At 69.8% G+C, this 205,178-nt stretch carries 180 protein-coding genes, 8 tRNA genes, 1 pseudogene and 1 riboswitch (1 of these 190 only partly in view); of the genes and pseudogenes, 100 read left to right on the top strand and 89 right to left on the bottom strand.

Translation table 11 applies throughout. From position 1 onward, the window contains the following. The first annotated feature begins 108 nt into the window (after nt 1-108). Nucleotides 109-573: a hypothetical protein gene (locus ACIO3R_RS23585; protein WP_402108390.1), complete on the top strand. Its 465-nt coding sequence runs from the start codon at nt 109-111 to the stop codon at nt 571-573. Nucleotides 574-889: 316 nt separating this feature from the next. On the opposite strand, the gene ACIO3R_RS23580 is transcribed toward ACIO3R_RS23585, so the two are convergent. Further along, nucleotides 890-962: transfer RNA gene (locus ACIO3R_RS23580), tRNA-Arg, on the bottom strand. A 259-nt stretch (nt 963-1,221) separates the two neighbouring features. Beyond that, nucleotides 1,222-1,312, bottom strand: a tRNA-Ser gene (locus tag ACIO3R_RS23575). Between the two features lie 226 nt (nt 1,313-1,538). On the opposite strand from ACIO3R_RS23575, the gene ACIO3R_RS23570 reads away from it, so the two are divergent. Both ACIO3R_RS23570 and ACIO3R_RS23565 read left to right on the top strand, forming a co-directional pair. Continuing rightward, the gene (locus ACIO3R_RS23570; RefSeq protein ID WP_385038721.1) at nt 1,539-2,000 is read left to right on the top strand and encodes an SSI family serine proteinase inhibitor; all 462 of its coding nucleotides are present in this window, start codon (nt 1,539-1,541) and stop codon (nt 1,998-2,000) included. A gap of 212 nt (nt 2,001-2,212) precedes the next feature. Next, entirely contained in the window at nt 2,213-6,844 is a 4,632-nt protein-coding gene (locus tag ACIO3R_RS23565) for a PAS domain-containing protein (RefSeq protein WP_402108388.1), read from the top strand. A 93-nt stretch (nt 6,845-6,937) separates the two neighbouring features. Here the strand turns inward: ACIO3R_RS23565 and ACIO3R_RS23560 are convergent, their stop codons facing one another. The 9 genes from ACIO3R_RS23560 to ACIO3R_RS23520 form a co-directional block, all read right to left on the bottom strand. Further along, entirely contained in the window at nt 6,938-8,587 is a 1,650-nt protein-coding gene (locus ACIO3R_RS23560; RefSeq protein WP_402108386.1) for a long-chain fatty acid--CoA ligase, read from the bottom strand. 72 nt (nt 8,588-8,659) lie between these two features. Further along, a complete protein-coding gene (locus tag ACIO3R_RS23555) occupies nt 8,660-8,794 on the bottom strand; it encodes a hypothetical protein (RefSeq protein ID WP_385027736.1) in 135 nt (44 codons plus the stop codon). 20 nt (nt 8,795-8,814) lie between these two features. Continuing rightward, entirely contained in the window at nt 8,815-9,507 is a 693-nt protein-coding gene (locus ACIO3R_RS23550; protein WP_385027739.1) for a SigE family RNA polymerase sigma factor, read from the bottom strand. 170 nt (nt 9,508-9,677) lie between these two features. After that, nucleotides 9,678-10,844, bottom strand: coding sequence for a lipid-transfer protein (locus tag ACIO3R_RS23545; protein WP_402108383.1), 1,167 nt, complete (start codon nt 10,842-10,844; stop codon nt 9,678-9,680). Continuing rightward, on the bottom strand, nt 10,841-11,236 hold the full coding sequence (locus ACIO3R_RS23540; RefSeq protein ID WP_402108381.1) for a MaoC family dehydratase: 396 nt from the start codon (nt 11,234-11,236) through the stop codon (nt 10,841-10,843). Before ACIO3R_RS23540 ends, ACIO3R_RS23545 begins: the two co-directional genes overlap by 4 nt. After that, a complete protein-coding gene (locus tag ACIO3R_RS23535; protein ID WP_402108380.1) occupies nt 11,233-12,267 on the bottom strand; it encodes an acyl-CoA dehydrogenase family protein in 1,035 nt (344 codons plus the stop codon). The genes ACIO3R_RS23540 and ACIO3R_RS23535 overlap by 4 nt, the downstream gene beginning before the upstream one ends. A gap of 1 nt (nt 12,268) precedes the next feature. After that, nucleotides 12,269-13,333 carry a bifunctional MaoC family dehydratase N-terminal/OB-fold nucleic acid binding domain-containing protein gene (locus ACIO3R_RS23530; RefSeq protein WP_402108378.1) on the bottom strand — a complete coding sequence of 355 codons (1,065 nt, stop codon included), beginning with the start codon at nt 13,331-13,333 and terminating at the stop codon, nt 12,269-12,271. Further along, entirely contained in the window at nt 13,333-14,508 is a 1,176-nt protein-coding gene (locus ACIO3R_RS23525) for an acyl-CoA dehydrogenase family protein (protein ID WP_363022983.1), read from the bottom strand. The genes ACIO3R_RS23530 and ACIO3R_RS23525 overlap by 1 nt, the downstream gene beginning before the upstream one ends. 291 nt (nt 14,509-14,799) lie before the next feature. After that, complete coding sequence (locus tag ACIO3R_RS23520) at nt 14,800-15,111, bottom strand: hypothetical protein (RefSeq protein ID WP_385027754.1); 312 nt, start codon at nt 15,109-15,111, stop codon at nt 14,800-14,802. Nucleotides 15,112-15,423: 312 nt separating this feature from the next. Between ACIO3R_RS23520 and ACIO3R_RS23515 the strand changes: the two genes are divergently transcribed. Next, nucleotides 15,424-16,290, top strand: a complete 867-nt coding sequence (locus ACIO3R_RS23515; protein ID WP_402108376.1) for a bifunctional DNA primase/polymerase — start codon at nt 15,424-15,426, stop codon at nt 16,288-16,290. Between the two features lie 90 nt (nt 16,291-16,380). Here the strand turns inward: ACIO3R_RS23515 and ACIO3R_RS23510 are convergent. Beyond that, a tRNA-Trp gene (locus ACIO3R_RS23510) sits at nt 16,381-16,455 on the bottom strand. A gap of 261 nt (nt 16,456-16,716) precedes the next feature. On the opposite strand from ACIO3R_RS23510, the pseudogene ACIO3R_RS23505 reads away from it, so the two are divergent. Further along, nucleotides 16,717-17,065, top strand: a pseudogene (locus ACIO3R_RS23505) (hypothetical protein); the annotation flags it as partial. Here the strand turns inward: ACIO3R_RS23505 and ACIO3R_RS23500 are convergent. Together ACIO3R_RS23500 and ACIO3R_RS23495 are read right to left on the bottom strand one after the other, a co-directional pair. Beyond that, nucleotides 17,031-17,840, bottom strand: coding sequence for a class I SAM-dependent methyltransferase (locus ACIO3R_RS23500; RefSeq protein ID WP_402108374.1), 810 nt, complete (start codon nt 17,838-17,840; stop codon nt 17,031-17,033). The pseudogene ACIO3R_RS23505 and the gene ACIO3R_RS23500 overlap by 35 nt on opposite strands. Then, nucleotides 17,837-19,240 carry an XRE family transcriptional regulator gene (locus ACIO3R_RS23495; RefSeq protein WP_402108372.1) on the bottom strand — a complete coding sequence of 468 codons (1,404 nt, stop codon included), beginning with the start codon at nt 19,238-19,240 and terminating at the stop codon, nt 17,837-17,839. Before ACIO3R_RS23495 ends, ACIO3R_RS23500 begins: the two co-directional genes overlap by 4 nt. Nucleotides 19,241-19,363: 123 nt before the next feature. On the opposite strand from ACIO3R_RS23495, the gene ACIO3R_RS23490 reads away from it, so the two are divergent. The 5 genes from ACIO3R_RS23490 (at nt 19,364) to ACIO3R_RS23470 (ending at nt 22,327) form a co-directional block, all read left to right on the top strand. After that, entirely contained in the window at nt 19,364-19,564 is a 201-nt protein-coding gene (locus ACIO3R_RS23490) for a hypothetical protein (protein WP_385027770.1), read from the top strand. Next, nucleotides 19,564-19,893 carry a hypothetical protein gene (locus tag ACIO3R_RS23485; RefSeq protein WP_385027772.1) on the top strand — a complete coding sequence of 110 codons (330 nt, stop codon included), beginning with the start codon at nt 19,564-19,566 and terminating at the stop codon, nt 19,891-19,893. Before ACIO3R_RS23490 ends, ACIO3R_RS23485 begins: the two co-directional genes overlap by 1 nt. Nucleotides 19,894-20,086: 193 nt before the next feature. After that, the gene (locus ACIO3R_RS23480; protein WP_402108370.1) at nt 20,087-21,211 is read left to right on the top strand and encodes a radical SAM protein; all 1,125 of its coding nucleotides are present in this window, start codon (nt 20,087-20,089) and stop codon (nt 21,209-21,211) included. Then, nucleotides 21,208-21,372 carry a hypothetical protein gene (locus ACIO3R_RS23475; RefSeq protein WP_385027778.1) on the top strand — a complete coding sequence of 55 codons (165 nt, stop codon included), beginning with the start codon at nt 21,208-21,210 and terminating at the stop codon, nt 21,370-21,372. The genes ACIO3R_RS23480 and ACIO3R_RS23475 overlap by 4 nt, the downstream gene beginning before the upstream one ends. Before the next feature lie 85 nt (nt 21,373-21,457). Continuing rightward, the gene (locus ACIO3R_RS23470) at nt 21,458-22,327 is read left to right on the top strand and encodes a GNAT family N-acetyltransferase (RefSeq protein WP_402108367.1); all 870 of its coding nucleotides are present in this window, start codon (nt 21,458-21,460) and stop codon (nt 22,325-22,327) included. A gap of 337 nt (nt 22,328-22,664) precedes the next feature. Here the strand turns inward: ACIO3R_RS23470 and ACIO3R_RS23465 are convergent. After that, a tRNA-Ser gene (locus tag ACIO3R_RS23465) sits at nt 22,665-22,751 on the bottom strand. A gap of 50 nt (nt 22,752-22,801) precedes the next feature. Then, entirely contained in the window at nt 22,802-24,289 is a 1,488-nt protein-coding gene (locus ACIO3R_RS23460) for a S1C family serine protease (RefSeq protein WP_402108364.1), read from the bottom strand. A 197-nt stretch (nt 24,290-24,486) separates the two neighbouring features. On the opposite strand from ACIO3R_RS23460, the gene ACIO3R_RS23455 reads away from it, so the two are divergent. The 3 genes from ACIO3R_RS23455 to ACIO3R_RS23445 all read left to right on the top strand — a co-directional run bounded on the left by ACIO3R_RS23455 (nt 24,487) and on the right by ACIO3R_RS23445 (nt 27,332). Then, the gene (locus ACIO3R_RS23455) at nt 24,487-25,323 is read left to right on the top strand and encodes a glycerophosphodiester phosphodiesterase (protein ID WP_385349095.1); all 837 of its coding nucleotides are present in this window, start codon (nt 24,487-24,489) and stop codon (nt 25,321-25,323) included. Nucleotides 25,324-25,407: 84 nt separating this feature from the next. After that, complete coding sequence (locus ACIO3R_RS23450; RefSeq protein ID WP_402108361.1) at nt 25,408-26,124, top strand: ATP-binding protein; 717 nt, start codon at nt 25,408-25,410, stop codon at nt 26,122-26,124. A gap of 242 nt (nt 26,125-26,366) precedes the next feature. Next, the gene (locus tag ACIO3R_RS23445) at nt 26,367-27,332 is read left to right on the top strand and encodes a DUF5926 family protein (protein ID WP_385027793.1); all 966 of its coding nucleotides are present in this window, start codon (nt 26,367-26,369) and stop codon (nt 27,330-27,332) included. 779 nt (nt 27,333-28,111) lie between these two features. Here the strand turns inward: ACIO3R_RS23445 and ACIO3R_RS23440 are convergent. After that, entirely contained in the window at nt 28,112-28,822 is a 711-nt protein-coding gene (locus ACIO3R_RS23440; protein WP_385027796.1) for a bifunctional DNA primase/polymerase, read from the bottom strand. A gap of 598 nt (nt 28,823-29,420) precedes the next feature. On the opposite strand from ACIO3R_RS23440, the gene ACIO3R_RS23435 reads away from it, so the two are divergent. Together ACIO3R_RS23435 and ACIO3R_RS23430 are read left to right on the top strand one after the other, a co-directional pair. Further along, nucleotides 29,421-30,791, top strand: a complete 1,371-nt coding sequence (locus ACIO3R_RS23435) for a PP2C family protein-serine/threonine phosphatase (RefSeq protein ID WP_402108358.1) — start codon at nt 29,421-29,423, stop codon at nt 30,789-30,791. 169 nt (nt 30,792-30,960) lie between these two features. Continuing rightward, entirely contained in the window at nt 30,961-32,424 is a 1,464-nt protein-coding gene (locus tag ACIO3R_RS23430) for an aminopeptidase P family protein (protein WP_402108356.1), read from the top strand. Nucleotides 32,425-32,474: 50 nt separating this feature from the next. On the opposite strand, the gene ACIO3R_RS23425 is transcribed toward ACIO3R_RS23430, so the two are convergent. After that, nucleotides 32,475-33,158, bottom strand: a complete 684-nt coding sequence (locus ACIO3R_RS23425) for an ATP-binding protein (protein WP_402108353.1) — start codon at nt 33,156-33,158, stop codon at nt 32,475-32,477. 258 nt (nt 33,159-33,416) lie between these two features. Here ACIO3R_RS23425 and ACIO3R_RS23420 point away from each other — a divergent pair, with 258 nt between their 5' ends. From ACIO3R_RS23420 to ACIO3R_RS23380, 9 genes are all read left to right on the top strand, one after another. Beyond that, nucleotides 33,417-34,235, top strand: coding sequence for a hypothetical protein (locus tag ACIO3R_RS23420; protein WP_385027807.1), 819 nt, complete (start codon nt 33,417-33,419; stop codon nt 34,233-34,235). A gap of 164 nt (nt 34,236-34,399) precedes the next feature. After that, a complete protein-coding gene (locus tag ACIO3R_RS23415; RefSeq protein WP_385027810.1) occupies nt 34,400-35,134 on the top strand; it encodes a YcnI family protein in 735 nt (244 codons plus the stop codon). A gap of 102 nt (nt 35,135-35,236) precedes the next feature. Beyond that, on the top strand, nt 35,237-35,890 hold the full coding sequence (locus ACIO3R_RS23410) for an SCO family protein (RefSeq protein ID WP_385027813.1): 654 nt from the start codon (nt 35,237-35,239) through the stop codon (nt 35,888-35,890). Beyond that, a complete protein-coding gene (locus tag ACIO3R_RS23405) occupies nt 35,887-36,336 on the top strand; it encodes a copper chaperone PCu(A)C (RefSeq protein WP_363022961.1) in 450 nt (149 codons plus the stop codon). The genes ACIO3R_RS23410 and ACIO3R_RS23405 overlap by 4 nt, the downstream gene beginning before the upstream one ends. 14 nt (nt 36,337-36,350) lie before the next feature. Continuing rightward, nucleotides 36,351-38,375 carry a copper resistance CopC/CopD family protein gene (locus ACIO3R_RS23400; protein ID WP_402108349.1) on the top strand — a complete coding sequence of 675 codons (2,025 nt, stop codon included), beginning with the start codon at nt 36,351-36,353 and terminating at the stop codon, nt 38,373-38,375. Between the two features lie 161 nt (nt 38,376-38,536). Further along, nucleotides 38,537-39,832 carry an iron uptake transporter deferrochelatase/peroxidase subunit gene (gene efeB / locus ACIO3R_RS23395; protein ID WP_402108424.1) on the top strand — a complete coding sequence of 432 codons (1,296 nt, stop codon included), beginning with the start codon at nt 38,537-38,539 and terminating at the stop codon, nt 39,830-39,832. A 59-nt stretch (nt 39,833-39,891) separates the two neighbouring features. Further along, the gene (gene pheA / locus ACIO3R_RS23390; protein ID WP_385027819.1) at nt 39,892-40,827 is read left to right on the top strand and encodes a prephenate dehydratase; all 936 of its coding nucleotides are present in this window, start codon (nt 39,892-39,894) and stop codon (nt 40,825-40,827) included. Between the two features lie 621 nt (nt 40,828-41,448). Beyond that, nucleotides 41,449-42,738: a serine--tRNA ligase gene (serS, locus tag ACIO3R_RS23385; RefSeq protein ID WP_385027822.1), complete on the top strand. Its 1,290-nt coding sequence runs from the start codon at nt 41,449-41,451 to the stop codon at nt 42,736-42,738. Then, the gene (locus tag ACIO3R_RS23380) at nt 42,735-43,541 is read left to right on the top strand and encodes an HAD family hydrolase (protein WP_385027825.1); all 807 of its coding nucleotides are present in this window, start codon (nt 42,735-42,737) and stop codon (nt 43,539-43,541) included. The genes serS and ACIO3R_RS23380 overlap by 4 nt, the downstream gene beginning before the upstream one ends. A gap of 17 nt (nt 43,542-43,558) precedes the next feature. Here ACIO3R_RS23380 and ACIO3R_RS23375 read toward each other — a convergent pair. The 6 genes from ACIO3R_RS23375 to ACIO3R_RS23350 all read right to left on the bottom strand — a co-directional run bounded on the left by ACIO3R_RS23375 (nt 43,559) and on the right by ACIO3R_RS23350 (nt 48,508). Then, nucleotides 43,559-43,644, bottom strand: a tRNA-Ser gene (locus ACIO3R_RS23375). Nucleotides 43,645-43,923: 279 nt separating this feature from the next. Further along, the gene (locus tag ACIO3R_RS23370) at nt 43,924-44,619 is read right to left on the bottom strand and encodes a hypothetical protein (RefSeq protein WP_385027900.1); all 696 of its coding nucleotides are present in this window, start codon (nt 44,617-44,619) and stop codon (nt 43,924-43,926) included. 298 nt (nt 44,620-44,917) lie between these two features. Continuing rightward, nucleotides 44,918-45,637, bottom strand: a complete 720-nt coding sequence (locus ACIO3R_RS23365; protein WP_385027828.1) for an ABC transporter permease — start codon at nt 45,635-45,637, stop codon at nt 44,918-44,920. A gap of 30 nt (nt 45,638-45,667) precedes the next feature. Continuing rightward, entirely contained in the window at nt 45,668-46,579 is a 912-nt protein-coding gene (locus ACIO3R_RS23360; protein WP_385027831.1) for an ABC transporter ATP-binding protein, read from the bottom strand. Next, entirely contained in the window at nt 46,576-47,484 is a 909-nt protein-coding gene (locus ACIO3R_RS23355) for an ABC transporter permease (protein ID WP_402108344.1), read from the bottom strand. Before ACIO3R_RS23355 ends, ACIO3R_RS23360 begins: the two co-directional genes overlap by 4 nt. Continuing rightward, nucleotides 47,474-48,508, bottom strand: coding sequence for an ABC transporter ATP-binding protein (locus ACIO3R_RS23350; protein ID WP_385027837.1), 1,035 nt, complete (start codon nt 48,506-48,508; stop codon nt 47,474-47,476). The genes ACIO3R_RS23355 and ACIO3R_RS23350 overlap by 11 nt, the downstream gene beginning before the upstream one ends. 281 nt (nt 48,509-48,789) lie before the next feature. Here ACIO3R_RS23350 and ACIO3R_RS23345 point away from each other — a divergent pair, with 281 nt between their 5' ends. The 6 genes from ACIO3R_RS23345 to ACIO3R_RS23320 all read left to right on the top strand — a co-directional run bounded on the left by ACIO3R_RS23345 (nt 48,790) and on the right by ACIO3R_RS23320 (nt 55,295). After that, nucleotides 48,790-49,641 carry a M24 family metallopeptidase gene (locus ACIO3R_RS23345; RefSeq protein WP_402108341.1) on the top strand — a complete coding sequence of 284 codons (852 nt, stop codon included), beginning with the start codon at nt 48,790-48,792 and terminating at the stop codon, nt 49,639-49,641. Beyond that, nucleotides 49,638-51,419 carry an SDR family oxidoreductase gene (locus ACIO3R_RS23340; RefSeq protein WP_402108339.1) on the top strand — a complete coding sequence of 594 codons (1,782 nt, stop codon included), beginning with the start codon at nt 49,638-49,640 and terminating at the stop codon, nt 51,417-51,419. The genes ACIO3R_RS23345 and ACIO3R_RS23340 overlap by 4 nt, the downstream gene beginning before the upstream one ends. Then, a complete protein-coding gene (locus tag ACIO3R_RS23335; RefSeq protein ID WP_402108335.1) occupies nt 51,416-52,387 on the top strand; it encodes a MerR family transcriptional regulator in 972 nt (323 codons plus the stop codon). Before ACIO3R_RS23340 ends, ACIO3R_RS23335 begins: the two co-directional genes overlap by 4 nt. A 147-nt stretch (nt 52,388-52,534) precedes the next feature. Beyond that, complete coding sequence (locus tag ACIO3R_RS23330) at nt 52,535-53,077, top strand: RNA 2'-phosphotransferase (protein WP_385027849.1); 543 nt, start codon at nt 52,535-52,537, stop codon at nt 53,075-53,077. Nucleotides 53,078-53,175: 98 nt separating this feature from the next. Then, nucleotides 53,176-54,078 (top strand): LLM class flavin-dependent oxidoreductase, encoded by a 903-nt coding sequence (locus ACIO3R_RS23325; RefSeq protein WP_402108332.1) that lies wholly within the window; start codon nt 53,176-53,178, stop codon nt 54,076-54,078. Between the two features lie 350 nt (nt 54,079-54,428). Next, nucleotides 54,429-55,295 (top strand): Cof-type HAD-IIB family hydrolase, encoded by an 867-nt coding sequence (locus tag ACIO3R_RS23320; protein ID WP_402108330.1) that lies wholly within the window; start codon nt 54,429-54,431, stop codon nt 55,293-55,295. A gap of 75 nt (nt 55,296-55,370) precedes the next feature. Here the strand turns inward: ACIO3R_RS23320 and ACIO3R_RS23315 are convergent, their stop codons facing one another. From ACIO3R_RS23315 to hisC, 5 genes are all read right to left on the bottom strand, one after another. Further along, a complete protein-coding gene (locus ACIO3R_RS23315) occupies nt 55,371-57,125 on the bottom strand; it encodes a GAF domain-containing sensor histidine kinase (protein WP_402108327.1) in 1,755 nt (584 codons plus the stop codon). Nucleotides 57,126-57,258: 133 nt separating this feature from the next. Beyond that, a complete protein-coding gene (cydD, locus tag ACIO3R_RS23310) occupies nt 57,259-60,792 on the bottom strand; it encodes a thiol reductant ABC exporter subunit CydD (RefSeq protein WP_402108325.1) in 3,534 nt (1,177 codons plus the stop codon). A gap of 81 nt (nt 60,793-60,873) precedes the next feature. Further along, the gene (gene cydB, locus ACIO3R_RS23305) at nt 60,874-61,875 is read right to left on the bottom strand and encodes a cytochrome d ubiquinol oxidase subunit II (RefSeq protein ID WP_385027864.1); all 1,002 of its coding nucleotides are present in this window, start codon (nt 61,873-61,875) and stop codon (nt 60,874-60,876) included. Nucleotides 61,876-61,893: 18 nt separating this feature from the next. Continuing rightward, on the bottom strand, nt 61,894-63,402 hold the full coding sequence (locus ACIO3R_RS23300; protein ID WP_385349048.1) for a cytochrome ubiquinol oxidase subunit I: 1,509 nt from the start codon (nt 63,400-63,402) through the stop codon (nt 61,894-61,896). Nucleotides 63,403-64,285: 883 nt separating this feature from the next. Continuing rightward, nucleotides 64,286-65,365 (bottom strand): histidinol-phosphate transaminase, encoded by a 1,080-nt coding sequence (hisC, locus tag ACIO3R_RS23295; RefSeq protein WP_385027870.1) that lies wholly within the window; start codon nt 65,363-65,365, stop codon nt 64,286-64,288. A gap of 371 nt (nt 65,366-65,736) precedes the next feature. On the opposite strand from hisC, the gene ACIO3R_RS23290 reads away from it, so the two are divergent. The 3 genes from ACIO3R_RS23290 to ACIO3R_RS23280 all read left to right on the top strand — a co-directional run bounded on the left by ACIO3R_RS23290 (nt 65,737) and on the right by ACIO3R_RS23280 (nt 69,088). Further along, on the top strand, nt 65,737-66,849 hold the full coding sequence (locus ACIO3R_RS23290; RefSeq protein ID WP_078617615.1) for a LacI family DNA-binding transcriptional regulator: 1,113 nt from the start codon (nt 65,737-65,739) through the stop codon (nt 66,847-66,849). Nucleotides 66,850-67,022: 173 nt separating this feature from the next. Beyond that, complete coding sequence (locus ACIO3R_RS23285) at nt 67,023-68,081, top strand: metallophosphoesterase (protein WP_385027873.1); 1,059 nt, start codon at nt 67,023-67,025, stop codon at nt 68,079-68,081. Nucleotides 68,082-68,263: 182 nt separating this feature from the next. Continuing rightward, nucleotides 68,264-69,088, top strand: coding sequence for a hypothetical protein (locus ACIO3R_RS23280; RefSeq protein ID WP_402108319.1), 825 nt, complete (start codon nt 68,264-68,266; stop codon nt 69,086-69,088). 62 nt (nt 69,089-69,150) lie between these two features. Here the strand turns inward: ACIO3R_RS23280 and thiC are convergent, their stop codons facing one another. After that, nucleotides 69,151-70,965 carry a phosphomethylpyrimidine synthase ThiC gene (thiC, locus tag ACIO3R_RS23275; RefSeq protein ID WP_402108316.1) on the bottom strand — a complete coding sequence of 605 codons (1,815 nt, stop codon included), beginning with the start codon at nt 70,963-70,965 and terminating at the stop codon, nt 69,151-69,153. Beyond that, nucleotides 70,958-71,091, bottom strand: a riboswitch (TPP riboswitch). Its footprint overlaps the gene before it by 8 nt. A 70-nt stretch (nt 71,092-71,161) precedes the next feature. On the opposite strand from thiC, the gene ACIO3R_RS23270 reads away from it, so the two are divergent. After that, the gene (locus tag ACIO3R_RS23270; protein ID WP_402108313.1) at nt 71,162-72,508 is read left to right on the top strand and encodes a YibE/F family protein; all 1,347 of its coding nucleotides are present in this window, start codon (nt 71,162-71,164) and stop codon (nt 72,506-72,508) included. A gap of 81 nt (nt 72,509-72,589) precedes the next feature. Here the strand turns inward: ACIO3R_RS23270 and ACIO3R_RS23265 are convergent, their stop codons facing one another. The 4 genes from ACIO3R_RS23265 to ACIO3R_RS23250 all read right to left on the bottom strand — a co-directional run bounded on the left by ACIO3R_RS23265 (nt 72,590) and on the right by ACIO3R_RS23250 (nt 74,799). Further along, complete coding sequence (locus tag ACIO3R_RS23265) at nt 72,590-73,027, bottom strand: SsgA family sporulation/cell division regulator (protein ID WP_024489558.1); 438 nt, start codon at nt 73,025-73,027, stop codon at nt 72,590-72,592. 101 nt (nt 73,028-73,128) lie between these two features. Continuing rightward, nucleotides 73,129-73,899, bottom strand: a complete 771-nt coding sequence (locus tag ACIO3R_RS23260) for an IclR family transcriptional regulator (RefSeq protein WP_385041265.1) — start codon at nt 73,897-73,899, stop codon at nt 73,129-73,131. Between the two features lie 229 nt (nt 73,900-74,128). After that, a complete protein-coding gene (locus ACIO3R_RS23255; RefSeq protein ID WP_363022909.1) occupies nt 74,129-74,344 on the bottom strand; it encodes a DUF5326 family protein in 216 nt (71 codons plus the stop codon). A gap of 137 nt (nt 74,345-74,481) precedes the next feature. Next, nucleotides 74,482-74,799: a cupin domain-containing protein gene (locus ACIO3R_RS23250; RefSeq protein WP_363022907.1), complete on the bottom strand. Its 318-nt coding sequence runs from the start codon at nt 74,797-74,799 to the stop codon at nt 74,482-74,484. 68 nt (nt 74,800-74,867) lie between these two features. Between ACIO3R_RS23250 and ACIO3R_RS23245 the strand changes: the two genes are divergently transcribed. The 5 genes from ACIO3R_RS23245 (at nt 74,868) to ACIO3R_RS23225 (ending at nt 79,181) form a co-directional block, all read left to right on the top strand. Next, nucleotides 74,868-75,245 (top strand): phage holin family protein, encoded by a 378-nt coding sequence (locus ACIO3R_RS23245; RefSeq protein ID WP_385041271.1) that lies wholly within the window; start codon nt 74,868-74,870, stop codon nt 75,243-75,245. A 67-nt stretch (nt 75,246-75,312) separates the two neighbouring features. Further along, entirely contained in the window at nt 75,313-76,443 is a 1,131-nt protein-coding gene (locus tag ACIO3R_RS23240) for a cystathionine gamma-lyase (RefSeq protein WP_402108310.1), read from the top strand. 218 nt (nt 76,444-76,661) lie between these two features. Then, nucleotides 76,662-77,558, top strand: a complete 897-nt coding sequence (locus tag ACIO3R_RS23235; RefSeq protein ID WP_402108306.1) for a LysR family transcriptional regulator — start codon at nt 76,662-76,664, stop codon at nt 77,556-77,558. Between the two features lie 63 nt (nt 77,559-77,621). Next, nucleotides 77,622-78,101 (top strand): NUDIX hydrolase, encoded by a 480-nt coding sequence (locus ACIO3R_RS23230; protein ID WP_329615118.1) that lies wholly within the window; start codon nt 77,622-77,624, stop codon nt 78,099-78,101. 174 nt (nt 78,102-78,275) lie between these two features. Next, nucleotides 78,276-79,181, top strand: coding sequence for a GNAT family N-acetyltransferase (locus tag ACIO3R_RS23225; RefSeq protein WP_402108301.1), 906 nt, complete (start codon nt 78,276-78,278; stop codon nt 79,179-79,181). Nucleotides 79,182-79,245: 64 nt separating this feature from the next. Here ACIO3R_RS23225 and ACIO3R_RS23220 read toward each other — a convergent pair whose 3' ends face one another. Both ACIO3R_RS23220 and ACIO3R_RS23215 read right to left on the bottom strand, forming a co-directional pair. Next, nucleotides 79,246-79,671: a heme-binding protein gene (locus ACIO3R_RS23220; RefSeq protein WP_402108299.1), complete on the bottom strand. Its 426-nt coding sequence runs from the start codon at nt 79,669-79,671 to the stop codon at nt 79,246-79,248. A gap of 103 nt (nt 79,672-79,774) precedes the next feature. Continuing rightward, nucleotides 79,775-80,986, bottom strand: coding sequence for an MFS transporter (locus ACIO3R_RS23215; protein WP_402108298.1), 1,212 nt, complete (start codon nt 80,984-80,986; stop codon nt 79,775-79,777). A 142-nt stretch (nt 80,987-81,128) separates the two neighbouring features. Here ACIO3R_RS23215 and ACIO3R_RS23210 point away from each other — a divergent pair, with 142 nt between their 5' ends. The 3 genes from ACIO3R_RS23210 to ACIO3R_RS23200 are packed head-to-tail and all read left to right on the top strand — an operon-like array spanning nt 81,129 to nt 83,279. Then, nucleotides 81,129-81,587, top strand: coding sequence for a MarR family winged helix-turn-helix transcriptional regulator (locus ACIO3R_RS23210; protein ID WP_402108295.1), 459 nt, complete (start codon nt 81,129-81,131; stop codon nt 81,585-81,587). A gap of 47 nt (nt 81,588-81,634) precedes the next feature. Next, nucleotides 81,635-82,087 carry a GNAT family N-acetyltransferase gene (locus tag ACIO3R_RS23205; RefSeq protein WP_402108293.1) on the top strand — a complete coding sequence of 151 codons (453 nt, stop codon included), beginning with the start codon at nt 81,635-81,637 and terminating at the stop codon, nt 82,085-82,087. Between the two features lie 28 nt (nt 82,088-82,115). After that, nucleotides 82,116-83,279 carry a winged helix DNA-binding domain-containing protein gene (locus ACIO3R_RS23200; RefSeq protein WP_402108290.1) on the top strand — a complete coding sequence of 388 codons (1,164 nt, stop codon included), beginning with the start codon at nt 82,116-82,118 and terminating at the stop codon, nt 83,277-83,279. Between the two features lie 36 nt (nt 83,280-83,315). Here the strand turns inward: ACIO3R_RS23200 and ACIO3R_RS23195 are convergent, their stop codons facing one another. Then, nucleotides 83,316-84,698 carry a serine hydrolase domain-containing protein gene (locus ACIO3R_RS23195; protein ID WP_402108287.1) on the bottom strand — a complete coding sequence of 461 codons (1,383 nt, stop codon included), beginning with the start codon at nt 84,696-84,698 and terminating at the stop codon, nt 83,316-83,318. Nucleotides 84,699-84,808: 110 nt separating this feature from the next. Here ACIO3R_RS23195 and ACIO3R_RS23190 point away from each other — a divergent pair, with 110 nt between their 5' ends. Further along, nucleotides 84,809-85,549, top strand: a complete 741-nt coding sequence (locus ACIO3R_RS23190) for a dienelactone hydrolase family protein (protein WP_385040565.1) — start codon at nt 84,809-84,811, stop codon at nt 85,547-85,549. 30 nt (nt 85,550-85,579) lie between these two features. Here the strand turns inward: ACIO3R_RS23190 and ACIO3R_RS23185 are convergent, their stop codons facing one another. Continuing rightward, the gene (locus ACIO3R_RS23185) at nt 85,580-86,413 is read right to left on the bottom strand and encodes a PIG-L family deacetylase (protein ID WP_385040568.1); all 834 of its coding nucleotides are present in this window, start codon (nt 86,411-86,413) and stop codon (nt 85,580-85,582) included. A gap of 342 nt (nt 86,414-86,755) precedes the next feature. Further along, nucleotides 86,756-87,595 (bottom strand): SDR family oxidoreductase, encoded by an 840-nt coding sequence (locus ACIO3R_RS23180; protein ID WP_402108284.1) that lies wholly within the window; start codon nt 87,593-87,595, stop codon nt 86,756-86,758. Between the two features lie 92 nt (nt 87,596-87,687). Here ACIO3R_RS23180 and ACIO3R_RS23175 point away from each other — a divergent pair, with 92 nt between their 5' ends. After that, nucleotides 87,688-88,101: a winged helix-turn-helix transcriptional regulator gene (locus ACIO3R_RS23175; protein WP_402108282.1), complete on the top strand. Its 414-nt coding sequence runs from the start codon at nt 87,688-87,690 to the stop codon at nt 88,099-88,101. Nucleotides 88,102-88,496: 395 nt separating this feature from the next. On the opposite strand, the gene ACIO3R_RS23170 is transcribed toward ACIO3R_RS23175, so the two are convergent. Both ACIO3R_RS23170 and ACIO3R_RS23165 read right to left on the bottom strand, forming a co-directional pair. Continuing rightward, nucleotides 88,497-89,375, bottom strand: coding sequence for a phosphotransferase (locus ACIO3R_RS23170; protein WP_402108280.1), 879 nt, complete (start codon nt 89,373-89,375; stop codon nt 88,497-88,499). A gap of 132 nt (nt 89,376-89,507) precedes the next feature. Then, complete coding sequence (locus tag ACIO3R_RS23165; protein WP_385039423.1) at nt 89,508-90,392, bottom strand: LysR family transcriptional regulator; 885 nt, start codon at nt 90,390-90,392, stop codon at nt 89,508-89,510. Between the two features lie 270 nt (nt 90,393-90,662). Between ACIO3R_RS23165 and ACIO3R_RS23160 the strand changes: the two genes are divergently transcribed. Both ACIO3R_RS23160 and ACIO3R_RS23155 read left to right on the top strand, forming a co-directional pair. Next, nucleotides 90,663-91,796 carry a M20 family metallopeptidase gene (locus ACIO3R_RS23160; protein ID WP_402108421.1) on the top strand — a complete coding sequence of 378 codons (1,134 nt, stop codon included), beginning with the start codon at nt 90,663-90,665 and terminating at the stop codon, nt 91,794-91,796. A gap of 26 nt (nt 91,797-91,822) precedes the next feature. After that, complete coding sequence (locus ACIO3R_RS23155) at nt 91,823-92,317, top strand: hypothetical protein (protein ID WP_402108277.1); 495 nt, start codon at nt 91,823-91,825, stop codon at nt 92,315-92,317. Nucleotides 92,318-92,404: 87 nt separating this feature from the next. Here ACIO3R_RS23155 and dnaB read toward each other — a convergent pair whose 3' ends face one another. Further along, complete coding sequence (gene dnaB / locus ACIO3R_RS23150; RefSeq protein ID WP_385039418.1) at nt 92,405-93,883, bottom strand: replicative DNA helicase; 1,479 nt, start codon at nt 93,881-93,883, stop codon at nt 92,405-92,407. Between the two features lie 460 nt (nt 93,884-94,343). On the opposite strand from dnaB, the gene ACIO3R_RS23145 reads away from it, so the two are divergent. Continuing rightward, nucleotides 94,344-95,681: an MATE family efflux transporter gene (locus ACIO3R_RS23145; protein WP_402108274.1), complete on the top strand. Its 1,338-nt coding sequence runs from the start codon at nt 94,344-94,346 to the stop codon at nt 95,679-95,681. 127 nt (nt 95,682-95,808) lie between these two features. On the opposite strand, the gene rplI is transcribed toward ACIO3R_RS23145, so the two are convergent. The 4 genes from rplI to rpsF all read right to left on the bottom strand — a co-directional run bounded on the left by rplI (nt 95,809) and on the right by rpsF (nt 97,549). Beyond that, entirely contained in the window at nt 95,809-96,255 is a 447-nt protein-coding gene (gene rplI, locus ACIO3R_RS23140; protein ID WP_073733221.1) for a 50S ribosomal protein L9, read from the bottom strand. An 18-nt stretch (nt 96,256-96,273) separates the two neighbouring features. Further along, nucleotides 96,274-96,510: a 30S ribosomal protein S18 gene (gene rpsR, locus ACIO3R_RS23135; protein WP_003967857.1), complete on the bottom strand. Its 237-nt coding sequence runs from the start codon at nt 96,508-96,510 to the stop codon at nt 96,274-96,276. Between the two features lie 44 nt (nt 96,511-96,554). Beyond that, complete coding sequence (locus ACIO3R_RS23130; RefSeq protein WP_385039411.1) at nt 96,555-97,184, bottom strand: single-stranded DNA-binding protein; 630 nt, start codon at nt 97,182-97,184, stop codon at nt 96,555-96,557. Nucleotides 97,185-97,258: 74 nt separating this feature from the next. After that, complete coding sequence (gene rpsF / locus ACIO3R_RS23125; protein WP_018101872.1) at nt 97,259-97,549, bottom strand: 30S ribosomal protein S6; 291 nt, start codon at nt 97,547-97,549, stop codon at nt 97,259-97,261. A 281-nt stretch (nt 97,550-97,830) separates the two neighbouring features. Between rpsF and ACIO3R_RS23120 the strand changes: the two genes are divergently transcribed. The 3 genes from ACIO3R_RS23120 (at nt 97,831) to ACIO3R_RS23110 (ending at nt 100,655) form a co-directional block, all read left to right on the top strand. Next, nucleotides 97,831-98,145 (top strand): hypothetical protein, encoded by a 315-nt coding sequence (locus ACIO3R_RS23120; protein WP_385348973.1) that lies wholly within the window; start codon nt 97,831-97,833, stop codon nt 98,143-98,145. 190 nt (nt 98,146-98,335) lie between these two features. Further along, nucleotides 98,336-99,454, top strand: coding sequence for a lipid II:glycine glycyltransferase FemX (locus ACIO3R_RS23115; protein WP_402108271.1), 1,119 nt, complete (start codon nt 98,336-98,338; stop codon nt 99,452-99,454). 169 nt (nt 99,455-99,623) lie between these two features. Beyond that, nucleotides 99,624-100,655: an alanine racemase gene (locus ACIO3R_RS23110; protein ID WP_363022857.1), complete on the top strand. Its 1,032-nt coding sequence runs from the start codon at nt 99,624-99,626 to the stop codon at nt 100,653-100,655. A 54-nt stretch (nt 100,656-100,709) separates the two neighbouring features. Here ACIO3R_RS23110 and ACIO3R_RS23105 read toward each other — a convergent pair whose 3' ends face one another. Together ACIO3R_RS23105 and ACIO3R_RS23100 are read right to left on the bottom strand one after the other, a co-directional pair. Continuing rightward, the gene (locus tag ACIO3R_RS23105; protein ID WP_385038441.1) at nt 100,710-102,206 is read right to left on the bottom strand and encodes a glycosyltransferase family 87 protein; all 1,497 of its coding nucleotides are present in this window, start codon (nt 102,204-102,206) and stop codon (nt 100,710-100,712) included. A gap of 134 nt (nt 102,207-102,340) precedes the next feature. Beyond that, on the bottom strand, nt 102,341-105,052 hold the full coding sequence (locus ACIO3R_RS23100) for a transglycosylase domain-containing protein (protein WP_402108267.1): 2,712 nt from the start codon (nt 105,050-105,052) through the stop codon (nt 102,341-102,343). 401 nt (nt 105,053-105,453) lie between these two features. Here ACIO3R_RS23100 and ACIO3R_RS23095 point away from each other — a divergent pair, with 401 nt between their 5' ends. The 3 genes from ACIO3R_RS23095 (at nt 105,454) to ACIO3R_RS23085 (ending at nt 108,743) form a co-directional block, all read left to right on the top strand. Then, nucleotides 105,454-106,158 carry a PadR family transcriptional regulator gene (locus ACIO3R_RS23095; protein ID WP_385041670.1) on the top strand — a complete coding sequence of 235 codons (705 nt, stop codon included), beginning with the start codon at nt 105,454-105,456 and terminating at the stop codon, nt 106,156-106,158. Between the two features lie 61 nt (nt 106,159-106,219). Continuing rightward, nucleotides 106,220-107,302, top strand: a complete 1,083-nt coding sequence (locus ACIO3R_RS23090; RefSeq protein ID WP_363022851.1) for an inositol-3-phosphate synthase — start codon at nt 106,220-106,222, stop codon at nt 107,300-107,302. Nucleotides 107,303-107,474: 172 nt separating this feature from the next. After that, nucleotides 107,475-108,743 carry an MFS transporter gene (locus ACIO3R_RS23085; protein WP_402108264.1) on the top strand — a complete coding sequence of 423 codons (1,269 nt, stop codon included), beginning with the start codon at nt 107,475-107,477 and terminating at the stop codon, nt 108,741-108,743. Nucleotides 108,744-108,883: 140 nt separating this feature from the next. On the opposite strand, the gene ACIO3R_RS23080 is transcribed toward ACIO3R_RS23085, so the two are convergent. Continuing rightward, on the bottom strand, nt 108,884-110,326 hold the full coding sequence (locus tag ACIO3R_RS23080) for a CCA tRNA nucleotidyltransferase (RefSeq protein ID WP_402108261.1): 1,443 nt from the start codon (nt 110,324-110,326) through the stop codon (nt 108,884-108,886). A gap of 183 nt (nt 110,327-110,509) precedes the next feature. On the opposite strand from ACIO3R_RS23080, the gene ACIO3R_RS23075 reads away from it, so the two are divergent. From ACIO3R_RS23075 to trxA, 7 genes are all read left to right on the top strand, one after another. Next, complete coding sequence (locus ACIO3R_RS23075) at nt 110,510-112,807, top strand: DUF6049 family protein (RefSeq protein ID WP_402108258.1); 2,298 nt, start codon at nt 110,510-110,512, stop codon at nt 112,805-112,807. A gap of 49 nt (nt 112,808-112,856) precedes the next feature. Further along, the gene (murJ, locus tag ACIO3R_RS23070) at nt 112,857-115,019 is read left to right on the top strand and encodes a murein biosynthesis integral membrane protein MurJ (protein WP_402108255.1); all 2,163 of its coding nucleotides are present in this window, start codon (nt 112,857-112,859) and stop codon (nt 115,017-115,019) included. Between the two features lie 128 nt (nt 115,020-115,147). Beyond that, nucleotides 115,148-116,866 carry a protein kinase family protein gene (locus tag ACIO3R_RS23065; RefSeq protein ID WP_385037544.1) on the top strand — a complete coding sequence of 573 codons (1,719 nt, stop codon included), beginning with the start codon at nt 115,148-115,150 and terminating at the stop codon, nt 116,864-116,866. A 78-nt stretch (nt 116,867-116,944) separates the two neighbouring features. Continuing rightward, complete coding sequence (gene sigM / locus ACIO3R_RS23060; protein ID WP_385037547.1) at nt 116,945-117,649, top strand: RNA polymerase sigma factor SigM; 705 nt, start codon at nt 116,945-116,947, stop codon at nt 117,647-117,649. Further along, complete coding sequence (locus tag ACIO3R_RS23055; protein ID WP_385037550.1) at nt 117,646-118,578, top strand: anti-sigma factor family protein; 933 nt, start codon at nt 117,646-117,648, stop codon at nt 118,576-118,578. The genes sigM and ACIO3R_RS23055 overlap by 4 nt, the downstream gene beginning before the upstream one ends. Before the next feature lie 133 nt (nt 118,579-118,711). Further along, nucleotides 118,712-119,674 (top strand): thioredoxin-disulfide reductase, encoded by a 963-nt coding sequence (gene trxB, locus ACIO3R_RS23050; protein WP_401292521.1) that lies wholly within the window; start codon nt 118,712-118,714, stop codon nt 119,672-119,674. A 43-nt stretch (nt 119,675-119,717) separates the two neighbouring features. After that, nucleotides 119,718-120,050 (top strand): thioredoxin, encoded by a 333-nt coding sequence (gene trxA, locus ACIO3R_RS23045; protein WP_385037556.1) that lies wholly within the window; start codon nt 119,718-119,720, stop codon nt 120,048-120,050. A gap of 92 nt (nt 120,051-120,142) precedes the next feature. On the opposite strand, the gene ACIO3R_RS23040 is transcribed toward trxA, so the two are convergent. The 9 genes from ACIO3R_RS23040 to rpmH form a co-directional block, all read right to left on the bottom strand. Further along, nucleotides 120,143-120,760 (bottom strand): GNAT family N-acetyltransferase, encoded by a 618-nt coding sequence (locus tag ACIO3R_RS23040; protein WP_402108250.1) that lies wholly within the window; start codon nt 120,758-120,760, stop codon nt 120,143-120,145. Between the two features lie 200 nt (nt 120,761-120,960). Further along, a complete protein-coding gene (locus tag ACIO3R_RS23035) occupies nt 120,961-122,052 on the bottom strand; it encodes a ParB/RepB/Spo0J family partition protein (protein WP_402108248.1) in 1,092 nt (363 codons plus the stop codon). Further along, the gene (locus tag ACIO3R_RS23030) at nt 122,049-123,125 is read right to left on the bottom strand and encodes a ParA family protein (protein ID WP_363023126.1); all 1,077 of its coding nucleotides are present in this window, start codon (nt 123,123-123,125) and stop codon (nt 122,049-122,051) included. The genes ACIO3R_RS23035 and ACIO3R_RS23030 overlap by 4 nt, the downstream gene beginning before the upstream one ends. Nucleotides 123,126-123,417: 292 nt before the next feature. Beyond that, nucleotides 123,418-124,134 (bottom strand): 16S rRNA (guanine(527)-N(7))-methyltransferase RsmG, encoded by a 717-nt coding sequence (gene rsmG, locus ACIO3R_RS23025; protein WP_363022832.1) that lies wholly within the window; start codon nt 124,132-124,134, stop codon nt 123,418-123,420. 109 nt (nt 124,135-124,243) lie between these two features. After that, a complete protein-coding gene (locus ACIO3R_RS23020) occupies nt 124,244-124,753 on the bottom strand; it encodes a R3H domain-containing nucleic acid-binding protein (protein WP_145764517.1) in 510 nt (169 codons plus the stop codon). A gap of 14 nt (nt 124,754-124,767) precedes the next feature. Next, nucleotides 124,768-126,030, bottom strand: a complete 1,263-nt coding sequence (gene yidC / locus ACIO3R_RS23015; protein ID WP_385037566.1) for a membrane protein insertase YidC — start codon at nt 126,028-126,030, stop codon at nt 124,768-124,770. A 3-nt stretch (nt 126,031-126,033) separates the two neighbouring features. Then, complete coding sequence (gene yidD / locus ACIO3R_RS23010) at nt 126,034-126,393, bottom strand: membrane protein insertion efficiency factor YidD (protein WP_078617610.1); 360 nt, start codon at nt 126,391-126,393, stop codon at nt 126,034-126,036. Continuing rightward, on the bottom strand, nt 126,390-126,761 hold the full coding sequence (gene rnpA / locus ACIO3R_RS23005) for a ribonuclease P protein component (RefSeq protein WP_123460437.1): 372 nt from the start codon (nt 126,759-126,761) through the stop codon (nt 126,390-126,392). Before rnpA ends, yidD begins: the two co-directional genes overlap by 4 nt. A gap of 21 nt (nt 126,762-126,782) precedes the next feature. Continuing rightward, complete coding sequence (rpmH, locus tag ACIO3R_RS23000; protein ID WP_362953290.1) at nt 126,783-126,920, bottom strand: 50S ribosomal protein L34; 138 nt, start codon at nt 126,918-126,920, stop codon at nt 126,783-126,785. Between the two features lie 381 nt (nt 126,921-127,301). Here rpmH and dnaA point away from each other — a divergent pair, with 381 nt between their 5' ends. The 9 genes from dnaA to ACIO3R_RS22955 all read left to right on the top strand — a co-directional run bounded on the left by dnaA (nt 127,302) and on the right by ACIO3R_RS22955 (nt 140,065). Beyond that, nucleotides 127,302-129,101, top strand: coding sequence for a chromosomal replication initiator protein DnaA (gene dnaA, locus ACIO3R_RS22995; RefSeq protein ID WP_385037571.1), 1,800 nt, complete (start codon nt 127,302-127,304; stop codon nt 129,099-129,101). Between the two features lie 976 nt (nt 129,102-130,077). Beyond that, nucleotides 130,078-131,208, top strand: coding sequence for a DNA polymerase III subunit beta (gene dnaN / locus ACIO3R_RS22990; protein ID WP_385035817.1), 1,131 nt, complete (start codon nt 130,078-130,080; stop codon nt 131,206-131,208). A gap of 131 nt (nt 131,209-131,339) precedes the next feature. Continuing rightward, a complete protein-coding gene (gene gnd, locus ACIO3R_RS22985) occupies nt 131,340-132,218 on the top strand; it encodes a phosphogluconate dehydrogenase (NAD(+)-dependent, decarboxylating) (RefSeq protein ID WP_073733247.1) in 879 nt (292 codons plus the stop codon). A gap of 77 nt (nt 132,219-132,295) precedes the next feature. Beyond that, nucleotides 132,296-133,432 (top strand): DNA replication/repair protein RecF, encoded by a 1,137-nt coding sequence (recF, locus tag ACIO3R_RS22980; protein WP_363022825.1) that lies wholly within the window; start codon nt 132,296-132,298, stop codon nt 133,430-133,432. Continuing rightward, complete coding sequence (locus ACIO3R_RS22975; protein ID WP_402108241.1) at nt 133,429-134,025, top strand: DUF721 domain-containing protein; 597 nt, start codon at nt 133,429-133,431, stop codon at nt 134,023-134,025. The genes recF and ACIO3R_RS22975 overlap by 4 nt, the downstream gene beginning before the upstream one ends. A gap of 393 nt (nt 134,026-134,418) precedes the next feature. Next, on the top strand, nt 134,419-136,506 hold the full coding sequence (gene gyrB / locus ACIO3R_RS22970; RefSeq protein WP_385035800.1) for a DNA topoisomerase (ATP-hydrolyzing) subunit B: 2,088 nt from the start codon (nt 134,419-134,421) through the stop codon (nt 136,504-136,506). Between the two features lie 64 nt (nt 136,507-136,570). Further along, nucleotides 136,571-139,222 carry a DNA gyrase subunit A gene (gene gyrA / locus ACIO3R_RS22965; RefSeq protein ID WP_385035801.1) on the top strand — a complete coding sequence of 884 codons (2,652 nt, stop codon included), beginning with the start codon at nt 136,571-136,573 and terminating at the stop codon, nt 139,220-139,222. 93 nt (nt 139,223-139,315) lie between these two features. After that, nucleotides 139,316-139,921: a DUF3566 domain-containing protein gene (locus ACIO3R_RS22960; protein WP_363022817.1), complete on the top strand. Its 606-nt coding sequence runs from the start codon at nt 139,316-139,318 to the stop codon at nt 139,919-139,921. Nucleotides 139,922-139,991: 70 nt separating this feature from the next. Next, nucleotides 139,992-140,065: transfer RNA gene (locus tag ACIO3R_RS22955), tRNA-Ile, on the top strand. Nucleotides 140,066-140,458: 393 nt separating this feature from the next. Here the strand turns inward: ACIO3R_RS22955 and ACIO3R_RS22950 are convergent. After that, nucleotides 140,459-140,830, bottom strand: a complete 372-nt coding sequence (locus tag ACIO3R_RS22950; RefSeq protein ID WP_385035802.1) for a DUF6344 domain-containing protein — start codon at nt 140,828-140,830, stop codon at nt 140,459-140,461. Between the two features lie 343 nt (nt 140,831-141,173). On the opposite strand from ACIO3R_RS22950, the gene ACIO3R_RS22945 reads away from it, so the two are divergent. Then, the gene (locus ACIO3R_RS22945) at nt 141,174-141,308 is read left to right on the top strand and encodes a DLW-39 family protein (protein ID WP_003958712.1); all 135 of its coding nucleotides are present in this window, start codon (nt 141,174-141,176) and stop codon (nt 141,306-141,308) included. 487 nt (nt 141,309-141,795) lie between these two features. Beyond that, nucleotides 141,796-143,160, top strand: coding sequence for a hypothetical protein (locus ACIO3R_RS22940; RefSeq protein WP_402108238.1), 1,365 nt, complete (start codon nt 141,796-141,798; stop codon nt 143,158-143,160). 34 nt (nt 143,161-143,194) lie between these two features. On the opposite strand, the gene ACIO3R_RS22935 is transcribed toward ACIO3R_RS22940, so the two are convergent. Continuing rightward, nucleotides 143,195-144,613 (bottom strand): serine/threonine protein kinase, encoded by a 1,419-nt coding sequence (locus ACIO3R_RS22935; protein ID WP_385035804.1) that lies wholly within the window; start codon nt 144,611-144,613, stop codon nt 143,195-143,197. Nucleotides 144,614-144,704: 91 nt separating this feature from the next. Further along, nucleotides 144,705-145,253, bottom strand: a complete 549-nt coding sequence (locus ACIO3R_RS22930) for a helix-turn-helix transcriptional regulator (protein WP_363022810.1) — start codon at nt 145,251-145,253, stop codon at nt 144,705-144,707. A 169-nt stretch (nt 145,254-145,422) separates the two neighbouring features. Between ACIO3R_RS22930 and ACIO3R_RS22925 the strand changes: the two genes are divergently transcribed. From ACIO3R_RS22925 to ACIO3R_RS22915, 3 genes are all read left to right on the top strand, one after another. Then, nucleotides 145,423-145,495: transfer RNA gene (locus ACIO3R_RS22925), tRNA-Ala, on the top strand. A gap of 212 nt (nt 145,496-145,707) precedes the next feature. Continuing rightward, a complete protein-coding gene (locus ACIO3R_RS22920; RefSeq protein ID WP_385035805.1) occupies nt 145,708-146,586 on the top strand; it encodes an alpha/beta fold hydrolase in 879 nt (292 codons plus the stop codon). Between the two features lie 204 nt (nt 146,587-146,790). Continuing rightward, nucleotides 146,791-148,743 carry a BTAD domain-containing putative transcriptional regulator gene (locus ACIO3R_RS22915; RefSeq protein ID WP_402108234.1) on the top strand — a complete coding sequence of 651 codons (1,953 nt, stop codon included), beginning with the start codon at nt 146,791-146,793 and terminating at the stop codon, nt 148,741-148,743. Nucleotides 148,744-148,782: 39 nt separating this feature from the next. On the opposite strand, the gene ACIO3R_RS22910 is transcribed toward ACIO3R_RS22915, so the two are convergent. Continuing rightward, nucleotides 148,783-149,838, bottom strand: a complete 1,056-nt coding sequence (locus ACIO3R_RS22910; RefSeq protein ID WP_402108231.1) for an aldo/keto reductase — start codon at nt 149,836-149,838, stop codon at nt 148,783-148,785. Nucleotides 149,839-150,087: 249 nt separating this feature from the next. Then, nucleotides 150,088-150,804, bottom strand: coding sequence for a DUF5324 family protein (locus tag ACIO3R_RS22905; protein WP_385035808.1), 717 nt, complete (start codon nt 150,802-150,804; stop codon nt 150,088-150,090). A gap of 384 nt (nt 150,805-151,188) precedes the next feature. Between ACIO3R_RS22905 and ACIO3R_RS22900 the strand changes: the two genes are divergently transcribed. Continuing rightward, a complete protein-coding gene (locus tag ACIO3R_RS22900) occupies nt 151,189-151,716 on the top strand; it encodes a peptidylprolyl isomerase (RefSeq protein WP_385035809.1) in 528 nt (175 codons plus the stop codon). Nucleotides 151,717-151,868: 152 nt separating this feature from the next. Then, complete coding sequence (locus tag ACIO3R_RS22895; RefSeq protein ID WP_402108227.1) at nt 151,869-152,768, top strand: rhomboid family intramembrane serine protease; 900 nt, start codon at nt 151,869-151,871, stop codon at nt 152,766-152,768. 286 nt (nt 152,769-153,054) lie between these two features. On the opposite strand, the gene crgA is transcribed toward ACIO3R_RS22895, so the two are convergent. After that, nucleotides 153,055-153,309: a cell division protein CrgA gene (crgA, locus tag ACIO3R_RS22890; RefSeq protein WP_363021021.1), complete on the bottom strand. Its 255-nt coding sequence runs from the start codon at nt 153,307-153,309 to the stop codon at nt 153,055-153,057. Between the two features lie 142 nt (nt 153,310-153,451). Between crgA and ACIO3R_RS22885 the strand changes: the two genes are divergently transcribed. The 6 genes from ACIO3R_RS22885 to ACIO3R_RS22860 are packed head-to-tail and all read left to right on the top strand — an operon-like array spanning nt 153,452 to nt 158,070. Then, complete coding sequence (locus ACIO3R_RS22885) at nt 153,452-154,219, top strand: DUF881 domain-containing protein (RefSeq protein ID WP_385035812.1); 768 nt, start codon at nt 153,452-153,454, stop codon at nt 154,217-154,219. 25 nt (nt 154,220-154,244) lie between these two features. After that, nucleotides 154,245-154,991: a class E sortase gene (locus ACIO3R_RS22880; protein ID WP_402108224.1), complete on the top strand. Its 747-nt coding sequence runs from the start codon at nt 154,245-154,247 to the stop codon at nt 154,989-154,991. Nucleotides 154,992-155,047: 56 nt separating this feature from the next. Next, entirely contained in the window at nt 155,048-155,230 is a 183-nt protein-coding gene (locus tag ACIO3R_RS22875; protein WP_385035814.1) for a hypothetical protein, read from the top strand. Then, nucleotides 155,227-155,865 carry an aminodeoxychorismate/anthranilate synthase component II gene (locus tag ACIO3R_RS22870; protein ID WP_363068199.1) on the top strand — a complete coding sequence of 213 codons (639 nt, stop codon included), beginning with the start codon at nt 155,227-155,229 and terminating at the stop codon, nt 155,863-155,865. The genes ACIO3R_RS22875 and ACIO3R_RS22870 overlap by 4 nt, the downstream gene beginning before the upstream one ends. After that, on the top strand, nt 155,862-157,307 hold the full coding sequence (locus ACIO3R_RS22865) for a class E sortase (protein WP_402108222.1): 1,446 nt from the start codon (nt 155,862-155,864) through the stop codon (nt 157,305-157,307). The genes ACIO3R_RS22870 and ACIO3R_RS22865 overlap by 4 nt, the downstream gene beginning before the upstream one ends. A 34-nt stretch (nt 157,308-157,341) precedes the next feature. Further along, entirely contained in the window at nt 157,342-158,070 is a 729-nt protein-coding gene (locus tag ACIO3R_RS22860; protein WP_385035816.1) for a class E sortase, read from the top strand. Between the two features lie 150 nt (nt 158,071-158,220). Here ACIO3R_RS22860 and pknB read toward each other — a convergent pair whose 3' ends face one another. The 7 genes from pknB to ACIO3R_RS22825 form a co-directional block, all read right to left on the bottom strand. Next, nucleotides 158,221-160,221, bottom strand: a complete 2,001-nt coding sequence (pknB, locus tag ACIO3R_RS22855) for a Stk1 family PASTA domain-containing Ser/Thr kinase (protein ID WP_402108219.1) — start codon at nt 160,219-160,221, stop codon at nt 158,221-158,223. A 167-nt stretch (nt 160,222-160,388) separates the two neighbouring features. Then, entirely contained in the window at nt 160,389-161,867 is a 1,479-nt protein-coding gene (locus tag ACIO3R_RS22850) for a peptidoglycan D,D-transpeptidase FtsI family protein (protein ID WP_385036833.1), read from the bottom strand. Nucleotides 161,868-162,112: 245 nt separating this feature from the next. Beyond that, complete coding sequence (locus ACIO3R_RS22845) at nt 162,113-162,454, bottom strand: hypothetical protein (protein WP_402108216.1); 342 nt, start codon at nt 162,452-162,454, stop codon at nt 162,113-162,115. 118 nt (nt 162,455-162,572) lie between these two features. Beyond that, nucleotides 162,573-164,030 carry an FtsW/RodA/SpoVE family cell cycle protein gene (locus ACIO3R_RS22840; protein ID WP_385036837.1) on the bottom strand — a complete coding sequence of 486 codons (1,458 nt, stop codon included), beginning with the start codon at nt 164,028-164,030 and terminating at the stop codon, nt 162,573-162,575. Between the two features lie 23 nt (nt 164,031-164,053). After that, entirely contained in the window at nt 164,054-165,550 is a 1,497-nt protein-coding gene (locus ACIO3R_RS22835; RefSeq protein ID WP_385036839.1) for a Stp1/IreP family PP2C-type Ser/Thr phosphatase, read from the bottom strand. Between the two features lie 129 nt (nt 165,551-165,679). Then, nucleotides 165,680-166,195, bottom strand: coding sequence for an FHA domain-containing protein (locus ACIO3R_RS22830; protein WP_362953316.1), 516 nt, complete (start codon nt 166,193-166,195; stop codon nt 165,680-165,682). A 10-nt stretch (nt 166,196-166,205) separates the two neighbouring features. Further along, complete coding sequence (locus tag ACIO3R_RS22825) at nt 166,206-167,099, bottom strand: FhaA domain-containing protein (protein ID WP_385345603.1); 894 nt, start codon at nt 167,097-167,099, stop codon at nt 166,206-166,208. Nucleotides 167,100-167,415: 316 nt separating this feature from the next. On the opposite strand from ACIO3R_RS22825, the gene ACIO3R_RS22820 reads away from it, so the two are divergent. Further along, nucleotides 167,416-167,498 (top strand) — tRNA-Leu (locus tag ACIO3R_RS22820). A gap of 527 nt (nt 167,499-168,025) precedes the next feature. Here the strand turns inward: ACIO3R_RS22820 and ACIO3R_RS22815 are convergent. After that, nucleotides 168,026-168,637, bottom strand: a complete 612-nt coding sequence (locus ACIO3R_RS22815; RefSeq protein WP_385036843.1) for an FMN-dependent NADH-azoreductase — start codon at nt 168,635-168,637, stop codon at nt 168,026-168,028. Between the two features lie 146 nt (nt 168,638-168,783). Between ACIO3R_RS22815 and ACIO3R_RS22810 the strand changes: the two genes are divergently transcribed. From ACIO3R_RS22810 to ACIO3R_RS22795, 4 genes are all read left to right on the top strand, one after another. Further along, nucleotides 168,784-169,134 (top strand): winged helix-turn-helix transcriptional regulator, encoded by a 351-nt coding sequence (locus ACIO3R_RS22810; RefSeq protein ID WP_385036845.1) that lies wholly within the window; start codon nt 168,784-168,786, stop codon nt 169,132-169,134. A gap of 181 nt (nt 169,135-169,315) precedes the next feature. Beyond that, nucleotides 169,316-170,767: a DUF2252 domain-containing protein gene (locus ACIO3R_RS22805; protein WP_385036847.1), complete on the top strand. Its 1,452-nt coding sequence runs from the start codon at nt 169,316-169,318 to the stop codon at nt 170,765-170,767. Nucleotides 170,768-170,825: 58 nt separating this feature from the next. After that, nucleotides 170,826-171,878 carry a J domain-containing protein gene (locus ACIO3R_RS22800; protein ID WP_402108210.1) on the top strand — a complete coding sequence of 351 codons (1,053 nt, stop codon included), beginning with the start codon at nt 170,826-170,828 and terminating at the stop codon, nt 171,876-171,878. 99 nt (nt 171,879-171,977) lie between these two features. Continuing rightward, the gene (locus ACIO3R_RS22795; protein WP_363021036.1) at nt 171,978-172,322 is read left to right on the top strand and encodes a rhodanese-like domain-containing protein; all 345 of its coding nucleotides are present in this window, start codon (nt 171,978-171,980) and stop codon (nt 172,320-172,322) included. Nucleotides 172,323-172,359: 37 nt separating this feature from the next. Here the strand turns inward: ACIO3R_RS22795 and ACIO3R_RS22790 are convergent, their stop codons facing one another. The 6 genes from ACIO3R_RS22790 to paaA form a co-directional block, all read right to left on the bottom strand. Continuing rightward, the gene (locus tag ACIO3R_RS22790; RefSeq protein WP_402108207.1) at nt 172,360-173,541 is read right to left on the bottom strand and encodes an acyl-CoA dehydrogenase family protein; all 1,182 of its coding nucleotides are present in this window, start codon (nt 173,539-173,541) and stop codon (nt 172,360-172,362) included. 142 nt (nt 173,542-173,683) lie between these two features. Then, complete coding sequence (locus ACIO3R_RS22785) at nt 173,684-174,742, bottom strand: 2Fe-2S iron-sulfur cluster-binding protein (protein WP_402108204.1); 1,059 nt, start codon at nt 174,740-174,742, stop codon at nt 173,684-173,686. Continuing rightward, nucleotides 174,743-175,249 carry a 1,2-phenylacetyl-CoA epoxidase subunit PaaD gene (gene paaD, locus ACIO3R_RS22780; protein ID WP_385036856.1) on the bottom strand — a complete coding sequence of 169 codons (507 nt, stop codon included), beginning with the start codon at nt 175,247-175,249 and terminating at the stop codon, nt 174,743-174,745. Next, nucleotides 175,243-175,944, bottom strand: coding sequence for a 1,2-phenylacetyl-CoA epoxidase subunit PaaC (paaC, locus tag ACIO3R_RS22775; RefSeq protein WP_402108201.1), 702 nt, complete (start codon nt 175,942-175,944; stop codon nt 175,243-175,245). The genes paaD and paaC overlap by 7 nt, the downstream gene beginning before the upstream one ends. After that, the gene (gene paaB, locus ACIO3R_RS22770) at nt 175,941-176,231 is read right to left on the bottom strand and encodes a 1,2-phenylacetyl-CoA epoxidase subunit PaaB (protein ID WP_385345613.1); all 291 of its coding nucleotides are present in this window, start codon (nt 176,229-176,231) and stop codon (nt 175,941-175,943) included. Before paaB ends, paaC begins: the two co-directional genes overlap by 4 nt. After that, nucleotides 176,228-177,232: a 1,2-phenylacetyl-CoA epoxidase subunit PaaA gene (paaA, locus tag ACIO3R_RS22765; protein WP_402108198.1), complete on the bottom strand. Its 1,005-nt coding sequence runs from the start codon at nt 177,230-177,232 to the stop codon at nt 176,228-176,230. Before paaA ends, paaB begins: the two co-directional genes overlap by 4 nt. Before the next feature lie 114 nt (nt 177,233-177,346). Here paaA and ACIO3R_RS22760 point away from each other — a divergent pair, with 114 nt between their 5' ends. From ACIO3R_RS22760 to ACIO3R_RS22750, 3 genes are all read left to right on the top strand, one after another. Beyond that, the gene (locus ACIO3R_RS22760) at nt 177,347-178,273 is read left to right on the top strand and encodes a DUF5819 family protein (RefSeq protein WP_402108196.1); all 927 of its coding nucleotides are present in this window, start codon (nt 177,347-177,349) and stop codon (nt 178,271-178,273) included. Beyond that, nucleotides 178,270-179,565 (top strand): HTTM domain-containing protein, encoded by a 1,296-nt coding sequence (locus ACIO3R_RS22755; RefSeq protein WP_402108193.1) that lies wholly within the window; start codon nt 178,270-178,272, stop codon nt 179,563-179,565. Before ACIO3R_RS22760 ends, ACIO3R_RS22755 begins: the two co-directional genes overlap by 4 nt. Nucleotides 179,566-179,639: 74 nt before the next feature. Next, on the top strand, nt 179,640-180,353 hold the full coding sequence (locus ACIO3R_RS22750) for a TrmH family RNA methyltransferase (protein WP_402108416.1): 714 nt from the start codon (nt 179,640-179,642) through the stop codon (nt 180,351-180,353). Between the two features lie 157 nt (nt 180,354-180,510). On the opposite strand, the gene paaN is transcribed toward ACIO3R_RS22750, so the two are convergent. Beyond that, complete coding sequence (gene paaN / locus ACIO3R_RS22745) at nt 180,511-182,211, bottom strand: phenylacetic acid degradation protein PaaN (protein ID WP_402108190.1); 1,701 nt, start codon at nt 182,209-182,211, stop codon at nt 180,511-180,513. A gap of 123 nt (nt 182,212-182,334) precedes the next feature. Between paaN and ACIO3R_RS22740 the strand changes: the two genes are divergently transcribed. Continuing rightward, nucleotides 182,335-182,928 carry a TetR/AcrR family transcriptional regulator gene (locus ACIO3R_RS22740; RefSeq protein ID WP_402108189.1) on the top strand — a complete coding sequence of 198 codons (594 nt, stop codon included), beginning with the start codon at nt 182,335-182,337 and terminating at the stop codon, nt 182,926-182,928. A 27-nt stretch (nt 182,929-182,955) separates the two neighbouring features. On the opposite strand, the gene ACIO3R_RS22735 is transcribed toward ACIO3R_RS22740, so the two are convergent. Then, nucleotides 182,956-183,462, bottom strand: coding sequence for an Lrp/AsnC family transcriptional regulator (locus ACIO3R_RS22735; protein ID WP_359461595.1), 507 nt, complete (start codon nt 183,460-183,462; stop codon nt 182,956-182,958). Nucleotides 183,463-183,746: 284 nt separating this feature from the next. Here ACIO3R_RS22735 and pdhA (ACIO3R_RS22730) point away from each other — a divergent pair, with 284 nt between their 5' ends. The 7 genes from pdhA (ACIO3R_RS22730) to ACIO3R_RS22700 all read left to right on the top strand — a co-directional run bounded on the left by pdhA (ACIO3R_RS22730) (nt 183,747) and on the right by ACIO3R_RS22700 (nt 192,266). Beyond that, entirely contained in the window at nt 183,747-184,910 is a 1,164-nt protein-coding gene (pdhA, locus tag ACIO3R_RS22730) for a pyruvate dehydrogenase (acetyl-transferring) E1 component subunit alpha (RefSeq protein WP_385040179.1), read from the top strand. Further along, a complete protein-coding gene (locus ACIO3R_RS22725; protein ID WP_385345626.1) occupies nt 184,907-185,938 on the top strand; it encodes an alpha-ketoacid dehydrogenase subunit beta in 1,032 nt (343 codons plus the stop codon). Before pdhA (ACIO3R_RS22730) ends, ACIO3R_RS22725 begins: the two co-directional genes overlap by 4 nt. Further along, entirely contained in the window at nt 185,938-187,320 is a 1,383-nt protein-coding gene (locus tag ACIO3R_RS22720; protein WP_402108186.1) for a dihydrolipoamide acetyltransferase family protein, read from the top strand. Before ACIO3R_RS22725 ends, ACIO3R_RS22720 begins: the two co-directional genes overlap by 1 nt. A 189-nt stretch (nt 187,321-187,509) precedes the next feature. Continuing rightward, nucleotides 187,510-188,358 (top strand): NTP transferase domain-containing protein, encoded by an 849-nt coding sequence (locus ACIO3R_RS22715; RefSeq protein ID WP_402108184.1) that lies wholly within the window; start codon nt 187,510-187,512, stop codon nt 188,356-188,358. After that, nucleotides 188,355-190,058: a molybdopterin molybdotransferase MoeA gene (locus tag ACIO3R_RS22710; protein ID WP_402108181.1), complete on the top strand. Its 1,704-nt coding sequence runs from the start codon at nt 188,355-188,357 to the stop codon at nt 190,056-190,058. The genes ACIO3R_RS22715 and ACIO3R_RS22710 overlap by 4 nt, the downstream gene beginning before the upstream one ends. A gap of 20 nt (nt 190,059-190,078) precedes the next feature. Next, complete coding sequence (locus tag ACIO3R_RS22705; protein ID WP_385345906.1) at nt 190,079-191,152, top strand: potassium channel family protein; 1,074 nt, start codon at nt 190,079-190,081, stop codon at nt 191,150-191,152. 124 nt (nt 191,153-191,276) lie between these two features. Then, nucleotides 191,277-192,266 carry an NAD(P)H-quinone oxidoreductase gene (locus tag ACIO3R_RS22700; RefSeq protein WP_402108179.1) on the top strand — a complete coding sequence of 330 codons (990 nt, stop codon included), beginning with the start codon at nt 191,277-191,279 and terminating at the stop codon, nt 192,264-192,266. Nucleotides 192,267-192,433: 167 nt separating this feature from the next. Here ACIO3R_RS22700 and ACIO3R_RS22695 read toward each other — a convergent pair whose 3' ends face one another. The 6 genes from ACIO3R_RS22695 to ACIO3R_RS22670 form a co-directional block, all read right to left on the bottom strand. Next, nucleotides 192,434-192,982 (bottom strand): bacterial proteasome activator family protein, encoded by a 549-nt coding sequence (locus tag ACIO3R_RS22695; protein WP_363021052.1) that lies wholly within the window; start codon nt 192,980-192,982, stop codon nt 192,434-192,436. Between the two features lie 131 nt (nt 192,983-193,113). After that, nucleotides 193,114-195,975 (bottom strand): FtsX-like permease family protein, encoded by a 2,862-nt coding sequence (locus ACIO3R_RS22690; protein WP_402108176.1) that lies wholly within the window; start codon nt 195,973-195,975, stop codon nt 193,114-193,116. Next, nucleotides 195,972-196,739: an ABC transporter ATP-binding protein gene (locus ACIO3R_RS22685; protein WP_385034823.1), complete on the bottom strand. Its 768-nt coding sequence runs from the start codon at nt 196,737-196,739 to the stop codon at nt 195,972-195,974. Before ACIO3R_RS22685 ends, ACIO3R_RS22690 begins: the two co-directional genes overlap by 4 nt. Nucleotides 196,740-196,935: 196 nt before the next feature. After that, nucleotides 196,936-197,544: a PadR family transcriptional regulator gene (locus ACIO3R_RS22680; RefSeq protein ID WP_385034821.1), complete on the bottom strand. Its 609-nt coding sequence runs from the start codon at nt 197,542-197,544 to the stop codon at nt 196,936-196,938. Between the two features lie 83 nt (nt 197,545-197,627). Continuing rightward, complete coding sequence (locus ACIO3R_RS22675) at nt 197,628-198,323, bottom strand: hypothetical protein (protein ID WP_402108173.1); 696 nt, start codon at nt 198,321-198,323, stop codon at nt 197,628-197,630. Nucleotides 198,324-198,528: 205 nt separating this feature from the next. Further along, nucleotides 198,529-200,166, bottom strand: coding sequence for a protein kinase domain-containing protein (locus ACIO3R_RS22670; protein ID WP_385034817.1), 1,638 nt, complete (start codon nt 200,164-200,166; stop codon nt 198,529-198,531). A 349-nt stretch (nt 200,167-200,515) separates the two neighbouring features. Here ACIO3R_RS22670 and ACIO3R_RS22665 point away from each other — a divergent pair, with 349 nt between their 5' ends. Beyond that, nucleotides 200,516-202,150 (top strand): protein kinase, encoded by a 1,635-nt coding sequence (locus ACIO3R_RS22665; RefSeq protein ID WP_402108169.1) that lies wholly within the window; start codon nt 200,516-200,518, stop codon nt 202,148-202,150. Between the two features lie 31 nt (nt 202,151-202,181). On the opposite strand, the gene ACIO3R_RS22660 is transcribed toward ACIO3R_RS22665, so the two are convergent. From ACIO3R_RS22660 to ACIO3R_RS22650, 3 genes are all read right to left on the bottom strand, one after another. Continuing rightward, on the bottom strand, nt 202,182-203,174 hold the full coding sequence (locus ACIO3R_RS22660; RefSeq protein ID WP_385034829.1) for a phosphotransferase: 993 nt from the start codon (nt 203,172-203,174) through the stop codon (nt 202,182-202,184). A 58-nt stretch (nt 203,175-203,232) separates the two neighbouring features. Continuing rightward, nucleotides 203,233-203,670, bottom strand: coding sequence for a pyridoxamine 5'-phosphate oxidase family protein (locus ACIO3R_RS22655; RefSeq protein ID WP_385034813.1), 438 nt, complete (start codon nt 203,668-203,670; stop codon nt 203,233-203,235). Between the two features lie 109 nt (nt 203,671-203,779). Then, the gene (locus tag ACIO3R_RS22650) at nt 203,780-204,439 is read right to left on the bottom strand and encodes a response regulator (protein WP_385034811.1); all 660 of its coding nucleotides are present in this window, start codon (nt 204,437-204,439) and stop codon (nt 203,780-203,782) included. Nucleotides 204,440-204,779: 340 nt separating this feature from the next. Between ACIO3R_RS22650 and pdhA (ACIO3R_RS22645) the strand changes: the two genes are divergently transcribed. Then, nucleotides 204,780-205,178: the start of a pyruvate dehydrogenase (acetyl-transferring) E1 component subunit alpha gene (pdhA, locus tag ACIO3R_RS22645; RefSeq protein ID WP_385034809.1), read on the top strand. Its footprint extends 765 nt past the window's final position; 399 of the gene's 1,164 nt are visible here — the first part of the coding sequence; the start codon lies at nt 204,780-204,782; its stop codon lies off the right edge, out of view.

Raw genomic sequence — 205,178 nt, 5'->3', positions numbered from 1 at the left:
CTCCGACATGATCAACCCACGTGCCTGTATCCCCACCACGAACGGCCTAACGAACCGGCAGGGCCAACGTCACCGCTAACCATGCACGAGCTCGTAAGTCTCCAGGCCATGGAATTGACAGCGTTGGTTGCCACCGTGGTGGGTGCGATTATCGGGGTGGGTAGCACGCTCACCACAGACCGCGTGCGTTGGCGACGGGACATGGGCGAGCGCGACAGAGAGACCATGCGCACGGTGTCCGCCCAGTTCTTGGAAGCCCTGACTGAGGCACGCGATGCAATAAGCGATGCCAGCAGATCGGGGCACCTGCCTCTGGACGAGCGGGCCGAGCTCGCTCGCGCCAGCACCCTGGCCCACGGCGTCCACGCGAAGCAGTACCAACTGGAGCTGCTGGCTACGCCCGAGGTGGCCCAGTCCGCCAGGGATGCCGCCTACCAATTGCTCCGCTACCGGGACACGGTGGTCGCTGGACATGTGCGTGATGACCCTGAGTGCGCGCAAGCACGGCGCGACTTCCGGGAGGCGCGCCAGAAGCTCATGGCTGCAATGCGTGCGTCGCTGAGTCGCCCCTGAGAGCCTTCGGCTGCCACGATCCGCCCCCACATGGCCCGCGGAGCCCGCGGAGCCCGCGGAACACCCGGCACACGTGCAGTTCGCCGCTGCCAGCTCTCAAGGTTCGCCCGAAGGTCGCCCGGCACATCCTGCGGCACTCACAGATCGCCATGACGATGGAGGTCTACGCCGAAGCGAGCGAGGAGGCGGTACGGGACGCGATCGGTCGGCTGTCCGACGCGAGGGTGGCAACGGCTGACACGGTTGCTGTACTTCGCTGCCGTACCGACAACGCGAGAGGCCCCCAGGATTTCTCCTGGGGGCCTCTGGCCTGCTGTGCACTCGGCAGGATTCGAACCTGCAACCTTCTGATCCGTAGTCAGATGCTCTATCCGTTAAGCTACGAGTGCTTGGCGTCCTGGGCTTTTGTGCCCCGTCGGCGTTGCGAGAACAACATTACATGACCTGCGGCGTCACGCGAAATCCATTAGCCGCACCGCCTCTGAGCTGTGAAAACACCCGTTCGGCGACGCCCGGATCCAGGCCCGCCCCAGGCCGGTCCCGGGCGGGCGCGTACCGGTCCAGGACGCGCGTGCACCGGTCCCCGGCCGGCCGGACCCGGATACGGCCGAAGCCCCGAGCCGGTGGCTCGGGGCTTCGGTGATCACGCGGAGGCGGAGGGATTTGAACCCTCGATGGGCTTTAAGACCCAAACCGCATTAGCAGTGCGGCGCCATAGACCGGACTAGGCGACGCCTCCAGCACACCCCGCGCAAGCGCGGGTGGTGCGTGCAGATGATGACACAGCTGCGCGCCGTGTCACCAATCGCTGCCTACGGTACTAGGCAGTCGGCCGCGAGGGCAAAGCGCCTGCGGTTGCGCAACGCCGTGGCGTGCGGAGCGTTAGTCATGCCGGGGGCGCCGCCCCCGCCGTTCCCCTCCGTCGCCGGCCACCGCCGCCGCCGTGCACGACCACAGGAGCCCGCATGCTGCGTCGCCTCGCCCTCACCGCTGTCGTGTCCCTCGCCGCACTCTCCGCCGCCGTCCCGGCCGCGACGGCTACGGCCGGTCCGCTGCCGCTGCCGTTGCTGCCGCTGCCCGTGCTCCAGGGCGAGGACGGCGGGACGCATCTGACGGTGGTCGTCTCGGGGTCGGGGGACCGGGCGGCGGACGGGAGCTACGAGCTGGAGTGCGAGCCGGTGAGCGGCAGCCACCCGGCGGCGCAGCAGGCCTGCGAGCGGCTGGGGCAGCTGCCCGACGAGAGCACGGACCCGTTCACCCCGGTGTCCCGGGACGCGATGTGCACGCAGCAGTACGGCGGGCCGGCCACCGCCCGGGTCACCGGTAGCTGGCGGGGGCGAAGCATCGATGCCACGTTCGACCGGTCAAACGGGTGCGAGATCGGGCGCTGGAACAGCCTGCGGCCGGTGCTCCCGAACGTCCGCTGAGCAGGGGCTCCGCAGGTCACGGGGCGGCGCGAGGGGCGCGTAATGGGCCGGGGTCGTGCACCGTTTGCACAGAACCTTGGTGAGAGCTCCCCCTCATCCGCCGCCCCTTGCCCCTCCCCTGCCTTTAGACTCCTCCAGTGACAGCCTGAGGCCCGAGGGGCAAGATGGGGCCGCTGTCGGCAAGGTGCAGTAATCAGGGAGGAAGCGTCGTCGTGAGCAGCAGGCCATCCCGAGGCGCTGCTCGCCTCGCAGCCATACTCGACGCCCTTCCGGACGGGCTTCTGCTCGTCAACTGCAACGGTACGGTCGTCAACGCCAACACCATCGCCCTCGAAATGTTCGAGACGCCGGGCACCGCGCTCGTCGGACGCGGACTGCTCGATCTGCTGCCGGAGTTCGACTCCAAGCTGATCCCGGGGTCGATGCGGAGGCCGGAGGCTGCGGACGAGCGGGGCCGTACCAAGCCCACGCGGATGACCGCGCGGCGGACCGACGGCAACGAGTACCCCGTCGAGGTGACGAGCGCCAGCCTGGAGGACGGGCAGGCCGCGTACAACGACGTCCAGGTGAGTTACAGCGGTACGTACACGGGTGACGAGCTGCTGATGCTCGTCGTGCGCGACCTGTCGGGCACCGTCGACACCGAAGCCGAACTGGCCCGCTCGCAGCGCCAGACCGAGATGATCCTGCGCGCCGCGTCCGAGGGCGTCGTCGGCACGGACACCGACGGCCGGGTCGTCCTGGTCAACCCCGCCGCGGCCCAGATCCTCGGCTTCCGCGCCACCGACCTGGGCGGCCAGGAGCTGCACCCGCTGATCCTGCACTCGCGGGCCGAGGGCGAGCCGTTCCCGTACGAGGAATCGCCGCTGGCCGACACCCTGAAGTCGGGGCGCAAGCACCGGGTGCGCGGGCAGGTCCTGTGGTCCAAGAGCGGCGCGCAGGTGCCGGTCGACCTGACCACGGCACCCGTGCGGGACGGCGATCAGCTGGTCGGCGCGGTGATGACGTTCACCGACCGCAGGCCGTACGAGGAACTCGACGGCCAGCACGCCGCCGAGATCACCGAACTGACCGAGAGCCACACCGCCGCGGTCAACGAACTGACCGCGAACCACGCGGCCGAGATCACCGGCCTGACCGAGCTGCACGCCGCCGAACTGGCCGACCGGGCCGAGCGCCACGCCTCCGCGCTGGAGGAGCAGACCGACCGGATGGAGGAGCAGGCCGAGCGGCTGGCGGACCTGTCCGCCCGGCACGCCCAGCTGACGGCCGTGCTCGGCGAGTCGCTGCGCGGACCGCTGGAGGAGCTGCGCGGCGAGCTGTCCACGCTCGCCGCCGACCCCGCGGGCCAGCTGTGGCCCGAGGCCAACCAGATCCTGCACCACCTGGCCGCGGGCTACGCGCGGATGACGACGCTCGTCGACAACGTACTGAGCTACCAGCGCCTGGACGGCGGCTCCGAAGCGCTCGTCAAGACGAACGTGATGCTCGACGGAGTCGTGACGGCCGGTATCGACGCCGCCGTCGAGCTGATCGGCCCCGGCCGCGCCCAGTTCGCGGTGCACGCGCCGCCGATCGAGGCCGAGGTCGACGCGGGACGGCTGGTGACCGCGCTCGCGCACCTCGTCGCGGACGTCGCCGGCGTCGACTCGACCGGCAAGGCACGGCTGATGCCCGGCGGTGGCTACGTCGACTCGACGGTCGTCGTCGCCGCGGCCCAGCGCGGTGAGGTCGTACGGATCGAGGTGCGCGGACCGTTCGCCGGCGGAGACCCGGTGCACGAGCCGATCGTGCGCGGGATCGTGCGGGCCCACGGCGGCGTGCTCCAGACACACGAGATGCCGGGCATGAGCGGCAGCGCGTACGTGCTCGAAGTACCGCTGGGCGCGGGCTCGGGAACAGCGATGCCTCCCGCCATGACCCCGGACGTTCCGGAGAGCCCTGGAGGACCGGAGAGCCCTGGAGGACTGGAGGGCCCCGGAAGTCTGGAGAGTCCCGGAAGTCTGGAGGTTCTCGGGGCGCCGATGGCTCCGGAAGCCGCGATGGCGCCGGTGGATCCGGGGACCGCGATGGCTCCTGGGGCCCCTGGGGCTCCGGAAGCCCCCCAGACACCCCAGACACCCCAGACACATCAGGCACCTCAGGCGCCCCAGGCGCCCCAGGCGCCCCAGGTTGCTCAGGAACCTCAGGTCGAGGAGGTTCCCGGGGCCGCGGGTGGTCATGAGGGCGGCGGGGGGCGGCGCCGGGCGCGCAGGGCCTCCACGGATGCCTTCCTGGAGAGCCCGGTGGGCGGTTCCGAGGGCGCGGGTGAGCCCGGGGACACCGGGGCGGCCGAACCGACCGGCCGGCGGCGGGCCCGGCGCAAGCCTGCGGCAGAAACCGTCGACGGGCCCGTGGACCCGACCTCGTCCGTGGCTGCCGTCGAGCACGACGGGCCGAACCCGCACGAACTGACGTCGGCCGAGCAGAGCGGCGGGTCCGGGCGCAGGCGCGGTCGGCCCAGCCCGGCGGAGTCCGGCGCGCAGACCGCCGACGGACAGCGGGGACCGGGTCAGGCCCTGGCGCTGCCCGCTGCCGCGGCCCCGTCCGAGGGGTCCGTGGTGACGGCGGCCGAGGGCGCTCAGGGGGCCGGGGGCCGCCCGCAGCGGGGGCAGACCGTGCCGCCGCAGGGCGTTCCGAACGAGGCGCCGACGCCCGTACCGGCCGCCGGACATCGGGCGCGCCGGGGCGGCGAGAACCGGCTGGCCCTTCCGGCCGCGCTGCCGTCGGGGAACGCCGTGGAGTCCGAGGGCCCCGCGGCCCTCTCCGATCTCGACGGCGCAGCCGGGACGCAGCCGTACGGTGCCGCCGGGACACAGCCGTCGGCTCAGCAGGCCCGTCCGGCGGCGCCCGCTCCGGAATCCGCACCCGGGCGGCAGCAGTCGTCAGGGCGACGGGCCCGGCGCGCGCTCTCCGCCGCCCAGGACCGGGCCGCTCAGGCCGAACCGAAGGGCCCCCGGGTCCCCTTCGCCCTGCCGCCCGCCGCCGCCGACCAGACGCCGCCCGTCGCCGCCGAGCCCGACGCCTCGGTGCCGGGGCGTCACGACGCCGTGTCCGGTCCGCCGGACGACGACCACACCCCGCCGCAGGCACACCCGCTCCCGACCGGACGCCGCCGGGCCCGGCACGCCGACGCGCAGGCGGCCCCGCCGCAGCAGTTGCCCGACGCGGCGCCCTCCGCCCTGCCCGAGCAGGCCCCTCCGTCCGCACCCGCTGCCCCGCCCGCACCGCCGGCACCGTCCGCCGCGCAGAACGGTGGCTGGGATCAGGACAACGGCTGGGAACAGAACGGTGGCTGGGAACCGGAAGGCGTACCGGACCAGGACCAGAACCAAGGCCAGGGCCAGGGCCACACCCACGGAGCAGCCTCGGCCGGGGCCGACCGGTCTCCCGGGGAGCGGCCCGACAGTGACGCGGAGTGGCCCGGCGCAGGCCACACCACGCACACCACCGGCACGTCCCCGGCCGGCCACGCCCGCGGCTCCGGCCGTCCCGACGCCCCCGACAGCCCTTCCGGAGGCCCTGACGGTCCCACCGGGCCCGACGAGACCCGTCCGCGGACCCTCGTGCCCGGCCCGGACGCGCGGCGGCAGCCGCTGCCCGCCGAGGCGCCCATGCCCGGGGGGCCGGACTCGACGCACGGGCGCGCGTTCAGCGTGCGGACGCTCGGGCAGGGCGTGCCGTTCGCCCAGCACATCGCGCACCAGCAGAACCAGACGCTCGGCGGTGCCGGCCGGCGCCGCAAGCTCGCCGCGCCGCCGGAGAGCGACCCGACCGAGCCGACCGAGGCGACCGGTCCGATCGACCCGACCGGCCTGTCGGCGCCGGCCGCGTCACCACCGCAGCCCGGGAACCCGCAGCCCCAGCCCGGAGCGGGCGCCGGTGGCCCCGGCCCCGGCGGCACGGGCGGCACGGCGCAGGGCTCGGGCCCGCTGCTGCCCGCTCCGGCGGCCGAAGGGCGCGCGTACGCGATCGGGGCGCCCGACGAGGGGGCCGCAGAGGGACCTGAGCCGCTGGACGGCCCCGGTGGCGCGGTCGAGGTCGCCAACCGCCCCTCCCCGCAGCCCGTGGACGACGAGCTGCCCCCGGAGCCGCTGGACAACCCGCGCCGGCTGCTCGTCTGGCCGGCGCCCGACGTCTCCACCCAGCAGGCGTTGAGCGACCGCGGCTACCGGCCGGTGATCGTGCACTCGCGCGAGGAGGTCGACGCACAGATCGCGGCGTTCCCCGCCGCGCTCTTCGTCGACCCGCTGACCGGTCCCATCACCCGTAAGGCCCTTCAGTCGCTGCGCCAGGCGGCGGTGGCGGCCGAGGTCCCCGTACTGGTGACCGCCGGTCTGGGGCAGGCCTCGCGGGAGGCCGCGTACGGTGCCGACCCGGCCGTGCTCCTGAAGGCTCTCGCCCCGCGCGACAGCGAACAGCACCCGCCGCGGGTCCTCCTGATCGACGAGCACGAGGACATCGCGTACGCGCTGACGCAGACGCTGGAGCGCCGCGGCATGCAGGTCGCCTGTGCCGCGACCGACAGCGAGGCGGTCTCGCTCGCGACCCGGATGCGGCCGAACCTGGTGGTGATGGACCTGATGCAGGTACGCCGCCGCCGGGCCGGGATCGTCGACTGGCTGCGCGCCAACGGTCAGCTGAACCGCACCCCGCTGGTCGTCTACACCTCGGCCGACATGAGCCAGTCGGACCTGCCGAAGCTGAGTTCGGGCGAGACCGTGCTCTTCCTCGCCGAGCGTTCGACGAGCGACGAGGTGCAGGCACGCATCGTCGACCTGCTCGCGAAGATAGGCACCAACTGACCGCGGCGGCAGCGGGAACAGAACGAGGGCGGTACGGGATCTCTCCCGTACCGCCCTCGTTCTGTTCTCGCTCTCCGGCCCCGGCCGTCCGGCTCAGAGCTGGGTGATGTCCAGCTCGCCCGCCGCGTACTGCTTGCGGATCACCTTCTTGTCGAACTTCCCGACGCTGGTCTTCGGTACGGACGCGATGACCGACCAGCGCTCGGGCAGCTGCCACTTGGCGATGCCCTGCTCCGCGAGAAAGGCCCTCAGCGCCTGGTAGTCGGCGCTCGCGCCCTCCTTGAGGACCACGGTCGCCAGCGGACGCTCGCCCCACCTGTCGTCCGGGACGGCCACGACCGCCGCCTCGGCCACATCCGGGTGCCCCATCAAGGCGTTCTCGAGTTCGACGCTGGAGATCCACTCCCCGCCGGACTTGATGACGTCCTTGGCGCGGTCGGTGAGCGTGAGGAAGCCGTCGTCGCTGATCACCCCGACGTCGCCGGTCTTCAGCCAGCCGTCCTCGCTGAACTTGTCCTCGGGCCGCAGCGCCGCGCTGTCCGCACCGCCGTAGTACGCACCGGCGATCCAGAAGCCGCGCACCTCCAGCTCACCGGCCGACTCGCCGTCCCACGGCAGGTGCTCGCCGCCCGGTCCGACGAGCCGTGCCTCGACACCGGCCGGAAAGCGGCCCTGGGTGATGCGGTACGGCCACTCCTGCTCCTCGGTCAGTCCGGCGGGCGGGTTGGCCATCGTGCCGAGCGGCGAGGTCTCCGTCATGCCCCAGGCGTGACAGAGCCGGACACCGAGCTTGTCGTACGCCTCCATGAGGGAGGGCGGGCAGGCGGCGCCGCCGATGGTGACGCGTGCCATGGAGGTGAGGTCGCGCGGACGCGCGGTGACCTCGGCCAGCAGCCCCTGCCAGATGGTGGGAACGGCGGCGGCGTGGGTCGGCCGCTCCCACTCGATCATGTCGGCGAGCGGGGCGGGCTGGAGGAAGCGGTCGGGCATCAGCATGTTGACGCCGGACATGAACGTCGCGTGCGGCAGCCCCCAGGCGTTGACGTGGAACTGGGGGACGACCACCAGGGTGGTGTCCTTGTCGGTCAGGCCCATCGACTCGGACATGTTGACCTGCATGGAGTGCAGGTAGATCGAACGGTGGGAGTAGACGACGCCCTTCGGGTCCCCGGTGGTGCCGGAGGTGTAGCACATGGCGGCGGCCTGGCGTTCGTCCAGCTCGGGCCAGTCGTAGTCGGTGGCCCGGCCGGCGATCAGCTCCTCGTAGTCGTGCACCCGGGGCACGGCGCCGTCGAGGACGGAACGGTCACCGGGTCCCGAGACGACCACGTGTTCCAGCGACGTCAGCTGAGGGAGCAGTGGCGCGAGGAGGGGCAGCACGGAGCCGTTGACGATGAGGACCTTGTCGTCGGCGTGCTTGACGATCCAGACCAGCTGTTCGGCGGGGAGCCGGAGGTTGAGGGTGTGGAGCACGGCGCCCATGGACGGGATGGCGAGGTACGCCTCCACGTGCTCGGCGTTGTTCCACATCAGTGTGGCGACACGCTGGTCCCCGTCGATACCGAGCTCGTCCCGCAGGGCGTGGGCGAGCTGCGTGGCCCGCCGGCCGATCTCGGCGAAACTGCGCCGCTGCGGCTCGGGCTCTCCGGTCCAGGTCGTGACCTGCGACTTCCCGTGGATGGTCATCCCATGGCTCAGGATGCGGGTGACAGTCAGCGGTACGTCCTGCATGGTGCTGAGCACGGCGTCCTCCCGGTAGGCGCTACGCGGCAGTAAGGTTCCGCTGATTCTGCGCACATACCGAGCGGTATGTCACTACTCCCGGACGTACGGATCGATGTCGTCCGGCAAAATCACACGTCCGTGCGCGCGGGCCGGACCTTCCTCCCCCGCACCCGCGACCATGTCCATGCCCATGCCGATGACCAGCTCGGATGCGTCTCTCCTCACCCAGGTCCACGGGCGGCGCCTCACCTGACCGGTGCAAGCTCCGGGTCCTGGCGCAGCTTGCCGAGCGCCCGGGACACGGCACTCTTGACCGTGCCGACGGACACTCCCAGCACCTCGGCCGTCTGCGCCTCGCTGAGATCCTCGTAATAGCGCAGGACGACCATCGCGCGCTGGCGGTCGGGGAGTCTGAGCACGGCCCGCCACATGGCGTCGTGCAGCGACTGCTGCTCCGCGGGGTCGGGCCCCGGAGCCGTCTCCTGCTCGGGCACCTCTTCGCAGGCGAACTCGTCGACCTTGCGCTTGCGCCACTGCGAGGTCCGGGTGTTGAGCAGGGCCCGGCGGACATAGCCGTCGAGGGCCCGGTGGTCCTCGATCCGCTCCCAGGCGACATACGTCTTGGTGAGAGCGGTCTGCAGCAGGTCCTCGGCATCGCTGGGATTCGCGGTGAGCGAGCGGGCCGCGCGCAGCAGCACCGGCCCGCGGGCCTTCACGAACGACGTGAACGACGGGTACGGGACGTACGGAGCGCGGGCACCGTACGGGGTGCGCGCGGCGGCCGGGGTGCGCGGCACCGCGTACGGAGCGACCGACGCGTGCGGGGCCGCCGACGCGTGCGGCGGGTGTCCGGCGAGCGGCGCACGCGGGAGGTGCGGCGTGCTTCCGGTGTGGGCGGCGACTCCCCTGGAGGTGTCCGTGCAGACTGGCGTGGTCATGCCTCCACGCTAGGAGCGGGCGCCGCCCCGGGGATCGCCCCCAGGTCCCGAAACCGGGTCCGCCTCAGGGTGTAGGACCGGGCCCCCTGCCACCTCCTGAAGGTGGAGGGGCCGCACGACGGTACTCAGGGTCGCCCCGGAGGCCGCGCCCCGCGGACCGGACGCGCCGTTCACTCCGCCCGGCCCAGGAGGAGACCCGAGGTGGGTACCCCCGTGCCGGCCGTGACCAGGGACCGGGCCGCCCCGGGTATCTGGTTCACCGAGGTGCCCCGGATCTGCCGGACCGCCTCCGCGATGCCGTTCATCCCGTGCAGGTACGCCTCCCCCAGCTGGCCGCCGTGGGTGTTCAGGGGCAGGGCGTCGGCGGCCACGAAGTCGGCGGCCTCACCCGGTCCGCAGAATCCGAACTCCTCCAGCTGCATCAGCACGAACGGGGTGAAGTGGTCGTACAGGATCGCCACGTCGATGTCGGCGGGGGCGAGGCCCGAGTTCCGCCAGAGCTGGCGGGCGACGACGTCCATCTCCGGCAGACCCGTCAGCCCGTCCCGGTAGAAGCTGGTCATCTGCTCCTGTGCCCGCCCCGCCCCCTGCGCGGCGGCGACGATCACCGCGGGCGGGTGGCGCAGGTCCTTGGCCCGTTCCGCGCTGGTGACGACGATCGCCTGTCCGCCGTCGGTCTCCTGGCAGCAGTCGAGCAGGCGCAGGGGCTCGACGATCCAGCGGGACGCCGCATGTTCGGCGAGGGTGATCGGCTTCTCGTAGAAGTACGCCGCCGGGTTGCGCGCGGCATGGCGCCGGTCGGTGACCGCGACGTGACCGAAAGCCTCCGGCGTCAGCCCGTAGGTGTGCAGATACCGCTGGGCCGCCATCGCCACCCAGGAGGCGGGGGTGAGCAGCCCGAAGGGCAGGTTCCAGCCCAGCGCCGCGCCCTCCGCCGTGGGCTCCCGCTGCTGCACCCCGGAGCCGAAGCGCCGCCCCGACCTCTCGTTGAACGCGCGGTAGCAGACGACCACGTCGGCCACCCCGCAGGCGACGGCGAGGGCCGCCTGCTGGACGGTGGCGCAGGCCGCCCCGCCGCCGTAGTGGATGCGGGAGAAGAACGACAGCTCACCGATGCCGGCCGCCTGGGCGACGGTGATCTCGGGGCTGGTGTCCATGGTGAACGTGACCAGTCCGTCGACGTCGGCGGGGCTGAGCCCCGCGTCGTCGAGCGCCGCCCGTACGGCCTCGACGGCCAGCTTGAGTTCGCTGCGTCCCGAGTCCTTGGAGAACTCGGTCGCCCCGATCCCGGCCACCGCCGCCCGTCCGCCGAGCGAATCGGCCCTGCGCACGCTCATGCGGTTCCCTCCGGAACGCTGATGGTCACCGTGCCGGTGACATGCCTGCCGAGGCCGTTGGCGCCGACTATCGCCACCTCGGCCGTCCCGTCGTCGCCGAGCGCGGTCACCGTGCCGCTCAGCACCATCGTGTCGCCCGGATAGTTCGGGGCACCCAGCCTGATCGCGATGCTCCTGAGCACCGCCGAGGGCCCGAAGTGGTCGGTGACGTACCGCCCGACCAGGCCGTTGGTCGTCAGGATGTTCATGAAGATGTCCGGGGAGCCCTTCTCCCGGGCCAGTTCCGCGTCATGGTGCACGTCCTGGTAGTCGCGGGAGGCGACCGCGCCCGCCACGATCAGGGTGCGGGTCACCGCGATCTCCAGCGGTGCCAGCTCTTCGCCGACCTTCACCGTGATCCCTCCTCCACCAGCAGTCCGCCGAGTTCCTGGAGCACTTCGCTGCCGCAGCCGAGGTAGGCGTCGAGCTGACGTCCCCAGAGGAAGTGCCGGTGCACGGGGTGGTCGAGGTCGGCGCCCGTACCTCCGTGCAGGTGCTGCGCCGCGTGCACGACCCGCTTTCCCGCCTCGGACGCCCACCACGCGGCGGTGAGCGCCTGCGCCGCGCGGGGCAGCGACCGGTCGTGCAGCCATGCGGCCTCGTACGCCGTGACGCGGATCGCCTCGGTGTCCATATGGGCGTCGGCGGCTCGCAGCAGCACCCCCTGTTTGGTCGAGAGCGGGCGCCCGAACTGCTCACGTGTGCCGGTGTGTTCGACGGCGCGCGCCACCGAGCCCGCGCACACCCCCGCCTGCAGGCCCGCGAACGCCGTACGGGCCGTGGCGAGCACCTCCTCGTACGCCCGCGCCCCGCCGAGCCGTTCCCCCGGCGCCCCGTCGAGCACGAGCCGTCCCGCCGACCACGGGGCCGTGGTCTCCACGGGCTCGGTCAGCACACCGGCGTCCGCGGTCCGTACGATCCACAGCGACCGGTCCGCGGCCGCGACGAGGACGTGTGTGGCCCCCCTCAGCCACGGCACCAGCGGCACCGTGCCGGTCAGCCCGCCCTCCGGCCGCGCATGCACGGAGCCGCCGGCCGGGAAGGCCCCGACCGCCACCGCCGTGCCGTCCCGGAACGGTGGCAGCAGCCGCTCGCGCTGTTCGTCCGTGCCGTGTCCGGCGACGGCGAGGAGCCCGTACACACAGCTCGACGCGAAGGGCACCTGCGCGGTCGTCCGGCCCTGTTCCTCCAGGAGGAGCACCAGGCCGAGGAGCCCGATCTCCTCGACCGCCCCGGGCAGTCCGGCCGCACAGAGCTCCTTCCAGAGCCCGGCGTCCGTACCGGTGCCGGCCGCGACCAGACGGTCGTGCGTCGACAGGTCCCCGAAGATCCGCGCGGCGAGCCCCTGCGCGGCGGTCTGCTCCTCAGTGGGTGTGAAATCCATGTCAGGCCTCGCTCCCCCGGAAGACCGGCAGTTCCAACTCGGGGTCCGTACGCAGGAATTCCAGCCGGACCGGCATTCCCACCCGCACCTTGTCGTACGGCACCCCGATCACGTTGCTGACCATCCGGACGCCCTCCGCGAGCTCCACCAGCGCCACCGCGTACGGCTCGGCGTCCTCGGACGTGCTGAACGCGGGGAAGGGCGGGTGATGCATCACGACGTACGAGAAGACGGTGCCCTCGCCCGATGCCTCGACCGTCTCCCACGCCGAGGACCCGCAGTCATTGCAGCCGGGCAGCCAGGGGAAGCGCAGGGTGCCGCACGCGTCACAGCGCTGGATCAGCAGCTGGTGCGCGGAGACGCCCCGCCAGAATCCGGCGTTGTCCCGGTTGATCACCGGCCTGGGCCGCAGGCTCCCGCCGCTCCGCCGCCGCCCGGACCGCGCTGCCTCCTTGCCCTGCGTATCCCGGCTCTCCGCCTTGCCCTTCACCGCCGCCGGACGGTACTTGAGAATCCGGAAGCGGTGCGTCCCCGCCGGCTCGCCCTGCGCCCGGACGTCCATGCGCGTGGTGATGAAGTAGCCGGTGCCCAGCTTCGTCGTCTTCCGCTCCGACACCGCCTCGATCACCGCGTCGAAGGTGATCCGGTCGCCGGGCCGCAGCGGCCGCAGGTACTCCTGCTCGCAGTCGGTCGCGACCACCGAGCCGTACCCGGCCCCGTCGAGCAGGCCGAAGAGCTCGTCGTAGGCCGCGCCCCGGTCCGTGTGCCCCGACAGCCCGCCCATCGTCCACGCCTGAAGCATGGCCGGAGGGGCGACGGCGTCGGGGCCGGCGTACGCGGGATTCGTGTCACCCATGGCCTCGCACCAGTGCCTGATCATGGGCTCGTTGACCGGATCCTTGCCACTGCCGGCGGTGGCGGCCGGCCGCCCCTCGTACGCCCTGAGCCGCTCGTACAGTTCGTCCGGCAGGTCCTGGCTGCCCGGCCCGTCACGCGTGTCCCGTACGCCCTGCCTGCCCGGCCCTTCGCTCGTGTCCCGCACGCCCTGCCTGTCCTGCTCGGCCATCACCGCTTCCCCCTCTTCATGCCGAGCCGCATCGTCGCGACGATCTCCCGCTGCACCTCGCTCACCCCGCCACCGAAGGTGTTGATCTGCGCCGCCCTGTTCATCCGCTCCAGCTCCCCGTCCCCGAAGGCGCCGGGCGAACCGCCCCGGATCATTCCGGCATCGCCCGTGATTTCCTGGCACATGCGATACACCTCGACAGCGCTTTCGGTTCCCACGAACTTCACGCCGCTCGCCTCACCGGGTGCCAGCGCACCGGCCCCCACATCCCCCACCAGGCGCCAGTTGAGCAGGCGTGTCGCCGCCAGCCGGGCATAGGCCTCGGCCAGCCTGGACCGGATCCACGGCTCGTCGACCGGACGCCGCCCCGTCACCGGATCGGGCGTACGGGCGAAGGTGAGCGCCGCGTCGTAGAAGTCCTCGGCCTGCATCCCGATCGCGGCCAGGGCCACCCGCTCATGGTTCAACTGGTTGGTGATCAGCCCCCAGCCGCCGTTCTCCGCACCGACCAGCCCGGTGGCGGGCACCTGCACGCCGTCGTAATACGTGGCGGTCGTGGTCAGCCCGCCCACGGTCTCGATCGGCGTCCAGGAGAAGCCGGGCGCGTCCGTCGGCACGAGGATGATCGAGATGCCGCGGTGCTTGGGCGCCTCCGGATCCGTACGGCAGGCGAGCCAGATCCAGTCCGCGTTCTGCGCGTTGCTGGTGAAGATCTTCTGCCCGTCGATGACCCACGAGTCGCCCTGCCGTACGGCCCTGGTCCGCAGCGCCGCCAGGTCGGTACCGGCCTCCGGCTCGCTGTAGCCGATGGCGAAGACGATCTCACCGGCCAGGATCCGCGGCAGGAAGTACTCCTTCTGCGCCTCGGTCCCGTACTTCATCAGGGTCGGGCCCACGGTGTTGAGGGTGACCATCGAGACGGGGGCGCCGGCCCGGTAGGCCTCGTCGAAGAACACGAACTGTTCGTCCGCGCCGCGCCCCTGCCCGCCGTACTCGACGGGCCAGCCGAGCCCCAGCATCCCGTCCGCACCGATACGGCGCAGCAGTCGCCGCTGTTCGGCCGGGCTCCCGGCCACCGGGCCGGTCCGGTGACCGGACTCCGGCATCACCTCGCGGAAGTACGTGCGGAGTTCGGCGCGCAGCTGTAGCTGGCGCTCCGTAGGGGCCAGGTGCACGGCGGCTGCCTCCCGGGAAAGGCCTGCGGATCAGGGTTTCTGACTGTCCGTCAGATTCCGTTCACCTGTCAAGGCACCCGACAGCAGACGCTCACCGCCCCCTCCCCCTTTCACCCCTCCCACCCGCTTCATCCCCGCACTTCCCCCTCACCCCGCACTCCACCCGCCTCCCTCCCGTCACCCCCGGGAACGACGAGCGGCCTGCGTGCCGCCACCGAAGTGACGTCACGCAGGCCGCCGTTCCCCCCGACCGCGGCCCGGTCCCCCGAACGGCCCGCGGCAGGCACCGGATCACCAGAGATTGGTGAAGTTCACCGCGACGGTGTGGCTGGACTGGTCGATCGCCGTGAAGGCGGACCCGTTCACCTGGGCGGAGTTGCTGTGGTTCGACGCCCCGTCCCCGACGGCCTGCTGCTGCGAGGTGGACGAGTTTCCGAGGTTCAGCCCGCTGACGCCGCTGCCGCTGATCGCGGCCACACCCGAGTTCGATCCGTCGTTCGCGAACGAGCCGTTGTCGGCCTGGGCCACACCGGCGAAGAGCGCGCCGGCGAGGGGCAGAGCGGCAACAACGGCGAGGGCACGAGCGGTACGGATGCTTGCCATGTCTATTCCTCCAGGAACCGAAAGCAGGGCGGGTCCCGGGTCAGTTGGCCGACCGCCCGGGTGGTGGTCACGACGTCGCGAGATCAAGGTTGCCCACCATCACCCCGGCGAACCACCCACACTTTTCGATTCCCTCGCAAGCGTGATGAAGAGCTGATAAACCCCCAGACTCCACAGACTCGCAGGTCAGCAGGACGCACCCGTACAACCCTTGCCCCGCAAGAGAAGAAGCGTTCCGCCACTCCACGCCGCACCCCCACTCCCGAACCTTTCCCTCTTCCCTTATTCGAACGTTAGTACGAAAATAGAAGCATGGCCATCACCGACCGGCGAACCTTCACCCTGGCCCTGGCCCACGCACTGTCCGCGGCCGAGCACGGGCTCCCCGTCCTCCCGTTGTCCGCGTCCAAGCTCCCCGCCCTGCGCTCCCCGCACCGGGGCGAGGACCGGCCGAGCAGCTGCCGGGGCGCCTGCGGCCTGCCCGGACACGGCGTCCATGACGCCACCACCGACCCCGCCGCCGTACGCGCCCTCTTCGCCGCCGCCCCCTGGGCCACCGGCTACGGCATCGCCTGCGGCCGGGCCCCGCACCACCTCATCGGTATCGACCTCGACATCGACCCGAACGGCCGGAACGACTCCACTGCGGCCCTGCAACAGCTCGCGTTCCATCACCTGTTCACCATCCCGCCGACCGTCACGGTGCTCACCCCCAGCGGCGGCCGCCACATCTGGCTGTCCGGCCCGCCCGGAACGGCCGTACCGAACTCCGCGGGCCGGCTCGCCCCCGGCATCGACATCCGCGGCACGGGCGGCTACCTGGTCGGCCCCGGCTCGGCCACCACCCGCGGCACCTACCGGCTCGTCCCCGGCACCGGCAGCCTCCCGCCGGCCCCCTGCCCCCGCGCCCTCCTCCAGCTACTGACGCCCCCGGCACGCGCACACCGCCGCCACGGCCACCCCGACGACCGGGGCCAGGGCCTGATCCGGTTCGTCCGCGCGGCGGACGCGGGCCAGCGCAACACCCGGCTCTTCTGGGCCGCCTGCCGCGCCTACGAACACGGCTTCGGCGACACCCTGGCGGACGCCCTCACCGAAGCCGCGGTCCGCACCGGCCTCCCCGAACACGAGGCCCGCGCAACCATCGCCTCAGCGGCACGCCTCACCACAACGCGCTGAGAACGCCCGAGAGGAAGAGAGGGGAGGGGAGAGCAAGTTGGGGTGAGTGGCGGGTCGGCATACAACGGGAAGGCGGAACCGGTCGGAAGGCAGAACCGGCCGGATTCGAACCGGCGTCCTCGCGGTTTTGGAGACCGCGCGCGACGACCTCTGCGCTACAGCTCCGCCCCCGTCCGCCATCGTAAGGACTCCTGCTGCGGCCGAGGCGGTAACCGTGCTCTTGCCGTGCCCGTCCGGCCGGGAGCCGACGGGCACCCAGGGGATACCGGCGGACAGCGTGGGGTCACCGGACTGAGCCGGGTTGACGCCATAGTCGGTCCGACGCGACGGACGCGGAGTCGCCACGCTCGGCATCCGCCCCACTGAGCCAGGAGTCCGACGCCTCGGCCACCTGGTCGTCGCGACCAGCCACAGGCCGGACGTAGCGTGCGGACGACGTACGAGTTCCTGGCGGACGGCAGGCCGGTGCAGCTGTCGACGCGTTGGGAACCGTACGACGACACCGGCGGCACGCTCATCGTCCTCCCAGAGGAAGGCCACATGCCGGGGCAGGTGCCGTGCACCGCATGGCCGCGATCGGAGTCACCGTCAGCCATGCCGCGGAGCAGCCCGAGCCGCAACCCGCGACCTGCGACCTGCGACCGCCGAGGAGCCGTCGCTACTGAACATCCGGAAGGCCGCACTCGTGACGTGCAGGTGGCTTCAGGGCAGCGACGCGCAACGGTACGAGGTAGCAAGGCTCATCGGCAGACGAGCATGCCGCCAAGACAAGTGACACGGAAAGCGCCCTCTGCCTGGATGGTCTCGTTGACCCGCTCCCGCGCGCGTTCGATCGTCTCCGGGAACGGAACGCCCATCCTGTCGGCCCAGGCTTCGTACGAGGCCAAGTGCGCGACGACCGGTTCAGCGTCGGTCACCTCGATCACCCCGGGGAGGGGGATTGTGCGGATCTCGCCGAAGACCGTACCGAGGACCGCCGGCGCGTCCTCCAGGGTGAAGCGGGCGGACAACTGCACTCGGGCCGGGCCCTCCTGGATGCCCAGCACATCGCCTGCGGCCTGGCGCCAGAGGTGCTCCAGTTCCCGTTTGTCGGCCTGACTGTTCGTCGAGACGATCGCGATGCCGCCGGGTGCCAGTACGCGGCCCAACTCCCGTACGGCCTGAGCCTGGTCCGCGACGTGATACAGCATGTGCAGCGCAAGAACCGCACCGAGGGCTCCATCCGCGATGGGCAACTGTTGGACGTCCGCGACGACCGCTCCGGGGATGGCGCCGAGGATGCCGTGAGACACATCCATGGGCAGCACGTTCAGGTCGGGACGGTCGTCCCGCACCCGGGTGGCGAACTTCCCGTTACCGCAGCCCACGTCCGCGACCGCGCCGCGTATGCCGGTCAGTTCGCTCACGACGATGCCCGGAAGGTCGTGTCTCGGGGTCTGCCATTGGTAGAGGGACTGGCGGGCGGCCAGGTGCTGACCCGTGCCGTACGCCTTGGTGGAAAGAAGGCTGCGGTCGGTGACCGAATGATCAGGCGCGGGCTGGACGGTCATCGGGGCTCCGTGGGCTTGCTGGCGAGAGCGGGCCGGACGGTCACCTCGTGGATGTGCGCGCGGAGACTGACTGCCGACTGTGCGCCACGGTACGGCTCGCTTCCGAGGAGTGCGGCCAGATTGCGAAGCCTGATGGTGATGCTCGCCGTGTATCCCTCGGCGCCGAACACCTCCGAGAGCTTCGCACCGGCTCCCTCGACGTCACCGCTGGCAAGGTAGGCGGTGGCCAGGTCCAGATGGGCGGCCTGTAGATCGCCGGGGGAGCGGTCGTCTTCCGGCCCGGCCTGGTACAGCTCCACGGCACGATGGGAAGCACCTATGGCGTGCCGGATCTGCTCATCGCCCCCGACGGCCAACAAGGTGGTACCGGCATAGGCCCACTGCTTGGCCTCGGGAAACGAGAAGACCCCGGGCAACTCGTCGGGTCCCGCAGCGCCCCGCGCCTCACGGGCCAGCGCAAGGATCCGCAGCGCGCTGCGGTTGTCCCCTGCGGCCGCGCGGGCACGCGCCTCCAAGCTCAGCAGCCGAGCCTTGATCGTTCCCGTACCGGGGCCTCGCCCCTCGCTCTGCCCGGCTTGCGCAAGGTCTCCTGCTCTCCGGTAGTCCCCCGCCCAGTAAGCGGCCAGTGACTGGAACGACCGTGCCCATGCGCGTAGCGGTGAGTGCTCCGAGATCTCCGCGCACTGCACCACAGTGCGGACATGCGTAGCTGCGGCAGAGCGGTCCCCCAAGTCAAGTGACACATGGGCTGCAAGACCGGATAGCCACCCCGCAACCACATACAGGTGACGGGTCTGACTGGGGTGCTGGCGGCCCTCCAGTAACTGGAACACTCCACCCTGAGCTGTGCGAATCTCCGGGATCAGAAGAGGCAGGGGCCGACTGACGAAGTCTCGGGCAAGCCGTTCAACATCAGCATCGAACTGCTCCAGTACGAGCGTGTTGACGTTGGTCTCCGCCGCGTGACGAGCGAGCCTGGCAGAGAGTTCCGTGTCGGCGGCTGGGGATCGGGCATCGTCGTCCGCCCCCGGTACTCCGGCAACCAGCGGCTCGGCGGCTGAGGTCGGCACCTCGGCCGGTTCGCGGGGTGTGACCGTCAGGCTGGGCGGCGTCTCCCAGGAGCGCCGGGCAAGTCCGAGCATGTGTCCGGGAATGCGCAATCCGTCCGAGATCCGTTCGATCACGTCCATGTGCAGCAACTGCCTCCGCCCGGCGATCACCTCACCCACACGGCTCGGGGTCAGGTCGCAGCGGCGCGCGATCATCGATGGATAGATGCCTGCTCGTGCCTTGACCAGGTGAAAAATGCGGCCGAAATCTCTGGCCTGGCATGCCTCGATCATGACTGGGTCTGTGAGCAGGCTGACCGGGAGTTCCTTAGAGCGAGATGGCTCGGGCATCGGGCACGCTCCGGCGTGAGGACTACGGATCGCTGCACTTGGTCGACCGAGGGTGATGTTACCCAAGTTGGGTAATCCGCTTGGCCTTTCCGGCCGGGTCCGTGGATCGCGATGCTCCTGACCATGGCGAACGGACAGGACGACGTACGGATGACGTTGCGGGTCTCCCGCGACTCCGGCCAGACGTGGGGACCTCGCACGGAGGTACGCGTGGGCGAGGACCCGCTGGTCCCGGAGAATCAGGGCCGCTACCCGACGTGCGTCTGCCCCCGGTGCCCGCAGCAGGCACGGAACGCCGTCGTGCTCTTCCGGATGGTGCCGTGATGCGGTGCGCGCACTGGCGCCGGGTGCCCCTCGACCTGGCAAGGGAAGCACAGGACAAGTCAGCCGCCACGTACATCGACAGGGCGGTGCAGTGTCAGCTGTCCGCGCACGACGAGGGTGAGCACTTCGGTCTCCTCACCGACACAGGCGTGTACGGGACCGCGCTGTGGGTCCGCTGGCACGGGACGGACGAAGCGGAACTTGTCGTGTTGCCTGACTGCCCGGTGGCCGCCCCGGGGCCCGACGGTGAGGGCTGCTGTCTGTTCGCCGACCACGCCAAGCGGCACACCTGGGAAGACGCCCTGGAGGAGGTCTCGTGCACCGGCTGATTGCGAGTCCGCACAAGACCCGGCGCCCTCGCTCGCCTCGCAACGAACAGTGCGGGGACTGCGGTGGCAGCGGCGCCAATACGTCCGGCAGAACCTGCGGCACCTGCAACGGGCTGGGCGAGATCCACTGCCGCGCCGACCGCCAGGAGTCCCCTGTGCTGTCCCGCTCCGTGATCCGAAAGGAAGCCCACCGATGGCCCACGCTCTGATCGCCTCCCCGTTCCTCGACGGACACCTTCTCCTCAAGCCTGGAGCACGGGCAGGCGCACGAATCTCCGCCGACCACTTCGAGGGCCTGCGCCAGGCCGCCGCCGACGGTGAGTCGCTTCCCGCCTGGGCGGTGCAGACGGCCGCCGATGTGTGGGGCCTGAACCTGGGCGGCCGACCCGCGCAGGGCACCGTGCTGGTGCGCGAACCGTCCCCGTACGGCTACTGCCGCGCCTCCTGGGAGATCAACCTCGGCTGCAACTTCGGCTGCAAGCACTGCTACCTCGGCGAGCGCCCCTTCTCCGGCCTCGGCTGGGAGGACAAGGTGCGGCTGCTGGACATCATGCGCGAGGCCGGTGTCCTCTGGCTCCAGATCACCGGCGGCGAGCCCACCATGGACCCGGACTTCCAGGGTGCTTACCGGTACGCCTGGCAGGCCGGGATGATGCTCACCATCTCCACCAACGGCTCGCTGCTCCGGCGGCCGGACCTCCTCAAGCTCTTCCGGGACTGCCCGCCCTACCGGCTGGTGGTCAGCATGTACGGGGCGAGCGAGGAGTCCTTCGACACGCTCACCCAGCGCCGCGGGGCGTGGAAGGCGTTCCGGCGCGGCATCGACGCCGCCCGCGAAGCGGGTCTTCCTCTGCGCATCAACGTCGTGGTGACCGAGGACAACGCCTCCGAGGCCGACGAGATGGCCGCCATCGCCGACGAGTGGAACGTCGAGAACCACGCGTACACGAACATGACACCCACGATCTACGGCGGCGGAGAGCCGCTGCTCGCCCAGTCCGCCGCCCACCTGCGGCAGCGCAAGCCGTTCGCCGGCTGCAACGCGGGACACACCTTCTTTCACGCCGACCCGCACGCCAAGGTCTCGATCTGCAAGGTCGGCCGCGACGACCAGATCGACCTCATGGCCGAAGGCATCGACGGCCTCACCCGGCTCGGCGCCATCGCCGACCGCCTCATGCTTCGCACCGGTGGGTGCGAAGGCTGCGCGCTGTCCGGCACCTGCCGGGTCTGCCGCCCCCTGGCCAAGCACTACCAGGAGGCCAAGGCGCCGCTGCACAGCTACTGCCAGCACGGAGACAAGGAGAACGCCTCATGACCCCACCTGTACCGGTGACCATCCTCCCCAGCCCGCCGGCCTCGGCCCGCCGCGCGGCCTCACCCGTCGCGACCGCCTCGATCACCGCCGTCCAGGACCTCGACGCGATCGTGGAGAGCGCGGAGTGCTCCTGCGACGCCGGCGACGACAACCCGCACTGACCGACAGTCCAGTCGGCCCCGCTCAGGCCCTGACGTGTTCGCGTCGGGGCCTGAGCCCTGCCGGCCGACCGCTAGGGTGCCGCTCATGCTCTTCCGCTGGGACTGGCTGCGGCCGGTACTGACCGCGCCGATCGTGCCGACTCTCGGCCCCGTCCACCCCCACGTCCTCACTGTCGACCTCTTCGAGGACACGCTACGAGCGGCCGTAACTGGCCGGTCCTTCCTCCACTACGACAAGGACCGGCGCTGGAGTACCGAGAAGGACGAGACAGTCCTCTGCGACGATGTGGTCCATCAGCCCGGCCATACCCTCATGCCCACCCTGACTCGGCGCGGACGCGGCACCGTCAAGGTCTTCGCCTACGGGCACCATGGCAGCGTCGTGGACGAGGCCGGCGAGCTTGCAGTGAAGCTCGCCGCCGTGCACGACGCGATGAAAGCCCAGGTTGTACGCCCGCTCGGCCCCGAGACCGCCTTCCCGCGCGGCACACGCATCCAGCTCAAGGACTTCACTGCCTGCCCGTGCCCAGACCTCGGCGGCCCGGTCCGCCCTATGCCCGACTGGCCGGCCGCCGTGCAGAACACCTTCGCGTCGTTCGCCGCGGCCATGACCGCTGATGGCCTGGCCTTCCTCCACGCCCACATGCAGACCGGCCGGTGCGGCCCGGTCCTCGCCGCCGCCGTCGAGGGCCAAATCGTGGGTGCGATCGGCCCCATGGAAGTACGCACCGACGCGATCGGCTGCCCCCAGCTCATGCCCCAGTACTTCGCCGTCCTGCCCGAGGCCCGTGGGCAGGGCCTGGGTCGCGCCCTGTGGCGGGCCGCGATGCACTGGGGCCAGTCCCACGGCGCGGCCTACCAGCTTCTCCAAACCGAGGTCGGCGGCCCGTCCGACAGGCTGTGCCAAGCCGAAGGGCTGACCTCCCTCGGCTTCAGCCACACCACACCTGCGTAGCCGCTTCAAAACTCTGTGCGTGCACGCCAACTACAGCCCCCCGCCGTGACCGTTCACTCACGCCGGCGCGGCGTACAACTCGGTCGGCCGGAGTGGCTATGGCCGGTGTCCTGTTCGAGTTGGGGTCGGCCCAGACCATCGGACTCGGGCAGACCTGAGTCGGTGTCGAAGCGCTCGCGATTGCGCAGGGCCGGAAGGTTCATGGTGGTCCATGCCTGGTCCACACAGCATGACCGAAAGCGGCACGCGAGCGGGGCAGGGTAAGACAGGACCCCATACAGAAGGGGTGCCCCTGGTCGGGACACCCCTTCTGATCAGCGCATTCTCTGACCTGCTGCGGTGGGTGTGGGATTTGAACCCACGGTGACATCGCTGCCACGACGGTTTTCAAGACCGTTCCCTTAGGCCGCTCGGGCAACCCACCCCGCGCCGACGGTCAACAAACCGCTTTCGACACCAGGACAGCCTAGCCGGTCAGCTGTCGCCCTTGCGCTCCCCCAGGGTGACTTCGGCGGTCGACGTCTTGCCGCCGCGCTTGTAGGTCAGCGTGACCTTGTCGCCCGGCTTGTGGGTCCAGATCTCGCCGATCAGGGTCGGGCCGCTGTCGACCACGGTGTCGTTGAACTTCGTGATGACGTCCCCCGGCTTGAGGCCCGCCCGGCCCGCCGGGCTGTCCTTCGGGACCGCCTCCGTGCCGCCCGAGCCCTGGTCGGAGATGACCGCGCCGCCCGTCTTCTCGTCCATCGTCACCGTGGCGCCGATGACCGGGTAGACCGGCTGACCCGTCTTGATCAGTTGCTGGGCGACGTTCGTCGCCTGGTTGATCGGGATCGCGAAGCCGAGGCCGATGGAGCCCGCCTGGCTCTGGCCGGTGCTGCTGCCGGTCGACTGGATCGCCGAGTTGATCCCGATGACCGCGCCGCCGGCGCTCAGCAGCGGGCCGCCGGAGTTGCCCGGGTTGATCGAGGCGTCGGTCTGCAGGGCGCTCATGTACGAGTTGCTGCCGCCGGCGCCGTCACCGGAGGCGACCGGGCGGTTCTTCGCGCTGATGATGCCCGTGGTGACCGTGTTGGACAGGCCGAACGGGGCGCCGATCGCGATCGTCGAATCGCCCACCGCCACCTTGTCCGAGTTGCCCAGGTCCAGCGGGGTGAGTCCCTGCGGCGGGTCCTTCAGCTTCAGGACCGCGACGTCGTAGCCCTGGGCCCGGCCGACGACCTCGGCGCCGTACTTCTTGCCGTTCGAGAACGTCGCCGTGAGCTGGCCGTTGTCCGCCGCGGAGGCCACCACGTGGTTGTTCGTGAGGATGTGGCCCTCCTTGTCGTACACGAAGCCGGTGCCGGTGCCGCCCTCGCCGTCGCCGCCCTGCGCGTCGATGGTGACCACGCTGGGCAGCGCCTTGGCCGCCACTCCCGCGACCGTGCCCGGGTCGCGCTTGAGGTCCTGCGGGTTGGCCGACGCCGCGACCGTGGTCGAACCGGAGCCGCCGGAGCCGTCATTGCTGTCCGCGGCCCAGTAGCCGAGGGCCCCGCCGACCCCGCCCGCGACCAGCGCTGCCACGACCACCGCGGCCACCAGGCCGCCGGCACCGCGCTTGCGGGGGGCGTCGGGCGCCTGCACCTGGCCGGGCGGGCCCCACACGGGTCCGCCGCCCTGCGCGCCGTGGGCGTAGGCGGGGACCGCGGGCGGGGGCGGGGGCCAGCCGGCATCCGCTGCCGACTGCGGTACGGGAGGGGGCGTGTGGGGCTGCGGCGCCGGCGGGACCTGGGCCATGGGCGTGGTCGCCGGGTCATGGGCCGGGAGGGCCTGCGGCTGCTCGGCCGTCACATCCGTCCGCGGAGGGGCCGGGTACGTGCTTCCAGGAGGCCCCTGGGGAGCATCGGCCGGCACTGGAGGTGCGGACGGAACGGACGGGGCGGCCTCGGCCGCCGTGCCCTTGTTGTCCTCGTTCTCTGTGCTCACAGCTCTATACTCCTCGGTTCCACATCATGATTCGGCAAGAGATCCGCTGTGTACGTGTCTGGAGTCAGCTTTTCCCACAGCACGTCAGACCACTGTAAGCAGGACCTGTGCATCCGCGCACGGGCCTTTACATCGGACAAAACGTCTCCACCTCGCAGGGTTCGCGCCCGCGGTCCCGCCGGTGACACCATGACGCGGTGACCCAAGCACGGCAGCAGCACACCACGCAGCATCCCATCCAGGTCATCGCGCACCGAGGCGCGTCCGACGACGCCCCCGAGCACACCTTGGCCGCGTACCGGAAGGCGATCGAGGACGGTGCCGACGCCCTGGAGTGCGACGTGCGGCTCACCGCCGACGGCCATCTCGTATGCGTGCACGACCGCCGGGTGAACCGTACGTCCAACGGCCGCGGCGCGGTCTCGACCCTGGAGCTCTCCGAGCTCGCCGCGCTCGACTTCGGCTCGTGGAAGGACCGCGAGGAGTCGGAGTCCCCGGACTGGGACCCGGTGCCGGGCGAGCTCACCTCCGTACTGACCCTGGAACGGCTGCTCGAACTGCTCGTCGAGACGAGAGCCGCCGGGCGTCCGCTCCAGCTGGCCATCGAGACCAAGCACCCGACCCGCTGGGCGGGCCAGGTCGAGGAGCGGCTGCTGCATCTGCTGAAGCGGTTCGAGCTCGACGCACCGCCGGCCGACGGCCCCTCACCGGTCCGCATCATGAGCTTCTCGGCCCGCTCCCTGCACCGCATCCAGGACGCCGCACCGGATCTGCCCACCGTCTACCTGATGCAGTTCGTCTCGCCGCGGCTGCGTGACGGGCGCCTGCCGGCCGGCGCCCGGATCGCCGGTCCCGGGATGCGGATCGTGCGCAGCCACCCGGGCTACATCGACCGGCTGCACCGCGCGGGCCACCGGGCCCATGTCTGGACGGTCAACGAACCGGAGGACGTCGACCTCTGCGTCCGGCTCGGAGTGGAGGCGATCATCACAAACCGCCCGAAGCAGGTCCTGGCGCAACTGGGACGCTCCTAGACCGACCGGTACATATGCTGGTCGGTCTTCATATCTGTGACAGGGAGTGCACCGGCGCATTCGGGGTGTACTCGATCGTTACGAGTGCGTCACTGGCAGACCATTGGCCGGTTTCCGGCCCAGCCCAGGGGGGCATCCACTCCGTGGCGTGGGGCAAAGGAGGTCTCGGGGGTGGCGTTGGTGGTGGCACAGGAAGTGCCCACGTCGTCGAGCATGGCCGTTCCCCATGGCCCTGCGGGCGTGGGTCAGGCACGACACCGGATGCGTGAGCAGTTGCGCAGCCACGGAGTGTCGGACTCGGTCGTCGACGATGCTGTGTTGATCCTTTCCGAACTGCTCAGCAATGCCTGCCGGCACGGCAGGCCGCTGGGCCGGCAGAGCGATGTGGGAGAGGGCGACGTACGCGCCGCGTGGTGCGTCGACAGAACGGGCGGGCTGACCGTCGAGGTGACGGACGGAGGCGGTCCGACCCGACCGGTTCCGGCCACTCCCTCGGTCACCGCTCGTGGCGGCCGAGGGCTCAACATCATCAGCGCGCTCGCCGAGAAGTGGGGCGTACGCGACGACTCGTCGGGCGAGGTCACGGTCTGGGTGCTGGTCAACGAGGGCCCGGGGCGCCCCGACGGCCGACCGGGCGCACGAGGCAACGGACGGGTCAACGGACAGGCGACCGCCGCGACCCCGGTACCGAGCGCGACCGCGGTACCGAGCGCGGCCGCGCTGCCGAGCGCGACCGTGGCACCCGTCGTACCGGAGCTCGACGGGCTGGATCTCGCCGCCGCTTTCGACGACGCGGGCTGACCCGGGCGAAGCCGTACGGGCTGGATGCGCGGGCGAAGCGGTACGACGGAAGCTGTGCGGCCGAGACAGTACGGCGCAAGCGCAGCGGTCCCCCAGCCGGGAAAGTCGCACCCGGAACGCGGCGTTCCCGCGCCCGTACCCGCAGGCAGCCGGGGCAGCTGCACCCCGGACACCGTACGGGCGGCTAGGCTCGCGGCCCAGACCGCACTGTCTCAACCGTCGCAACCGGGAGAAAGCCCACCATGGCCAAGAAGCGCCCTCAGACCAAGGCCGGGAAGCAGCAACTCAAGGACGGCGAGATCCCGGTGGTCGGGGCTCGCGAGCCCTGCCCGTGCGGTTCGGGCCGCCGTTACAAGGCCTGCCACGGCCGCGCCGCCGCCCAGGCCGTGACCGAGCTGGTCCAGCGTCCCTTCGAGGGACTGGCCGGCGAATGCGACTGGGTCGCGCTGCGCGAGCTGGTCCCCGCCGCCACGGTCGAGCTGACGCTGAAGGGCGGGCTGCCCGAGGGCGTGCCGTCCGTGACGCTCGCGACCGTGCTCCCGATGGCCTGGCCAGCGCTGCGCCGCGACGACGGATCCGTTCTGCTCGCCCTGCAGAACGACACCTCTTCCGGTGACCTCAGCCGGGACCTCGCCGACACCCTTCAGCGAGCGCTGGAGACCGAGCCCGGTTCGCCCGTGGCCGCCCGGCGCGTTCCGGCCGACGGGCCCCGTTTGCAGGACGTCCTGGACCCGGACGCGCCGTTCGCGCCCGTCGTGCACTCCGGCTTCGAGTTCTGGGTGCCGGACGCGGAGAACGCCACGGCCGAGGTGTCCGCCTCCCTGGAGCGTGCGAACGACGCCGCGATCCCGACCGTCCTGCTCACCGGGGTTGACGCCGCGTACTGGTGCGAGACGCCGGAGAAGAACCACCTCCGGTGGGTCATGCCGCACCCCGAGGAGCAGCTGCTCGACGCTCTCGCCCGGCTGCACGCCGCCGGAGTCTCGTCCCTCGGCGAGGGGACCAGGCTGGTCGGCTCCTTCCGCGCGCACGGCCTGATGGTGCCGGTCTGGGACCTGCCGAGCGAGATGGGAGCCGAGGAGTGCGAGAAGCCCGCCGCGGTGTTCGCGGAGCGGCTGGCCACGGCGCTCGCTTCGGACGCGCCCCTCACTCCCGAGGAGCGCCGGGCACGCGGCGGGCTCACCAACCGCCAGGTGACGCTCAGCTGACAGTGACCACTACCCGGACCGTACGGTGACTCGCGTCACAACTCGCCGTACTGACAGGTAAATCGCTGTCCGAATACGCGAGATCGAATTTGCGAACGGCAGATCTCTTGTTACCGTTCTAGAAGCCCGGTCGCTGGTGCATCCCCCGTCGCCAGCGATCGGGCATCCTCATTTCCGGGTACGGCGCCCATGGCGCACCGTGCGGCGCACGAACCGCGCACAGACCTGATGCAGGTCCCCGGACGAGCCCCCCCAGTGGAGCAAGCCTCGCCATCGGCCCACCCGGGCCGTCGACGGCTCCAGACGGCTCCCCACGGCTCCAGACGACTCCCGACCGATCGGGCAAGCATCGGCCACGGGCCTGCGCCAACCCGACCCGGACGGAACCGGATTGGCTCCGGCCCCACAGAACCCCGCCCCTCAGCGACGCCGCACTGCCCCGGGGCCCGAGGACAGCCGCAGGGCCCCCGGCGTCGGGCGGGGAACGGGTGGCGCCCGCGGACGGTGGCCGGAGTCGTCATCCGAACCTTCGAACACCCGCGGGAATGCGACTTCCGCCGGAATACGGCCGCAAAACAACCGGGGCGGCGCCCGAACTGCCCCCGAACCGCGCCCGAATCGAGCCCGAACAACGCCCGGACTGTGCCCGGGACAACACCCCGAGCGATTCCCGAAAGAGAAGCTCGAACATTCTTCGGACACATTTCGGAAGGGGCATCAGAAAGCCGACCGCCGAACGCTATTGCACCGTCGCGCTTTGCGCCGCCGCCGCCCGGCCGTCAGTAGGCGAGCCGGCTTCCACCGTCCGGCGCGCTGTTGCTCGCTTCGACCAGCGCGTCCAGAACCGCTCCCACATCCGGCAGCCACGGCGAGGCGGCCGCCGCGACGGGCGCTCCACCCGTCAGCCGCAGCCGGGAGACGCGGGCCGGTGCCCGCTCCCAGCGCACCTGCCCCGTGCCCGTCTCTGACGGCGGAAGGACGAGATAGCCGCCCTCGCCGTGGAACCGCAGCGAACTGGGCACCCAGTCCTGGGCGTGCAGCAGTTCACCGAGCCGTTCGAGGGTGTACGGGGCGACCAGCAGCGACCACCGGGTCGGCGTCGCCACCACGGGGCCCAGCCGCACCCCCATCCGGTCGAGTTCGGCCAGTGCGCCGGCGCCGACGGCGGCCGGCAGGCTCAGTGCGCACGGCGCCGGCCCGCCGGTGGCCAGCACGACCGGCGCGGTGGGCCGGTTCGTCCACCACCAGCGCACCATCCGCGGGTCGGTGGTCGCCGCGAGCAGTCCGGGATCGAAGGGGTGCGCGCCGGGTACGGCGCACTCGGGGTCGGGGCAGGCGCAGCCGCGCTCGCCGCGGCCGTCGGCCGCTTGCAGTCCCACTCCCGGGAGTACCGGCCACTGCCACTCGGTGGCACAGGTCAGGGCCGCGTCGAGCTGGGCGGGCCTGTCCCGGAGCCGGAGCCTGCGTCGCCTTCCGAGGATCTCGCGCATGAGCGCTCGTTCCTTTCCGTTGAACGCCGAGGGTCCACATCACACCACGCGTGCGTCACATCGCGTGTGCGGAACTTCACTGTGTGTACATGCTCGTCGAGCCTGCGGTACGGGTTGGTCGTCGCTACCGAGCGTGAGCTGTGCTGAGCCGAATCGAGCCGGTTCCAGTCGAAATCGTGGCGAGGTGCAGGGCGTGTGTCGCGCCTGCCGTCCGTGCGCACGACCTCGCCACTCGGGGGTGGGGCGGGGCCGTCACAGATGAGGACGTCCGGGCTCGCTGCCAGGTTCCGGGGGCGGTCGGAACCGCCCCTGGTCATCTACCGATTACGTACCCAGCATGCCCGGAATGACGCTCCCCTCGGGACTTCACCCCGAGGACACCCCCTGCCAAGCACACCCAGTCGACCGCAAATAGCTGCCGCAGGGTGCATTTTTTGGCCAAGTTGGTTATCACTTGGACACCACAAATCCCGTGGGGACAATGCTGGACATCGCCTCACTTGTGCGTGTACATGTGGATGCATTGATAGCGGCGCAGAATGACATGGGGGTTTGCGATGCTATTCGACGAAACACACCAGTCGGAAAGCTGGCGACCATGAGCGCCCCGCACCTGCCGAAAGTGGCTGGAATCGACCCCACAGTTCCGGTTTCGACGCACACTGACGGGCCTCTCGCCGAGGTGCCCGCCGCCCCCAGTGCCTTCATCCAGGACCGTCTGGCGGGCTGGGTCTCCGACCTCACCACGCTGCACGAGCTCACCGAGCGGCTGGCCAGAACCAACAGCCTGGACGACGCACTTCACGAGCTGCTCGACGCCGGAGCCGCTCTGGTGGGAGCCCGCCGCGGGCTGATCGCGTTCGAACCGTCCGACCGCCGCGGCCCCGTCAGCACCATCGGCCTCGGACTGGCCCACGCGGAACTCGGCCAGATCGAGACGGTGCCGCGCAGCGCCACCTCCTACGGACGCGTCCTGGAAGGTCTGCCCACCCCCGAAGGCCCGCTGACCACCCCCGATCTGCTCGGCGACACCGGCCTGGACCCCCGCAGGCGTGAGGTCGCCGCCCGGCTCGGCTACGCCGCCAGTTACGCCCTGCCGATCGCCACCGACCGGACCGGCCGGCTCGCCGCCGCCGTCTGGCTCTACGACGAACCCGCCGAGCCGCTGGAGCGTCAGCGCCACCTGGTGGGCCTGTACGCCGGGTACGCCGCCGAACACCTGGCCCGGCTGCTGGAACTGGAGCGGGCCAGGACCGATGTCGCCACCGTCACCGAGGAACTGCTGCCCAGCCGGATGCCCCGGATCCCCGGCGTGGAGCTGGCCGTACGCCATCACGCCGCACCGCAGGGCGGCAACGACTGGTTCGACGCGCTGGCCCTCCCGGAGGGTGCGCTCGGGCTCGCCGTCGGCTCGGTGAGCGGCTCCGGGCCGAGCGCCCTGGCCGCGATGGGCAGACTGCGCGCCGGTCTGCGGGCCTACGCGGTGATGGAGGGAGAGGACCCCGTCGCCGTACTCTCCGATCTTGAACTGCTGCTGCGGCTGACCGAACCCGCCCGTTCCGCGACCGCGCTGTTCGCCTACTGCGAACCGGCCCGCCGCAAGATCCTGCTGGCCGGGGCCGGGCACGCCCCGCCGCTGATCATCGGCGACCGGCGCACCGAGTACGTCGAGACGACCCTGTCGGCGCCGCTGGGCATGCTCGCCTGCTGGGAGGCGCCGAGCGTGGAGATCGCCCCGGCGCCCGGCGAGACCGTACTGCTGTACACCGACGGCCTGCTGCGCCGGGCCGGGGACTCGATGGACCGGGCGTTCACCCGGCTCCACTCGGCGGCGGCGAGCGTCCCCAGGGCGCTGCGCAACGACGCCGCGTCGGTCGCCGACCACGTGCTGCGCACCGTGCTCCCCGACGGCCCCGAGCAGGGTGACGACACGGAGGACGTGGTCCTGCTGGCCGCGCGGTTCGACTGAGCCGCCCCGCCGCACCCACCGCCGCACCCACCGCCGCACCGCCCCGCTGCCGCCGGGCCGTCCCGGCCGGAGCCGGGCACTCCGGGTAAGAGGTCTTCCGGCCCTGGGCCCCCTTCCGTACGCCCGTACGATGGAGGGGGTCCAGTGTCGTATCAAGGAGAGACAAAACGTGTCTGAGGAGCTCACCCCGGAGAACCCGGAGACCGAAGAGGCAGAGCCGGTCAAGCAGCGGAAGAACGGCCTGTACCCGGGCGTCTCCGACGAGCTCGCCGCGAGCATGAAGTCCGGTTGGGCCGACACCGAGCTGCACGGACTCGAGCCGATCGCTCAGGCCGGGCACACCGCCGACCGCCGCGCCGCGCTCTCCGCGCGCTTCCCCGGCGAGCGGCTCGTCGTTCCCGCGGGCCGGCTGAAGACCCGTTCCAATGACACCGAGTACGCCTTCCGCGCCTCCACCGAGTACGCGTACCTCACCGGCGACCAGACCCAGGACGGCGTCCTCGTCCTGGAGCCGAAGGACGGCGGCCACGAGGCGACCGTCTATCTGCTGCCGCGCTCGGACCGGGAGAACGGCGAGTTCTGGCTCGACGGCCAGGGCGAACTGTGGGTCGGCCGCCGCCACTCCCTCACCGAGGCCGAGCAGCTGCTCGGCATCCCGGCGAAGGACGTACGGGAGCTGCCCGCCGCGCTGACCGAGGCCACCGGCCCGGTCCGCAACGTCCGCGGTCACGACGCCGGCATCGAGGCCGCGCTGAGCGACAAGGTCACGGCGGAACGCGACGAGGAGCTGCGGGTCTTCCTCTCCGAGGCGCGCGTGGTCAAGGACGCCTTCGAGATCGCCGAGCTGGCGAAGGCCTGCGACATCACGGCGCGCGGTTTCGAGGACGTCGTGAAGGTCCTCGACAAGGCCGAGGCGACGAGCGAGCGCTACATCGAGGGAACGTTCTTCCTTCGCGCCCGCATCGAGGGCAACGACATCGGCTACGGCTCGATCTGCGCCGCGGGCCCGCACGCCACCACCCTGCACTGGGTGCGCAACGACGGCGCGGTGCGCTCCGGCGAGCTGCTGCTGCTCGACGCCGGCGTGGAGACCAACGACCTCTACACCGCCGATGTGACCCGCACCCTTCCGATCAACGGCACGTTCACGCCGCTGCAGCGGAAGATCTACGACGCGGTGTACGAGGCGCAGGTGGCCGGCATCGCGGCGGTGAAGCCGGGCGCCGGTTTCCGTGACTTCCACGACGCCGCGCAGCGCGTCCTGACCGAGAAGCTCGTCGAGTGGGGTCTACTCGGCGACCGGTCCGTGGACGAGGTCCTGGAGCTGGGTCTGCAGCGCCGCTGGACCCTGCACGGCACCGGTCACATGCTCGGCATGGACGTCCACGACTGTGCCGCCGCGCGGACGGAGTCGTACGTCAACGGCACGCTGGAGCCCGGGGTGTGCCTCACCGTCGAGCCCGGTCTCTACTTCCAGGCCGACGACCTGACCGTCCCCGAGGAGTACCGCGGCATCGGCGTCCGGATCGAGGACGACATCCTCGTCACCGAGGACGGCAACCGGAACCTCTCGGACAAGCTGCCGCGGCAGGCCGACGAGGTCGAGGCCTGGATGGCCCGGCTCAAGGGCTGACCCGCGCCGGCCGGTCAAGGGCCGTCGACACGCGCCGGAGGGCGCCCCGCTCAGGACACCATGAGCAGGGCGCCCTCCCGCCATTTCAGGATCTTGTCGAAGCTGACCACCGCACCGCCGCGTCCCGGCCGGTTGCCGAAGTGGACGTGGTCGGAGAGCTGCTCGATCAGGCAGAGACCACGCCCGCCCTCGGCGGCGAGCGGCGGATGACCGGCCTGCTGCCCCGCTTGCTGCCCGGTCTGCTTCGACTGGAACTGCAGCAGTTCGTACGGCTGTGGCTCGTACTGCTGCGTCTCATGTCGTTGGTGCTGCGGTTCAAGTTGTTGGTGCTGCGGTTCGTGTTGCTGGTGCTGCGGTTCGTGTTGTTGCAGTTGCTGTTGCTGTGCGGCATCGCGAAGTGTGCGGCGGGCGGGGAAGCCGGGACCTGAATCGGCGACCTCGATACGGCATTTCTCGCCGTCCAGATATGCGGTGACCCGGTACTGCCCGCAGGCCGTACCGGACGGCTCTTCCCAGGCGTCCCACGCGTCCCAGTCCTCCCCGGCATCGTCCGGGCCCCCCTGGGCCCCGCCGTGCTCGACGGCGTTCGCGCAGGCCTCGCTGAGCGCGACCGACAGGTCGAAGGAGATGTCCGGGTCCACGCCCGCGGATTCCATGGTGCCGAGCAGGAAACGACGGGCGAGCGGAACGCTCGCAGCTTCGCGCCGCAGATGGAGTGACCACCAAATGCTCATGCTCCAGCCTCCTGGCTGCGGCTCGACATACCGATACGTATTGCCGCCCGATGCCGTTCGTAAGCACGGACGGGATGTGAGACCGCTCATTCGGCGGATACCCGGGCTCGCCACACCTGTGCATGCCCGGCCCACAAAGCAGCTCCTACCCCGTCCGCAACCATCCCCAACAGCCCGGCCCGCAGCCAATCGGGTGGAAGGTGACCTTCCGGACCTGCCGTACGGCGGCCGGGGGCGCAGTGCGATGATGACCCGGCCATGTCTAGGTCTGTGGGACGCGCCGGAGCCGGTCTGCGGCTCTTGAGGGCCGCGGTGTTCGCCGCGGTCTGCGTCGCGTTGTCCGCGGCCGGACACGCACTGGCCTCCTGCGCGGCGGTGCCCGGGTGGACCCTGCTCGCCGGCTTCCTCGGGATTCTCGCGGTGGCGGTGGCACTGGCCGGACGCGAGCGCTCGCTGCCGTCGATCGCCGCGGCCCTGGCCGGCGGACAGATCGCACTGCACACGCTCTTCGGTGCCGGTACGCACGCCGCGACGCCGCAGCCCGCGGCCGGCGACGACTCGCTGATCCGGTTCGCGGCAAGCCTCGTCTGCGGCGCGGGCCCGGCGCAGTTGAACGCCGCCGATGCCCACCGCATCGTCACCACGGCGGGCATCGACCCGGCGTCGGTGACCGCGCAGGCCCATCAGCACATGGCCGCCGCCCCGTCCGACGCCATGCTCGGCACCGGAGCGGCCGGCCTCGCCGGAATGTTCCCCAGCCTGCCCATGCTGCTCGGTCACCTGTTGGCGGCGCTGGCCACCGGCTGGCTGCTGCGGCGCGGCGAGGTCGCCCTGTTCCGGCTCGCCCGGCTGTCGGCGCACGGCGCCCAGCAGATCGCGGCCGGAGCCCGGCTGCGGGCGCTGCGGGCGGCACTCGTCCTCGTGTCCGCCCTGCGCGCCGGTCTTCCGGGCGGGCCGACGAACGGGCCGCGCATCCCGCGTACGGCCGTGGACGCACCGGCCCCGGCCACCGGGGACCCCTTGCAGCACATGGTGATCAGGCGCGGGCCCCCGCCCGTATTCGCTCTCGCAGCCTGACGCGACGCCCTCCTCCTCGATGCACGCGCCCCTCGCGGGCACCTCTCCGGTGCCGGTGCGGCCGGCGCGCACATGCCGCTCGTGAGGGAAGAGGTGTCGCGATGCCGTCGCGCACCCGCGCGGCGGAGCACCTTTCCTTCGTGCTTTGTGGAGTGATCCCTGACATGAACGTTTCCCGCATCGCCCTCGCCGGCGGCGTCGCCGCGTCCACCGTGCTGATCCTCGCCGGTACGGCCTCCGCCCACGTCAGCGTCCAGCCGCAGGGCGAGGCCGCCAAGGGCGGTTACGCCGTCATCAACTTCAAGGTCCCGAACGAGCGCGACGACGCCGCGACGACCAAGCTCGAGGTCAACTTCCCGACCGACCACCCCCTGGCCTCCGTCCAGCCGCAGGCGATCCCCGGCTGGAAGATCGACGTCACCACGAGCAAGCTGGCCAAGCCGCTCGACATGCACGGCAAGAAGATCAACGAGGCCGTCTCCAAGGTCACCTGGACCGCCGACGGCGGCAAGATCGAGCCCGGCCGCTTCCAGCAGTTCCCGCTCTCGGTCGGCCAGCTCCCCGAGAACGCCGACCAGCTGGTGTTCAAGGCCGTCCAGACGTACGACAACAAGGAAGTCGTCCGCTGGATCGAGGAGCAGAAGGACGGGGCGGAAGAGCCCGAGAGCCCCGCTCCGGTCCTCAAGCTGACGGCTGCCACCGATGACGCGCACGGCGCCGCGGCCGCCGGATCCGACGACAAGAACGCTGCCGCGGACCAGACGAAGGACGAGACGACGACGGCTTCGGCGTCCTCCTCCAGCGACACCACGGCCCGCGTCCTCGGCATCGTCGGCATCGTCATCGGCGTCGCCGGTGTCGCCTTCGGCGTCCTGGCCGGGCGTCGGCGCACCGCCTGACCCTCCACAAGCCCCAAAAGAACCACAAGCCCCACGGGCCCTAAAGCCCCACCCGCCCCACCGACCCACCCGCCTCACCGACCCATCAGGAATCAGTGCTCCATGGTTAAGAAGTCTGTGCTGGCCGCGGCGCTCGTCGCCGCGGCCACGCTCACCCTGTCCGCCTGCGGCGGCAGTGACAACGACAGCAAGAAGCCGATCGCCGACGTCTCGACGGAGACGAAGACCAAGGCCGCGACGGTGCTGGACGATCCGTTCACCAAGCCGAACCTCGTCCTGACCGACACCCACGGCAAGAAGTACGACCTGCGCGAGAAGACCAAGGGCAAGCCGACGCTCGTCTACTTCGGCTACACCAACTGCCCCGACGTCTGCCCGCTCATCATGAGCAACATCGCGATCGCCAAGAAGTCGCTCCCCGAGGCCGACCGGGACAAGCTCCAGGTCGTCTTCGTCACGACCGACCCGGAGCGGGACACCCCGTCCTCGCTGGGCAGCTGGCTCAAGTCCCAGGACCCGTCCTTCACCGGTCTCACCGGCGACTTCCCCACCATCCAGGCGGGCGCCCGGCAGATGGGCATCGGTATCGACGCGCCGAAGAAGGAGAAGGACGGCACCATCGTCTCGATGCACGGCTCGCAGGTCATGGCGTTCTCCCCGAAGACCGACAAGGGGTACGTGCTGTACAGCGAGGACACCACGCCCGACGACTACACCAAGGACCTCCCCAAGATCATCAAGGGGGAGAAGCCGTGAACCGCCGCACCACCCTCGCCGGCGTCCTGGCCCTCTCCACGGGTCTGACACTGGCGGGGTGCTCCTCCCCGGGCAGCGAGCCGGAGCTGAAGGTCATCGGCGCGTTCATGCCGCAGCCCGTCAACGACATGGCGGCCGCCTTCCTCGTCGTGCAGAACAGCGGCGGCAGTTCCGACCGGCTCACCTCCGTCACCAGCCCGCTCTCGGACGACGTCACGATCCACGAGACGAAGAACCAGGCGATGCGCATGGTGACGTCCTTCGCGGTGCCCGCGGGCGGCGAGCTGGACCTGGAACGCGGTGGAAACCACATCATGTTCATGAAGCTCAAGCAGCAGCCCAAACAAGGCGAGAAGGTGTCCATGGAGCTGCACTTCGAGAAGGCCGATCCCATCAGGATCGACCTTCCCGTGAAGGAGACCACCCACAACCCGAAGAAGCAGTGAGGGACTGACAGACCATGACAGCCACCGCCCCGCACTTCGGGCCGCCCCCGTCCGTATCCGCCATACGCCGGCCGCTCGCAGCGGCCGGGCTCCTCGCCGCTCTCGTCGGCGTGGTGTTCGGTCTGCTGCTGGCGGTCGCGGGTCCCGCGTCGGCTCACGCCGCGCTCACCGGGAGCGATCCGCAGGACGGGGCGGTGGTCGACACCGCACCCAAGCAGGTCACGCTGACCTTCTCCGAGCAGGTCGCCGTGGGCGAGGGCTCCATCCGGATCCTGGACCCCAACGGCAAGCGCGCCGACACCGAGGCCGCCCCGCTCGATCTGCACAGCGGCTCCACCGTGAAATACGGCGTCGCCCTGCACACCGGTCTCCCCGACGGCACGTACACCGTCGCCTGGCAGGCCGTCTCCGCCGACAGCCATCCGGTCTCCGGTGCCTTCACCTTCTCCATCGGCGCCCCCTCGGAGACCAGCGTCGCCCTCCCGGACAACGAGGCCGGGGGCGGCCTCGTCGGCACCCTCTACGGGATCGCGCGCTACGCCGCGTACGCCGGCTTCATCGTGCTCGCGGGCGGCGCCGCCTTCGTGCTGGCCTGCTGGCAGCGCGGGGCGGGCGCGCGCCCGCTGCAACGCCTCGTGGTGCGCGGCTGGATGACCATCACCGCGGCCACGCTCGCCATGCTGCTGCTGCGCAACCCGTACACCGGTTCCGGAAAGCTCGCGGACGCCTTCGACCTCGACGGGCTGAAGGCGGTCCTCGACACGAAACCCGGCGCCGCACTCGTCTCCCGGCTGCTGCTGCTCGGCGCCAGTGCGCTGTTCGTCGCCGTGCTGTTCGGGGCGTACGCGAAGCGCGAGGACGAGCGCGAGAAGAAGGACCTCACCTTCGGCCTCGCCATCGGCGGCGCGGTCATCGCCGCCGGGATCGCCGGGACGTGGGCCCTCGCCGAGCACGCGTCGACCGGCATCCAGCCGGGGATCGCCATGCCCGTCGACGTGCTCCACCTGCTGGCCGTGGCGACCTGGCTGGGCGGACTCGCGGCCCTGCTGGTCGCGCTGTACCGCACCCCTGACGTCACCGCCGACGCCGTACGACGCTTCTCCCGGATCGCGTTCGGCAGTGTCCTCGTGGTCGCCGCCACCGGGATCTACCAGTCCTGGCGTCAGCTCGGCTCCTGGTCCGCGCTCACCGATACCGGGTACGGGCAGCTGCTGCTGGTGAAGGTGGGGCTCGTCGCGGTCCTCGTCGGGGTCGCGTCGTTCTCACGCCGGTGGACGGGAAGGCTGGCGACCGACACGGGGGCAAAGGCGACGGACGAGACGGCTGTGACGGCTGCGGCGCCGGTGGCGGAGGCCGAGACCGAGGCCACCGCCGAGGCCCTGTCCACGCCCACGCCCACGCCCACGGCCACGGCCACGGCCACGGCCACGCCCACGCCGAAGCCGGAGTCGGAGTCGCAGGACCCGGCGCGGGCCGTTCAGCTCGCCCGCCAGCAGGCCGCCGTGGCAACCGCCGAGAAGAAGAGGGTGCGTGATGCCGACCCAGAGCGCTCCGGCCTCCGCCGCTCGGTGCTGGCCGAAGTCGGCGTCGCGGTGGCCCTGCTGGCGGTGACCACCATCCTGACCTCGACCGAGCCCGGCCGTACCGAGGAGGAGGCGGCCCGTACGTCCAGCGCGGCCGCCGCCCCCGCGGCGAGCGGTCCCGTCAACCTCACGCTGCCCTTCGACACCGGCGGCAAGAACGGCAAGGGCACGGTCCGGATGGACATCGACCCCGGCCGTACCGGGACCAACGTGCTCCACCTCTGGATCGACGACGCCGGCGGGAAGGCCATGGACGTCCCCGAGGTGAAGCTCGCCCTCACCCTGAAGTCCAAGGACATCGGCCCCCTTCCGGTGGTCCCGGTCCGGCTGACCGAGGGGCACTGGACAGCCACCGGCGTCCAGATCCCGATCGCGGGCGACTGGAACGTCTCGGCCACCGTGCGGACGTCGGACATCGACCAGACGACGGTCGACAAGAACGTGAAGATCGGCTGAGCAGGATCGTGAACGGAAACCCTTCAAACACTTCAAACACTTCGAACCCCTCGGACGCCTCAAGCAGCTCGCGTACTTCCAGCAGCTCGAAAGGTTCCAGCAGCTCGCGTACTTCCAGCAGCTCGAAAGGCTCAGGCAGCTCGAAGGGTTCAGGCAGCGCAATCAACGGAACCGGCTCACCCGCCGGCGGTCCCGGGACCGCCGGTACCCTCTCCCGGCGACGGCTGCTCGGCACCGCGGGCGTGGCCGGGGCAACCGGGCTGGTGCTCGGGGCGGCGGGCGGTGCGGCCGGCTACGCCGCGACGCGGGACGAGGCGCCGACCGCGCTGACCTCCGTCGGCTCCTCCGAGGTGATGTTTCACGGGAAACATCAGCCGGGGATCACCACCCCGCTCCAGGCGAGCGGCCATCTCATCGCCTTCGACCTGGCCCCCGGTGCGGGCCGGAAGGAGGCGGCCGCCCTGATGCGCCGCTGGTCCACGGTCGCGCAGCGGCTGATGGCCGGCGAGCCCACCGCCGGTGGCGCGGCGGACGGCACGGGGCACGACACCGGCATCGCGCTGGATGCCGGGCCGTCCTCGCTGACCGTCACCTTCGGCTTCGGGGCCACATTCTTCGAACGCACGGGCCTGGTCGGCCGTCGGCCACCGGGGCTCGACCCGCTGCCACCGTTCTCCGCCGACCACCTCGACAGCGCCCGCTCCAACGGCGATCTCTGGGTGCAGATCGGCGCCGACGACGCACTCGTCACGTTCCACGCGCTGCGGGCCGTACAGAAGGAGGCCGGTTCGACGGCCACCGTGCGCTGGCAGATGAACGGCTTCAACCGCACCCCCGGAGCCACCGCCAAGCCGATGACCGCCCGCAATCTGATGGGCCAGATCGACGGCACCGGTAACCCGAAACCGGCCGACAGCGACTTCGACCGTCGTGTCTTCGTCCCGTCCGGCGCCGGTGACGCGACGTACGAATGGCTGGCCGGCGGCTCGTACGCGGTCGTCCGGCGGATCAGGATGCTGCTCGACGACTGGGAGAAGCTCCCGGTCGAGCGTCAGGAACGGGTCATCGGCAGGCGCAAGGCGGACGGCGCCCCCCTGAGCGGCGGCACAGAGACCACCGACATGGATCTCGACAAGGCGGGCCCCGACGGCAAACTCCTGATCCCCGACAACGCACACGCCCGGATCTCCTCCCCCGAGCGCAACAGCGGAGCGGCCATGCTCCGCCGCCCGTTCTCGTACCACGACGGCATCGCCGCGGACGGCACCCCGGACGCCGGACTGCTGTTCATCTGCTGGCAGGCGGATCCGCTGCGGGGCTTCGTGCCGGTGCAGCGCAAACTCGACCGGGGAGACGCCCTGTCGCCGTTCCTCCGGCACGAGGCGAGCGGCCTCTTCGCGGTGCCGGGCGGTGCGGCGGCCGGGGAGTACGTGGGCCAGCGGTTGCTGGAGTCCTGAGCCGGTACGGCGCGTTGGTCCTGGAGTCCTGAGCCATCACGGCGCATTAGGGTGACGGTATGTCCGCCACGCGCTACGCCTATCTCGGCCCCGAAGGCACCTTCACCGAGGTCGCCCTCCGTACGCTCCCGGAAGCCGCCACTCGTGAGCTCGTCCCGATGGTCTCCGTGCCGGCGGCCCTGGACGCGGTGCGGAACGGCACGGCCGCTGCGGCGCTCGTCCCGATCGAGAACTCCGTCGAGGGCGGCATCACCACCACCCTCGACCAGCTGACCAGCGGTGAACCGCTGATGATCTACCGCGAGGTGCTGCTCTCCATCACCTTCGCGCTGCTCGTACGCCCCGGTACCAAGCTGTCCGACGTCAAGACGGTCACCGCTCACCCGGCCGCACAGCCGCAGGTGCGCAACTGGATGGCCGCCCATCTCCCGCAGGCCGTATGGGAGTCGGCGGCGTCCAACGCGGACGGTGCGCGGCTCGTGCAGGAGGGGCGGTACGACGCCGCCTTCGCGGGTGAGTTCGCCGCGGCGACGTACGGGCTCGAACCGCTGGTGACCGAGATCCACGACGCGGAGAACGCCCAGACCCGTTTCGTGCTGGTGGGCCGCCCGGCCCGGCCGGCGGCGCCGACCGGTGCGGACAAGACGTCGGTGGTCATCTGGCTGGGCGACGACCATCCCGGTGCGCTGCTCGAACTGCTCCAGGAGTTCGCGGTGCGCGGGGTGAACCTGATGCTGATCCAGTCCCGGCCGACGGGCGCGGGCATCGGGAACTACTGCTTCGCGGTGGACGCCGAGGGGCATATCTCCGACCGCCGGGTGGGCGAGGCGCTGATGGGGCTCAAGCGGATCTGCCCGAACGTCCGCTTCCTCGGCTCGTACCCGCGGGCCGGAGTGACGCCGGCGGAGGTGCGCCCGTTGCGTGCGGGTACGTCGGACGCGGAGTTCACGGTGGCCTCGGACTGGCTGGCCCGTAGCCAGGATGGGCGTGCCTGACGGCCCTCGGCCTGTCGCACCCGTACGCCCTCGGGCCCCTGCCCTTCCGCGCTCTTCCACGTGCCCGCTCTTCCGGTGCGATCAGCGGATTGTCACCACAGGAAAAGTTATCCACAGGGGCGAGTCTCGACCTGGGGACAAGTCGACACCGCAACGCGACATGGTCGACAAATCGCCCCAGTCCGCTCAGACCCATCCACAGGCCGGCAGGACGTCAGCTGTCACCCCAATTCCATTGATCAACTCTTTAGAGCGAGCAATTCCCACCCGAACGAGCGTGCAGGGCGGGTTTGAAGCGGGATTCCGTGAGCCTTCGCGCCACTTTCGGAATGATCTCCTCCATGTCCACAGATCTTCCTCACAGCCTGTGGATAACTTTTGAGAACCACTCCTCCCTGTGGACAAGCGACGGCCAACTCGCCTTCCGGGCAAGGCTGATACGTCAAGACCCATGAACCCATCCGCCCCATTTAGGGGAATAGGGCCTCTTTATTGACGCCACCGTCCAAACGCCCACCACGGATTCCTCCCCAGCATTACCAATACCGGCAATTCGGGCAAAGTGACACGCTTGTCCATATCGGTTCGAGCTACGGAAGCCGACACCGGTAGCCTGGAGGGGTGATTGACCTTCGCCTGCTTCGTGAGGACCCCGACCGTGTTCGCGCCTCCCAGCGCGCCCGTGGAGAGGACGTCGCACTCGTCGACGCCCTTCTCTCCGCCGACGAGCGGCGCAGGTCGTCCGGGGTTCGGTTCGACGAACTCCGTTCCGAGCAGAAATCGCTCGGCAAGCTCATCCCCAAGGCCTCTCCGGAGGAGCGCGCCGAGCTCCTGAAGAAGGCTGAGCAGCTCAAGGCCGACGTCAAGGCGGCCGACGCGACGCAGGGTGAGGCCGACGAGGAGACCAAGTCCCTGCTGCTGCGGCTCGGCAACATCGTCCACGCGGACGTGCCGGTCGGCGGCGAGGAGGACTTCGTCGTCCTGGAGACGCACGGCACCATCCGCGACTTCGGCGCCGAGGGCTTCGAGCCCAAGGACCACCTGGAGCTCGGCGAGGCGCTCGGCGCGATCGACATGGAGCGCGGCGCCAAGGTGTCCGGCTCGCGCTTCTACTACCTGACGGGCGTCGGCGCACTGCTGGAGCTCGCCCTCGTGAACGCGGCGATCGCCCAGGCCACCGAGGCCGGCTTCATCCCGATGCTCACCCCGGCGCTGGTCCGCCCGCGCGCCATGGAGGGCACCGGCTTCCTCGGCCAGGCCTCGGAGAACGTGTACCACCTGGAGAAGGACGACTTCTACCTGGTCGGCACCTCCGAGGTACCGCTCGCGGCGTACCACATGGACGAGATCATCGACGCGGACAAGCTGCCGCTGCGCTACGCCGGCTTCTCGCCGTGCTTCCGCCGCGAGGCCGGTACGTACGGCAAGGACACCCGTGGCATCTTCCGGGTCCACCAGTTCGACAAGGTCGAGATGTTCTCCTACGTCGACCCGGCGGACGCCCAGGCCGAGCACCAGCGCCTGCTGGACTGGGAGAAGCAGTGGCTCACCGCTCTCGGGCTGCCCTTCCAGGTGATCGATGTCGCCACCGGCGACCTGGGGGCCTCGGCCTCCAGGAAGTTCGACTGCGAGGCGTGGATCCCGACCCAGGGCAAGTACCGCGAGCTGACCTCCGCGTCCAACTGCGACGGTTTCCAGGCCCGCCGGCTCTCCGTCCGGATGCGTGACACCCGCGACGGCAAGAAGGTGCTCCAGCCGCTGTCCACGCTGAACGGCACGCTCTGCGCCGTGCCGCGCACCATCGTGGCGATCCTGGAGAACCACCAGCTGGCCGACGGTTCGGTACGGGTGCCCGAGGTGCTCCGTCCGTACCTGGGCGGGCGTGAGGTCCTGGAGCCGGTCGCCAAGTGACCTTCCCCTACAAGCTCGTCGCGACCGACCTCGACGGGACCCTGCTGCGCGGGGATGACACGGTCTCCGGGCGCACGCGTGAGGCACTGGCCGCGGTCACCGCGGCCGGCGCCGCGCACATCATCGTCACCGGCCGGGCGGTCCCGTGGACCCGGCACATCCTGGACGACCTGGGCTACGAGGGCCTCGCGGTCTGCGGCCAGGGCGCACAGGTCTACCACGCGGGCGAGCACAAGCTGCTGACCTCGCTGACGCTGGACCGGCAGCTCGCCGGTCTCGCACTGTCCAAGATCGAGGCGGAGGTCGGTCCGCTGGCGCTGGCGGCCAGCCGCGACGGGCTGGACGGCGAGGTGCTGGTCGGTCCGGGCTACCGCGTGCAGGAGGGTCCGCTGCCGGCCCTCTTCGTGCAGGACCCGGCCGAGATGTGGGCAGCCCCGCTCAACAAGGTGTACGTCCAGCACCCGGATCTGGACGACGACGCACTGGCGAAGGCCGCGCGAGCGGCGGTCGGCAATCTGGTCGACGTGGTCATGGCCGGCCCCGGGGTCGTGGAGATCCTGCCGCTCGGGCTCAGCAAGGCCACCGGCCTCTCGCTGGCCGCGCGCCGGCTGGGTGTGAAGGCGGCGGACACGATCGCCTTCGGTGACATGCCGAACGACATCCCGATGTTCGCCTGGTCACGGCACGGTGTGGCGATGGCCAACGCGCACGAGGATCTCAAGGCCGTGGCCCACGAGGTCACCGCGTCGAACGAGGACGACGGGATCGCCGTGGTGCTGGAGCAGTTGCTCCAGCAGTCTTAGGGGCCGGCTGCCCGAGGCGGAGGATGCGCGGATCGAACGCGCGCGGGGGTTTTCCCCGACGACGGCTTAGCAAGCCGCTGCCTTACCACTCGGCCAATCCTCCGGGGAAGGGCGGCCGCGCGCGATGCGCGGGAAGCGGCCGCCCCGGCGTGCTGCGCGAAGCGGCTCGGCGGAGCAGTCCCTGATGACTACTTCGCGGCCCGCTCGGGCACGCTCTGCCGGGAGCTCGACGGACTCGGACTCTCGGTCATCGCCGCGCTCCTCTCCCGGTCTGTGGTGCCGTTCCCGGCGGGTGCCGTACCGCCTACTGTGCCGCGCACCCGATGCCCGGTGCCACCCATTTACGGGCGGCGGTGCCGCGTGGCACCGGACATCAGGGGTCTCAGCGGCTCCTGTTGCGGCGGCTCAGATCCTTCAGCCCGCGCACCAGCTCGTCCATCCTCTCGTCGAGCCGGACGATGTCCTCGGACACCCCGCCCAGCCGCACGCTCATGGCGCCGACCACCTGCTGGGTGACCTCGAGCCTCCGGTCGAGGCTGTCGAGCCGGAACGACATCCGGCTGAGGACGGGCCCCAGTTCCTGGAGAGCGGTGCCGACTCCGGCCAGGCAGCTTTCGACCCGGGTGACGCGGTGTTCGAGCGAGGCGTATCCCGCCCGCAGGTCCTGCTCGGCGTCGAGAAGGTACGTACGGACGCAGCGCGCGATGTCGCTGTCGCGGAGCAGCATCGCGACGTTGAGGACGGTCCTGCGGGTGTGGATACGGAGCTGCGTGGCCGCCTGTGGATAACTTTCCGCCTGCTCATCTCCCCATAGCGACATCATGTCGCTATGGAAAGAGCGCAGATCAGAGCCGCGCAGCACTCGCATCCCATTCTCGATGAGCTCGCTCTGATGGCGATCGGTGAGCCTCCTGACCGAGGCTGTGGATACTTCGAAGTACCGGGCCACGTCCTCGGTGCGGACATGGATTCCGTCCGGGAGCATGACAAGGCTCTTCACCTTGTCGAGAGCGTCGACGCGCTCCATCTGCTCGACGCGCAGCGCGCGCGATTCGAGCAGGGCGATTTCCGTGGGCATGAGCATGCCTTCCGATCGTGAAAGCGACGGGGGGACGGCCCTCTCCCCGGGCTCAGGGGCGGAGGACGCTCACAGGTGCCACTTGCTCAATGGCCGACCCGATGGGTGTCGCCCGTAGGCGCGTCCCACGGCATCGGCATTCCCCGAATTCACGAAAGCTCGACGTCACGGATTCCAGTTGCCTCCACGCATCCGGAACAACGACCCGATATCCGTACAGTTACGCGTAATACTGTCTGACATACGACAACCCCCCGTCCATCGGACGGGGGGTTGTCGTATCGCAGGGTCTCTGTGCTCACTCCTCGCCGGCGAGCTTCAGGGTGCGCAGCTTCTGGCCCGCGTACCAGGTCGCCGCCACGGTGACCACGATCAACAGGACCGTCGCGAGAGGCAGTCCGACGTCGGAGGTGATGGCGCCGCCCCCGCCGACCTTCTCGGCCAGCGCGAGCGACCACTGCTGGACGCTGAGCGTGCGCGCGCCGGAGACCAGGCTGCCGAAGAGGGCCTCCCACACCAGCGCGTAGACGAGTCCGAGGACCACCGCGTGCCGGCTGATCGTGCCCAGGAGCAGGAACAGCGCGCTGTAGGCGATCGAGGCGACCAGGGCGGCGATCGTGTAGGCCACCGCGATCTGCTGGCCGTTGCCGTTGAGGATCAGACCGGCGATCAGGGTCGGCACCGCCGAGAACACCATCGTCACGGCGACGGCCACGATCAGCTTGGTGAAGATGATCGTCGGCCGCGTCACCGGCTTGGCCAGCAGATAGACGATCGAGCCGTCGTCGATCTCCGGACCGATGGCGCCCGTTCCGGCGATCACGCCGATCAGCGGCACCATGGTGGCGATGGCGAAACCGCCCAGCACATCCGAGGCGACCTGGTCATCGGCCCCGGCGAACATGCGTACCGCCACGGCGATGACCACCAGCAGTGCGGGCAGGATGAAGAGGATGGCGGCCCGGCGCCGACCGAGCAGCGCCCGGTAGGTGAGCCGGGCGACTGTGGGGTCGTACATGACGCTTCACAGCTCCTTATCGGCCACTACTCAGGCCGCTACGAGATAGGAAAAGACCGATTCGAGGGATTCGTCGGACGGCGAAACGGTCAGCAGCCGGATGCCCTGTTCGCGTGCCACCTTCGGCAGCAGCGTGGTGAAGCGTACGAAGTCGACCGCCTGGATGCGCAGGGCCTGTTCGCTCAGGTCCACTTCGATCCCGGCCGTCGAGGGGTCGGCGATGAGCGCGGCGGCGAGCGCGCGGTCGTCGCTGGACCGTACGAGATAGCGGTGCGGGCGGTCGGTCATCAGCCGGCGGATCTTCCGGAAGTCACCGGACGCCGCGTGCCGTCCGGCCACGATCACCTCGATGTGCGAGGCGAGTTGCTCGACCTCTTCGAGGATGTGGGAGGAGAAGAGCACCGTGCGGCCCTCTTCTCCCATCCGTCGCAGCAGTTCCATCAGCTGCATCCGCTGGCGCGGGTCCATCCCGTTGAACGGCTCGTCGAGCAGCAGCACGGACGGGTCGTGAACCAGGGCCGAGGCCATCTTCACGCGCTGGCGCATGCCCTTGCTGTACGTCGAGATCTTGCGGTCCTGCGCGTACTCCATCTGGACCGTGGCCAGCGAGACAGCTGCCTCGGCGGCGCCGAGACCGTGCAGTTCCGCGTTGGCGACCACGAATTCGCGGCCGGTCAGGAAGTCGTACATGCCCTCCCGCTCGGGCACGATGCCGATCGCGCGGTACACGGCCTCGTTCCGCCAGATCGCCTTGCCGTCGAGCGTGACCGTGCCCGTCGACGGGGCGAGGAATCCGGCCATCATGTTGATCAGCGTGGACTTGCCGGCACCGTTGGGACCCAGCAGACCGGTGACGCCCGGCCCCACGGTCATGCTCACGTCGTTGACGGCGACCACATTGCCGAACCAGCGGGAGGTGTGGTCGATCTCGATGGTGGTCACAGCCCGACCCTCCGGTAGCGGCGCATCAGTACGGCGTACGAGCCGGCGACGAGCGCGAGAACAACGATCAGATAGACCACACCGGCGCCGGCTCCCGGGCCTTCCCCTCCGGGGAAGGCGGAGGTGGCCCCGAGGAACGCGGTCTGCACACCGTCGATCAACGTGATCGGGGAGAACAGCCCCAGCCACGGGACGGCTCCGGTGGACCCCGTCGACCAGGCGATGCCCTGGATGGTGGAGACGGCACCGTAGGAGATGGTGAGCACGGCGATCACGGCGGCGACGCCGAAGCCCCGGCGCGGGGTGAGCGCGGCCATGACCAGGCCGAGACCGGCGAAGAGCACGGAGAGCAGCGCCACCGACACCATTCCCTGGGCGAACCACTTGGTCTGGTCGCCGAAGTCGAACTTCGCCAGCAGTGCGCCGGCGTAGAGGATGACGAGCGGCGCGCCGGTGAGCACGAAGAGCGCGGAGGCCATGGCGGCGAACTTGGCGATGACGTAGTCGCCGCGCTCGATCGGCCGGGAGAAGTACAGCGGCACGCTCTTGAAGCGGAGGTCCCTGGAGACCGACTGCGGTGCCTGCGAGGCGAGGAACAGCCCGATGACCGCCTGGAGGAAGATCGCATACGAGGTGTACTTGACCGGCAGCTTCGTCGAGTCGGGGATGTTGATGGCCACGGCCACGATGATCGCGGCGACCAGGCACATCACGCCGAACAGCAGCATGGGCAGCACCTTGGACTTGACCGAACGGCCGAGCCCGAAGGAACCCCGCAGGGACTGCGAGTAGAGGGAGCGCCGGGCGTACGCCCGGCCGAGGCGCGGGCCGTCGTAGGCGCGGTAGCCGATGTTGTGGATCCGGGAGGTCTCGCTCCCGATCGCGGCGCCGGTCTCAGTGCTCATCGCTACCGCTCCCCTTCTGCTGTACGGCCCCGGCGGCCACGGGCGCGGTCTGCGCCACGACCTGCGCCGCCGGTGCCTCTTCGGTACGGAAGACCTCGGCGATGTGGTGGCGTCGCTGTTCCATCCGGACGAGACCAAGGCCCAGGCCGGCGACGCTGTCGCGGACGATGTCGTACGTCTCCTCGCCGGTCGCCTCGATCAGCAGGATGTGGCCCGCCCCCGGCAGCCCCTCCGTGTCCAGGCCGTCGAGACCCACCAGCTTGATCCCCGTGTCCGTGAGGGCGCGGCGCAGCGCGTCGGTCCCATTGGGGTGGGTGTCGCTGTCGGTGACCTCCACCGCGAGGGTCGTGGTGATCTGGGTGAAGTCGCTGGTGGAGCTGGAACGCAGGAGCGCTCCGCCGTCGATGACGACGACGTGGTCGCAGGTGCGTTCCAGTTCGCCCAGGAGGTGCGAGGTGACCAGGACCGAGATGCCGAAGTCGGTGTGCACCCGCCGGATCAGGCTGAGCATCTCGTCGCGGCCGACCGGGTCGAGGCCGTTGGTCGGCTCGTCCAGGAGGACCAGCTGCGGGTCGTGGACCAGGGCCTGGGCCAGCTTCACCCGCTGTTTCATACCGGTCGAATAGCCGCCGATGGGGCGGTAGCGCTCCTCGTACAGGCCGACGTGGCGCAGGGTGTCCGCGGTGCGTTCGCGTGCCGCGGTGGGCGGCAGTCCGGACATCCGGGCCATGTGGACGACGAACTCGGTGGCCGAGACGTCGGGCGGCAGGCAGTCGTGCTCGGGCATGTAGCCGACCCGTTCCCGGATGGCGGCGCCGCTGGTCGAGACATCGAGCCCGAGCACCGCGGCCCGGCCCTCGGTGGCGGGAGACAGACCCAGCAGGATCTTGATCAACGTGGACTTGCCGGCTCCGTTGGCGCCCACCAGTCCGGTCACACCGGGGCCGATGTCCAAGGAGAGCCGGTCAAGTGCGGTTACCCGGGGGAACCGCTTGCTCAGGCTTTCGGTCGCAATGACAGTCACGTCATTGACCGTAGTGGCGCGGGCCACACCGGTCGTCAGACCTGACGGCTGGATTCTCGTCAGACTCCAGATGTACGGACCCGTAGGGGGACCCCGTCAAGGAGGAGGCCGGTCCCCTGGTCCGCACCCGGTCCGCACCCGGTCCCGGCCGTCGCGCCGGGTGCTCGCGCGGAGTTGTCCACAGGTCCGGCGCACCTCTTGACGTAGCCGCCGGACATTGTCACATTCATCAGTGTCACGTTACGGGCACGTACCGCACACGGCAGGGAACGGACGGTGGCATGGCCTCGCGAGTGAACGACGAACGGGCCCCGGATCTGGCGGGGTTCAGAGACGTGCAGCGTCTCGCGTACGCCTGCGCGGAAGCGGTCGCCGCCCGTCTGAGGCCGGGGGTGACCGAGCGGGACGCGGCCCGGATGCAGCGCGAGTGGCTGCGTCAGCGCGGGGTGCGGGACTGGTTCCACCTTCCCTTCGCCTGGTTCGGGGACCGCACGGCGTTCGCCGGCTTCAAGGTGCCGCTGCAGTTCTTCCCGACGGACCGGCAGCTGGAGCCGGGGATGCCGTTCATCCTCGACATGGCCCCGGTGTACAAGGGATTCACCGCGGACATCGGCTACTCGGGCTGCCTGGGGCTGAACCCCCTGCACGACAGGCTGCTCGCCGATCTTGAGGTCCACCGCGAGCTGATCCTTTGCGAGGTGCGCGAGCGGCGCCCGCTGCGCGAGATATACGAGGACGTGGAGCGCCTGATGATCAGGCAGGGCTATGCCAACCGGCACCGCGCGTACCCCTTCGGCGTCATCGCCCACAAGGTCGACCGCGTGGCCGAACGCCGTTGGTCGCCCCACGTGTTCGGGTTCGGCACCCAGTCGCTCAAGGGGCTGCTGAGTGACGCGGTGCACGGGCACCGGGACGGCTGGTCGCCGCTCTGGAGTCCGTACCGCTTCTCCGACCATCCTCCGCAGCCGGGCCTGTGGGCGGTCGAACCCCATCTCGGATTCCGGGGTACCGGCGCGAAGTTCGAGGAGATCCTGGTCGTCACCGACTCACGGGACCCCGAGCAGAGCGCCTTCTGGCTGGACGAGGATCTGCCGCATGTGCGGCGCTGGGCCGAGGAGAGGGTGGCGGCATGAGTCTGCGGGATCTGCCGGGGGCGCGCGAGCGCCGGGTGGCCACGGGCGGTATCGAGCTGTGCGTCGTCGAGCTGGGTGAGGAGACGCGTCCGACGATCGTGCTCGTGCACGGCTACCCGGACAGCAAGGAGGTCTGGACGCAGGTCGCCCGGCAGCTGGCCGAACAGTGGCACGTCGTGCTGTACGACGTGCGCGGTCACGGCGGTTCGACGGCGCCCGTCCCGCTGCGCGGCGGCTTCACCCTGGAGAAGCTGACCGACGACTTCCTGGCCGTCGTCGACGCGGTGAGCCCGGACCGGCCGGTCCATGTGGTCGGGCACGACTGGGGCTCCGTCCAGGCCTGGGAGTTCGCGACGGTCAGCCGCACGGAGGGCCGGATCGCTTCCTTCACCTCGATGTCCGGCCCCTCCCTGGACCACTTCGGGCACTGGATCAAGCAGCGGATGGCCCGGCCCACTCCGCGCCGGGTGGGCCAGCTGCTGGGCCAGGGCGCCAAGTCCTGGTACGTGTACATGCTGCATACCCCAGTGCTGCCGGAGCTCGCCTGGCGCGGCCCGCTCGGCAAGCGGTGGCCCGGCATCCTGGAGCGGCTGGAGAAGGTGCCGCCGGGCGACTACCCGACGGCGTCCCTGCCCGACGACGCGGCGCACGGGGCCTGGCTCTACCGCGACAACGTCCGGTCCCGGATGCGCAGGCCGCGCGCCGATGCCTACGCGCATGTGCCGGTCCAGCTGATCACGCCGACCGGCGACATCTTCCTGTCGCAGCAGCTCTACGACGACCTCGAGTCCTGGGTACCGCAGTTGACCCGCCGCTCACTGCCGGCCAAGCACTGGGTACCGCGCACCAGGCCCGACCAGCTGGCCTCCTGGATCAATGAGTTCGCCACCGCCAACGAGGAGGCACTGCGGGGCGGCGTCCCGGTGCGGGACACCGCGCCGAAGGGTGCGTACGCGGACCGGTTCGGCGGACAGCTCGTCCTGGTGACGGGCGCAGCCGGCGGCATCGGCCGGGCCACCGCCTTCGCCTTCGCGGAAGCGGGCGCCCGGGTGGTGGCCGTGGACCGGGATGCGGACGGTGCGGCCCGAACGGCGGAGCTGGCCCGGCTGATAGGCGCACCGGCCGCCTGGGCGGAGACGGTCGACGTCAGCGACGAGCAGGCCATGGAGAAGCTGGCCGAGAAGGTCGCCGTCAAGTACGGGATCGTCGACGTGCTGGTCAACAACGCGGGGATCGGGCTGTCCGGCTCGTTCCTGGAAACCACCGCAGAGGACTGGAAGCACGTCCTGGACGTCAACCTCTGGGGTGTCATCCACGGCTGCCGGCTCTTCGGCAAGCAGATGGCCGAGCGCGGGCAGGGCGGTCACATCGTCAACACCGCCTCCGCTGCGGCGTATCAGCCGTCGCGGGCGCTTCCCGCGTACAGCACGTCGAAGGCCGCCGTGCTGATGCTCAGCGAATGCCTGCGCGCCGAGCTCGCGGAGAAGTCGATCGGGGTCAGTGCGGTCTGCCCCGGCATCGTCAACACGAACATCACGGCGACCACGCATTTCGCCGGGACGGACGCGGCGGAGGAGCAGCGGCTGCGGAAACGGACGAGCAAGCTGTACGGGGTGCGCAACTACCCGCCGGAGAAAGTCGCGGAGGCGATCCTGCGGGCGGTGGTCCGCAACCAGGCCGTGGTCCCGGTGACGCCGGAGTCCCATGCCGCCCGGTTGCTGTCCCGGGTCAGCCCCGGGGTGCTGCGCGGCATCGCCCGGCTGAAGCCGCCGCTGTGAGCGGGGCGGGGCCGTCGCCTGCCGGGCGGACGGGCGCGGAGTACCGGATCGAGGACCTGGCACATGCCAGCGGGGCCACGGTCCGCACGATCCGCGCCTACCAGGACCGCGGGCTGCTGCCGACCCCGGAGCGGCGGGGCCGGGCCAACGTGTACCGGGACACCCATCTCGCCCGGCTCCGGCAGATCGCCGATCTGCTCGACCGCGGCTACACCCTGGCCAGCATCAAGGAGTTGCTGGAGGCGTGGGACACGGGCCGCGGGCTCGGCGGGGTGCTCGGGCTCGTCGCCGAGGTGCACGGGCCGTGGACCGACGAGCGGGCGGACCGGATCACCCGGGCCGAGCTGGAGGTGAAGTTCGGCGGCACCTCCGACGACCGGGCCGTCGCCGAGGCGGTGGACCTCGGCGTGCTCGAACCGATTCCCGGACGCGACGACGAGTTCCTGGTGCCGAGCCCCCAAGAGCTGGCGGTCGCGGTGGAGTTGTACGCGGCGGGTGTGCCGCTCAGCGCGATCTCCGGGCATCTGAGGGAGCTTCGGGGTCAGGTCGAGCAGATAGCCTCCCGTTTCCTGGAGTTCACCACGGAGCATGTTTTCGCCCGCTATCTCGGCCATCGGCCGCCGACGGACGCGGACGCGGCCGAGGCCGCCTCGATGGTGCGCAGGCTCCGCCCGCTTGCCCAGCAGACGGTGGACGCCGAACTCGCGCGGGCGATGCGGACGTTCGCGCCGCGCCATCTGGAGCACCATCTCGCCTCGGAGGAGACCATCACCACGGGTCTCGTGGTGCATCCGCCAGTGCCGGTGGCCCTGCCGACCTCGACAATCAAGGCCGTCGAGAGGCTGGTTGGCCGGGATCACGCTGCTGCCTTCGTCACCGCAGCCACTGAACGTGAGGTACAAGCACGAGCATTGGATACTCTTGCCTCATCTCACGCCAAGGTGGAGCAAATTGACCAAATAGACTAAATCGCACGCCACTTGTCCACAGAATCGTCAAAATACCTGTGGATAACCCGAGTTGGCTGTGGATCAAACCTGTGGACAAAAATTGCTGCTGTGAATCCCGGGAGAATCCGGATGCGCCGGTGACCGCGCCGCGGGCACTCTGGACGGATGGATGAAAGACGCACCGTCAAGGTGTCGAAGTACCTCTCGAAACACCTGCGGCATCAGCCCGAACGGATCGGCCTCCAGCTCGACGCACACGGCTGGGTGGCCATCGACGAGCTGCTCCGGGCCACGGCACGCCACCGCTTCCCGCTCACCCGCGCCGAGCTCGACCACGTCGTCGCCTCCAACGACAAGCAGCGCTTCGCCGTCGAGGGCGACCGCATCCGGGCCAGCCAGGGGCACACCGTGGAAGTGGACCTGGACCTGCCCCCGGCCGAGCCGCCCGCGTACCTCTATCACGGCACGGTCGGCCGGTTCCTGGACGCGATCCGGAGCGAGGGCCTGCGGCCGATGAACCGCACCCACGTCCACCTCTCGCCGGACCGTGAGACGGCGACCCGTGTCGGGGCCCGGCGCGGCAGGCCCGTCGTGCTGTCGGTGGACACCGGCGCGATGCACCTGGCCGGCCACACCTTCTGCGTCAGCGCCAACGGGGTCTGGCTCACCGCCGCGGTGCCCCCGGAGTTCCTGCGCCTGCCCGGCTGACCCGGGAGCGCGTCCTTGTCCGGCGCACACCGTGCCGTCGCCCACGGCACCCACGTGGCCTGACCGGTCGCCGGAAAGGCGACACGTAGGGTCGGGGCATGAGCCTGCGCCTGAGCACCGTGATCCTCCCCGTAGACCGATGGCACGAGGGGGGTCGCGCGAAGTGGCAGCGAGCCGAGGAGCTCGGGTTCCACGCCGCGTACACCTACGACCACCTCTCCTGGCGCACCTTCCGCGACGGCCCTTGGTTCGGCGCCCTGCCCACCCTCACGGCCGCCGCCACAGCGACTGAGCGCCTCCGCCTGGGCACCCTCGTCACCTCCCCGAACTTCCGCCACCCCGTGACACTCGCCAAGGAACTGATCTCTCTCGACGACATCTCCGACGGGCGGATCACCCTGGGCATCGGGGCGGGCGGCAACGGATTCGACGCGACGGCGCTGGGGCAGGAGGCGTGGACGCCGCGTGAGCGCGCGGACCGCTTCGGCGAGTTCGTACCGCTGCTCGACCGGCTGCTCACCGAGGGCGCGGTGACGCAGGAGGGGACCTTCTACTCGGCGGTCGAGGCGCGGAACATCCCGGGCTGTGTGCAGCGGCCCCGGCTGCCCTTCGCGGTGGCGGCCACCGGACCGCGCGGGCTGAAGCTGGCCGCCCGGTACGGACAGGCCTGGGTGACGACCGGGGACCCGAAGCTGTTCGAGGAGGGGACTCCGGAGCAGTCGGTGGCCGCGCTGCGCGGCCAGGTGGAGCGGCTCGGCGCGGCCTGCGCCGCGATCGGCCGGGACGCCGCGCCGCTGGACAAGGTCCTGCTCATGGGCTTCACCCCGGACCGCAACCGTCCGCTGGAATCTGTCGACGCGTTCGTCGACTTCGCGGGCCGCCACCGCGACCTCGGCTTCACCGAGCTCGTGCTCCACTGGCCCATCCCGGACTCGGACTTCGCGACCGACGAGGGAGACTTCGAGAAGATCGCGATCGAGGCGCTCGGCCAGCTCCGTTGACGGATGCATCGTTGACGGGCGGCTGACGGACGCGCTGGAGGGGGCGCGGGGGACGGCTCCGGCGGTCACTCTGCCGAGGTCGTGATCCACCAGTGACGGCCGGCGCCGGGTGCTGATGCCGTCGCGGTCACCACACCAGGTGACCGCGTCGATCCGTTCCGGCGTCGGCGGCTCCTGCGGGTCGGCCCATCCGAGGGGTCAGGTGTGCGGAGAGCCGGGTGCGCGGAGAGCTTCGGCGGAACGCCGATCGCCTGGCATATGCCAGAGGGATGTTCCCTGCTCAGGCGCGTGCGTACTCAGATGTGCGCCCCTACGCACGCCCGTGCACCCGGGTGCGCGAGAATGAGGCGGTGACCTCAGCTACCGATTCCCCTCTTCCTGCCGCTCCCCGGCTGATCGCCACCGACCTGGACGGCACCCTCCTGCGCGACGACAAGACCGTCTCGGACCGTACGGTCGCGGCGCTGGCCGCCGCCGAGGAGGCCGGGATCGAGGTCTTCTTCGTCACCGGCCGGCCCGCCCGCTGGATGGATGTCGTCAGCGACCACGTCCACGGCCACGGCCTGGCGATCTGCGCCAACGGCGCCGCCGTCGCCGACCTGCACGACGGGGGCAGGCTGCTGAAGGTCCGCGCCCTGGAACGGGAGACCGCCCTCGACGTCGTGCACACCCTGCGCGCGGCCGCCCCCGGCACCTCCTTCGCCGTCGAACTGGCCACCGGTATCCACTACGAGTCGGACTACCCGCCCTTCCACCTCGATCCCGGCGCCACCGTGGCGGCCGCTGAGAAGCTGCTCCACGAGGAGGCGCCGGGCACCGGCGCACCCGTGCTCAAGCTCCTCGCCCACCACGGCGAGCTGACCCCGGACGACTTCCTCGCGCTGGCCCGTACCGCCGCGGGCGACCGGGCCTCTTTTACCCGGTCCAGCCCGACCGCCCTCCTGGAGGTCAGCGGACCGGGCGTCTCCAAGGCCAGCACGCTGGAACTCTGCTGCGCCGAGCGCGGCATCTCCCCCGCCGAGGTCGTCGCGTTCGGGGACATGCCCAACGACGTGGAGATGCTGAGCTGGGCCGGCGCCTCGTACGCGATGGGCAATGCCCACCCCGCCGCCGTGGCGGCGGCCACCGGACGTACGGCCACCAACAACGAGGACGGCGTGGCGATCGTCATCGAGCGGCTCATCGCCGAGCGGTCCCTGTCCCGCACCCAGCGCTGAGCCGAGCCGGGCCGGCCCACGCGCGTACCGACGCCGCCTCGCGACGCCGCTGCGGGCGGCGTGACCCGCGCGGTGTCAGAGCGGTGCCTGCCACACCACCGTCGTACCGCCGCCGTCCTCCCCGAGTCCGGGCCCGAACCAGCTGGCCCCGCCGAGCGACTCCGCCCGGCGGGCCAGGTTCCGGAGCCCGCTGCGCCTGCCGCCCGGCTGGATGCCCACACCGTCGTCGGCGACCGTGAGCCGTACCGCGTCCCGCCCGTCGGGAAGCGTGGCGGTCGCGTCCACGACCACGTCGATCCGGGACGCGACGGCGTGCCGGAAGGCGTTCGACAGCGCCTCGCGCAGCGCCGCGATCAGGTTCTTGCCGGTCAGCTCGCCGACCCCGGAGTCGACCGGTCCGAGGAAGCGGTGTGACGGTTTGAAGCCCAGCGGGACCGCCGCCATGTTGATCTCGCGCAGCACCCGCGTGCGCAGCCCGGACGGCGCCTCGGCCGGCTCCTGCTGCAACGCGAAGATCGCGGTACGGATCTCCTGGATGGTCACGTCCAGCTCGTCGACCGCCCGGCCCACGCCGGTCTGCACCTCCGGGACGGCCGACCGGCGCTGAGCGCTCTCCAGCATCATCCCGGTGGCGAACAGCCGCTGAATGACCAGGTCGTGCAGGTCCCGGGCGATCCGGTCGCGGTCCTCGTAGACCGCGAGCCGTTCCCGGTCCCGCTGTGCCTCGGCCATCATCAGCGCGAGCGCGGCCTGCGAGGCGAACTGGGCGGCGAGGGTCCGCTCCGTCTCGGTGAACGGCCGGCCGCCCCTGGCCCGGGGGGTGGCGAGCGCGCCGAGCACCCGGCCCCCGCTGTGCAGCGGGAGCAGCATGCTCGGTCCGAACCGGTCCGCCAGCCTCGTGGTCACGCGGGGGTCGGTGGCCGAGTCGTCCACGAAGACGGCCTCGCCACTCAGCAGGGTCGCCACGATCGGGCTCTGCGCCGGGATGATCAGCCCGAGCGCCGCGACCGGCTCCTCCGCGGACACGGCGACGATCTCCAGGCCCCCTTCCTCGGCCGGCAGCAGCACGATCCCGGCGTCGGAGGCGGCGAGATGGCGGGCCTGTTCGGCGACGACCGCGAGCGCGTCGTCGGCGTCCCCGCCGGAGAGCAGGGCGGTGGTGACGGCGACCGAGCCGTCGATCCACCGCTCACGCTGCCGGGCTGCCTCGTACAGCCGGGCATTGCCGATGGCGATGCCCGCCTCGGTGGCCAGCACCCGCACCATGTGCAGGTCGTAGTCGGTGAACTCGCCCCCGCCGTCCTTCTCGGCCAGATAGAGATTGCCGAAGATCTCGCCCTGCACCCGGATCGGTACGCCGAGGAAGGTCCGCATCGGGGGGTGGCCCGGCGGAAATCCGGCGCACCGCGGATCGGTCGTCAGATCGGTGAGCCGTATGGGGCGGGGGTCGTGGATCAGAGCGCCGAGCAGACCCCGCCGGCCGTCGGGCCGGTGGCCGATCTCGTTCACCACCGGCTCCGGGACTCCGTAGATGACGAAGTCCGAGAGCCCTTTGCCCTCCTCGTCCACGACGCCGATGGCCGCGTAGCGGGCGTGGGCCAGTTCGGCCGCCGTCTCGCAGATCCGGTCGAGGGTGGTGTGCAGTTCGAGCCCGGTGCCGACGGAGCGCATGGCTTCGAGCAGCTGCGGTACGCGGGCGGTGAGTTCGGTGGACAGGCCTTGCAGGCTGCGGGCCGCCTCCGTCGCGGCTTCGAGCGAGTCCTTCGGGTGCGACGAGTCCTTCGGGTGCGGGTGCTTCGGGTGCGGGTGCTTCGGGCCCTGCTCTGACATACCCAGAGAGTAGTTAGTCCCTTTTGTTGGGGAAAGTCGAGAGCCGGTTCGGACACCTCGGACCCGGACACCTCAGGCTTGCGCACCTCAGGCTTGTGCGCCTCCGGCCGGTGCGCCTCGGGCCCCTGGCGTCTCAGACCCGTGCGTCCAGGTACTCGCCCGGCTCCCGTACGGTCTCGCGCTCGCGCGCCAGCATCCGGCTCAGTGGACCGTCCACCGCCACGAGTGCCGCGTACGGACCCCGCTGCACCACCGCGCCCGCGTCCAGGACCACCACCTCGTCGACCGCGTCCAGGCCTTCGAGCCGGTGGGTGATCAGTACCGTCGTACGTCCCCGGGTGGCCGCCAGCAGGTCCGCGGTCAGGGCGTCGGCGGTCGGCAGATCGAGGTGCTCGGCCGGTTCGTCCAGAACGAGCACGGGGAAGTCCGCCAGCAGCGCCCGCGCCAGCGCGAGCCGCTGGCGCTGGCCCCCGGAGAGGCGGGCGCCGTGTTCACCGACGAGGGTGTCCAGCCCCTCCGGCAGTGCCTCGGCCCAGTCGAGCAGCCGGGCCTGAGCGAGGGCGTCGCGCAGTTCCGCGTCGGTCGCGCCGGTACGGGCGAGACGCAGGTTCTCGCGGATGGAACTGTCGAAGATGTGGGCGTCCTGGGCGCACAGCCCGACGAACCGCCGGACGGTGTCCCCGTCCAGCGCGGACGCCTCCACACCGCCGATCCGGTACGTCCCCGCCCGCGCGTCCAGGAAGCGGAGCAGGACCTGGGCGAGCGTGGTCTTCCCGGAACCCGACGGACCCACGACCGCGATGCGCCGGCCGGCCTCCAGCGTGAGGTCCACGGAGTCCAGGGCGTCGTGCCGCGCCCCCGCGTACCGGGCCGACAGCCCCCGTACCTCCAGCGGGAAGGGCGACGCGGGCGCCTCGGCCGGGGTGGCGGGTTCGCACACCGGCACCGGGGCGTCCAGCACCTCGTACACCCGCTCCGCGCTCCGCCTGACCCGCTGCCGGTACTGCACGGCGAGCGGGAGACCGGTGACGGCCTCGAAGGCGGCCAGTGGGGTGAGGACGACGACGGCGAGTTCCACGCCGGCCAGCCGTCCGTCGGCCACCGCGGGAAGGGCGACGAGTGCGGCGGCGACCACGGTGAGGCCGCCGATCAGTGCGGTGAGGCCGCCGCCGAGCGCGGTGGCGGTCGCGGCCCGGGAAGCGATCCGGGTCAGGACGCCGTCGGCCTCCCGGGTCCTGGCCGAGCGCCCCGGCAGGGCTCCGGCGACGGTCAGTTCGGCGGTCCCGCCGAGCAGGTCGGTGATCCGGGTCGCCAGATCGGCGCGGGCGGGCGCGAGGCGCCGCTCGGCGTGCCGGGCGCAGGCGCCGCTGACGAGCGGGACCCCGACCCCGGCCAGCAGCAGTCCGGCGGCGAGTACGGCACCCGCTTCCGGCAGCAGCCAGCCGGTGAATCCGGCGGCTGCCGCTCCCACGACGACCGCGGTCCCGGCGGGGAGCAGCCACCGCAGCCAGTAGTCCTGAAGGGCGTCCACATCGGCGACCAGCCGCGAGAGCAGATCCCCGCGCCGGGTCCGGCGCAGGCCCGCGGGCGCGATGCGCTCCAGGCCCCGGTAGACGGCGACGCGCAGCTCGGCGAGCATCCGGAGAACCGCGTCGTGCGAGACGAGGCGTTCGGCGTAGCGGAAGACCGCCCGCCCGATACCGAAGGCGCGGGTCGCCGTCACCGCGACCATCAGGTAGAGCACCGGGGGCTGTTCGGAGGCGCGGGAGATCAGCCAGCCGGAGACGGCCATGAGACCGACCGCGGAGCCCAGCGCGAGGCTGCCCAGCAGCAGGGCGAGCGCGAGCCGGCCGCGCTGCGCCCCGGCGGCCTCCCTGACCCGGGCCAGCACGTGCCCGGTCCGGGCCGCGGTGTCCCGCAACACCTCGGGTTCCCGCACCGCCCCGTTGCCGGTGAGGTCGTCGGGTGCGCCCGCCGGGCGCGGCACCACGGCCCGCACCGGTGAGCCCGCCGCATCGGCCGGTCCGGCCGGCGCGCCCGGCTCCAGCCGTACCACCCGGTCCGCGACCGAGAGGAGCGCCGGCCGGTGCACCACCAGCAGCACGGTCCGGCCGGCCGCCAGTCTGCGGACCGCCTCGACAATGCCCGCTTCCGTCTCGCCGTCCAGGCTCGCGGTCGGCTCGTCGAGCAGCAGCACCGGCCGGTCGGCGAGAAACGCGCGGGCGAGCGCGAGACGCTGCCGCTGTCCGGCGGAGAGGCCCGCCCCGTCCTCGCCGAGGAGGGTCGCGGCGCCGTCCGGCAGATCCGTCACGAAGTCGTACGCCCCGGCGTCGCGCAGCGCGCGTTCCACCGCGCTGTCGTCCGCCTCCGGCCGGGCCAGCCGTACGTTCTCCGCGATCGTGCCGGCGAAGAGATGCGGGCGCTGCGGGACCCAGGCGATCCGTTCGCGCCAGCGTTCGGGGGAGAGGTCCGCCAGATCGGTACCGCCGACCCGTACCCGTCCCTCGTCGGGTCCGGCGAATCCCAGCACCACGTTGAGCAGGGTGGACTTGCCTACGCCGCTCGGGCCGACCAGAGCGACGGTCTCCCCCTCGTCCACCACCAGCGAGGCGCCGGCGAGCGAGGGTTCGGTGCGCCCCGCGTGCCGGACGGTCACGCCCTCCAGCTCCAGCCGCAGCGAATTCGGGACGTCCTGCGTACCGCCCGCCCGCGGTTCGGTCTCCAGGACCGAGAAGATCTCCTCCGCGGCCGAGAGGCCCTCGGCGGCGGCGTGGTACTGCGCCCCCACCTGCCGGAGCGGCAGATAGGCCTCCGGCGCCAGGATCAGCACCACCAGGCCTGTGTAGAGGTCGAGTTCGCCGTGCACCAGCCGCATGCCGATGGTGACGGCGACGAGGGCCACCGAGAGCGTCGCCAGCAGCTCCAGGGCGAAGGACGACAGGAAGGCGATCCGCAGCGTGCGCACGGTCGCCAGCCGGTACTGCGAGGTGATGGTGCGGATCGACTCGGCCTGGGCCTTGGCCCGGCCGAAGACCTTCAGCGTCGGCAGCCCGGCGACCACGTCGAGGAAGTGTCCGGACAGGCGGGAGAGCAGCCGCCACTGACGGTCCATCCGCGACTGGGTCGCCCAGCCGATCAGAATCATGAAGAGCGGGATGAGCGGCAGGGTGACGACGATGATCGCCGCCGAGATCCAGTCCTCCGTGACCACCCTGGCGAGCACCGCCACCGGCACCACCACCGCGAGCCCGAGCTGCGGCAGGTAGCGCGCGAAGTAGTCGTCGAGCGCGTCGATCCCCCGGGTGGCGAGGGTCACCAGCGAACCGGTGCGCTGCCCGCTCAGCCATTCCGGACCCAGCGCCGCCGCCCGGTCGAGCAGCCGTCCGCGCAGTTCCGACTTGACGGCCGCGCCCGCCCGGTAGGCGGCCAGCTCGGTGAGCCAGGAGACCAGGGCCCGGCCGAGGGCGACCGCGGCGAGAAGGATGAGCGGGGTGCGCAACCCCGACCCGGTGAGCCCGTCCTCGAAACCGCCCACCACCACTTCGGCGACGAGCATGGCCTGGGCGATGACCAGCGCCGCCCCGGCCAGTCCGAGTACCACCACAGCGACCAGGAAGAGGCGGGTGGCGCGGGCGTGGCGGAGCAGGCGCGGGTCGATCGGTTTCACGTGAAACACCCCAGGGGGCTCGGCTCGGTCAGGGCACGTACGACCTGATCCGCTCTGTCGCGCACCAGGTCGCCACTGCGTTCAGTGCGCGTCGGCGATGTGGTGCGTGCCGATGCGCTTGCGGAACACCCAGTAGGTCCAGCCCTGGTACAGCAGCACCACGGGAGTGGCGATCCCCGCGCACCAGGTCATGATCTTCAGCGTGTACGGGGTGGACGAGGCGTTGGTGACCGTGAGGCTCCAGGCATCGTTCAGCGAGGACGGCATGACGTTCGGGAAGAGCGTCAGGAAGAGCATCGCGACCGCGGCCGTGATGGTCACACCGGAGAAGGCGAAGGACCAGCCCTCGCGCCCCGCCGCGACGGCGCCGATCGCCCCGATCAGGGACACCACAGCGATGATCATTGCGATCAGGCTCCAGCCGTCGCCGTTGTCGGCCTGGGTCCAGATCAGGAAGCCCAGTGCCAGCACCGCGGTGACCGCGCCCAGCTTCAGCGCCAGCCGGCGTGCCCTGGCCCGGATGTCCCCGACCGTCTTGAGCCCCGCGAACACCGTTCCGTGGAAGGTGAAGAGCGAGAGCGTGACCAGCCCGCCGAGGATCGAGTACGGATTGAGCAGGTCCCAGAAGTTGCCCACGTACTCCATGTCCGCGTCGATCTTCACGCCGCGCACGATGTTCCCGAAGGCCACACCCCAGAGCAGCGCCGGGATCAGCGAGGTCCAGAAGATCGCGTTCTCCCAGTTGGTCTGCCACTTGTCCTCGGGCCGCTTCGCCCGGTACTCGAAGGCGACACCGCGCACGATCAGACAGAGCAGGATGATCAGCAGCGGGAGGTAGAAGCCGGAGAACAGCGTGGCGTACCACTCGGGGAACGCGGCGAAGGTCGCTCCGCCGGCGCTGAGCAGCCAGACCTCGTTGCCGTCCCAGACGGGCCCGATCGTATTGATCAGGACCCGCCGTTCCTTGCGGTCGCGGGCCAGCAGCTTGGTGAGCACACCGATCCCGAAGTCGAATCCCTCCAGGAAGAAGTAGCCGATCCAGAGGACGGCGATGAGCACGAACCAGACGTCGTGGAGTTCCATCTCTCGGCTCCTGCGCTCTCAGTAGGAGAAGGCCATGGGCCGGTCGGCGTCGTCATCGTCGCCGCCGATCCTGGTGGGCGGGTTGAGGTCGTCGTCCGTGAGCTCGGGAGGCCCGGCCTTGATGTACTTCACGAGCAGCTTGACCTCGACCACGGCCAGCGCCGCGTAGAGCAGCGTGAAGAGGATCAGCGAGGTGAGCACCTCGCCCTGCGAGACGCCGGGGGAGACCGCGTTACGGGTCTGGAGCACCCCGTAGACGACCCAGGGCTGACGCCCCATCTCGGTGAAGATCCAGCCCCAGGAGTTGGCGATGAGCGGGAAGAGCAGGGTCCACAGGGCGACGATCCAGTAGCACCTGGCGAGCTTCGGGCTCAGCGCCTTGTTCTTGAACAGGACCAGGTGCGGCACTTCGTCCTCACCGGTCCGCATCCCCGGTGGAAGCATGAACTTCTTCCGGGTCAGCCACAGCCCCAGGATCCCGAGGGCGAAGGACGCCATCCCGAAGCCGATCATCCACCGGAAGCTCCAGAAGGCGACCGGAATGTTGGGCCGGTAGTCGCCGGGCCCGTACTTCTCCTGCTCGGCCTTGTTGATGTCGTTGATGCCGGGGACGTACGAGTTGAAGTTGTCGTCGGCGAGGAAGGACAGTATTCCGGGGATCGAGATCTCGACGGAGTTGTGCCCCTTGCTGACATCGCCGTACGCGAAGATCGAGAAGGGTGCGGAGTGCTGCCCGTCCCACAGCGCTTCGGCCGCGGCCATCTTCATCGGCTGCTGCTTGAACATCACCTTGCCGAGCTGGTCACCGCTGACGGCCGTGAGCAGACCGGCGACCACCACGGTGATCAGCCCCAGCCGGAGCGAGGTCCGCATCACCGGGATGTGCTTCTTGCGGGCCAGGTGGAAGGCGGCGATGCCGACCATGAACGCCCCGCCGACCAGGAAGGCCGCCGTGATGGTGTGGAAGAACTGCGCCAGCGCGGTGTTCTGGGTGAGCACGTGCCAGAAGTCGGTGAGCTCCGCGCGTCCGCGTTCCTTGTTGATGCGGTAGCCGACCGGGTGCTGCATCCAGGAGTTCGCCGCCAGGATGAAGTACGCGGAGAGGATGGTGCCGAGCGAGACCATCCAGATGCAGGCGAGGTGGATCTTCTTCGGCAGCTTGTCCCAGCCGAAGATCCACAGCCCGATGAAGGTGGACTCGAAGAAGAACGCGATCAGCGCCTCGAACGCGAGCGGAGCACCGAAGATGTCTCCGACGAACCGCGAGTAGTCCGACCAGTTCATGCCGAACTGGAACTCCTGGACGATGCCGGTGACGACACCCATGGCGATGTTGATCAGGAAGAGCTTTCCCCAGAACTTGGTGGCCCTGAGGTACTTCTCGTTGTTCGTCCGCACCCAGGCGGTCTGCAGGCCCGCGGTGAGCGCGGCGAGCGAGATCGTCAGGGGAACGAAGAGGAAGTGGTAGACGGTGGTCGTTCCGAACTGCCATCGCGCCAGGGTCTCCGGCGCCAGAGCTAGCTCCACGTCGTCTTCTCCTTACGTCGCCGTAGTTGCACCGGCATTTTGTCCCTTAAATCCGACTGATCATGGGAGGAAGCAGGACACGCTTGTGAACGCGTTCACATTCACAAGCAATTATGGCCCACCCCTGAATCGAACTCTCGGCCGGGGTACCCCTCCGGGGACGTACTGATCATTTCCCCCGAAGCAGACACCGCTCCGGCCCGGGGACGTGGCACATGGGAGGGCCAGGGCGTCCCGGGCGTCGAGTCACGCACGCAGTGGTGCGCGGATGAGCGTGTCGAGTCGCTGCCACGCCGGGGACGAGGCGCCGACCGTGCTCTGGGCGAGGGCGGGGATGTCGGAGGCCGCGTCCGGCTCGGGCGGTTCGTCGGGTCCGTGGCGTTCCCGGATCGCCTCGGCGGTCCTGCGGGCGAGGTCGTCGATGCGGGGCCGTCGGCATCGAGGTCGTGCGCCGGGGCGTAGTGGAGGAAGAGCTGGCGCAGCGCCGGGTCGGCCAGGCTCTCGGCCTGGTCCTGGAACAGGTGCGTCGCCCGGTGCGGGTGGCCGGCGAACACGAGGATCCACAGATCGCGTTGCAGGTCCGAGCTGCTGGACGAGGGATTCCCGCGCGCCGGGCTTCCGCTCACGCAACGCGCCGCTCCGGCCCGCGATCTGCGCAACTCCAACGGATCGCCGACGCCGGGTACGACGGGGCGGGAGACGAACCGAACAGGCCGCTACAGGCGCCGGCCGACGGGCATCGGGAATGACGGGAGCGCGGATCCGACGGGCCACGGCGGCCGTCCGGGCCGCGCGGCCGCCGAACGCGGGCCCCGCCCCCGCCCCGTGCCGGCCTGAACGACCTGGTGGCCCAGTGAGCGCGACCGGCGGGCCGCGCCCCCCTTCACAGCTCCTTGCGGTACGACTCCGTCACCTTCAGGAACAGGTCATTGGCCTCGTCCTCACCGATCGTGACCCGCACGCCCTCGCCCGCGAACGGCCTGACGACCACGCCGGCCTTCTCGCAGACCGCGGCGAAGTCGGCGGTACGGTCCCCCAGCCGCAGCCAGACGAAGTTCGCGTGGGACTCCGGCACCGTCCACCCCTGCCGCACCAGCGTCTCCTGCACCCGCTGACGCTCGCACACCAAGGAGCCCACCCGGCCCAGGAGTTCGTCCTCGGCACGCAGCGACGCCACCGCCGCGTCCTGGGCGAGCTGGCTGACGCCGAACGGCACCGCGGTCTTGCGCAGCGCGGCCGCCACCGGCTCGTGGGCCACGGCGAAGCCGACCCGCAGACCGGCCAGACCGTAGGCCTTGGAGAACGTCCGCAGCACCGCCACATTGGGGCGGTCCCGGTAGATCTCGATGCCGTCCGGCACATCGGCGTCGCGGATGAACTCCTTGTACGCCTCGTCCAGCACCACGAGCACATCGCCCGGCACCCGGTCCAGGAACCGCTCCAGCTCGGCCCTGCGCACCACGGTGCCGGTGGGGTTGTTCGGATTGCAGACGAAGATCATCCGGGTCCGGTCGGTGATCGCGTCCGCCATCGCGTCCAGATCGTGCACCTCACCGTCGGTCAGCGGCACCTTCACCGACGTCGCGCCGCTGACCTGCGTGATGATCGGGTACGCCTCGAAGGAGCGCCACGCGTAGATGACCTCGTCACCCGGCCCCGAGGTGGCCTGGAGCAGCTGCTGCGCCACACCGACGGAGCCGGTGCCGGTGGCCAGGTGCGAGACCGGCACACCGAAACGTTCGGACAGCTCGTTCATCAGGCCGGTGCAGGCCATGTCCGGGTAGCGGTTGAAGTGCGCGGCCGCGGCCATCGCGGACTCCATCACCCCCGGCAGCGGCGGATACGGATTCTCGTTGGAGGACAGCTTGAAGGCGACCGGTCCGTCCGCCGCGGCCGGCTTGCCCGGCACATAGGCGGGAACGCCGTCCAGCTCGGCGCGCAACTTGGGGCTCGTCTGGCTCACCGCAGGTCCTCCTCGACCGTCTGCACACATCAATACTGCTCACCATATGAGGATTGAGCGCCGCTGCGAACGGCGGGACAGAGGATTCGTCCGGTGGGCCCCGGAATGAGGGGGAGCGCTCCGCCCCCTGGCGCGCGCCGGTGGCTCACTCCGTGGCGCGCGTCCCTCGAAGAGGTGAGTTGAGACCTCTTCGAGACATCGCCCCTACGGCAGGTCCATCCGGTCCGACACCCGACACATGATGGTTTTTCTCAACAACACCCTTGATTCACAAGGTTATTGACCGCTGATGACCATGCAGAAACGTGCCTGTCAACGGGTGCATATGCGATCAGACCAACTGCCCGTGCGCGACCTACTATCGGCTCGCCATGACAGCAGCAGGGAAGCACCAGGTGAGCCGGACGGAGACCCCCCGGCGCGGCGGCAGGCGGGGACGAGCAGGTATCCGGGATGTGGCCGCCGCCGCCGGAGTCTCCATCACGACCGTCTCCGACGCGCTCAACGGCAAGGGCAGGCTCCCGGACGCCACCCGTCGCCATGTCCGCGAGGTCGCCGAGCGCTTGGGCTACCGCCCATCCGCCGCGGCCCGAACGCTCCGTACCGGCAAGTCCGGCCTGATCGGCCTGACCGTGACGACCTACGGGGATGAACCCTTCACCTTCACCGAATTCGCGTATTTCGCCGAGATGGCCAGAGCCGCCACGTCCGCCGCGCTGGCCCGCGGCTACGCCCTCGTCATCCTGCCCGCCACCTCACGCCACGACGTCTGGTCGAACGTCGCCCTCGACGGCACCGTCGTCATCGACCCCTCCGACCAGGACCCGGTCGTCACCGAACTCGTCCGCCAGGGGCTGCCCGTCGTCTCCGACGGCAGGCCGGCCGGGACCCTCCCGGTCACCGCATGGGTCGACAACGACCACCGGGCCGCCGTGCTCGACCTCCTCGACCACCTCGCCGCCGCCGGGGCCCGCCGTATCGGGCTGCTCACCGGCACCACCACCGACACGTACACCCGGCTGTCCACCACCGCGTACCTGCACTGGTGCGAGCGGGTGGGCCAGGATCCCGTGTACGAGTCCTACCCCGCCCACGACCCGTGCGCGGGCGCGGTGGCCGCCGACCGCCTGCTGGCCCGTCCGGACCGCCCTGACGCCGTCTACGGGCTCTTCGACCCCAACGGCACCGATCTGCTCGCGGCGGCCCGCCGGTACGGTCTGCGCGTCCCTGAGGACCTGCTGCTGGTCTGCTGCAGCGAATCCACCGTCTACGCGACGACCGAGCCGCCCATCACCACGCTCTCGCTCAAACCGCGCAGGATCGGCACCGCGGTCGTACAACTGCTCATCGACGCCATCGAAGGCGTGGACCAGGACGGCCCGGTGGAGCAGGTGATACCGACGGAGCTCATCGTCCGGACCTCCTCGCAACGCCGTCCGCCCCGCACCACGGTCAGCGCGCCACGCTCCCCGGCAGGGGATTGATCAGACCAATTGGGACTAATCGACCGGATAACCCGGCATGCGTTCGGATTGACCACCCCTGGTGCGTCACAGAGCACGATTCGCATTCCTATGATGGGCGGACGACACCGCGGACCACCCCGACCAGCAGGGCCCGTCAGGTGTACGGCGGCGCGACGGTGGTGGAGGGGTCGATGACACAGGGGGCCGGTCAGGAACCCGCGGTGCGGACGGCGACGTTGCGCGACTTCCGCGTACCGCCCTATGCGCAGTCCCCGGCGCCGCCTGCGGCTCCGCACCCGGGGAACGCCTTCCCGGAAGGTGAGCCGCCGGTGGGGTACACCCCCACAGAGCGCGACCTTCCGGTGATCACCCGCGACACCACCGTCCAGGTGCGGGCCGTGCCCGAACCGCGGCCCGCCCAGGATCCGGAGCTCGGCCCCCTGTACGTGGTCGGCGACGTCCACGGCTACCTGGACGAACTCCACGCCGCCCTCGCCGAACAGGGCCTGATCGACGCCGAAGGCAACTGGTCCGCGGGCAACGCGCGGATCTGGTTCCTCGGCGACTTCACCGACCGGGGCCCCGACGGCATCGGCGTCATCGACCTCGTGATGCGGCTGTCCGCGGAGGCCGCGGCCGCGGGCGGCTACTGCAAGGCCCTGATGGGCAACCACGAGCTGCTGCTCCTCGGCGCCAAGCGGTTCGGCGACACCCCGGTGAACTCCGGCGCGGGCACCGCCACCTTCCAGGCCGCCTGGCTGCTCAACGGCGGCCAGAAGACCGACATGGAGCGGCTCCAGGACGTCCACCTCCAGTGGATGTCCCGGCTCGACGCGGTCGTCGAGGAGGACGGGCACCTGCTGATGCACTCGGACACGACGGCCTACCTCGACTACGGAACCACCATCGAGGACGTCAACGACACGGTGCACGCCATTCTGACGCGGAACGACGCCGATGAGTGCTGGGACCTCTTCCGCAAGCTCACCAAGCGCTTCGCCTTCCGCGACGAGTCGGGCCCGCAGGCCGTCCAGCAGCTGATGGCGGCCTACGGCGGCCGACGCGTCGTCCATGGTCACAGCCCCATTCCGTATCTGCTCGGCGAGGTCGGCTCCGAGGACGGCGAGGACAGCGCGAACCCGCTGATCGACGGCCCCCACGTGTACGCGGACGGGCTCGCCATCGCCATGGACGGCGGAGTGACCATGGCCGGAAAGCTACTGGTCGTCCAACTCCCCCTGCATGACTGACGGTCTTCGGGGAAGACGCATGAACGACCTGACCATGCCGACCGCTGGGCCTATTTCCGGAAACCCCCTGTCACCCTGTGCCGTGGGCGCTCTACCATCGGCGTACCAGTAGCAGGCTCTCCTCCGTTTCCGCCAAACTGCCCGGTCGAATCGGGCATTCAGGCCCTACGGAGCATCGGGGGATGCACATGAACAGCGCTCCGCACCTGCTGACCGAGGACCGCCCCGAGTACGAGCGGATCCTCGACGACGCGCTGCGTCACGCCCATGAACGACCAGATCTGGCCGCAGTCGGCGAACAGCTCAACCCGGTCCAGCTGCGCACCATGGCGATGGCCGCCACCGCCCTCATCACCGCCACGGCCGCCACCGAGTACGAGCACTATGTGAAGGCCCGCGAGGAGCTGCGCGCCACGGCCGCCGACACCGACCGGGACGCCGTCCGGGGAACCGGCGCCGACGATCCCGACCGGTCGGGCGCCGGCATAGGAGCCGTCGTCACCGTGCTGGCCCCGGTGCTCGCCGGCACGGCCGCGGTGATCTTCCTGCTGGTCGGCTACATCCTGAAGATGCTGAGCCCGCCACCGTCCTTCGCGGGGACCATGGTCGGCGCGGGCTGGTTCTTCGCGGCGCTCACCGCGGCCGCCATCCTGATCGCCGCCATCGGCCTCCTCATCACCGCCCTGCGGAACGGCTCCACCTCCCTGGCCGCCGACGACCCGGGCGAGGAACTGCCGGAGGACGTGGCCCGTGCCCGGGAGGCCTGGCGGCACGCGCTGCTGGAACGGGGCATCCTGCCGTTCCTGCGGGACGCGCTCGCCGACCCCGGCGCCGCCCCCGCCGCCCGCACCCCGTACCCCTCGGCCAACCGCATCCCGAAGATCGGCTACAGCAGGCCGGACTTCTCCAGCCCGGACGACGGCCCGGCGGCCGCGCCCCGGCCGACCTTCACCAGCCCGGACTTCTCCAGCCCCGACTTCGGCGGCCCCGAACACGAGATGGACTGACGGGTCGGGGGGCGCGGGGCGCGTCGTACCGGCGCGAGCCCGCCGGTACGAGGCGCCGTGCCTCAGTCCGCGATCGGCAGGTAGACCCGGTTGCCCGCGGCCGCGAACTCCTTGGACTTCTCCGCCATGCCCGCCTCGATCTCCGACTGCGAACCGCCGTGCTCACGCCGGATGTCGTGCGAGATCTTCATCGAGCAGAACTTCGGACCGCACATCGAACAGAAGTGCGCCGTCTTCGCCGGCTCGGCCGGCAGCGTCTCGTCGTGGAACTCCCGTGCCGTGTCCGGATCGAGCGCCAGATTGAACTGGTCCTCCCACCGGAACTCGAACCGGGCGTCCGACAGCGCGTCGTCCCACTCCTGCGCCCCCGGGTGCCCCTTGGCGAGGTCCGCCGCATGGGCCGCGATCCGGTAGGTGATGACCCCGGTCTTCACATCGTCCCGGTTGGGCAGGCCGAGGTGCTCCTTGGGCGTCACGTAACAGAGCATCGCCGTCCCCCACCAGGCGATCATCGCGGCGCCGATACCCGAGGTGATGTGGTCGTACGCCGGCGCGACGTCGGTGGTCAGCGGGCCGAGCGTGTAGAACGGCGCCTCCTCGCAGATCTCCTGCTGGAGGTCGATGTTCTCCTTGATCCTGTGCATCGGGACATGCCCCGGGCCCTCGATCATCGTCTGGACGCCGAACCGCTTGGCGACCGTGTTCAGTTCGCCGAGCGTGCGCAGTTCGGCGAACTGCGCCTCGTCGTTGGCGTCCGCGATCGATCCGGGGCGCAGCCCGTCGCCCAGCGAGTACGTCACGTCGTACGAGGCGAGAATCTCGCAGAGCTCCTCGAAGTGCTCGTACAGGAACGACTCCTTGTGGTGCGCGAGGCACCACGCGGCCATGATCGAGCCGCCCCGGGAGACGATGCCGGTCTTGCGTCGGGCCGTCAGCGGAACGTACGGCAGGCGCACGCCGGCGTGGACCGTCATGTAGTCGACGCCCTGCTCGGCCTGCTCGATGACGGTGTCCTTGTACATCTCCCAGGTCAGCTCCTCCGCCCTGCCGTCGACCTTTTCGAGGGCCTGGTAGAGGGGCACGGTGCCGATCGGCACCGGGGAGTTGCGCAGAACCCACTCACGGGTGGTGTGGATGTTGCGGCCGGTGGAAAGGTCCATGACCGTGTCGGCGCCCCACTTGGTCGCCCAGGTCATCTTGTCCACCTCCTCCTCGATGGAGGACGTCACCGCGGAGTTGCCGATGTTGGCGTTCACCTTCACCAGGAACCGCTTGCCGATGATCATCGGCTCGATCTCCGGGTGGTTGACGTTGGCCGGTAGCACGGCCCGGCCCGCGGCGATCTCCTCGCGCACCACCTCGGGCTCGACGTTCTCCCGGATCGCCACGTACTCCATCTCCGGGGTGATCTCCCCCCGGCGGGCGTACCCGAGCTGGGTCACCGGGCGGCCGTCCCGGCTGCGCCGCGGCCGGCGGGGACGGCCGGGGAAGACGGCGTCCAGATTGCGCAGTCCCTCCCCGAGCTCTCGGCTTCGCTCGGGCAGGGGAGACCCCGTCCGCGGTGAGGTGTGCTTGAGCCCGTCGTCCTCGGGCCGGGCGGCCCGGCCGGCGTACTCCTCTGTGTCGCCCCGGGCGATGATCCAGTTCTCCCGCAGAGGCGCGAGCCCGCGGCGGACATCGGTGTCGATGGCGGGATCGGTGTACGGCCCCGACGTGTCGTACAGCGCCACGTCCTTGCCGTTGGTGAGGTGCACCTGACGGACCGGCACCCGGAGGTCCGGGCGCGAACCCTGGACGTATCCCTTGTGCCAGCCGATGGACTTCCCGGCCTCGTCGCTCTGATTGGAGGCAGGCGTGCGTGCGTCCGCTGTGGTCATGAGACCTACTCCCTACGCCGGCATTACCCGGTAACAGGTTCGGCGGTCGGCGCAGCGTGTCCCGTACGGACGTACGGAGATCAGCGCCCTCTCAGCCCGGTGCTCCGAGCTCCCGCGTGTGCAAAGGTGCCACCACGCTAACGCCCTCGCGGGTGTGCTGAACAGAGGGCCCTGTTCTTCTTGCGATGATCGGCCGGTGACGTCCCCTCATACCGTTCCCGAACAGCCGGGCCATCAGCACACCCACTCGCACAGCCACAGCCACGGCCCCGCCGCCCCCGTGTCCAAGCACCTGCGCAAGGTGATCGCCGCCGTGCTGATCCCGTTCGCGGCCGCGGTCGCCGTCGGTCTCGTGGTGCTCTGGCCCGGTGGTGCGCCGGCGCACGAGCGCACCGGTGTCGGGTTCGACCGGCAGACCCAGCAGGCCAAGGTGGTGAACATCGACAGGGTCGACTGCAAGGACGTGAACGCGGCCCAGCTTCCCACCAGCGGCGAGACCACGCAGCCGACGGGGGACCCGGCCACCGGTGGCGACGGGGCCGGACTCTGCGCGAAGGCCACGATCGAGGTCACGAGCGGCGAGGACAAGGGGCGCACCTTCATCGAGGTCGTCCAGCCCGACGCACCGCGACAGCTGCGGGAGGGTCAGGGGGTGGTGGTCGCGTACGCCCCCGACGCGCCCCATGACCTCCAGTACTCCGTGACGGATGTGAACCGGAAGTTCCCGATGGCGCTGCTGGCGGGGATCTTCGCCGTGGCGGTGGTCGTCGTGGGCCGGCTGCGCGGGGTCATGGCGCTGGTGGCGCTCGCCCTGTCGTTCGCCGTGCTGACCCTGTTCATCCTCCCGGCCATCCTGCAGGGCTCGAATCCGCTGCTCGTGGCGGTCGTCGGGGCCAGTGCCATCATGCTGATCGCCCTCTACATCTGCCACGGGCTGACCGCCCGCACCTCGGTCGCCGTCATCGGCACCCTGATCTCACTGCTGCTGATCGGGCTGCTCGGCTCGCTCTTCATCGGCTGGGCGAGCCTGAGCGGGAACACCGACGACAGCACCGGCCTCATCCACGGCCTGTATCCGCACATCGACATGAGCGGTCTGCTGCTGGCCGGCGTCATCATCGGTTCGCTGGGAGTGCTCGACGATGTGACGGTCACCCAGACGTCGGCGGTCTGGGAACTCCACCAGGCGGACCCCACGATGAATGCGAAGCAGCTCTACCGGGCAGGGATCAGGATCGGACGGGACCACATCGCGTCGGTGGTCAACACCCTGGTGCTCGCCTATGCGGGCGCCGCGCTTCCGCTGCTGCTGCTGTTCTCGATCGCCCAGAGCAGCATGGGAACGGTGGCCAACAGCGAGCTGGTGGCGGAGGAGATCGTGCGCACACTGGTCGGCTCGATCGGGCTGGTCGCCTCGGTGCCGGTGACCACCGCGCTCGCGGCACTGGTCGTCTCCGCGGACCGTACGGGGGTCGGCGCGGAAGCCGGGGCTTCGGCACCCGTACGGAGTGGCGGAGGACGCCGCCGACGGGCGAGGCCCTGAACAGTCGCTCACGGAGAGTGATTCACCCGTTCGGCAGGTGTGCTGTTCGACCGGCACCCGGGGCTGGCGGGACGATCCCCGTCAGCCGGCGTTCTGTTCCTCGGCCAGAATTCGCCCCAATGCCTCTTCGAGATTGCCCTCGAAATCACCCAGCGTGCACTCCTGCCCGAGGGGGACGAGCTTGTCCGTCCTGTCGAGAAAGGCCACAAGTGGTGCCGTACCTGCCCTGAACAGGGCGCGGTCCGCCCCCACCTGGAGCCGGATGTGGACATCGCACAGCCCTTCGGGCTCGGTCGGCCCGATGTGTACGTCGCCGTCGCCACTGGGGCTGTTGAGGCCGTCGAGCAGCAGCTCACGGCCGAAAGCCCAGGTGACGGGGGCGTCGCCGGGCAGATGGAAGGTCATCCGGATCGCGTACGGATCGCACACTTCGTACCGGAGCTCCACCGGGATACGGAAAGAGAGTTCCTCGGAGACGAGGAAGCTCATCATGACCTCAGCTTGAACCGACTCGCGCATCGTTCAACCCCGCAGTAGATGAATCTGGCCAGGAATGATCCCCCGTGGCCCTATTGACGCCATCGTGGTGCACGCGATAGCAGATCACAAGGAGTGATTTTTCAGATACTGATAGAGAACACGAACGAACGCAAGAGGCTGGCCACTTCGCCACGTAGCCGTTCGACTGCGGGGAGCAACCGTTCTTCCTGGTCGAGAGGTACCGAAATGGCCATCGCCGCCGCCGTGAAACCAGCCGTGATCGGGATGGCCGCGCAAACCGTCCCGAGGGCGTACTCCTGTCGCTCGACGACAGGTTCCATTCGCTCCAGCGACCGCAGCCGTTCAACCAGCGCCGGGCGGTCGCGCACGGAGTAGCGGGTCAGCGGGCGCACCGGATACCGGTCCAGGTGGTCCTCGCGGGCCTTCTCGTCGAGCTGGCTCAGCAGGCACTGGCCGATCGCGTGGGCGTGCCCGGTCTCCTGGAAGGCGGCCCATTCCTCCACCGCGGGCGCTGCCGGGGTGTCGGCGACCGCGACGAGTTCGATCTCACCGTCGCGGTAGACGGCGCAGTACACCGGGGCGCCGATGATGTCCCGCCAGCGGCCCAGCGACTGGGTCATCCGGCTGCGACGGTTCTGCAGGGCGCCGTCGTTCACCAGCCGCTCGGCGGCGGCACCGAAGAGGAAGACGCCGTTCTCCCTGCGCAGATATCCCTCATGGGTGAGGGTGCGCAGCAGGTGGTAGGCGGTGGGCAGCGGAAGCCCCGCCTCCCGCGCGAGCTGTTTGGCCGGCGCCCCGTCGCGATGGGCACCCACGGCCTCCAGCAGCTTCAGCGCCCGCTGCACCGATCCGATCAACGTCGGCACAGCGGTACTCGATGCCGTGGTCAACGGTCACCCCCAGGCATGGTGACGGGCGGTCAGCCCGCCTGTGGAGGCCGCCCCCACATGTCTGCCGCAGGCCTGACTCCGGAAGCCGTGCCCACCACTGGTCAGGTGGTGACTGGCGGTGCTCTCCCAGGCGGCGGCAGCGAATTTCACTGTATCGGCAGCGCCCGAAGGGGGTGTCGTTTCGTCTTCCGCTTAGCTCAGCTGGCCTAACGGTCTCCCGATCGCGCGGCTACCAGCCGCCGCCCGAGGAGGACGACATGAACTTCCGCACGAGGAATACGATCCCGCCGACCAGGACCACGAAGATCAGGACCTTGAAGAGCAGCCAGACGACGAAGCCGACCACGCTGGCGATCAGGCCACCGAACACGACGATCGCGATGACGGGCACCGCGATCCACTTCACCCACCAGGGCATTCCCGCGAATATCTCCCGCACGGCCATCGTCCATACCTCGTCTCTGTGAGTTCCTGCTTCGATGCTAGAGGTGCGGGGGTGGCCGGCGGGGGCCTCGCAGCCCTTGAACTCCCCTGATCGAACCCCTAGGGATCCCCGAGAGACGGCTCCGCCTCCCGGACCCCTCAGCCCTCGGGCGGCGAGAAGACCACCATCACCCGCAGGTCCTCGGTGATGTGGTGGAACTTGTGGGCCGTGCCGGCAGGTACATACACGACACTTCCTCTGCCCACCTGCGTGGTTTCCATGCCCACGGTGATCGACGCGCGCCCGCTGACGACGAGGTAGACCTCGTCCTGCTGGTGCGGCTGCTGCGGATCGAGGTCACCGGCGTCCAGCGCGTACAGACCGACAGACATGTTCCGTTCGCGTACGAACTGCAGGTACGCCCCGTCGTTGGCGGCCCGTTCCGCTTCCAGCTCGTCCAGTCTGAATGCCTTCATGGCCTGTCCGTCCCTTGCCTCTGCCCAGCCGGTGTCCACCACCGATCATGTCTGCCACGATCAGACACATGAAGAATTTCGTAGTCAAGACGATCGCCAACGCGGGTGCGCTGGCAGTGGCCATCTGGCTGCTCCAGGACATCACGCTGTCCGGCGGCAGCACCGGCCGCAAGGTACTGACCCTGATCGTGGTCGCGCTGATCTTCGGCCTGGTCAACTTCTGTGTGAAGCCCGTCCTGAAGCTGCTCACGCTGCCGCTCTTCATCCTCACGCTGGGGCTGTTCACCCTGGTGGTGAACGCCCTGATGCTGATGCTGACCTCCTGGCTGGCCGGCCAGTTCGACCTGAGCTTCCACGTCCACGGCTTCTGGACCGCGGTCCTCGGCGGACTGATCATCTCGATCGTGTCCTGGGCGCTGAACGTCGTCCTGCCCGACGAGGACTGATCCGCGTCCACCTGGAACAGTGCAGGCAGAACCGGTGACGGACCGGGGAGAGCAGTGAGGACGCAGTATGAGCACCATGGGCGACGGAACCCGCGCGGTACGGGCCGGCCTGCCGGAACCGGAACAGTACGAACCGACTCTCCCCGGTCCGGTCTTCGCCGCTCACTTCCACCTCTCCGGCGAGCCGACCGGCCCGTACACCTATGGCCGTGACACCAATCCGACCTGGACCCATCTGGAACGGGCCATCGGCGAGCTCGAAGCGCCGGGGGAGAGCGTCGAGACCACGGTCTTCGCCTCCGGGATGGCGGCGGTCTCGGCCGTGCTGCTCTCCCAGACGCGCACCGGCGACGTGGTCGTGCTGCCCGACGACGGATACCAGGCGCTCCCCTTGGTACGAGCGCAGCTGGAGGCCTACGGGGTCGAGGTGCGGACCGCCCCGACCGGGGGCGATGCCCAGCTGGCCGTCCTGGAGGGGGCCAGGCTCCTGTGGATCGAGACCCCGTCCAATCCCGGGCTCGACGTCTGCGACGTGCGACGGCTCGTCGAGGCGGCGCACGCGGGCGGGACGCTGGTGGCCGTGGACAACACGCTCGCCACCCCGCTCGGCCAGCGCCCGCTGGAACTGGGGGCCGACTTCTCGGTGGCCAGTGACACCAAGGGCATGACCGGGCACGGCGACATCCTGCTCGGCCACGTGGCCTGTCTCGACCCCGGGCTGGCGGCGGGGGTGCGGCGGTGGCGCAAGGTGGTCGGCGCGATCCCCGGGCCGATGGAGGCCTGGCTCGCGCACCGCTCGCTGGCCACCCTGGAACTGCGCATCGAGCGGCAGTGCGCGAACGCCCTCGCACTCGCCGAGGCGCTCACCGGGCACCGGGAGGTGACCGGGCTGCGGTATCCCGGGCTGCCCACCGACCCCTCGCACCCGAACGCCGTGCGGCAGATGCGGCGCTTCGGCTCAGTGGTGTCGTTCGTACTGGCCGACCGGGAGACCGCAGAGCGCTTCCTCTCGGCGCTGCGGCTGGCCGAGGACGCGACCAGCTTCGGCGGTGTGCGCTCCACCGCGGAGCGACGGGCCCGCTGGGGCGGCGACGCCGTGCCGGAAGGCTTCATCCGCTTCTCGGTGGGCGCCGAGAACCCGGCGGACCTGGTGGCCGACGTGGAACGGGCGCTGGCCGAGGCAGTCGCCGGAAGCTGAGCGTCCGTACGGGCAGCAGCCGATGCGGTACGGACGGCCCGAGCCTCCCCCCTCGTGGCTCGGGCCGTCCCGGCACGCCGCTTTCCGCACGCGACGAACCGCCTCGACAAGGCTAGTTGACTCTGCGTCAGTGTCCAATCACAGTAGCGGCAGCGGCCTATCGGCATATTTATGGTTGTCCGGGCCCGACACGTCGCAACGGTGAGAGGGGACAGGACATGGACCTGGCCCTGCTGCGCACCTTCGTCACCGTGCACCGGGCCGGTTCGTTCACCCGGGCCGCCGCGCTCCTCGGCCTCTCCCAGCCGGCTGTGACCTCCCAGATACGCACCCTGGAACGGCAGCTGGGCCGCCCCCTCTTCCTGCGCAGAGCCCGCGGTGTGACGCCCACCACCATCGGGGACGAACTCGCACACCGGGCCGCTCCCCATCTGGACGCGCTGGTGGAGATCACCGAGGCGGAGCTCGACGAGGAGACGGGCGTTCGCACGCTGCATCTGGCCGGGCCACCGGAGTTCACCTCGCTACGGGCGCTGCCCGCGCTCACGCCGCTGATCATCCAGGGCCTCGCCCTGCGCAGCTCGTTCTCCGCGGACACCGACGAGACGCTGGACGGCCTGGCCGCCGGACACCACGATCTGGCCATCGTGACGGCCCGCCCGCGCGGTGGGCTGCTCACCGCGACCCCGCTCTGCGACGAGGAGCACGTCCTGGTCGCCGCGCCCCGCTGGGCCGGGCGACTGGGGCCGGGGACCTTGCGGCGCAACGGCCCGGTGGTCCTGGAACAGCTGCCGGTGGTGGAGGTCCACGAGAGCCTGCCGCTCGTCTCCCGCTACTGGGCCGCGGTCTTCGACAGCCGGCCCGCAGCCGCCGGGGCCGTCATCGCACCGGACCTCCGGGCCGTTCTGGAATGCACGGCGGCGGGCGCCGGGCTGGCCGTCCTGCCCCGCTACCTCTGCGAAGGCGCACTGGAGCGGGGCGAGGTGGTGGCACTCCTCGACCCTCCCGTGCCCCCGCTGCGCACCTACTTCATCGCCGCACGGACCGGCACGCTCGCGCTGCCGCATCTCGCGCGCGCGCACGAGTGGCTGCTGCGCGCCGCAGCCGACTGGTGACCTCAGAACGGTCCAGCAGCCCTCAGGTGTTTCAGAACGGGTCCAGCGGGCCACTCTCTTGCCATGACCGAACGTCCCGTGGTCAAGCGCACCGCACGCGCCATCCTGCTCGACGGCAACGACCTCATCCTCATCAAGCGCACCAAGCCGGGGGTGGATCCGTACTGGCTCACTCCGGGCGGCGGGGTCGAACCCGAGGACGCGACTGTCGTCGACGCCCTGCACCGTGAGGTGGACGAGGAACTCGGCGCCAAGATCACCGATGTGGTCCCCTGTTTCGTCGACACCGTGGAACACATCGAGGGCAGCGGGGTGAAGGGCGTCAAGGTCCAGCACTTCTTCGTCTGCCGGCTCGACTCGATGGACCTGTCCCTGCGCCACGGACCCGAGATCGACGCACCCTGTGGGGAGTACGACGTCGTCCGGGTGCCGTTCAGCCGGGTCGGGATCGCTGCCGTCCACCTCGTACCGCTGTCGCTCCGCCATTACCTGGACGGCAACATCGAGGGCGTGCGCGCGATGCACGCGACCGATCTGGGCTGATCGGCCGCGGAGCTGTTTCACGTGAAACAGCCCACGCGAAACGGCTCAGATGATTCAGCTCAGGTGACACGGCTCAGCTGAAAGTCCGCCCCGGCGTGGCCGGCGGCTGCGGGTCTCGGCCAGTTCCGTTAAAGCGGTGGACGAGCGATCATTACGTCGGAGAGCCTGACCCTCATGTCCAGTCCACTGCCCCGCCCGCTCGCCGGTCTGCCCGTCCGGCGTCTCACCCGGGACGATCTGGTCCCTTGCGCCGATCTCTCCGAGGACCGCGGCTGGCCGCGTGATGAGCACCGATGGGGACTGCTCCTCGCAGCGGGAACGTGCTTCGGCATCGACGACCCCGATGGCAAAGGCCTGATGGCGACCTGTGTGGTGACCTCCTACGGCCCGCGCATGGCCGCCATCGGCATGCTGCTGGTCGCCGGACGCCACGCCCGGCAGGGGATCGCCCGGCAGCTGATGCACCAGGTGATCGAATCGACCGGGGGCACTCCTCTCAGCCTCTACGCGACGGCACAGGGCCGACCGCTCTACGAGAAGCTCGGGTTCGTCGCGGTGGGCCGCGCCGAGCGGATGAGCGGGCATTTCCAGCCGCCTGCCGGGCCCGGCAGCCCGGATGCGGATGTTGATCAAGGTCTGGGGGTCAGCCCCGGGCTCACCGTTCGTCCTGCCTCGGCCGGAGACCTTCTGGCCATGCTCCGGCTGGACGGACATGCCTTCGGCCTCGACCGGACACACCTCCTGACCCGCCTCCCCGCCTTCGCCGACCACCTGCGGGTGGCGGAGGAGGGCGGGGAGCTCGTCGGTTATGCGGGGCTCTGGCCGAGCTCGGCCAGTCACGTGGTCGGACCGCTCGTCGCGCGGGACACCGCCACGGCGAAGCTCCTCGTGTCCTCGCTGGCCGGGGCGACCGACCGGCCGCTGCGTGCCGATATCGACGCCCGTCACGAGGAACTACTCCGCTGGCTCGGGGAGCGCGGGCTCGGACACGGCTCAGCGACCACCGTGATGACCCTCGGGGAGCAGCCGCCGGGGGACTGGACGCAGTGCTTCGCGCCGCTGAGCGTGGCGACCGGCTGACAACCCCGGCGGAGGTCCGGGCGGACCGGGCGGTTCCGTCTGCCCCAGGCCCGTCGTCGCGAGTTCAGACGAGGCTGTCCACAGCGGCTGTGGCGAACCCGTGATCCTGCTCGGGCGCCCCGCCACCGACGCCGACAGCGCCGATCAGACGGCCGTCGCGGTGGACCGGGACGCCACCGGCGATGAACAGCAGCGGCCGGTCCAGCGCGGTCGGCAGGGTGTGGAAGAGACCTCCCGGCTGGACGGCGTCGACCAGGTCGGCTGTGGGGGCGTTGAGCTGAAGGGCCGTGTAGGCCTTGCGGGTGCTGGTCTCACCGGCGATCAGAACGGCCCGGTCGTCGCGGCGGAAGGCCAGCAGGTGGCCGCCCGCGTCGAGGACCGTGACCGCCGCGGCGACGCCTGCCGCCTCGGCGGCGATACGGGCCGCTCCGACGAGCGCCTCCGCGTCCTGCGTGGTGAGCGGGGCGACGGCGGCAGTGATGGTGCTCATGGGGATCTCTCCTTGATGCGGTGCGGTGCAGGGCAGTGCAGTGCGACGCGATGCGGGGCACTGCGGGGGTGCGTGGGTTGACGCGTAGGACGTGTGCGGCGGATCAGTGCCGGGCCGCGGGTACGGCGGCCGGCTCCGGAATGTGGGCGGCGACCGGCTGGTTCCGGGTGGCCGTGCGGCGCTCCAGGGTGCTGGAGACGACGGCGAGGACCAGCGCGGAGGCGGCGAGGACCGCGCCGACCCAGTTGGGCGCGGTGTAGCCGAACCCGGCAGCGATGACGACGCCGCCAAGCCAGGCCGACAGTGCGTTGCCGAGGTTGAAGGCGCCGATATTTACGGCGGAGGCGAGGGTCGGGGCGCCCGCCGCATGGTCGAGCACCCTCTTCTGCAACGGGGGCACGGTCGCGAAGCCCAGGCCACCGATCAGCACGATGGTGACGGCTGCCGCGATCTTGTTGTGCGCGGTCAGGGTGAACAGCGACAGGACGACGGCGAGCGCGCCCAGCGACACGTACAGCAGGGGCATCAGGTGGCGGTCGGCGAATTTGCCGCCGAGCAGGTTGCCGCCGACCATGCCGAGTCCGAAGAGGACCAGCAGCCAGGTGACCGAGGAGGCCGAGTAGCCGGCGATCTCGGTCATCATCGGTGTGATGTACGTGATCGCCGCGAAGACTCCGCCGAAGCCCAGCACCGTCATCGCCATGGCGAGCAGGACCTGCACATTGCGGAACGCGGCCAGTTCGTGGCGGAGCCGGACGCCTTCGGCGCGGGGCTGGTCGGGGACGAGCCCGGCCACTCCGAGAAGGCCGATGACACCGAGGCCGGCGACCGCGAAGAACGTGGCCCGCCAGCCGACGCCCTGCCCGATGTAAGTGCCGAGCGGGACACCGACGACGTTGGCGACGGTGAGGCCGGTGAACATCATGGCGATCGCACCGGCCTTCTTGTGCGGAGCGACCAGATCGGCCGCCACCACCGATCCGATGCCGAAGAAGGCGCCGTGGGCGAGGGAGGCGATGACCCGGCCGGCGAGCATCACCTCGAAGACGGGTGCGGTCGCGGACACCACGTTGCCGATGACGAACAGCCCCATCAGGATCATCAGCATGCGTTTGCGGGTGACCCTGGTGCCGAGAACGGTCATCAGCGGGGCGCCGAGGACGACACCGAGCGCATAGCCCGTGACGAGGAATCCGGCGGCCGGGATCGAGACCTGGAAGTCCGCAGCCACCTCGGGGAGCAGCCCCATGATCACGAACTCGGTGGTTCCGATACCGAATGCCCCGATGGCGAGGGCGAGGAGCGCGAGCGGCATGGGTGACACCTTCCCTGAAAATTGCGTCTGCGCCTTACGAGCGTCGACAATAATTGCAGACGCGGGTTAATTGCAAGCGCGGGCTATTGCACGCGTCGCCTATCCTGTACGTAAGCAGCTCCGGCACGGAGGAGAGACACCCATGACAGCGACGGACCCCGCACTGACCGCCCTCTCCCAGGGCTGGTGCGCGCTCTCTCTGCTCCACGGGAAGATCGAGGCCCATATCGAGCGTGCGCTGCAGAGCCGGCACGACCTCAGCGTGAGGGAGTACTCACTGCTGGACGTGCTGAGCCGGCAGCACAGCGGACCGGGCGGCCATCTGCAGATGAAGCAGGTGGCCGACGCCGTCGTACTCAGCCAGAGCGCCACCACACGCCTGGTCACCCGCCTTGAGGACCGCGGTCTGCTGACCCGGTACCTCTGCGACACCGACCGCAGGGGCATCTACACCGATGTCACCGAGTCCGGTCTCGCCCTGCTCGCCGAGGCCAGGCCGACCAATGACACCGCCCTGCGCGCCGCACTCGACGAGGCTGCCAAGGACCCCGAGCTGGTCCCGCTGGTCCGGGTGGTCGAGGAGCTGAAGGTCCCCGTATAGCCCGGTTGCCGCCGCGCGGCCCGGGGCGGCTGCGTAGGCTGCTGATCATGAGCGATCTGGACATACGTGCCGCGGGCGTCGACGACCTCTCCGAGATCGTGGCCATGCTCGCCGACGATCCGCTGGGCGCCGGGCGGGAGTCGCCGGACGACCTCACGCCGTACCGGGCGGCTTTCCAGCGGCTGGCCGGGGATCCGAACCAACACCTGATGGTCGCCGTGCGCGCGGACCGGATCGTCGGCACACTCCAGCTGACCGTCATCCCTGGCCTCTCCCGGCGCGGCTCGACGCGCTCCGTGATCGAGGGAGTCCGTGTCCACAAGGACGAACGCGGCAGCGGACTCGGCACCCGGCTGATCCAGTGGGCGGTGGACGAATCCCGGCGCCAGGAATGCCAGTTGGTCCAGCTGACCTCGGACGCGACCCGGACCGACGCGCACCGCTTCTACGAACGGCTCGGCTTCGCCGCCAGCCACGTGGGCTTCAAGCTCGCCCTCTGACCGCAGACCGGCACCCGAGGGAGCAACGGTGCACCACATCAGCGACGAGCAACGCCGCACCAGGCTCGCCGGACGCCATCTCCTGGCACCCTCCCTGCGCGCCGAATCCCCGGTGGCCGTGGCCGACGCCCTCGTCGCGCTGCATGCCACCGACGCGGCCACCGTCTTCCTGTCCGTCTGCGCCCGGCTCCGCACACCGGGCGTCGCCGCGGTGGAGAAGTCCCTGTACGAGGACGTCTCACTGGTCCGGCTGCTCTCCATGCGCAACACCCTCTTCACCGTGTCGGAAACGCTGGCCCCACAGATCGAGGCGTCGAACGCCCGCGCGGTGGCCGCCAAGGAGCGCCGGACCTTCCTGAAGCACCTGGCCGAGGACAGCCAGGTACTGGACGAACGCTGGCTGGACGACACGGAGAAGGCCATCCTGACGGCCCTGACCGCCCACGGGGCAGCCACCGGCAGCGAACTCTCCGCCGCCGTACCCGCCCTGCGCGCGAAGATCACGGTCTTCCCCGGCAAGAAGTACGAGGCGGTGCAGGGAGTGGCCTCCCGGGTCCTGCGCATACTGGCCGCCGAAGGCCGGATCCGCCGGGACCGGCCCCGGGGCTCCTGGACATCCAGCCAGTTCCGCTGGACGGCTGCCGAACCCCGGCCGGTGCTCGCCACCGCCGGGGCGCAGGCGGAACTGGCCCTGCACTGGCTCCGCTCGTACGGCCCCGGGTCCGAGGCCGACCTCAAGTGGTGGACGGGCTGGGGGCTCGGGCAGGTCCGCAAGGCGCTGGCAGCCGTCGGAGCGGAGGAGGTGCGGCTCGACAGCGGCTCCACCGCCTGGGTCGCACCGGGAGACACCGCGCCAGAACCGACGCCGGAGCCCTGGGCGGCCCTGCTGCCCGCGCTCGACCCGAGCGCGATGGGCTGGGCCGACCGCGGTTTCCACCTCGCTGCCGAACACCGGGCAGCCCTCTTCGACCGCTCCGGCAACATCGGCCCCACCGTGTGGTGGAACGGCCGCATCGTCGGCGCTTGGGCACAGCACGCCAACGGCGAGCCGGTCTGGCGGCTCCTGACCGACACCGGCCGGGACGCCACCGCCGCAATCGAGGAGGAGGCATCCCGGCTGGCGGGCTGGGTGGGGGAAGCGCGGATCACTCCACGCTTCCGCACCCCACTGGAAAGGGAGTTGACGGCCTGACCGCTCCGCCGCTCTGTTTCACGTGAAACACGGCACTCAACTTCCCAGACCACGCCACCCGTTCTCGTCCACCCCGCCCGGAACGGCCGCCGCGGGATCATACGGTTCACGCGTGAAGACGAACGAACCCAGGTCCAGATGGTTCACACTGCCGTCGTCGTTCCGGACGATCCGCAGCGTCTCCCCCGCGTAATAGCCGTCCAGTCCGATCCAGGTGCCGTCCGGCCGGGCGGTGAACCGCGCACCGCGGCCATCACCGCGCAGGCCACGGAGTTCCAGTCCGCGATCGGGGTTCAAGCGCAGGATGTTGGTACGCGTGCCCCAGTACCAGGGGCCGGTGAGCGCGAGAAGATCTGCGTCCACCTCGGGCAGCGGGCGCCACGGCTCCGGGATGCGGGGCTCGGCCTCGGCGACGATGTCCACGAGCTCAGCGGCCACCTCGCCGATCAGCGGGCCCGAGGTGACGTTGGCGAACACGACCGCGGCCACATCCTCCTCGGCGCAGAACCACAGGGTGGCCAGAAATCCAGGAAGCGACCCGGTGTGCCCGACGAGCGTGCGGCCCTTCCTCCGGATCACCTGCAGCCCGAGACCGTAGTTCCCTTCCCAGTCCCCCGACTCGGCCGGCGCGGACGGCTCCTTCATCTCCGCCACGGAAGCCGCACAGAGCACCCGGTCGTCTCCCTCGGCAAGGAAGGCGGCGAACCGTAGGAGATCGGCGGTGGTGGACCAGAGCTGACCGGCCGGCGCCATCAGTCCGAGATCCTCGGCCGGCTCGGGCAGCATGACGTCCGCCCACGGATGGACAGCCCAGCCACCGGCATACGGTGCCTCCGCCTCCGGACCCGTACGGTGCATCCCCAGCGGCTCCAGGACCTCACGCCGCAGAACCTGCGCCCAGGGCGCTCCGCGCATGGCCTCGATCAGCGCTCCGAGCACCGTGTAGCCCGGGTTGGAGTAGTGGTGACGGCGGCCGGGAACGTGCATCCGGGTCTGCTCACCGAGCACATCGGCCAGCTCGGGCCGCAGGCTGCCCGGCGTCCGCTCCCACCAGGGAGCGGGCGACTCCGCACCGAGCCCCGCACTGTGGCCCAGCAGCTGATGGATGGTGGCCTCGCCAACCCCCGTTCCGGGCAGGTGCTTCTCCAGCGGATCGGCCAGATCCAACAGGCCCTCGTCCCGCAGCCGCAGGACCAGCACCGCGGTGAACGTCTTGGTGAGGGAACCGATTCTGAACTGTGTGTCGGCATCCGGGGCATGGCCGTCGAGACAGGTGCGGGAGCCGTTCCAGACGGCCTGACCCCGGCGCTGCACCGCGGCGGCCAAGGAGGGTGAGCGGCCTTCGGCCTGGGCGGTGGCGATGCGGTGCAGCAGAGCGCGCTGGGTACCCGGAAGCAACTGTTCAGCAGGAGTAGTCATCGTCAACAACTACCGCCCCGAACCGCCAGGAGCGAACTCATTTCCCGGGCTGTTCAGCCGACGGTGAAGACCGGCCCGACCGGGCTCGACGGTCACTACAGTCCGTTCTCATGACGACGGTTGCCACGCGCACGGTGGAGTATCCGGCAGACGGCCTGACGATGGTCGGGCACCTCGCGCTCCCGGCCGGTAGCGGCCGCCGGCCCGCGGTCCTGATCGGCCCCGAGGGGACGGGGCTCAGCGATGTCGAGCGCCGCCGGGCCGACGCACTGGCCGAACTGGGCTACGTGGCGCTGGCCTTCGACATCCACGGCGGGCGCTATTTGGGCGACCCCGAGGAGATGCTGGCCCGTTGCATGCCGTTGCTCGCCGACCCCGACCGGATGCGGGGGATCGGCCACGCGGCCCTCGACGTGCTGCGCGCCGAACCGCGGACCGACCCCGACCGGATCGCCGCCGTCGGCTACGGAACCGGGGGCGCGATCGCGCTGGAACTCGGGCGCGACGGCGTCGGCCTGCGGGCGATCGGGACGGTCAACGCACTGATCACGGGCCGACCGGGCGAAGCGGCACGCATTCGTTGCCCGGTGTGGGCCGGTGTCGGGTCGGAAGACCCGATCATGGCGCCCGAGCAACGGGAGGCGTTCACCGCCGAGATGCAGGACGCGGGCGTCGACTGGCGCCTCGTCGTCTACGGCGGAGCCCTTCACGCCTTCCACCACCCGTCGGTCGACCACACTGTGCGTCCCGGCGTCGGCTACCACCCACGGCACGCGCAGCGTGCCTGGCGCGATGTCGTCGACCTGCTCGCCGAGTGCCTGCCCGTCACGGAGCTGCCGTCCGGCCGATGAGCCCTTCCGGGCCCCGGCCGGACGGGCGGATCAGCGCAGTCCGGCGAAGAGATCGTTCTCGGGTACGGCGGCGCCGGTGGCGTCCTTGACACGTACGAAGGTCTCCATGCCCATGAACTCGCCGAACCTCTCCTTGCCCATCTTGAGGAAGAAGATGTTCTCGCCCTGACTGGCATGCGCGGCCAGCGCATCGAACTTCTGGCCGCTGAACGCGGTGGTGTCCACCCACGTGGTGATCTCGTCGTCGGGGAGGCCGATCTTGGCCATCGCGGCGGCCTCGGCGGGATCCGGCTCCGGCATGTCCTCCTGGAACTCGCGCAGGGTCTCCCCGAACTGCTGCATCCTCGACCGGGGCATCGTCGTCCAGTACACCTTCGGTGTCAGCGCGGTCATCTCCAGCGCAGCCATCGTGATGCGGTTGGCCTGGATGTGGTCGGGGTGGCCGTAGAAGCCGTTCTCGTCATAGGTGACGACCACATCGGGCCGGTAGTGCCGCATGAGTTCCGCAAGCCGGGCGGCGCCTTCTTCCACCGGGGTCTGCCAGAAGGATCCGGGGGCCTCGTTGCTCGGCCAGCCCATCATCCCGGAGTCGGCATAGTCCAGCATTTCCAGATCGCTGATCTTCAGGACGTCGCAGCTCGCCTCGAGTTCCTGACGTCGCATCAAGGCGACGGCCGCCGGATCGTGCCCGGGGTCGCCCGGCTTGACACCCCCTTTCCCGTCACCGCAACCGCCGTCGGTACACGTCACGAGCACCGTGCGGATGCCTTCCGCCGCGTACTGCGCGAGGATCCCTCCGGTTCCGGTGGCCTCGTCGTCGGGGTGGGCGTGCACTGCCATGAGCGTCAACGGCCGGTCGGTCATGAAACAGTCCTCCTGCGAAAAATACGTCTTGGTCCGAGTGCGCTGCGGGCTCACCGCGATCCTGGGGTCCGGATCCTGGTGGGGCGGACGACCCTGTGGTCTCCGCGTTCCCCGCCCGTGCGGCGCCGGTCTCTCGGTCGATGCAACCGTGCGGACCGAACCGCTGTTCCCGGCGCGTCCGCTCGGCCTTCCCGACGTGGGCGCTTCAACGGGACCGTGTCCGAGCCGGCCGGTCCCACGGTTGCGTCCGATTCCCTGGACCGGCGGGCGGCGGCACACCGGGCAGCCCCGTGCGGCCGTGGCCGCACGGGGCTGCCCGGGACGCCTCAGCCGAGGCGTGCCTCAGCGAAAGGCGTCGATGTTCCGGGCGACCCAGTCGTTGAAGGAGCTCGGGGCGCGGCCGAGAACCCGTTCCACGTCCGGGCTGATCCGCAGTTCGGCCGGGTTCGGAGCGGAGATGATGTCCAGAGTCTCGTCGGCGAGCTCCGGCGGCACGAACTGGGTCATCGCGGCCTTGGCCTCCTCGCGGGTGAGTTCGTGGAACCGCACCGACGAGCCGAGCTCGGCGGCGATGACCTCCGCCTGCTGACGCGGCGTGATCACCTCGGGCCCGGTCAGCTCGAAGACTCCCCCGGTATGCCGGTCGTCCAGCAGGCAGGCCGCCGCGGTCTCGGCGATGTCCACCGGGTCGACGACCGGCACCCCGACGTCGCCGAAGGGTGCGGCGACCACCCCTTGTGTGCGGACGGACTCCGCCCAGGCCAGAGCGTTCGAGGCGAAGCCGCCCGGTCGCAGGACGGCCCAGTCCAGGCCGGACTCTCTCAACGCGTCCTCCACCGCACGCACCGCGATCCGCGACGGGCCGAGCGGCCTGGTCGCCACACCCTGCGAGGACAGCAGGACGACCCGGCGAACACCACTGGCCGCAGCCAGGTCGATGATGTCGGTCGGCCTGGCTCCGGGGGCGTGCAGGTCGCCGGAGAGCAGGAGGAACAGCGCCTTCGCCCCGCCCAACGCCGAGACGAGGCCGTCCGGTTCGGACAGGTCGGCCACCACATGCCGGACTCCGTCCGGCACCGCCGCCGCATGGCGTGACACCGCTGTCACCTGCTCGCCCGCCTCGGCCAGGGCCTGCGTCAAAGGCCGGCCCACATTCCCGGTAGCCCCGGTCACCACGATCATGTTCCGCTCCTCGTCCGTTGTGCACTGTGGCCATGGACGTTAGGAGGCGGGCTTACTTTTCGTAAGAACATACCCAGAGGTAAGCTCCGGACATGAGGGAAGGCGCGCAGCTGACACGGGCCGGGACCAGCACTCGGTATGAGGTGTTTCACACCGACTGCCCTGCGCGTGGCGTGGTGGACCACGTGACCAGCAGGTGGGGTATCTGGGTGCTGATCTCCCTGCGGAGCAGGGATCTTCGGTTCTACGAACTGCGTGACAGCATCCAGGGCATCAGCGAGAAGATGCTCGCTCAGACACTGCGCACACTGGTGCAGGACGGGCTGGTCTGGCGGGAGGTCGAGCCGACGACGCCACCCCAGGTCACCTACGGGCTGACCGAGTTCGGCCAGGATCTCGGTGAGCCGCTGACGGACCTGTTCGACCGGATCACTCAGCAGCTGGCGCCCGGCGGAGCATCCGCCACGGAACAGCCACCGGCCGCGCCATCGGACCGGCCACTCTGAGGCCCCACACGTACGAACCAAGCCGACGGAGCGGCCGAAGGCATGGGGGCCGCGCGCTTACCGGCGCCGGACCGAGGGGCTGACCCCGCGGGCACGCTTGAACGCCACGCCGAAGGCGGACGCGTCCTCGTGTCCGACGTCGCGGGCCACCGCCGCGACAGTCGCGTCCGTGTCCCGGAGCAGGTCCGCCCCAGGCCCATCCGCCACCCGGTGAGGTACGAGCCCTCGGCCGGCCGGCCCGGCGGTTCGAGGACTCCGTTGCCGAGACCGCCGCCGCGGGCCACGGAAACCACCCCGGCCGGCCCGTGGCTGACATCGCCCCGACCGGCACCGACCGCGGGTACACCGGCCAGTCGGTGCCAGGAGCCAGGACTCGCGGTCCGGCAGGGGCGCCGTCAGGCCGCGCGTTGTTCGGCGAGGTCCAGCCAGTGCTCCACGTCCGCCGCGGCGAAGTGCCTGATGGCCCAGTCGACCATGCGAAGGCTCATGTGAGCCCATGCGGGCCGCAGGATGTCCTCGGGGAGCGAGTCGAGGACGGCGTCGAGACGCCGTGTCACCCTCGGGTCGGCCTCCCCGGCGTGGATACCGAAGCGCAGGGTGACCAGGTCGAATCGCCGGTCGCCTCGAGCGGCACCGTCCCAGTCGATGACGCCGGTGATCGAGCCGTCGGCCGCCAGGATGTTGCCGGGGTGGAAGTCCATGTGCACGGCGTCATGCCCGGCCATTCGGGCGGGGTGGTCCGCGCCGACAGCAGCGATCCAGCGTTCGAGCGCGGCACTGCGGCGGTTGTGCAGGCGCAGCGGATCGTGCAGGCAGTAGCCGGGTCCGTCCTCACGCAGGTGGAACTCGACCGTTGGGATCTCGGGGCGGTCGGCAAGGCGATCGGCCTGCAACTGGTTGAGTTCGAGGGCCTGGTCCAGGGTGCGGTGGTCGAGGCGGTCGAGCGCCCTGCCCGGCAGCAGCTCTTGAACCACGGCCACCGCATGGCCGACCTGGGCGACCAGTTCGGTGGCCGGCGCCGGACAGCCGGCCAGCCGGAGCGCTTCGGTGACGGCGAGCGGCCCTGCCTCCATGTCCGCCGCCCGGCTCCGCGGTCGCCACTTGAGGACGGAGCGGTGGGCGTCGGGCCAGCGCACAAAAGCCGCACCGACCTGTCCGCCTGGGCAGGGGCCTTCCAGGATCAGGCGGACACCGGTCCGGGCATGAAGGGCGTCGACCGTCCGGGCGGCATCGAGCCGCTCAGCACGCGTCCAGCTCTGCGAGGGAGAAGTCACCGGGCCGATTATCGTTGCCCGCCTCGTCGGTCCGACGGAACTGACCGTGGGGAGCCGTGGTCCGCCCTGAGCGGCCGTGAGGCTGCGCGGCGAGATCTGAGACGGGCACAGGTGTGGGCCCTCGCCGTCGGTTCAGCCGACGGCGTCGTGCAGCAGATCCCTCAGTGCCAGTGCCGCCGGCAGCGGGGCTGCGGGCAGCGCCACATGGACGGTCCGGCGCAGGGCGGGGTCGGTGAGGCGGCACAGGACGAGTGCGTCGGGGACCGCCCGCGCGGCCAGCGAGGGGACCAGGGCCACCCCCAGTCCGGCCGCCGCGTAGCCGAACTTCCCGGTCCATTCCGCGATCCGGATGATCTTCCTGGGGGTGAAGCCCGCCCGTGCGCAGGCATCGGCGAGCATCGTGGGACGGTCGCCGTACGCGCTGTGAAGCCATGCCTCGTCCCGCAGTTCACACAGGTCGACCGTGGGGGCTCCGGCCAGGCGGTGCGCACGCGGGAGCGCCACGAACAGTTCGTCCTCGCACAGCATGGTCGTCGTGACACCGGCGGCCGACGGCAGACCGGACGGATAGTCGCTGACGACAGCAAGGTCCAACGCCCCGTCCTCCAGACGCTCCATCAGCGTGTCGGTCCAGCCCTCGACCGCGATGACCTCGACATCCGGCTTGGCGTGCTGGAGCGCCCGCAGGGCGGTGGGCACGAGCGAGATGTTGGCGGTGGCGAAGGCTCCCATGTGCAGCAGTCCGCCGTTCCCCGCGTTCAGCACGGCCAGCTCCCGGGCCGCCCGGGACAGCCGGTCGAGCACCTCCACGGCGTGCCGGTGCAGTGCACGGCCGCGGGGATTGAGCCGTACGCCCCGAGGAAGCCGTTCGAACAGCGGTCCGCCCGCCTGCTGTTCCAGCGCGGCGATCCGTCGGGATACCGCGGACTGGGTGTAATTGAGCCGGACCGCCGCCTGGGTGAACGATCCGGCCTTTGCCACGGCCACGAGCAGCCGAAGTGCGTCTACCTCGAACACGCCTCTCCCCCTTCACGATCCTCCGGGCATCGCCCGTCTTCCCACAACCCATTCTCCTGGTGCATGGGTCCCATGCAATCCAGTCGCTGGTGGTATGCCTTGGCCCGCCCTAACGTCGTTCGCACAGCGAGGCTTCGCAGGGGGAACGGCCCTCCGCACCGCTGCCCAGGACGTCCGAGGGGGACATGTGTTGTCACGACGGTCAGCACGAACGGGAATTGGCGCGGGGCGGGACCGATGACCCGGGGGGCCGCTGTCCTGCTGCCGGCGATGCTGGCCGACCTGGCGGAACTCGTGCGCTGCGAGTCCTTCTCGGCCGACCACGCGGCGGTGGCGCGAAGCGCCGAGGTAGTGGGCGCGCTCGGGAGGAGACTGCTGGGGGCCGGGCCGGAGACGATCGTGATCGACGGTGTGACCCATCTGCGGTGGACGTTCGGCACCCCGCGGGTCTTGCTGATAGGACACCACGACACGGTGTGGCCCATGGGCTCGATCGAGAGCCACCCCTGGTCGGTGGCCGACGGGATCGCCCGCGGCCCCGGGGTCCTGGACATGAAGGCGGGCCTGGTGCAGATGTTCCATGCCCTGGCCTCGCTTCCGTCCCCGGACGGGGTGGGCATACTGATCAACGGGGACGAGGAGGTCGGCTCGACGACCTCCCGGCAACTGATCGAGGAATCCGTGCGAGGATGCGCGGCCGCCTTCGTTCTGGAACCGTCCGCGGACGGCGAGGGTGCGCTCAAGACCGCCCGCAAGGGCACTTCGCGGTACGAGGTCGTCGTACACGGCAGGGCGGCACACGCGGGTCTGGAACCGCAGAAGGGGATCAACGCCGCGGTCGAGGCCGCTCACCAGGTACTGTCCATCGCCGGTCTCGGGGCCGCGATGGGTGCCGTCGACGGATCCGGCTGCGTCCTGGGCTCCGCCAGCGTCACGCCCACCCTCCTGTCGGCCGGCAGTGCGCGCAACACGGTTCCCGCGCTGGCGCGGGTCTCGGTGGACGTACGCGTGCCGACGCAGGCGGCACAGGAGCGGATCGACACCCTCATACGGGGGCTCACGCCGCGGACGCCCGGCGCCCGGCTGGAGGTGCTGGGCGGCAGCCAACGACCGCCCATGGAACCGGGCTCCTCCGCCGGACTCTTCACCCTCGCCTCCCGGCTCGCCGCGGAACTGGGCGAGGAACCGCTGCGAGGGATCGCCGTCGGCGGCGCCTCGGACGGCAACTACACCGCGGCTGCGGGCTGTCCGACGCTGGACGGTCTGGGCGCCGTGGGCAGTGGCGCTCACGCGAACACCGAGTACGTCGAGGTCGTGCGGATGATCCCCCGCACCCGCCTGCTCGCTCAACTCATCACGCGGACGCGGCGCCGGCCCGACCGTGACCGGCGGGACTCAATGTGAACTCTGTCCAGAGGGGACGATTCATCATGCGACAGGGCGTGGACGGGTTCGGCCTCGGCGAGAGGTTCGGCAGCTATCCCATAGCGGGAGTGGGAGGTGGCCTTGCGCAGATGGCACGACGGGTCGGCGTGGCGCTGTACGTCAGTCTGATCATCTGCTTGGCAACCATCAGGCCCCCGGCTGCGTTCGCCAAGGGCGCCGTCATGACAGCGGTGGTGCTCGTCCTGTTCGGCCTCATGCTGGCATGGCGTCGTATGTCCGTCAGATTCGGACTCAGGCGATGCTACGTCTACGAGGACGGCCTGGTCGTCACCAATCTGTTCGGCGGCGTGCAGGACGCGGTGGCGTGGAGCGAGGTGACCGCGCTGAACCGGTACATCGGCGCGTCGGTCTTCATGACCCTCCACCGGTTCGAGATCGCACGGCACGGCCTCAGGCCTCTGGTGATCCTGGCGCTGGGCCTGAAGCCCCCCATGGTGGACGCTCTGCTGAGCCGGCTGGCCAAGAACGGCATTCGCTGAGAACGGCACGTGACGACCGAGTGGATACCGCGGCGGACCCGTCAACGAGCAGGAGACAGTGGAAATGCGAGCCGGCACGGGCTCCGATCAGGTCTGCGCCATGTCCACGAAGCGCGAGTAGTGCCCCTGGAAGGCGACAGTGATCGTCGCCGTCGGACCGTTACGGTGCTTGGCCACGATCAGGTCCGCCTCGCCCGCCCGGGGTGACTCCTTCTCGTAGGCGTCCTCACGGTGCAGCAGGATCACCATGTCGGCGTCCTGCTCGATGGAACCGGACTCTCGGAGGTCGGAGACCATCGGCTTCTTGTCCGTCCGCTGCTCGGGACCACGGTTCAGCTGGGAGAGCGCGATGACCGGCAGTTGCAGTTCCTTGGCCAGCAGCTTGAGGTTTCGGGACATGTCCGAGACCTCCTGCTGACGGCTCTCGGCACGCTTCGAGCCACCGGACTGCATCAGCTGCAGATAGTCGATGACCACCAGCTTGAGATCGTTGCGCTGCTTCAGACGACGGCACTTCGCCCGGATCTCCATCATGGAGAGGTTCGGGGAGTCGTCGATGTAGAGCGGGGCGGCGGAGACATCCGGCATCCGTCGCGCCAGCCGCGTCCAGTCCTCGTCGGTCATGGTGCCGGAGCGCATGTGGTGGAGCGCCACCCGCGCCTCGGCGGACAGCAGGCGCATCGCGATCTCGTTCCGCCCCATTTCCAGGGAGAAGATCACGCTGGGCAGGTTGCTCTTGATCGAACAGGCCCGCGCGAAGTCCAGGGCGAGCGTGGACTTACCCATGGCGGGACGGGCCGCGATGACGACCATCTGGCCCGGGTGGAGGCCGTTGGTCAGGGCGTCGAGGTCGGTGAAGCCGGTCGGCACACCGGTCATCTCGCCGCTGCGGGAACCGATCGCCTCGATCTCGTCGAGCGCGCCCTCCATGATGTCGCCGAGCGGCAGGTAGTCCTCACTGGTCCGCTGCTCGGTGACGGCGTAGATCTCGGCCTGTGCGGAGTTGACGATGTCGTCGACATCGCCGTCGGCCGCGTATCCCATCTGCGTGATCTTCGTGCCTGCCTCGACGAGACGCCGGAGCACCGCACGCTCATGAACGATCTCCGCGTAGTACGAAGCGTTGGCCGCGGTCGGCACCGACTGGACCAGGGTGTGCAGATACGGGGCTCCGCCCACCTTGGTGATCTCGCCACGCTTGACGAGTTCCGCCGCCACCGTGATCGGGTCGGCCGGCTCGCCCTTGGCGTAGAGGTCGAGGATCGCCTGAAAGACGGTCTCGTGGGCGGGGCGGTAGAAATCGTGGCCCTTGATGATCTCCACGACGTCGGCGATGGCGTCCTTCGACAGGAGCATGCCACCGAGGACGGACTGTTCCGCATCAAGGTCCTGGGGCGGCACCCGCTCGAATCCCGGGGAGCCGCCCTCCCAGCCGTTGCTCTCCCGGCCGCGGTCGTGCTGCTCGCCGCGGTCCCGGCTCTCGCCCCGGCGCTGGCGGGAAACAGGCAGCCGGTCACTGGGACCGGTGTCGGCCCAGGGGTCGTCCAACGGCTCGGGAATACTCATCCGGCCACCTCCTCCCGTCCGCTCCGCGGACCTAGCCGTGCCACTCTTTCTTACGGCACGGCACCGACAAACAAGACGCCCGACTCCGGTTGCGGTGTGTCGGGTTCTGCCGGGTTTCCAGGGCCGAAACGGGGTGGGGGCGCCGCACCACGGTAGGCCTCCCGGCACCGTCAGCCAATCTGGTTATCCACAGGGCATGTGGACGACGGACCAGATGCTGTGGAGAACCACGCAGAACCTGTGCACGGACCGGGGGACAGCACTGTGGACAAACTCATAGCGACCTCACCATCACCCTTCTGACCTGCACGTTCCCCATCCACTGGCTGTGGGGGAGAAAAAGTTTCCGAGTCGGTGCAAGATCACGGCAACCCACACCCAGGAGAACACCGAACCGCAACAAATGTAAGGATCAATAAGGGATTGCATCTGTTACCTGTGGAAGATTAGATTGGCCCTCATGACCCAGGCACCGGCGAGCCCGCCACCCAGTCGCCGTCGGCACGACCGCGAGATCATCGCACTCGCGGTTCCCGCCTTCGGCGCACTCGTGGCCGAGCCTCTTTTCGTCATGGTCGACAGCGCCATCGTCGGCCATCTCGGGACCCCGCAACTGGCCGGCCTGGCCGTTGCCGCGGCCCTCCTGACGACCGCCGTGAGCATCTTCGTCTTTCTGGCCTACGCCACCACGGCAGCGGTCGCCCGACGGGTCGGCGCCGGCGACCTGACCTCTGCGATCCGTCAGGGCATGGACGGTATCTGGCTGGCCATACTGCTCGGCCTCGCGGTCATCGCCCTGACTCTCCCCCTGGCCCCCTGGCTCGTCGAGGTCTTCGGCGCCTCCCACACCGCGGCCCCCTACGCCACCACCTATCTACGGATCTCCAGCCTCGGCATCCCCGCCATGCTCGTCGTGATGGCCGCGACCGGCGTGCTCCGGGGCCTGCAGAACACCCGCACCCCGCTCTATGTCGCCATCGGCGGCTTCGCCGCCAACGGGGCCCTCAACGCGGGCCTCGTCTACGGCGCCGGGCTCGGCATCGCCGGATCGGCCTGGGGCACGGTGATCGCCCAGGTCGCGATGGCGGTCGCCTATCTCGTCGTGGTGGTCCGCGGCGCCCGGCGACACGGCGCCTCACTGCGCCCCGATGCCGCGGGCATCAGGGCCAGCGCCCAGGCAGGTGTGCCCCTCCTGGTCCGCACACTGTCGCTCCGTGCCGTCCTGCTGATCGCCACCGCCGTCGCGGCCCGGCTGGGCGACACCGACCTGGCCGCGCACCAGATCATTCTCTCGCTCTGGAGCCTGATGGCCTTCGCGCTGGACGCCATCGCCATCGCCGGGCAGGCCATCATCGGCCGGTACCTGGGGGCCGATGACGCCAAGGGGGCGCGTGAGGCCTGTCGCCGCATGGTGCAGTGGGGCGTCGCCTCCGGTGTGCTGTTCGGAGTGCTGATCGTTCTCGCCCGCCCCCTGTTCGTACCGTTGTTCACCAGCGACCAGTCCGTCCAGGACACCCTCTTCCCGGCCCTGCTGGTGGTGGCCCTGACCCAGCCGATCTCCGGGGTCGTCTTCGTTCTGGACGGTGTACTGATGGGCGCCGGGGACGGTCCGTACCTGGCCTGGGCCATGCTCGTCACCCTGGCCGTCTTCGCCCCGGTGGCCCTGCTCGTCCCCTACCTCGGGGGCGGGCTGACAGTGCTGTGGTGCGCGATGGCCCTGATGATGGCCGTTCGCATGGCGACGCTCTGGTTCCGTACCCGCTCGGGCAAGTGGCTGGTCACCGGAGCCGCTCGCTGAGCCGCCGGTTCTCTGCCTGTTTCACGTGAAACAGGCAGAGAACCGGCACGCACCCGAAGCCGGAAACGGCGAAGGGCCGCACCCCAAGAGGTGCGGCCCTTCACTGTTCTGCTGAGATGCGGCCTGGTCAGGCAGCAACAACCTCGACGCCGAGCTTCGCAGCGACCTCGGGGTGCAGACGGACGGACACCTGGTGTCCGCCCAGCGTCTTGATCGGCGAGCCGAGCTCGACGCGACGCTTATCGACGTCCGGACCACCGGCAGCCTTGATCGCCGAGGCGATGTCGGCCGGGGTGACGGAGCCGAAGAGACGACCGGCGTCGCCGGAGCGAACAGCCAGACGGACCTTCACGGCCTCGAGCTTGGACTTGATCTCGTTGGCCTGCTCGATCGTGGCGATCTCGTGGATCTTGCGGGCGCGGCGGATCTGCGCCACGTCCTTCTCGCCACCCTTGGTCCAGCGAATGGCGAAGCCACGCGGAACCAGGTAGTTACGGGCGTACCCGTCCTTGACGTCAACGACGTCGCCAGCAGCACCGAGGCCGGAGACCTCGTGGGTGAGGATGATCTTCATGATTCGGTCACCCTTCCCTTATCGCGCGGTGGACGTGTAGGGCAGCAGCGCCATCTCACGGCTGTTCTTGACAGCCGTGGCGACGTCACGCTGATGCTGCGTGCAGTTGCCGGTGACGCGGCGGGCACGGATCTTGCCACGGTCGGAAATGAACTTCCGCAGCATGTTCGTGTCCTTGTAGTCCACGTACTGGGTCTTGTCCTTGCAGAACGCGCAGACCTTCTTCTTAGGCTTGCGCACAGGCGGCTTCGCCATGGTGTTTCTCCTGTGTGATCAAGAAGTGGGGGTACGAGCTGCCCTTAGAAGGGCGGCTCGTCCGAGTAGCCGCCGCCAGAGGCACCAGAGCCACCGGAACCGCCGGAGCTTCCGCCCCAGCCGCCTCCGCCGCTCTGCTGGCCCCCGCCCTGCTGGCCGCCGGCCGGCGCGCTCGTGGCCCACGGGTCGTCGGCGGGAGCACCGCCACCGCCCTGCTGGCCACCAGCACCGGGACCGCCGCCCCAGTTACCGCCACCCTGCTGACCGCCGCCGTATCCACCCTGGCCCTGGCCGCCCTGGCCACCACGACCGGTGGTCTTGGTGACCTTGGCGGTGGCGTTCTTGAGACTGGGGCCGACTTCCTCGACGTCCAGCTCGTAGACCGTGCGCTTGACGCCCTCGCGGTCTTCGTACGACCGCTGCTTCAGCCGGCCCTGCACGACAACGCGCATGCCTCGCGTGAGCGACTCGGCGACGTTCTCCGCCGCCTGACGCCAGACCGAGCAGGTGAGGAACAGGCCTTCGCCGTCCTTCCACTCATTGGTCTGCCGGTCGAAGATGCGGGGAGTGGACGCGACGCGGAACTTCGCGACCGCCGCACCGGACGGGGTGAAGCGCAGCTCGGGGTCGTCGACGAGATTGCCGACGACCGTGATGACGGTCTCGCCTGCCATGGGTGAACCTCTCGGCGGGGATTGCTTCTGGCTGCTTGCTGCTACTCGAACCCGATGACCACTGAGCTAGAAGCTCAGTGGATCTCGGGACGGAGGACCTTGGTCCGGAGGACCGACTCGTTCAGGTTCATCTGGCGGTCGAGCTCCTTGACGACCGCAGGCTCGGCCTGCAGGTCGATGACCGAGTAGATGCCCTCGGGCTTCTTCTTGATCTCGTAAGCGAGACGACGACGGCCCCAGGTGTCGACCTTCTCAACCTTTCCTTCGCCCTCACGGACGACGGAGAGGAAGTTCTCGATCAGCGGGGAGACTGCTCGCTCCTCGAGATCGGGGTCGAGGATGACCATCACCTCGTAGTGACGCATGTGGAACCCACCTCCTTTGGACTCAGCGGCCACGGTCGTTCCGTGGCAGGAGGGTCGTGATGCGTAAGCAACAGTGTCTCCGAGTAAAACAGCCACCACTGACAACGCCCTCCTTCGAGAAGGGGCTGATCCGGGGTGGCCCCGGGCAGACACCGGTGCAGACCGTACAGCGTACCTGCACAGAGGCTTCCGGTTGAAATCCGGTGGTCAGGAGACGCAATCTGTACACATCGGGTGTGAGCGGCGCCACGACGCGCCGCCTTTCGGCCAGGAGGTACTCCATGGCACGCACAGCACGATCCCATCCCCCCGTTTCCCTCTTCGCCACGGACGGCAGGGCCCATCCGCTCCAGGACGCCCTGGTGCTGGTGACGCTCGCTCTCGGCGTCCTCGCCTTCGTGACGGCCATGTTCGACAGCCTGCATCTGATCAGCTCGTGGGCCGGGCTCGTCGGGATTCTCACAGGTGCGTACGGGCAGTACATCTCCGTGACGACGCGGGAGAGGTTCCCGCTGATCCTCGGCATCGGAGCCTCCGCCATCGGGTTCTTCCTCGGCATGGCCCACGGCGGCCTCTTCGGCGGCGTGGTGGGCTGAGCAGGCCGGAACCAGCGGTCCCGGCACGGGCTCGGGACGGCGTCGCAGCCCGCCGCCGTCCCCTGCCCCACCCGCCGGAACCGTCCGGGTACGACAGGGCCAGACCGCGCGCTTCCCGGTCACAGTAGGCTTCGGCGCGAGAGCCGGAGCCCCTGACCGATGGGGACACACCTGCCGAGGAGCGCCCCGCATGAGCCTGACCCTGAGGACCATCAGCCGTGAGCAGCATCTGGCGTACATCCAGAGTCTGCCCGCGGCGAGTCACATGCAGGTCCCGGCATGGGCGGATGTGAAGGCCGAGTGGCGCGCGGAGAGCCTGGGCTGGTTCGACAAGGGCGGCGAGCTCGTCGGCGCCGGGCTGGTGCTCTACCGGCAGCTGCCCAAGATCAAGCGATACCTCGCTTATCTGCCCGAGGGGCCGGTCATCAACTGGTACGCCCCCAATCTGGCCGACTGGCTGCAGCCGATGCTGACGCATCTCAAGCAGCAGGGGGCCTTCTCGGTGAAGATGGGCCCGCCGGTCGTCATCCGCCGCTGGGACGCCCACGCGATCAAGGCCGGTATCCAGGACCCCGACGTGAAGCGCCTGCGCGACGTCGAGGCCACCCATATCGAACCCCGCGCCTTCGAAGTCGCGGACCGGCTGCGGAAGATGGGGTGGCAGCAGGGCGAGGACGGCGGCGCCGGCTTCGGTGACGTACAGCCCCGCTACATCTTCCAGGTGCCGCTGGCGAACCGCTCGCTCGAAGACGTCCACAAGGGCTTCAACCAGCTGTGGCGACGCAACATCAAGAAGGCCGAGAAGGCCGGTGTCGAGGTCGTCCAGGGCAGCTACGCCGAGCTCGCCGAGTGGCAGCGGCTGTACGAGATCACGGCCGAGCGCGACCACTTCCGACCGCGCCCGCTCGGCTACTTCCAGCGCATGTGGACGGCCCTCAACAACGAGGACCCCAACCGGATGCGGCTCTACTTCGCCCGCCACGAGGGCGAGAACGTCGCGGCCGCGACCATGCTGATCGTCGGCGGTCACGTCTGGTACTCCTACGGCGCCTCGGCCAACCACAAGCGCGAGGTCAGGCCCTCGAACGCGATGCAGTGGCGGATGCTCCGTGACTCGTACGCCATGGGCGCCACCGTCTACGACCTGCGCGGCATCTCCGACTCCCTGGACGAGACGGACCACCTCTTCGGTCTGATCCAGTTCAAGGTGGGTACTGGCGGTCAGGCGGCGGAGTACCTCGGTGAGTGGGACTTCCCGCTCAACAAGCTGCTGCACAAGGCGCTCGACATCTACATGTCCCGCCGCTGATCCGTGACAGAAGGATCCGTGGCAGAAGGATCCTCGGCACAAGGATCCCCGGCACAAGGATCCTCGGCACAAGGCTGACGAAACCGGCTTCATTCGTTTCAATGGGTTCTTCAAGAAGCCCCTCATACCTCTGACACACCGCAGCCACCAGAAAGGTTCCGGACCGGCCATGGCGCTCTCCCTGTACGTCGACACCGCGCGCTGGCGGGCGCACCAGAAATCCGTGCTCGATCAGTTCCCCGGCCTCGTACCGGTCTGCAAGGGCAACGGGTACGGCTTCGGCCACGAACGGCTGGCCGACGAGGCGATCCGCTTCGGTTCCGACACGCTCGCGGTCGGCACCACCTACGAGGCCGCCCGGATCAAGGACTGGTTCAGCGGCGATCTGCTGGTGCTCACGCCGTTCCGGCGGGGTGAGGAGCCGGTGCCGCTGCCCGACCGGGTCATCCGTTCCGTGTCGTCCGTGGACGGGGTGCACGCCCTGGTGGGCGCCCGGGTCGTCATCGAGTGCATGAGCTCGATGAGGCGGCACGGCGTCAAGGAGGACGAGCTCGGGCAGCTGCACGCGGCCATCGAGGACGTACGGCTCGAGGGCTTCGCCCTGCACCTGCCGCTGGACCGTACCGACGGCTCGGACGCCGTCGAGGAGGTCATCGCCTGGATGGACCGTCTGCGGGCGGCCCGGCTGCCGCTGCACACGATGTTCGTCAGCCACCTCCGGGCCGAGGAGCTGGGCCGGCTTCAGCAGCAGTTCCCGCAGACCCGCTTCCGCGCCCGCATCGGGACCCGGCTCTGGCTCGGCGATCACGAGGCGACGGAGTACCGGGGTGCCGTGCTCGACGTCACGCGCGTCGTCAAGGGCGACCGGTTCGGCTACCGGCAGCAGAAGGCCGCCTCCGACGGCTGGCTGGTGGTCGTCGCGGGCGGTACGTCGCACGGGGTGGGCCTGGAGGCCCCGAAGGCGCTGCACGGCGTGATGCCGCGCGCCAAGGGGGTCGCCCGTGCGGGCCTGGCCACCGTCAACCGGAATCTGTCGCCGTTCGTCTGGGCCGGCAAGCAGCGCTGGTTCGCCGAGCCGCCGCACATGCAGGTGTCGATCCTGTTCGTGCCCTCGGACGCGGAGGAGCCGAGGGTCGGCGACGAGCTGGTGGCCCATCTGCGCCACACCACCACGCAGTTCGACCGCCTCGTCGACCGCTGAGGCGCTGCGGGCCGCCGCTGTGCCGACGGCCCGCAGCCTCACCCGTCGCGTCGCTCAGTCCGCGGCCGGCGTGCCCCCGGTGCCCCACTCCACGCGCGGCCCCTCGACCGTGAACGTGGCATGGCGCGGCGGATGCGCGGCCGCGTGGCCCAGCACGAAGACATCCTGCGCCCCGTCGAGCACCCCGCCCGACGGATCGTCCGATCCGTCGCGCCGCACGACGTCCCGCTCCGGCATCAGAATGTCGCGCACGACCACGGCGCAGAGGTACAGCGTGCCCAGCAGATGCAGGGCGATGGCCAGCTGATAGCCCTCCGTCGGCAGCCCCTGATGCTTGTCGCCGCTCGTCGTGTAGGCGAGGTACATCCAGATGCCCAGGAAGTACATGACCTCGCAGGCCTGCCAGATCAGGAAGTCCCGCCAGCGCGGGCGGGCCAGCGCGGCGAGGGGGATCAGCCACAGCACGTACTGCGGTGAATAGACCTTGTTGACGAGGATGAACACCGCGACGACGAGGAACGCGAGCTGCGCGAACCGCGGCCGGCGCGGCGCCGTCAGCGTCAGCGCGCCGATGGCGGCGCACAGCGCGATCGTCCCCAGGGTCGAGACGGTGTTGACCGTGCTGACGTCGATGGCCTCGCCCGTGCGCTGGGTGATGATCAGCCAGAAGGAGCCGAAGTCGATCGAGCGCTCCTCGCTGAAGGTGTAGAACTTCTTCCACCCCTCGGGCGCGAACGCCATCACCGGCAGGTTGACCACCAGCCAGGAGGCCGCCGCGCCGAGCGTCGCCACCCAGAACGCTCGCCATTTCCCGGCCCGCCAGCACAGCACGAAGGCAGGGCCCAGCAGCAGCACGGGATACAGCTTGGCGGCCGTGGCCAGCCCGATCAGGATGCCGAACGCCAGCGGGCGGCTCCTGGACCACATGAGCATCGCCGCGGCCGTGAGGGCGACGGCCAGCAGGTCCCAGTTGATCGTGGCGGTGAGGGCGAAGGCGGGTGCGAGCGCCACCAGGAGGCCGTCCCAGGGGCGGCGCCGGTGCGTGCGCGCGACACAGACGGCGATGATCGCGGTGCAGATCATCAGCATGCCCGCGTTGACCAGCCAGTACGCCTGCTCCTGGTGCTGGATCGAACCACCCGGGGTCAGCCAGGCGGCGATCTGCATGAACACCCCCGTCAGCACGGGGTATTCCAGATATTGCATATCGCCGGGCAGCCGGTCGAAGTAGGGCACCAGACCGTCGGAGAAACCGCGCCCCGCGTACAGATGCGGAATGTCCGAGTAGCAGGCGTGGGTGTACTGGGAGCCGGCGCCCTGGAACCAGGCCCAGTTGTAGCAGGGCAGCTTCTGCACCATGCCGAGCGCGAACATCCCCAGCGCCACCAGCGCGACGGCGCCCACGGGGCTGAGTGCGGTGCTGCCGAGCCGCGACCAGCGGCCCGACCTCCCACCGATCAGCTCGCTGCCGGCCGCGGCGACCTCGTCCTCATGCGTGGGCCGTACGACGGACCGTTCCTGATGCACGCTCGTGTCCTCTGCACTTGGCATGCCGCACATCCTGCCGTACGGGACTGTGCGAACGTCGAGGGCCGCCGCACCCTGTGGTGCGACGGCCCTCGACATGACTCTCGGATGGCCTCACCCGGACCGCGGGCCGGGTGAGGAGCGCTGCCTGCCGGGCGCTAACCGGGCGGGCCACCGAAGATGTCGCCGTTGCTGTTGCCCCCGTCACTGGTGGGCGGGCTGGAGCCGCCGGGGTCGCCGTTGCCCCCGGCCGCCCCGTTCGAGGTGCCGGGCGTGCCGCCGTTGTCCCCGCCGGTCGTGCCGGGATCGGTGCCGCCGTCCCCTCCCTCGGACGTACCGCCGTCGTTCTGGCAGTTCCAGTCCCAGGTACCGCAGGTCTCGGACGGGTCGGGCGACGGCGAGGCCGGAGCACTCGGCGTGGGCGTGTCGGACGGCGACGGGGTCGGGCTCGGAGGGGGCGTGTAGCTCGGCGTCGGCTCGGGGCTGCTCGCGCCGCCCCCGTAGAGCGTCTTGCCGATCGGCTCCGCCTTCGGGAAGTCCACGACCTTCTGGTTCTTCATCGCTTCGGCCATGTAGTCGTGCCAGATCTGGGCCGGGAACGAGGCGCCGTGGATCTTCTCCTCACCGCCGGTCCCGTACATCTTCTCGAACTTGCGGTTCTTGTGCTTCTCGTTGTCGTCCAGCCGGTACATGCTGATCGCGGTCGACAACTGCGGGGTGTAGCCGACGAACCAGGCGGAGAGGTTGTCGTCCGTCGTACCCGTCTTGCCCGCCACATCACGGCCCGGGAGCTGGGCGGGTGTACCCGTGCCCTTCTCGACGACGTTCTTGAGCACGTCGGTCACGTTGTCGGCGACGTCGCTGTCGAAGGCGCGCTTGGTGACCGTCTCGTGCTGGTATATCACCCTGCCGACCTTCTTCACCTGGGTGACCGAGAACGGCTCGCGCTGCTGGCCGCTGGCCGCGAACGTGGCGTACGCGCCGGCCATCCGGATCACGCTCGGCGAGGACGTGCCGATGGAGAACGACGGAACGTTCGAGTCCGCCATGTTCCTGTCGTCCTTCAGACCGGCCGCGATGGCCGCCTTCTTCACCTTGTCGGTGCCCACGTCCATGCCCAGCTGGACGTAGGGGGAGTTGGCGGACACCTCCATCGCCTTACGAAGGGTGATGTCGCCCTCGGACTTGTGCCCGTCGTTGGTCTGGAGCCACTCCTTGCCCTCCTCGTTGGTCCAGACCTCGCCGTTGTACTGCTTGATCTTCAGCTTGTCGTCGCCGTTGTAGATGCTCATCGGCGAGACCTTCTCGCGTGCCGAGTCACTCTGGTCCGCGCGGAGCTCGGGGTCCCGCTTGCCGTACTCCATGGCAGCGGCCAGCACGAAGGGCTTGAACGTCGAACCGACCGCGGCGCCCGTCGGGTCCGCGTTGTTGGTGTAGTGCTGGGTCGCGTCCTTGCCGCCGTAGATCGCCCTGATGGCGCCGGTCGCCGGATCGACCGACCCGCCACCGAACTGGACGTGCGTGTCCTTGTCGGGGCGCTTCTTGGGGTCGATCTTCTCGTCGTAGACCCTCTTGACCGCCGCGTTGAGCTGCTTGACCTTCTTCTTGTCGAAGGTCGTGTGGATCTCGTACCCGCCCAGCCGGAGCATCTCCTCGGTGACGCCCTTGTCGTTGTTGTTGAGGAAGTACGACTTCGCGAGGTCGACCAGGTAGCCGGTCTGGCCGCCCAGCTGGGCGTCCTTCTTCAGCGGGTCGGGCATCGGGAACTTCGTGTACTTGAGGCGCTCGGCCTTCGTCATCCGGCCGTCCTTCACCTCTTCGTTGAGGATCCACCGCCAACGCTTCTCCGCCCGGTCCCGGTTCTTCTCCGCGGTGGCTTCCTTCGCGTCGATCTCCGGGGCACCGGCCGGGTCGTAGTAGCTGGCTCCCTTGAGCAGGGTCGCCAGGAAGGCGCACTGGCTCGGGTTCAGCTCCTTGGCGTCAATGCCGTAGTACGTACGGGCCGCCGCCTGGAGACCCGACGCGCCCCGCCCGTAGTACGAGACGTTGAGGTACCCGGCCATGACCGTCTTCTTGTTCTCTTCCTTGCCGACCTTCAGCGTGATGAAGAGTTCCTCGAACTTCCGGCTCAGGGTCTGTTCCTGGGAGAGCCGTGAGTTCTTGACGTACTGCTGGGTGATCGTCGAGCCACCCTGCGTCTGGCCGCCCTTGGCCATGTTCCAGACCGCTCGGGCGATACCCATCGGGTCGATGCCCTTGTCGTGGTCGAACGACTTGTTCTCCGCCGAGATGACCGCGTTGCGCATCGCCTCGGGGATCTGCTCGTAGCCGATGACCTGCCGGTTGGCCTGACCACCGGTGGCGACCATCTGGGTGTTGTCGGACCAGTAGTAGACGTTGTTCTCCGCCTTCGCGGCCGCGTTCACCTCGGGCTTGGCGACCATCGCGTACGCGAGGCCGGCGAGGCCCATCAGCAGGCCGAGGAAGCCGATACAGAGGCTGGAGACCAGCTTCCACGAGGGCACCCAGCGCCGCACGCCGTACTTGCCGGCGCGCGGGTAGTCGATGAAGCGCTTCTTGACCGGGCGCTGGTTTCCACGCCCGCGGCCCTCCGCCCCGTCGTCGCCTCCGCCGCGGCGCCGTCCTCCACCGTCGGAGCCACCACGACCGCCGCCGCCTCGCTGAGCGGCTCGTCTCGCGGCGGCACGCCCGCCGTACGGGGCTTCCTCGCCGGGCGAAACGGAAGGTGATTCCTCAGTGACGCCGCGTGACGGTGCCGCACGGCGTCCTGAGGACTGCTGGGTGGCTCGTCTGGTCGCGGCGCGCCCGCCACCTTGCGGTTGCGGCGTTTTGCGACGGTGCTCGCTCATCGAACGACTACTCCTCGGGCAGGCGAGAACGCCTGGAAGCGGCAGTTGAGATCCGGTCCCCCCGAATTACGGACCATCCCTGCGACGGGCTCGTCCGCAGTGCATCCGGTCAGTCCGCGGAGACTGACGCGGTCGGGCGTCACACGGTTCCCGGTGGTCTGCATGCCGGACAGACTACGCACGGTCAAAACCCTTCCAGGACCGAACTTCACCTCAAATTACGCAAGTCGGTTCCTAAGAATTCGCGATGTGACGCCGTTCACTAAGGCCCCCCTTGCCCCGACGGAGAGTCCGATCTATCGTGCTGATGTATCGAGTCGATACATCAGCTCGGTACATCGGCTCGGCATATCAGCTCGGCACAGGGACAGCGAGAGCACTCGGAGAAGGAGGAGGCGAGGTTGAGCAGACGCTCCGGCATCCTCGAGTTCGCTGTCCTCGGACTGCTCAGAGAGTCCCCGATGCACGGCTATGAGCTGCGCAAACGTCTCAACACCTCACTGGGGATCTTCCGTGCCTTCAGCTACGGAACCCTCTATCCCTGCCTCAAGACGCTGGTCGCCAACGGCTGGTTGATCGAGGAGCCGGGAAACGCTCCGCCAGACCTTCCGCCCGGCTCCGGCCGTGCGGTGGCCCCTTCCTCTTCTCTGGCAGGGCGCCGCGCCAAGATCGTCTATCGATTGACGGCGGAAGGTAAGGAGCACTTCGAAGAGCTGCTCTCGCACACCGGCCCCGACTCCTGGGAGGACGAGCACTTCGCTGCTCGTTTCGCCTTCTTCGGACAGACGGAGCACGGGGTGCGCATGCGGGTGCTGGAAGGCCGTCGCAGCCGACTGGAGGAGCGTCTCGAGAAGATGAGCGCCTCTCTGGCCCGCACCCGCGAGCGTCTCGACGACTACACACTTGAGCTTCAGCGACACGGCATGGAGTCCGTGGAGCGCGAAGTGCGCTGGCTGAACGAGCTCATCGAGAGCGAGCGGTCGGGACGGGATCAGCGACGATCCTCGCCCGAGGGCTCAGCTCAGCAGAACACCGCAGGAGAGCCGGACGGCCTGCCCCGGCGGGGTAACAACCCGCCGGATCCGTCCGGCGACACCGCCAAGTGAGATCCCCGCAGATCCGCGGGGCCTCATCAGGAACATCCATTACTCACAGGGAGCAACCGGAATGGGTTCGGTTCGCGTAGCCATCGTCGGCGTGGGCAACTGCGCCGCCTCGCTGGTCCAGGGCGTCGAGTACTACAAGGACGCCGATCCGGCCGGCAAGGTGCCCGGTCTGATGCACGTCCAGTTCGGCGAGTACCACGTACGGGACGTCGAGTTCGTCGCCGCCTTCGACGTCGACGCGAAGAAGGTCGGCCTCGACCTCTCGGACGCCATCGGCGCCAGCGAGAACAACACCATCAAGCTCTGCGACGTGCCGAACGCCGGACTGACCGTCCAGCGCGGCCACACCCACGACGGGCTCGGCAAGTACTACCGCGAGACCATCGAGGAGTCGACCGAGGCCCCGGTCGACATCGTCCAGATCCTCAAGGACCGCAAGGTCGACGTGCTGGTCTGCTACCTGCCCGTCGGCTCCGAGGTCGCTGCGAAGTTCTACGCGCAGTGCGCCATCGATGCCAAGGTCGCCTTCGTCAACGCCCTCCCGGTCTTCATCGCCGGCACCAAGGAGTGGGCGGACAAGTTCACCGAGGCCGGTGTCCCGATCGTGGGCGACGACATCAAGTCGCAGGTCGGCGCCACCATCACGCACCGCGTGATGGCGAAGCTGTTCGAGGACCGGGGCGTTGTCCTGGACCGCACGATGCAGCTGAACGTCGGCGGCAACATGGACTTCAAGAACATGCTCGAGCGTGAGCGCCTTGAGTCCAAGAAGATCTCCAAGACGCAGGCCGTCACCTCGCAGATCCGTGACCGCGACCTCGGTGCGGACAACGTCCACATCGGCCCGTCGGACTACGTGGCCTGGCTGGACGACCGCAAGTGGGCGTACGTGCGCCTTGAGGGTCGCGCCTTCGGTGACGTTCCGCTGAACCTGGAGTACAAGCTCGAGGTCTGGGACTCCCCGAACTCGGCCGGTGTCATCATCGACGCCGTCCGCGCCGCGAAGATCGCCAAGGACCGCGGCATCGGCGGCCCGATCCTCTCCGCGTCCTCGTACTTCATGAAGTCCCCGCCGGTCCAGTACTTCGACGACGAGGCCCGCGAGAACGTCGAGAAGTTCATCAGGGGCGAGGTCTCCCACTGACGCCACCTGAATAGGGTCTCCCGTCCGGTTGCGAACCGGATCCGGACGGACGGCCCCAGGCGCGTCGGCGCGGCAGCACAGCGAGGAGCGGCAACGCTCCTCGGCTCCCGCACCGTTGAGGGTCCCCGGGCAATCCGCCCGGGGACCCTCAACGTATGTGACCCTTGCTCCCATGCCCGTCGTGCGTGACCTGCGCGTTCTCCTGCGTCTCCGGAACTTCCGCCGCCTGCTGGCCGTACGGGTGCTGTCCCAGTCGGCCGACGGCGTCTATCAGGTGGCCCTGGCCACCCACGTGGTCTTCTCCCCGGAGAAGCAGACGTCGGCGGGCGCCATCGCCTCCGCGATGGCCGTACTCCTGCTGCCCTACTCGCTCATCGGCCCGTTCGCCGGAGTGCTCCTGGACCGCTGGCCCCGCCGTCAGGTCTTCCTCTACGGCAATCTGCTGCGCGCCGCGCTCGCGTGCTGCACCGCGGTCCTGATCCTCGGCTCCGCCCCCGACTGGCTCTTCTACGCCTCGGCCCTGTGCGTCACCGCGGTCAACCGCTTCGTCCTGGCCGGCCTCTCCGCCGCGCTGCCGCGTGTCGTCGACCGGGACCGGCTGGTGCTCGCCAACTCCCTCTCCCCGACCGCGGGCACACTCGCCGCGACGGCAGGCGGTGGCCTCGCCTTCGTCGTACGGCTCACGCTGTCGGATTCCGATGCGGCGGTGGTGCTGCTGGGCGCGGGGCTCTACCTCACCTCGGCATTGGCGTCCTTGAGCCTTGCCACCGGACTGCTCGGGCCGGAGCGGAGCCATGCCCATCTCCGCCTGAGCAAGGCTCTCGTCATGACCGCCCGTGGGCTCGGCGACGGGCTGCGACATCTGGCGGAACGCAAGCACGCCGCACAGGCGCTGGCCGCCATAACGGTGATCCGCTTCTGTTACGGGGCGCTGACCGTGACGGTTCTGATGCTGTGCCGGTACGCCTGGGCCGACACGGAGTCCCATGGGCTGGCGCTGCTCGGGCTGGCGGTGGGCGTATCCGGTGCCGGGTTCTTCGCAGCGGCAGTGCTCTCTCCCTGGGCGGTGGCACGGCTCGGCCGGTTCCGCTGGATGATGGCGTGCGCGGCGGCGGCCGCTGTCCTCGTACCGGCGCTGGGACTGTGGTTCACCCCCGCGCCGATGCTCGTCGCGGCGTTCGTGCTGGGACTCGTCACTCAGGGAGCGAAGATCGCGACGGACACAGTGGTGCAGACCTCCGTGGACGACGCCTTCCGCGGCCGGATCTTCTCGCTCTACGACGTGCTGTTCAACGTTGCGTTCGTGGGCGCCGCCGCGATCTCCGCCCTGATGCTGCCCCCTGACGGGAAGTCGGCCGCGGTGGTCATCGGAGTGGCAGCGCTCTACGCCTTGGTGGCCGCGGCCCTGTTCCGCCTCGCGCCGGTCAAGTCGGCGAGCTGACCCATCGACACCGAACCCGGCAGCGCACACATCGAGGGCGCTGTTTCACGTGAAACAGCGCCCTCGATATGTGCGCTGCCGGTCATGTTTCACGTGAAACATGACCGGCAGCCCTTCCGGTCCTACCGTCGCCGTGGGGCTCAGCTCTGCGATTCCCACCACTTCTTGAGCTCCGCCACTGCCTCGTCGTGCTCCATCGGCCCGTTCTCCAGGCGCAGTTCCAGCAGAAACGCATACGCCTTGCCGATGACCGGTCCGGGCCCGACGCTCAGGACCTGCATGATCTCGTTGCCGTCCAGGTCCGGCCGAATCGCGTCGAGCTCTTCCTTGTCCTGCAACTGAGCGATGCGCTCCTCCAGCGCGTCGTAGGTCCGCGAGAGAGCGGCGGCCTTGCGCTTATTGCGCGTGGTGCAGTCCGAGCGGGTCAGCTTGTGCAGCCTCTCCAGCAGAGGGCCGGCGTCACGCACATAGCGGCGGACCGCCGAGTCGGTCCACTCCCCGTCGCCGTACCCGTGGAAGCGCAGATGCAGCTCCACCAGCTTCGAGACGTCCTTGACCATCTCGTTGGAGTACTTGAGTTCGGTCATCCGCTTCTTGACCATCTTGGCGCCCACCACCTCGTGGTGATGGAACGAGACCCGGCCGTCCTTCTCGAAGCGCCGGGTCCTCGGCTTGCCGATGTCGTGAAGGAGGGCGGCAAGACGCAGAACGAGGTCCGGGCCGTCCTCCTCAAGGTCGATCGCCTGCTCCAGAACGGTCAGAGAGTGCTCGTACACATCCTTGTGACGGTGATGCTCATCACTTTCCAGCCGGAGCGCAGGAAGCTCGGGGAGGACCTGCTGTGCCAGTCCGGTGTCGACGAGGAGCGCCAATCCCTTCCGGGGGTGTGAGGAGAGCAGCAGCTTGGTGAGCTCCTCACGGACCCGCTCGGCGGAGACGATTTCGATCCGGCCCGCCATCTCCGTCATCGCCGCGACGACATCGGGGGCTACTTCGAAGTCGAGCTGCGCGGCGAAGCGCGCGGCACGCAGCATCCGCAGCGGATCATCGGAGAAGGATTCCTCTGGCGTTCCGGGGGTGCGCAGGACGCGCTCCGCCAGGTCCTCAATGCCACCGTGCGGGTCGATGAAGTCCTTCTGAGGCAGCGCGACGGCCATCGCGTTGACGGTGAAATCACGGCGGACGAGGTCGTCCTCGATGGAGTCACCGTAGGAAACTTCCGGCTTGCGCGAGGTTCGGTCGTACGCCTCGGACCGGTATGTGGTGACTTCGATCTGGTAACCGTCCTTCTGGGCGCCCACCGTGCCAAAGGCGATCCCGACCTCCCACACCGAGTCCGCCCATGGCCGGACGATCTTCAGGACGTCCTCGGGACGGGCATCGGTGGTGAAGTCCAGGTCGTTCCCGAGCCTGCCGAGAAGTGCGTCCCGAACCGAGCCGCCGACCAGGGCAAGACTGAATCCGGCATCCTGGAAACGGCGGGCGAGATCGTCGGCGACCGGGGACACCCGGAGCAGTTCACTGACTGCGCGGTGCTGCACCTGGGTCAGGGCGCTGGAGTTGTCTTCATTGGCGTTCGGCACAACAGAAAAGGGTACGTGCCCGGACCGGTCCGGGCGTCATGGTTTCCTTCAGCCCTGCGAGACTCTGCCGATCATGTGTCGTACTCCCCAGCACTTAGCCCCCGCGCACATCGTTACCATGCGTGGACGCAGCAACGGACGACGATCGACAGCAGCTCATGACGACGAGGGACGGGTAGGCGCGTGGCCGAGGCGGCAGACTTCCAGGGGAAGAACCACTCTCCTGCCCGCCGGTGGCTGCGGCGCACAGCCGCCGTGCTCGCCGGAGCTCCGCTCGTCGCTGCCCTGCTGGCCGGGGCGACCGCCCCGGTCGCACAGGCCGGCGTCACGGACAAGGCTCCGACGGGGTCCGGCACTGTCGCGGTATCCCTGGACACGTTGACTCCGAGCGCCCCTGTGAAAGGGGACACCCTCACGGTCTCCGGCACTCTGACCAACAAGGGCAAGGAGACCGTCACCGCGGCTCAGGTCGATCTGCGCGTGGGGCCCCGGCTCTTCAGCAGGACCTCGATCGACGCGGCCAACCAGCGCAAGGGATACCTGCCCGGCGCCGATCCGTCCCCGGTCGGCGGCAAGTACACGGTGAAGATCGCCAAGCTTCCCTCCGGGATCAGCCAGGACTTCACCCTGTCCGTGCCCGTCAGCAAGCTGGGACTGGGCGACGACGGCGTGTACCAGTTCGGCGTCACCCTGTCGGGCCGGACACCCCACGCCCTGTACGACCAGGTGCTCGGGATCCAGCGGACCTTCCTCCCCTGGCAGAGCGAGGACCGTGACTCCAAGCCCCGGATCAGCTACGCCTGGCCCCTGATCGCACCGGCTCACCTCACCGCGGAGACCGGCTCCGACGCCCAGCAGACCCCGGTGTTCGCCGACGACGACCTGGCCGCCGAGATCGCGCCCGGCGGTCGCCTGGAACAGATGGTGTCGCTGGGCCGGCAGCTGCCCGTGACCTGGGTCATCGACCCGGATCTGCTGGCCAGTGTCGACGCGATGACGCGGGACTACCGGGTCAAGTCCGGCGACACCACGATCGCCGGGACGAATCAGAACGTGGCCAAGCAGTGGCTCACCTCACTGGAAGCCGCGGTGTCCGAGGGCAAGGTCATCGCGCTGCCGTTCGGGGATCCCGATCTGGCGTCGATCGCGCACCGTGCCAAGAACGTCTCGGGCACCCTGAGCCACCTCCAGAACGCCAGCGAGGTGGCCACGCCGACCGTGCAGACGATCCTGCACCTGAAGCCGTCGACGGACTTCGCATGGCCGGTGGACGGCGCTGTCGACCCGTCCATCGTGGACGTCGCCACCTCGGCCGGTGCCCACAACGTGATCGCCCGCAGCGACAGCCTTCAGGAGACCGGCGGCCTGGTGTACACGCCCACCGCTGCCCGGCCGATCGGCGGCGGCACGACCGCCGTGGTCTCCGACGCACGGCTCTCCACGGCGTTCCAGGGCGACATGACGAAGGCCGGGGACTCCACGCTCGCCGTGCAGAAGTTCCTCGCCCTCACGCTCTCTCTGGCCGAGCAGGACACGGACAAGGACCGAAGCGTCGTCGTCGCACCCCAGCGGATGCCGACGGTCGCCCAGGCCCAGTCGATGGCCCGCGCCCTGCGCACCCTCGACGACGGCCGCTGGACGCAGTCCCAGGGGCTGATCCAGGCCGCGGAGGCCAAGCCCGACGCGAAGGCGACCACACAGGTACCCCCGACGTCCCGGTACCCGAAGAAGCTGCGCAGCCAGGAGCTGCCCACCCAGGCCTTCCAGGACATCAAGTCCACCCAGGCCTCCCTCAACAACTTCCAGGTGATCCTGACCCAGCCCGAGCGAGTGGTGACTCCCTTCGGCAACGCGGTCAACCGCTCCATGTCGACGTCGTGGCGGGGCAGGCCCCTGGAGGCCCAGCAGTACCGGGACTCGGTGCGCACCTACCTGCAGAGCCTCGTCAACGAGGTCCAGCTCATCTCGAAGTCGGACGTCACCCTGTCCGGCCGCAGCGCCACGATCCCGGTGACGGTGCAGAACAGACTGCTGCAGGACGTCGACCATCTGGTGCTGCGCCTGAGGTCGGAGAACGCGACGCGCCTCAAGCTGAACGACGACGGTGCCGTGGCGGAGCAGCCGATCCAGATCGCCGGCGGTCACAGTCAGTCCGTGAAGTTCGACGCCGCGGCCAACATCAACGGCCAGGTCCAGATGACCGCACAGCTCTACACCGAGGACGGGACACCGTACGGCGCGGAGATGAACTTCACCGTGAAGGTGTCGGAGCTGACGCCGACCGTGCTTCTCGTGATCGCCGGCGGGCTGCTGCTGCTGGTCCTCGCCGGCATCAGGATGTATGCACATCGCAAGCGCGCCAACGCGGGCGGCGCGGCGGGCGACGACGGCAGTGAACCCGAGCAGCCGAGTGACCCGAGGCCGGACACCGGTCCCGAAAGCACGGAGCCGTCGGGCACGGGTGAGAAAGTGGACCGTTGAGCGATGTCTGTCGTGGCCGGTCGGCCGGGGACGATGAGGTGGGGTTTCGATGAACGCGCCGTACGACGGTGATCGCGGTCAGGGTACGGGCGGAGCTGGGTCTTCCGGCGGTCCTCCGGTGCCCCCCGGACCGGAACAGGTGCCACAAGCACCCGATCCGTATCTGCAGGCTGCGTACGACTACGACCCGTACCGGGCCCAGGACCTCTCGGCACAGGATCCGGTGGGCGAGGCGCTGTACGACCGCGCCGCGCATCCGCCGCCGCCTCCTGGCACCTACCAGCAGCCCCAGCCGCTCTACCAGCAGCCGCCCGCGGCCCCGTACGCCCCCGACCCCCGGATCTGGGCGCAGACCCCGCCGCCCGAGCCCGACGGTCCGTCCCGGCACCTGCCGTACGGCGACGACGCGGCGACCACCCAGTTCGTCGGCGTGGACGATCTCGTCACCCAGGCGTCGGCGGGCCGCGACGAACCCGATGCGTTCGCCCACCTCTTCAGGGATCAGGAGGGCCCGGCGAGCTCACCCGGCCCGGCCCGGTCCGAACCGGCCCCCGCGCCCGTACCCCCGAAGTCCGGCGGCGGCGGCCGGGCCTCCGGCCTGCTGAAGTCCAGCGCGGTCATGGCGGCCGGCACCCTCGTCTCACGGCTCACCGGGTTCGTACGCAGCCTGGTGATCACCGCGGCGCTCGGCGCGGCCCTCCTCGGCGACAGCTTCACCATCGCGTACACGCTGCCGACCATGATCTACATCCTCACCGTGGGCGGCGGCCTCAACTCGGTGTTCGTCCCGCAGCTCGTCCGTTCCATGAAGGACGACGAGGACGGCGGCGAGGCCTATGCGAACCGGCTGCTGACCCTCGTGATGGTCGCGCTCGGCCTGATCGTCGCCCTCGCGGTCTTCGCCGCGCCCTGGCTCATCCGGCTGATGTCGCTGCCGATCGCGAACGACCCCGCCGCCAACAACGTGGCCACGACCTTCGCCCGGTACTGCCTGCCCACCATCTTCTTCATGGGTGTGCACGTCGTGATGGGCCAGATCCTCAACGCCCGCGGAAAGTTCGGCGCGATGATGTGGACCCCGGTCCTCAACAACATCGTGATGATCTTCACCTTCGGCATGTTCATCTGGGTCTACGGCACCTCGCACGAATCCCACATGGGCGTCCAGACGATCCCGCCGGAAGGCGTCCGGCTGCTGGGCATCGGCACACTGCTGGGCCTGATCGTCCAGTCCCTGGCCATGATCCCGTACCTGCGCGAGGCCGGATTCAGGTTCCGCCCGCGCTTCGACTGGAAGGGCCACGGGCTCGGCAAGACGATCAAGCTGGCCAAGTGGACGGTCCTGTTCGTCTTCGCCAACCAGGCCGGTGTCCTCATCGTCACCCAGCTCGCGACCGCGGCCGGCAAGGAGTCGGGCAGGAACGGGGCGGGCATCCTGGCCTACTCCAACGCCCAGCTGATCTGGGGCATGCCGCAGGCGATCATCACCGTCTCGGTCATGGCCGCCCTGCTGCCCCGTATCTCCCGTGCCGCACACGACAACGACCCGGGCGCGGTCCGCGACGACATCTCGCAGGGCCTGCGCAACTCCGCCGTGGCCATCGTGCCGGTCGCGTTCACGTTCCTCGCCCTGGGTGTCCCGATGTGCACCCTGCTGTACGCCTCCAGCGGCCCCGAGGCCGCCCGCTCCATGGGATTCATCCTGATGGCCTTCGGTCTCGGGCTGATCCCCTACTCGGTGCAGTACGTGGTGCTGCGCGGGTTCTACGCCTACGAGGACACCCGCACCCCCTTCTACAACACGGTCATCGTCGCCGTGGTCAACGCAGCCGCCTCGGCGATCTGCTATCTCGTTCTGCCCGCGCAGTGGGCCGTGGTCGGCATGGCGGGCTCGTACGGCCTCGCCTACGCCGTCGGCGTCGGTATCGCGTGGCGCCGGCTGCGCAACCGTCTGGGCGGCGATCTGGACGGCGCCCACGTCCTGCGCACCTACGCCCGGCTGTGCCTCGCCGCGATCCCTGGGGCAGTGATCGGCGGCGGTGTGGGGTTCGCACTTCTCCACGCACTCGGCGACGGCGCCTCGGGCTCGCTCGTCGCGCTGATCTGCGGTGGGATCGTGCTGCTGGGAGTCTTCGTCGTCGCGGCGAAGCGGATGCGGATCGAAGAGATCAACAGCATGGTCGGCATGATCCGGGGACGGCTCGGCCGCTGAGTGTCGCCGGCCCGCACAACCATCGCCGGTCCCCGCGTGTCGTGCATGGTGCCGGAGTATGGGCACAATTGGCGAGACTGTGCAGAGCTGGCTGGCATCGCGCAACGGATGGGGAGGCAGGAACGACGGTGGCGGAACGTAGCACGGCTGCCGTTGACGTGGCCGACAACAGCGGCGACAAGCCGCTGTCCGCCAAGGCGGACAAGGCCACGACCGACGGCACGGCAGAAGCTCAGGATTCAACGGGCGCGGGCCCCCAGGAAGCGGGGGACGAGCCGACAGGCTCCGACGACGCCGCGTCGCCCCCCGACCTGCACAGCGGGCACAAACTTGCCGGGCGCTACCGGCTGGAGGAGTGCGTCACCCGTCTGGACGGGTTCAGCAGTTGGCGCGCTGTCGACGAGAAACTGCGCCGCGCGGTGGGCGTCCATCTCCTCCCCGCCGACCACCCACGAGCCCGCTCCGTGCTGGCAGCGGCCCGTTCCTCCGCGCTGCTCGGCGACCCCCGCTTCGTGCAGGTCCTCGACGCCGTGGAGGAGAACGACCTCGTCTATGTCGTCCACGAGTGGCTTCCGGACGCCACCGAGCTCACCGCCCTGCTGGGCGCGGGCGCGATGGACGCTCATGACGCGTACCAGCTCGTCAGCCAGATCTCCCAGGCCATGGCGGCCGCGCACCGTGAGGGGCTGGCCCATCTGAGGCTCACTCCCGGAGCGGTGCTGCGCAGCTCTTCCGGGCAGTACCGCATCCGCGGCCTCGCGGTGAACGCCGCCCTGCGGGGCATCACCTCCGACAGTCCCCAGCGCGCCGACACCGAAGCCATCGGCGCTCTGCTCTACGCCTCGCTCACCCAGCGCTGGCCATACGAGAGCGATGCCTACGGGCTCACCGGACTTCCCAAGGGTGTCGGCCTGATCGCACCCGACCAGGTGCGGGCCGGCGTCCACCGCGGTCTCTCCGAGATCGCCATGCGCGCGCTCGCCAACGACGGAGCCACGGCCTCCCGCCAGGAGCAGCCGTGCACCACCCCCGACGAGCTCGCGAGGGCCGTCGCGGCGATGCCACGCATCCGCCCGCCAGAGCCCACGTTCACCGCACCGCCCGAGTACCAGCGGACCACGTACCAGCAGGGCACCTACGGCCGCCCGGCCGGACCCGGCGTCCCGCCCACCCAGACCGTGCACGCCATACCGCCCGCCCCACTCCAGAGCCGCACGGGCAAGGCGCTCAAGTGGGCCGTGTCCGCGCTGCTCATCGCCGCGCTGGGCCTCGGCAGCTGGCAGCTCGCCGAGACGCTCCTGGGCCGGGACAACAACTCGGGCGACCCCGGCACCACACAGACCACTCCGAAGAACGGTGACGAGGTCAAGCCGCCGCCTGCCGTGCCCCTGCGAATCACCGATGCGGCGGAGTTCACGCCCAGCGGCTCCGGGATCAAGCTGGAGGCCGTACCGAACGCGATCGACGGCAAGCCGGACACCGCATGGATCACTCCGCGCTACCAGGGCTTCGCGAACTTCGGCAATCTCCCCTCCCGCAAGGACGGCAGCGGCATAGTCGTTGACCTGGGGAGCGTGAAGGACGTCTCGGGCATCGACATCACCATGTACCGCAGCGGGCAGAAGGCCGAGGTACTGGCGGCCGACAAGGATGCCTCCGCACCCTCGTCCCTCTCAGACTTCCCGCAGCGCCTCACCCAGCTCGGAACAGCGGGAAGCAGCCTCAAGAAGACCCTCACCAAGCCGGTGCGGACCCGCTACGTCCTCATCCACATCACTGAGCTCCCTTCGGACGACACCGGCAGCGGCTACCGCGGCGGTATCTCGGAGATCTCAGTTCTCGGCTGACCGCCTCTGCCCCTCCCCCTCCCCACGGGAACCGTGATAGACAGACGGACCTTGACTCAGAGAGGGAGGGAGGGGGAGGTGGCCGCCGAGCCGTCCGAGCAACTCAGCGACTCAGACCTCCTCGCTCGCCACGTAGCCGGCGAACCCGACGCCTTCGGGGAGCTCGTCAGGCGTCATCGCGACCGGCTGTGGGCCGTGGCGCTGCGAACACTGGGCGACCGCGAGGAGGCGGCCGACGCCGTGCAGGACGCCCTGGTCTCCGCATTCCGCGCCGCCCACACCTTCCGGGGCCAGTCCGCCGTCACCACCTGGCTGCACCGGATCACCGTCAACGCCTGCCTCGACCGGGTCCGCAAGGCATCCTCGCGGAAAACCTCGCCCGTCAACGACCCCGAGCGGCTCGACCAGCTCCTGGAGCCGCACGAATCCGCCGAGGCACCGGCCGAGCGGCAGGATCTGCACCGCGAACTGTTCGCGGCCCTCGCCACCCTCCCCGCCGAGCAACGCGCGGCACTCGTCCTCGTCGATATGCAGGGATACCCGGTGGCAGAGGCCGGCCGCATCCTCGACGTGCCGGTCGGCACCGTGAAGAGCCGCTGCGCCCGGGGACGCGCCCGACTGGCCCCACTGCTGACACACCTCCGCGCAGGGAACGGGGACAGCCATGAGCGGAGCGCGGAAAGGAACCGGACGGCGAGAACATCCGTCCCACCGGCAGCGAAACCGAGAGACGCAGGAACGAACGATCCAGCTGGAGTGAAGGGCGGAGGTGGGCGCACATGACATCGACGACCGACACGACCCAGCACCCGGACGTCTCGGAGATCTCCGACCTCACCGAAGGCCTGCTCTCACCGTCACACTCAGCGGACGTCCGTCGGCACGTGGACGGCTGCGAGCTCTGCTCCGACGTCCAGGCGTCGCTGGAGGAGATCCGCGATCTGCTGGGCTCCATGCCTGCCCCACCGCCCATGCCCGTCGATATAGCGGACCGCATCGATGCCGCACTGGCTGACGAAGCCCGTGCCGTCTCCTTCGCATCCGACGCGGAGGCCGATGTTTCACGTGAAACCGAGCACGCCGCCACGGTGCAGGAACTCGCGGACCGCCCCGCCGGACATTCACGTGCCGCCACCGGTCCCGGCCGCCGGTCGGTACGCCGACGGCGTCGCACGGCGGTGCTCGGCACCGCACTGGGCGCCGCCGCGGTCGGTGTGAGTGTCTTCCTGCTGCAGAACGTCTCCTCGTCCCAGAACTCCGCCGACCTCAATGCCGCAGACCGCGGAGACGCCTCGAAGGCAAGCTCGCAGATGTTCTCGCAGTCCACGCTCGAAGAGCGTGTCCACAGTCTCCTGGGCTCCCGCACGAACCCGTCGAGCCCAAAAGAGTCGGCCGGCGGGAACCAGGCCCCATCCGTCGACACGAAGTCCTCCCCGGAGACCGCGCCGCCCGGCTCCGCACCGCCGCAGACGCCGCTCCGTGCCCCCGTCGTGCCCGTCCCCTCCTGCGTTGAGCAGGGCATCGGACGGGACGCCGCCGCCCTCGCCATCGAGAAGGGCACCTACGAGGGCGCGGACGCCTTCCTCGTCGTCCTTCCTCACCCCACCGACACGACCCGCGTCGAGGCCTACGTCATCGATGCGGCATGTGTCGGTGCGGACCCCGCCATCAAGGGGAAGCTCCTGTTGACCCACGCCTACGTCCGCCCCTGAGCATCACGCCGGAGGCCGCTCCGGCACGTCGGGAATGCATCCCCCGTAGGATCCGTTGGGTGGGGTGAGAGTCGTTGAACCGACCCCAGTAGGCGTGGACAGTAGGCAGTCTGCAGAGACGAGGAAGAAACCCGTGAGCGACGTGCGTAATGTGATCATCATCGGCTCCGGCCCCGCCGGCTACACAGCCGCCCTCTACACCGCGCGCGCCTCGCTGAAGCCGCTGGTCTTCGAGGGTGCCGTCACCGCCGGTGGCGCGCTGATGAACACGACCGACGTGGAGAACTTCCCCGGTTTCCAGGACGGGATCATGGGCCCGGAGCTCATGGACAACATGCGCGCCCAGGCCGAGCGGTTCGGTGCCGAGCTCGTCCCGGACGATGTGGTCTCCGTCGACCTCACCGGTGACATCAAGACCGTCACCGACACGGCGGGCACGGTCCACCGCGCCAAGGCCGTCATCGTCACCACCGGCTCCCAGCACCGCAAGCTCGGTCTGCCCAACGAGGACGCCCTCTCCGGACGCGGCGTCTCCTGGTGCGCGACCTGCGACGGGTTCTTCTTCAAGGACCAGGACATCGCCGTGGTCGGCGGCGGTGACACCGCGATGGAGGAGGCGACCTTCCTCTCCCGCTTCGCAAAGTCGGTCACCATCGTCCACCGCCGCGACTCCCTGCGCGCCTCCAAGGCCATGCAGGACCGCGCCTTCGCGGACCCGAAGATCAAGTTCGCCTGGGACAGCGAGGTCGCCGGGGTCCACGGCGAGCAGAAGCTCTCCGGCCTGACCCTGCGCAACACCAAGACCGGTGAGACCTCCGAGCTCCCCGTGACCGGCCTGTTCATCGCAGTCGGCCATGACCCGCGCACCGAGCTCTTCAAGGGACAGCTCGACCTGGACGACGAGGGCTACCTCAAGGTCGAGGCACCCTCGACGCGCACCAACCTCACCGGTGTCTTCGGTGCCGGCGACGTCGTCGACCACACCTACCGGCAGGCCATCACCGCTGCCGGCACCGGCTGCTCCGCCGCACTCGACGCCGAGCGCTTCCTTGCCGCGCTCGCCGACGACGAGAAGGCCGCCGCAGCAACCGTCTGATCCACATCTCAGCCCACACCCCCGCGAAGTTAAGGAGGTCGCCATGGCCGGCGCCCTGAAGGCCGTGACCGATGCCTCGTTCGATGAGGTCGTACTGAAGAGCGACAAGCCCGTACTGGTGGACTTCTGGGCCGCCTGGTGCGGTCCGTGCCGCCAGATCGCCCCCTCCCTGGAGGCCATCGCGGCAGAGCACGGCGACCAGATCGAGATCGTCAAGCTCAACATCGACGAGAACCCGGCCACCGCTGCCAAGTACGGCGTCATGTCCATCCCGACGCTGAACGTCTACCAGGGCGGCGAGGTCGCCAAGACCATCGTTGGTGCCAAGCCGAAGGCCGCGATTCTCCGCGACCTGGATGCCTTCATCACCGAGTAAGGCAGTACCGCCGTCCGATGTTTCACGTGAAACGGGCCCAACCCTCCGGGGGTGGGTCCGTTTCACGTTTTACGGCAGCGACGGATCCGGGGTCACAGCGGTCGCAGAACCGGCTCCTTCTGGACCGCACCCAGCAGCCGGTCCAGGGCCAGCTCGACATCTTCCTTCCACGAAAGCGTCGTACGCAGCTCCAGCCTCAACCGAGGGTGAGACGGATGCGTTCGTACGGTCTTGAAGCCGACTGCCAGCAGATGATCCGCCGGAAGCACACAGGCAGGCTCCTTCCAGCGGGCGTCCCCGAACGCTTCGATGGCCTTGAATCCGCGGTTGAGCAGATCCTTGGCGACGGTCTGCACCATGACCCGGCCGAGACCCTGCCCCTGGTAGCCCGGCAGGATCAACGCAGTCATCAGCTGGACGGCATCGGGGGAGACGGGGCTCGTCGGAAACGACGCAGCCCGGGGGACGTAGGCCGGCGGGGCATAGAGAACGAAGCCGACCGGAACATCGTCGACATAGACAACGCGGCCGCAGGATCCCCACTCCAGCAGGACACCGGAGATCCAGGCCTCCTTCTCCGCCGCAGGCCTGCCGGCCTTGACCGCGGCTGCCCCGCGCACCGGATCGAGTTCCCAGAACACACAAGAGCGGCAGCGTTCGGGGAGATCGGCAAGGTTGTCCAGCGTGAGCGGTGCGAGCCGACGCCCCATGAAGGCTGTTCCTCACTTCCCTAGCCCGCCGCATCGCGTGCGGCGGTCGGTGCACTCCGTTCGCGGAGGTGGATCAACTGGATGTGGCCTACCAGAACGCATCGTATCCACCACGGGATCAAGCTGACACCGAGAGAAAGCAAAGGGCGGGCTGTGTTCCGTCCTTCCGGAACACAGCCCGCCCAGCGTCACTCAGAACGTCAGCTCTCGTCGCCCTCTGCCGACTCGTCCGACGGGCTGCGGTCCAGTACACGGCCCTCGCCGGGCGCGAGACTGCCAAGGATGCGGTCCAGATCCTCCATCGAGGCGAACTCGACGACGATCTTTCCCTTCTTCTGCCCGAGATCGACCTTCACTCGGGTCTCGAAGCGGTCTGAGAGCCTGGAAGCCAGATCGGACAGTGCCGGCGACAGCCGACCACCTGCCCGGGGCCCCTTGGCCTTGGAGGCGCTCGTGGGCCTGGAGCCCATGAGCGTCACGATCTCCTCGACCGCACGCACCGAGAGCCCCTCGGCCACGATGCGGTGCGCCAGCTTGTCCTGCTCCTCGGAGTCGTCCACCGACAGCAGCGCCCGCGCATGTCCTGCCGAGAGCACCCCGGCCGCGACCCTTCGCTGCACCGGAGGCGACAGCCTCAGCAGACGCAAGGTGTTGGAGACCTGCGGCCGGGACCGCCCGATGCGGTCGGCCAGCTGGTCATGCGTGCACTTGAATTCCTTGAGCAGCTGGTCGTACGCAGCCGCCTCTTCCAACGGGTTGAGCTGAGCCCGGTGAAGGTTCTCCAGGAGCGCGTCCAGAAGCAGCTTCTCGTCGTCCGTTGCCCGGACGATGGACGGGATCCGCTCCAGACCGGCTTCACGGCAGGCCCTCCAGCGCCGCTCGCCCATGATGAGCTCAAAGCGCTCGGGCCCGATCTGCCGTACGACGACAGGCTGGAGGAGGCCCACCTCCTTGATGGAGGTGACCAACTCGGCAAGCGCGTCCTCGTCGAATACCTCTCGGGGCTGACGAGGGTTGGGCGTGATGGAGTCGAGGAGGATCTCGGCGAAGTAAGCACCCGCCACCTCGCTCGGCCCTCCGGCTCCGTCCGGCTCCGAAACAGGCGCGCTCGGCTCCGGCACCACGCCGAGCGTGGTCACCTTCGCGGCAGCCACTCCCCGCTCGGCCGTCATGACCGGAACCGTCCCGGAAGAGGAGACACCGGCGCCGGCGGACGGCACCTGCTTCTCCTGCGGAGCGGCGGGGATCAGGGCGCCGAGCCCTCGCCCCAACCCTCTACGACGCTCGCTCACTGGATCCCCTCCGAAGTGTTCTGCTGGCTGTTCCGACTGCCCGTGTGGGCTTGCTGCGCCTCGTACTGCAATCCCACCCCGCGCAGAGCGATCTCACGTGCTGCCTCAAGATACGACAGGGAACCACTGGACCCGGGGTCGTAGGTGAGTACGGTCTGCCCGTAGCTGGGCGCCTCAGAGATCCGCACCGAGCGCGGAATGCTGGTGCGGAGCACCTCCTTGCCGAAGTGGGTGCGCACCTCCTCGGCGACCTGAGAAGCGAGCCTGGTCCGGCCGTCGTACATGGTGAGCAGGATCGTCGACACATGGAGGTCGGGGTTGAGGTGTCCCCGCACCAGGTCGACGTTGCGCAGCAGCTGCCCGAGCCCTTCCAGTGCGTAGTACTCGCACTGGATCGGGATCAGCACCTCGGCGCCGGCCACCAGGGCGTTGACCGTGAGGAGGCCGAGTGAGGGCGGGCAGTCGATGAGGATGTAGTCCAGCGGCTGCTCGTAGGCCTGGATCGCTCGCTGGAGTCGACTCTCCCGCGCCACCAGCGACACGAGCTCGATCTCCGCACCGGCGAGATCGATGGTCGCTGGGGCGCAGAAGAGACCTTCGACGTCCGGGACGGGCTGAACCACGTCGGAGAGCGGCTTGCTCTCCACCAGGACGTCGTAGATCGAGGGGACCTCGGCATGGTGGTCGATCCCCAGTGCCGTAGAGGCGTTCCCCTGCGGGTCCAGGTCGACCACCAGAACACGAGCACCGTGCAGGGCAAGCGACGCGGCAAGGTTGACCGTCGAGGTGGTCTTACCCACCCCGCCCTTCTGGTTGGCCACCACCATGACGCGTGTCTGGTCAGGTCGCGGCAGCCCCTCGCCGGCGCGGCCGAGGGCCTCTACCGCCAGCTGGGCCGCGCGACCGATGGGTGTGTCGTCCATCGGTGGCGGTGTTTCACGTGAAACACCGTCCACCGCCGATTCGGATCGGGGACCGGGGACCGGGTCGGTCATCGGTCCCGCGATGTTGGCGTCGGACCGCAAGGATTCACTCTCCTCGACTTCAGGCTCGCAATGAGCAGAGCCTGCCATGCTTTCGGGGTCGCGAACCAGCGAGGCCCGCTCTTCTGTGGATGAATCCACTTCTGTGGACAACTCCGTAGCCCTAACGGGCCTGCGATGGCGAGGCGCGGCAGCCGCACGACCGCGGCTGATAATTCCATGCAGCAGAGAGCGACGTTTCACGTGAAACACGATGCCCCTGCAGCGTAGCTACAGGGGCACGACACTCCGCGCGGGGTACGTACGGCTCCCCGAGCGAAGCATCACCGATACCTCTACCAAACAGTGCGTAACGGTCATGCGCGCAGGGTGATCGGCTGGATCAGCGGCGACGGCGTGTCCGACTGACCCTCGCAGCCTTGGCCCTCTTCGCGGCGAACCTCACACCACCCGGGCTCTCGCCCACCACCACACGCACCACGGTGGACATCGGATCGACGATGCCCTCGCCCACATGCAGCACCTCGGTCTCCAGCACACCGAGCTTGCTCAGCGCCGCTCGCGCGCCGTTGATCTCTTCCTCGGCGGTATCGCCCTTGAGGGCCAGCATCTCGCCGTACGGGCGAAGCAGTGGCACTCCCCAGCCCGCCAGGCGGTCCAGCGGGGCCACCGCCCGAGCCGTCACCACATGGACCGGCTGAAGCGTCCCCAGGACCTCCTCGGCCCGGCCACGGACGACCGTCACATGATCCAGCCCCAGGAGCTCGACGACCTCCTGGAGGAAATTCGTCCGCCGCAGCAACGGCTCAAGCAGGGTGATCTTCAGATCCGGCCGTACGAGCGCCAGCGGAATCCCTGGCAGCCCGGCACCCGAGCCCACATCGCAGACCGTGACGCCGTCGGGCACGACCTCGGAGAGCACCGCACAGTTCAGCAGGTGCCTCTCCCAGAGCCGCGGCACCTCGCGCGGACCGATCAGCCCTCGCTTGACCCCCGCATCGGCCAGCAGTTCCGCGTATCGGACGGCCTCAGGAAAGCACTCACCGAATACCTCCCGGGCCTCTTCGGGCGCCTGGGGAAGCTCTACTTCCTCCGTCACGGGAACCGTCCTTCCATACCGCACTAACCGCACCATGGGTGGCTGACTATCAGGCTGACAAAGATCGGCCCCGCCTGCGAACAGACGGGGCCGACAGGAGAGAGGCCGGTCAGGCCGGAAGGACGACGACGAAGCGCTGCGGCTCCTCGCCCTCCGATTCGCTGCGCAGACCCGCGGCCGCGACCGCGTCGTGCACAACCTTGCGCTCGAACGGCGTCATCGGATCCAGCTTCACCGGCTCACCGGAGTTCTTGACCTCGTCCGCGGCCTTGGCACCCAGCTCGGCGAGCTCCGTGCGCTTCTGCGCCCGGAACCCCGCGATGTCGAGCATCAGACGGCTGCGGTCACCGGTCTCCCGGTGCACGGCCAGCCGCGTCAGCTCCTGGAGCGCCTCCAGCACCTCACCGTCGCGGCCCACGAGCTTCTGCAGTTCACGTGCCGACTCGCTGATGATCGAGACCGCGGCCCGATCGGCCTCGACGTCCATGTCGATGTCGCCGTCGAGATCGGCGATGTCGAGCAGGCCCTCAAGGTAGTCCGCTGCGATCTCCCCTTCCTGCTCAAGGCGGGTCAAGGTGTCGCTTCCCTCAGCGGCCGTGGAGATGGTGCCTTCCGTCACGGATGGACTCCTTCTTACTTCTTGGACGGGTGCTTGGGCCGCTGCGGGCCCTTGCGCTGTCCGGACTTGGCTTGGCGTGAGGCGCCGGACGCGGGCTTGCCCGCCGGCTTGGGCTTGTCGTCCTGCGGTGCTTTCTTCTGCAGGGAGGTCGTGGGCTCCGACTCACCGGAGTCGCCGTCCTTGGCCCCGCCCTGCTGAGCCGCACCGGTATGACGCTTCGCCTTGGTCTGGCGCTTGGGCTGCTGACGTCGCTGCGCGGCTCCGCCCTCGGCGTCGGCCACCGCGGTGTCGCTCTTCTCGACCGTGCCGTCCTCCTGGGCGGCGAGGCCGAGCTTGGCGAGTCCCGTGATGAACTTCCGCTCGATGTCATTGCGGTCCGGGCCCTTGGACACGATCCGCTTGACCGTATTGCGCTTGGTCCTGCCGCGCACCTCACCATGGGTGGTGACGCTCTTCAGCAGCCGTCCCAGGTACTGGTCCTGCGCCTTGCTGCCCGGTGTCGGGTTCTGGTTGATCACGTACATCTGCTGACCCATGGTCCAGACGTTGGTGGTCAGCCAGTAGACGAGGACACCGACGGGGAAGTTGATACCCATGACGGCGAAGATCAGCGGGAAGATGTACATCAGCATCTTCTGCTGCTGCATGTACGGCGTCTTGACCGTCAGGTCCACGTTCTTCGTCATCAGCTGGCGCTGGGTGAAGAACTGCGAGGCCGACATCATCACGATCATGACCGCGGTGACGACCCGGACATCCACCAGCGAGGCGCCGAGCGCCTCGACCTTGTCCGCACTGTCCATGAACTTGGCGGCCAGCGGAGCACCGAAGATGTGTGCCTGACGCGCGCTGTCCAGCAGCGACTGGTCGATGACGCCGATCTTCTTGTTCGACGCGATGGCCGAGAGCACGTGGTACAGAGCGAAGAAGAACGGTGACTGCGCCAGGATGGGAAGGCACGAGGACAACGGGTTGGTACCCGTCTCCTTGTACAGCTTCATCATCTCTTCGGACTGACGCTGCTTGTCGCTCTTGTAGCGCTCCTGGATCGCCTTCATCTTCGGCTGGAGCACCTGCATGTTCCGCGTCGACTTGATCTGCTTGACGAACAGCGGAACGAGGCAGATACGGATCAGCACCACGAGGGACACGATGGACAGACCCCAGGCCCATCCCGTGTCGGGGCCGAAGATCGCCCCGTACAACTTGTGGAACTGGACGATGACCCAGGAAACAGGCCATGTGATGAAGCTGAACAGACTGGCAATCGTGTCCACTAATCAGGCTCCTTGAGCATTGGGCGAAGTCTCTGCGGCCGAGCTCGGGAGATCGGTGGCCGATCCCCCGGGAGGCACATCAGCGGCGGAGTCCCCGCCCTTACCACCGCGGAAAAGATCTCGCAGCAGTTCGTGCCAACGCGGACGTTTGCGTGGTGGTACGTAATCCACGCCGCCGGGTGACCACGGATTGCATCGCAGGATGCGCCAGGCTGTCAGCGCCGTTCCCTTGATCGCTCCGTGCCGGTCGATCGCCGTATATCCATAGTGGGAACACGACGGGTAGTAACGGCAGACAGGCCCGAGAAGTGGGCTGATAGTCCACTGGTACAGCTTGATGAGAGCCAGCAGCGGGTACTTCATCGCGCGCCCCCTCCCAGTAGCCGCTGAAGGGCGGCGTCCAGGTCTCGGGCCAGCTGTTCATGGTCGGCGTCACCCGCACCGGGCAACGCGCGTACGACAACCAGGCTACCGGGGGGCAGCAGGGCCAGTCGTTCTCGGACCAGATGGCGAAGCCTTCGCTTCACCGCTGTGCGGACGACCGCTCCACCCACGGCTTTGCTGACAACGAAACCCGCACGCGGCGGGGGAGCAGTCTCCCCAGTCACGTGCGGGTCCGTTTCACCGCTGCGTAGATGGACGACGAGTAGCGGGCGGCCGGCCCGGCGTCCTCGTCGTACTGCGGTCGCGAAGTCCTCGCGCCGCCTCAGCCGATTCTCGGTAGGCAGCACGTCATGACGACCTGTACGCGATCAGGCGGACAGGTTGGCGCGACCCTTGCCACGGCGGGTCGCCAGGATCGCGCGGCCGGCACGGGTCCGCATACGCAGCCGGAAGCCGTGGGTCTTCGCGCGACGACGGTTGTTCGGCTGGAAGGTGCGCTTGCTCACTCGGGGGCTCCAGAAATGATTCGTGTGTTGGCGGGACATCGCCTGGCTGTCACCGTGCGCCCACGAGAGACTCGCGTAAACGCCCTAGTGCACCGCTTCACAATCACAGATCGTGATCTTTGCCCATCGGAGGCAGGCGGCAGCAGCCATCGACAACTCGACCTGGTCACGGTACGCGCGGCTGCGCCATCCGGTCAAACCGGCCTTACGGTGGACTCCATTGTGCACAGCCTGTGGACAACGACTTGAACCGCGCGGGTCGGCCTGACTACCGTGGCCGAACCCCGGTTCTTTTTCTTCCCGCCTGCCGGTCCTCACCCATCCCGACCCATCCCGTCCCGAGAAACACACATTCGTGGGACCAGCGAGAAAGCGTGCCTTGTGGCTGACGTACCTGCCGATCTTGCCGCAGTGTGGCCACGCGTGCTGGAGCAACTCCTCGGGGAGGGCCAGCAGGGCATCGAGCCGAAGGACAAACAGTGGATCGAGCGCTGCCAGCCGCTCGCCCTGGTCGCCGACACCGCGCTCCTCGCCGTCCCCAATGAATGGGGCAAGCGGGTCCTGGAGGGCCGGCTCGCCCCGCTCATCAGCGAGACGCTGAGCCGTGAGTGCGGCCGCCCGATCCGGATCGCGATCACGGTCGACGACTCCGCGGGCGAGCCGCCGAACCCGCCGGCGCCCCCGATGCACCAGTCCCAGCAGCAGCACCGCTACCAGGGACCGCAGCACGACGAACGGCAGCACAACGACTCCTACGACGGCTACGGCCACCGGCCCTCGGACGACGGCATGCCGACCGCCCGGCCCGCCTACCCGGATTACCAACAGCAGCAGCGCCCCGAGCCCGGCGCCTGGCCCCGTACCCAGGAGGACCTCTCCTGGCAGCAGCCCCGGCTCGGCGGATTCCAGGACCGCGACACCTCCGGCGAGCACTGGCGCGAGCCGTACGGGGGCGGACGCTCCCAGCAGCAGCCGCAGCACGACTACCGCCAGCAGCCTCCCGAGCGCCAGGGCTACGAGTCCCAGCGGGCCGAGCGCCACGACATGCAGGAGCCCCAGCACCGGCAGGGCGGCGGCACCGGCCGGCCCGGCGGGGTCCCGGGTCCGATGGGCGCGCAGCCCGCGCCCGCCCCCGGCCCCGGGGAGCCGCACGCCCGGCTGAATCCGAAGTACCTCTTCGACACCTTCGTCATCGGGGCGTCGAACCGCTTCGCGCACGCCGCGGCCGTCGCCGTCGCCGAAGCGCCCGCCAAGGCGTACAACCCGCTCTTCATCTACGGGGAGTCGGGGCTCGGCAAGACCCACCTGCTGCACGCCATCGGGCACTACGCCCGCAGCCTCTACCCGGGTACCCGGGTGCGGTACGTGAGCTCGGAGGAGTTCACCAACGAGTTCATCAACTCGATCCGCGACGGCAAGGGCGACACCTTCCGCAAGCGGTACCGCGATGTCGACATCCTGCTGGTCGACGACATCCAGTTCCTGGCGAGCAAGGAGTCGACGCAGGAGGAGTTCTTCCACACCTTCAATACGCTCCACAACGCGAACAAGCAGATCGTGCTGTCCTCGGACCGGCCGCCCAAGCAGCTGGTGACGCTGGAGGACCGGCTGCGGAATCGTTTCGAGTGGGGTCTCACCACCGATGTGCAGCCGCCGGAGCTGGAGACGCGCATCGCGATCCTCCGTAAGAAGGCGGTGCAGGAGCAGCTCAACGCTCCTCCGGAGGTGCTGGAGTTCATCGCCTCCCGTATCTCGCGCAACATCCGGGAGCTGGAGGGCGCGCTCATCCGGGTCACGGCCTTCGCCAGTCTGAACCGGCAGCCGGTGGACCTCGGACTGACCGAGATCGTCCTGAAGGACCTGATCCCCGGGGGCGAGGACTCCGCCCCGGAGATCACGGCGCCGGCCATCATGGCGGCGACCGCGGACTACTTCGGGCTGACGGTGGAGGACCTCTGCGGATCCTCGCGCAGCCGCGTGCTCGTGACGGCGCGCCAGATCGCGATGTACCTGTGCCGTGAGCTGACGGACCTCTCGCTGCCCAAGATCGGCGCCCAGTTCGGCGGCCGCGACCATACGACCGTGATGCACGCCGACCGGAAGATCCGCGCGCTGATGGCGGAGCGGCGCTCCATCTACAACCAGGTCACCGAGCTCACCAACCGCATCAAGAACGGCTGACGGCCCACCACTCCGCCACACGCAGCGCATCCGGGCACCGAAGGGCGCTCCGGGACCCATCGGGTCCCGGAGCGCCCTTCTCCGTTGTGCGGAGCGCGACCGGAGCCACCCGACGGGCCGCGCCGAAGGCCTCCGGAAGCGGTCCGCGAGCGTCCCTGACCGCTGTGCACGGGGTTCTCGGGGTGCCGCCGGCCGTCGCGGCTGTTCGAATACCTGCCGCGGGGAGGCTGTTCTCCACAGATCTGGGCACAATCTCCCCTCCACAGCCTGGGGATTGAAAAGTTGTCCATACTGCTTCCACAGGCTGGGCAGCCGATACGCCATCAGGCCAGCTCAGAGGCCTGGGGATTTGTGGTCAACAATGATCCACAGCCTGTGGACAAGTTTTTCGTCCACAGGGGACCGTCATCGTTGTCCACCGGCGGCCCACAGGCCGGGCCTTCTTGTCCCCAGCTTCTGCGGGCTTCTCCACACCTCTGTCCACTGTTCGGCAACGTGACACCCGCTTTCACCGCACCGAGTGAAAGGCGTCACACCAAGAGGGTCGGTTGGGCTGTGGGGAAGGTGGGTAAAGCTGGGGACAGACCTGGGGAGAAACCCCCCTGTCCTGTGCACCGGTTGTGCAGAACTTTCGGGTGTCCACAGAAACCCCGGGTTGTCCACCGGTTCCACCCACAGGGTCGGTGGACAAAAAACAGGGCCTGACCTGCGCAAACGACGTTATCCACGGTTTCCACAGGCCCTACTACTACTACTACCTCTAGTTAGCCCGGAATCCGCTTCGAAGTGGGGCCTGTGCACAACTCGGCGCCGGAGCTCCCCGAAGCTGTTGTCGCGACTTGACCCCGAGCAGCACCGAGTGTCGGTGCCGTACGTCAGACTGGTCCCCGGCGTCCTCCCCGTCCCCTCGGTGGAACGACCCGACCAGACGACGAAGGCCAGCAGGGCGAGCGAGCAACAGCAGGAGGCGGTTCCGGTGAAGATCCGGGTGGAGCGCGATGTACTCGCGGAGGCTGTGGCCTGGGTGGCCCGTAGCCTCCCGGCCCGGCCGCCGGCGCCCGTTCTTGCGGGCCTTCTGCTGAAGGCCGAGGACGGTGCGCTCAGCTTCTCCAGCTTCGACTACGAGGTCTCGGCCCGGGTCTCGGTGGATGCCGAGATCGAGGAGGACGGCACGGTGCTGGTCTCCGGCCGGCTCCTCGCCGACATCTGCCGGGCCCTGCCCAACCGTCCGGTGGAGATCTCCACAGACGGTGTACGGGCGACCGTGGCCTGCGGCTCCTCGCGCTTCACCCTCCACACCCTTCCTGTGGAGGAGTACCCCGCGCTGCCCCAGATGCCGACGGCGACCGGCACGGTCCCCGGCGAGGTCTTCGCCTCCGCGGCCGCCCAGGTGGCCATCGCCGCGGGCCGGGACGACACGCTGCCCGTCCTCACCGGTGTGCGTATCGAGATCGAGGGCGACACCGTCACCCTGGCCTCCACCGACCGCTACCGCTTCGCGGTCCGCGAGTTCCTCTGGAAGCCGGAGGACGCCGACGCCTCCGCCGTCGCCCTGGTGCCCGCCAAGACGCTGCTCGACACCGCGAAGGCGCTCACCAGCGGCGACACGGTGACGCTGGCGCTGTCGGGCTCAGGTGCCGGTGAGGGCCTCATCGGCTTCGAGGGCGCCGGCCGGCGGACGACCACGCGGCTGCTCGAGGGCGACCTGCCGAAGTACCGCACGCTCTTCCCGACCGAGTTCAACACGGTCGCGGTCATCGAGACCGCCCCGTTCGTCGAGGCCGTCAAGCGCGTCGCGCTGGTGGCGGAGCGGAACACCCCGGTCCGGCTCAGCTTCGAGCAGGGTGTGCTGATCCTGGAAGCGGGTTCCAGCGACGACGCACAGGCTGTGGAGCGCGTCGACGCCGTCCTGGAGGGCGACGACATCTCGATCGCCTTCAACCCGACCTTCCTGCTGGACGGCCTGAGCGCGATCGACTCCCCGGTCGCGCAGCTGTCCTTCACGACGTCCACCAAGCCCGCGCTGCTCAGCGGCCGTGCCGCCGTCGACGCCGAGGCCGACGACGCGTACAAGTACCTGATCATGCCGGTCCGCCTCTCCGGCTGATCCGGTCACCGGTCCTGTCACGGCAGGCGACGACGGGCACGCTCAGCGCCGAGCATGCCCGTCGCCCTGTCCCCGGCCGGGCGTAGGCTCGGTCCTGGGTACGAATCGGCACAACGCTTAAGGAATCTCTGATGGAGATCGGTCTCGTCGGCCTCGGCAAGATGGGCGGCAACATGCGCGAGCGCATCCGCCGCGCAGGCCACACCGTCATCGGTTACGACCGCAACCCGGACGTCGCCGATGTCCACAGCCTCGAAGAGCTTGTGGGCAAGCTGAAGGGCCCCCGGGTCGTGTGGGTGATGGTCCCGGCCGGCGCCGCGACCCAGTCCACGATCGACGAGCTGGCCGAGCTGCTGTCGGCCGGTGACGTCGTCGTGGACGGTGGGAACTCCCGCTGGACCGACGACGAGAAGCACGCGGTCGAGCTCGGCATCAAGGGCATCGGCTTCGTCGACTGCGGCGTCTCCGGCGGTGTCTGGGGCCTCGAGAACGGCTACGCGCTGATGTACGGCGGCGACGCCGAGAACGTCGCGAAGGTCCAGCCGGTCTTCGACGCGCTGAAGCCCGAGGGTGACTTCGGTTCCGTCCACGCGGGCAAGGTCGGCGCCGGCCACTTCGCGAAGATGGTTCACAACGGCATCGAGTACGCCATGATGCAGGCCTACGCCGAGGGCTGGGAGCTCCTGGAGAAGGTCGACTCCGTCACCGACGTGCGTGAGGTCTTCCGTTCCTGGCAGGAGGGCACGGTCATCCGTTCCTGGCTGCTCGACCTGGCGGTCAACGCGCTGGACGACGACGAGCACCTGGACCAGCTCCGCGGTTTCGCCGCCGACTCCGGCGAGGGCCGGTGGACGGTGGAGGCCGCGATCGACAACGCGGTGCCGCTGCCCGCGATCACCGCGTCGCTCTTCGCCCGGTTCGCCTCGCGCCAGGACGACTCCCCGCAGATGAAGATGATCGCCGCGCTGCGCAACCAGTTCGGTGGCCACGCGGTCGAGAACAAGAAGTAGCAGCGACGAGGAGCGGGCCGGGCGTCCGCCCGCACCACTGAGCACGGAGCAGGAAGCCGGGAAGGTCGGCGTACACCATGCATGTCACGCATCTGTCGCTGGCCGACTTCCGCTCGTACGCCCGGGTCGAGGTGCCCCTCGACCCGGGCGTCACCGCGTTCGTGGGGGCCAACGGCCAGGGCAAGACGAATCTGGTCGAGGCCGTCGGCTATCTCTCGACGCTCGGCAGCCACCGGGTCTCCTCCGACGCGCCGCTCGTGCGCATGGGCGCGGAACGGGCTGTCATCAGGGCTGCCGTCACCCAGGGCGAGCGCTCGCAGCTGATCGAGCTGGAGCTGAACCCGGGCAAGGCCAATCGCGCCCGTATCAATAGATCGTCGCAGGTCAGACCCCGTGACGTGCTCGGCATCGTACGGACCGTGCTGTTCGCGCCGGAGGATCTGGCGCTGGTCAAGGGCGATCCCGGCGAGCGCCGCCGGTTCCTGGACGAGCTGGTCACGGCGCGTTCGCCGCGGATGGCCGGGGTGCGCTCGGACTACGAGCGGGTGCTGAAGCAGCGGAACACGCTGCTGAAGTCGGCGGCGATGGCGCGCCGGCACGGTGGCCGTTCGATGGACCTGTCGACGCTCGACGTATGGGACCAGCACCTGGGCCGGGTGGGCGCCGAGCTGCTGGCACAGCGGCTGGACCTGATCGCGACGATGCAGCCGCTGACCGACAAGGCCTACGCGGACGTGGCGCCCGGCGGCGGGCCGGTGACGCTGGAGTACCGGAGCTCGGTGGGCCCGGAGGTGGGGGCGGACTCCGCCCGTACGCGTGAGGAGCTGTACGCGCAGCTGATCGCGGCCCTCGCCGAGGTGCGCAAGCAGGAGATCGAGCGGGGCGTGACGCTGGTCGGCCCGCACCGGGACGACCTGGTGCTGGGGCTGCGCGGAATGCCGGCCAAGGGGTACGCGAGCCACGGGGAGTCGTGGTCGTACGCGCTGGCCCTGCGGCTGGCCTCGTACGATCTGCTGCGCTCCGAGGGCAACGAGCCCGTGCTGGTGCTGGACGACGTCTTCGCCGAACTGGACGCGCGCCGCCGTGAGCGGCTGGCCGAGCTGGTGGCTCCGGGTGAGCAGGTGCTGGTGACGGCCGCGGTGGACGACGACGTCCCTGGGGTGCTCGCGGGTACGCGGTACGCGGTGTCGGCGGGCGAGGTGGAACGGCTGTGAGCGGCGCTGCGGGCAGCCCGGAGCCGCTCCCGGAGGGCCCGGCCGGTACCCCGCGCGAGCCGTCCGCCGGAGAGGCGAAGCCGGCGGAGCCCTCTGGGGTGGACCTGGCGCGGGTGGCCCTGCGCGCGGCGAAGGAACAGGCGCGGGCACGCGGTGCGTCCGCGCAGCAGAAGAAGCAGGCCCGGCGGGGCGGCGGGCTGCGGTCCGGGGCGCGGGCGGACGGCCGTGATCCGCTGCCGCTGGGTGCGGCGATCAACCGGCTGATCACCGAACGCGGCTGGGAGGCGCCGGCCGCGGTGGGCGGTGTGATGGGCCGCTGGCCGCAGATCGTAGGTGATGATCTGGCCAATCATTGTGTGCCGCTGCGCTACGACGAGGATCCCGCGGAGCGGGTTCTGACGGTGCAGTGCGACTCGACGGCGTGGGCGACGCAGCTGCGGCTGCTGGCGCCTCAGCTGGTGGCCCGGCTGAACGCGGATCTGGGGCACGGAACCGTGCGGATGATCAAGGTGCTGGGGCCGGGAGGGCCGCAGCGGAGGTTCGGTCCGCTGCGTGCGCCGGGCAGCAAGGGACCGGGCGACACCTACGGCTGACCTGGCCTTTTATCCTGTTCCGCGGACAGTGATCCGGCTCTGGCCGAGAGGGCCGGGGCGGGGTGTGCCCCGGTTGTCACCGATGCCCGCGGACTCCCTGTTGTGCGGGTGTGCGGTGGTGGAAACCGTGCGGTGTCGGGCGGGCGTCCCTCACGGTAGTGGAAGGTTGACAGGCCGAAGCGCTCAACGCCCGTGTGAGCCTCTTGAGGCCCCTTCCCGAATATGGGGAGTCGTCAGGCGCTCATTCAGGGCGGCACATGCGGACTCAGGTACCGGCAAACCCCCATTCGGGTCGGCGCTACCGGTAGACTGGTGGACAATCCCGCGTCCTTGCGGGATTCGTCGATACAAGCCGAACGACGCAGCCGCTCCCGCCTGCCCGGAGAACGGCCTGTGCTGTGCCAGAAAGGGCGCTTCGTGGCCGATTCCGGCAACCCCAACGAGAACATTCCGTCCACCCCCGGTGAGAGCGGCGCTGCTCCCGCCCCGGGCGAGGTGACAGCCTCGTACGACGCCAGCGCGATCACCGTGCTCGAGGGTCTGGACGCGGTCCGCAAGCGACCCGGCATGTACATCGGCTCGACCGGTGAGCGCGGTCTCCACCACCTCGTGCAAGAGGTTGTCGACAACTCGGTCGACGAGGCCATGGCCGGGCACGCGGACACCATCGACGTCACGATCCTCGCCGACGGCGGGGTACGTGTGATCGACAACGGCCGCGGTATCCCGGTCGGCATCGTGCCGTCCGAGGGCAAGCCGGCCGTCGAGGTCGTCCTCACCGTGCTGCACGCCGGCGGCAAGTTCGGGGGCGGCGGCTACGCGGTCTCCGGCGGTCTGCACGGCGTCGGTGTGTCCGTCGTCAACGCCCTGTCCACCCGGGTGGCCGTCGAGGTCAAGACGGACGGATACCACTGGACCCAGGACTACAAGTTCGGCGTCCCGACCGCACCGCTGGCCCGTAACGAGGCCACCGACGAGACGGGCACGTCGGTCACCTTCTGGGCCGACGGGGACATCTTCGAGACGACCGAGTACTCCTTCGAGACCCTCTCGCGGCGTTTCCAGGAGATGGCCTTCCTCAACAAGGGCCTCACCCTCAAGCTCACCGACGAGCGGGAGTCGGCGAAGGCGACGGCCGGCGCGGACAGCGCGGAGGCCGTCGAGGTTCCCGAGGAGGAGCCGGCCCGGACGGTCACGTACCACTACGAAAACGGCATCGTCGATTTCGTGAAGTACCTGAACTCCCGCAAGGGCGATGTCATCCACCAGTCGGTGATCGACATCGAGGCCGAGGACAAGGACCGTCTCCTCTCGGCCGAGATCGCCATGCAGTGGAACACGCAGTACAGCGAGGGGGTCTACTCCTTCGCCAACGCGATCCACACGCATGAGGGCGGTACGCACGAGGAGGGCTTCCGTGCGGCGCTGACCTCGCTGGTCAACCGGTACGCGCGCGAGAAGAAGCTGCTGCGCGAGAAGGACGACAACCTCACCGGTGAGGACGTCCGCGAGGGCCTGACGGCGATCATCTCGGTGAAGCTGGGCGAGCCGCAGTTCGAGGGCCAGACGAAGACCAAGCTGGGCAACACGGAGGCCAAGACCTTCGTGCAGAAGGTCGTCCACGAGCAGCTGACGGACTGGTTCGACCGGAACCCCAACGAGGCCGCCGACATCATCCGCAAGGGCATCGCCGCCTCGACCGCCCGCGTGGCGGCCCGCAAGGCGCGTGACCTGACCCGTCGCAAGGGGCTCCTGGAGAGCGCCTCGCTGCCGGGCAAGCTGAGCGACTGCCAGTCCAACGACCCGACGAAGTGCGAGATCTTCATCGTCGAGGGTGACTCCGCCGGTGGTTCGGCGAAGTCCGGCCGCAACCCGATGTACCAGGCCATCCTGCCGATCCGCGGCAAGATCCTGAACGTCGAGAAGGCCCGGATCGACAAGATCCTGCAGAACACCGAGGTCCAGGCGCTGATCTCGGCCTTCGGCACCGGGGTCCACGAGGACTTCGACATCGAGAAGCTCCGCTATCACAAGATCATTCTGATGGCGGACGCCGACGTCGACGGCCAGCACATCAACACCCTGCTGCTCACCTTCCTCTTCCGCTTCATGCGACCGCTGGTCGAGCACGGGCACATCTACCTGTCGCGTCCGCCGCTCTTCAAGATCAAGTGGGGCCGGGACGACTTCGAGTACGCGTACTCGGACCGCGAGCGCGACGCCCTGGTCGCCCTCGGCAAGCAGAACGGCAAGCGGATCAAGGACGACTCGATCCAGCGCTTCAAGGGCCTCGGCGAGATGAACGCCGAGGAACTGCGCATCACCACGATGGACGTCGACCACCGCGTGCTCGGCCAGGTCACGCTCGACGACGCGGCTCAGGCCGACGACCTGTTCTCGGTGCTGATGGGTGAGGACGTCGAGGCACGGCGCTCGTTCATCCAGCGCAACGCCAAGGACGTCCGCTTCCTCGACATCTGAGTCGGCCGTACAAGGAAGAGGGTCCGGCCCTCCAAGCCGCAGCGCGAAAGGACTTTGACCAGCAATGGCCGACGAGAACACCCCTGCCCCCGTGACGCCAGAAGAGGTTCCGCCCGTCGAGGGCGTGGGCATGCGTGTCGAGCCCGTCGGGCTCGAGACGGAGATGCAGCGCTCCTACCTCGACTACGCGATGTCCGTCATCGTCTCGCGTGCGCTGCCCGACGTGCGGGACGGCCTGAAGCCCGTCCACCGCCGGGTGCTGTACGCGATGTACGACGGCGGCTACCGGCCCGAGAAGGGCTTCTACAAGTGCGCCCGTGTCGTCGGTGACGTCATGGGCACGTACCACCCGCACGGCGACTCCTCGATCTACGACGCCCTGGTGCGCCTGGCGCAGCACTGGTCGATGCGCATGCCGCTGGTGGACTCCAACGGCAACTTCGGTTCCCCGGGCAACGACCCGGCCGCCGCCATGCGGTACACCGAGTGCAAGATGATGCCGCTGTCCATGGAGATGGTCCGGGACATCGACGAGGAGACCGTCGACTTCCAGGACAACTACGACGGCCGCAACCAGGAGCCGACGGTTCTGCCGGCGCGCTTCCCGAACCTGCTGGTCAACGGTTCCGCGGGGATCGCGGTCGGTATGGCGACCAACATCCCGCCGCACAACCTGCGCGAGGTCGCGTCCGGTGCGCAGTGGTACCTGGAGCACCCGGAGGCCTCGCAGGAGGACCTCCTGGACGCCCTGCTCGAACGCATCAAGGGGCCGGACTTCCCGACCGGCGCGCTCGTCGTGGGCCGCAAGGGCATCGAGGAGGCGTACCGCACGGGCCGTGGCTCGATCACGATGCGCGCGGTCGTGGCGGTCGAGGAGATCCAGAACCGCCAGTGCCTGGTGGTCACGGAACTCCCGTACCAGACCAACCCCGACAACCTCGCGCAGAAGATCGCCGACCTGGTGAAGGACGGCAAGGTCGGCGGGATCGCGGACGTCCGTGACGAGACCTCGTCGCGTACGGGCCAGCGCCTGGTCGTCGTCCTCAAGCGGGACGCGGTCGCCAAGGTCGTACTGAACAACCTGTACAAGCACACCGATCTGCAGACCAACTTCGGCGCCAACATGCTGGCGCTGGTGGACGGGGTGCCGCGCACCCTGTCGATCGACGCGTTCATCCGCCACTGGGTGACGCACCAGATCGAGGTCATCGTCCGGCGTACGAAGTTCCGGCTGCGCAAGGCCGAGGAGCGGGCGCACATCCTGCGCGGCCTGCTCAAGGCCCTGGACGCCATCGATGAGGTCATCGCCCTCATCCGGCGCAGCAACACCGTGGAGATCGCGCGTGAGGGCCTGATGGGCCTGCTGGAGATCGACGAGATCCAGGCGAACGCGATCCTGGAGATGCAGCTGCGCCGGCTGGCCGCGCTGGAGCACCAGAAGATCACCGCCGAGCACGACGAGCTCCAGGCGAAGATCAACGAGTACAACGCGATCCTGGTGTCGCCCGAGCGGCAGCGGCAGATCGTCAGCGAGGAGCTGGCGGCGATCGTCGACAAGTTCGGCGACGACCGGCGCTCCAAGCTGGTGCCCTTCGACGGTGACATGTCCATCGAGGACCTGATCGCCGAGGAGGACATCGTCGTCACGATCTCCCGCGGCGGCTACGTGAAGCGCACGAAGACGGACGACTACCGCTCGCAGAAGCGCGGCGGCAAGGGCGTGCGCGGCACGAAGCTCAAGGAAGACGACATCGTCGACCACTTCTTCGTGTCGACGACGCACCACTGGCTGCTGTTCTTCACCAACAAGGGCCGCGTCTACCGGGCGAAGGCGTACGAGCTGCCGGACGCCGGCCGTGACGCCCGCGGTCAGCACGTCGCCAACCTGCTGGCCTTCCAGCCGGACGAGCAGATCGCGCAGATCCTGGCGATCCGCGACTACGACGCCGCGCCCTACCTGATTCTGGCCACGAAGGGCGGTCTCGTGAAGAAGACCGCGCTGAAGGACTACGACTCACCGCGCTCCGGTGGCGTCATCGCCATCAACCTGCGCGAGACGGCGGACGGCTCTGACGACGAGCTGATCGGTGCGGAGCTGGTGTCGTCCGAGGACGATCTGCTGCTCATCAGCAAGAAGGCCCAGTCGATCAGGTTCACTGCGACGGACGATGCGCTGCGTCCGATGGGCCGCGCCACTTCGGGCGTCAAGGGCATGAGTTTCCGCGAGGGAGACGAACTCCTCTCGATGAATGTCGTCAGGCCCGGTACTTTCGTGTTCACTGCCACTGACGGCGGGTACGCGAAGCGGACCCCTGTCGACGAGTACCGCGTTCAGGGTCGCGGCGGCCTGGGCATCAAGGCCGCCAAGATCGTGGAGGACCGGGGCTCACTGGTCGGTGCGCTGGTGGTCGAGGCTACGGATGAGATCCTTGCCATCACGCTCGGCGGCGGTGTGATTCGTACGCGAGTCAATGAAGTCAGGGAGACGGGCCGTGACACCATGGGCGTCCAACTGATCAATCTGGGCAAGCGCGATGCCGTTGTGGGGATCGCTCGTAACGCCGAGGCAGGTCGCGAGGCCGAAGAGGTCGACGGTCTCGTCGACGCCGAGGACGAGACGGCCGAGGCAGTGACAGCGGAGGCCACCACGGCCGACGCAGCTGGTGAGAGCACGGTCGAGGGCACGACGTCCTCGACCGGGGAGCACGAGGAGTAGAGCGTGAGTGGAGCCACGGGCGCCGGTTCGGCCGCTTCCGGAGCCGGCGCGAATGGTGCCCGTGGCCCTGCCACGGACTCCCAAGGGGGCACTGTGACGGATACCCGGGGTCCTCAACCCCAGTACGAGGGCTACGCGGCCGGGCCGTTGCCCGGCGAGCGCGAGCCCGCACCGGGCCAGGCGGGGCCGTACCACCCGCCGCAGGCCTACCCCTCGCCCCCGGGCGGGACACAGGGTGGCCGGCCGCAGGGGCAGCAGGGCGGTGTGCCGGGCGTGAGCGCGGCACAGGCGTCCCGCAAACCGCGGACGGGGGCGCGGACCACTCCGCGTACCCGTAAGGCGCGCCTGCGGGTGGCCAAGGCGGATCCGTGGTCGGTGATGAAGGTCAGCTTCCTGCTGTCCATCGCGCTCGGCATCTGCACGGTGGTGGCGTCGGCGGTCCTGTGGATGGTGATGGACGCGATGGGCGTCTTCAACACCGTGGGCGGCACGATCAGCGAGGCAACCGGTTCGACCGAGGGCAGCGGCTTCGATCTGCAGTCGTTCCTGTCGCTGCCGAGGGTCCTCATCTTCACGTCGGTCATCGCGGTGATCGACGTGGTCCTGGCGACCGCGCTGGCGACTCTGGGCGCCTTCATCTACAACTTGTCGGCCGGCTTCGTGGGCGGTGTCGAGCTCACGCTGGCCGAGGACGAGTAGCGACGCGGGTATCGATTTTGGGACTGGCCACGACGTGCGCTAATCTTCAGAAGTCAGCGCACAGCGCGGCGGGGCTATAGCTCAGTTGGTTAGAGCGCATCCCTGATAAGGATGAGGCCACAGGTTCAAATCCTGTTAGCCCCACAGTGACAACAGAAGGCCCGGTCTCTCTTCGGAGAGACCGGGCCTTCTGCGTGTGCGGGGTGCGGTGTTGGGCGGGGTGTGCTGTTGGACGGGAGTTCCGTGAACTCCCGTCTCTTCTTCTCTTTCCTTGAGCCGGTGCCGGAGCCCACCTGCTTCCCGGACTCGCTTCCGGTTCTCCGCTTCCGGAACTCCGGTGCAGGGGCCGCGCGTACCGGAGCGCCGCTGTGCGCGCGTTGCGGCGGCACGTCGCGGCGCAGAGGGCAGTGCGCAGCGGTACGGGCCAGAGGAGCGGCCCAGAGGAGCGGCCCGGAGGAGAGGGTGTGGCGGGCGCACGGGAAAGCCCCCGTCCGGTGTGAACCGGCCCGGGGGCTCTGGGTGTCAGGTGCGCCGCTCTCAGGGCGGCAGGAGGGAGGCGTCGCCCGCCGGGGCGCCGTGCGAGGCGCGGGCGGTGCTTGTGGTGCTCGTGGTGTCCGCCGTGTCAGCGGACAGATGGCGGGTGGAGGGTGAGGAGCCGTGCGCCTCGGCGCGGATGCGCTGCTTCATCGTGGGCGGCAGGGCCCGGTCACGCGGAAGGGTCCATCGGACCGACGGGGTGGTCGCGGTTGCCGCGGTCGCACCCGTGTGCTCGTGGGTCGTGGCCGCCGGCTCCGTGACCGTGGCTTCCGTGGCCGACGCGGTGGAGCCTGCGAGGCCCAGTGCGGCGAGAAGTGCGAAGAACGCGGTGATGAAGGCGGTCCAGATGTTCTTGGCCCTGTAGGTGCTCATGGCCCCTCACTCACTTTCGGGTGGTCCGTTTTGCTTACCTTCCTGATGATGTGGATTCGGCCCGCGATTTCACGGACCGACGCCGCCGATGTGCCGATGTTCAGATGAACACCACTCGTATGGTGCAACCGGCCCCGATCGGTCGGCTCCGGGCCCTCTCCGGGACGGTGACGGGGTGATGGCAGGGGTCGTGCCGGGCCGGTGAGGGGAGCGGCCCGTTCCTCCGACGATCGCTTTTCCGTAGGCCCCAGTTGGGTTGCGGGGAGGTCACCGGTCGATATCGGCCGGTGTGTATAGTCGGGCGGCAGAAGTCCCCTACGCCAAGGAAAGACGAGGTCGCGCGGTGAAGAAGCTTCTCCTGGTCGCACTGGCCGCCATCGGCGGGCTCCTCGTGTACCGCCAGATCCAGGCGGATCGCGCCGAGCAGGATCTGTGGACGGAGGCGACTGACTCCGTGCCCGCAGGTTCGGGTGTGTGAGACAGAACAGCCTGTTTGCGAGCCCCGGTCGCCTGAGCGGCCGGGGCTTCGTGCTGTTGCGGGACCGTGACGCCTGTGCTCGTGAGTTCACCTACGCAAATCAATAGGTTGCTTGAGCAAAAAGGTGGGGAATTTCGGTCGGGGGCACGGGTGAGGGCACGCGACCACCGCCGTACGGCGCGGGCGCGGACACGGATCGGCGGGGCGCTGTTCCCCCTGGTGGCAGGCGCCCTGCCGGCCGTGGCGGCGCCCGGGGAGGCTCCCGCCGCGTCCGGCGCGACCGGATCCGGCGGAAGCGCCGGCCCGAGGACGCCGGCAAGAAGGGCGATTCGATGGCGTCCGCAGACAGCGATGGTGCCGGAGGGGCAGGATGGACCGGCATCGCGGCCGCCGCCGGGGCGGCCGTCATGGCTGTGCCGGCCGCCGTGTTCGTATGTGTACGCAGCCGCCGCGGGGCAGCCGCACGGACGACGAGGGGAAGCGCGTGATGAGGCAGCGCAGCAGGGGCCGGGCGACGCTGGCCGCGGTCGCGGCGATGTGCGCGGTGGCGGCGCTGCCGGGGCAGGCGTACGGGGCCGGTGGGCCCGCTGCGTACAGGTTCGATCCGAAGGCCGAGGCGGTCAGCGGCGCCGTGGTCAGCACCGACGCGACGGAGCTCACGGCCGGTTCGGTCTACCGGAGTTCGATCAAGTTCGGCCAGAAGCTCTACTACCGGCTGAACCTGGAGGCGACGACCAACGCGTACGTCTCGGCCGTCGTCGTGCCCAAGGACGGCGGCAAGGTCGCCTACGGGGACGGCATCGCGATCAGCATCAGGGACAACTCCGACCTTCGGTGCAGCTCGGAGAACGCCCACTTCGAGTCCGCGGAGTACCCGCGCCCCATCGCCGCGTACGCCTATCGCAACGTGAACAAGGGCAGCAGCGGTTGCCAGGGCGCCGGTAGGTACAACGTCCTGATCGAGCGGGAGAGCGAGGACACCTCGGGGCGCGGGGACTGGGAGCTGGAAATCCGGTACGCGTCGGAGCCGCAGCTCGCGAAGGGCGGGTCGACGCCGACCGAGGCGCCGGAGAACTGGCCGTCCGCCTCGCCGGAGCCGCCCACCCCGGTCAAGGACAACCGCAGGCACGGCGGCAGCGGTTACTACGACGCGACGAGCCTGGAAACCGGCGAGTGGAGGGACGAGGTCGTGCCCGGACAGACCCTCTTCTACCGGATTCCGGTGGACTGGGGCCAGCAGATCTTCGCCACCGCCGGCCTCGGCAACAGCACCGTTCCGGACGAGAACGACTACGTCAGCGGCGCGCTCGCGATGTCCCTGGACAATCCGGCGCACGGCCGCGTCGACAACGCGTCCCCCATGTCCTACTCGGGCAAGCCGGCCTCCATGTCCCTGGACCCGGTGCCTCCGGTGGCTTACCAGAACAGGTTCGCCTCCCGCAGCAGCGTCAGCGCGATGCGGTTCGCCGGCTGGTACTACCTGTCCGTGACGCTGAGTCCGGAGGTCGCCAAGCCCTACGGTTCCGAGCCGTTCCCGCTGACCCTCTCGGTCAAGGTCGAGGGGACGGCCCGGGAGAAGCCGTACGCGGGCGACGCCGGGATCTTCGGTGTCACCCAGGGCGACAAGGACATGGCGAGGAGCGGCCAGAGCGGCCCGCAGGCCGCCGAGAGCAAGAGCAGCAGCATGAAGCTGCTCGGTGCCGCCGGCATCGGCGCGGGCGCCGTCCTGGTGCTCGGACTGGGCGGGTGGACGCTGCTCGCACGGCGCGGGCAGTCCGCGGCCGCGGCACCGGCCGGCGCGGCCGACGGCGGGCAGCAGCATCCGTACGGAGGGCCGCCGCAGGCCTGGTAGCCGGACAGGGCCCGCGTCCGCCGGAGGCCCTGACTCAGGCCTGGGTCAGGGCCCAGATGCCCACGGCGAAGCAGATCAGCGCCACCAGCAGCACCGGGACCGCCACCTTCGTGGACGGTCCCGGCCGCTTCCGCGGAGCGGGTGCCGGGGTGGGCGAAGGCGGCATGACCTGGGGCGACGGTGCCGCGGCGAAGGGCTGCGGGGCACCGGCCCCGGAGTACGCCGGTCCGGGAGCGGGAACCTGCGCCCGCTGAGCGGTGTACGGACGAGTGAGAGCTTGGTCGTGCCGCACCGCCGCCGTGGGGGCCTGCGACAGGTCCGGTGCGGCGGCGGGGAAGGGGGCCGCCGTATGCGCCGGATGGTCCGTGGCGGGGGTGCCGGGCTGCGCCGCCAGGGGCGCGGAGCCGGTCTGCTGCGGGGGCGGCTGGAGGTGGAAGCTGCCCGTCTCCGACATCGGGGCCGGGGGCTGTCCGGACGGCTGCGGTGCGGCGTGCCGGCCCGCCTGCTGCCCGGGTTCCTGCGCGGCCCGCGCCTGACCGTGCGGGGCGACCGGGCCGCCGGGCCGCGGGGCGGGTACCGGCCCTTCGGGGCCGAAGCCGGCGGGCAGCGGGCCGATCTGGTCGAAGACCTCCACCGGCTCGTCCTCGGCCCCGGGCTCCGGCAGCATCTCGGCCGCGGCCGTCAGCGCCTTGCGCGCTCCCGTGGCCGTACGGAAGCGGGCCTGCGGGTCCGGTTGCAGCAGCCCCGCGAGCACCTGCCAGAGAGGCTCGGGGATGCCCTGCGGAGCGCTGGGTGTGCCGTACGTGGTGAAGTGCTCGACGAGCGCCTGCGAGTCGGGCTTCTGCCCCTGGAGCAGATACAGGGCGACGAGGCCGACCGCGAAGAGGTCCGCGGGGAAGTCCGGCTCCGCACCCATCATCTGCTCGGGCGCGAAGTAACCCGGCGTCCCCACCACGTAGTTCGTCTCGGTGAGGCGCGGCTCACCCTTGCGCATGGAGATACCGAAGTCCGACAGCCGCAGATGCGGCCGGCCGGTTCCGGTGGCCTCCATAAGGATGTTGGCGGGTTTGATGTCCCGGTGCACGACCCCCTCGGCATGCACCGTCGACAGACCGGACAGCAACTGGTCGAGCAGCGTGCAGACGAACCGAGGGGGCAGCGGCCCGTAGTCACCGATGACGTGGGCCAGCGAACCACCGCTGACGAGGTCCATGGTGAACAGGACCTTGTCGTCGTCCGCGGCCCAACTGGCCGGAGCGAGCACATGCGGATGCTCGATCCGCAGCGCCTGTTCCCGGACGAAGCGCAGCAGCGTGTGCGCGTCGCTCTGCTGGAGAACCTTGGCCGCCACATAACGGCGGCGCCGATGGTCCCAGGCACGCCAGACAGCTCCGACCCCACCGCGTCCGATCGGATCGATCAGCTCGTACCGACCGGCGAAGACCTCACCCATTGCGCTGCGCTCGCTCCCCGTTCCTGCCTCGGCCGGTGCGTGTGCCCGTGCCCGGATACTGCGGTGGCCGGGGTGCGGGGCCCCGGCCCGGTCAGCTCTGGTGTCCCTCGTAGTGCGCCACCGCGTCCGCGGTGCGTCCTGCCCCGTACACCTTGAGGAACTCTGCCAGTTCCGGGTGCGTCGGGGCGAGGGAGTCCGCGGCATCGATGATGTCACCGGCGGCCGCGACGGACCGCAGCAGCGACTGGATCTCGCGGACCACACGGCGCACGGTGGGAGCGCCGCTGGTCGACGACGTCTGGCTGGTGCCGGTGAGCACGGAGCCGCCCTGGGACTTCTTGATCTCTTCCATCCGGTCGGTGGCCTCTCCCGCGCTGACACTGCCGTCCGCGACCTGACTGGCCAGTTCCTGGAGCGCCTGGACTCGCTGGACCACTGCCGGATTGCCGATCTTCGCCCGCTGACCGCTCATGAGCTGGGAGAGCATGGGAGCGGACAGCCCGAGTGCTGCCGCCAGCCGGGCCTGGTTCAGCCCCAGATCATCGATCAGCCGACGGAAGAGCGCCCCCAGCGGTTCTCCGTACCAACTGCGCTGAAGTTCCCTGGCTCTGGCCGTTGCCTCTTGCTGTGCCGCATCCATAGCGTCTCCCCTTCGCCGAGGCTTCGCTGCTGCGAACCCCGACGAGCATCTTACGGAGCGTGGTCGTCGACCGGGAGCCCCTGTCTTTTGGAGGATTGAGGGGATCACCGGGTACTCTGGTCCGCGGCGGTGACCACGATGCCGGTGCGTCCGGCGCTGCCCGCTTCACGGGGCCTTAGCTCAGTTGGTAGAGCGCTGCCTTTGCAAGGCAGATGTCAGGAGTTCGAATCTCCTAGGCTCCACACCTTAAATGCCCTCTGATCTGCAAAAACGCAGATTCAGGGGGCATTTTTCGTGCCCGGTTGCCTGTCCGCCGCTGGGTGGCTGGTCCTCGCCCCCGACGCAGCGCTGTCAGCCCGTTCAGCGGCGCTGATCGGCTGCTGATCCGTGGCGTGCACCTTGGTTCTTGCCGGTCACCGGATCGGCGGCGAAGCAAGAACGAGAAGGACCTGTCATGACACTTGAGATCCCTGGCTTCGAGTACACCCGGCTGCCGGGCGCGGACGATGTCGAGCTGAACGTCGCGGTGGGCGGCAGCGGCAGCCCGGTCGTCCTGCTCCACGGCTTTCCCGAGACCCATCTGATGTGGCGGCACGTCGCCCAGGAGCTGGCCACCGAGCACCTGGTGATCGTTCCTGACCTGCGCGGATACGGGGCGAGCGACAAGCCGCGGGCCACCGGCGAAGACGTCTATTCCAAGCGCACCATGGCCGCCGACATCGTCTCGGTCGCTTCCCGGCTGGGCCACGAGCAGTTCGCCCTGGTCGGCCACGACCGCGGTGCCCTGGTCGCTTTCCGGGCGGGCCTGGACCACCCGGAGACCATCACGCACCTGGGCATCCTCGACGTCGTGCCGACGCTGGACATGTGGAACGTGCTGCGGGGCGTCTCCGCGGCGGTGGGCTACCACCTGTTCCTGATGGCGCAGCCCGCGGGCCTGCCGGAGACGATGATCGCCAACAGCGCGGACGCGTTCTTCGGCTCGTTCCTCGACGCCTGGGCCAAGGACCCGGCGGCGATTCCGGGCGATGTGCGCGCCGAGTACCTGCGGGCGAGTGCGGGGGCGGTGGACTCGATCGTCGCCGACTACCGCGCCTCTGCAGGCATCGATGTGGCCCAGGACCAGGCCGACTTCGACGCCGGCTCGCAGTTCGCGATGCCTGTCACCGTGATCCAGCAGGACTGGGGCTCGCAGCTCGGCTACGACGCCGCCGAGGTGTGGCGGGCGTGGGCACCCGACCTCGACCACCGCCTGACGCAGGCGGGGCACTTCATGGCCGAGGAGACCCCGGGCGAGATCGCGGCAGCGATCCGGGACCTGCTGGCCCGCTGACGCGGCCGGCGTACCGGGCCGCCTCGCTGCCCCTCCCTCGGCGATCCTTCCTCGAAGGCCACGCCCTGACCGCCCGCCCGGCGGGGGAGCCTGAGTGAGCGACGGCTCGGCTACGTTGACCTGGGTGGAGGCAGCACTCGCTCGGCTTCGTCACTGAGCACAGGGCGACTGACGTTTCGTGCCCCGGAAGGGAAGAGCAGCGGCATGCGGATCGATGTGCTCGGCGCGGTACAGGCATGGCACGACGACGGCCGGCCGATCAGCCTGGGCGGACCGCGCCACCGTGAGGTTCTGGGCCGCCTCGTCGCGGCCGAGGGGCGCATGGTCACCACCGAGAGCATGATCGACGACCTGTGGACCGATCCGCCGGCCGGCGCCGTGGGTGCCCTGCGCACCTTTGTCGCCGCACTGCGCCGGGCCATCGAACCGGACCGGCCGCCGCGCACACCGCCGCGGGTCCTGGTCACGCAGGGGACCGGGTACCTGCTGCGGCTGCCGCGCGCGGCGGTGGATGTCCACCGCTTCCAGGACGCCCTGGCCGCGGCCCGCCGTTCTCCCGGGAAGGCGGTGGATCTGGGCGAGGCGCTCGCCCTGTGGCGAGGACCGGCCTACGCCGACCTCCCCGACTCCGCCTGGGTCCAGCAGGAACGCACCCGACTCGAGGAACTGCGGCTGCAGGGCGTGGAACTGAGGGCGGACGCTGTTCTCACGTCCGGGGAAGGCGCCGGCCTGGTCGCCGAACTGGGCGGACATGTCGCCGAACATCCGTGGCGCGAGCCGGCCTGGGGACTGCTGGCCCGCGCGCTCTACCGCGACGGACGGCAGGCCGAGGCGCTGGACACCCTCCGCCGCGCCCGCAGCATGCTCGTGGAACAGCTCGGGCTGGACCCCAGCCCGCAGATGCGGCGCCTGGAAACCGACATCCTCAACAGGTCCTCCGACCTCGAACCGCCCGGCCGGCAGGACCCGGACCACTCACCCGTCGCGCGGCCCCGGCTGGGCCCGCGCACGACCGTGGAGCTGGCCCGCACCCTCGCCCTGGCCGGAGGCGACGCGCTCATCGGCTCGCGCCGCGACCGGCTGGCCGCCATCGCGGCCGCCGAACGCACGGGAGACATCACGCTGACCGCCCGCGTCATCGGCACCTACGACGTCCCCTCCATCTGGAGCCGCGCCGACGACTCCGCCCAGTCACGTGCCGTCGTCGCTGCGGCCGAACGCACACTCCGCCGGCTCGGCCCCGACGGCCCCGCCGACCTGCGCGCCCGCCTCCTGGCCACCGTCGCCAACGAGAGCCGCGGCGCCGATCTCACCGGCGCCGCCGTCGAAACCGCGCGCACCGCCGCCTCCGCCGCCGAAGCCCTGGCACGAGACCTGGAGGATCCCGCTCTGCTGGCCTTCGCCCTCAACGGCGTATTCATGCAGTCCTTCACGCGCCCGGGTCTTGCCGCACAGCGCGACGGCATCGGCGCTGAACTCGTCACGCTTTCCAGTCGGCATGCGCTGCCGGCCTTCGAGATCCTGGGCCATCTCGTACGCATGCAGTCCGCTTCGGCGCTCGGCGAACTCAGGACGGCAGCCGAGCACGCCGAGGCCGCGGAACTGCTCGCCGCCGCGCACGAATCCCCGCTCGTCCCCGTCCTCACCGCATGGTTCAGGGCTCGGGCCGTCGCCGCCCGCAGCGCAGAACCCGGCGGCCCCACCGCCGCGACGGCCGCCGCGGCCTACCGCGCCGCCGACAACGACCTCGCCGCGGCCGGAATGCCGGGCCTGCACCGCGGCCTGCTCCCGCTCGCCCTGCTCGGCCTGCGTCTGCTCCACGACCGGCCCGCACCCATCGGCCCCCACCTCGACTGGGGGCCGTACCTGCCCTGGGTGACGCCATTGGTCCTGCTGGCACAGGACCGGGTCGAGGAAGCCCGTACCGCCCTCACCGCGGTGCGCGAACCGCCCGGCGACCATATGCAGGAAGCCCTCTGGTGCCTCACTGCCCATGCCGCGGCCGGCCTGGACGAACCCGGGATCGCCGCGCGCGCGGCAACGGTGCTGCGTGACGCGCGGGACGAACACGCGGGCGCCGCCGGCGGCATGCTCACCCTCGGCCCCGTGAGGCGCTACCTCATCGAGGCCGAAGCCTGCGTCGAGGGGCACCACTGAGTGCGACGGTGTCCGGATGAGTTCGGATGGTTCCGCGCGTCACGCTGCCGGGCGCTCCTCCCTGGGCCGTCGGCGCAGACGGGTGTCGGTCAGCGCGGGGGACTTCCAGGCGCCGTCCGGCTGGTACAGGTTCGTACCGGGCGGGACGATCTCGTCGATGCGGTCGAGGGCCGAGTCGTCGAGGACGACCGAGGAGCCCTTCCGCAGAGCCTCCCACTGTTCTGCCGTGCGGGGGCCGACGATGACCGAGGTGACGGCCGGATGGGCGAGCGGGAAGGCCACCGCCAGCTCCGGCAGGGTGCAGCCGATGTCCGCGGCCAGTTCGGCGAGCCTGTCGGCGGCCTCCAGCTTGGTGATGTTCTCGGGGATAGAAGGATCGAAGCGGGCGGGGTTCAGCCGCGCCCGCCCCGAGGTGAGATCGACGGCTCGTCCTGATCGGTACCGGCCGCTCAGGAAGCCGGAGGCGAGCGGACTCCACGTCAGCACCCCCATGCCGTGGCGCAGGGCCGTCGGCAGCACGGAGGTCTCCACGCCGCGCGCGAGGAGCGAGTACGGGGGCTGCTCGGTGCGGAAGCGCTGGAGGCCGCGCCGCTCGGCCACGTGCTGGGCGTCGGCGATCTCCTCCGCCGGGAAGGTCGACGAGCCGAACGCCCTGATCTTGCCCGCTCGTACGAGGTCGCCGAGTACTCCGAGCGTCTCCTCGATGTCCGTGGTGTGATCCGGCCGGTGCACCTGGTAGAGGTCGATCCAGTCGGTGTCGAGCCGCCGCAGGCTCGCCTCCACCGCCTGGGTGATCCAGCGGCGTGAGTTGCCGCTCCGGTTCAGGCCCTCGCCCATCTGGAAGTGGACCTTCGTCGCGAGTACGGCCTCGTCCCGTCGGCCCGATGCGCGCAGCGCCTTCCCGACGATCACCTCGGACTCACCGGCCGAGTACATGTCCGCCGTGTCGATGAAGTTGACGCCCGCGTCCATCGCGGCGTGGATGATCCGCGCGCTCTGCTCGTGGTCGGGGTTGCCGACCGCGCCGAACATCATCGTGCCCAGGCAGTACGTGCTCACGTCGATGCCGGTGCGGCCGAGCGTGCGGTATCGCATGGTGGTGCCCCCTCGCTGGTCAGGCTGTGCACGGCGTCACGGGGTGGACCGTGGTGCGGCGCACTCTAGGAGCTGGAGTGGGCTCTATGGCAAGGAAGTCGCCCCGTGCGGGAGGGGTTTCCCACGGGGCGTCGTACCGGCGAAGCCGCTCTGAGCCGATATGTAGCACGACGGCGTCACACGTCGACGGGCGCCGGAAGACCCGAGGTCTTCCGGCGCCCGTCTGTCGTGCCGGTGCTCAGCCGCCGTTCAGGAGCGGTCGTCCGGGTCCGTGCCGTCCGGTCCGTCCGCCTCCGCGTCGGCCTGCTTGGCCTGGACGTCGGGATCGAGGACCGTCGAGCCGCTCCCGTCGACCGAGGTCAGCGGGGCACGGTCGTCCACCTCGGTGGGGGCGGGCGGCTCGACCAGCCAGTCGGGGTTGGCCTGCCTGTCCCACCAGCGCCAGACGACATAGGCGCCGCCCGCCACGAGGCCGGCCACGGCCAGCCCCTTGAACGCCCGGCCGGCCGTGGCCCGCCGCTCGTGCTTCCGGGTCAGCTTCCTGATCTCCTTCGCCGTGACCTGCCCGCGCAGAGCGGCCAGCGCGGCGGTGCTGCGCGCGGTGGCCTGCTCGGCGACCGGCTGGGCGGCGGCCATCGCGTGCTCGACGCGGGGGACGGTGTAGTCCGCAGCGCTCCGGGCGGCCTGACGGGTGCGGAGCGCGGCGCGCTGCGCGGCCTCGTCGACCTTGGGGGGCACATGCGTAAGGGCCAGTTCAATACGTGGTGCGAGGTGCGCGCCGTACTGGACGCGGGCTTGCTGAGCTGCCTTCGAAACCTTCGGCGCGAGCAGCGTACGGGCTTCCTGCGCATAGTGAGCGGCCTGTTCCCTGGCCGTGTCGGCGTAGGGGGCCACCACTTCCGCGGCGTGCTGCACGCTGTCCCTCGCCGAGTCGGTGGCGGCACGCACGCTGTCGATGCGGGTCACGGGATCCTCCTCCTTGGTGGCGGGTTGGTACTCCGCCTATCCACCCAGTTCGAGATCATGCCTACACGGGGCTTGTGCGGCATCTGGGGCGGGCATCCGGGTCATTCAGGTCATGAGGGACACCCTCGGGCAATGAGGTGCAAGGGGAGCCTGTCGACGACAATGCCACGGTTCGGCCCGGCACGCGCCGGTTCGTCACGCACTTGGCCGCATTCCTTTCCGCCGTAAGCGGCAGCGCCCGCCCGGGGCGGGCGCCGGGGAGGTGGCGGGCGAGGCGGGTGGCGAGGGGTGAGAGGCCCGTGCGGCGCGGGCGGGCCGGACGGCGCGGGGCGTGGTCCGTGCGAGGATCGGTGGACGTCAGAGCAGACTTACGGAAGGCAGATCGTGGCCGAGCAGCTTTACGCCACCTTGAAGACCAATCAGGGTGACATCGAGGTCCGGCTCCTGCCGAACCACGCGCCCAAGACGGTCAAGAACTTCGTCGAGCTCGCCACCGGTGAGCGCGAGTGGATCCACCCCGCTACCGGGAAGAAGTCCAAGGACCGGCTGTACGACGGCACCGTCTTCCACCGCGTCATCAGCGGCTTCATGATCCAGGGCGGCGACCCGCTGGGCAACGGCACGGGCGGCCCGGGATACGAGTTCGGTGACGAGTTCCACCCCGACCTCGCCTTCACCAAGCCGTACCTGCTGGCCATGGCCAACGCCGGCCCGGGGACCAACGGCTCGCAGTTCTTCCTGACGGTGTCCCCGACCGCCTGGCTGACCGGCAAGCACACCATCTTCGGTGAGGTGGTGGACCCGGCGAGCCAGAAGGTCATCGACACGATCGCGGCCGCGCAGACCAACGCGCGCACCGACCGTCCGGTGCAGGACGTGGTCATCGAGTCGGTCGCCGTCGAGACCCGCTGATCGCCGAACGTCGCCGGCCGCTCACTCTCCGGTCCGCCCGGGAACCAACTGCCCCGCCCGTCCGTACTTGATGAAAGAACGGACGTGCAGGGTGGCTCGGTGTGCCCTGCCGTGATGACGAGGACCGAGGGGACCGGGAAGTGATGGGACCGATGGACCAGCAGCCGCCGGGCGAGCAGAACGCGTCCGCTCCCGTGGACGGTCCGGTCGTCTGTTACCGCCACCCGGGCCGTGAGACGTCGATCCGCTGCACCCGCTGCGAGCGCCCGATCTGCCCGGACTGCATGGTCAACGCCTCGGTCGGCTTCCAGTGCCCGGACTGCGTCCGTCAGGGATCAGGTACGGGGCACAGCCCGGCCGCCAGCCGTCCGCGCACGCTCGCCGGCGGTTCGGTCGCGGCGGATCCGAGGCTGATCACCAAGATCCTTCTGGGGATCAACGTCGCGATGTTCCTCGCGGTGCTGGCCAACAGTGCGCTGGTCGACGACCTGGTGCTGCTCGGCCGGGCCAATTTCTACTACGGCGGTCCGCCCGAGGGCATCGCGGAAGGCCAGTGGTACCGGCTGGTGACGTCGATGTTCCTGCACCAGGAGGTGTGGCACATCGCCTTCAACATGCTGGGGCTGTGGTGGCTCGGGGGTCCGCTGGAGGCGGCGCTCGGCCGGGCCCGCTACCTCGCGCTCTACCTGCTCTCGGGGCTGGCGGGCAGCGCCCTGACCTACTGGCTCGCGGAGCCGAACCAGCCCTCGCTGGGTGCCTCGGGCGCCATCTTCGGGCTGCTGGGCGCCACCGCGGTGCTCATGCGCCGGCTGAACTACGACATGCGCCCGGTCTTCGCGCTCCTCGCGCTCAACCTGATCATCACCTTCAACCCCTGGGGCGGAATCGCCTGGCAGGCACATGTCGGCGGGCTGATCGCGGGCACGCTGATCGCGATCGGCATGGTGCACGCCCCGCGCGAGCGGCGGAATCTGGTGCAGTACGGCACCTGTGCCGTGGCCCTGGTCGTGGTGGTCCTGATCGTGGTGCTCAGAACGGCCTCGCTGACGTAGGAAGCACGCCGTCAGCTCGATACGGACCGTTTGTGATCGAAGTTGTCCACAGCGTGCACCTGATCTTGTGCATTCAGTGGGTACAACTGTGCCCCTTGTCGCTGAGCTGGGTTTTTCCAGCAGAGACAAGGGGCGTGCCGCCCCGCTCGGGGGCGGCACCAGTCACATCGGCGTCAACGGTCAAGGAGTTATCCACAGATCGTCTGACCTTTTCCCCCGCCTGTGGATAACGCTGTGGGTAACTCAGGGCAAGGGTTGTGGGACAGCTCTCAGGCGCTCCGCGGGGCTACTTCCACTGGGTGGAGACGCCGAAGCCGCCGGCGATGAAGCCGAAGCCGACGACGATGTTCCAGTTCCCCAGTGCCTTGATCGGCAGATCGCCGTCGGTCACATAGAAAACGACGATCCAGGCCAGACCGATCAGGAACAGCGCCAGCATGACCGGCGCCACCCAACTGCGGTTGGTCAGCTTTATGGTGGTTGCCTGCTTCGCCGGAGGGGGCGTGAAGTCGGCCTTCTTGCGGATACGTGACTTCGGCACGAGGAACTCTCCTGTCGATGCGCTGCGTTACCGCGCAGGGAACTGTTGGCTGACGCCGGACGTGGCGCGAGGGGGAAACGCTGCCTCCCCCGGGCGTCCGTTAGCGTAGTGCTTCCGTGGCGCCGAAGGAGATAAGGGTACGTTGAGCAATTCTGCCGACTCTCCCCCAGGGCCGGTCCGGCGCACCCTCCGGTACCCGGTCAGAGTGCTCACCGCTGCCGTTTTCGCCCTCGCCGGCCTCATCTTCGTCACCAGTGCGAACACGGCCAAGGGCACCAACATCCGCACCGACTCCTCACTGCTGAAGCTCTCCGACCTCATCCAGCAGCGCAGCGAGAAGAACGCGGGCCTGGAGGAATCCGCCGCGTCCGTGCGCGGTGACATCGACGCCCTCGCCCAGCGCGACGACGGCAGCACCCGCGCGGAGGACGCCCGGCTCAAGGCGCTTGAGCGGGCCGCCGGCACCGCGAAGCTCTCCGGCCGAGCCGTGTCCGTCACCCTCGACGACGCCCCGCCGAACGCCACCGCGAACCCCGGCTACCCCGATCCGCAACCCAATGACCTGGTCATTCACCAGCAGGACCTGCAAGCGGTCGTCAACGCCCTGTGGCAGGGCGGAGCCGGTGGCATCGAGGTCATGGACCAGCGGCTGATCTCCACCAGCGCGGTGCGCTGCGTCGGCAACACCCTGATCCTCCAGGGCCGGGTCTACTCGCCGCCGTACAAGATCACCGCCGTCGGCGACCCCGGCAAGCTCAAGCAGGCGCTCAACGCCTCCCCGGCGATCCAGAACTACCTGCTGTACGTGAAGGCGTACGGGCTCGGCTGGAAAGTCGACGAGCGCCAGGCGATGACTCTTCCCGGTTACTCGGGCACAGTGGATCTCCACTATGCGGAGCCGGTGAAGTAGCGAGCAGCTGCGGGGAGGCCGACCGGTGTCGGTGCGACTGATCGTCAGGACGTTCAGTGAACTGTGCATCACGATCGGTGCCCTGATCGTCCTGTTTGTGGTGTACGTACTGTTCTGGACCGGAGTGAAGGCCGCCGGTGCGACCGAGGGACAGATCGACGACCTCCAGCGCCAGTGGGCGCGGGGGACGGTGTCCACACCCGCCCCGTCCACACCCGCCCCGTCCACACCCGCCCCGTCGGCATCCGCCGCACCCGGATCGCCCGAACCGGACGCGAAGTCCCCGGCCCCCAAGGCGTACCGCGACGGGAAGCCGTTCGCGATGCTCTACATACCCCGCTTCGGCAAGGGCTGGGAGTGGCCCGTCCTGGAGAACACCGAGGTCAAGACCTTGCAGAAGGGCCTCGGGCACTACCGAGGCACCGCCCGCCCGGGAGCCACCGGCAACTTCGCGGTGGCCGGCCACCGCCGCACGTACGGCGATCCCTTCAAGGACTTCCCGAAGCTGCGCCCCGGGGACCCGGTGCTGGTGACGGACGGGACGACGTGGTTCACGTACCGCATCGACAAGAAGCCCTACCGCACCGTGCCGAGCGATATCGGTGTCATCGACCCCGTCCCGCGCAAGTCCGGTTTCGACGGGCCCGGCCGCTATCTGACGCTGACCACCTGCGAGCCCGAGTGGGGCAGCAGCCACCGGCTGATCGCCTGGGCGCACCTGGACGCGACCCAGCCCGTGACCGACGGAAGACCGGCGGCTTTCCACAGCTGACCCACGGCCCTGCCCCGGCCCTTTAGTCTGGTCCCGTACCGAATGGAGGGGTCAGTATGTACGGCTGGATCTGGCGTCATCTGCCGGGCAACGTGTGGCTGCGCGGGGTCATCTCGCTCGTCCTCGCCCTGGCGGTTGTCTATGTGCTGTTCCAGTACGTCTTCCCGTGGGCGGAGCCGCTGCTTCCGTTCGGCGACGTGACGGTCGACAGCGCGGGCGCGACGGGGGCCGGCCGATGAGCGCCCGCATCCTGGTCGTCGACAACTACGACAGCTTCGTCTTCAACCTCGTGCAGTACCTGTACCAGCTGGGTGCCGAGTGCGAGGTGCTGCGCAACGACGAGGTGACCACGGCCCACGCCCAGGACGGCTTCGACGGCGTCCTGCTCTCGCCGGGCCCCGGCACCCCCGAGCACGCGGGCGTCTGTATCGACATGGTGCGGCACTGCGCGGCGACCGGAGTCCCGGTCTTCGGGGTCTGCCTCGGGATGCAGTCGATGGCGGTGGCGTACGGCGGTGTCGTGGACCGCGCCCCCGAACTGCTGCACGGCAAGACGTCCCCGGTGACCCACGAGGGCAAGGGTGTCTTCGCCGGTCTGCCCTCCCCCTTCACCGCGACCCGCTACCACTCGCTCGCCGCCGAACCGGACACGGTTCCCGAGGAGCTGGAGGTCACGGCGCGCACGCCCGACGGCATCATCATGGGGCTGCGGCACCGGGAGTTCGCGGTCGAGGGAGTGCAGTTCCACCCGGAGTCGGTGCTCACCGAGCACGGTCATCTGATGCTGGCGAACTGGCTGGCGCAGTGCGGTGACGCCGGAGCCGTCGAGAGGTCGGCGGGACTCGCGCCGGTGGTGGGCAAGGCCGTCGCGTGACCCCACCCCGCCACGGTCGCGACGCCGGTCAGGACGGCCCGCACGAAGAGGGGACGTACGAGGCCGCAGGCGCGTTCGAGGCGGCGGTCGGCCAGTTGGCGGACCCGTTGAACGACCCGTTGCCGGGGGAGCACGCCTCACCCTGGTCCCGGGTGGAGGACAACGTCGGGGGGACGGCGGACCCGGGCAGCGCGCCGGGCAGCGCCGGTACGCCGTCTGCGCAGGCGCCACACGGGCCGCAGGCGGCTCAGGACCCTCCGCGTGAGTGGTACGACCCCGAGGGGTACGAACGGGACTGGTACGGGCGGCAGGCGCCCGTAGCGGCGGCCCCGGCCGCAGTGCCCCCTCGCCAGGACGAGACCGTCGCACTGCGGACGCCGGGCACCCGGCGAACAGTCCCCCCGGTAGTCCCCCGCGCACGGACGGAACACCGCCCGGAACACCGCCCGGAACCGGAACGCGATCCGGCGGCCGAGGACGCCACGGAGGTCATGGCAGCAGTACCTGCCGGACCGGTCGGATCAGTCGTACCTGCCGGACCGGTTGTACCTGCCGAATCTGCCGTAGCTGCCGGACCGGATGCGGGCCCCGCGGGACCTGAGGAGTCCGCGGAGGCCCCCGGTACCGGGGGCCGGGCCGAGCGGCGCCGTGCGGCCAGGGGCCGCGGCCGCAGACGGCCCGACCCGCAGCCGGGGCCGGGATCCGGACCGGCCGGCCCCGCGAAGCCGATGTCACGCGTCGAGGCGCGACGGGCGGCGCGGGCGGCCAAGGACAGCCCGGCGGTCGTGGCCAGCCGGGTGGTCGGCGAGCTGTTCATCTCGCTGGGCGTGCTGATGCTGCTGTTCGTCACGTACCAGTTGTGGTGGACCAACGTGCGCGCCGACCAGATCGCCGGCAACGAGACGCACAAGATCCAGGACGACTGGGCCAGCGGCAAACGTGCCCCCGGCGCGTTCGAGGCCGGGCAGGGTTTCGCCATCATCCACATCCCGAAGCTGGACGTGGTCACGCCGATCGCCGAGGGCACCAGCAAGGACAAGGTCCTCGACCGCGGCATGGTCGGCCACTACGGGGAGGACCCGCTGCGCACGGCGATGCCCTCGGCCAAGCAGGGCAACTTCGCGCTGGCCGGCCACCGCAACACCCACGGCGAGCCGTTCCGCTACATCAACCGGCTGAGCCCCGGCGACCCGATCGTGGTCGAGACGCAGGACGCCTACTACACGTACGAGATGACGAGCGTGCTGCCCCAGACCTCGCCGTCCAACGTGTCGGTGATCGGGCCGGTGCCGCCGCAGTCCGGATTCACCAAGCCCGGTCGGTACATCACATTGACGACCTGTACGCCCGAATTCACGAGTACGTACCGATTGATCGTCTGGGGCAAGATGGTCGACGAACGGCCGCGCAGCAAGGGAAAGCCCGACGCGCTCGTGGGCTGAACGGGCCGAACATCATCACGACAGGGACGGTGCGGTGGCAGCGAGGACCGAGGACCAAGAGCAGACCGGCGAGTCCGCGCCCCCGGTGCGGCGCAGGGGCCGCCATCCCGTCGCGACCGCGGTCAGCGTCTTCGGCGAACTCCTGATCACCGCGGGCCTGGTGCTCGGGCTCTTCGTCGTCTACTCCCTGTGGTGGACGAACGTGCTCGCCGACCGTGAGGCCACCAAGCAGGGCCACACCGTCCGCGACCGCTGGGCCGACGGCCCGGGGGCCCTGGACACCAAGGACGGCATCGGCTTCCTGCACGTCCCGTCGATGAGGAACGGCGAGGTGCTCGTCAAGAAGGGCACCGACACCGAGAACCTCAACGACGGCATCGCCGGCTACTACACCGACCCGGTGAAGTCGGCGCTCCCCTCCGCCGAGAAGGGCAACTTCACCCTGGCCGCCCACCGGGACGGTCACGGGGCGAAGTTCCACAACATCGACAAGGTGCGGACCGGGGACGCGGTCGTCTTCGAGACCAAGGACACCTGGTACGTCTACAAGGTCTTCAAGGAGCTTCCGGAGACGTCGAAGTACAACGTCGACGTGCTCCAGGAGGTCCCGAAGGGCTCGGGCAAGACGAAGCCCGGCCGCTACATCACGCTGACGACGTGCACGCCGGTCTTCACGTCGAAGTACCGCTACATCGTGTGGGGCGAGCTGGTCCGTACGGAGAAGGTCGACCACGACCGTACGAAGCCGGCCGAGCTGCGCTGACGCGCGTCCGTCCCGCTCCCGCTCCCGCTCCTGTTCCCCATCCCCGCCCTCCTTCCCGTCCGCAGACAGAGCGCAGGGCCCCGGTCACCGTTGCGGTGCCGGGGCCCTGCGCTGTGTCCGTGCCGGACGCGCGGACGGGGTGGGACGCGGTCAGTGCCGGGAGCCGGACGGGCCGCCGAAGATGTTCCCGTCTCCGCCGCCGGGACCGTCGCCGCCCATCGTGGTGAGGGTGACGGTGGTGTTCGCCGGATCGGCCTGGGTGTTCGGCTGCGGGTCGACGCCGGTGACCCTGGCGTCGTCGTTGTCCGAGCTGTTCTCCGCGAACTGGATGTTCGTGAAGCCGGCATCGTTCAGGGCCTGCTTGGCCTCGGACACCTTCTTGCCCCTGACCTCGGGAACAGGCTTCGTCGTCGGCTCCGGCGGGCCCTTGGACACATTCAGGATGATCTGGACGTCCTTCGGCTGCTGGCTCGGGCCGGCCGGATTCTGGTCGACGACCGTCCCCGCAGGTTCGGTCGAGTCCACCGATTTCTGAGCGACGTTGGTGAAGCCGAGGGGGGAGAGCTGGGCCACTGCCTGGTCGAAAGACCGCCCCTGGAGGTCCGGCAGAGATGCCGTGTCCCGCTTGGCGACCGAGAGCTTCACCTCGGAGTTCTTCTCGGCCTTGGCGTTGCCCTTCGGCGACTGCTCGAGCACGGTGCCCGGCTGGGCGTCTGCGGACTCGACCGAATGGACGGTGACCGTGAAGCCCTGCTTCTCAAGGAGCTTGCGCGCGCTGTTCTCGGACTCCCCAGTGACGTCCGGGACGCTGACCTTCGGCGCACCGGTGGAGACGAAGACCGTGACGGTCTCCTTCTCTGCCATCTTCTCGTCAGTCGTCGGGGTCTGGCGGCAGATCTTGTTCTTGGGCTGGTCCTTGCACGCTTCCTTCGGGCCGATCTTGAGCACGATGTTGGCGTTGTCCGCGAGCCCCTGTGCTTCCTTGACGGTCGAACCGACCATGTCGGGCACCTTGAACTCGTCGGCGCCGCTGTTCGTTTCGCCGAAGACCGACTTGCCGATCAGGACCGCCCCGATCAGCACGAGGATGCCCGCGACGACCAGCAGGATCGTCGAGGTGTTGCTCTTCTTCTGACGGCGGCGGCCGGGCCGGTCGTCGTAGCCGTAGCCGCCGTCGTCCGGGTTGACCGGGGGCAGCATCGACGTCTGGGCGCTGTTCGGGTCCGCGGAGTGCAGGGCGGTGGTGGGCTGGTCGTTGCCGTACCCGTCGTAGCCGCCGTAGCCGGCCGCGCCCATCGCCGCGGTGACCGGCTGGCCGTCGAGGCAGGCCTCGATGTCGGCGCGCATCTCGTCGGCCGACTGGTAGCGGTAGTCCGGGTCCTTGACCAGGGCCTTCAACACGATCGCGTCCATCTCGGGCGTGATCTCGGGGTCGAAGTTGCTGGGGGTCTGCGGCTCTTCACGTACGTGCTGGTAGGCGACCGCGACAGGTGAGTCGCCGATGAACGGCGGCCGTACCGTCAGCAGCTCGTAGAGCAGGCAACCCGTCGAATACAGGTCCGATCTCGCGTCGACCTGCTCGCCCTTGGCCTGCTCCGGGGAGAGGTACTGGGCGGTGCCGATGACGGCCGAGGTCTGGGTCATCGTCATACCGGAGTCGCCCATGGCGCGGGCGATGCCGAAGTCCATGACCTTGACCTGGCCGGTGCGCGTCAGCATGACGTTGGCCGGCTTGATGTCACGGTGGACGATGCCCGCACGGTGCGAGTACTCCAGCGCCTGGAGGATGCCGACCGTCATTTCGAGCGTGCGCTCCGGCAGCAGTCTGCGGCCCGAGTGCAGCAGCTCTCTGAGCGTCGAGCCGTCGACGTACTCCATGACGATGTACGGGATCGAGACCCCGTCGACGTAGTCCTCACCGGTGTCGTACACCGCGACGATCGCCGGATGGTTGAGCGAGGCGGCGGACTGGGCCTCACGGCGGAACCGGGCCTGGAAGGACGGGTCGCGGGCGAGGTCCGCCCGCAGCGTCTTCACAGCTACGGTGCGGCCGAGCCGGGTGTCGTGGGCGAGGTATACCTCGGCCATGCCACCACGGCCGAGCACCGAGCCCAGCTCGTACCGGCCGCCGAGGCGACGCGGCTCTTCCATAACTGTTCCAGCCCTCTCCGTCAGTCCTGACCGCACCGGTGTGCGGTCCGGCGGTGTGCTGTTCGCGCATACGCTACCGGCCGCGCTCTACCTGATCAGCACGCAGCCCATACCTGATATCCGACCGGTATCCCAACGTGCGGATATGGTGCTCGGCGTGACGGGCGTCACTTCTTGCCGTCGATGACCGCCTGCATGACGGCCTTCGCGATGGGGGCGGCCAGACCGCCACCGGAGATGTCGTCGCGGTTGGCCTTGCTGTCCTCGACGACCACGGCGACGGCGACGGGAGAGCCGCTGTCGGTCTTCGCGTACGAGATGAACCAGGCGTACGGCTTCTCACTGTTGCCGAGACCGTGCTGAGCCGTACCCGTCTTGCCGCCCACGGTGACGCCGGGGAGCTTGGCGTTCGTGCCGGTGCCGTCCTGTACGACCGTCTCCATCATCGACTGCAGAATCTGGGCGTTCTGTGAGGAAAGCGGGCGGCTCAGCTCCTCCGAGGCGGTCTGCTCCAGAGTGTCGAGGTTGGGCGACTGGACCTTGTCGACCATGTACGGCTTCATCAGCTTGCCGTCGTTGGCGATCGCTGAGACGACCATGGCCATCTGCAGCGGGGTCGCGGCGGTGTTGAACTGACCGATCGAGGACAGTGCGGTCTGCGACTTGTTCATGTCCTTGGAGAACACCGAGGCGTTGGAGCGAACAGGAGTGAACTGCTCCTCGTTGAAGCCGAACTTCTCCGCCTCCTCGAGCATCTTGTCGTTGCCGAGATCGGCACCGATCTTGCCGAAGACGGTGTTGCAGGACATCCGCAGCGCCTCACGCATGCTGACGTTCTTGCAGGGGATGTTGTTCTCGTTCGGGAGATCGGTATTGGTGCCGGGCATGATCCACGGCAGTGGGGAGTCGGTGTGCTGGTCGGCGGAGGTGTACTTGCCGTTCTCCAGCGCGGCAGCCGCGGTGACCACCTTGAAGGTCGAGCCCGGCGGGTAGGTCTCGCGCAGCGCCCGGTTCAGCATCGGGTCGTCGGGGCTGTTCTCCTTCTGAAGCTTCTTCCAGGCCTCGCCGTCCGCGTCGGAGGAACCGGCGATCGACGAGGGGTCGTACGACGGGTAGGAGGCCAGTGCGAGGATCTTGCCGGTGGACGGCTCCAGGGCGACGACGGCACCCTTGCCGCGGGTCTTGAGACCGTCGTACGCCGCCTTCTGTGCCGCAGAGTTCAGCGTGGTGACGACGTTGCCGCCCTGTTTCGGCTTGCCGGTGAGCATGTCCAGCGTGTTGCGGAAGAAGAGCCGGTCATCGTTGCCGGTGAGGATGCCGTCCTCAACCCCCTCCAGGAAGTTTCCGCCGTACGCCTGCGAGGCGTAGCCGGTGACGGGCGCCCACATCGGGCCATTCTTGTACGTTCGTTTGTACTTCAGATCGTTGAGCCCGTTGCTCTTGGTCTCCGTCGACCCGGTGACCGGAGAGCCGCCGACGGTGATGTCGCCGCGCGGAGCGGCGTAGCGGGCGATGTTGACGCGGCGGTTGTCCTCGCTGCTCTTGAGGTCGTCGGCCTTGACGTACTGGAGCCAGTTGGCGCGGACAAGCAGCGCGAGGATCAAGAAGCCGCAGAAGATAGAGATCCGGCGCAGGGGCTTGTTCACGTCCGGCCTTTCCACAAGCCAACAGGCGCGCCTGTCGCTTCAGTTTTCGGGGCGCTGGTCTGGGGCGCTCATCCTTGGCTGTTTATCAGTCTAGAGGTAGTGGCCATGCGTGCAGGCAGACCCGCGACAGCCGCTGACCAGTAGACGCACCGGATGCCCGGAGGGTTCCGGGATATGCAAACGGCTTCCCGCTCGGCGCACGCCGGGCGGGAAGCCGTTCTGCTAGGAAATTGCCGAGGTGTCGTTCAGCACTTCGGCACGGAGGCGCCGCCGGCCACCCGGAAGTAGTACGCGGAGGTGTAACCGTAGACTCCAGCGCTGGAGCTGACGTTCCGCACGTAGTACCACTTGGTGTTGCCGTAGACCCCCTCGCCGGAGAGCCAGCACTTCACGTCGGCACCGTCACCGATGTAGCCGCGGTCGACGATTGCCGTCCCCGTGCTCGGCCCCTTGCGGATCTTCACATCGTTAGTGGTCCAGGAGCCCCCGGCGGCGGCCTGGGCGCTCGACGCGCTGGCCATGGTGAAAACCGCGGCGCTGAGCACGGTGGCCGCCCCCACTGCAAGGCGCTTCGTGCGCGAATTCATGCGAAGCATGACATCCCCCCCATTGCAATCTGTTCTTTTGTGAACACAAATCGTCACTGGCGTTCGTCACTCTAACGAGTTACGCCGTCACAGAAAATCTTGAGGGATGTGGCAATGATCACACGGCGGTGGGGTCGGAGTTGCTGGGACGGACCACCTGCGTCATCTCGGCGTCGGGGCTGGGGGCGGGTGACGGAGCCGGCCTGCGAGCCGTGTCGCTGATGCGCAGCAGGATGCCGATCAGTGCCCAGTTGGCGATGACGGAGGACCCGCCGTAGGCCAGGAAGGGCATCGTCATACCGGTCAGCGGGATGAGCCCCATGACGCCGCCGGCGACCACGAAGACCTGGAGGGCGAGGGCACCGGACAGGCCGATGGCCAGCAGTTTGCCGAACGGGTCGCGAGCGGCGAGGGCGGTGCGTATGCCGCGTTCCACGATCAGGGCGTAGACCAGCAGGATCGCCATGAGGCCGGCCAGACCCAGCTCCTCGCCGAAGGTGGCGAGGACGAAGTCGGAGTTGGCGGCGAACTTGATGAGATCGGAGTGGCCCTGGCCGAGGCCGGAGCCGAGGGTGCCGCCGGAGCCGAATGCCCACAGGGCCTGCTGGAGTTGATCGGAGTGCAGGAAGCCGTCGTGGGTCACCACCCGGCTGAGCTTGTACTCGCGCATCGGGTCGAGCCAGGCCTGGACACGCCCCTGCACGTGCGGCTCGAAGCTCGCCACGCCGACTGCTCCCGCCGCGGACATCATGAGACCGAAGACGATCCAGCTGGTCCGCTCGGTGGCGACGTACAGCATGATGATGAACATTCCGAAGAACAGCAGCGACGTACCGAGGTCGGTCTCGAAGACCAGGATGAGGATCGAGATCCCCCACACGACCAGGATCGGCCCGAGGTCACGGCCGCGCGGCAGGTACAGGCCCATGAAGCGGCGGCTGGCCAGGGCGAGCGCGTCCCGCTTCACCATCAGGTAGCCGGCGAAGAAGATCGCAAGCACGATCTTCGCGAACTCACCGGGCTGGATGGAGAATCCGGCGACCGAGATCCAGATCTTGGCGCCGTAGGTGAGCTCGGCACCAAGGCCCGGTACCAGCGGCAGCAGCAGCAGGATCAGCGCGCCGACCATGGAGATGTACGTGTAGCGCTGCAGGGCCCGGTGGTCCTTGAGGAAGATCAGCACGACCGCGAGCAGCGCGATCCCCAACCCGGTGTAAATCAGCTGGCGGGACGCCGTCGAGCCGGCCTGGTGGATGGTCTGCAGCAGCTTGGACTGGTCAAGCCGCCAGATGACCACCAGCCCCAGCCCGTTGAGCAGCGTGGCCAGTGGGAGCAGCAGCGGGTCCGCGTACGGGGCGAACTTGCGCACCACGAGGTGGGCGACGCCGCCGAGCAGGATGAGCCCCGCCCCGTAACTGAACATGCCGGAGGGCAGCTCGCCGTCGATGGCCAGGCCCACGTTCGCGTAGGCGAACACCGAGATGCCGATGGCGAAGACCATCATCATCAGTTCGGTGTTGCGCCGGCTCGGTGCGTCGATCGCGCCGATGGTGGTCGTGTTGGTGACAACGCTCATGGTGCTGAAGGCCCCCTACGGCTTTACTGCTTACCGCACTGCGGGACCAGCTTCTTCTCTTCCTCCGAGAGGCTGGGACCAGGAGTGGGAGTCGCTGAAGTGTGCTTGGTCTTGGCGGTGCCGGACGTCGAGGACGTCTTGGTGGCATCCGTGTCCGTACTGCCGGCCTGGCCCTCGTCGCTGGGGGCGTTCTTCTCGGCGGCGCGGCGCTCCGCGTCCTTCTTGCAGGCGCTGGCCTGGGTGGAGAGTTCGGTGATCTTCTCGCGGGCGTCGGCGAGGTTGCCCTCGGCGATGGTCGCCTCGACCTGCTTGCGCTGGTACGCCGGGAGGTACTTGAGTTCGATCTCGGGGTGGTCGCTCTCCACCTTCGAGAGCGAGACCCAGGCGAGGTCCTGGCTGATGCCCCGGTACAGCGCGACGTTGTCGTTCTTCGCGCCGACGTAGAACTGGGTCTGGGTCCAGCGGTAACCGCCGTACAGACCGCCGCCGATGACCGCCAGTGCGAGCACGACGTACAGCGACCTCTTGAGCCACCTGCGGCCGCCGGGCTTGACGAAGTCCTCGTCGGAGTAGGACCCGAAGGACCCGTCCGGCATTCCGTCGTAGCCGGAGTCGTCACCGCTGCCGGGAGGGCCGAAGCCGCCCGCGGGCGGCGGGACGGGGCGGCCGAGGCCTGCCGCCCGTCCGGCGGGGGTCTCCATCGCGCCGCCGTCGTTCAGCTGGGCGGCCTGGTTCTCCGCGACCGCGCCGACGATGACCGGGGTGTCGTTGAGCTGCCCGGCCAGGGTGTCGTTGCTGTCGACGTCGAGGACGTCCGCGACGATGCAGGTGATGTTGTCCGGGCCACCGCCGCGCAGAGCGAGCTGGATCAGGTCCTGGATGGTCTCCTGCGGGCCCTGGTAGCTGGCGAGCGTCTCCTCCATCGTCTGGTGGGAGACGACGCCGGAGAGGCCGTCGGAGCAGATCAGGTAACGGTCGCCGGCCCGGACCTCACGGATGGAGAGATCGGGTTCGACGTGGTCGCCACTGCCCAGCGCGCGCATCAGCAGGGAGCGCTGCGGGTGGGTGGTGGCCTCCTCCTCGGTGATCCGGCCCTCGTCGACCAGCCGCTGGACCCAGGTGTGGTCCTGCGTGATCTGGGTCAGCACGCCGTCACGCAGCAGGTACGCGCGTGAGTCGCCGACGTGGACGAGGCCGAGACGCTGACCGGTCCAGAGGAGAGCGGTGAGCGTGGTGCCCATGCCCTCCAGCTGCGGGTCCTCCTCGACCATCATGCGCAGCTGGTCGTTGGCCCGCTGGACCGCCGTGCCGAGCGAGGTGAGGATGTCGGAGCCGGGTACGTCGTCGTCCAGCTGGACGAGCGTGGAGATCACCTCGGAGCTGGCGACCTCACCGGCTGCCTGGCCGCCCATCCCGTCGGCGATGGCGAGAAGACGCGGTCCGGCATAGCCGGAGTCCTCGTTGCCTTCCCGGATCATGCCCTTGTGCGATCCGGCGGCGAAGCGCAGGGAAAGACTCATGCGCACCTCGCCCGTCGGTTCGGGGTACAGCCGGTCTCGAGCCACACTGCCCACCCTCCGGTCGGGAGCCTGGCCGGGTCCGATGCCCGGACCGCCGCGGCCGGCTCGCTCCGCTCGCTCATTGTCGTACTACTTCCGCAGCTCGATGACGGTCTTGCCGATCCGGATCGGCGCGCCCAGCGGAACAGGCGTCGGGGTGGTGAGACGGGTCCGGTCCAGATACGTGCCGTTGGTGGACCCGAGATCCTCGACGATCCACTGGCCGTCACGGTCGGGGTAGATCCTGGCATGCCTGCTGGACGCGTAGTCGTCGTCCAGCACGATCGTTGAGTCATGGGCCCGGCCGAGCGAGATGGTCTGGCCCTGGAGCGCCACCGTGGTGCCGGTGAGGGTGCCCTCGGACACGACCAGCTTCGTCGGTGAGCCCCGGCGCTGGCGGCCGGGCTGCTGGCGTTGCTGCGGCGGTGCCGCGGCGGTTTGGCGTGCCTGTGGCGGGCGCGCGTCGGACGCAGTGCGGCGTGAGCCGCGCTGCGTTACGCGCGTTCCGAACAGGTCGCTGCGGATGACCTGGACGGCCACGATCACGAACAGCCACAGAACAGCCAGAAAACCTAGCCGCATGACCGTAAGGGTCAGCTCTGACATTGCCCCCGCTTCACCCTTCGGCTTGCCGGTAAACGATGGTGGTGTTGCCCACGACGATCCGCGAGCCGTCGCGGAGCGTAGCGCGGGTTGTGTGCTGCCCGTCTACCACGATGCCGTTGGTAGACCCGAGATCCTGGATCGTCGAGGGCGTTCCGGTCCGGATCTCACAGTGCCGGCGGGAAACGCCGGGGTCGTCGATCCGCACGTCGGCGTCGGTGCTGCGGCCCATCACCAACGTCGGGCGGGAGATCTGATGGCGGGTGCCGTTGATCTCGATCCAGCGTCGCACCTGCGTGTTCGGCAGGGGGCTGGGAGTGGCCGGCGGGCGCCGGTCGGATGCGGGTGTCGCGGGACGCCCGGAGCCCGGCGGCGGGGCCGCGGGCATGGGCGGGGCGGAGGCGGGCGGGTAGCCGTAGCCGCCGGGGGCCTGCGGGGCGGCGGGGCGCCCCTGGCCGGGACGCGCGGGCTGGGCCGGCTGTCCTGGCTGGTTCTGGAACCCCTGCTGGTCGGGCTGGCCCTGCTGTGACGAACTCGATGCCAGAGTGCGGCTGCGGACCCGGTAGAGGCCGGTGTCGAGGTCGTCGGCCTTCTCCAGATGGACCTTGATGGGGCCCATGAAGGTGTACCGCTGCTGCTTGGCGTAGTCCCGCACCAGTCCGGAGAGCTCGTCGCCCAGCTGGCCCGAGTACGGGCTGAGCCGCTCGTAGTCGGGGGCGCTGAGTTCTACGATGAAGTCGTTGGGGACGACGGTCCGCTCGCGGTTCCAGATGGTGGCGTTGTTGTCGCACTCCCGCTGGAGGGCTCCAGCGATCTCGACCGGCTGCACCTCGGACTTGAAGACCTTGGCGAAAGTGCCATTGACGAGACCTTCGAGACGTTGCTCGAAACGCTTCATGACTCCCATGGGGCACCTCCTCCGGTGTCGTCGTCCCTGTACTGCTTACTGATCGTATCCACGCGTCGGGAAATCGGCTGGTTCCCCTTGTCTGCACTGCGGATGAGTGTCCCCCCTCACACGGATCGTAGAGGTGGCCTCCTGACAGTGTCCCGCACCTTGGGTGCACTCAGGAGGAGTGGGGGGCGGCGGCTCCGGGTTCCCGGTTCCCGTCAGGCGTTCGGCGAAACAAACGGATGTGAATCCGCCCTGTCCAGCGTGCTAATCTTCGTGATGTCGCCAGGGGCTCGCACCGAAAAGTGGGAGATTCTGGAACACCATTCTTGCGCGAGTGGCGGAACGGCAGACGCGCTGGCTTCAGGTGCCAGTGTCCTTAGGGACGTGGGGGTTCAAATCCCCCCTCGCGCACAAGAGAGAAGCCCCGCAGACCACGGTCTGCGGGGCTTCTTCGGTTTGCTCTCGGGGTTTGTGCTCCGGGTACGCGCTCCGGCTCGGGGTGGGTTGGGCGTCGAGGTCGGGTCCGGTCGGGATCGAGACCGGGTTTGGCGGGGATCGAGACCGGGTTTGGTGGGGATTGAGGCCGGACTTGGTTTCACGTGAAACGCCCGATTGGTGCTCCCTGGTGGGGTTCGTGGCGAGGCCCTCCGGCGGGGCGCTTGAGGGGGCGTCGGTTGAGGTGCCGACGGGACTTCCGTGGCGGTGGTGGTCGTGTCGCCGCTGGTTGTCGCCTCGGGTTCGGGAGTGGTGGGATCGTTATGCGGGAAGGCCGGGGTCCGTTGACCCCGGCCTTCCTTGTCGCATGAACTTTTGCCTTGCGGTTTCCCGTATGTCGGGTGTGTGTCGGGTGTGCCGGTTGCCTCAGGTGTCCGAGGCGTCTGAGGCGCTGAGGTCTGAGGCGTCTGAGGTGCTGAGGTGTCTTGTGCGTCTCGGTCGCCTCAGGCGGCGAGTCGGGACGCAAGGCTCTTGGCCTTCTCCACGGCGTCGGCGAGTGCCTTGGTGCGAGAGGTCTCGGCGAGCGGGATGAGCTCGGCCATCTGCGGGTTGCTGTGGGCCAGGGTCAGCTCCGGGACGATGAAGTCGACCTCGGCGGCGAACATGGCCGTCAGCAGCGTCGCCAGATAGTTCTGGACGAACTCGGCCCCCGCGCGCGGGGTGCCGGCGGCGTAGGAACCGCCGCGACTGGCGACGACGGTGATGGGGGTGCCGGCAACCGGACTGTCGGGGCCGGCGTTGTGGCCGACGATGATCACGTGGTCGAGCCACGCCTTCAGGGTCGACGGAATCGTGAAGTTGTACATCGGCGCACCGATCAGGACCGCGTCGGCAGCGGCCAGCTCGGCGGCGAGTTCGCCACGCAGCGGGTGCTCGATGCCGGCGGCGGCCGCCGCGGCGTCCAGGTGCGGCAGCGGGTCGGCGGCGAGATCGCGGTAGATGACCCGCCCGTCGGGGTGCTGCTCGCTCCAGGCCTGCACGAAGGCGGCGGTGACCTCGCGCGACGCGGAGCCCTGGGGGAAGACGGCGGAGTCGAGGTGCAGAAGTGTGGCCATGAGGGTCTCCACGGGTGTCGGTGGCGCGGTGGGGTTTCGGCGCGGTGGCGGGCCGGTGAGGCGGGCCAAGCTTTCGTACGTCCCTATTAATAACATAGTGACTTACTAATCGTAAGTCCCTCATGAGGGCGCAGTACTCTGGGCGTATGGCGGATCACAGCGAGCAGGCGTGCCGGCGGGTCGACGTGAGCATCAGCCGCGTCTTCGAGCTGTTCGGCAAGCGCTGGACGGGGCCGATCGTCTCGGTGCTGCTCCAGCAGCCCGTTCACTTCGCCGATCTGCGGCGGGCGATTCCGGGCATCAGTGAGCGCATGCTCTCGGACCGGTTGTCCGAACTGGGGACGGCGGGCCTGGTGGTCCGTGAGGTCGACGAGGGTCCGCCGCTGCGGGTCTCGTACCGCCTGACGCAGGCCGGTGCCGCGATGGAGCCCGCGCTCAAGGAACTGGGGCGCTGGGCCGAGACGCATCTCAAAGAGGGCGGCGGCGGCAGCTGTTAGCCGGCGGGCCGCGGCGGGCGGGGACCGGTGGGCCGGGGCCGGGAAGTTGTCCACAGGTGGTCCGTCCGGTCATCCACAGGGGCAGACGGGTGGTGGTGAACGGCGCTACCGTTGTCGGCAGTTGATGTTGTACCGGGGGCGCCGGACGGCGGCATCGGGCGAGGTCGGGGAGCTGTGCGCCATGGGTGAGATCGAAGCGACCGTGCCGGTGCAGCGTGCGGTGAAGGATGGTCCGCGCATTCCGGCGGTGCCCGGGTTCGCCCGCCGCGCTCACCCGAAGGGCCGGGGCGGTCCGCCATCGCCGAGGGAAGCGGGCAAGGCGCTGCGTGAGCGGGTGCCCAGGTCCGCGCACGAGTCGCTGGTCCTGCCGGCGGACCGGCCCGACGCGGTGCGGGCGGTCGAGGAGTCCAACCGGGGCCGGGTGCCCGCGCTCACGCCGATCCGGGTGGGGCGGATGGCTGCCACACCGTTCGCCTTCCTCCGGGGTTCGGCCGGGCTGATGGCCCACGATCTGGTGGGCACCCCCGTCACCGGGGTGGGTGCCCAGCTCTGCGGTGACGCCCATGCGGCCAACTTCGGTCTGTACGGCGACGCGCGGGGCAACCTGGTCATCGACCTGAACGACTTCGACGAGACGGTGACCGGTCCGTGGGAGTGGGACCTCAAGCGCCTCGCCACCTCGCTGGTGCTCGCGGGCCGCGAGGCGGGCGCGGACGAGGAGACCTGCCGCAGGGGTGCGTACGACACGGTGGGCGCCTACCGGCGGACGATGCGGCTGCTGGCCAGGATGCCCGCGCTCGACGCCTGGAACGCCATCGCCGACGAGGAACTCGTCTCGCACACGGACGCGCGGGATCTGCTCGGCACGCTGGAGCGGGTCTCCGAGAAGGCCCGCAACAACACCAGCGCCCGCTTCGCCGCGAAGTCCACGGAGGATTCCGGGGACGGCGGCCGCCGATTCGTCGACGCACCGCCGGTGCTGCGCCGGGTGCCGGACGGGGAGGCCGCGTCCGTGGCGGCGGGGCTCGGCGACTACCTCGGCACCGTTTCGCAGGACCGGGTTCCGCTGCTCGCCCGGTACGCGATTCACGATGTGGCGTTCCGGGTGGTCGGCACGGGGAGCGTCGGCACCCGGTCGTATGTGGTGCTGCTGCTGGATCACCGGGGTGAGCCGCTGGTGCTGCAGGTGAAGGAGGCCAGGCCCTCGGTGCTGGCCCCCCATCTGCCCGCCGTGGGCTTCGACGTGCCGGAGGTGGCGCACGAGGGGCGTCGGGTCGTGCTCGGGCAGAAGCGGATGCAGGTCGTCAGCGACATCCTGCTGGGCTGGGCGACCGTGGACGGGCGGCCCTTCCAGGTCAGACAGTTCAGGAACCGCAAGGGCAGCGTCGATCCGGCGGCCCTGGCAGCCGACCAGGTCGACGACTACGGCCGGATGACCGGCGCGCTGCTGGCCCGAGCCCACGCGCACAGCGCCGATCCAAGGCTGATCGCGGGCTACTGCGGCAAGAACGACGAGCTGGACGAGGCGGTGGCGGCGTTCGCGGTGACCTACGCGGACCGTACGGAGGCGGACCACGCCGAGCTGGTGCGGGCGATCGGCGCGGGCCGGACAGCCGCCGAGGCGGGCGTATGACGCCCGTTCCACCGACCGCGCGTCCCGGGGGCATGGGCCGTGGCCATACGCTGGACGGGTGACCCACGAAGCCGCCGGGGTGCCGACCACCCGGAACGACGATGACCGGCAGGACCACGACCGGCAACACGAGCAGCCAGTCCGCCCGGCCGACCCGCACGCGGAGACCGCCCCTGGAGGAGCCCCGGCCGCCGGTGCGGCAGACACCGGTACCGCCGAGGCCGGCACTGCGGCGCCCGGTACCGCCGAGGCCGGTACCGCAGCGGCGGGCGGAGCTGACGGCGGAACCGCTGACGGCGGAACCACCGGCGGGGAAGGCGGCGGGTCCGCCGAGCGGGCACGGCCCGAGGCACGGCTCGCGCACGCCGTGCGGGTGGCCGAGCAGGCCCTGATCGAGTTCGAGATCGCGGTGGAGACCTTCCGGGTCGAGGTGGAGAACTTCTCCCGGCTGCACCACCAGCGGCTGGGCCCGATGTACGCGCGTCTCGATGAGCTCGATGCGCAGATCGCGGAGGCACGGGCCGCGCGGACCGGCGATCCCGAGGATCTGCGCAAGGCGCAGGAGGCGCGGGCCATCGTGATGCCCATGCCGGGCGTCGACGAGCTGTTCCACGACTGGATGGACTCCGACGGGCTGTCCCCCGAGGCGAGCGCGATGCTGACCGAGCAGCCCGTCCGGCCGCCGAAGCGGGTCCGGCCGACCGAGGAGGCCCGCAAGCTGTACCGCGAGCTGGCGCGCAAGGCCCACCCGGATCTGGCCCAGGACGAGGAGGAGCGGGCCCGCCGGGACGAGTTCATCACCCGCGTCAACGCCGCATACGGGCGTGGGGACGAGGCGCTGCTCAAGGAACTGGCCCAGGAGTGGGCGGCCGGGCCGGCTGCCCCGGAGGCGGAGCTCGGCGAGGCCGACGAGCTCTACGCCCGGCTGAACTGGCTGACCCAGCGCAAGGAACTGCTGACGGTGCTCGCCCAGGAGCTGGAACAGAGCGCGATCGGCGCCATGCTGCGGATGGCCCCGGACGATCCGGATCATCTGCTCGAAGAGATCGCCGATCAGCTGCTGGGCGAGGTGTCGCAGCGAGAGACTGAACTGGCGGGTCTGGTGCAGTAGCGTTTCCGTGACTTCGGAGCGCACTCACGCACTCACGCACTACGCACTCACGCACTACGCACTCACTCACGCACGCACTCACGAGAGAAGGCATGACCCATGAATTTCGGCCCGCTTCCCACGGTCGATGCCGCGGCGGTGCCGGCGGACGGCTTCGTGCTGGACGTCCGGGAGGACGACGAGTGGGCGGCCGGGCACGTCGACGGCGCCCTGCACATCCCGATGAGTGACTTCGTGGGCCGCTTCGGTGAGCTGACCGAGGCGGCGGAGGACGGCCGGCGCGTGCATGTGATGTGCCGGGTCGGCGGCCGGTCCGCCCAGGTCACCCAGTACCTGGTGCAGCAGGGCATCGACGCCGTGAACATCGAGGGCGGGATGCTCGCCTGGGACGGTGCCGGGCGCCCGATGGTCACCGACAGCGGGAACCCGGCCTTCGTCGTCTGACCGGGGCTTCTCCGGCCTCTTCGGGGCCCGGCGGTGTTCAGTCGAGGGAGTGGGCGGCCAGGAGGTCGCCCAGTGCCTCTTCGTGGGCCGCGGCCGGGCCGAGGGAGAGCTCGATCTGCTTCGCCCAGGCGTGGAAGCGGTGCAGGGGGTAGTCGGTGTCCGCGCCGAAGCCCCCGTGCAGGTGCTGTGCCGTCTGTACGACCCGGCGGACCCCGTCGGATGCCCAGATCTTCGCCACGGCGACATCGCCCGCAGGGGGCAGCGCCCCGCTCCCGCCGGTGGCGATCCGCCAGGCGGCCTGCCAGAGGGTCACCTCCATGGCCCGCAGATCGATGTAGCGGTCCGCGGTCTGTACCGCGACGGACTGGAAGGTCGCCACGGGGAAGCCGAACTGCTCACGCTTTCCGGTGTACTGGCTCGTCATGGCCAGTACGGCCTCACCCAGGCCCAGCGCGAGTGCGCAGGTTCCGGTGGTGAGCAGCGCGTGCAGCCATTCCCAGGCGCCGGCGGCGTCGATCAGCTCGCGGCGCGTGATCCGTACCGCGTCCAGCCGTACCTCGCCGAAGAGTTCGCCGCTGGTGGAGACCTGTTCGGCGATGGTGACACCGTCCTGGCCGGGTCGGATCAGGGCCAGGACGGCCCGGCCCTCGCCGGTGTGGGCGGGCACCGCGATCCAGTTCGCGGTCTGCGCCCACGGCACGGCCGACTGCACACCGTCGAGTATCCAGACGGCTTCGGAGCCGCCGTCGCCGTCATCGCCCCCACCGGCGCTGCCGCGGTCGCCGTCGAGGCGGGCCGTGACGGCGAGTTCGGCCGGATCGTGGCCGGTGCGCCCATTGGCTCCGACGGTGAGGACCAGCTCGCCGCGGCCGACGCCGGGCAGCAGCTCGGCGGCCAGCCCCTGGTCCCCGTAGCGCTGGAGCGTCATCGCCACCGCGCACGTCTCCAGCAGAGGGACCCGCGCAAGGACCTTCGCGGACTCGCGCAGCACCAGGTAGAGCGCGATCAGGTCGAGACCTGCCCCGCCGTGTTCGGGTGACAGCGTCAGGCTCAGCAGGTCCCCTGCGGCGAGACCGGCCCACAGTGGTCTGTCGATGTCCTCGGCCACCGCACCCGGTACGAGTGCGGGGCTGGGGACCGCGTCGGGCGCGACGCCCGAGAAGACCGCTCGTGCCGCCTCTACGGCTGCCTGCTGTTCCTCGGTGAAGGTGAAGTCCACTGTCCTGGCCTCCCACGAACCGCTGCGCCCGTACCCGGACCTGACGGAGCGTCAAGATAGAACAGGTTCTACAAGAAGGGAACAGGTGCGGTGCCGTGCCGTGTGGTGCCGTGTCTGCCGGGTGGTGCACGGTGCTGAGCGGTCACCGGTCGAAGTCGAGCTCCACCTCCCCGGTCACCGGATGGGACTGGCAGGCCAGCACATAGCCCGCCCCCGTCTCTTCCGGTTCGAGCGCGAAGTTGCGGTCCATCCGCACCTCACCGGAGACCAGGAAGGCCCGGCAGGTCCCGCACACGCCCCCCTTGCAGGCGTACGGCGCGTCCGAGCGGCTGCGGAGCACCGTCTCCAGCAGCGATTCGCCTTCCTGCACCGGCCACTTGCCGGAGCGGCCGTCCAGGGTCGCCGTGAGCATGCTGCCGGCCGGGGTTTCGATCCGTGGCAGGGCGGACGTTCCTGGTCCGTCGTCGACGTGGAAGATCTCCTGGTGGATGCGGGTCCGCTCGACGCCCAGACCGTGCAGCGCGCTCTCGGAGGCCCGGACCAGGCCGAGCGGGCCGCACAGATACCAGCCGTCCACCTCGGTCACCGGCAGCAGCGCGGGCAGTAGATCGATGAGCCGCTCGCGGTCCAGCCTGCCCGAGGGGAGGCCGGCCTGCTGCTCCTCCCGGGAGAGCGCGGTGACCAGCTGGAACCGGTCCGGATAGCGGTCCTTGAGGTCGGCGACCTCGTCCAGGAACATCGTCGACGCGGCGGTCCGGTCGCTGCGGATCAGACAGAACGAGGCCTTGGGCTCCCGCGCCAGCAGCGTCGCCGCGATGGACAGCACCGGCGTGATCCCGCTGCCGCCGACGACCGCCGCGAACTGCCCGGCGCGCGGCGTGAGCACGAAGCGGCCCATCGGCGGCATCGCCTCGACCTGATCGCCGACGGCGAGTTCCTTGAGCGCGTACGTGGAGAACGCGCCGCCGTCGACGAGCCGGATACCCACCCGCAGTTCCGGGTCGGCCGGCCGCTCGGTGGCCGGTGCGCAGATCGAGTACGAGCGGCGGACCTCCTCGCCGTCGACGGTGTAGCGGACATTGAGGTGCTGGCCGGGCTTGTGGCGGAAGGTCTCGCGCAGTTCCGGCGGCACGGTGAAGTCGACAGCGACCGAATCGTCCGTGAGCCGTTCGATCGCGCTGACCCGGAGCGGATGGAACATCTACAACTCCTTGAAGTGATCAAACGGTTCGCGGCATGTCACACACCTGTGCAGCGCCTTGCAGGCAGTGGACGAGAACCGGCTCAGTAGCTCCGTGTCGGTGGAGCCGCAGTGCGGGCAGCGCACCGACAGGGTGAGCGGCACGGGTCCGGAGGCGGGGGAGGCGGCGTCATGCGGCCGAGGGGGCGCTATGCCGAACTCGGTGAGCTTGCGCCGCCCTTCCGCGCTGATGTCGTCCGTGGACCAGGCGGGAGCGAGGACGGTGACCACGGAGACCTCGGTCATGCCGTGGTCGAGCAGCACCCGCTCGATGTCCATGGACATGGCCTCTATCGCGGGGCAACCGGTGTAGGTGGGGGTGAGCCGGACCGTGACGCGGCCCGGTGCGAGTACCTCGACCCCCCGGAGCACTCCCAGCTCCTCCAGTGTCAGCACGGGCAGCTCGGGGTCGGGGACGGAGCCCGCGAGGTGGCGCAGCTCCTCCTCCAGTGCCGTCCAGGTCACCATGACGCCCCCGGGTGGCTGCGGTGCAGATGCTGCATCTCGGCGATCATCCGGCCGAAGGGCTCCGTGTGGATGCCCTGCCGGCCCGCTCCGGCCGTCCAGGCTCCGGACTGCGGCCCGGCCGGTACGGTCAGCGTGGCCCGTTCCAGCACGGCGGTGACCGATGCCAGCCAGTCGTTCCGCAGGGCCTCCCAGTCCACCTCCACGCCTTCGACGGGCTGGAACAGCTCACCGGTGAAACGCCACAGCGCGTCCACCGCGCGCTGCATCCGGTGGTGGCTCTCCGCCGTGCCGTCGCCGAGGCGCAGCGTCCACTGCTCGGCGTGGTCCCGGTGGTAGGCGACTTCCTTGACGGCCTTGGCCGCGATCCCGGCGAACTCGCCGTCACCGGCCGCCAGCTGCTCGTACAGTCCGTGCTGGTGGACGGAGAAGTAGAGCTGGCGGGCGATGGTGTGGGCGAAGTCGCCGTTCGGCTGCTCGACCAGCTGGAGGTTACGGAAGGAACGCTCCTCGCGCAGGTACGCGAGCTCGTCCTCGTCCCCGGCGAGGGAGAGCAGCAGGCGGGCCTGGCCCAGCAGGTCCAGGGCGATGTTGGCGAGGGCCACTTCCTCCTCCAGCACGGGGGCGTGGCCCGCCCACTCCCCCAGCCGGTGCGACAGCACCAGCGCGTCGTCGCCCAGGGCGAGAGCCGCGGTCACAGGTGCTTCACCCCTTCCGGGATCTTGTAGAACGTCGGGTGCCGGTAGGGCTTGTCGCCGGCCGGCTCGAAGAACGTGTCCTTCTCGTCCGGCGAGGACGCCGTGATCCGGGTGGACGGCACCACCCAGATGGAGACCCCCTCGGACCGGCGCGTGTACAGATCACGTGCGTTGCGCAGGGCCATCTCGGCGTCCGGGGCGTGCAGGCTGCCTGCGTGGGTGTGGGAGAGACCGCGCCGCGAGCGGACGAATACCTCCCACAGCGGCCAGTCGGTCGAGCTGCTCATGCTGTCGCCTCCACGTTCGGTACCACTGTCTGCTTCTGTGCGTACGCGGCGGCGGCGTCGCGGACCCAGGCGCCTTCCTCGTGTGCTCGGCGGCGCTGGGTGAGGCGCTCCTCGTTGCACGGGCCGTTGCCCTTCAGGACCTCCTGGAACTCCGTCCAGTCGATCGCCCCGAAATCGTGCTGACCGCGCTCCTCGTTCCACCGGAGGTCCGGGTCGGGGAGGGTGAGTCCCAGGACCTCTGCCTGCGGGACGCAGATGTCGACGAAGCGCTGCCGCAGCTCGTCGTTGGAATGCCGCTTGATCTTCCAGGTCATCGACTGGGCGGAGTGAGACGAGGCGTCGTCCGGCGGGCCGAACATCATCAGGGACGGCCACCACCAGCGGTTCACCGCGTCCTGGGCCATCTCGTGCTGTGCGGCCGTGCCGCCGCTGAGGGCCAGCAGCAGTTCGTAGCCCTGGCGCTGGTGGAAGGACTCCTCCTTGCAGACACGGACCATCGCGCGGGCGTAGGGGCCGTAGGAGCAGCGGCACAGAGGCACCTGGTTGGTGATCGCGGCGCCGTCCACGAGCCAGCCGATCGCGCCCACGTCCGCCCAGGTCAGGGTGGGGTAATTGAAGATCGACGAATACCGCTGACGGCCCGCGTGGAGCTTGTCGAGCAGCTCCTCGCGGCCGGTGCCGAGGGTCTCGGCCGCGCTGTACAGATAGAGGCCGTGTCCCGCCTCGTCCTGCACCTTGGCTATCAGGATGGCTTTGCGGCGCAGCGAGGGCGCCCGCGTGATCCAGTTGGCCTCGGGCTGCATGCCGATGATTTCGGAGTGGGCGTGCTGGGCCATTTGCCTGACCAGCGAGGCGCGGTAGGCATCGGGCATCCAGTCACGCGGCTCGATGCGCTCGTCGGCCGCCACCGCGGCGTCGAAGGCCGCCGCCAGGGCCCCGTCCGCCCCCTCAGTACTGCCCGCTGTCGCCTGCGCTGTCTGGCCCGCAGTCACTGCCGCCATCCCGGACTCCCTACCGACCGATCGTTCGGTTCAATGACTTCAATGGTGAGTCTGCGGCCCGTAGGGTGTCAACCCTGTGGATAACTGACCGGGATCGACGGGGATCGGGGCGGGATGGATTCGTACGACGACAGGGGCGTCGGCGGCGGGGACGGGCGCGTTGCCGGTCCCGATTCGGGGACGCTTCCAACGGTTCCTGATCCGCGCACCGAACCCCGTCCGCAGCCTCCGCCCGAGCCGGGTCCCGAGCCGGGTCCCGAGCCGGGTCCCGAGCCAGGCCACGAACCCGGTCCCGAGTCCGGTCCGCGCTACGAGCCGAAGCCGCGTACGGAGCCTGATCCGCCTACGGAGCCGGAGCCGCGCTCCGGGCCTGGGCCTGGGCCGCGTACCGGAATGGCGGGGCTGTCGTTTCCGTACCAGGTCGCCGCCGCTGTGGCGCTGGCGGTGATCGGGCTGATCACCTGCACTCAGCTGGCGATGGTGTTTCTGCACGTCGCCCCCTCCAACACGGTGACCAAGCAGCACGGCAAGGCGATCGACGAATGGGTCTATCCCGAGTTCGAGCAGAACTGGAAGCTCTTCGCTCCCAATCCGCTGCAACAGAACATCGCCGTGCACGTACGTGCTGAGATAGCCGGCGCCGACGGCCGTCGTACCACCCCCTGGATGAATCTCTCCGGCGAGGACGGCAAGGCGATACGCGCCAATCCGCTGCCCAGCCACGTCCAGCAGAACGAACTCCGCCGGGGCTGGGACTTCTACCTCGGGTCCCATGACAACCAGAACCGGCCCAACGGGCTGCGCGGCAACCTCTCCGAGCAGTACGTCCGCCGCATCGTCATGCTGCGCCTCGGCGAACACGACTACGGCGGCACCGTCGAGCGGATCCAGGTCCGCTCCGAGGTGCGGTCCGTCCCGGCGCCCCCGTGGAGCGACGAGAAGATCAGTACGAAGCCGTCCTACCGAGTCCTGCCCTGGTGGACCGTCACCGCAGCCGACCTCCCCGAGGGCTCGGCGGACCAGAAGGAGACGGACCAGTGAGCACGCCCCGCCCCGGCCGCGACAGCGGGCTCGCCCGCGGTATCCAGCGCATCACCGCCTCCTCCCTCGGCCCGTACCAGAGCGCCGTCATCCGGATCGGCTTCTCCGCCACGTACCTGCTGTTCCTGCTGCGGGAACTGCCGCACCGGCACGAGATGTACGGCCCCGACGCCCCGTGGCGCTGGGACATGGCGGAGAAGCTGATATCCAACAACCAGGCCTTCACCACGCTCATGTGGTCGGACAGCACCGTCTGGTTCGAGATCGTGTACGCGCTGGCGCTGATCGCCGCCGCGCTGCTGCTGGTGGGCTGGCACACCCGAGCCATGTCCGTGCTGTTCATGGCCGGCGTGCTCTCGCTGCAGAACCGCAGCATCTTCATGGGTGACGGCGGCGACAACGTCCTCCATCTGATGGCGATCTACCTGGTGCTGACCCGGTGCGGTCAGGTCTGGTCCCTGGACGCCCGCCGCGCTGCACGCAGAGCGCGGGCGGCCGGAGCCGATGGTGCGGATGGTGCGGACAGGGGCGTGGAGCCGGACGGGAAGGCCGGCGGTCGGCGCCCGGTGCGCGGAGACGTGGCCGGTCCGCTGCTGTGGGTGGCGTTCGGTGCCGTTCTGATCGGTGCCACGGTGACGGACAGCCTGGGCGGAACCGTCTGGCTGCCGGCGCTGTTCTGGATTCTGTGGACCGGCCAAGGCGCATGGTGGGCACTGAACCGGTACGCGCCGCACAGCGAGCCGCGCACCCTGCTCGACGTCATCGCCAATCTCGCCCACAACGCCACCCTCGTCGTGATCATGGCCGAGGTCTGCCTGATCTACTCCACCGCGGGCTGGTACAAGATCCAGGGTACGAGGTGGCAGGACGGCACAGCGCTCTACTACCCGCTCAAGCTCGACTACTTCACGCCGTGGCCCGGCCTCTCGGACATCCTCGCATCGAGCGGGGTGATGGTGATGGTGCTGACGTACGCCACGGTCATCGTGCAGGTCGCGTTCCCGTTCACGCTGTTCAACCGGCGGGTCAAGAACGTCCTGCTCGTCGTGATGATCGGCGAGCACGCCGGTATCGCCCTGCTGCTGGGGCTGCCGTTCTTCTCGATGGCCATGATCGCCGCGGACGCGGTCTTCCTGCCTACCGTCTTCCTGGTGTGGCTGGGGGGCCGGGCGGCGCTCGGGCGGGATCTGCTGTTCCGGGCGCGCGGCCAGGTCCCGGGGCCCCGGGACGGTGCCGAGGACCGGGAGGCACCGCAGCACAGCGACTCCGGTGGCCATACGCTCGTCGGGTGAGCAGCGAGACCGGGAGCACCGGCAGTACCAGCAGGAATCCGTCGACCGATGAGTCCGCGACGGCCGAGCCGAACGTGGTGGCCGAGCCGTCCGTGGTGGCCGAGCCGGCCCAGTACGACGACGGGTTCGGGACGGAGATCGGCGTCGGGCCGCACCCGCTGCCCTGGCCCGTGGGGGAGCGTTACGACCCCGAGCTGCTCGCCCACGGCGACCGGCGCAATGTGGGTGACGCGTACCGGTACTGGACCCGGGAGGCGATCGTCGCCGATCTGGACCTGCGGCGGCACGACTTCCACGTGGCGGTGGAGAACTGGGGCCACGACTTCAATATCGGCTCGGTGGTGCGCACGGCGAACGCCTTCCTCGCCAAGGAGATCCACATCGTGGGGCGGCGGCGCTGGAACCGCCGCGGGGCGATGGTCACCGACCGCTACCAGCATGTCCGCCACCATCCCGAGACCACGGATCTGACCGCCTGGGCGGCGGCCGAGGGGCTCCCGATCATCGGCATCGACAACCTGCCGGGCGCCGTGCCGCTGGAGCGGACCGAGCTGCCGCGGCGGTGTGTGCTGCTGTTCGGGCAGGAGGGGCCGGGACTGACCGAGGAGGCCCGTAGGCACGCGTCGATGGTGTGCTCGATCGCGCAGTTCGGGTCCACACGGTCGATCAACGCGGGTGCGGCGGCGGCGATTGCCATGCATGCGTGGGTGCAGAGGTATGCGGATATTCCGGGTGCGGGTGCGGGTGCGGGTGCGGGTGCGGGTGCGGCGGGCCCGGTCTCTGGGTGAGGGGCCGGGGCGAGGACGAGCGGGGCCGGGTGGGGGTGCCTGCTGCGGCTGTCCCCTACCCGCCCCTTCCCGTAACCGGGGGCTCCGCCCCCGGGCCCCCGGTCCTCAAACGCCGGACGGGCTGAGATGTGCCGGACCGGCTGACGGGAAGCGCCCGTCAGCGTTGGCGGCGGACTTCCAGGGTGCGGAAGCGGTTGGAGACGAAGGCCCCGTCGCACAGGGCCGCGTTGGCCGCCGGGTTGCCGCCCGAGCCATGGAAGTCGGAGAACGCCGCCGTCTGGTTCACGTACACCCCGCTGGTCAGATTCAGCGAGAGCTGGGCCGACTCGTCCAGGCAGACGTCCACCAGCGCGCCCTCCACCTCGGGTGAGGTGGTGTACGCGCCCACCGTCATCGCGCCCTTGTCGCGGATCGTGCGGCGCAGCAGCTCCACGGCGTCCGCCGTCGAGTCGACCGCGACCGCGAACGAGACCGGGCCGAAGCACTCCGACAGGCAGGGGGAGTCGTCGTCCGGCTTGGGGCCGTCCAGCTTGACGATCAGCGGCGTACGGACCACCGCCTCCGGGAAGTCGGCGTTGGCCACCTCCCGCGAGGGCAGGGCGACTTCGCCGAGCTTCGCGGCCTCCTCCAGACGGGCCCTGACCTCCGGGTTGACCAGGGCGCCGAGGAGGGCGTTCGCCCGCGCGTCGTCACCCAGGAGCCCGGTGACGGCCGCGGCGATGTCACCGACCACGCCGTCGTATGTCTTCTCGCCGATGTCCGTCGTGATGCCGTTCCGGGGAATCAGCAGGTTCTGCGGGGTGGTGCACATCTGGCCGCTGTAGAGGGAGAGCGAGAACGCCAGGTTGGAGAGCATGCCGCGGTAGTCGTCGGTGGAGTCGAGGACGATCGTGTTGACCCCGGCCTTCTCCGTGTAGACCTGTGCCTGGAGGGCGTTGGCCTCCAGCCAGTCACCGAACGCCGTGGAGCCGGTGTAGTCGATGATCCTGATCTCCGGGCGGACCGCCAGGGACTTGGCGATGCCCTCGCCCGGCCGCTCCGCGGCCAGGGCGACCAGATTGGGGTCGAAGCCCGCCTCGGCGAGCACCTCGCGCGCCAGCTGGACTGTGAGGGCCAGCGGAAGCACCGCACGGGGGTGCGGCTTGACCAGGACGGGATTGCCGGTGGCGAGAGAGGCGAACAGGCCCGGATAGCCGTTCCACGTGGGGAAGGTGTTGCAGCCGATCAGCAGTGAGATGCCGCGGCCCGCCGCGGTGAACGTCTTGTGCAGCTCGATCGGGTCGCGCTTGCCCTGCGGCTTGGACCAGTCCGCGGTGTGCGGGGCGCGGACCTGCTCCTCGTACGCGTACGCCACCGCTTCCAGGCCGCGGTCCTGGGCGTGCGGGCCACCGGCCTGGAACGCCATCATGAAGGCCTGTCCGCTGGTGTGCATCACCGCGTGGCCGAACTCGTGGGTGCGGGCGCTGATCCGGGCCAGGATCTCCAGGCAGACCAGGGCCCTGGTCTCCGGTCCCGCCGCGCGCCAGGCCGGCATCCCCGCGCGCATCGCCGGGATCAGGACGTCCGGATCGGCGTGGGGGTACTCGACGCCGAGCTCCGGTCCGTACGGGGAGATCTCCCCGCCCGTCCATCCGTCGGTGCCCGGCTGGCCGAGGTCGATACGGGTGTTCAGCACGGCGTCGAAGGCGGCCTTGCCCTCGGCGGCGCCCAGGCTGCCGGGGGAGCCGCCCTCGCCGTACGCCTTCGGGTGCTCGGGGTGCGGGGACCAGTAGGCGCGCGAGCGGATCGCGTCGAGGGCCCGGTCGAGCGTGGGGCGGTGCTTCTCGGTCAGCAGGTGCGGGGAGAGCTCGGCGGCCATGACGGACCAACTCCTCATCGAGCTGGGCAGGGACGGGCGGACAGAGTTAGAGTAACCGAACGATCGGTCGGGACAAGGGGCCCCACGAAACCTGTGGACAACTCGTAGGGGAGGATCGCTGGCATGACCACGGCCAAGCGGGACACGTACACCCCGGAGACTCTGCTCACCGTCGCTGTCCGTGTGTTCAACGAGCGCGGCTACGACGGCACGTCCATGGAGCACCTCTCGAAGGCGGCGGGGATCTCCAAGTCGTCCATCTATCACCATGTGGCCGGCAAGGAAGAGCTGCTGCGGCGGGCGGTCAGCCGGGCGCTGGACGGCCTCTTCGGCATCCTCGACGAATCGGGTGCGACGCGAGGCCGCGCGGTAGGACGGGTCGAGTACGTCACCCGCCGTACCGTCGAGGTGCTGATAGCCGAACTGCCCTACGTCACGCTGCTGCTGCGGGTGCGCGGCAACACGAAGACCGAGCGCTGGGCGCTGGAGCGGCGGCGCGAGTTCGACCAGCGAGTGGGCGATCTGCTCAAGGCCGCGGTCGCGGACGGCGACCTCCGCTCCGACGTGGACATACGCCTCGCGACCCGGCTGCTTTTCGGCATGGTCAACTCGCTGGTGGAGTGGTACCGGCCGTTGCCGGACGGCGGTGCGGAGCGCGAGCAGCTCGCGGACACCGTCGTGCAGCTGGCCTTCGACGGGATGAAGTCCAGCCGCTGAGCCCGTTCCGCGGCAGTTGTTCTCGTCTCAGGTGAGCTCTGTGGGGCGGTCCGGGCCCGGGGCCAGGTCCGTCTCCTCGAACACCAGCAGGGTGCGGGTGGAGAGCACCTCGGGGATGGACTGGATCCTGGTCAGCACCAGATCGCGCAGTGACTGGTTGTCCTGCGTGTGCACCAGCAGCAGGACGTCGAAATCGCCGCTGACCAGCGCGATGTGCGTGGCTCCCGGCAGTGCCTGGAGCTGCTCGCGGACCGTGCGCCAGGAATTCTGGACGATCTTGAGCGTGATGTAGGCGGAGGCCCCCTGCCCCGCCCGTTCGTGGTTCACCCGCGCGCTGAAGCCCCGGATCACCCCGTCGTCGATGAGCCGGTTGATCCGGGCGTAGGCGTTGGCGCGGGAGACGTGGACGCGATCGGCCACCGACCGTATCGAGGCGCGGCCGTCCGTCTGGAGCAACCGGAGGATGGCACGGTCGATGGAGTCGAGCGGCCGTGCCGGAGGAATCCGGCCGGGGTCCTCGCCCCCGTCGGCCATTTGTTCAGCTGCCATGTTCCCGCGCCTCCCTGTCCTGGACGAGCTGTCTCCATCCCAGGCTGTGGAGAACCGTTTGTCCACAGGCTGACGGTGCCTGTAGCCAAAATGCGCTCGCGACCGAACAATCGGTAGGTGAGGCGCACCACATGCGTGTCTCGCGTAGTGCTTGATATTTGGACATATTTCACCACCCCTCGATAACCCCTCGATACCCCTTCGATATCGGGCACCCCTGATGTCGAAAGCTGCCGCTCGATACCCCTCGATGCCAGGAGGTGCTTGTCATGACGGTCCAAGAGCTGCCCGGCGCGGCCGCCTACCGGCCCACGCCGCCCCCGGCGTGGAAGCCGCTCACCGACCCGGCGCCGCTGCTCCCGGACCCCGAGCCGTACCGCGTGCTCGGTACGGACGCCGCGGCCGACGCGGACCCCGAGCTGCTGCGGCGGCTCTACGCCGAGCTGGTGCGCGGCCGGCGGTACAACACCCAGGCGACCGCCCTCACCAAGCAGGGCAGGCTCGCCGTCTATCCGTCGAGTACGGGGCAGGAGGCCTGCGAGATCGCGGCCGCCCTGGTGCTGGAGGAGCGGGACTGGCTCTTCCCCAGCTACCGCGACACACTCGCGGCCGTGGCGCGGGGGCTGGACCCGGTCGAGGCGCTGACCCTGCTGCGAGGCGACCGGCACACCGGCTACGACCCGCGCGAGCACCGCATCGCCCCGCTCTGCACCCCGCTCGCCACCCAGCTGCCGCATGCCGTGGGCCTGGCGCACGCGGCGCGGCTCAAGGGGGACGACGTGGTCGCGCTCGCCATGGTGGGTGACGGCGGCACCAGTGAGGGCGATTTCCACGAGGCGCTGAATTTCGCGGCCGTCTGGAAGGCCCCGGTCGTCTTCCTCGTGCAGAACAACGGCTTCGCCATCTCCGTCCCGCTGGCCAAGCAGACCGCGGCACCCTCCCTGGCGCACAAGGCCGTGGGGTACGGGATGCCGGGCCGGCTGGTCGACGGGAACGACGCGGCGGCCGTGCACCAGGTGCTCTCCGAGGCGGTCGAGCGGGCCAGGAGCGGCGGCGGCCCGACGCTCGTGGAGGCCATCACCTACCGCATGGACGCCCATACGAACGCCGATGACGCGACCCGCTACCGCGGCGACAGCGAGGTCGAGGCGTGGCGGGCGCACGATCCGGTCCAGCTCATGGAGCGGGAGCTGACCGGGCGCGGACTCCTCGACGACGACGGCATCGAGGAGGTGCGCACGGCCGCCGAGCGGATGGCGGCCGGACTGCGCGAGCGGATGAACGCGGATCCGGTGCTCGACCCGATGGATCTCTTCACCCATGTGTACGCGGAACAGACCACCCAGCTGCGTGAGCAGGCGGCCCGCCTGCGCGTCGAGCTGGACGCGGAGAACGAGCAGCACGGCACGGACGACGGGGGAGCAGGGCGATGACCACCGCAGCGGCCACGGCCGGAGAGCGGACGGCGAGGGCCAAACCCGCCACCATGGCGCAGGCCCTCGGGCGTGCGCTGCGCGACGCGATGGCGGAGGACCCCTCCGTGCACGTCCTCGGTGAGGACGTCGGGACGCTCGGCGGTGTCTTCCGGATCACCGACGGCCTGGCGAAGGAGTTCGGCGAGGACCGCTGCACCGACACCCCGCTGGCCGAGGCCGGCATCCTCGGGGCGGCCGTCGGCATGGCGATGTACGGACTGAGGCCCGTCGTGGAGATGCAGTTCGACGCCTTCGCCTATCCGGCGTTCGAGCAGCTCATCAGCCATGTCGCCAAGATGCGGAACCGGACCGGGGGCGCGATGCCGCTGCCGATCACGGTCCGGGTGCCGTACGGCGGCGGAATCGGCGGTGTCGAGCACCACAGCGACTCCTCCGAGGCGTATTACATGGCGACCCCCGGTCTCCACGTGGTCACGCCCGCCACGGTCGATGACGCCTATGGGCTGCTGCGGGCCTCGATCGCCTCCGACGATCCGGTGGTGTTCCTGGAGCCCAAGCGGCTCTACTGGTCGAAGGCGGACTGGTCACCACAGGCGCCCGCCGCCGTGGAGCCCATAGGCCGGGCCGTCGTGCGCCGGCCCGGCCGCAGCGCGACGCTGATCACGTACGGGCCGTCGCTGCCCGTCTGCATGGAGGCCGCTGAGGCCGCGGTCGAGGAGGGCTGGGACCTCGAAGTCGTCGATCTGCGCTCGTTGGTGCCGTTCGACGACGAGACGGTGGCCGCGTCCGTGCGGCGCACCGGCCGCGCGGTCGTCGTCCACGAGTCCACCGGCTTCGGCGGTCCGGGCGGCGAGATCGCGGCCCGGATCACCGAGCGCTGCTTCCACCATCTGGAGGCGCCGGTGCTGCGCGTCGCCGGTTTCGACATCCCGTACCCGCCGCCGATGCAGGAGCGACACCACCTGCCGGGCGTGGACCGGGTGCTCGACGCCGTCGCGCGACTGCAGTGGGAGGCGGAGCACTGATGCCGCAGGTACTCGAATTCAAGCTTCCTGATCTCGGTGAGGGGCTGACCGAGGCCGAGATCGTGCGCTGGCTGGTGGAGGTCGGCGACGTCGTCGCCATCGATCAGCCGGTCGTCGAGGTCGAGACGGCCAAGGCGATGGTGGAGGTGCCGTGCCCGTACGGGGGCGTGGTGACCGCACGGTTCGGTGAGGAGGGCGCGGAACTCCCGGTCGGGGCGCCGTTGCTGACGGTCGCGGTCGGGTCCGTGGAGCCGGCCGGGAGTGCGGCGGAATCCGGGTCCGGTACGGGGGCCGCCGGGGCGGAAGCGTCCGGGTCGGGCAATGTGCTGGTGGGGTACGGGACCGGCGCACCGGCGGTGCGCCGGAGGCGGGTCCGCCCGGAGGGACTCCAGGCAGAGGCCGCCGCTCCCGTCACCTCCTCTGCTCCCGTTCCGTCCGTTGCTCCTGTGTCCGCTGAGGCCGCGGGTTCCGCCGTCGTTCCGGGCGGGGTACGGGGGCCGGTCGCCGTTGTCTCCCCGCTGGTGCGCAAGCTCGCGCGGCAGCACGACCTCGATCTGCGGCAGCTCTCGGGCTCCGGGCCCGACGGGCTGATCCTGCGGGCCGACGTGGAGTCCGCCATCCGGTCCGTTGCCGAGGCCCCGCGGCAGGCTGCGGTGACGGACCGGGCACCGGTACGTCCGGCCGGTGAACGGGTTCCGTTGCGCGGAGTACGGGGCGCGGTCGCCGACAAGCTGGCGCGCAGCCGGCGCGAGATCCCCGACGCCACCTGCTGGGTGGACGCCGATGCGACCGAGCTGATGGCGGCCAGAGCGGCGATGAACGGCGCCGGTGGTCCCGGTGCCGGGCCCAAGGTGTCGGTGCTCGCGCTGCTCGCCCGTATCTGCACAGCCGCCCTGGCCCGGTATCCCGAACTCAACTCCACGGTGGACCAGGAAGCGCGGGAGATCGTGCGGCTCTCCGGTGTCCACCTCGGGTTCGCGGCCCAGACCGAGCGGGGGCTCGTCGTCCCGGTCGTACGGGACGCGAAGGCGCGCAACACGGAGTCGATCGGGGCCGAGATCACCCGGCTCACCGAGGCCGCCAGGACGGGAACGCTGAAGCCGGCGGAGCTGACCGGTGGCACGTTCACGCTCAACAACTACGGGGTGTTCGGGGTCGACGGTTCCACCCCGATCATCAACCACCCCGAGGCGGCGATGCTCGGAGTCGGCCGCATCGTCCCCAAGCCGTGGGTGCACGAGGGCGAGCTGGCCGTGCGGCGGGTCGTCCAGCTCTCGCTGACCTTCGACCACCGGGTCTGCGACGGCGGTACGGCGGGAGGCTTCCTGCGCTACGTGGCCGACTGCGTGGAACAGCCGGCGGTGCTCCTGCGGACGCTGTAGGCATGGCCGGCGGTGCTCCTGCGCAGGCTGTAGGCACGGCCGGCGGTGCTCCTGCGGACGCTGTAGGCACGGTCGCCGGTTCTCTTGCTCCCCCTGCTGTTCCCGGTTCTCCCTGTTCCGTTCCGCGTTGATCCACGGGAACGTGGACGGGGAGGATCCACCGGGGCGGACGGCCCGCATACTCGGGGCATGACCGCGTATGACGCCATCGTTCTCGCCGGAGGTGCCGCCAAGCGGCTCGGCGGCGCCGACAAGCCGGGGCTGCGGATCGGTGGCCGGGCGCTGCTGGACCGGGTGCTCGCGGCCTGTTCCGACGCCGGGACCACGGTGGTGGTGGGGGGCAGACGGCCCACGGTGCGCCCGGTGACCTGGGCGTGTGAAGAGCCCCGGGGCGGCGGTCCGTTGGCCGCACTCGGTGCCGGCGTGCGGCACACGGCGGCGGAACGCCTGCTGGTGCTCTCGGCCGATCTGCCGTTCCTCGGCGCGGACACGGTCGGGTCCCTGCTGGCAGCCGTCGGCCGGTCCGACCAGGAGGGCGCCGTCTGCACCGATCAGGACGGCCGTGACCAGCCGCTGGTGGCCGTCTACCGGGCGGAGCCGTTGCGCCGCGAACTGGCTCTGCTCGCCGCGGAGCACGGTGGACTCGCCGGACTGCCCCTGCGGTTGCTGACGCACGAGCTGCGGCTCTCCCGGGTGGCCGCGGACCCGCTCGCCTCGTTCGACTGCGACACCTGGGAGGACATCGCTTCGGCCAGGGCCCGGATCAGAGACCATGGGACCGTGCTGGACGAATGGATCACCGCAGTCAAGAACGAACTGTCCATCGAACTCGACGTCGACACCGCCGTCCTGCTCGACCTCGCCCGTGACGCCGCCCACAGCGTCGCCAGGCCCGCCGCGCCCCTGACGACCTTCCTGGTCGGGTACGCGGCGGCGAAGGCGAGCAGCGACGGGGGCGGGCCCGAGGCAGTGGCCGAGGCCGCCCGCAAGGCTGCCGCGCTCGCTCTCCGGTGGGCGGACGAGACCGAGACGCCATGACGGGCCGCAGCGGTAGTACCGGGCGGCTCCGGCGGCCCCCGGCTGCCGCAAAAAAGACCGTCGCTGAGCCCGCCGAGCCCGCTCACTCCGCCCAGTCCGCCCAGTCCGCCCAGCCCGCCGAGCCCGCTCACTCCTCCCAGTCCGCTGACGCCGCAGCGCGCCGCGCAGCCGAGGCCGAGGCCGACGAGGAGCGGGCCGTCGCGCAGGCCCTCGCGCTGGTCGGCCGACGGCCGTACAGCAACGCGCGTCCTGAACCCGGCCCCCGCCCCGGCCCCCGCCCCGGCCCCCGCCCCGGACCTGAAACAGCCAGTGGCCCCGACCGGTCCCGCGACCAGTCCCCCGACCCCGACCAGTCCCCCGCTCCATCCCCCGCTCCCGCCTCCGATCCCGCCTCCGAGGACGAGCAGCGCCCCGGTGCGCGCGGCCGGCGGCGTACCCACGCGACCCCGTGGGTCGAGGCCCGTGCCGTCGCGGCCCGCGCCGGGCGCCAGGTTCCGCCCCGCACCGGACGCCTCCCCCTCGACCACGCGCTCGGACACGTGCTGGCCGAGCCGCTCGCCGCGCTCACCGATCTCCCGTCCTTCGACACCTCCGCCATGGACGGCTGGGCCGTCGCGGGGCCGGGGCCGTGGTACGTCCGGGAGGGCGGGGGCGTCCTCGCCGGCCACGCCGCCCCCGCGCCGCTCCCCGACGGCGACGCCGTCCGCATCGCCACCGGCGCCCGTATCCCGGCCGACGCCACCGCCGTCATCCGGAGCGAACACGCCCAGGCCGACGCGGCCAGAGGGCTGCTGTACGCACTGCGGCAGGTGAGTCCCGGGCAGGACATCAGGCCGCGCGGACAGGAGTGCCGCTCCGGGGAGCAGCTCCTCCCCGCCGGAACGCTGGTGACGCCCGCCGTTCTCGGCCTGGCGGCTGCCGCCGGGTACGACGAACTGCTCACCCGTCCCCGGCCGCGCGTCGATGTCCTCGTCCTGGGTGACGAACTGCTGACGGCCGGGCTGCCCCACGACGGGCTGATCCGTGACGCACTCGGCCCGATGATCGGCCCCTGGCTGCGCGCGCTGGGAGCCGAGGTGTCAGCGCCCCGCCGCCTCGGTGACGACGCGGAAGCCCTCCGGAAGGCGCTCGTCCTCTCCGACGCCGATCTGGTCATCACCACCGGCGGCACCGCCGCGGGACCGGTCGACCATGTGCACCCCGTGCTCGCCGATCTGGGGGCCGAGCTGCTCGTCGACGGTGTCGCCGTCCGCCCCGGTCACCCCATGCTGCTGGCCCGGCTCCGCGCCGGAGGGCCGTATCTCGTGGGGCTGCCCGGTAATCCCCTGGCCGCCGTGTCCGGGCTGCTCACGCTTGCCGAGCCGCTGCTCAGCGGGCTGGCGGGCCGGACGCCGCAGGACCTCTACCGCGTCGCGGTCCGTGACGACGTGCACGGCCACCCGCACGACACCCGGCTGGTCCCCGTGGTCCACCGCGCCGAAGAACCCGGTGAGTTCGCCCACAGTGGCGCCGGAACCGGCGGCGGGGCGGATCACGTCGTACCCCTGCATTACAACGGTCCCGCCATGCTGCGCGGGATCGCCGCCGCGGACGGGCTGGCCGTCGTGGAGCCGGGCGGGGTACGGTCCGGCACCGAGGTGGAGATCCTCGATCTACCGTGGGCCCCGGCGACGCCGTGGACTGAAGGGTGTTTCACGTGAAACTTCCCGGCCATGACGCGATGGCCAGGCGTGCCGAGGAGCATGGCGTACCCACCCGGGTGATGCTTCCGCGCCGGGTCGTCGACGGACCGGCTCGCCAGGTCGCCAAGCGGCTGATGATGGCGCTGATGGTGCTGGCTGCCACGGTGCTGATCGTCTGGGTCGACCGCGGCGGCTACCACGACGCCGCCGACGGCAAGGTCGACCTCCTGGACGCGGTCTACTACGCGACGGTCACCCTCTCGACCACCGGGTACGGCGACATCACCCCGTACAGCGACGGCGCCCGGCTCATCAATGTGGTGCTCGTGACACCGCTGCGCGTGCTCTTCCTCATCATCCTGGTCGGCACCACCCTTGAGGTCCTCACGGAGCGGACCCGGGAGGACTTCCGGCTGAAGCGTTGGAGAACCAACTTGCGTGACCACACCGTTGTCGTCGGCTTCGGCACGAAGGGCCGCTCGGCCATTCAGACCCTCTGCGCCACCGGCCTGAAGAAGGAACAGATCGTCATCGTCGACCCGGCGTCCAAGGTGATAGAGATCGCCAACGCCGAGGGGTTCACCGGAGTGCTCGGTGACGCGACACGCAGCGATGTGCTGCTGCGGGCCGAGCTGCAGAAGGCACGTCAGATCATCATCGCCACCCAGCGGGACGACACGGCGGTGCTGGTCGCGCTGACCGCGCGCCAGCTCAACCGCGGTGCGAAGATCGTCGCCGCGGTGCGCGAGGAGGAGAACGCCCCGCTGCTGCGGCAGTCCGGTGCCGACGCCGTGATCACCAGTGCCAGTGCGGCGGGCCGACTGCTCGGCCTCTCCGTGCTCAGCCCCAGTGCGGGCACGGTGATGGAGGACCTGATCCAGCAGGGCAGCGGGCTCGATCTGGTCGAACGGCCGGTGATAAAGGCCGAGGTGGGCAAGAACGTCCGCGAGACCGACGATCTCGTGGTCAGCGTGCTGCGCGGTCACCGGCTGCTCGGTTACGACGATCCGGTGGCCAGCCCCCTCCAGCTGACGGACCGGCTGATCACCATCGTGCGGGTCACGAACGCGCCGCCCATGAGCCACACCCCGCCGACAGCCCCACGCCCCTGACCCGGCCACCCCGGATCGCACCCCGCCGAGAGCCCCGCGCCCCTGACCCGGTCCACCCCGATCGCACCCCGCCGCAGCCATCGGCACCGCGCCGCGGGGCACGGTACGGAGTAGCCTCGCGGCCATGCATGCGATCACGATCCCCGAACCCGGTGGCCCCGAGGCGCTCGTGTGGGCCGAGGTGCCCGATCCCGTCCCCGGCGAGGGCGAGGTCCTCGTCGACGTCGTCTCCAGCGCGGTCAACCGTGCGGATGTGCTCCAGCGGCAGGGCTTCTACAACCCGCCGCCCGGCGCCTCCCCCTATCCGGGTCTGGAGTGCGCGGGCCGGATCTCCGCCATCGGCCCCGGTGTCACCGGCTGGTCGGTCGGCGACGAGGTGTGCGCGCTGCTGGCCGGCGGCGGTTACGCGGAGAAGGTCGCCGTACCCGCCGGGCAGCTGCTCCCCGTACCGGCCGGGCTGGACCTCGTCCTCGCCGCGGCGCTTCCCGAGGTGACCGCGACCGTCTGGTCCAACGTGTTCATGGTGGCCCATCTGCGCCCCGCAGAGACCCTGTTGGTGCACGGCGGGTCCAGCGGCATCGGCACGATGGCGATCCAGCTCGCCAAGGCGGTCGGCGCCCGGGTCGCGGTGACCGCGGGCGGACCCGAGAAGCTGGCCCGCTGCGCGGAACTCGGTGCCGACATCCTGATCGACTACCGGGAGCAGGACTTCGTCGAGGAGCTCGGCAGGGCGACGGACGGGGCGGGCGCCGACGTCATCCTCGACATCATCGGTGCGAAGTACCTGGACCGGAACGTGCAGGCGCTCGCCGTCAACGGCAGGCTCGCGATCATCGGTCTCCAGGGCGGCGCCAAGGGCGAACTCAACCTGGGCGCCCTGCTGACCAAGCGGGCCGCCGTCACGGCGACCTCGCTGCGCGGCCGCCCGCTCGCCGAGAAGGCCGCGATCGTCGCGGCCGTGCGCGAACACGTCTGGCCGCTCATCGCCGATGGCGTCGTGCGGCCGGTGGTGGACCGCACGCTGCCGATGCAGGACGCGGCCGAGGCGCACCGGGTGATGGAGTCCAGCACCCACATCGGCAAGGTGCTCCTCCGCTCGCCCGCAGCGGCCTGAGCCACCCGACCCGAACCCGAAGAACCCGGCACCCAAAAGGCCGAACCCGAAGGCCCGAGAACCCGAAGGCCCGAGAGCCCGAAGAGCCCGGCACACGAAGATCGTGTGCCGGGCTCTTCGGGCGTTCTGGCAGATGGGTACGGGTGGAGGGGTGTACGGGACCGGGGTTACAGGTACGGGCCCGATCGGATCGCCCCGTGCGGGTCGCCGCCGCCTTCCTCCTCCTCGTGGCCACTGCCGGGAGGCAGGGCACGGCGCATCTGCTCCAGTTGCGCGCGGGCCGCCATCTGCTGGGCGAACAGCGCCGTCTGGATGCCGTGGAAGAGGCCCTCCAGCCAGCCCACCAACTGGGCCTGCGCGATCCGGAGTTCCGCCTCTGAGGGAACCGACTCCTCGGTGAACGGCAGGGAGAGCCGCTCCAGTTCCTCCACCAGCTCCGGCGCGAGGCCGTCCTCCAGCTCCTTGACCGAGCTGGTGTGGATCTCCTTCAGGCGTACGCGGCTCGCCTCGTCGAGGGGCGCCGCCCTGACCTCCTCCAGGAGCTGCTTGATCATGCTGCCGATGCGCATGACCTTCGCGGGCTGTTCGACCATCTCCGTCACCGGGACCTCGCGCGACTCGTCGTCAGTGCCACCGCCGCCGATCGCCATTCCGTCCTGTCCCACCACGAGGACTTGGGGGTGCTCCTGCGACCGTTCATTCCTCGGCATCTCCATGTCGTCCATTGTCTCGCACACCTGCCGGACAGCACTGTGGTGCCCCCGGAAAGGTGTGATCCACCCTTTCCGAGGGCACCGGAACCACTGCGAAGCAGCCGGTCAGCCCGCTGAGCGGGCCGGCCGCCCGGTCATCCGGCGCGCCGCGACAGCGACAGCCGGGAGCGGGTGAACACCGCCGCCAGCAACCCGGCCAGCAGCGGGACGACCACGGCCAGCAGCCCGATGGTCGCCCAGGGCAGCACGATCGGGGTGTACGCCGACTCCATCGGATCCAGCCGCATCTCCTTCAGCGCGATGCGCAGGTCGATCAGGCGCAGCGCCACCGCGGGCAGCAACCCCGCGGCCGTGCCGAGCAGTACCCCGGTGAGCGCCACCACCAGGCACTGGAACCCGGACAGCCTCCGCCGCACCCCCGGGGGCGCGCCCACCGCGCTGAGCGTGGTGAGGTCGGCCTCCGCGTCGGCCTTGGAGAGCCCGGTGGTGATGGCGGCCGCGCCCATGGTCACCACTCCGGCGAAGAGCGTCAGCACCAGCAGCATGATGTCCTCGCGGTCTCTGGATTCGCTTCCGGACTGCAGATAGACGTTCCCGCCGGCCTGCTCGATCGCGCCCTGGATCCGCTGCTGCTCGGCGTCCGTAGGAGGGTGGGAGACGGCGTACACCGTGCCGTACTTCGCGGTGTGCAGGCCGAGCCGCTGGGCGCTCTTCTCCGGCATGATCATGCGGATTCCGGGCGTCTCGGCGTACTTCGCGTCCGCGACGTACACCTTCACCCGGTCCGTCGTCGTCCTGGCCGGTCCCGGATGCCGGGCGCGGTTCTTCTTGTCCTTGTCGCTGTACTGGTGGACCGCCTTGACCGTGACCTGGCCGTCCTTCGCGTACGCCCGGTTGAGCAGCACGGGGATGCCCGCCTCCAGCGCCTTGGCCGCGGCCGGGTCGTCGAGCTTCACGTACGTCTTCAGCAGCGACGCGTCGCCCACGACGATGTTGCTCTCCCCGCCGTTGAAGGTGTTGATGGTGTAGCGCTCGTCCACGCACCGGGGGGAGTGCATCATCCCGCGGTGCTCGGCGTCGCTCAGCCGTACGGCGAGCTCCTTGGCACCCTTGCTGTTGAGCGGGCAGGTGTGCTCCTTGCCGGTGGGCTTGACCAGGCTCAGCTTGCCGCAGCTGTCCTCGTCGTCGTAGTACGTGTCGCAGTCGCTGCCCGCCCAGACCCGGGAGATCCCGGCGGGTCCGCCGGTGGGCTTCATGTTCCGTTCCACGGCCGCCTGTGCCAGCGGGAGCTGCCCGGGTGCCGCGTTGCCCTCGTTGTCCATGGTGTACAGCACGACCGCGTTCGGGCTGAGCATCGGCGAGTAGTCGTACTCTCCCTCGGCCGCCTGGCTGGACATGTACGTGGCGATGGCCACCGAGCCCGCGACCGCGGCCATGACCGCCGCGACCGCCGGAGCGGTTCGTCCGCGGTTGCGGGCCGCGTCGCGCAGCGCCATCCGGGGCGAGAGCGGCAGGGTGCGGCCGAGCCGGCCGAGCAGCCCGACGATCACCGGGATGCAGCAGAGGAGCCCCAGCTCGGCGACCACCGAGCCGGCGGCGACCTCGGTGGAGTTGCCGGTGGTGCCGCCCAGGACGGCGATCGCGATGCCGAGGCCCATGACGCAGGCGCCCACGATCGGCAGCACCCGGGAGCCGCGCCGGACACCGCGGTGCCCGGTGAGCGACTCCAGTACGGACTGACGGCCCGCCACGATCGCCGGGGCCAAGGCCGCCAGCACCCCGGTGACCAGCCCGACAGCGGCGATGACCAGCAGTTCCTTCGGATTCAGGGCGAGCGAGCCGAAGCGGTTTCCGGCCCGGTCCTCGATCAGCGGCCGGAACACCGCCGTCAGCGCCAGCCCGGCCACCACCCCCACCACGGCTCCGACGCCGCCCAGCACCAGTCCGCCGGAGAGGACCACGGCCCGTACATGGCGCCGGTCCCCGCCGCAGGTGCCGACGAGGCCGAGCTGACGGCGCGAGCGGCGCGCACCGACGGCGAAGGCCGGTCCGGCGAGCAGCACGACCTCCAGGACCGCCATGGCGACGACCGTGACGAGGGCCGCACTGAGCTCATTGGAGTTCTCGGACGGGTAGTTGTTGGTGCCCCGCTTCCGGATCAGCGGGACCTCGGAGTCCGGCGGCGGGTCGAGGACGACCTGACGGGAGGCGACGAGGGCGCCCTTCTTGTTGGCCGCCATGACGTCCGGCCAGCTGACACCCTTTCCGTTGTTCGCCTTCACCAGCCAGGTCAGGTCGCCGGCGTTCGGCGGCAGCACCTTCTTGTCGCGGGCGGCGGTCGTCTTCCACGGGGCGATGACCGCGCCCGGGTCGGCGTACAGCACCTTGGCCGCCAGGTTGTCCGGCAGCTCGACCGCGCCGGTGATGGTGTACTTCTGCTCCGGCCCGCGCACGGTGATGTGCGAACCGACGTGCAGCCCGGTCGACTTCAGGAACGGCTCGGTGGCGACGATGTCGCCCGTGCCCTTGGGGAACGATCCGTCGACGAGGTCCACCTTGCCGCGCGCCAGCGGGTCCGCGGTCCGGAACTCGATGATGTCCGCGTTCGCGACGCCGTACCCGGTGGTGACGCTCGCGGGCACGGACTGGATGCTGATGCCGCGCGCACCCTCGGGGAACGCGGTGCGCAGGTCGAGTGCGGGAACGTCCTCGGGCGACGCAGCGGTGTCGCTGAGGGGGCTGTAGTCGTCCCCGGAGACCGACTGGTCCATGGGACCGGACTGCGGGTCGCTGAACAGCGCGTCGGCCGAGCCCATCTGAGCCGTCAGCTTCTCGGCGGTGGTGAGCTCCACACTGCGGTACGTCACGTCGAGCGCGGTGACCCCGAGTACGGGTACGGCGATCATCGCGACCACCAGCGCGCTGCGGCCCTTGGCGCGCAGGGCGTCGCGCCGGGCTATCCGGAGGGCGGCGCGCCACCCCGTGAAAACGCTCACTCGGTGCTCCCGGCGGCGAGCAGCGAATCGGCGCCGACGCTCAGCGTCTGGTCGACGATCGAGCCGTCCCGCAGGAAGACGACCCGGTCCGCCCAGGCGGCGTAGCGCGGTTCGTGCGTCACCATCACACCGGCCGCGCCCTGGTCGCAGCGGTTGCGCAGCAGCGCGAGGACGGCCTCGCCGGTCTCGGAGTCGAGCGCCCCGGTCGGTTCGTCGGCGAGCACCAGGCGCCGGTCCCCCACCAGCGCGCGGGCTATCGCGACGCGCTGCTGCTGGCCGCCGGACATCTCGTCCGGGAAGCGGTCCCCGATCTCCAGGAGGTTCATCTCCTCCAGGGCGGCACGGGCCTCCTTGCGCGCTTTGCGCACCGGGATGCCGTCGAGCTCACGCGGCAGGGCGACGTTCTCGGCGGCGGTCAGGGCGGGGATCAGGTTGTAGTCCTGGAAGACGTAGCCGACGCTGCGGCGGCGCAGCGCGGCCACGCCCTTGCGGCCGAGCGAGGAGATGTCCTGGCCCTCGATGACGACGTGGCCCGAGGTCGCGGTGTCGAGGCCGCCGGCGATCGTCAGCAGGGTGGACTTGCCAGAGCCGGAAGGGCCCATCACGGCGACGAGCTCACCGGCGTGGACCGACAGGTTGATGCCGCGCAGGGCGTGTACCTCGGCGATGCCCGTGCCGTGCGTGCGGGTGAGTGAGCGGAGTTCGAGCACCGGCGCATCCACCGACAGGGGCGGGGCGGCTGGGGACGGGGCGTGCGGTGACATGACGGGTGGTTCCCCCTAGGAACGGTTCTGTGGTCGGTGTCGCGGTGTCGCGGTGTCGCGGTGTCGCGGTGTTGCGGTGTCGCGGTGCAGGCCAAGCGGCCGAGCGGCCGAGCGGCCAAGCGGCCGAGTGGCCGAGCGGCCTAGTGGCCGGGATCCGGGCCGTGGCCTCAGCGGTGTGGGGCCGCCGGGCAGCGGCTCAGCGGCGTGCGCGGGCTCGTGCGGTACGTGCGGGGCCGGGCGTGGCCGCCGGGGTTTCCGGCTCGGTGGCGGCGGCCTCGGCGAGACGGACCAGCCGGGACTCGCAGTGGTCCAGCCAGCGGGCCTCCGCCTCGGCCTGGAAGATCAGCTGTTCCAGTACGAGCAGCCAGGCGACCTCGTCGCGGTTGGCGGGCTCGTCGGCGAGGGCCTGGGCCTTCAGGCGCGTGTAGTCCTGCATGGCCTTGACGGTGTGGTGGCGCTGGGACTGGATGACGGCCCGGATGTCCACGCCCGGGGCGCCGACGGCCATGGCGAGCTTGATGGCCAGCTCGTCGCGGGGCGGACTGCTGCGGTCGACGGGGGTCTCGAACCAGGTGCGCAGCTCGGCGCGCCCCTCGTCGCTGATCGAGTACAGGGAGTGCCCCTGGTCGTCCTCGCCGTCCTGGGCGACCAGGCCGTCCCGCTCCAGTCTGCCCAGCGTCGTGTACACCTGCCCGACGTTGAGGGGCCAGGTGGAGCCGGTGCGGGACTCGAATTCGGTGCGGAGCTGGGAGCCGTAGCGCGGCCCCCGTTCCAGGAGGGCGAGCAGCCCGTGGCGGATCGACATACTGAGTATGTATACCGAGTATGTTGTCGGGCGCAAGTTCCGTGACCTGGTACGGAGGGGCTGAACCGGTCCGGGTGCGGCGGTCAGTCGGTTCGGCGCATCCGCAGCGCGAGGAAGCCGACACCCAGCCCGACCAGGGAGATTCCCACGCCGAGCGACATCTCCTGGACCTGGCGTACGGCCGGTCCGTCGAGGGCCTGCCGCGCGAGCCGGCCGGTCTCGGGCGAGGTGCTCGCGTCAGGGGTGACGGCCGGTACCGCGGCGGGGCCCGTCGCGGTGGACTCCTCGTCGTCGGCGTCCGATTCGGCGGCGTCGTCCGCCCGCGCGATCTCCTGGGGCGTCAGCTGTCGCCCGGGGCGCTGCCGTCCCTCCCCGGTGAGCAGTCCGGCCAACGGCGACTGCCCGTCCCCCGGCCGCGGCGGTCCGTCGCTCGGTGAGGGCGATCCGGAGGCGTCGGACGAGGAGCCCGCGTGGGCGGACGGTGGGGGCGCGGGCGGTGCGGGCGTGGCCGAGGGGCCTGCGGTCGCGCCGGGTCCGTCCGTCGTGGAGGGGCCGGCCGACGGCGGCACGGTGGGGGTGGCGGACGGCGTCACGCCGGACGGAGGGCCGGCGGGGGAGCCGGACGGGCCGGGTGGGTGCGCGGAAGGCTCCGCGCTCGCCGCCGTACGCGGTCCCGCGGCCGCCTCGCCGCCCGTCACGGCCCCCAGGGTCGCGGCTGCCGTCAGCACGAGGCAGGCCACGCACCGTGAGGGCCGCGAGGAGAGGTGTCCTGAAGCCATGTGGTCAGCGTCACATGTGACGGTCCGTCCGGCATCTCGGGTGATCCGCGTCCGCTACCGGAGCGCGAGCCCCGTGGCGCCGGGCCGCCCCCCAGCGCCGGGTCACTGGCCGGATAGCCGGATAGCCGGATGGGCGGATGGGCGGATGGGCGGATGGCGGCATAGCCGGATGGCGGCATGGCCGCATGCCGATTACATACGGAAACTAGGCCGGATCGCCGGTGGAGACCTTCAGCTCGAAGTGTGCTCCGACCTTCGAGATGGCAGTTCCGGACGTCGGGAACTGGTCGACGACCTGGTCCTCCGCGTACGCGTTCCCCGGCTCCTTGATGATCTTGATGGTCCAGCCCGCCGCGTCCGCGCACGCCCGCGCGGAAAGGATGTCCTTGTAGATGAACCGGGGGGCGTCGACCTTGTTCGGGTCGTCGGAGTTCTCCATCGCGTCCGTGCACTTGTCGGTGTCCATCGTCCGGTTCCGCTCCGGACCGCGGTGCTCACCGGCCGGGGACTCGCTCGACGAGGCGTCGGCGTCCTTGCCCGGGTCGCCCTTCATCGAGAGGACCGTGATCAGACCGCCGATCGCTATCAGCGCCACCACGATCGAGCCCACGATCACCGGAACGTTTCGCCTGGAGCCGCCGCCCGAAGAGGGGGACGTCTGCTGCGGCGAGACCGAGTACGGCGGCGGGGTCTGCTGCTGCATCGGCGACATCGGCGCCTGGCTCTGGTAGGCCGGGGCCGACTGGGGGTAGCCGTACGACGGGGCCGGCGTCGGCGGACCGTAGGGGCCGGGCTGCTGCTGCGACTGGTACGGGCCGGGCTGGTACGGCGTCTGGACGTGCTGCGGAGCCGGGGCGGACTGGTCGACCGGCGGGAAGACCGCGGAGCCGACGCCGGAGCCGCTGTTCGCCGGGGCGCCGGTGCCGCCGATGATCACCGGGGCGCCCGTCTGGCCGCTCGCGCTGAGCACCCGCGTGATCTCGTCCTGCATGGCCGCGGCGCTCGGGAAGCGCTCGTTCGGGTTCTTCTTCAGCGCACGGGCGACGAGCGCGTCCATCGCCGGGGTGATCGACCGGTTGATGCTGGACGGCGCGACCGGTTCCTCCTGCACATGCGCGTACGCGATGGCGAGGGGCGAGTCGGCGTCGAACGGGATGCGGCCGGTCAGCAGCTGGAACAGCATGATGCCGACCGAGTACAGGTCGGAGCGGGCGTCGACCCCGCGGCCCAGGGCCTGCTCGGGGGAGAGGTACTGCGGGGTGCCGACGACCATGCCGGTCTGCGTCATCGACGTGACACCGGACTGCATGGCGCGGGCGATCCCGAAGTCCATGACCTTCACGATGCCGCGCTTGGTCACCATGACGTTGCCCGGCTTGATGTCGCGGTGGACCAGGCCCATTTCGTGGCTGGTGTCCAGGGCGGCCAGCACATCGGCCGTCACCTTGAGCGCCTTGTCGGCGGGCATCGCGCCGTGGGCGCGGATGTCCGACTGGAGCACGGAGCCGAGCGGCTGCCCCTCCACGTACTCCATGACGATGTACGGCATCAGCGCGCCACCGAGCTCGTCCTCGCCGGTGTCGAAGACGGAGACGATGTTGGTGTGCTGGAGCTTCGCGACCGCCTGGGCCTCGCGCCGGAACCGCTCGCGGAAGGACTGCTCGCGTCCGAGTTCCGTATGGAGCGTCTTGATGGCGACCTGCCGGTCGAGCGCGGAGTCGTACGCCAGATATACGGACGCCATCCCGCCTTCGCCGAGCAGGTCACGCAGCTGGTAGCGGCCGCCGGCGACCGAACCGCCCGCGTAGCGACCCTGGGCCCCTTGTGCGCCGTCCTGGCTCATGACTTACTTCCCCCTCGGGCGCGCTGCTCGCGCGAAGATCCGTATGAGCGCCAAGTCTGCCCGAGGGGTCCGACACGTCAAGCCGGGTGCCCGTTCCGTGACCCTACGCACAAGAAGCGTCTCGGAAGCGTTACAGGACCCGCATGTAATTTGCGTGTGCGGCTCGTCAGCCGGTTGGATGGCCGGTCCCTCTCGAAATCGGTGTGTCCGACGAAGGCTGTAGCGTGACGTGGCAATGCAGCAAGGGGCTTTCGTGCGGACCGGGCCGAACCCGGCATGATCCGAACGGAAGGGCCCAAGGCACCGTGAGAACCCGCGGACGCGCGGACAGAAACGACGGCGAGGACTGATGGCACCCGAACCCGAAGCAAACGGCGGCGGAGTTCCGGATGGCACCGACTCCTGGGGCATCGGCGGTGTTGTCGGCGACGGGCGTTACCGGCTGACCCACCGGCTCGGCCGGGGAGGCATGGCCGAGGTGTTCGCGGCCGAGGACGTCCGGCTCGGACGTACGGTCGCCGTGAAGCTGCTGCGCTCCGATCTCGCCGAGGACCCGGTCTCCAAGGCCCGGTTCACGCGTGAGGCGCAGTCGGTCGCAGGGCTCAACCACCATGCGGTCGTGGCGGTGTACGACTCCGGCGAGGACACCGTGGCCGGGCAGACCGTCCCGTACATCGTGATGGAGCTCGTCGAGGGCCACACCATCCGCGACCTGCTGCTCAACGCCGAGCCCCCGCCTCCGGAGCAGGCGCTGATCATTGTCTCCGGGGTACTTGAGGCGCTCGCCTACTCGCACCAGCACGGGATCGTGCACCGGGACATCAAGCCCGCCAACGTGATCATCACGCACTCCGGCGCGGTCAAGGTGATGGACTTCGGCATCGCCCGTGCGCTGCACGGCGCGCAGTCGACGATGACCCAGACCGGCATGGTCATGGGGACGCCGCAGTACCTCTCCCCCGAGCAGGCGCTGGGCAAGGCCGTCGACCACCGCTCCGACCTGTACGCCACCGGCTGCCTGCTGTACGAACTCCTGGCGCTGCGGCCCCCGTTCACGGGTGAGACGCCGCTCTCCGTCGTGTACCAGCACGTTCAGGACATTCCGGTCCCGCCGTCGGAGGTCTCCGACGCGGTGCCCGCGGAGCTGGACGGGCTTGTCATGCGCTCGCTCGCGAAGGACCCGGACGACCGGTTCCAGAGCGCGGAGGAGATGCGCGGGCTCGTCCAGTACAGCCTGCAGATGCTCCAGGTCCAGGGCGGCCACACCGGTACGTGGAACACCGGCCCGGTCGTGATGCACGAGGGCGGTGCCACCCCGCCCCGGGGCATGACCGGCGCCACCCGTGCGATGGGGCACCCGCAGCACGGGGACACCTCGCAGGGGCCGATCCTGCCGCCGATGAACCCCGACGACGGCGGATACGACGGCGGCGGCGGCCGGGCGGGCGGCGGCGGTGGCCGCGGCAAGCTGTGGCTGTTCGTCGTGCTGGCACTGATCGCGATCGGCGCGGGCATCGCCATCGCGGTGAACGCGTCGAAGGGCGGCGGCGAGAAGCCGAAGGACAAGCCGACGTCGACGTCGAGTTCGTCCTCCCCGACGAAGAGTTCGCCCCCGCCGACCGAGGAACAGACCGAGGACACCCAGCTGCCGGGCAACTCCACCGGCAATCAGCAGGAGACGCCGCCGAGGCACTCGTACAGCCCGTCGGTCACCCCGAGCAAGACCGAGGAGACCCCCACGCCGAGCCCGACGGACACGGCCCCGGGCACCACGACGGACGGCGGCACGAGCACTGACACGGGCGGCAACGAGACCGACGGCGGCACGGGCAACGAATCGGGCGGCGGCACGACACCCGACGGCGGCGCCAACGGCGACACGAGCGGGACGACGCCGGCCGGCGGAGCGGCCGGAGAGCCGGGCGGCACCGCGGAGGGTGCCAGCACCGGCACCGCCGCGGGCACGGTGGGCACCGGCCAGTGAGCCGGCACCGCACCCCGTAACCCACCCGTCCTCACTCCGTGAAGGCCTCGCACACCGCGTCGTACTCACGGGTCCACCACACCGCCAGGGCCGACACCGCAGGGAACTGCGGGTCGGCCCTTCGGTCGTTCAGGCAGTAGCGCCAGCGCAGTATCCAGAAGTCGTTGAGCCGTTCCCACCACACCCGGTGCACCGCGGCGGCCAGTTCGGCGGCCCCGGCCCCGGCAGCCCGCCGGTAGGCGCGGGCGTACGCCCGCACCTTCACCAGCTCCAGTTCACCGGCCGGCTGGACGAAGAAGATCGCGGCGGCCCGTACCGCCTCCTCCGCGCGGGGCTGCACGGCGAGGCGGTCCCAGTCGAGGATCGCCACCGGGTCGGCGTCCCGGTAGAGCACGTTCAGCGGGTGGAAGTCGCCGTGCACCCAGCCGGTCGCCGGGACCCCGGGGGTGGGCGGCCGGCGGCCCGCGTGCTGGTCCAGCAGGGTGCGCCGCTCCAGGAGCCGGTGCTCGGCCAGTTCGTCGAAGGAGTCCCGGGGCCGCCGGCCGCGCGCCGCGACCAGCAGCTCGTCGATCAGCGCGAAGGTGTCGGCGGGGTCGGGGCTCGCATGGCCGGTGGGTCTGCCCGCGGCCCCCGCGCCCGTCTCCATCACCTGCTCAAGACCGGTGTGTACGGCTCCGAGGAGCGCCCCGAGCCGCACCGACTGGTCCACGGTGAGCTGGGCGCCTGCCCGGTGCAGTCCGTCGACCCAGGGGTGCAGGGCGTAGCAGCGGCCGCCGATCTCGGTGACGGTGCCACCCTCGTTGTCCTCGATGGGTGGGGCGACGGGGACCCCGAGTGACTGGAGCCGTTGGGTGGCACGGTGCTGGCGGACGATCGTGGCGCGGTCGCCGGTGGTGTCGTCCAGGTGGTGCTTGAGGAAGTAGGAACCGCGGGTGGTGGAGACCCGGTATCCGTGGTTGAGCAGGCCTTGGTCCAGGGGTTCGCAGGTGAGCGGTTCACCTGTGTGCGGGTAGCGGCGGAGCACCTCGCCGACCGGGGGAACAGGCGGGAGGGTTACAGATGAGCGCGGCACCCGCCAGATGTTAGATCACGCTGTGTCGGGCATCCTGACGAGTTGCGTGGAAGTCCAGAGTGTGCACGCTGACGAAATGCGGGTCGAGCCGGAGGAAGGCCGGGGTGAAGGGTTCCCCGTTCACCTCGACGGGGGCCGGACCGAAGAGTTCCCGCTCGGCGCAGGCCGGCTCGACCACCTCCGCGGGCCCGGTGAACTGCACGGACCACAGGTCGCGGCTGCCCGCGGAGGTGGCCGCGTTGAAGTTGTCCGCCCCGTACGCGACGACCGTGCCGTCGCACGCGTCGTGGTAGCCGAGGCCGCTGTGCATCCGCAGGACGACCCGTCCGTCGATCACCACATGGCGGGCCACCGTGAGGAACGGAAGGGCCCTCATGCTCGTCGCCAGCCGGCCGTAGGGGACCCGGCCGAGCAGGTCGATTGCGTGGAGTTCTTCCTCGGTGGACATGACCTCCACTGTGCGTCACCGAGGGGCACCGGATAAGAGGCCGCGGCCCCGGGCGCCGCGGGACCAAAGTCCCGAGTCTGTCCGGGGCCGCGGCCCTTTCTGTGTGGATTCAGCGCTTTTCGGCCTGGAGCCGTGCCACATACGCGGCGGCCTGCGAGCGGCGCTCCATACCGAGTTTGGAGAGCAGGCTGGAGACGTAATTCTTGATCGTCTTCTCCGCGAGATGTAGCCGTTCCCCGATCACCCGGTTCGTCAGCCCCTCACCGATCAGATCCAGGATCTTGCGTTCCTGTTCCGTGAGGCCCGCGAGTTTGTCGTCGCCGCGGCCTCTCTTGCCGTCGCGCAGCCGCTCCAGCACCCGCGCGGTGGCCACCGGGTCGAGCAGCGACTTCCCCGCCGCCACGTCCCGTACGGCGTTCAGCAGCTCGTTGCCCCGGATCGCCTTGAGCACGTATCCGGAGGCGCCCGCCATGATCGCGTCGAACAGTGCCTCGTCATCGGCGTACGAGGTGAGCATCAGGCAGTTGATGGACTCGTCCCGCGACCGGATCTCCCGGCAGACCTCCACCCCGCTGCCGTCCGGCAGGCGTACGTCGAGGACGGCGACATCGGGCCGGGTCGCGGGAATGCGGACGAGCGCGTCCTCCGCCGTACCGGCCTCGCCGACCACCTCGATATCGTCCTCCACCGAGAGCAGCTCATGGACTCCGCGGCGGACGACTTCATGGTCATCCAGCAGAAAAACCGTGATTTTTCCTTCTTTGCTCACAAACGCAGTCTCACACACTCACCCCTTCCCTGCCGCTGTCCGGCGGGATAACGTGCCGTTGTTCCGGCTGCCTGCAAGGCTGCTACCAGTGCTGTGACCAGCGAGAGTTCCCGAATTCTTCGATTTACTTGGATATCCAAGCAAAATCGCAGGTCAGATAGGGTTTCGCAGTTACGCGAGGCACTGGGTAACGTGCCTTACAACAGGGCGCTCGCCGGGGCACCTGTCACGCCTGTTCCCGGACCGAGCGGCACCCACCCCGTGCACGGGTACGGACACAGGCGAGCCGCACTGGTCTCCCGGCAGACCCCGGGGGCCGGACCGACGGAGGAGCACGCACGTGACCGTGGAGAGCACTGCTGCCGCGCGTAAACCGCGACGCAGCAGCAAGCGGACCAGCGCCGCGAAGACGCCCGCGAAGACGCCACAGGGTTCCGGACCCGAACTCGTACAGCTGCTGACGCCCGAGGGCGAGCGCGTCGAGCACCCGGACTACTCGATCGACCTGACCGCGGAAGAGCTGCGCGGCCTGTACCGGGACATGGTCCTGACCCGCCGCTTCGACGCCGAGGCCACCGCCCTCCAGCGCCAGGGCGAGCTGGGCCTGTGGGCCTCGCTGCTGGGCCAGGAGGCCGCGCAGATCGGCTCCGGCCGGGCCCTGCGGGACGACGACTACGTCTTCCCGACCTACCGCGAGCACGGTGTGGCCTGGTGCCGGGGCGTCGACCCGACCAACCTG

Origin of the sequence: Streptomyces sp. NPDC087428 (assembly GCF_044744085.1) — a bacterium.
GTDB lineage: Bacteria > Actinomycetota > Actinomycetes > Streptomycetales > Streptomycetaceae > Streptomyces.
Note: the sequence above shows the minus strand (reverse complement) of the source record. Positions and strands in the feature narration are given on the sequence as shown.

Coding starts and splice junctions, on each gene's coding strand:
- ACIO3R_RS23585 (WP_402108390.1), top strand. CDS start 109: ATGGAATTGACAGCGTTGGTTGCCACCGTGGTGGGTGCGATTATCGGG.
- ACIO3R_RS23570 (WP_385038721.1), top strand. CDS start 1,539: ATGCTGCGTCGCCTCGCCCTCACCGCTGTCGTGTCCCTCGCCGCACTC.
- ACIO3R_RS23550 (WP_385027739.1), bottom strand. CDS start 9,507: ATGACCACGCCAGTCTGCACGGACACCTCCAGGGGAGTCGCCGCCCAC.
- ACIO3R_RS23545 (WP_402108383.1), bottom strand. CDS start 10,844: ATGAGCGTGCGCAGGGCCGATTCGCTCGGCGGACGGGCGGCGGTGGCC.
- ACIO3R_RS23535 (WP_402108380.1), bottom strand. CDS start 12,267: ATGGATTTCACACCCACTGAGGAGCAGACCGCCGCGCAGGGGCTCGCC.
- ACIO3R_RS23530 (WP_402108378.1), bottom strand. CDS start 13,333: ATGGCCGAGCAGGACAGGCAGGGCGTGCGGGACACGAGCGAAGGGCCG.
- ACIO3R_RS23520 (WP_385027754.1), bottom strand. CDS start 15,111: ATGGCAAGCATCCGTACCGCTCGTGCCCTCGCCGTTGTTGCCGCTCTG.
- ACIO3R_RS23515 (WP_402108376.1), top strand. CDS start 15,424: ATGGCCATCACCGACCGGCGAACCTTCACCCTGGCCCTGGCCCACGCA.
- ACIO3R_RS23500 (WP_402108374.1), bottom strand. CDS start 17,840: ATGACCGTCCAGCCCGCGCCTGATCATTCGGTCACCGACCGCAGCCTT.
- ACIO3R_RS23495 (WP_402108372.1), bottom strand. CDS start 19,240: ATGCCCGAGCCATCTCGCTCTAAGGAACTCCCGGTCAGCCTGCTCACA.
- ACIO3R_RS23490 (WP_385027770.1), top strand. CDS start 19,364: ATGGCGAACGGACAGGACGACGTACGGATGACGTTGCGGGTCTCCCGC.
- ACIO3R_RS23485 (WP_385027772.1), top strand. CDS start 19,564: ATGCGGTGCGCGCACTGGCGCCGGGTGCCCCTCGACCTGGCAAGGGAA.
- ACIO3R_RS23480 (WP_402108370.1), top strand. CDS start 20,087: ATGGCCCACGCTCTGATCGCCTCCCCGTTCCTCGACGGACACCTTCTC.
- ACIO3R_RS23475 (WP_385027778.1), top strand. CDS start 21,208: ATGACCCCACCTGTACCGGTGACCATCCTCCCCAGCCCGCCGGCCTCG.
- ACIO3R_RS23470 (WP_402108367.1), top strand. CDS start 21,458: ATGCTCTTCCGCTGGGACTGGCTGCGGCCGGTACTGACCGCGCCGATC.
- ACIO3R_RS23445 (WP_385027793.1), top strand. CDS start 26,367: ATGGCCAAGAAGCGCCCTCAGACCAAGGCCGGGAAGCAGCAACTCAAG.
- ACIO3R_RS23440 (WP_385027796.1), bottom strand. CDS start 28,822: ATGCGCGAGATCCTCGGAAGGCGACGCAGGCTCCGGCTCCGGGACAGG.
- ACIO3R_RS23435 (WP_402108358.1), top strand. CDS start 29,421: ATGAGCGCCCCGCACCTGCCGAAAGTGGCTGGAATCGACCCCACAGTT.
- ACIO3R_RS23425 (WP_402108353.1), bottom strand. CDS start 33,158: ATGAGCATTTGGTGGTCACTCCATCTGCGGCGCGAAGCTGCGAGCGTT.
- ACIO3R_RS23420 (WP_385027807.1), top strand. CDS start 33,417: ATGTCTAGGTCTGTGGGACGCGCCGGAGCCGGTCTGCGGCTCTTGAGG.
- ACIO3R_RS23415 (WP_385027810.1), top strand. CDS start 34,400: ATGAACGTTTCCCGCATCGCCCTCGCCGGCGGCGTCGCCGCGTCCACC.
- ACIO3R_RS23410 (WP_385027813.1), top strand. CDS start 35,237: ATGGTTAAGAAGTCTGTGCTGGCCGCGGCGCTCGTCGCCGCGGCCACG.
- ACIO3R_RS23400 (WP_402108349.1), top strand. CDS start 36,351: ATGACAGCCACCGCCCCGCACTTCGGGCCGCCCCCGTCCGTATCCGCC.
- pheA (WP_385027819.1), top strand. CDS start 39,892: ATGTCCGCCACGCGCTACGCCTATCTCGGCCCCGAAGGCACCTTCACC.
- ACIO3R_RS23370 (WP_385027900.1), bottom strand. CDS start 44,619: ATGCCCACGGAAATCGCCCTGCTCGAATCGCGCGCGCTGCGCGTCGAG.
- ACIO3R_RS23365 (WP_385027828.1), bottom strand. CDS start 45,637: ATGTACGACCCCACAGTCGCCCGGCTCACCTACCGGGCGCTGCTCGGT.
- ACIO3R_RS23355 (WP_402108344.1), bottom strand. CDS start 47,484: ATGAGCACTGAGACCGGCGCCGCGATCGGGAGCGAGACCTCCCGGATC.
- ACIO3R_RS23345 (WP_402108341.1), top strand. CDS start 48,790: ATGGCCTCGCGAGTGAACGACGAACGGGCCCCGGATCTGGCGGGGTTC.
- ACIO3R_RS23340 (WP_402108339.1), top strand. CDS start 49,638: ATGAGTCTGCGGGATCTGCCGGGGGCGCGCGAGCGCCGGGTGGCCACG.
- ACIO3R_RS23330 (WP_385027849.1), top strand. CDS start 52,535: ATGGATGAAAGACGCACCGTCAAGGTGTCGAAGTACCTCTCGAAACAC.
- ACIO3R_RS23325 (WP_402108332.1), top strand. CDS start 53,176: ATGAGCCTGCGCCTGAGCACCGTGATCCTCCCCGTAGACCGATGGCAC.
- ACIO3R_RS23315 (WP_402108327.1), bottom strand. CDS start 57,125: ATGTCAGAGCAGGGCCCGAAGCACCCGCACCCGAAGCACCCGCACCCG.
- cydB (WP_385027864.1), bottom strand. CDS start 61,875: ATGGAACTCCACGACGTCTGGTTCGTGCTCATCGCCGTCCTCTGGATC.
- ACIO3R_RS23290 (WP_078617615.1), top strand. CDS start 65,737: ATGACAGCAGCAGGGAAGCACCAGGTGAGCCGGACGGAGACCCCCCGG.
- ACIO3R_RS23285 (WP_385027873.1), top strand. CDS start 67,023: ATGACACAGGGGGCCGGTCAGGAACCCGCGGTGCGGACGGCGACGTTG.
- ACIO3R_RS23280 (WP_402108319.1), top strand. CDS start 68,264: ATGCACATGAACAGCGCTCCGCACCTGCTGACCGAGGACCGCCCCGAG.
- thiC (WP_402108316.1), bottom strand. CDS start 70,965: ATGACCACAGCGGACGCACGCACGCCTGCCTCCAATCAGAGCGACGAG.
- ACIO3R_RS23265 (WP_024489558.1), bottom strand. CDS start 73,027: ATGCGCGAGTCGGTTCAAGCTGAGGTCATGATGAGCTTCCTCGTCTCC.
- ACIO3R_RS23255 (WP_363022909.1), bottom strand. CDS start 74,344: ATGGCCGTGCGGGAGATATTCGCGGGAATGCCCTGGTGGGTGAAGTGG.
- ACIO3R_RS23250 (WP_363022907.1), bottom strand. CDS start 74,799: ATGAAGGCATTCAGACTGGACGAGCTGGAAGCGGAACGGGCCGCCAAC.
- ACIO3R_RS23245 (WP_385041271.1), top strand. CDS start 74,868: ATGAAGAATTTCGTAGTCAAGACGATCGCCAACGCGGGTGCGCTGGCA.
- ACIO3R_RS23240 (WP_402108310.1), top strand. CDS start 75,313: ATGAGCACCATGGGCGACGGAACCCGCGCGGTACGGGCCGGCCTGCCG.
- ACIO3R_RS23235 (WP_402108306.1), top strand. CDS start 76,662: ATGGACCTGGCCCTGCTGCGCACCTTCGTCACCGTGCACCGGGCCGGT.
- ACIO3R_RS23230 (WP_329615118.1), top strand. CDS start 77,622: ATGACCGAACGTCCCGTGGTCAAGCGCACCGCACGCGCCATCCTGCTC.
- ACIO3R_RS23225 (WP_402108301.1), top strand. CDS start 78,276: ATGTCCAGTCCACTGCCCCGCCCGCTCGCCGGTCTGCCCGTCCGGCGT.
- ACIO3R_RS23220 (WP_402108299.1), bottom strand. CDS start 79,671: ATGAGCACCATCACTGCCGCCGTCGCCCCGCTCACCACGCAGGACGCG.
- ACIO3R_RS23215 (WP_402108298.1), bottom strand. CDS start 80,986: ATGCCGCTCGCGCTCCTCGCCCTCGCCATCGGGGCATTCGGTATCGGA.
- ACIO3R_RS23210 (WP_402108295.1), top strand. CDS start 81,129: ATGACAGCGACGGACCCCGCACTGACCGCCCTCTCCCAGGGCTGGTGC.
- ACIO3R_RS23205 (WP_402108293.1), top strand. CDS start 81,635: ATGAGCGATCTGGACATACGTGCCGCGGGCGTCGACGACCTCTCCGAG.
- ACIO3R_RS23195 (WP_402108287.1), bottom strand. CDS start 84,698: ATGACTACTCCTGCTGAACAGTTGCTTCCGGGTACCCAGCGCGCTCTG.
- ACIO3R_RS23190 (WP_385040565.1), top strand. CDS start 84,809: ATGACGACGGTTGCCACGCGCACGGTGGAGTATCCGGCAGACGGCCTG.
- ACIO3R_RS23185 (WP_385040568.1), bottom strand. CDS start 86,413: ATGACCGACCGGCCGTTGACGCTCATGGCAGTGCACGCCCACCCCGAC.
- ACIO3R_RS23180 (WP_402108284.1), bottom strand. CDS start 87,595: ATGATCGTGGTGACCGGGGCTACCGGGAATGTGGGCCGGCCTTTGACG.
- ACIO3R_RS23175 (WP_402108282.1), top strand. CDS start 87,688: ATGAGGGAAGGCGCGCAGCTGACACGGGCCGGGACCAGCACTCGGTAT.
- ACIO3R_RS23160 (WP_402108421.1), top strand. CDS start 90,663: ATGCTGGCCGACCTGGCGGAACTCGTGCGCTGCGAGTCCTTCTCGGCC.
- ACIO3R_RS23155 (WP_402108277.1), top strand. CDS start 91,823: ATGCGACAGGGCGTGGACGGGTTCGGCCTCGGCGAGAGGTTCGGCAGC.
- dnaB (WP_385039418.1), bottom strand. CDS start 93,883: ATGAGTATTCCCGAGCCGTTGGACGACCCCTGGGCCGACACCGGTCCC.
- ACIO3R_RS23145 (WP_402108274.1), top strand. CDS start 94,344: ATGACCCAGGCACCGGCGAGCCCGCCACCCAGTCGCCGTCGGCACGAC.
- rplI (WP_073733221.1), bottom strand. CDS start 96,255: ATGAAGATCATCCTCACCCACGAGGTCTCCGGCCTCGGTGCTGCTGGC.
- rpsR (WP_003967857.1), bottom strand. CDS start 96,510: ATGGCGAAGCCGCCTGTGCGCAAGCCTAAGAAGAAGGTCTGCGCGTTC.
- ACIO3R_RS23130 (WP_385039411.1), bottom strand. CDS start 97,184: ATGGCAGGCGAGACCGTCATCACGGTCGTCGGCAATCTCGTCGACGAC.
- rpsF (WP_018101872.1), bottom strand. CDS start 97,549: ATGCGTCACTACGAGGTGATGGTCATCCTCGACCCCGATCTCGAGGAG.
- ACIO3R_RS23120 (WP_385348973.1), top strand. CDS start 97,831: ATGGCACGCACAGCACGATCCCATCCCCCCGTTTCCCTCTTCGCCACG.
- ACIO3R_RS23115 (WP_402108271.1), top strand. CDS start 98,336: ATGAGCCTGACCCTGAGGACCATCAGCCGTGAGCAGCATCTGGCGTAC.
- ACIO3R_RS23110 (WP_363022857.1), top strand. CDS start 99,624: ATGGCGCTCTCCCTGTACGTCGACACCGCGCGCTGGCGGGCGCACCAG.
- ACIO3R_RS23105 (WP_385038441.1), bottom strand. CDS start 102,206: ATGCCAAGTGCAGAGGACACGAGCGTGCATCAGGAACGGTCCGTCGTA.
- ACIO3R_RS23100 (WP_402108267.1), bottom strand. CDS start 105,052: ATGAGCGAGCACCGTCGCAAAACGCCGCAACCGCAAGGTGGCGGGCGC.
- ACIO3R_RS23090 (WP_363022851.1), top strand. CDS start 106,220: ATGGGTTCGGTTCGCGTAGCCATCGTCGGCGTGGGCAACTGCGCCGCC.
- ACIO3R_RS23085 (WP_402108264.1), top strand. CDS start 107,475: ATGCCCGTCGTGCGTGACCTGCGCGTTCTCCTGCGTCTCCGGAACTTC.
- murJ (WP_402108255.1), top strand. CDS start 112,857: ATGAACGCGCCGTACGACGGTGATCGCGGTCAGGGTACGGGCGGAGCT.
- ACIO3R_RS23055 (WP_385037550.1), top strand. CDS start 117,646: ATGACATCGACGACCGACACGACCCAGCACCCGGACGTCTCGGAGATC.
- trxA (WP_385037556.1), top strand. CDS start 119,718: ATGGCCGGCGCCCTGAAGGCCGTGACCGATGCCTCGTTCGATGAGGTC.
- ACIO3R_RS23040 (WP_402108250.1), bottom strand. CDS start 120,760: ATGGGGCGTCGGCTCGCACCGCTCACGCTGGACAACCTTGCCGATCTC.
- ACIO3R_RS23030 (WP_363023126.1), bottom strand. CDS start 123,125: ATGGCAGGCTCTGCTCATTGCGAGCCTGAAGTCGAGGAGAGTGAATCC.
- yidD (WP_078617610.1), bottom strand. CDS start 126,393: ATGAAGTACCCGCTGCTGGCTCTCATCAAGCTGTACCAGTGGACTATC.
- gnd (WP_073733247.1), top strand. CDS start 131,340: ATGGAGATCGGTCTCGTCGGCCTCGGCAAGATGGGCGGCAACATGCGC.
- recF (WP_363022825.1), top strand. CDS start 132,296: ATGCATGTCACGCATCTGTCGCTGGCCGACTTCCGCTCGTACGCCCGG.
- gyrA (WP_385035801.1), top strand. CDS start 136,571: ATGGCCGACGAGAACACCCCTGCCCCCGTGACGCCAGAAGAGGTTCCG.
- ACIO3R_RS22950 (WP_385035802.1), bottom strand. CDS start 140,830: ATGAGCACCTACAGGGCCAAGAACATCTGGACCGCCTTCATCACCGCG.
- ACIO3R_RS22940 (WP_402108238.1), top strand. CDS start 141,796: ATGAGGCAGCGCAGCAGGGGCCGGGCGACGCTGGCCGCGGTCGCGGCG.
- ACIO3R_RS22935 (WP_385035804.1), bottom strand. CDS start 144,613: ATGGGTGAGGTCTTCGCCGGTCGGTACGAGCTGATCGATCCGATCGGA.
- ACIO3R_RS22930 (WP_363022810.1), bottom strand. CDS start 145,253: ATGGATGCGGCACAGCAAGAGGCAACGGCCAGAGCCAGGGAACTTCAG.
- ACIO3R_RS22920 (WP_385035805.1), top strand. CDS start 145,708: ATGACACTTGAGATCCCTGGCTTCGAGTACACCCGGCTGCCGGGCGCG.
- ACIO3R_RS22915 (WP_402108234.1), top strand. CDS start 146,791: ATGCGGATCGATGTGCTCGGCGCGGTACAGGCATGGCACGACGACGGC.
- ACIO3R_RS22910 (WP_402108231.1), bottom strand. CDS start 149,838: ATGCGATACCGCACGCTCGGCCGCACCGGCATCGACGTGAGCACGTAC.
- ACIO3R_RS22895 (WP_402108227.1), top strand. CDS start 151,869: ATGGACCAGCAGCCGCCGGGCGAGCAGAACGCGTCCGCTCCCGTGGAC.
- ACIO3R_RS22875 (WP_385035814.1), top strand. CDS start 155,048: ATGTACGGCTGGATCTGGCGTCATCTGCCGGGCAACGTGTGGCTGCGC.
- ACIO3R_RS22870 (WP_363068199.1), top strand. CDS start 155,227: ATGAGCGCCCGCATCCTGGTCGTCGACAACTACGACAGCTTCGTCTTC.
- pknB (WP_402108219.1), bottom strand. CDS start 160,221: ATGGAAGAGCCGCGTCGCCTCGGCGGCCGGTACGAGCTGGGCTCGGTG.
- ACIO3R_RS22845 (WP_402108216.1), bottom strand. CDS start 162,454: ATGAATTCGCGCACGAAGCGCCTTGCAGTGGGGGCGGCCACCGTGCTC.
- ACIO3R_RS22840 (WP_385036837.1), bottom strand. CDS start 164,030: ATGAGCGTTGTCACCAACACGACCACCATCGGCGCGATCGACGCACCG.
- ACIO3R_RS22835 (WP_385036839.1), bottom strand. CDS start 165,550: ATGAGTCTTTCCCTGCGCTTCGCCGCCGGATCGCACAAGGGCATGATC.
- ACIO3R_RS22830 (WP_362953316.1), bottom strand. CDS start 166,195: ATGTCAGAGCTGACCCTTACGGTCATGCGGCTAGGTTTTCTGGCTGTT.
- ACIO3R_RS22825 (WP_385345603.1), bottom strand. CDS start 167,099: ATGGGAGTCATGAAGCGTTTCGAGCAACGTCTCGAAGGTCTCGTCAAT.
- ACIO3R_RS22815 (WP_385036843.1), bottom strand. CDS start 168,637: ATGGCCACACTTCTGCACCTCGACTCCGCCGTCTTCCCCCAGGGCTCC.
- ACIO3R_RS22810 (WP_385036845.1), top strand. CDS start 168,784: ATGGCGGATCACAGCGAGCAGGCGTGCCGGCGGGTCGACGTGAGCATC.
- ACIO3R_RS22805 (WP_385036847.1), top strand. CDS start 169,316: ATGGGTGAGATCGAAGCGACCGTGCCGGTGCAGCGTGCGGTGAAGGAT.
- ACIO3R_RS22795 (WP_363021036.1), top strand. CDS start 171,978: ATGAATTTCGGCCCGCTTCCCACGGTCGATGCCGCGGCGGTGCCGGCG.
- ACIO3R_RS22785 (WP_402108204.1), bottom strand. CDS start 174,742: ATGTTCCATCCGCTCCGGGTCAGCGCGATCGAACGGCTCACGGACGAT.
- paaD (WP_385036856.1), bottom strand. CDS start 175,249: ATGGTGACCTGGACGGCACTGGAGGAGGAGCTGCGCCACCTCGCGGGC.
- paaB (WP_385345613.1), bottom strand. CDS start 176,231: ATGAGCAGCTCGACCGACTGGCCGCTGTGGGAGGTATTCGTCCGCTCG.
- paaA (WP_402108198.1), bottom strand. CDS start 177,232: ATGGCGGCAGTGACTGCGGGCCAGACAGCGCAGGCGACAGCGGGCAGT.
- ACIO3R_RS22760 (WP_402108196.1), top strand. CDS start 177,347: ATGGATTCGTACGACGACAGGGGCGTCGGCGGCGGGGACGGGCGCGTT.
- paaN (WP_402108190.1), bottom strand. CDS start 182,211: ATGGCCGCCGAGCTCTCCCCGCACCTGCTGACCGAGAAGCACCGCCCC.
- ACIO3R_RS22740 (WP_402108189.1), top strand. CDS start 182,335: ATGACCACGGCCAAGCGGGACACGTACACCCCGGAGACTCTGCTCACC.
- ACIO3R_RS22735 (WP_359461595.1), bottom strand. CDS start 183,462: ATGGCCGACGGGGGCGAGGACCCCGGCCGGATTCCTCCGGCACGGCCG.
- pdhA (WP_385040179.1), top strand. CDS start 183,747: ATGACGGTCCAAGAGCTGCCCGGCGCGGCCGCCTACCGGCCCACGCCG.
- ACIO3R_RS22725 (WP_385345626.1), top strand. CDS start 184,907: ATGACCACCGCAGCGGCCACGGCCGGAGAGCGGACGGCGAGGGCCAAA.
- ACIO3R_RS22720 (WP_402108186.1), top strand. CDS start 185,938: ATGCCGCAGGTACTCGAATTCAAGCTTCCTGATCTCGGTGAGGGGCTG.
- ACIO3R_RS22715 (WP_402108184.1), top strand. CDS start 187,510: ATGACCGCGTATGACGCCATCGTTCTCGCCGGAGGTGCCGCCAAGCGG.
- ACIO3R_RS22710 (WP_402108181.1), top strand. CDS start 188,355: ATGACGGGCCGCAGCGGTAGTACCGGGCGGCTCCGGCGGCCCCCGGCT.
- ACIO3R_RS22705 (WP_385345906.1), top strand. CDS start 190,079: ATGGCCAGGCGTGCCGAGGAGCATGGCGTACCCACCCGGGTGATGCTT.
- ACIO3R_RS22700 (WP_402108179.1), top strand. CDS start 191,277: ATGCATGCGATCACGATCCCCGAACCCGGTGGCCCCGAGGCGCTCGTG.
- ACIO3R_RS22695 (WP_363021052.1), bottom strand. CDS start 192,982: ATGGAGATGCCGAGGAATGAACGGTCGCAGGAGCACCCCCAAGTCCTC.
- ACIO3R_RS22685 (WP_385034823.1), bottom strand. CDS start 196,739: ATGTCACCGCACGCCCCGTCCCCAGCCGCCCCGCCCCTGTCGGTGGAT.
- ACIO3R_RS22680 (WP_385034821.1), bottom strand. CDS start 197,544: ATGTCGATCCGCCACGGGCTGCTCGCCCTCCTGGAACGGGGGCCGCGC.
- ACIO3R_RS22675 (WP_402108173.1), bottom strand. CDS start 198,323: ATGGCTTCAGGACACCTCTCCTCGCGGCCCTCACGGTGCGTGGCCTGC.
- ACIO3R_RS22670 (WP_385034817.1), bottom strand. CDS start 200,166: ATGAGCCAGGACGGCGCACAAGGGGCCCAGGGTCGCTACGCGGGCGGT.
- ACIO3R_RS22665 (WP_402108169.1), top strand. CDS start 200,516: ATGGCACCCGAACCCGAAGCAAACGGCGGCGGAGTTCCGGATGGCACC.
- ACIO3R_RS22655 (WP_385034813.1), bottom strand. CDS start 203,670: ATGTCCACCGAGGAAGAACTCCACGCAATCGACCTGCTCGGCCGGGTC.